This window comes from Sphingomonas sp. PP-CC-3A-396 (genome assembly GCF_004343105.1).
In the GTDB taxonomy this organism is placed as follows: Bacteria; Pseudomonadota; Alphaproteobacteria; order Sphingomonadales; family Sphingomonadaceae; genus Sphingomonas.
This window is the reverse complement of record NZ_SLYF01000002.1, coordinates 226007-454039: the sequence shown is the minus strand read 5'-3', so window position 1 is coordinate 454039 and position 228033 is coordinate 226007. Positions and strand designations below refer to the sequence as shown.

219 protein-coding genes, 1 tRNA gene and 1 pseudogene (2 of these 221 only partly in view) are annotated in these 228033 nt (G+C 65.6%); 113 read left to right on the top strand and 108 right to left on the bottom strand.

Annotation, left to right across the window (positions count from 1 at the left end):
• The 3 genes in view from glmS to glmU are tightly spaced (at most 19 nt apart) and all read right to left on the bottom strand, a layout consistent with a single transcriptional unit that may run on beyond the window.
• Positions 1–606, bottom strand: the beginning of a protein-coding gene (glmS, locus tag C8J40_RS05825; RefSeq protein WP_132896174.1) for a glutamine--fructose-6-phosphate transaminase (isomerizing). The gene continues 1218 nt to the left of window position 1, outside the view; only the first 606 of its 1824 coding nucleotides appear in the window; it begins with the start codon at positions 604–606; the stop codon falls past the left edge of the window.
• 19 nt (positions 607–625) lie between these two features.
• Complete coding sequence (locus C8J40_RS05820) at positions 626–1060, bottom strand: hypothetical protein (RefSeq protein ID WP_132896173.1); 435 nt, start codon at positions 1058–1060, stop codon at positions 626–628.
• On the bottom strand, positions 1057–2436 hold the full coding sequence (gene glmU / locus C8J40_RS05815; RefSeq protein ID WP_132896172.1) for a bifunctional UDP-N-acetylglucosamine diphosphorylase/glucosamine-1-phosphate N-acetyltransferase GlmU: 1380 nt from the start codon (positions 2434–2436) through the stop codon (positions 1057–1059). The genes C8J40_RS05820 and glmU overlap by 4 nt, the downstream gene beginning before the upstream one ends.
• Positions 2437–2498: 62 nt before the next feature.
• On the opposite strand from glmU, the gene C8J40_RS05810 reads away from it, so the two are divergent.
• A complete protein-coding gene (locus tag C8J40_RS05810) occupies positions 2499–3167 on the top strand; it encodes an HAD family hydrolase (RefSeq protein ID WP_132896171.1) in 669 nt (222 codons plus the stop codon).
• Positions 3164–3523: a hypothetical protein gene (locus C8J40_RS05805; RefSeq protein ID WP_132896170.1), complete on the top strand. Its 360-nt coding sequence runs from the start codon at positions 3164–3166 to the stop codon at positions 3521–3523. The genes C8J40_RS05810 and C8J40_RS05805 overlap by 4 nt, the downstream gene beginning before the upstream one ends.
• 198 nt (positions 3524–3721) lie before the next feature.
• On the opposite strand, the gene C8J40_RS05800 is transcribed toward C8J40_RS05805, so the two are convergent.
• Genes C8J40_RS05800 through C8J40_RS05785 form a run of 4 tightly spaced genes read right to left on the bottom strand, consistent with a single transcriptional unit; the run spans position 3722 to position 6261 of the window.
• The gene (locus C8J40_RS05800) at positions 3722–4711 is read right to left on the bottom strand and encodes a nucleotidyltransferase family protein (RefSeq protein WP_132896169.1); all 990 of its coding nucleotides are present in this window, start codon (positions 4709–4711) and stop codon (positions 3722–3724) included.
• Positions 4696–5556: an HprK-related kinase A gene (locus C8J40_RS05795; protein ID WP_132896168.1), complete on the bottom strand. Its 861-nt coding sequence runs from the start codon at positions 5554–5556 to the stop codon at positions 4696–4698. The genes C8J40_RS05800 and C8J40_RS05795 overlap by 16 nt, the downstream gene beginning before the upstream one ends.
• A complete protein-coding gene (locus C8J40_RS05790) occupies positions 5553–5828 on the bottom strand; it encodes an HPr-rel-A system PqqD family peptide chaperone (RefSeq protein WP_243693223.1) in 276 nt (91 codons plus the stop codon). The genes C8J40_RS05795 and C8J40_RS05790 overlap by 4 nt, the downstream gene beginning before the upstream one ends.
• A 4-nt stretch (positions 5829–5832) precedes the next feature.
• Positions 5833–6261 (bottom strand): hypothetical protein, encoded by a 429-nt coding sequence (locus tag C8J40_RS05785; RefSeq protein ID WP_132896166.1) that lies wholly within the window; start codon positions 6259–6261, stop codon positions 5833–5835.
• Positions 6262–6377: 116 nt separating this feature from the next.
• Here C8J40_RS05785 and C8J40_RS05780 point away from each other — a divergent pair, with 116 nt between their 5' ends.
• From C8J40_RS05780 to C8J40_RS05740, 9 genes are all read left to right on the top strand, one after another.
• Positions 6378–7604 carry an ATP-binding protein gene (locus C8J40_RS05780; RefSeq protein WP_132737769.1) on the top strand — a complete coding sequence of 409 codons (1227 nt, stop codon included), beginning with the start codon at positions 6378–6380 and terminating at the stop codon, positions 7602–7604.
• A gap of 46 nt (positions 7605–7650) precedes the next feature.
• Positions 7651–8721, top strand: a complete 1071-nt coding sequence (locus C8J40_RS05775; RefSeq protein ID WP_132896165.1) for a substrate-binding domain-containing protein — start codon at positions 7651–7653, stop codon at positions 8719–8721.
• Between the two features lie 295 nt (positions 8722–9016).
• Positions 9017–10393: a phosphate ABC transporter permease subunit PstC gene (gene pstC / locus C8J40_RS05770; RefSeq protein WP_132896164.1), complete on the top strand. Its 1377-nt coding sequence runs from the start codon at positions 9017–9019 to the stop codon at positions 10391–10393.
• Positions 10386–11684, top strand: coding sequence for a phosphate ABC transporter permease PstA (pstA, locus tag C8J40_RS05765; protein WP_132896163.1), 1299 nt, complete (start codon positions 10386–10388; stop codon positions 11682–11684). Before pstC ends, pstA begins: the two co-directional genes overlap by 8 nt.
• Positions 11684–12463, top strand: a complete 780-nt coding sequence (gene pstB, locus C8J40_RS05760; protein WP_056489020.1) for a phosphate ABC transporter ATP-binding protein PstB — start codon at positions 11684–11686, stop codon at positions 12461–12463. The genes pstA and pstB overlap by 1 nt, the downstream gene beginning before the upstream one ends.
• Positions 12464–12477: 14 nt before the next feature.
• Positions 12478–13167, top strand: a complete 690-nt coding sequence (phoU, locus tag C8J40_RS05755; protein ID WP_056057297.1) for a phosphate signaling complex protein PhoU — start codon at positions 12478–12480, stop codon at positions 13165–13167.
• Positions 13167–13859, top strand: a complete 693-nt coding sequence (gene phoB, locus C8J40_RS05750) for a phosphate regulon transcriptional regulator PhoB (protein ID WP_055873047.1) — start codon at positions 13167–13169, stop codon at positions 13857–13859. The genes phoU and phoB overlap by 1 nt, the downstream gene beginning before the upstream one ends.
• A gap of 128 nt (positions 13860–13987) precedes the next feature.
• Complete coding sequence (locus tag C8J40_RS05745) at positions 13988–14335, top strand: hypothetical protein (protein WP_132737757.1); 348 nt, start codon at positions 13988–13990, stop codon at positions 14333–14335.
• Between the two features lie 97 nt (positions 14336–14432).
• Entirely contained in the window at positions 14433–15332 is a 900-nt protein-coding gene (locus tag C8J40_RS05740; protein WP_132896162.1) for an SDR family NAD(P)-dependent oxidoreductase, read from the top strand.
• Between the two features lie 271 nt (positions 15333–15603).
• On the opposite strand, the gene C8J40_RS05735 is transcribed toward C8J40_RS05740, so the two are convergent.
• Together C8J40_RS05735 and C8J40_RS05730 are read right to left on the bottom strand one after the other, a co-directional pair.
• The gene (locus C8J40_RS05735) at positions 15604–15915 is read right to left on the bottom strand and encodes a PilZ domain-containing protein (RefSeq protein ID WP_165911371.1); all 312 of its coding nucleotides are present in this window, start codon (positions 15913–15915) and stop codon (positions 15604–15606) included.
• Positions 15916–16170: 255 nt separating this feature from the next.
• Positions 16171–16617 carry a phasin family protein gene (locus tag C8J40_RS05730; protein WP_243693222.1) on the bottom strand — a complete coding sequence of 149 codons (447 nt, stop codon included), beginning with the start codon at positions 16615–16617 and terminating at the stop codon, positions 16171–16173.
• A gap of 259 nt (positions 16618–16876) precedes the next feature.
• Between C8J40_RS05730 and C8J40_RS05725 the strand changes: the two genes are divergently transcribed.
• Positions 16877–18178 (top strand): UDP-glucose/GDP-mannose dehydrogenase family protein, encoded by a 1302-nt coding sequence (locus C8J40_RS05725; protein ID WP_132896160.1) that lies wholly within the window; start codon positions 16877–16879, stop codon positions 18176–18178.
• 75 nt (positions 18179–18253) lie between these two features.
• Here C8J40_RS05725 and C8J40_RS05720 read toward each other — a convergent pair whose 3' ends face one another.
• Entirely contained in the window at positions 18254–20161 is a 1908-nt protein-coding gene (locus C8J40_RS05720; RefSeq protein WP_132896159.1) for a gamma-glutamyltransferase family protein, read from the bottom strand.
• 144 nt (positions 20162–20305) lie between these two features.
• Here C8J40_RS05720 and C8J40_RS05715 point away from each other — a divergent pair, with 144 nt between their 5' ends.
• From C8J40_RS05715 to C8J40_RS05695, 5 genes are all read left to right on the top strand, one after another.
• Complete coding sequence (locus C8J40_RS05715; RefSeq protein ID WP_132737742.1) at positions 20306–20920, top strand: TetR/AcrR family transcriptional regulator; 615 nt, start codon at positions 20306–20308, stop codon at positions 20918–20920.
• Positions 20921–21231: 311 nt separating this feature from the next.
• Positions 21232–21630, top strand: coding sequence for a hypothetical protein (locus tag C8J40_RS05710; protein WP_132896158.1), 399 nt, complete (start codon positions 21232–21234; stop codon positions 21628–21630).
• Between the two features lie 95 nt (positions 21631–21725).
• Entirely contained in the window at positions 21726–22904 is a 1179-nt protein-coding gene (locus C8J40_RS05705) for an efflux RND transporter periplasmic adaptor subunit (RefSeq protein ID WP_243693233.1), read from the top strand.
• 137 nt (positions 22905–23041) lie between these two features.
• Complete coding sequence (locus C8J40_RS05700) at positions 23042–26218, top strand: multidrug efflux RND transporter permease subunit (protein WP_132896157.1); 3177 nt, start codon at positions 23042–23044, stop codon at positions 26216–26218.
• A gap of 10 nt (positions 26219–26228) precedes the next feature.
• Positions 26229–27629: a TolC family protein gene (locus C8J40_RS05695; RefSeq protein ID WP_207901149.1), complete on the top strand. Its 1401-nt coding sequence runs from the start codon at positions 26229–26231 to the stop codon at positions 27627–27629.
• Between the two features lie 111 nt (positions 27630–27740).
• On the opposite strand, the gene C8J40_RS05690 is transcribed toward C8J40_RS05695, so the two are convergent.
• On the bottom strand, positions 27741–30947 hold the full coding sequence (locus C8J40_RS05690) for an autotransporter outer membrane beta-barrel domain-containing protein (RefSeq protein WP_132896156.1): 3207 nt from the start codon (positions 30945–30947) through the stop codon (positions 27741–27743).
• Between the two features lie 136 nt (positions 30948–31083).
• Between C8J40_RS05690 and C8J40_RS05685 the strand changes: the two genes are divergently transcribed.
• Positions 31084–31575, top strand: coding sequence for a hypothetical protein (locus C8J40_RS05685; RefSeq protein WP_132896155.1), 492 nt, complete (start codon positions 31084–31086; stop codon positions 31573–31575).
• 140 nt (positions 31576–31715) lie between these two features.
• Here C8J40_RS05685 and C8J40_RS05680 read toward each other — a convergent pair whose 3' ends face one another.
• From C8J40_RS05680 to C8J40_RS05665, 4 genes are all read right to left on the bottom strand, one after another.
• Positions 31716–34145: a TonB-dependent receptor gene (locus C8J40_RS05680; protein ID WP_132896154.1), complete on the bottom strand. Its 2430-nt coding sequence runs from the start codon at positions 34143–34145 to the stop codon at positions 31716–31718.
• 2 nt (positions 34146–34147) lie between these two features.
• Positions 34148–35083, bottom strand: a complete 936-nt coding sequence (locus tag C8J40_RS05675; RefSeq protein WP_132896153.1) for a FecR domain-containing protein — start codon at positions 35081–35083, stop codon at positions 34148–34150.
• Positions 35084–35131: 48 nt separating this feature from the next.
• Positions 35132–35641 (bottom strand): RNA polymerase sigma factor, encoded by a 510-nt coding sequence (locus C8J40_RS05670; RefSeq protein WP_132896152.1) that lies wholly within the window; start codon positions 35639–35641, stop codon positions 35132–35134.
• Between the two features lie 150 nt (positions 35642–35791).
• On the bottom strand, positions 35792–36598 hold the full coding sequence (locus tag C8J40_RS05665) for a hypothetical protein (RefSeq protein ID WP_132896151.1): 807 nt from the start codon (positions 36596–36598) through the stop codon (positions 35792–35794).
• A gap of 180 nt (positions 36599–36778) precedes the next feature.
• On the opposite strand from C8J40_RS05665, the gene C8J40_RS05660 reads away from it, so the two are divergent.
• From C8J40_RS05660 to C8J40_RS05645, 4 genes are all read left to right on the top strand, one after another.
• Complete coding sequence (locus tag C8J40_RS05660) at positions 36779–38455, top strand: ATP-binding protein (protein WP_243693221.1); 1677 nt, start codon at positions 36779–36781, stop codon at positions 38453–38455.
• Complete coding sequence (locus C8J40_RS05655; protein ID WP_132737713.1) at positions 38452–39042, top strand: response regulator; 591 nt, start codon at positions 38452–38454, stop codon at positions 39040–39042. Before C8J40_RS05660 ends, C8J40_RS05655 begins: the two co-directional genes overlap by 4 nt.
• A 199-nt stretch (positions 39043–39241) precedes the next feature.
• The gene (locus C8J40_RS05650; RefSeq protein WP_165911370.1) at positions 39242–40102 is read left to right on the top strand and encodes a helix-turn-helix domain-containing protein; all 861 of its coding nucleotides are present in this window, start codon (positions 39242–39244) and stop codon (positions 40100–40102) included.
• Positions 40103–40156: 54 nt separating this feature from the next.
• A complete protein-coding gene (locus C8J40_RS05645) occupies positions 40157–40426 on the top strand; it encodes a hypothetical protein (protein WP_132896149.1) in 270 nt (89 codons plus the stop codon).
• Here C8J40_RS05645 and C8J40_RS05640 read toward each other — a convergent pair.
• Complete coding sequence (locus C8J40_RS05640) at positions 40423–40704, bottom strand: hypothetical protein (RefSeq protein ID WP_132737704.1); 282 nt, start codon at positions 40702–40704, stop codon at positions 40423–40425. The genes C8J40_RS05645 and C8J40_RS05640 overlap by 4 nt on opposite strands.
• A 162-nt stretch (positions 40705–40866) precedes the next feature.
• Between C8J40_RS05640 and trmB the strand changes: the two genes are divergently transcribed.
• The gene (trmB, locus tag C8J40_RS05635) at positions 40867–41547 is read left to right on the top strand and encodes a tRNA (guanosine(46)-N7)-methyltransferase TrmB (RefSeq protein ID WP_132896148.1); all 681 of its coding nucleotides are present in this window, start codon (positions 40867–40869) and stop codon (positions 41545–41547) included.
• Between the two features lie 134 nt (positions 41548–41681).
• The gene (locus tag C8J40_RS05630) at positions 41682–43466 is read left to right on the top strand and encodes an AMP-dependent synthetase/ligase (RefSeq protein ID WP_132896147.1); all 1785 of its coding nucleotides are present in this window, start codon (positions 41682–41684) and stop codon (positions 43464–43466) included.
• Between the two features lie 157 nt (positions 43467–43623).
• On the opposite strand, the gene C8J40_RS05625 is transcribed toward C8J40_RS05630, so the two are convergent.
• On the bottom strand, positions 43624–46530 hold the full coding sequence (locus tag C8J40_RS05625) for a M16 family metallopeptidase (protein WP_132896146.1): 2907 nt from the start codon (positions 46528–46530) through the stop codon (positions 43624–43626).
• A 148-nt stretch (positions 46531–46678) separates the two neighbouring features.
• Here C8J40_RS05625 and C8J40_RS05620 point away from each other — a divergent pair, with 148 nt between their 5' ends.
• From C8J40_RS05620 to C8J40_RS05550, 15 genes are all read left to right on the top strand, one after another.
• Positions 46679–47566, top strand: a complete 888-nt coding sequence (locus C8J40_RS05620; protein WP_243693220.1) for an aspartyl/asparaginyl beta-hydroxylase domain-containing protein — start codon at positions 46679–46681, stop codon at positions 47564–47566.
• 282 nt (positions 47567–47848) lie between these two features.
• Positions 47849–48421: a NifU family protein gene (locus C8J40_RS05615; RefSeq protein WP_056050182.1), complete on the top strand. Its 573-nt coding sequence runs from the start codon at positions 47849–47851 to the stop codon at positions 48419–48421.
• Entirely contained in the window at positions 48421–49014 is a 594-nt protein-coding gene (locus C8J40_RS05610; protein WP_132896145.1) for a malonic semialdehyde reductase, read from the top strand. The genes C8J40_RS05615 and C8J40_RS05610 overlap by 1 nt, the downstream gene beginning before the upstream one ends.
• A 149-nt stretch (positions 49015–49163) precedes the next feature.
• Positions 49164–49793, top strand: a complete 630-nt coding sequence (gene tsaB, locus C8J40_RS05605) for a tRNA (adenosine(37)-N6)-threonylcarbamoyltransferase complex dimerization subunit type 1 TsaB (RefSeq protein WP_132896144.1) — start codon at positions 49164–49166, stop codon at positions 49791–49793.
• Entirely contained in the window at positions 49793–50281 is a 489-nt protein-coding gene (locus tag C8J40_RS05600) for a GNAT family N-acetyltransferase (protein ID WP_132896143.1), read from the top strand. Before tsaB ends, C8J40_RS05600 begins: the two co-directional genes overlap by 1 nt.
• Positions 50282–50355: 74 nt before the next feature.
• Positions 50356–50778 (top strand): Fur family transcriptional regulator, encoded by a 423-nt coding sequence (locus C8J40_RS05595; RefSeq protein ID WP_055873135.1) that lies wholly within the window; start codon positions 50356–50358, stop codon positions 50776–50778.
• Between the two features lie 13 nt (positions 50779–50791).
• Positions 50792–51496 carry a lysophospholipid acyltransferase family protein gene (locus C8J40_RS05590; protein ID WP_243693219.1) on the top strand — a complete coding sequence of 235 codons (705 nt, stop codon included), beginning with the start codon at positions 50792–50794 and terminating at the stop codon, positions 51494–51496.
• A gap of 296 nt (positions 51497–51792) precedes the next feature.
• Complete coding sequence (gene miaB, locus C8J40_RS05585) at positions 51793–53109, top strand: tRNA (N6-isopentenyl adenosine(37)-C2)-methylthiotransferase MiaB (RefSeq protein WP_132896142.1); 1317 nt, start codon at positions 51793–51795, stop codon at positions 53107–53109.
• A gap of 380 nt (positions 53110–53489) precedes the next feature.
• Positions 53490–54494, top strand: coding sequence for a PhoH family protein (locus tag C8J40_RS05580; protein WP_132737677.1), 1005 nt, complete (start codon positions 53490–53492; stop codon positions 54492–54494).
• Between the two features lie 50 nt (positions 54495–54544).
• On the top strand, positions 54545–54799 hold the full coding sequence (locus tag C8J40_RS05575) for a type II toxin-antitoxin system VapB family antitoxin (protein WP_132896141.1): 255 nt from the start codon (positions 54545–54547) through the stop codon (positions 54797–54799).
• Positions 54796–55191 (top strand): type II toxin-antitoxin system VapC family toxin, encoded by a 396-nt coding sequence (locus tag C8J40_RS05570; protein ID WP_132896140.1) that lies wholly within the window; start codon positions 54796–54798, stop codon positions 55189–55191. The genes C8J40_RS05575 and C8J40_RS05570 overlap by 4 nt, the downstream gene beginning before the upstream one ends.
• 19 nt (positions 55192–55210) lie before the next feature.
• Complete coding sequence (gene ybeY / locus C8J40_RS05565) at positions 55211–55720, top strand: rRNA maturation RNase YbeY (protein ID WP_132896139.1); 510 nt, start codon at positions 55211–55213, stop codon at positions 55718–55720.
• 8 nt (positions 55721–55728) lie between these two features.
• On the top strand, positions 55729–56625 hold the full coding sequence (locus C8J40_RS05560; RefSeq protein WP_132896138.1) for a hemolysin family protein: 897 nt from the start codon (positions 55729–55731) through the stop codon (positions 56623–56625).
• A gap of 105 nt (positions 56626–56730) precedes the next feature.
• On the top strand, positions 56731–57294 hold the full coding sequence (locus tag C8J40_RS05555) for an outer membrane beta-barrel protein (RefSeq protein ID WP_165911369.1): 564 nt from the start codon (positions 56731–56733) through the stop codon (positions 57292–57294).
• A gap of 289 nt (positions 57295–57583) precedes the next feature.
• Entirely contained in the window at positions 57584–58912 is a 1329-nt protein-coding gene (locus C8J40_RS05550; protein ID WP_132896136.1) for a sorbosone dehydrogenase family protein, read from the top strand.
• Between the two features lie 207 nt (positions 58913–59119).
• On the opposite strand, the gene C8J40_RS05545 is transcribed toward C8J40_RS05550, so the two are convergent.
• Together C8J40_RS05545 and C8J40_RS05540 are read right to left on the bottom strand one after the other, a co-directional pair.
• Positions 59120–59317 carry a DUF2007 domain-containing protein gene (locus C8J40_RS05545; protein ID WP_132896135.1) on the bottom strand — a complete coding sequence of 66 codons (198 nt, stop codon included), beginning with the start codon at positions 59315–59317 and terminating at the stop codon, positions 59120–59122.
• Entirely contained in the window at positions 59314–59874 is a 561-nt protein-coding gene (locus C8J40_RS05540) for a pyridoxamine 5'-phosphate oxidase family protein (protein ID WP_132896134.1), read from the bottom strand. The genes C8J40_RS05545 and C8J40_RS05540 overlap by 4 nt, the downstream gene beginning before the upstream one ends.
• A 49-nt stretch (positions 59875–59923) precedes the next feature.
• Here C8J40_RS05540 and C8J40_RS05535 point away from each other — a divergent pair, with 49 nt between their 5' ends.
• Positions 59924–60169 (top strand): type II toxin-antitoxin system CcdA family antitoxin, encoded by a 246-nt coding sequence (locus C8J40_RS05535; RefSeq protein ID WP_132737655.1) that lies wholly within the window; start codon positions 59924–59926, stop codon positions 60167–60169.
• Positions 60170–60460 carry a CcdB family protein gene (locus C8J40_RS05530; protein ID WP_060523792.1) on the top strand — a complete coding sequence of 97 codons (291 nt, stop codon included), beginning with the start codon at positions 60170–60172 and terminating at the stop codon, positions 60458–60460.
• Here C8J40_RS05530 and tldD read toward each other — a convergent pair.
• Both tldD and C8J40_RS05520 read right to left on the bottom strand, forming a co-directional pair.
• Positions 60457–61884, bottom strand: a complete 1428-nt coding sequence (gene tldD, locus C8J40_RS05525; protein WP_132896133.1) for a metalloprotease TldD — start codon at positions 61882–61884, stop codon at positions 60457–60459. The two genes, C8J40_RS05530 and tldD, sit on opposite strands and share 4 nt — an antisense overlap.
• Positions 61885–61902: 18 nt before the next feature.
• Positions 61903–62136 carry a zinc-finger domain-containing protein gene (locus tag C8J40_RS05520; RefSeq protein ID WP_031393477.1) on the bottom strand — a complete coding sequence of 78 codons (234 nt, stop codon included), beginning with the start codon at positions 62134–62136 and terminating at the stop codon, positions 61903–61905.
• A 263-nt stretch (positions 62137–62399) separates the two neighbouring features.
• Here C8J40_RS05520 and C8J40_RS05515 point away from each other — a divergent pair, with 263 nt between their 5' ends.
• The 3 genes from C8J40_RS05515 (at position 62400) to C8J40_RS05505 (ending at position 66128) form a co-directional block, all read left to right on the top strand.
• On the top strand, positions 62400–63323 hold the full coding sequence (locus C8J40_RS05515) for an ABC transporter ATP-binding protein (protein WP_132896132.1): 924 nt from the start codon (positions 62400–62402) through the stop codon (positions 63321–63323).
• Positions 63320–64897, top strand: a complete 1578-nt coding sequence (gene nadB / locus C8J40_RS05510) for an L-aspartate oxidase (protein WP_132896131.1) — start codon at positions 63320–63322, stop codon at positions 64895–64897. The genes C8J40_RS05515 and nadB overlap by 4 nt, the downstream gene beginning before the upstream one ends.
• Before the next feature lie 118 nt (positions 64898–65015).
• Positions 65016–66128, top strand: coding sequence for a serine hydrolase (locus C8J40_RS05505; protein WP_243693217.1), 1113 nt, complete (start codon positions 65016–65018; stop codon positions 66126–66128).
• A 150-nt stretch (positions 66129–66278) separates the two neighbouring features.
• Here C8J40_RS05505 and C8J40_RS05500 read toward each other — a convergent pair whose 3' ends face one another.
• The 5 genes from C8J40_RS05500 to C8J40_RS05480 all read right to left on the bottom strand — a co-directional run bounded on the left by C8J40_RS05500 (position 66279) and on the right by C8J40_RS05480 (position 73107).
• A complete protein-coding gene (locus C8J40_RS05500; protein ID WP_132896130.1) occupies positions 66279–67523 on the bottom strand; it encodes a M20 family metallopeptidase in 1245 nt (414 codons plus the stop codon).
• Positions 67524–67693: 170 nt separating this feature from the next.
• Positions 67694–69337 (bottom strand): helicase HerA-like domain-containing protein, encoded by a 1644-nt coding sequence (locus C8J40_RS05495; protein WP_132896129.1) that lies wholly within the window; start codon positions 69335–69337, stop codon positions 67694–67696.
• Positions 69338–69448: 111 nt separating this feature from the next.
• Positions 69449–71005: a Do family serine endopeptidase gene (locus C8J40_RS05490; RefSeq protein WP_132896128.1), complete on the bottom strand. Its 1557-nt coding sequence runs from the start codon at positions 71003–71005 to the stop codon at positions 69449–69451.
• Positions 71006–71107: 102 nt separating this feature from the next.
• Positions 71108–71974, bottom strand: coding sequence for a protease modulator HflC (locus C8J40_RS05485; protein ID WP_243693216.1), 867 nt, complete (start codon positions 71972–71974; stop codon positions 71108–71110).
• Positions 71971–73107 (bottom strand): protease modulator HflK, encoded by a 1137-nt coding sequence (locus tag C8J40_RS05480; protein ID WP_132896127.1) that lies wholly within the window; start codon positions 73105–73107, stop codon positions 71971–71973. Before C8J40_RS05480 ends, C8J40_RS05485 begins: the two co-directional genes overlap by 4 nt.
• A 70-nt stretch (positions 73108–73177) precedes the next feature.
• Here C8J40_RS05480 and C8J40_RS05475 point away from each other — a divergent pair, with 70 nt between their 5' ends.
• From C8J40_RS05475 to C8J40_RS05455, 5 genes are all read left to right on the top strand, one after another.
• A complete protein-coding gene (locus C8J40_RS05475) occupies positions 73178–74128 on the top strand; it encodes an Mrp/NBP35 family ATP-binding protein (protein ID WP_132896126.1) in 951 nt (316 codons plus the stop codon).
• 98 nt (positions 74129–74226) lie between these two features.
• Positions 74227–74658 carry a CoA-binding protein gene (locus tag C8J40_RS05470; protein WP_132896125.1) on the top strand — a complete coding sequence of 144 codons (432 nt, stop codon included), beginning with the start codon at positions 74227–74229 and terminating at the stop codon, positions 74656–74658.
• Positions 74659–74713: 55 nt separating this feature from the next.
• On the top strand, positions 74714–75049 hold the full coding sequence (locus tag C8J40_RS05465; protein WP_132896124.1) for a hypothetical protein: 336 nt from the start codon (positions 74714–74716) through the stop codon (positions 75047–75049).
• A 28-nt stretch (positions 75050–75077) separates the two neighbouring features.
• Positions 75078–75497, top strand: coding sequence for a hypothetical protein (locus tag C8J40_RS05460; protein WP_132896123.1), 420 nt, complete (start codon positions 75078–75080; stop codon positions 75495–75497).
• A gap of 26 nt (positions 75498–75523) precedes the next feature.
• Positions 75524–75994 carry a hypothetical protein gene (locus C8J40_RS05455; RefSeq protein ID WP_132896122.1) on the top strand — a complete coding sequence of 157 codons (471 nt, stop codon included), beginning with the start codon at positions 75524–75526 and terminating at the stop codon, positions 75992–75994.
• 197 nt (positions 75995–76191) lie between these two features.
• Here the strand turns inward: C8J40_RS05455 and C8J40_RS05450 are convergent, their stop codons facing one another.
• Entirely contained in the window at positions 76192–77481 is a 1290-nt protein-coding gene (locus C8J40_RS05450) for a homoserine dehydrogenase (RefSeq protein ID WP_132896121.1), read from the bottom strand.
• Between the two features lie 91 nt (positions 77482–77572).
• Here C8J40_RS05450 and C8J40_RS05445 point away from each other — a divergent pair, with 91 nt between their 5' ends.
• Positions 77573–80320: a [protein-PII] uridylyltransferase gene (locus tag C8J40_RS05445; RefSeq protein ID WP_132896270.1), complete on the top strand. Its 2748-nt coding sequence runs from the start codon at positions 77573–77575 to the stop codon at positions 80318–80320.
• 185 nt (positions 80321–80505) lie between these two features.
• Here C8J40_RS05445 and C8J40_RS05440 read toward each other — a convergent pair whose 3' ends face one another.
• The 10 genes from C8J40_RS05440 to C8J40_RS05395 form a co-directional block, all read right to left on the bottom strand.
• Positions 80506–83322 carry a TonB-dependent receptor gene (locus tag C8J40_RS05440; protein ID WP_132737623.1) on the bottom strand — a complete coding sequence of 939 codons (2817 nt, stop codon included), beginning with the start codon at positions 83320–83322 and terminating at the stop codon, positions 80506–80508.
• A 441-nt stretch (positions 83323–83763) separates the two neighbouring features.
• Positions 83764–84084, bottom strand: a complete 321-nt coding sequence (locus C8J40_RS05435; RefSeq protein WP_093399741.1) for an SMR family transporter — start codon at positions 84082–84084, stop codon at positions 83764–83766.
• Positions 84085–84287: 203 nt separating this feature from the next.
• Positions 84288–84905, bottom strand: coding sequence for a hypothetical protein (locus tag C8J40_RS05430; RefSeq protein ID WP_132896120.1), 618 nt, complete (start codon positions 84903–84905; stop codon positions 84288–84290).
• Positions 84898–85392 carry an ATPase gene (locus C8J40_RS05425; protein WP_132896119.1) on the bottom strand — a complete coding sequence of 165 codons (495 nt, stop codon included), beginning with the start codon at positions 85390–85392 and terminating at the stop codon, positions 84898–84900. Before C8J40_RS05425 ends, C8J40_RS05430 begins: the two co-directional genes overlap by 8 nt.
• A 54-nt stretch (positions 85393–85446) precedes the next feature.
• Positions 85447–85674 (bottom strand): F0F1 ATP synthase subunit C, encoded by a 228-nt coding sequence (locus C8J40_RS05420; protein ID WP_055873230.1) that lies wholly within the window; start codon positions 85672–85674, stop codon positions 85447–85449.
• Between the two features lie 39 nt (positions 85675–85713).
• A complete protein-coding gene (locus C8J40_RS05415) occupies positions 85714–86472 on the bottom strand; it encodes a F0F1 ATP synthase subunit A (RefSeq protein ID WP_132896269.1) in 759 nt (252 codons plus the stop codon).
• 70 nt (positions 86473–86542) lie between these two features.
• The gene (locus C8J40_RS05410; protein ID WP_056488546.1) at positions 86543–86863 is read right to left on the bottom strand and encodes an AtpZ/AtpI family protein; all 321 of its coding nucleotides are present in this window, start codon (positions 86861–86863) and stop codon (positions 86543–86545) included.
• A 576-nt stretch (positions 86864–87439) separates the two neighbouring features.
• Positions 87440–87817 (bottom strand): YdbL family protein, encoded by a 378-nt coding sequence (locus C8J40_RS05405; protein ID WP_132896118.1) that lies wholly within the window; start codon positions 87815–87817, stop codon positions 87440–87442.
• 1 nt (position 87818) lies between these two features.
• On the bottom strand, positions 87819–87995 hold the full coding sequence (locus C8J40_RS05400; protein ID WP_132738250.1) for a YnbE family lipoprotein: 177 nt from the start codon (positions 87993–87995) through the stop codon (positions 87819–87821).
• 47 nt (positions 87996–88042) lie between these two features.
• Positions 88043–91222 (bottom strand): YdbH domain-containing protein, encoded by a 3180-nt coding sequence (locus C8J40_RS05395; RefSeq protein ID WP_243693215.1) that lies wholly within the window; start codon positions 91220–91222, stop codon positions 88043–88045.
• An 86-nt stretch (positions 91223–91308) separates the two neighbouring features.
• Between C8J40_RS05395 and radC the strand changes: the two genes are divergently transcribed.
• The 3 genes from radC to C8J40_RS20905 all read left to right on the top strand — a co-directional run bounded on the left by radC (position 91309) and on the right by C8J40_RS20905 (position 92561).
• Complete coding sequence (radC, locus tag C8J40_RS05390; RefSeq protein ID WP_132896117.1) at positions 91309–92001, top strand: DNA repair protein RadC; 693 nt, start codon at positions 91309–91311, stop codon at positions 91999–92001.
• A 72-nt stretch (positions 92002–92073) separates the two neighbouring features.
• Positions 92074–92286, top strand: a complete 213-nt coding sequence (locus C8J40_RS05385) for a hypothetical protein (RefSeq protein ID WP_132737606.1) — start codon at positions 92074–92076, stop codon at positions 92284–92286.
• 149 nt (positions 92287–92435) lie between these two features.
• A complete protein-coding gene (locus C8J40_RS20905) occupies positions 92436–92561 on the top strand; it encodes a hypothetical protein (RefSeq protein WP_279432582.1) in 126 nt (41 codons plus the stop codon).
• A gap of 70 nt (positions 92562–92631) precedes the next feature.
• Here the strand turns inward: C8J40_RS20905 and C8J40_RS05380 are convergent, their stop codons facing one another.
• Complete coding sequence (locus C8J40_RS05380; RefSeq protein WP_132896116.1) at positions 92632–93072, bottom strand: EF-hand domain-containing protein; 441 nt, start codon at positions 93070–93072, stop codon at positions 92632–92634.
• A gap of 219 nt (positions 93073–93291) precedes the next feature.
• On the opposite strand from C8J40_RS05380, the gene purB reads away from it, so the two are divergent.
• A complete protein-coding gene (gene purB / locus C8J40_RS05375; protein WP_132896115.1) occupies positions 93292–94590 on the top strand; it encodes an adenylosuccinate lyase in 1299 nt (432 codons plus the stop codon).
• 656 nt (positions 94591–95246) lie between these two features.
• Positions 95247–95456 (top strand): hypothetical protein, encoded by a 210-nt coding sequence (locus C8J40_RS05370; protein WP_132896114.1) that lies wholly within the window; start codon positions 95247–95249, stop codon positions 95454–95456.
• Between the two features lie 197 nt (positions 95457–95653).
• Here C8J40_RS05370 and C8J40_RS05365 read toward each other — a convergent pair whose 3' ends face one another.
• The 3 genes from C8J40_RS05365 to dnaK form a co-directional block, all read right to left on the bottom strand.
• The gene (locus C8J40_RS05365) at positions 95654–96109 is read right to left on the bottom strand and encodes a TM2 domain-containing protein (protein ID WP_132896113.1); all 456 of its coding nucleotides are present in this window, start codon (positions 96107–96109) and stop codon (positions 95654–95656) included.
• 333 nt (positions 96110–96442) lie between these two features.
• On the bottom strand, positions 96443–97576 hold the full coding sequence (gene dnaJ / locus C8J40_RS05360) for a molecular chaperone DnaJ (RefSeq protein WP_132896112.1): 1134 nt from the start codon (positions 97574–97576) through the stop codon (positions 96443–96445).
• Positions 97577–97692: 116 nt separating this feature from the next.
• Positions 97693–99600, bottom strand: a complete 1908-nt coding sequence (gene dnaK, locus C8J40_RS05355) for a molecular chaperone DnaK (protein ID WP_132896111.1) — start codon at positions 99598–99600, stop codon at positions 97693–97695.
• Between the two features lie 168 nt (positions 99601–99768).
• Between dnaK and C8J40_RS05350 the strand changes: the two genes are divergently transcribed.
• Together C8J40_RS05350 and C8J40_RS05345 are read left to right on the top strand one after the other, a co-directional pair.
• Positions 99769–100206, top strand: a complete 438-nt coding sequence (locus tag C8J40_RS05350) for a copper chaperone PCu(A)C (protein WP_207901147.1) — start codon at positions 99769–99771, stop codon at positions 100204–100206.
• Entirely contained in the window at positions 100203–100667 is a 465-nt protein-coding gene (locus tag C8J40_RS05345) for a vgr related protein (protein WP_132896110.1), read from the top strand. Before C8J40_RS05350 ends, C8J40_RS05345 begins: the two co-directional genes overlap by 4 nt.
• Positions 100668–100780: 113 nt before the next feature.
• On the opposite strand, the gene C8J40_RS05340 is transcribed toward C8J40_RS05345, so the two are convergent.
• From C8J40_RS05340 to hrcA, 4 genes are all read right to left on the bottom strand, one after another.
• Positions 100781–101020 (bottom strand): hypothetical protein, encoded by a 240-nt coding sequence (locus tag C8J40_RS05340; protein ID WP_132896109.1) that lies wholly within the window; start codon positions 101018–101020, stop codon positions 100781–100783.
• A gap of 107 nt (positions 101021–101127) precedes the next feature.
• The gene (locus tag C8J40_RS05335; RefSeq protein ID WP_132896108.1) at positions 101128–102351 is read right to left on the bottom strand and encodes a threonine synthase; all 1224 of its coding nucleotides are present in this window, start codon (positions 102349–102351) and stop codon (positions 101128–101130) included.
• Positions 102352–102531: 180 nt separating this feature from the next.
• On the bottom strand, positions 102532–103071 hold the full coding sequence (gene grpE / locus C8J40_RS05330) for a nucleotide exchange factor GrpE (protein ID WP_132896107.1): 540 nt from the start codon (positions 103069–103071) through the stop codon (positions 102532–102534).
• A gap of 31 nt (positions 103072–103102) precedes the next feature.
• Positions 103103–104146 (bottom strand): heat-inducible transcriptional repressor HrcA, encoded by a 1044-nt coding sequence (gene hrcA / locus C8J40_RS05325; RefSeq protein WP_132896106.1) that lies wholly within the window; start codon positions 104144–104146, stop codon positions 103103–103105.
• 214 nt (positions 104147–104360) lie between these two features.
• Here hrcA and rph point away from each other — a divergent pair, with 214 nt between their 5' ends.
• The gene (gene rph / locus C8J40_RS05320) at positions 104361–105077 is read left to right on the top strand and encodes a ribonuclease PH (RefSeq protein ID WP_056055360.1); all 717 of its coding nucleotides are present in this window, start codon (positions 104361–104363) and stop codon (positions 105075–105077) included.
• A complete protein-coding gene (gene rdgB / locus C8J40_RS05315; RefSeq protein WP_132896105.1) occupies positions 105074–105709 on the top strand; it encodes an RdgB/HAM1 family non-canonical purine NTP pyrophosphatase in 636 nt (211 codons plus the stop codon). Before rph ends, rdgB begins: the two co-directional genes overlap by 4 nt.
• Positions 105710–105835: 126 nt before the next feature.
• On the opposite strand, the gene C8J40_RS05310 is transcribed toward rdgB, so the two are convergent.
• Together C8J40_RS05310 and C8J40_RS05305 are read right to left on the bottom strand one after the other, a co-directional pair.
• On the bottom strand, positions 105836–106546 hold the full coding sequence (locus tag C8J40_RS05310; protein WP_132896104.1) for an EAL domain-containing protein: 711 nt from the start codon (positions 106544–106546) through the stop codon (positions 105836–105838).
• A 150-nt stretch (positions 106547–106696) separates the two neighbouring features.
• Complete coding sequence (locus tag C8J40_RS05305) at positions 106697–107254, bottom strand: CAP domain-containing protein (RefSeq protein WP_132737574.1); 558 nt, start codon at positions 107252–107254, stop codon at positions 106697–106699.
• Positions 107255–107297: 43 nt separating this feature from the next.
• On the opposite strand from C8J40_RS05305, the gene hemW reads away from it, so the two are divergent.
• The 8 genes from hemW to C8J40_RS05265 all read left to right on the top strand — a co-directional run bounded on the left by hemW (position 107298) and on the right by C8J40_RS05265 (position 116193).
• Complete coding sequence (hemW, locus tag C8J40_RS05300) at positions 107298–108470, top strand: radical SAM family heme chaperone HemW (protein WP_132896103.1); 1173 nt, start codon at positions 107298–107300, stop codon at positions 108468–108470.
• Between the two features lie 125 nt (positions 108471–108595).
• Positions 108596–109336 (top strand): peptidylprolyl isomerase, encoded by a 741-nt coding sequence (locus tag C8J40_RS05295; protein WP_132737569.1) that lies wholly within the window; start codon positions 108596–108598, stop codon positions 109334–109336.
• A 7-nt stretch (positions 109337–109343) separates the two neighbouring features.
• Positions 109344–110369 carry a tRNA preQ1(34) S-adenosylmethionine ribosyltransferase-isomerase QueA gene (gene queA / locus C8J40_RS05290; RefSeq protein ID WP_132896102.1) on the top strand — a complete coding sequence of 342 codons (1026 nt, stop codon included), beginning with the start codon at positions 109344–109346 and terminating at the stop codon, positions 110367–110369.
• Positions 110370–110377: 8 nt separating this feature from the next.
• Positions 110378–110833, top strand: coding sequence for an EF-hand domain-containing protein (locus C8J40_RS05285; protein ID WP_243693214.1), 456 nt, complete (start codon positions 110378–110380; stop codon positions 110831–110833).
• A 4-nt stretch (positions 110834–110837) separates the two neighbouring features.
• Positions 110838–111989: a tRNA guanosine(34) transglycosylase Tgt gene (gene tgt / locus C8J40_RS05280; RefSeq protein ID WP_132896100.1), complete on the top strand. Its 1152-nt coding sequence runs from the start codon at positions 110838–110840 to the stop codon at positions 111987–111989.
• On the top strand, positions 111986–112183 hold the full coding sequence (locus tag C8J40_RS05275; protein WP_197978314.1) for a hypothetical protein: 198 nt from the start codon (positions 111986–111988) through the stop codon (positions 112181–112183). The genes tgt and C8J40_RS05275 overlap by 4 nt, the downstream gene beginning before the upstream one ends.
• 8 nt (positions 112184–112191) lie before the next feature.
• Positions 112192–115017 (top strand): pitrilysin family protein, encoded by a 2826-nt coding sequence (locus C8J40_RS05270; RefSeq protein ID WP_132896099.1) that lies wholly within the window; start codon positions 112192–112194, stop codon positions 115015–115017.
• A 201-nt stretch (positions 115018–115218) separates the two neighbouring features.
• Positions 115219–116193, top strand: coding sequence for a cell wall hydrolase (locus C8J40_RS05265; protein ID WP_132896098.1), 975 nt, complete (start codon positions 115219–115221; stop codon positions 116191–116193).
• A 382-nt stretch (positions 116194–116575) separates the two neighbouring features.
• Here the strand turns inward: C8J40_RS05265 and C8J40_RS05260 are convergent, their stop codons facing one another.
• The 7 genes from C8J40_RS05260 to C8J40_RS05230 all read right to left on the bottom strand — a co-directional run bounded on the left by C8J40_RS05260 (position 116576) and on the right by C8J40_RS05230 (position 120898).
• Positions 116576–116806: a hypothetical protein gene (locus tag C8J40_RS05260; RefSeq protein ID WP_056060610.1), complete on the bottom strand. Its 231-nt coding sequence runs from the start codon at positions 116804–116806 to the stop codon at positions 116576–116578.
• 105 nt (positions 116807–116911) lie between these two features.
• Entirely contained in the window at positions 116912–117124 is a 213-nt protein-coding gene (locus tag C8J40_RS05255; protein ID WP_031394996.1) for a cold-shock protein, read from the bottom strand.
• Positions 117125–117402: 278 nt separating this feature from the next.
• Complete coding sequence (locus C8J40_RS05250) at positions 117403–117816, bottom strand: glycine zipper 2TM domain-containing protein (protein WP_156362209.1); 414 nt, start codon at positions 117814–117816, stop codon at positions 117403–117405.
• A 77-nt stretch (positions 117817–117893) separates the two neighbouring features.
• The gene (locus C8J40_RS05245; RefSeq protein ID WP_132896097.1) at positions 117894–118337 is read right to left on the bottom strand and encodes a DUF3597 domain-containing protein; all 444 of its coding nucleotides are present in this window, start codon (positions 118335–118337) and stop codon (positions 117894–117896) included.
• A complete protein-coding gene (locus C8J40_RS05240; protein ID WP_132896096.1) occupies positions 118297–119778 on the bottom strand; it encodes a hypothetical protein in 1482 nt (493 codons plus the stop codon). The genes C8J40_RS05245 and C8J40_RS05240 overlap by 41 nt, the downstream gene beginning before the upstream one ends.
• Positions 119775–120017 (bottom strand): hypothetical protein, encoded by a 243-nt coding sequence (locus tag C8J40_RS05235; RefSeq protein WP_132896095.1) that lies wholly within the window; start codon positions 120015–120017, stop codon positions 119775–119777. Before C8J40_RS05235 ends, C8J40_RS05240 begins: the two co-directional genes overlap by 4 nt.
• Positions 120018–120568: 551 nt before the next feature.
• Positions 120569–120898 (bottom strand): hypothetical protein, encoded by a 330-nt coding sequence (locus tag C8J40_RS05230; protein ID WP_132896094.1) that lies wholly within the window; start codon positions 120896–120898, stop codon positions 120569–120571.
• Between the two features lie 409 nt (positions 120899–121307).
• On the opposite strand from C8J40_RS05230, the gene C8J40_RS05225 reads away from it, so the two are divergent.
• The 3 genes from C8J40_RS05225 to C8J40_RS05215 all read left to right on the top strand — a co-directional run bounded on the left by C8J40_RS05225 (position 121308) and on the right by C8J40_RS05215 (position 124094).
• Positions 121308–121616 (top strand): hypothetical protein, encoded by a 309-nt coding sequence (locus tag C8J40_RS05225; RefSeq protein ID WP_132896093.1) that lies wholly within the window; start codon positions 121308–121310, stop codon positions 121614–121616.
• Positions 121617–121645: 29 nt separating this feature from the next.
• Positions 121646–122811, top strand: a protein-coding gene (locus tag C8J40_RS05220; protein ID WP_132896266.1) for an IS3 family transposase whose coding sequence is annotated in 2 segments (ribosomal slippage) — positions 121646–121898 and positions 121898–122811 — 1167 coding nt in all. Because the reading frame shifts where the segments join, the coding sequence is not laid out codon by codon here.
• A gap of 116 nt (positions 122812–122927) precedes the next feature.
• Positions 122928–124094, top strand: a complete 1167-nt coding sequence (locus tag C8J40_RS05215) for a deaminase (protein ID WP_165911368.1) — start codon at positions 122928–122930, stop codon at positions 124092–124094.
• Positions 124095–124106: 12 nt separating this feature from the next.
• Here C8J40_RS05215 and uvrA read toward each other — a convergent pair whose 3' ends face one another.
• Positions 124107–127004, bottom strand: a complete 2898-nt coding sequence (gene uvrA / locus C8J40_RS05210; protein WP_132896091.1) for an excinuclease ABC subunit UvrA — start codon at positions 127002–127004, stop codon at positions 124107–124109.
• A 276-nt stretch (positions 127005–127280) separates the two neighbouring features.
• Here uvrA and C8J40_RS05205 point away from each other — a divergent pair, with 276 nt between their 5' ends.
• From C8J40_RS05205 to C8J40_RS05195, 3 genes are all read left to right on the top strand, one after another.
• Positions 127281–127571 (top strand): hypothetical protein, encoded by a 291-nt coding sequence (locus C8J40_RS05205; protein ID WP_132896090.1) that lies wholly within the window; start codon positions 127281–127283, stop codon positions 127569–127571.
• A complete protein-coding gene (locus C8J40_RS05200) occupies positions 127568–129154 on the top strand; it encodes a hypothetical protein (protein WP_132896089.1) in 1587 nt (528 codons plus the stop codon). The genes C8J40_RS05205 and C8J40_RS05200 overlap by 4 nt, the downstream gene beginning before the upstream one ends.
• A gap of 145 nt (positions 129155–129299) precedes the next feature.
• On the top strand, positions 129300–129929 hold the full coding sequence (locus C8J40_RS05195; RefSeq protein WP_132896088.1) for a hypothetical protein: 630 nt from the start codon (positions 129300–129302) through the stop codon (positions 129927–129929).
• An 88-nt stretch (positions 129930–130017) separates the two neighbouring features.
• On the opposite strand, the gene C8J40_RS05190 is transcribed toward C8J40_RS05195, so the two are convergent.
• The 12 genes from C8J40_RS05190 to C8J40_RS05135 all read right to left on the bottom strand — a co-directional run bounded on the left by C8J40_RS05190 (position 130018) and on the right by C8J40_RS05135 (position 143978).
• Positions 130018–131163 (bottom strand): GGDEF domain-containing protein, encoded by a 1146-nt coding sequence (locus C8J40_RS05190; protein WP_132896087.1) that lies wholly within the window; start codon positions 131161–131163, stop codon positions 130018–130020.
• A gap of 782 nt (positions 131164–131945) precedes the next feature.
• Positions 131946–133340 carry a dihydrolipoyl dehydrogenase gene (lpdA, locus tag C8J40_RS05185; protein ID WP_132896086.1) on the bottom strand — a complete coding sequence of 465 codons (1395 nt, stop codon included), beginning with the start codon at positions 133338–133340 and terminating at the stop codon, positions 131946–131948.
• Positions 133333–133593 carry a DUF433 domain-containing protein gene (locus C8J40_RS05180; protein ID WP_056050234.1) on the bottom strand — a complete coding sequence of 87 codons (261 nt, stop codon included), beginning with the start codon at positions 133591–133593 and terminating at the stop codon, positions 133333–133335. Before C8J40_RS05180 ends, lpdA begins: the two co-directional genes overlap by 8 nt.
• 178 nt (positions 133594–133771) lie before the next feature.
• Complete coding sequence (gene odhB / locus C8J40_RS05175; RefSeq protein ID WP_132896085.1) at positions 133772–135034, bottom strand: 2-oxoglutarate dehydrogenase complex dihydrolipoyllysine-residue succinyltransferase; 1263 nt, start codon at positions 135032–135034, stop codon at positions 133772–133774.
• A gap of 101 nt (positions 135035–135135) precedes the next feature.
• On the bottom strand, positions 135136–138072 hold the full coding sequence (locus tag C8J40_RS05170) for a 2-oxoglutarate dehydrogenase E1 component (RefSeq protein ID WP_132896084.1): 2937 nt from the start codon (positions 138070–138072) through the stop codon (positions 135136–135138).
• A 159-nt stretch (positions 138073–138231) separates the two neighbouring features.
• Positions 138232–139116: a succinate--CoA ligase subunit alpha gene (sucD, locus tag C8J40_RS05165; protein WP_132896083.1), complete on the bottom strand. Its 885-nt coding sequence runs from the start codon at positions 139114–139116 to the stop codon at positions 138232–138234.
• A gap of 34 nt (positions 139117–139150) precedes the next feature.
• The gene (locus tag C8J40_RS05160; protein WP_132896082.1) at positions 139151–139441 is read right to left on the bottom strand and encodes a GIY-YIG nuclease family protein; all 291 of its coding nucleotides are present in this window, start codon (positions 139439–139441) and stop codon (positions 139151–139153) included.
• Between the two features lie 91 nt (positions 139442–139532).
• On the bottom strand, positions 139533–140495 hold the full coding sequence (mdh, locus tag C8J40_RS05155) for a malate dehydrogenase (protein ID WP_132896081.1): 963 nt from the start codon (positions 140493–140495) through the stop codon (positions 139533–139535).
• A 127-nt stretch (positions 140496–140622) separates the two neighbouring features.
• Positions 140623–141714 (bottom strand): cell division protein ZapE, encoded by a 1092-nt coding sequence (zapE, locus tag C8J40_RS05150; RefSeq protein ID WP_132896079.1) that lies wholly within the window; start codon positions 141712–141714, stop codon positions 140623–140625.
• Between the two features lie 135 nt (positions 141715–141849).
• Complete coding sequence (locus C8J40_RS05145; RefSeq protein WP_132896078.1) at positions 141850–142329, bottom strand: PaaI family thioesterase; 480 nt, start codon at positions 142327–142329, stop codon at positions 141850–141852.
• Positions 142330–142480: 151 nt separating this feature from the next.
• On the bottom strand, positions 142481–143263 hold the full coding sequence (locus C8J40_RS05140; RefSeq protein ID WP_132896076.1) for a succinate dehydrogenase iron-sulfur subunit: 783 nt from the start codon (positions 143261–143263) through the stop codon (positions 142481–142483).
• 133 nt (positions 143264–143396) lie between these two features.
• Positions 143397–143978, bottom strand: coding sequence for an ATP-dependent Clp protease proteolytic subunit (locus C8J40_RS05135; RefSeq protein ID WP_132896075.1), 582 nt, complete (start codon positions 143976–143978; stop codon positions 143397–143399).
• 99 nt (positions 143979–144077) lie between these two features.
• Here C8J40_RS05135 and C8J40_RS05130 point away from each other — a divergent pair, with 99 nt between their 5' ends.
• Positions 144078–144326: a type II toxin-antitoxin system prevent-host-death family antitoxin gene (locus C8J40_RS05130; protein WP_132896074.1), complete on the top strand. Its 249-nt coding sequence runs from the start codon at positions 144078–144080 to the stop codon at positions 144324–144326.
• Positions 144313–144603, top strand: coding sequence for a type II toxin-antitoxin system RelE/ParE family toxin (locus tag C8J40_RS05125; protein ID WP_132896073.1), 291 nt, complete (start codon positions 144313–144315; stop codon positions 144601–144603). Before C8J40_RS05130 ends, C8J40_RS05125 begins: the two co-directional genes overlap by 14 nt.
• Positions 144604–144690: 87 nt before the next feature.
• Here the strand turns inward: C8J40_RS05125 and C8J40_RS05120 are convergent, their stop codons facing one another.
• Genes C8J40_RS05120 through sdhC form a run of 4 tightly spaced genes read right to left on the bottom strand, consistent with a single transcriptional unit; the run spans position 144691 to position 147575 of the window.
• A complete protein-coding gene (locus C8J40_RS05120) occupies positions 144691–144963 on the bottom strand; it encodes a hypothetical protein (protein ID WP_132896072.1) in 273 nt (90 codons plus the stop codon).
• 16 nt (positions 144964–144979) lie between these two features.
• On the bottom strand, positions 144980–146782 hold the full coding sequence (gene sdhA, locus C8J40_RS05115; RefSeq protein ID WP_120299368.1) for a succinate dehydrogenase flavoprotein subunit: 1803 nt from the start codon (positions 146780–146782) through the stop codon (positions 144980–144982).
• A complete protein-coding gene (gene sdhD, locus C8J40_RS05110) occupies positions 146779–147165 on the bottom strand; it encodes a succinate dehydrogenase, hydrophobic membrane anchor protein (protein WP_060524023.1) in 387 nt (128 codons plus the stop codon). The genes sdhA and sdhD overlap by 4 nt, the downstream gene beginning before the upstream one ends.
• Positions 147165–147575: a succinate dehydrogenase, cytochrome b556 subunit gene (gene sdhC, locus C8J40_RS05105; protein ID WP_132737491.1), complete on the bottom strand. Its 411-nt coding sequence runs from the start codon at positions 147573–147575 to the stop codon at positions 147165–147167. Before sdhC ends, sdhD begins: the two co-directional genes overlap by 1 nt.
• A 298-nt stretch (positions 147576–147873) precedes the next feature.
• Between sdhC and C8J40_RS05100 the strand changes: the two genes are divergently transcribed.
• Complete coding sequence (locus tag C8J40_RS05100; protein WP_132738232.1) at positions 147874–149217, top strand: methyl-accepting chemotaxis protein; 1344 nt, start codon at positions 147874–147876, stop codon at positions 149215–149217.
• 20 nt (positions 149218–149237) lie between these two features.
• The gene (locus tag C8J40_RS05095; RefSeq protein ID WP_243693213.1) at positions 149238–150644 is read left to right on the top strand and encodes a methyl-accepting chemotaxis protein; all 1407 of its coding nucleotides are present in this window, start codon (positions 149238–149240) and stop codon (positions 150642–150644) included.
• A gap of 21 nt (positions 150645–150665) precedes the next feature.
• Here the strand turns inward: C8J40_RS05095 and C8J40_RS05090 are convergent, their stop codons facing one another.
• Complete coding sequence (locus C8J40_RS05090) at positions 150666–151760, bottom strand: GNAT family N-acetyltransferase (RefSeq protein WP_132896071.1); 1095 nt, start codon at positions 151758–151760, stop codon at positions 150666–150668.
• Between the two features lie 93 nt (positions 151761–151853).
• On the opposite strand from C8J40_RS05090, the gene C8J40_RS05085 reads away from it, so the two are divergent.
• Positions 151854–152312, top strand: coding sequence for a DUF2721 domain-containing protein (locus C8J40_RS05085; RefSeq protein WP_132737485.1), 459 nt, complete (start codon positions 151854–151856; stop codon positions 152310–152312).
• Positions 152309–152698, top strand: a complete 390-nt coding sequence (locus C8J40_RS05080) for a DUF4345 domain-containing protein (RefSeq protein WP_132896070.1) — start codon at positions 152309–152311, stop codon at positions 152696–152698. Before C8J40_RS05085 ends, C8J40_RS05080 begins: the two co-directional genes overlap by 4 nt.
• A 171-nt stretch (positions 152699–152869) precedes the next feature.
• Here the strand turns inward: C8J40_RS05080 and C8J40_RS05075 are convergent, their stop codons facing one another.
• On the bottom strand, positions 152870–154450 hold the full coding sequence (locus C8J40_RS05075) for an amidase (protein ID WP_132896069.1): 1581 nt from the start codon (positions 154448–154450) through the stop codon (positions 152870–152872).
• A gap of 119 nt (positions 154451–154569) precedes the next feature.
• Here C8J40_RS05075 and C8J40_RS05070 point away from each other — a divergent pair, with 119 nt between their 5' ends.
• Positions 154570–155733 (top strand): MBL fold metallo-hydrolase, encoded by a 1164-nt coding sequence (locus C8J40_RS05070; protein WP_132896264.1) that lies wholly within the window; start codon positions 154570–154572, stop codon positions 155731–155733.
• A gap of 173 nt (positions 155734–155906) precedes the next feature.
• On the opposite strand, the gene C8J40_RS05065 is transcribed toward C8J40_RS05070, so the two are convergent.
• Together C8J40_RS05065 and C8J40_RS05060 are read right to left on the bottom strand one after the other, a co-directional pair.
• Positions 155907–156293, bottom strand: a complete 387-nt coding sequence (locus C8J40_RS05065) for a VOC family protein (RefSeq protein WP_132896068.1) — start codon at positions 156291–156293, stop codon at positions 155907–155909.
• 165 nt (positions 156294–156458) lie between these two features.
• On the bottom strand, positions 156459–157289 hold the full coding sequence (locus C8J40_RS05060; protein ID WP_056065556.1) for a ferredoxin--NADP reductase: 831 nt from the start codon (positions 157287–157289) through the stop codon (positions 156459–156461).
• A gap of 279 nt (positions 157290–157568) precedes the next feature.
• Between C8J40_RS05060 and uvrB the strand changes: the two genes are divergently transcribed.
• The 3 genes from uvrB (at position 157569) to C8J40_RS05045 (ending at position 160410) form a co-directional block, all read left to right on the top strand.
• Positions 157569–159767: an excinuclease ABC subunit UvrB gene (uvrB, locus tag C8J40_RS05055; protein WP_056065553.1), complete on the top strand. Its 2199-nt coding sequence runs from the start codon at positions 157569–157571 to the stop codon at positions 159765–159767.
• A gap of 66 nt (positions 159768–159833) precedes the next feature.
• Positions 159834–160121, top strand: a complete 288-nt coding sequence (locus C8J40_RS05050; RefSeq protein WP_132896067.1) for a type II toxin-antitoxin system RelE/ParE family toxin — start codon at positions 159834–159836, stop codon at positions 160119–160121.
• Positions 160090–160410: a HigA family addiction module antitoxin gene (locus C8J40_RS05045; protein WP_132896066.1), complete on the top strand. Its 321-nt coding sequence runs from the start codon at positions 160090–160092 to the stop codon at positions 160408–160410. The genes C8J40_RS05050 and C8J40_RS05045 overlap by 32 nt, the downstream gene beginning before the upstream one ends.
• Here C8J40_RS05045 and C8J40_RS05040 read toward each other — a convergent pair.
• Positions 160407–160784, bottom strand: coding sequence for a PRC-barrel domain-containing protein (locus tag C8J40_RS05040; RefSeq protein ID WP_056065550.1), 378 nt, complete (start codon positions 160782–160784; stop codon positions 160407–160409). The two genes, C8J40_RS05045 and C8J40_RS05040, sit on opposite strands and share 4 nt — an antisense overlap.
• 112 nt (positions 160785–160896) lie before the next feature.
• On the opposite strand from C8J40_RS05040, the gene C8J40_RS05035 reads away from it, so the two are divergent.
• Positions 160897–161472, top strand: a complete 576-nt coding sequence (locus tag C8J40_RS05035; protein WP_243693212.1) for a hypothetical protein — start codon at positions 160897–160899, stop codon at positions 161470–161472.
• A gap of 681 nt (positions 161473–162153) precedes the next feature.
• Here the strand turns inward: C8J40_RS05035 and C8J40_RS05030 are convergent.
• The 4 genes from C8J40_RS05030 to C8J40_RS05015 all read right to left on the bottom strand — a co-directional run bounded on the left by C8J40_RS05030 (position 162154) and on the right by C8J40_RS05015 (position 165917).
• Positions 162154–162639, bottom strand: coding sequence for a DUF2501 domain-containing protein (locus C8J40_RS05030; protein WP_132896065.1), 486 nt, complete (start codon positions 162637–162639; stop codon positions 162154–162156).
• Between the two features lie 69 nt (positions 162640–162708).
• Entirely contained in the window at positions 162709–163335 is a 627-nt protein-coding gene (locus tag C8J40_RS05025; protein ID WP_243693211.1) for a hypothetical protein, read from the bottom strand.
• Positions 163336–163379: 44 nt separating this feature from the next.
• Positions 163380–164897, bottom strand: a complete 1518-nt coding sequence (locus C8J40_RS05020) for a fumarate hydratase (protein ID WP_132896063.1) — start codon at positions 164895–164897, stop codon at positions 163380–163382.
• Positions 164898–165122: 225 nt separating this feature from the next.
• Positions 165123–165917 (bottom strand): hypothetical protein, encoded by a 795-nt coding sequence (locus tag C8J40_RS05015; RefSeq protein ID WP_207901146.1) that lies wholly within the window; start codon positions 165915–165917, stop codon positions 165123–165125.
• A 217-nt stretch (positions 165918–166134) separates the two neighbouring features.
• On the opposite strand from C8J40_RS05015, the gene C8J40_RS05010 reads away from it, so the two are divergent.
• Positions 166135–166836, top strand: coding sequence for an NAD-dependent deacylase (locus C8J40_RS05010; protein WP_132896062.1), 702 nt, complete (start codon positions 166135–166137; stop codon positions 166834–166836).
• On the opposite strand, the gene lgt is transcribed toward C8J40_RS05010, so the two are convergent.
• The 4 genes from lgt to lepB all read right to left on the bottom strand — a co-directional run bounded on the left by lgt (position 166837) and on the right by lepB (position 170644).
• Positions 166837–167676 (bottom strand): prolipoprotein diacylglyceryl transferase, encoded by an 840-nt coding sequence (gene lgt / locus C8J40_RS05005; protein ID WP_132896061.1) that lies wholly within the window; start codon positions 167674–167676, stop codon positions 166837–166839.
• 329 nt (positions 167677–168005) lie between these two features.
• The gene (gene era / locus C8J40_RS05000; RefSeq protein WP_243693210.1) at positions 168006–168923 is read right to left on the bottom strand and encodes a GTPase Era; all 918 of its coding nucleotides are present in this window, start codon (positions 168921–168923) and stop codon (positions 168006–168008) included.
• 252 nt (positions 168924–169175) lie between these two features.
• Positions 169176–169838 carry a ribonuclease III gene (gene rnc, locus C8J40_RS04995; protein WP_243693209.1) on the bottom strand — a complete coding sequence of 221 codons (663 nt, stop codon included), beginning with the start codon at positions 169836–169838 and terminating at the stop codon, positions 169176–169178.
• Positions 169835–170644, bottom strand: coding sequence for a signal peptidase I (gene lepB / locus C8J40_RS04990; protein WP_132896261.1), 810 nt, complete (start codon positions 170642–170644; stop codon positions 169835–169837). The genes rnc and lepB overlap by 4 nt, the downstream gene beginning before the upstream one ends.
• 125 nt (positions 170645–170769) lie before the next feature.
• Between lepB and pgi the strand changes: the two genes are divergently transcribed.
• The 4 genes from pgi (at position 170770) to C8J40_RS04970 (ending at position 175515) form a co-directional block, all read left to right on the top strand.
• Entirely contained in the window at positions 170770–172260 is a 1491-nt protein-coding gene (gene pgi, locus C8J40_RS04985; RefSeq protein WP_132896058.1) for a glucose-6-phosphate isomerase, read from the top strand.
• A gap of 176 nt (positions 172261–172436) precedes the next feature.
• Positions 172437–172763: a DUF4174 domain-containing protein gene (locus C8J40_RS04980; protein WP_243693208.1), complete on the top strand. Its 327-nt coding sequence runs from the start codon at positions 172437–172439 to the stop codon at positions 172761–172763.
• A gap of 109 nt (positions 172764–172872) precedes the next feature.
• Positions 172873–174246 (top strand): glutathione-disulfide reductase, encoded by a 1374-nt coding sequence (gorA, locus tag C8J40_RS04975; RefSeq protein ID WP_243693207.1) that lies wholly within the window; start codon positions 172873–172875, stop codon positions 174244–174246.
• 72 nt (positions 174247–174318) lie between these two features.
• Positions 174319–175515 (top strand): thiolase family protein, encoded by a 1197-nt coding sequence (locus C8J40_RS04970; protein ID WP_132896055.1) that lies wholly within the window; start codon positions 174319–174321, stop codon positions 175513–175515.
• 264 nt (positions 175516–175779) lie between these two features.
• Here C8J40_RS04970 and C8J40_RS04965 read toward each other — a convergent pair whose 3' ends face one another.
• From C8J40_RS04965 to C8J40_RS04945, 5 genes are all read right to left on the bottom strand, one after another.
• Positions 175780–176001: a polymer-forming cytoskeletal protein gene (locus tag C8J40_RS04965; RefSeq protein WP_165911367.1), complete on the bottom strand. Its 222-nt coding sequence runs from the start codon at positions 175999–176001 to the stop codon at positions 175780–175782.
• A 6-nt stretch (positions 176002–176007) separates the two neighbouring features.
• Positions 176008–177402, bottom strand: a complete 1395-nt coding sequence (locus C8J40_RS04960; protein WP_132896054.1) for a dihydrolipoamide acetyltransferase family protein — start codon at positions 177400–177402, stop codon at positions 176008–176010.
• A complete protein-coding gene (locus C8J40_RS04955; RefSeq protein ID WP_056053047.1) occupies positions 177402–178409 on the bottom strand; it encodes an alpha-ketoacid dehydrogenase subunit beta in 1008 nt (335 codons plus the stop codon). The genes C8J40_RS04960 and C8J40_RS04955 overlap by 1 nt, the downstream gene beginning before the upstream one ends.
• A 223-nt stretch (positions 178410–178632) precedes the next feature.
• Positions 178633–179922, bottom strand: a complete 1290-nt coding sequence (locus C8J40_RS04950; protein WP_132896260.1) for a thiamine pyrophosphate-dependent enzyme — start codon at positions 179920–179922, stop codon at positions 178633–178635.
• Between the two features lie 138 nt (positions 179923–180060).
• Positions 180061–181080, bottom strand: coding sequence for a fumarylacetoacetate hydrolase family protein (locus tag C8J40_RS04945; RefSeq protein ID WP_132896053.1), 1020 nt, complete (start codon positions 181078–181080; stop codon positions 180061–180063).
• A gap of 151 nt (positions 181081–181231) precedes the next feature.
• Between C8J40_RS04945 and C8J40_RS04940 the strand changes: the two genes are divergently transcribed.
• The 4 genes from C8J40_RS04940 (at position 181232) to C8J40_RS04925 (ending at position 184386) form a co-directional block, all read left to right on the top strand.
• Complete coding sequence (locus C8J40_RS04940) at positions 181232–181498, top strand: hypothetical protein (protein ID WP_132896052.1); 267 nt, start codon at positions 181232–181234, stop codon at positions 181496–181498.
• Positions 181499–181679: 181 nt separating this feature from the next.
• Positions 181680–182408, top strand: a complete 729-nt coding sequence (locus C8J40_RS04935; protein ID WP_132738217.1) for a Crp/Fnr family transcriptional regulator — start codon at positions 181680–181682, stop codon at positions 182406–182408.
• 223 nt (positions 182409–182631) lie between these two features.
• Positions 182632–184062: a DEAD/DEAH box helicase gene (locus C8J40_RS04930; protein ID WP_132737417.1), complete on the top strand. Its 1431-nt coding sequence runs from the start codon at positions 182632–182634 to the stop codon at positions 184060–184062.
• Positions 184063–184119: 57 nt separating this feature from the next.
• Entirely contained in the window at positions 184120–184386 is a 267-nt protein-coding gene (locus tag C8J40_RS04925; RefSeq protein WP_132896051.1) for a hypothetical protein, read from the top strand.
• A gap of 224 nt (positions 184387–184610) precedes the next feature.
• On the opposite strand, the gene C8J40_RS04920 is transcribed toward C8J40_RS04925, so the two are convergent.
• The 5 genes and pseudogenes from C8J40_RS04920 to C8J40_RS04900 all read right to left on the bottom strand — a co-directional run bounded on the left by C8J40_RS04920 (position 184611) and on the right by C8J40_RS04900 (position 188395).
• The gene (locus tag C8J40_RS04920; RefSeq protein ID WP_132896050.1) at positions 184611–185276 is read right to left on the bottom strand and encodes a nitroreductase; all 666 of its coding nucleotides are present in this window, start codon (positions 185274–185276) and stop codon (positions 184611–184613) included.
• A 113-nt stretch (positions 185277–185389) separates the two neighbouring features.
• On the bottom strand, positions 185390–186685 hold the full coding sequence (hslU, locus tag C8J40_RS04915) for an ATP-dependent protease ATPase subunit HslU (RefSeq protein ID WP_132896049.1): 1296 nt from the start codon (positions 186683–186685) through the stop codon (positions 185390–185392).
• A gap of 117 nt (positions 186686–186802) precedes the next feature.
• On the bottom strand, positions 186803–187345 hold the full coding sequence (gene hslV, locus C8J40_RS04910; RefSeq protein ID WP_056053053.1) for an ATP-dependent protease subunit HslV: 543 nt from the start codon (positions 187343–187345) through the stop codon (positions 186803–186805).
• A 190-nt stretch (positions 187346–187535) separates the two neighbouring features.
• Positions 187536–187769 (bottom strand): annotated as a pseudogene (locus C8J40_RS04905) (3TM-type holin); the annotation flags it as partial.
• Positions 187770–187858: 89 nt separating this feature from the next.
• Positions 187859–188395, bottom strand: coding sequence for a glycosyl hydrolase 108 family protein (locus C8J40_RS04900; protein WP_132896047.1), 537 nt, complete (start codon positions 188393–188395; stop codon positions 187859–187861).
• 526 nt (positions 188396–188921) lie between these two features.
• Here C8J40_RS04900 and C8J40_RS04895 point away from each other — a divergent pair.
• Positions 188922–191204: an NADP-dependent malic enzyme gene (locus C8J40_RS04895; protein ID WP_132737399.1), complete on the top strand. Its 2283-nt coding sequence runs from the start codon at positions 188922–188924 to the stop codon at positions 191202–191204.
• A gap of 144 nt (positions 191205–191348) precedes the next feature.
• Here C8J40_RS04895 and C8J40_RS04890 read toward each other — a convergent pair.
• Positions 191349–191425, bottom strand: a tRNA-Pro gene (locus C8J40_RS04890).
• 279 nt (positions 191426–191704) lie between these two features.
• Between C8J40_RS04890 and yajC the strand changes: the two genes are divergently transcribed.
• The 4 genes from yajC to C8J40_RS04870 are packed head-to-tail and all read left to right on the top strand — an operon-like array spanning position 191705 to position 195012.
• A complete protein-coding gene (yajC, locus tag C8J40_RS04885) occupies positions 191705–192046 on the top strand; it encodes a preprotein translocase subunit YajC (RefSeq protein ID WP_132896046.1) in 342 nt (113 codons plus the stop codon).
• Positions 192046–193650 carry a protein translocase subunit SecD gene (gene secD, locus C8J40_RS04880; protein ID WP_132896045.1) on the top strand — a complete coding sequence of 535 codons (1605 nt, stop codon included), beginning with the start codon at positions 192046–192048 and terminating at the stop codon, positions 193648–193650. The genes yajC and secD overlap by 1 nt, the downstream gene beginning before the upstream one ends.
• Before the next feature lie 14 nt (positions 193651–193664).
• Complete coding sequence (gene secF / locus C8J40_RS04875) at positions 193665–194630, top strand: protein translocase subunit SecF (RefSeq protein WP_132896044.1); 966 nt, start codon at positions 193665–193667, stop codon at positions 194628–194630.
• Positions 194631–194637: 7 nt separating this feature from the next.
• Positions 194638–195012: an MTH938/NDUFAF3 family protein gene (locus C8J40_RS04870; RefSeq protein ID WP_132737390.1), complete on the top strand. Its 375-nt coding sequence runs from the start codon at positions 194638–194640 to the stop codon at positions 195010–195012.
• Between the two features lie 140 nt (positions 195013–195152).
• Here the strand turns inward: C8J40_RS04870 and C8J40_RS04865 are convergent, their stop codons facing one another.
• The gene (locus C8J40_RS04865) at positions 195153–196325 is read right to left on the bottom strand and encodes a glycosyltransferase (protein ID WP_132896043.1); all 1173 of its coding nucleotides are present in this window, start codon (positions 196323–196325) and stop codon (positions 195153–195155) included.
• A 302-nt stretch (positions 196326–196627) separates the two neighbouring features.
• Entirely contained in the window at positions 196628–197452 is an 825-nt protein-coding gene (locus tag C8J40_RS04860) for a class I mannose-6-phosphate isomerase (RefSeq protein ID WP_132896042.1), read from the bottom strand.
• A gap of 146 nt (positions 197453–197598) precedes the next feature.
• Here C8J40_RS04860 and C8J40_RS04855 point away from each other — a divergent pair, with 146 nt between their 5' ends.
• Positions 197599–198561, top strand: coding sequence for an outer membrane protein assembly factor BamD (locus C8J40_RS04855; protein WP_132896041.1), 963 nt, complete (start codon positions 197599–197601; stop codon positions 198559–198561).
• A gap of 79 nt (positions 198562–198640) precedes the next feature.
• Complete coding sequence (recN, locus tag C8J40_RS04850; protein WP_132896040.1) at positions 198641–200305, top strand: DNA repair protein RecN; 1665 nt, start codon at positions 198641–198643, stop codon at positions 200303–200305.
• A 75-nt stretch (positions 200306–200380) separates the two neighbouring features.
• On the opposite strand, the gene C8J40_RS04845 is transcribed toward recN, so the two are convergent.
• Together C8J40_RS04845 and C8J40_RS04840 are read right to left on the bottom strand one after the other, a co-directional pair.
• The gene (locus C8J40_RS04845) at positions 200381–200728 is read right to left on the bottom strand and encodes a hypothetical protein (RefSeq protein WP_132896039.1); all 348 of its coding nucleotides are present in this window, start codon (positions 200726–200728) and stop codon (positions 200381–200383) included.
• 149 nt (positions 200729–200877) lie between these two features.
• Complete coding sequence (locus C8J40_RS04840) at positions 200878–201657, bottom strand: class II aldolase/adducin family protein (protein WP_132896259.1); 780 nt, start codon at positions 201655–201657, stop codon at positions 200878–200880.
• A 97-nt stretch (positions 201658–201754) separates the two neighbouring features.
• Here C8J40_RS04840 and C8J40_RS04835 point away from each other — a divergent pair, with 97 nt between their 5' ends.
• Complete coding sequence (locus tag C8J40_RS04835) at positions 201755–202423, top strand: Crp/Fnr family transcriptional regulator (RefSeq protein WP_132896038.1); 669 nt, start codon at positions 201755–201757, stop codon at positions 202421–202423.
• Between the two features lie 281 nt (positions 202424–202704).
• On the opposite strand, the gene C8J40_RS04830 is transcribed toward C8J40_RS04835, so the two are convergent.
• Entirely contained in the window at positions 202705–203676 is a 972-nt protein-coding gene (locus tag C8J40_RS04830) for an SDR family oxidoreductase (protein WP_132896037.1), read from the bottom strand.
• Between the two features lie 115 nt (positions 203677–203791).
• On the opposite strand from C8J40_RS04830, the gene ligA reads away from it, so the two are divergent.
• The 6 genes from ligA to C8J40_RS04800 all read left to right on the top strand — a co-directional run bounded on the left by ligA (position 203792) and on the right by C8J40_RS04800 (position 215148).
• Complete coding sequence (ligA, locus tag C8J40_RS04825) at positions 203792–205915, top strand: NAD-dependent DNA ligase LigA (RefSeq protein ID WP_132896036.1); 2124 nt, start codon at positions 203792–203794, stop codon at positions 205913–205915.
• A gap of 209 nt (positions 205916–206124) precedes the next feature.
• The gene (locus tag C8J40_RS04820; protein ID WP_132896035.1) at positions 206125–209424 is read left to right on the top strand and encodes a carboxypeptidase regulatory-like domain-containing protein; all 3300 of its coding nucleotides are present in this window, start codon (positions 206125–206127) and stop codon (positions 209422–209424) included.
• Positions 209425–209562: 138 nt separating this feature from the next.
• Positions 209563–210693 carry a histidine kinase gene (locus tag C8J40_RS04815; protein WP_132896034.1) on the top strand — a complete coding sequence of 377 codons (1131 nt, stop codon included), beginning with the start codon at positions 209563–209565 and terminating at the stop codon, positions 210691–210693.
• Entirely contained in the window at positions 210690–211487 is a 798-nt protein-coding gene (locus tag C8J40_RS04810) for a LytTR family DNA-binding domain-containing protein (protein ID WP_031393111.1), read from the top strand. Before C8J40_RS04815 ends, C8J40_RS04810 begins: the two co-directional genes overlap by 4 nt.
• 296 nt (positions 211488–211783) lie before the next feature.
• Positions 211784–212800, top strand: a complete 1017-nt coding sequence (locus C8J40_RS04805; RefSeq protein WP_132896033.1) for a cell wall hydrolase — start codon at positions 211784–211786, stop codon at positions 212798–212800.
• Positions 212801–213279: 479 nt separating this feature from the next.
• Positions 213280–215148, top strand: coding sequence for an ABC-F family ATP-binding cassette domain-containing protein (locus tag C8J40_RS04800; protein WP_132896032.1), 1869 nt, complete (start codon positions 213280–213282; stop codon positions 215146–215148).
• A gap of 261 nt (positions 215149–215409) precedes the next feature.
• Here C8J40_RS04800 and C8J40_RS04795 read toward each other — a convergent pair whose 3' ends face one another.
• Together C8J40_RS04795 and C8J40_RS04790 are read right to left on the bottom strand one after the other, a co-directional pair.
• Complete coding sequence (locus C8J40_RS04795; protein ID WP_132896031.1) at positions 215410–215730, bottom strand: DUF3297 family protein; 321 nt, start codon at positions 215728–215730, stop codon at positions 215410–215412.
• 108 nt (positions 215731–215838) lie between these two features.
• On the bottom strand, positions 215839–216243 hold the full coding sequence (locus C8J40_RS04790) for a hypothetical protein (protein WP_132896030.1): 405 nt from the start codon (positions 216241–216243) through the stop codon (positions 215839–215841).
• Positions 216244–216465: 222 nt separating this feature from the next.
• Here C8J40_RS04790 and C8J40_RS04785 point away from each other — a divergent pair, with 222 nt between their 5' ends.
• Complete coding sequence (locus C8J40_RS04785) at positions 216466–217131, top strand: L,D-transpeptidase family protein (RefSeq protein WP_243693206.1); 666 nt, start codon at positions 216466–216468, stop codon at positions 217129–217131.
• Between the two features lie 422 nt (positions 217132–217553).
• On the opposite strand, the gene typA is transcribed toward C8J40_RS04785, so the two are convergent.
• The 3 genes from typA to C8J40_RS04770 form a co-directional block, all read right to left on the bottom strand.
• The gene (gene typA, locus C8J40_RS04780; RefSeq protein WP_056051990.1) at positions 217554–219398 is read right to left on the bottom strand and encodes a translational GTPase TypA; all 1845 of its coding nucleotides are present in this window, start codon (positions 219396–219398) and stop codon (positions 217554–217556) included.
• A 173-nt stretch (positions 219399–219571) separates the two neighbouring features.
• Positions 219572–220549, bottom strand: a complete 978-nt coding sequence (locus C8J40_RS04775; protein ID WP_132896029.1) for a hypothetical protein — start codon at positions 220547–220549, stop codon at positions 219572–219574.
• A gap of 360 nt (positions 220550–220909) precedes the next feature.
• Complete coding sequence (locus tag C8J40_RS04770; RefSeq protein WP_132896028.1) at positions 220910–221923, bottom strand: zinc-binding alcohol dehydrogenase family protein; 1014 nt, start codon at positions 221921–221923, stop codon at positions 220910–220912.
• Positions 221924–222075: 152 nt separating this feature from the next.
• On the opposite strand from C8J40_RS04770, the gene C8J40_RS04765 reads away from it, so the two are divergent.
• From C8J40_RS04765 to C8J40_RS04750, 5 genes are all read left to right on the top strand, one after another.
• The gene (locus tag C8J40_RS04765; protein WP_056066683.1) at positions 222076–223287 is read left to right on the top strand and encodes a toxic anion resistance protein; all 1212 of its coding nucleotides are present in this window, start codon (positions 222076–222078) and stop codon (positions 223285–223287) included.
• A gap of 5 nt (positions 223288–223292) precedes the next feature.
• The gene (locus tag C8J40_RS04760; protein ID WP_132896027.1) at positions 223293–224000 is read left to right on the top strand and encodes a hypothetical protein; all 708 of its coding nucleotides are present in this window, start codon (positions 223293–223295) and stop codon (positions 223998–224000) included.
• Positions 224001–224004: 4 nt separating this feature from the next.
• Positions 224005–224178 (top strand): hypothetical protein, encoded by a 174-nt coding sequence (locus C8J40_RS20185; RefSeq protein ID WP_165911366.1) that lies wholly within the window; start codon positions 224005–224007, stop codon positions 224176–224178.
• Positions 224179–224252: 74 nt separating this feature from the next.
• A complete protein-coding gene (locus tag C8J40_RS04755; RefSeq protein WP_132896026.1) occupies positions 224253–224774 on the top strand; it encodes a hypothetical protein in 522 nt (173 codons plus the stop codon).
• 43 nt (positions 224775–224817) lie between these two features.
• Positions 224818–225111, top strand: coding sequence for a hypothetical protein (locus C8J40_RS04750; protein WP_165911365.1), 294 nt, complete (start codon positions 224818–224820; stop codon positions 225109–225111).
• An 87-nt stretch (positions 225112–225198) separates the two neighbouring features.
• On the opposite strand, the gene C8J40_RS04745 is transcribed toward C8J40_RS04750, so the two are convergent.
• The 3 genes in view from C8J40_RS04745 to ubiA are tightly spaced (at most 46 nt apart) and all read right to left on the bottom strand, a layout consistent with a single transcriptional unit that may run on beyond the window.
• Positions 225199–225963 (bottom strand): 3'(2'),5'-bisphosphate nucleotidase CysQ, encoded by a 765-nt coding sequence (locus C8J40_RS04745; RefSeq protein WP_132896024.1) that lies wholly within the window; start codon positions 225961–225963, stop codon positions 225199–225201.
• A gap of 46 nt (positions 225964–226009) precedes the next feature.
• Positions 226010–227356 (bottom strand): TldD/PmbA family protein, encoded by a 1347-nt coding sequence (locus tag C8J40_RS04740; protein WP_132896023.1) that lies wholly within the window; start codon positions 227354–227356, stop codon positions 226010–226012.
• Between the two features lie 9 nt (positions 227357–227365).
• On the bottom strand, positions 227366–228033 hold the 3' portion of the coding sequence (gene ubiA / locus C8J40_RS04735; RefSeq protein ID WP_132896022.1) for a 4-hydroxybenzoate octaprenyltransferase. Its footprint extends 274 nt past the window's final position; the window shows 668 of its 942 coding nt (coding positions 275–942); its start codon lies off the right edge, out of view; the stop codon is at positions 227366–227368.

Below are 228033 nucleotides of genomic sequence, written 5' to 3'. Positions count from 1 at the left end.
CCGCTGCGTCAGCGGCGCGAGCGCGAGCGCGTCGGACCCGAGGTACATTTCGCCCTCGCCGTGCCCGACGACCAGCGGCGAACCGAGCCGCGCGCCGATCAGCAGATCCGGATGCTGGCGGAACAGGATCGCCAGCGCGAACGCACCGTGCAGCCGCGGCAGGATCTCTCGTACGGCGGACACCGGGTCCATCCCTGCCTCGATCCTCTCGCTGACCAGATGCGCGACGACTTCGGTGTCGGTCTCGCTGGTGAACGTGCGCCCGCGCGCGATCAACTCGTCGCGCAGGGGCTTGAAGTTCTCGATGATACCGTTGTGGACCACGGCGACCTCGCCTGTGGCGTGTGGGTGCGCGTTGTTGGTGGTCGGGCCGCCGTGCGTCGCCCAGCGGGTATGGGCGATCCCGGTCTTGCCCGGCAGCGGATGCGCGGCGAGTTCGTTCGCGAGGTTGACGAGCTTTCCCGACGCACGCCGCCGCTCGATCGCGCCGTCATGATCGGTGGCGATGCCAGCCGAGTCATACCCGCGATATTCGAGCCGCTTCAGGCCGTCGAGCAACCGGCCCGCGACGTCGTCGCCGCTCAGAATTCCAACGATACCACACATAACGCCTGTCCGTTCTCGTTCAGTCGACCGAGAGGAGCTGTTCGCCCCGCTCGATGACAACATGGGTCTGATAATAATATTTGCCGGTCGGGCGGCCGTCGTAGGTAAAGTTGATCCGTACCCGGCGGGCTTCGCCGTCGACATGGATCGTCCGCCCCTGCAACGCGGTGTCGACAGGGGTACCGAGCCGGCTTTCGAGCTGCGCCTGCGCGATCGGTCGAACCTCGAGCGAGAGGTTGCGCGGGTCGCGATAGTCGATTTCCGAATTGAGATAAAGGCTCGATCCCTGTCGTCCTGACGCACGCACCGTCATGACGAAGACGCCCGGATACGCACCGGGGGCCAGCGCCGCGGCCCGCTCGATCGCGACCATCGGCACTACCGCATCGCGCGAAATCTGAGGCGTGGCGCAACCAGCCAACGCTGCGAGTAGCGCCGGTGCGACGATCCTCATGCCCGCTTCCTGGCAAGCATTCTCTCACGGAAACGCGCCGCCCAGCCGGGTTTGGCGATCTGTTCGGGACGGACCAGCGCGAGCGCGTCGGCCTCGACATCGGCGGTCACCACCGAGCCGGCTGCGACGATCGCACCGGCGCCGATATTCACGGGCGCGACCAGTGCCGAGTTCGAGCCTATGAATGCGCCTTCGCCGATGACGGTGCGGTATTTAAAATAGCCGTCGTAATTGCAGGTGATCGTCCCCGCGCCGATGTTCGCGCCTGCACCGATGTCCGCGTCGCCGATATAGGTGAGGTGGCTGACCTTCGCGCCCTCGCCGATAACGGCTTTCTTGACCTCGACGAAATTGCCGACCTTGGCATCCGCGCGCAGTTCCGCGCCGGGGCGAAGGCGCGCGAACGGGCCGACATTGGCACCCTTGCCAACGGTGGCACCTTCGACGTGGCTGAATGCGTGGATCGTCGCGCCGTCCTCGATCCGCGCGCCGGGGCCGAACACGACGTTGGGCTCGATCACAACGTCACGACCAAGCTGCGTGTCGTGCGCGAACCAGACGGTGTCGGGCGCGATCAGCGTCACGCCATCCGCCATCGCCTGTGCGCGACGCATCGCCTGCCAGGCAGCCTCGACGCCGGCGAGTTCGCCACGGCTGTTGACGCCGGCCACCTCGTCCGCGCCGGTTTCGATGACGGCGGACGAACGGCCGGCGGCGGCGGCAAGCTCGACGATATCGGTAAGGTAATATTCGCCCGCCGCATTGTCGTTGCCGAGCCGGTCGAGCAACGCGAACAGGTCTGTCGAACGCACGGCCATCAGCCCGGAATTGCAGAGCGTCACCGCGCGTTCCGCCTCCGATGCGTCCTTATACTCGACGATCCGGTCCATCCGGCCCGCAGCGTTGGCGATGACGCGACCATAGGCGCCGGGATCGGCGGGGCGGAAGCCCAGCACGACCACCGCAGGCATATCGTCGCCGTGCAACCGGTCGATCATCCGCTGCATCGTCGCCGCGGTGACCAGCGGCACGTCGCCATAGAGGATCAGAACGTCGCCTTCGAACCCGGTAAGGGCCGCGCGGGCCTGCGCCACCGCATGGCCGGTGCCGAGCTGTTCGGCCTGGAGCGCGGTGGCGATGCCGTGTGGCGCGACCGCCGCCTCGACCTGCTCGCGCCCCGCCCCGGTGACGACGACCGTCTTCGCGGGGTGCAACGCCGCCGCGCTTGCGACCAGATGCAGCAGCATCGGCCGCCCGGCGATCGGGTGAAGCACCTTGTGCAGGTCCGATTTCATCCGCGTGCCCTTGCCGGCCGCGAGGATCACCACCGCGATCGGATGCGCCGGAAACGGTTGGTCGTTGGAATGCGTCGTCATGGAAGGATCGCTGCCACGAAAGCCTTGCCAATTCCATAGCGTCGCTGGCAGGCCCCTGTGCAATGACGCATTTTTTATTCGATATCGTCGGGTTCGACCTCGACGGCACGCTGCTCGACACCAGTGGAGACCTTGCCGCCGCGGTCAATCATGCGCTCGCCACGGTCGACCGCCCTGCTCTGACCGTCGAGCAGGTCAAGCCGATGATCGGCGGCGGCGCGCGGCATATGCTCAAGCAGGGCCTGACCGCGACCGGCGGCTATGACGAGGCGATGCTCGACACGCTGCATGCCAAGCTTCTCGCTTACTACGAGGCGAATATCTGCGTGCATACCAGACCGTATCCGGGCGTGATCGAGGCGCTCGACGCACTGGCGGCGAAGGGCGTGACGCTCGGCATCGTCACCAACAAGATCGAGCGGTTCGCACGGACCGTGCTCGCCGAACTCGGGCTGACCGAGCGATTCGCGTGTATCCTCGGCGGGGACACTCTGACCGAGTCGAAGCCCTCGCCGATGCCGATCCATGCGATGGTGAAGCTGTGTGGCGGCGGCCGCGCCGCGTTCGTCGGCGATTCGGTCTTCGACATCCAGGCCGGACAGGCGGCGGGGTTACCAACGATCGCATGCAGCTTCGGCTTCCTTATGCAGCCGGTCGCCGAGCTTGGCGCCGACGCGGTGATCGACGGCTACGACGAACTGATGCCGACGCTGGAAAGGCTCGGCGCATGAACCGGACGACGCTCACACGCGTCGCGCTGGTCCTGGCAGTGGTGTTCGCGGTGACGATGGCGCTGCTGCCGAAGCCGCCGCACATGCCGACCGACCAGTTCGGCGACAAGTTCGAGCATATGCTTGCGTTCGCCACGATGGCGTTGCTGGCGGCGCTCTCGTTTCCGACCGCGCGGCTGTTCCGGATCGGCGAGCGGCTGTCGTTCCTCGGCGCGCTGATCGAGGTGCTGCAGTCGATCCCGTCGCTCCACCGCGATTGCGACATCCACGACTGGATCGCCGATACGCTGGCGATCACGTTGGTATTGCTGATCGTCTGGGCGGCGCGGCGCGGGCGTGGCGCGCGGTTGCCTTAACGCCGGGCGAGCTGAAGCGCAGCGTCCTCCTCCCCGTCGCCGCCGCCTCCCCATTCCCGTCACCCCAGCGAACGCTGGGGTATCCCCCTTGGCGGGCGATGCGGCCTGCACGATGAGATCCCAGCTTTCGCTGGGATGACGGCGAGAGAGATAGGAAATGATGGGCGTAGAGCAGCGGCTCTGGAGACCGAGACAGGCTCACCCCTTCCTGAACTTGGTCCAGAGATGTCGCACCAGCATCGCCGGGGGCATGCGCAGCCAGTGCGAGCGGACATAGAAAGCGAACCGGGTCAGCGGGCGCGTTGGCCTGCCCCAGCCATCGAGCGCGGTCAGGCGGCGGATGTAGAGGCGATCGATACCGCCCGTGCGGCCCTCGCCGAACAGCGCATCGACCAGCCGCAGCGATCGCGCCACCTCCCGGTGCAAGCCATGGTGAAGCGCGTCCGCGCCGAGTCCTTCGGTCCCGAACTCGTCGACCAGACAGCGGATGTCCCACAGGTTGCGCACCCCCCCCGCCAGATCGCCGTCGCCAAACAGGTGCGCCGCGGCGTGGACGATCATACCGTTGGAGGAGAGCGTGCGCAGGCGGTTCTCCAGCGCCACGCTCCCCTCGATCAGCGCCCCCGCATCGGGCGTGATCCGCGCGGTCAGCGGCAGGATCGTATGGTGGACGTCGATCATCCGATCGCGCTCGCGGTGGATCAGGGGCGGGAGCTCGTGCATCCAGCGGCGGTAATAGACGTCGTCATACGGGTCGGGCTTCACCCATTCCCACCCCGCCGCGAGCAACGCCGCCTCGACCGCGTCGAGCGAGGTCCGTGGTACCAGGATGTCGAGATCGCCGATCGACCGCCCCTGCCCCGCCGACAACCCCGCCGCGACGAACGCGGTGCCCTTCAGCAGCACGACCGGGCAGTCGACCGCGGCGAGCGCGCGCCGTGCCATCTCCGCCTCCCACAATGCCGCGCGCCTGCCGTGCTCCGCGGCGGCCCGCGCGTCGGCGAGTATCGCCTTCACCGCGTTCGGCATCGCTAAGCCGTCGAGCCGCACCGCCAGCGTCCCGATCAACTGCTCCGCGCGTGCCATCGCCAGCAACGCGGTCCACCCTTCCGCATCGAGCCCGACAACGCTCGAGGGATTGGCCAGCGCGCGCGCGAGCATGCGGGCGTCGGTCACAGGTCCGCCCATAAGGCCTCGACCTGTTCGATCGCGCGCGGACCATCGGGATAATCAACCGCAATCGCGGGCACGTCGGCGATCAGCCCGGTCAATCCGCGAAACCCCGCCTCGCCGAGCGCGACATAGTTGGTCGAGGCCTGCGTCATCCGCACGAACGCCTCTCCGGGCTGGACCGACCGCGTCTCGGGATCGAACCCGTAGCGCGGGAACACCAGCAACGCCGGCCGCGCAGGCACGTCCATCGCTGCGATCGCCCGCGCATCGGGGACCATGTGGCGGATGTCGCCCTTCGGCGTCGCGCGCAGCAGCGGCCCCATTCGCGTATCCGGCCATGCCGCCTGGGCCGCGGCAATCCCCTCGTTCTTCAGGCTGATCAAGCGCGGGAACGCATGGACGAGCCCGGTCGCGGGATCGAGCAGCACGAACTCGTCGCCCATGAACCGCCAGCCCTTCGCCGCCAGCAAGGTCGCGAGCGTCGACTTCCCCGCCCCCGATACGCCGGTCATCAACAGCGCCCGCCCATCGCGCTCGACCGCCGACGCGTGGAGCAGCAGATACCGCCGCGCACCCAGCGCCATCTGCAGGTTCATCGCCATCTCGGCGGCGAGCAGCCCCTGCCGCAACGGCAGCGGGGCAGCCTCGGGCAGCATGTAATCGCCGCCGATCTCGACCGACGGGCGGAGAAAACGCCGCCAAGGCCGACGCGCGAACAGCCGGACAGTGAAGTCGGGAACGCCGTCGAGCGGCTTGGGATAATCGCGGTACAGCGTTTCGAGGTGCGCGATCGGCGCGCGCCAGTCCGAACCGATGCGGAAGCCGACCGGGCCGATCCGCACGGAGAAGGCGTGCCTCATGCGCGCTCGACCAGCCCGGCCTCCACCAGTTCCTCGAGCCGCGCCGCCAAAGCCTCGCGGGTGCCGTCAGTCAGATCATAGTCACGCCCGAGATGCACGAGCAGCGCATCGAGCGACCGAGCACCATCCTGCACAGCGACGAGTATCTGCGGCGCGGGGTCGGTCAGCAGATGCGTGATCCCCGACGCACGGTGATAGACCGCGGTAAACTCGTCGAGCGGTGCAATCAGCAGGCCATCGCTCGGCGGTGCGCGATAGACCGAAATATCCACGGCCTCAGCCGCGCGGCATCTGCAGCGATGCGAAACAGGTGAAGCCGCCCTGGCCACGCTGCAACCGGCGGATATATTTGACATAGGCGCGGCTGCGCTCCGAATCGGTCCCGGGCAGCGTGCTGCCATTGGCCATCGCCCGCTTGACCTCTTCGCCCTTGAACGGACGTGGCGACGACGGGAACGCCCCCTTGGTGCGTGCGGGAACGACCTTGCCATCGGCATCGATGTAGCTGCCTGCGCGGCTGGCATCGGGGACGGGTATTTCGCAGTTCAGTACCGACCCTGCGGTCTGCGCGAGCGCAGGCCGGATCGACATCACCGCACCGGCCGTCACCGCACCGAGCGCCAGCACGCGCCGCCGCGACGGCACGCCGGCGCTTGCGGCGGCATCCGGGTTAGGCGGGTCCTGAGTGAATCGCGTATCGTCCATGATGCCCCTGCTATAGTGCAGCCCTTTCACAATCCTGAAGCGCTGACAATATAGCCGCGCCGACCGTACCGAACTAGGACGGGCGAGCGCCCAGTCTGCGCGCCCTGGAGATTACAATGCTATCGGGATTTGGCCTGCGTACCTTCTGGGCGATCGTCGTCGTCGTCGTCGCATCGATCGGCGTGTTCGCGATTACGCGCGACGTGCAGGGTGCGATCGTCGCGGTGGTCGGCGGGATCGCCGCCGCGCTGGTCGCGGCAGGGACTGGCGACGAGGCGCCTGCCCCCGACGATGCGGCGCATACCGCGCCGTCGGTGCTCGACGACGTCCTCGATGCGATCGTCGCACCGGTGCTGCTGGTGCAGGACGGGCGCGTGACGCTCGCCAACCGGGCCGCTCGGACGTTGCTCGGCGCGCATATCCTCGGCGAGGATGCGCGCGTCGCGATCCGACATCCGGCGGCGGCCGAGCGACTGGGGACTCCGGGACCGATCGATGGCGAGCGGCCGATCGAACTGGTCGGGCTCGGCACGCGCGACCAACGCTGGGAGATGCGGCTGAGCGAGGCATCGGACGGACAGCGGATCGTCCACCTCGTCGACCAGACCGGCAACTATGCCGCCGAACGGATGCGGATCGATTTCGTCGCCAATGCGAGCCATGAGCTACGCACGCCACTCGCGTCGATCCTCGGCTTCATCGAGACGCTGCGCGACGAGGCGGGCGAGGATGCGGACGTTCGCGCGCGCTTCCTCAAGGTGATGGACGACGAGGCGCGGCGGATGCAACGGCTGGTCGAGGATCTGATCTCGTTGAGCCGAATCGAGGCGGAGAAGTTCCGCCTGCCCGACAGCGCGGTCGATCTCGCGCAGTTGGTGGAGGATACGCGCGAGGAACTGGCCGACGCAGCGGGTGATCGCGGGCAGGATCTGGTCGCGACGATCGCTTCGGACCTGCCGGCGGTATCAGGCGACCGCGTCCAGCTGTCGCAGATGCTCCACAATCTGATCGGCAATGCGATGAAATACGGTCGCGCGGGGACGCCGGTGACGATCGCGCTGAAACGCGACGATGCCGGCATGATCCGCCTGTCGATCCGCGACGAGGGCGACGGCATCGCGGCGGTCCATATCCCGCGGCTGACCGAGCGCTTCTATCGCGCCGATGCAGGCCGCAGCCGGTCGCTAGGCGGCACCGGGCTCGGCCTCGCGATCGTCAAGCACATCGTCGAGCGGCATCGCGGACGGCTCGATATCGCCAGCCAGGTCGGCGTCGGCACCACCGTGTCGGTCATTCTGCCGCCAAGCGGCGTGGTGGCAAAAGGCGGTGTCATAAAAGGGTAACGCAACTGTCACACAGGATCGCCTTAAGTACCGCTAAGGCCGGTGCATGACGGGAATTCTGGTGCAGCGGTTCGTTCTTCTAGGAGTGTTGGGGGCGGTGACGGGCGCTCTGACGGCGTGCGTCGATCAGGCGAACGGCGGCGGTGCAGGCTCGCGCGACCAGATCACCGCGGTCGGGTCCTCGACCGTCTATCCGTTCACGACGATGATCGCCGAGCAGCTGGTGGCGAACGATCCCGATGCGAAGGCACCGGTGATCGAATCGACCGGCACCGGGGCTGGCATGAAGCTGTTCTGCGCAGGAATCGGCGCAGCGCACCCCGATATCGAGGATGCCTCGCGCCGTATGAAGGCGAGCGAATATAAGAGCTGCGCCGAGAACGGCGTGCGCGACGTGATGGAGATCCAGGTCGGGATCGACGGGATCGCGTTTGCCGAGGCGAAGAACGGCCCGAAGATGCAGCTGACGCCGACCGATCTCTACAAGGCACTCGCCGCCAATCCGGGCGGCAAGGTGAACACGGCACGGGTGTGGCGTGACGTGAACCCGGCGCTGCCCGCGGTGCCGATCCAGGTTTACGGGCCGCCCGGAACGAGCGGCACGCGCGATGCACTCGCCGAGTTGATCCTTACCAAAGGGTGCGAGGCTAGCGATCCTTTGGCCAAGCCGCTCGCGAAGTCCGATCCCGATGCACACAAGGCGCTCTGTACGCGGGTGCGCGAGGACGGCGTGTACGTGGACGCGGGCGAGAACGACAATCTGATCGTCCAGAAGCTGCAGTCGAACCCGAATGCGATCGGCGTATTCGGGTACAGCTATCTCGAAGAGAATAAGGACGCGGTGAACGGGGTGTCGATCTCGGGCGTCGCGCCGACCTATGCGACGATCGCGGACAATGCGTATCCGGGGTCTCGGCCGCTGTATATCTATGTGAAGAAGGCGCATCTGACCGCCATTCCGGGATTGCGAAACTTGCTGAAGCTGTATGCGGCGAATTGGGGTGTGAGCGGGCCGCTGGTGAAGCGCGGGCTGATCGCGGCGCCCGCTGCGATCCAGGCGCGATCGGCGGCGATCATCGCGAACGAGACGGTGCTGGATCCGGCGGTGTTGTCGTGATCGGTTTCTCGCAGAGCCGCACCCCCTCCCTCGTTCCCCCGCGAACGCGGGGGCCCAGGAGCCAAGCTCGCGGTCCGAACTTAGCTGGGCCCCCGCGTCCGCGGGGGAACGAGAGTGCGGCGGTGACGGTGTCACGCCAAAACGCAACCACCCCGGCGCGCGCAACCACCCCGGCGAAGGCCGGGGCCCAATTGGGCAACGCCCCGTTGGCTGATGCTGCGCTCTCTTACCTCGACCTTTCCAATTGGGCCCCGGCCTCCGCCGGGGTGGTACTTATGGACGGGCAACCCGCATAATGTCCGCCATCGCTCTCCTCTTCCTCGTCGCAGGCCTCGGTCTCATCGGCTGGCTCACCGCGCGCGTCCGCGCCACCCGCTTCCGCGCCGGCAGCACCGCCAGGTTCAGCTCACTCCCCTCGCATCACGGCTGGTACGTCGCGTTGTGGACCGCGATCCCGCCGCTCGTATTCCTCGTGGTGTGGTCGGTAACGTCGCCCGCGCTAGTCACCGACGCGGTCCTCGCGACCCCGGCGGCCATCCAGCTCCCCCCACCCGGCTTCGACCGCGCCTCGATCCTGTCCGAAGCGCGCAGCCTCGCCGAGGGCCGCAGCTTCGGCGCCTTCCACGGACTCGCGCAGACGCTCGCCCCCTCCTACGCCGCCGCGCAATCGCGCTACGACTGGATCGCCACCGCCGCCGCGTTGCTGCTCGCCTTTGCCGGCGGCGCGTTCGCGTTCACTCGCGTCAGACCCGGGTTCGGCGCGCGGACTCAGATCGAGCGGGTCGTTATGCTCGCGCTGCTTGGCGCGTCGCTGATCGCGATCCTCACCACCGTCGGGATCGTCGCGTCGCTGCTGTACGAATCGGTGCGGTTCTTTTCGGTCGTGCCGATCACCGACTTCCTGTTCGGGACGCATTGGAGCCCGCAGGTGATCGACGCGCGCGATCCGGGCGCGTCGCTCGGCGCGGTGCCGTTGTTCTGGGGGACGTTCTTCATCGGCGCGGTGATCGCGATGATCGTCGCCATCCCATTCGGGCTGATGAGCGCGATCTACCTCACGCAATATGCCAAGCCTACCACGCGCAAATGGATGAAGCCGATCCTCGAGATGCTCGCGGGCGTGCCGACCGTCGTCTACGGTTATTTCGCCGCGCTGACCGTCGCGCCGGCGGTGCGCGATCTCGCGGTGTCGATCGGGATCAGCTGGGCGTCGTCCGAAAGCGCGCTCGCCGCGGGGCTCGTGATGGGCATCATGATCATCCCGTTCGTGTCGTCGATGGCGGATGACTCGATCGCCGCGGTGCCCTCGTCGATGCGCGACGGTAGTCTCGCGATGGGCGCGACCTCGTCCGAGACGATCCGCCGCGTGCTGCTCCCGGCAGCCCTCCCCGGTGTCGTCGGCGGCGTGCTGCTGGCCGTGTCGCGCGCAATTGGCGAAACCATGATCGTCGTCATGGCAGCGAGCGGCGTCGCGACGCTGACGCTCAACCCGTTCGCCAGCACCACCACCGTTACCAAGCAGATCGTCGACCTGCTGACCGGCGAGGCGGAGTTCGACAGCCCCAAGACGCTCGCCGCGTTCGCGCTGGGCCTGACGCTGTTCGTCGTCACCCTCCTTCTCAACATCGTCGCGCTCCGCGTCGTCAAACGGTACCGCGAAGCCTATGACTGACACGCTTGTCACCCCCCTGCCGACCAGCACGGCCGAGCCAGTGCGCCGCGTGCCGACCGACTGGACGACGCAGGCGATGCAGTCGCGGATCAAGCGTCGCTACGCGTCCGAGCGCCGCTTCCGTTTCGCCGGGCTCGCCGCGGTTTGGATGTCCGCGGCATTCCTCGCCTTCCTGCTGTTCTCGATGCTGAGCCAAGGCGCGAGCGGGTTCGTCGAGACGCGCGTCGCATTGCCGGTCGATCTCGCGGCGGCAAAACTCCCGATCGAGCCTTCGCGGCTGGTCGGACGCGGCGCCGATCTCGCGCTCGCCGGCGCCGGCCTCGAAGGCACAGTGCTGGCCGCCGCAAGCACCGCCTACGGCAAGGACGGCGCGAACCTGTTGTCCGACGGCGCGTGGGCCGTGGTCCGCGATGCGATCAAGGCCGACCCGTCGCTACTCCAGCGCAAGACGGTGTTCGAAGTCCCCGTCTCCAGCCCGATCGACGTTGCCGCCAAGGGTGTCGGCACGCCCGAAGCCGAGGCGACCTATGCACGCCTCAACGCCCGCGGCGCGGTGTCGCGCGGGTTCAATGCCGGGTTCCTGACCTCCGCCGACTCGACCGACGCCACCCGCGTCGGGATCTGGGGCGCGTTCAAGGGATCGCTGTTGACGATGGCGGTTACGCTGTTGCTCGCCTTCCCGATCGGCGTGCTGTCGGCGCTGTATCTCGAGGAATACGCGCCGAAGAACCGCTGGACCGACCTGATCGAGGTGTCGATCAACAACCTCGCGGCGGTCCCGTCGATCATCTTCGGGCTGCTCGGGCTGGCCGTGTTCCTCGGCACGTTCGGGATGCCACGCTCGGCGCCGATCGTCGGTGGCCTGACGCTCGCGCTAATGACGATGCCCGTCATCGTGATCGCCGGGCGCAACGCGATCAAGGCGGTCCCGCCGTCGATCCGCGATGCAGCACTCGGCGTCGGCGCATCCCCGGTCCAGGTCGTGTTCCACCACGTCCTGCCGCTAGCGCTGCCCGGTATCCTCACCGGCACGATCATCGGCATGGCGCGTGCGCTGGGCGAGACCGCGCCGCTGCTAATGATCGGCATGCGCGCGTTCATCGCCGCGCCGCCGTCGGGCCTGAACGACCCGGCGACCGTGCTGCCGGTGCAGATCTTCCTCTGGTCCGATCAGGTCAGCCGCGGCTTCGTCGAGAAGACATCGGCGGCGATCATCGTCCTGCTCGTCTTCCTGCTCGCGATGAACGGCGTCGCGATTTACCTCCGTTACCGATTCGAGACCCGCTGGTGATGCCAAAACATTCTAAGCCTCCCATCCTCAAGATGACGGCGCGCAACGTCTCTGTCGCCTATGGCAGCAAGATCGCGATCAACGACGTCTCGATCGACGTCGACCAGGACGAGGTCGTCGCGTTCATCGGCCCGTCCGGCTGCGGCAAGTCGACCTTCTTGCGCACGCTAAACCGCATGAACGACACCGTCGCCAGCGCCCGCGTCACCGGCGAGATCAAGCTCGACGGCCAGGACATCTATTCGCCCGACATGGACGTGGTGCAGCTCCGCGCCCGCGTCGGCATGGTGTTCCAGAAGCCCAACCCGTTCCCGAAGTCGATCTACGAGAACGTCGCCTATGGCCCCCGCATCCACGGTCTCGCGGGCGCAAAGGCGGATCTAGACCGGATCGTCGAGAAGTCGCTGCGGCGGGCCGGCCTGTGGGACGAGGTCAAGGATCGGCTGAGCGACAGCGGCACCGCCTTGTCGGGCGGCCAGCAGCAGCGGCTGTGCATCGCGCGCGCGATCGCGGTCGATCCCGAGGTCATCCTGATGGACGAACCGTGTTCGGCACTCGATCCGATCGCGACCGCCAAGATCGAGGAGCTGATCCACGAACTGCGCGGCCGCTATGCGATGGTGATCGTCACGCACAACATGCAGCAGGCGGCGCGCGTCAGCCAGAAGACCGCGTTCTTCCACCTCGGCACGCTGGTCGAATACGGCAACACCTCGGACATCTTCACCAATCCCCGCGAAGAGCGGACCAAGGATTACATCACCGGCCGCTACGGCTGAGTGGGGAAACGACCATGAACACGCATACGGTCAAGGCCTTCGACAACGACATCGGCGAGCTCCGCGGGTTGATCTCGCAGATGGGCGGGCTCGCCGAGGACGCGATCGACAAGGCGATGCAGGCGCTGCAACGCAACGACCTCGCGCTCGCGGAACAAGTGCGCGTCGCCGACAAGCAGATCGACGTCATCGAGGCGGAGGTCGAGCGACTCGCGGTGCGGATCATCGCACTGCGCGCGCCGATGGCGGTCGATCTCCGCGAGGTGGTCGCAGCGCTGAAGATCGCCGGCGTCGTCGAGCGGATCGGCGATTACGCCAAGAACATCGCCAAGCGCGTGCCGATGATCGAGAGCGAGCACCGGATCGAGCCGATCTCGATCCTGCCGGCGATGGGCCGAATGGCGAGCGAGATGGTCCACGACGTGCTCGACGCGTTTGCCGCGCGCGATCCCGAGGAAGCCGTCCGCGTCGTCGAATGCGACAATGCGCTCGACGATTTCTACGACAGCATATTCCGCACGCTCGTCACCTACATGGTCGAGAATCCCAGGACGATCGGCCAGGTTGCGCATCTGCTGTTCGTCGCCAAGAACCTGGAGCGGATCGGCGATCACGCCACCAACGTCGCCGAGATGGTCTATTTCGCCGCGACCGGCACGCAGATGGTCGATCGCGAACGCGGCATAAAGAAGGAGCAGGCATAATGGCACGCGCGAAGATGCTGCTGGTCGAGGACGACGCCGCCCTCGCCGAATTGCTGGTCTGGCATTTCAAGCGCGAGGATTTTGAGATCGCGCATACTCCGGATGGCGAGGAAGCGCTGCTGCTGGCCAAGGAGAAGGTGCCCGATATCGTCCTGCTCGACTGGATGGTCGAAGGGCTTTCGGGGATCGAGGTATGCCGTCGCCTTCGCCGCGCACCCGAGACGCAGAACGTGCCGATCATCATGCTCACCGCACGCGGTGAGGAAGAAGATCGTGTCCGTGGCCTCGAGACTGGTGCCGACGATTATGTGACCAAGCCGTTCTCGCCGCGCGAACTCGTCGCCCGCGTCGGGGCCGTGCTGCGCCGCGTCCGCCCTGCCCTCGCCGGTGAAGCGCTGAGCTATGCCGACATCGAGATGGATACGGTCGGCCACAAGGTCCGTCGCTCGGGCGAAGTCGTGTCGTTAGGGCCGACCGAGTTCCGGCTGCTCAAGCATTTCCTCGAGCATCCGGGCTGGGTGTTCTCGCGCGAACGGCTGCTCGATGCGGTGTGGGGGCATGACTCGGATATCGAGAGCCGGACGGTCGACGTGCACATCCGGCGGCTACGCAAGGCGATCAACGTAGGCGAGCGTCCGGACATCATCCGCACTGTTCGTTCGGCCGGCTATTCGCTCGATACGGGGGGATAAGGACTCTGTCCCGCTATGGGTCTAGCGGCGGGACGAATGGAATCGGATGCGAAACGAAGGACCCAAGCGCGACTTAGTGCGTTCAGACGTCGCGCTACCAAAATGGTGCACCCATTTAGGAGATTCATATGAAGTCCATCCTTCTCGCCGCCGCCGCTCTTCTCGCGTCGCCCGTGATTGCCCAGACGACGCCGCCGGCAGACCCCGCCGCGCAGACCGCACCGGCCGATCCCGCGATGCAGGCACCCCCGGCCGATCAGGCTGCACCCGCCGATCCTGCAGCGCCTGCTGACCCTGCAATGGCGGCCCCGGCCGATCAGGCTGCGGCACCGATGGCAGCCGCACCGATGGCACCGGGCGCAGGCCGCGTGACGTTCGGTCAGCCGACTGTGACGCCGCCGACGCCAGCACCCGCCGAGTATCCGGTGTGCTCGAAGACGGTGAAGGACGGCTGCCGCAACCGCGGCGGCAAGTAACCGGCCAGACGCTGGCGGCAGGTGATCCTGCCGCTTGCGTAGACAGCTTTACGTTCTAGGAAAGGCGCTCCAACTATAAGAGAGGAGCGCCTTTTCCATGTCTATAGGTTTTGAGGGCCGCGTCGCGATCGTCACCGGCGCTGGCGGCGGTCTGGGCCGCGAATACGCGCTCGAGCTCGCCCGCCGTGGCGCGAAGGTCGTCGTCAACGATCTCGGCGGCGCCCGCGACGGCACGGGCCATTCCGACGCTGCGCTGAAAGTCGTCGAGGAAATCGAAGCGGCTGGCGGCGAGGCGATGTCGAACGGCGGCAGCGTCACCGATTACGACCAGATGGTCGAGATGGTCGCGCGCGCCTCTGAAAAATGGGGCGGCGTCCACATCCTGATCAACAACGCCGGCGTGCTGCGCGACAAAAGCTTCGCCAAGATGGAACCCGCCGACTTCAAGTTCGTCGTCGACGTCCACCTCAACGGCTCGGCCAACGCCACCAAGGCGGTATGGGACACGATGCGCAGCCAGAATTACGGCCGCATCCTGATGACCGCGTCGTCGACCGGTCTCTACGGCAATTTCGGCCAGGCGAACTACGGCGCCGCCAAGCTCGGCCTCGCCGGCCTGACCAAAACGCTCGCGATCGAGGGTGCGAAGAACAACATCAAGGTCAACACGATCGCGCCGACCGCAGGCACGCGGATGACGCAGGACATCTTCCCCGAGGAAGCGTTCAAGGCCTTTTCCCCCGACAAGGTCGCGCCCGCCGCGGTATTCCTGGTGTCGGAGGATGCCCCCACCAACATGATCGTCGGTGCCGGCGCTGGCGTGTTCCAGGCGGCGTACGTGACGCTGACGCAGGGCAAGCTGCTCACCGGCGACGATCTGTCGGTCGAGGGCGTCGCGGCACACTGGGATGCGATCATCGACCGCGCGGGCGAGATCGTCCCGCAGTCGGGCTCGGAACAGTCGATGAGCATCCTGGGGAAGCTCCAGGGGCGGTAACGGCGCGGGGGCGGTAGGGCCGCACAGCCTGTCCGCTCCCGGGGCCTTCCAAATCGTCAATCGACCCAAAGCCCGTCAATCGACCCACAACCCGTCAATCAACCCTCAACTCGTCATCCCAGCGAAAGCTGGGATATTTGTGTGGCAGCACGCACCCGTAATCACGGGGATATCCCAGCTTTCGCTGGGATGACGGGTTGTGGGTGAGCTCGCACCGGCCCTGGGAACGCACGAGGTACTGACCCAAAAATCGACGAGGCGAACGCGTCGGCTACCGCTCGTAGGGATTGTTCAACTCCGCAAGCCAGCCCGCGGCGGGCGGCGTGACCTTTTCGTCAGCACCCCGCCGCGATCGCGCGCGCGCGACGTCGATCGGCGTATGGAACTTCAATCCCGCCAGTCCACCTCGCACCCAGACGACGTCCGCGGGGGCCGACTGGACCTGGCCGATCGCGACGACCACTACGCTACCCACCACGAGGCCATCCGGCTGTACGATGCAGATCCCGGTTTTCGAGATATTGGTCACGCGATGACTTTCAGCGGCGCTGTGATTGAGCCGAAACACATCGGCCTTGAGCATCACACTGGTTCGCGTAGCTCGCGATAAGGGAACGGCCCGATCCATCTTCCACTCGATAATTACGCACCGTCGCAATCGCGCGTTGCCGTGGCGGGTGCAACACCGGCGGAGAAAAACTTCAAGGCTGGCGGTCCACTACTCCGTCTTCTTATCGGAGCGGCGGCGTTCTTGCTCGTCCGTACGCCGCTCCACCCCCACAAGACGCTGGCCGCCGCCCGTCAGATCATCGGCGCCTAGTGCCAGATTCGCGAACCGTCACTTCGGGCCGTCGCCGCGCAAGGGTGCGACCGCGTCCTTGCCGAACTTCATGATCATCTCGCCGATCTCCCGCGCCTGGCTCATGCTGCGCTGGCTCTGCTCGCGGAGGTAATCGCCCTGGATCTTCATGACCTGCGTCAGATCCTTTGCACTGGCCGCCTCGCGCATCGCCGCGAACGCCTCGCGCGCATTCTGCTCGGCCTGATCGATCATCGCCTTGCCGATCGTCGCGCCGCCCTCGGCGATCTTCCCGCCCGATTCCTTCATCGCCTCACCGGCGCGCTTGGCTGGATCGAGGACCTTCTCGGAGAACGCGTTGCGAGCCTGCTCTGCGCCAGCCTGCATCGTGTCGGTTGCATCCTTGGCGGCGCGGGCCGCGCGGTCCGTCGCCGCCTTGTTCTGCGCAACGCCCTCGTCGATCGCGCTCTTGATGTCCTCGGCCATGCTATCGCTCCTTTTGCGGTGAAGGATAATGATGTGAGATCAACCGGCGCCGCGGCGTTTGGTTGCGCGATCACGGCTGGCCTCCGACGGCGCGTTTCATCCTCACGGCCTTTGCTCCCGGCCTTGGCATCGGCACCGATGTCACCACCGGCAAATCTGTCGCCGCCCTCCTGCCCCGGTCCTTACAAGTCACCCGCAGGTCGCTTGCATGCCCACTCGTTTATCCCAATAGGGAGGTCGGGTCTCGAGGAACGTGAATATGCGCATCACAATGATCGGTTCAGGGTATGTCGGTCTCGTTTCCGGCGCGTGCTTCTCGGATTTTGGGCATGACGTCTGCTGCGTCGACATGGATCAAGCCAAGATCGACGCGCTTCATGCCGGCCGCATGCCGATCTTCGAACCCGGGCTCGACCTGCTCGTCGCCTCCAACGTCGCCGCGGGCCGCCTCACCTTCACGACCGATCTGGCCAGTGCGGTAGCGGGCGCGGATGCGATCTTCATTGCCGTCGGCACGCCGTCGCGACGCGGCGACGGGCATGCCGATCTCCGCTATGTCTTTGCCGCGACCGAGGAAATCGCGGCGGCGATCACGGGTCCGACTGTGGTCGTGACCAAGTCCACCGTGCCCGTCGGCACCGGCGACCGGGTCGAGGCGATCCTGCGAGAGAAGCGCCCCGACATCGACGTCGCGGTCGTTTCGAACCCCGAATTCCTCCGCGAAGGCGCCGCGATCGGCGACTTCAAGCGCCCCGACCGGATCGTCATCGGCACCGAGGACGAGCGCGCCAAGCAGGTGATGCGCGACGTCTATCGCCCGCTATATCTCAACGAATCGCCGATCCTGTTCGTCGGTCGGCGGACGTCCGAGTTGATCAAATATGCGGCCAACGCGTTCCTGGCGACCAAGATCACCTTCATCAACGAGATCGCGGACCTTTGCGAAGCGGTCGGTGCCGACGTCCAGGACGTCTCGCGCGGGATCGGGCTCGACAACCGGATCGGCAAGAAATTCCTGCATGCAGGACCCGGCTATGGCGGTTCGTGCTTCCCCAAGGACACGCTGGCGCTGCTCAAGACCGCGGAGGATTACCAGACGCCGGTGCACATCGTCGAAGCGGTGGTGAAGGTGAACGACAGCCGCAAGCGCGCGATGGGACGCAAAGTGCTGGCGACGCTAGGCGACAGCCCGCGCGGCAAGACGGTCGCGCTGCTGGGTCTGACCTTCAAGCCGAACACGGACGACATGCGCGACGCCCCGAGCCTGGCGATCGCGACCGCACTGGCAGATGCGGGCGTGACGGTACGGGCGCATGACCCCGAAGGCATGGAGCAGGCCAAGGCGATGCTGCCTGATCTGGTATATTGCACCGACGCCTATGATGCGGCCGACGGCGCCGACGCCGTGGTGATCGTGACCGAGTGGGACGCGTATCGTGCGCTCGATCTCCCCCGGTTGAAGGGGCTGCTTGCGGCGCCGGTAATGGTCGATCTCCGCAACGTGTATCAGCGCGCCGACGTCGAACAGGCTGGCTTCACTTATACCGCCGTAGGGCGCTGAGCCCGACGAACCTTGTTCTCCCGCGAAGGCGGGAGCCCAGTCTGGGTCCCCGCCTTCGCGGGGACACAAGCTGCCTCAATATGCCAGCGCACACCCATCGGCACGCATCTCGCTCGCCGCCGCATAGACGCGCGTCGGCCCATCCATCCGGTGCTCGACGCATTCGTACCGCCCGAACCCGCCATCGGGATCGCCGATCGTCCAGCCGATCTCCGCCAGCCTCTGCCGCGTCGCCAGCGGCACGCCGCTTTCCAGCCTGAGCAACCCGGTCGGCCCTAGCCCCGCGGCATCCTCGCCCATCGACTGCGACGATCCCTCGTGATGCCAGCGCGGTGAATCCCCCGCCGACTGGATCTCCAGCCCGTAATCGACGCGGTTGACGATGATCTGCGTCTGCCCCTGCGGCTGCATGTCGCCGCCCATCACGCCGAAGCTCATCCACGGATCGCCCCCGCGCGTCGCGAACCCCGGGATGATCGTCTGGAACGGCCGCTTGCCCGGCGCATAGATGTTGGGATGGCCGTCCTTCAGGCTGAACAGCTGCCCGCGATCCTGGAACATGAAGCCCAATGTCCGTCCATCCGGCCCGTCCGCCACCAACCCCGATCCCATGCCCCGGAAATTGGACTGGATCATCGACACCATCAGCCCGTCCTTGTCGGCACAGCTGAAATAGGTGGTGTCGCCACGGCTCGGTGCCTGGCCCGGATAGACCGGCGTCAGGATCCGGTCGGGCCGGATCAGCTTCGCGCGCTCGGCCGCATATTCCTTCGAGATCAGCCATTCGACCGGCTGCTTCGAAAAATGCGGATCGGCATAATACCGCGCGCGGTCCTCGTACGCCAAACGCTTGGCCTCCGCCTGGAGGTGGATCGACAGCGCCGACTGGAACCCCGCCTTCTTCAGATCGAAGCGTTCGAGGATGTTGAGCATCTGCAACGTCGCCAGCCCCTGCGTGTTCGCGCCGAGCGCATGGACCGTCGTCCCGCGATAGTCGGTCTGGTTGGGCTCGATCCATTCGGAGCGATGCGCGGCAAGATCCTCGTACCGCAGCCACCCGCCGATCCGCTTGAAATACCGGTCGGCCGCCCGCGCCAGATCGCCCTGATAGAACGCATCGCGGCCACCCGCGGCGATCGCGCGATAGGTGCGCGCGAGATCGGGGTTGCGGAACACCTGCCCCAGCGCCGGTCCCTTGCCGTCCGCCAGGCCATAGGTACGCAACGCGTTGGCGACCTCCTCGAGCCCGTTGCCGGGCCGCTGGAACGCGACGAGGCTGCGGCGGATATAATAAGCGATGATGTCGGGAACCGGCGCGCCCGCCTCGGCATGCGCGATCGCCGGCTGGAACAGGTCGGCCCAGGGCAGCTTGCCGTAGCGCTGGTGCATCTGCCACCACGCATCGACCGCGCCCGGCACCGAGACGCTGAGCGCACCCAGCGCCGGCAGCGCACCGTTCTTCGCCCGCGCCCGCACCGTCTCCAGGCTCAGGCCACGCGGACTCTTGCCGGAGCCCGCCAGCCCGACGACCTTCTTCAGCTTCGGATCCCAGATCATCGCATAGGCATCGCCGCCGATCCCGCTCGACGTCGGCTCGAGAAACCCGAGGCACGCATTGATCGCGATCGCCGCATCGACCGCCGAGCCGCCGCGCTTGAGGATGTCGATCCCCGCCTGCGTCGCCAGCGGATGCGCGGTTCCCGCCGCACCGTTCAAGCCGTAAGCTGCGGTGCGCGACGCGAAGCTCGCGCCGACCGGGCGATCGCCGGCATGTACGTCCGGCCGGATAAAGCGGTCCTGCCCGGCGTTCCACACCGGCGGCAACGGGGCTTCAGCGGCAGTTGCGGGTTGCGGCGCACCACCCTGCCCCGGCCCTTGCGCGCCCTGACTACCCGGCGTGCCTCGCGTGCCGGTCTGCGCTCCCGACATCGCCGGCAACAGCGCGGCGGCGGGCAAAGCCGCGATGAAAGTCCGACGTTGCATGATCTACTCCCCTGACACGCGCGTATCCTCGCCTGCGATGATCGGAACGGCAACCCCGTGCCTGCTCCCCCCGCTGAGCAGAGCCGAGCCCAAAGCGCTCTACTCGCTGGACGTTTCGCCGTGCGTCCCTATATACCGACCGGTATGAATAGGCTTTGCACGCTCACCGCCCCCAAGGGCCGCCCCCGCGAGTTCGATCTCGACGAAGCGCTGGCGGGTGCGTTGCGCGTGTTCTGGCGCAATGGCTACGAAGGCGCGTCGATGGCCGAACTGACTGCAGAGATGGGGATTACCAAGCCCAGTCTCTATGCGGCGTTCGGCAATAAGGAAGCGCTGTTTCACAAGGCGCTCGACCTCTACGAGCGTGAGAAGCTCGCCTATATGACGTCTGCGCTGGCCGCACCGACCGCGCGTGCCGTAGCGGAAAACCTGCTTCGGGGCGCTCTCCAGATGCAGATGAGCACCTGCGATCCCAAGGGGTGTCTCAGCGTCATCAGCAGCGTTGCGTGCAGCGCCGAAGCCGAGCCGATCAAGGCCGAAGTCGCGAAGCGCCGCGCGTCGTCCGAGGCCGCGCTTATGAAGCGGTTCGACGAAGCCAAGGCGGCGGGCGAGTTCCCTGAAGGCCTCGAGTCGCACGCGCTGATGCGCTACCTCTTCGCGATCATGCAGGGGCTCTCGATCCAGGCTGGATCGGGCGCGACCTGCGTCGAGTTGAAACAGCTCGTCGAGACCAGCATGCTGATGTGGCCGACCAAATAGACACGGTTTCTACCGCGCTGCGGGAAAAAATACCGCCCGGTACAAAAGTCTGTTGACTAGATGAACCTCAGGTTTATATACCGACTGGTATCGAAGCTCTCTCCTACTTCGGATGGGGCAACCGGGGACACAAATCTATGACCACGGTTACAACCTAGGCTTCGGCCGACCTTTCAAAAATTCCAAGCGGGCAAGCGCGGCACGGGGATGTGCCGGCAACGACCGCGCACGCCTTGCGACCAGCTGACGTCGGTGGACCGTCCACCGACGAAGGTCAGCGCTTGCCCAAAAATAAAAAGGGGGACAATCCCATGGCTTATCTCGACCTCGACAACATGTTCGCCTCACCCGTCACCAGCCGTGCCCAGACGGTGGCGGCCCTTGCCCCGACCGGCTTTTCCGCGCTGGAATGGAGCGTCATCGCCCTCGCCAAGCGCGACACGTTGCGTAGCCTGTCCGGCCCCAGCCGCATGTCGCGGGCAATGGGCAGCCTGTTCGGCCTGAGCACCGCGTCGCGGCTCGCCGACCCCCGGCTCGAGGCGTTGCGGCGGATGGCCGTGTACGCCTGGCGCCGCGGCTTCGCGCTGCCGATGGCCGAAATCCAGGGCTTCCTCGCCGCCGGCTTTGCCGAGGCACAGATCGAAACGCTCGTCGAGAGCGTGACCGGCATGCGCGTCGGCATCCAGCAGAAGCGGAGCATCGCAGCGTGAACCAGATGACCACGATCACAGTGGCGAACGATGCAGACATCGCGTCGACGCCCCCCGCGGACCGTCACCGACGACCGGCATGGCAGCGCGGCGCGATGGTGCTCGTACCGATCGCGCTGCTCGGTGCGGTCGGCGTGAAGATGTTCGATCATCCCGACGCGGCGATGGCGGCACCCCCGCCCGCCTCCGTCACAGTCGCCTCGCCGCTGGTCCGGCAGGTCAGCGAGTGGGACGATTATGTCGGTCGATTCGCACCAAGCCGCACGGTCGAGATCCGCCCGCGCGTCGCCGGCGAGGTCACCGGTATCCATTTCCGCGACGGCGAGATCGTCAGCAAGGGGCAGTTGCTCTTCACGATCGATTCCCGGCCGTTCGCTGCTGCTTTGGCTGAAGCGCACGCCAACGTCGCCAGCGCCAAGAGTGCCTTGTCGCTAGCCCGCACCGATCTTGGTCGCGCGCAACGCCTCGTTGCCGACGAAGCGGTTTCTGCCGGTGAAGTAGACGCACTCCGTGGCAAACTCGAAGCAGCCCAGGCCGCGCTTGCCGCTGCTCAAGCTCGCGAACGCGCCCGCGCTTTGGACGTCGGCTTCACGCAGGTTCGCGCACCGATCGGCGGCCGGATCTCCGATCGCCGCGTCGATGCGGGCAACCAGGTCGCGGGCGGCGAAGGCACCGGCGGCACGGTGCTGACGACGATCAACGCGCTCGACCCGATCTACTTCACGTTCGACGGCTCCGAGGCGCTATACCTCAAGACGCAGCGTGCGCGTCAGCCGGGTGCGACGCCGGCGGCGGTCGAGATCCAGTTGCAGGACGAGAGCGAGCATCGCTGGAAGGGCAAACTCGATTTCACCGACAACGGGCTCGACCAGCGCTCGGGCACGATCCGCGGTCGTGCGGTGCTCGCCAACCCAGGGTATTTCCTGACGCCGGGGATGTTCGGCAACATGCGCCTCGCGAGTGCGGGGACGCGGCAGGCTCTGCTGGTGCCCGACGATGCGGTGCAGACCGATCAGGCGCGGAAGGTTCTGCTGACGATCGATGCGAAGAACGTCGTGAGCCAGAAGCCGGTCGAGCTTGGCCCGGTGGTCGATGGCCTCCGCATCGTGCGCTCGGGGATCGGGCCGAACGATCGGATCATCATCCAGGGTACGCAGATGGCGATGCCAGGTGCGACCGTCGCGCCGAAGGTCGGCCGGATCGTGGTTGCGTCGGGTACGACGGCGCCGTCGTCGGTCCAGCCGATTTCGGGCGAGGCCACGCTCGCCAAGTAACCACCACCCCGGCGAAGGCCGGGGCCCAGGTGGGATAGCGTTTCGATGTAATTATTGCGGTTCGCCCAACTGGGCCCCGGTCTCCGCCGGGGTGGTGTTGGGGCGTGTCCGTCGCTCTTCTTTCGAGGACACAAACCATGCGCTTCTCGCGCTTCTTCATCACCCGGCCGATCTTCGCGGGCGTGATCGCGGTGATCATCACGATCGTCGGTGCGATCGCCTACATGACGCTGCCGGTGTCGCAATATCCCGACATCGTCCCCCCCACCGTCACCGTCAGCGCGACCTATCCCGGCGCCTCGGCAGAGACGGTCGCCGAAACCGTCGCCGCGCCGATCGAGCAGGAGATCAACGGCGTCGACAACATGCTCTACCAGTCGTCGCAATCGACCGGCGACGGCAAGGTCACGATCACCGTCACCTTCAAGATCGGCACCAACCTCGACGCGGCGCAGGTGCTCGTCCAGAACCGCGTCGCGGTCGCCGTTCCGCGCCTGCCCGAAGACGTCCAGCGTCTCGGCGTGGTGACGCGGAAGACGTCGCCCGACTTCCTCATGGTCGTGAACCTCGTCTCGCCCGACAACTCGCTCGATCGCGGCTACATCTCGAACTACGCACTGACCCAGGTCCGCGATCGCCTCAGCCGCATCGACGGCGTCGGCGACGTGCAGCTGTTCGGCGCGCGCGATTATTCCATGCGCATCTGGATCGATCCCGGCCGCGCCGCCGCACTCGATCTCACCGCCGGTGAGATCGTCGCCGCGTTGCGTGCACAGAACGTCCAGGTCGCGGCGGGTACGCTCGGCCAGCCGCCCTATGACAAGGGCAACAGCGCGTTCCAGCTCAACGTCGAGACGCAGGGCCGCCTCACCGATCCCAAGCAGTTCGCCGACGTCGTCATCCGCACCGACGCGCAAGGCCGCCAGGTCCGCGTCTCGGACGTCGCCCGCGTCGAACTCGGCGCGCAGGATTACGGCGCCAACACCTATCTGAGCGGCAAGCCGACGGTCATCGCCGCGGTCTTCCAGCGTCCCGGCTCGAACGCGCTCGGCGCGGCACAAGCCGTTACCGCCGAGATGGAAAGCATGTCGAAGCGCTTCCCCAAGGGCCTCGAATACAAGGTCATCTACAACCCGACCGAATTCATCGCGCAGTCGATCGACGCGGTGAAGCACACGTTGTTCGAAGCCATGGTCCTCGTGGTCCTGGTGATTCTCGTCTTCCTGCAGAAGTGGCGTGCGGCGATCATCCCGATTGTGGCGATCCCGGTCTCGCTGATCGGTACCTTCGCGGTGCTCGCCGCCGCCGGGTACAGCCTCAACAACCTGTCGCTGTTCGGCCTCGTCCTCGCGATCGGCATCGTCGTCGATGATGCGATCGTTGTGGTCGAGAATGTCGAGCGCAACCTCGAACACGGGCTCTCCCCATTGGAGGCGGCGCGGACGTCGATGGACGAAGTGTCGGGCGCGCTTGTCGCGATCGTGCTCGTGCTGTGCGCGGTGTTCATCCCGACCGTGTTCCTCACCGGCCTCTCCGGCGCGTTCTACCGACAGTTCGCGGTGACGATCTCGACCGCGACGATCATCTCGCTGCTCATCTCGCTGACGCTGTCGCCGGCACTCGCCGCGATGCTGCTCAAGCCGACCGCCCCCGCCGATTCCGGCAACCGCCTGACCCGCACCGTTCGCCGCGCCGGCGATGCCTTCAACCGCGGGTTCGAGCGGATGAGCGAAAGCTATGCCCGCCTCACCGCGCGCCTAGTCACCGCACCGAAGCGCATGATGATCGCCTATGCCGCACTGATCGCGGTCACCGTAGGCGTGTTCACGATCACGCCGTCGGGCTTCGTTCCCGCACAGGATCAGGGCTACTTCCTGACCGTCATCCAGCTTCCGCCCGGCTCGTCCGTCGAGCGCACCGACGCAGTCATGCAGAAGGTCGCCAAGCGCATCCTGCCGCTCGCCGGCGTCAAGGGCGCGGTCATGCTCGCGGGCTTCGACGGCCCGTCGCAAACGCTCGCCCCCAACTCGGCCGCCGCCTACATCCCGCTCAAGAGCTTCGAGGAACGCAAGAAACTCGGCGTCACGCTCGCGAGCATCATGGCGGAATCGCAGAAGGCGACCGGCGACATCACCGAAGCGCGCCTGCTGATCGTCCCGCCGCCGCTCATCCAGGGCATCGGCTCCGCCGGCGGCTATCGCCTGATGGTGCAGGACCAGGGCGGCCACGGATACGCCGATCTCGGCAAGACGAGCTACGCGCTGATCGGCCAGGCGAACCAGACCAAGGGTCTCGCCCAGATCTACACGTTCTTCGACACCGCCACGCCGCGCATCTTCGCCGACGTCGATCGCGCCAAGGCCAACCTCCTCGGCGTCCCACCGGAGCGCGTGTTCGAGGCATTGCAGGTCTACCTCGGCTCGGCGTTCGTCAACGACTTCAACCTGTTGGGCCGTACCTACCGCGTTACCGCCCAGGCTGACGCACCGTTCCGCAACACCACCGCGGACATCGCCAACCTCAAGACACGCTCCAACTCGGGCCAGATGGTCCCGGTCGGTTCGGTCTCGACGTTCAAGGATAAGACCGGCCCGTACCGAGTGGTCCGCTACAACCTGTTCCCCGCGGTCGAGGTCGATGGCGACACCGCCAAGGGCTATTCGTCCGGCCAGTCGCTCGTCGCGATGGAGAAGCTCGCCGATGCGTCGCTCCCTGCCGGCTACGCGCACGAATGGACCGGCATCGCCTACCAGCAGAAGGCGGCAGGCAGCACCGCCGCGCTCGTCTTCGGTATGGCGGTGGTGTTCGTCTTCCTTGTGCTCGCCGCCCAGTACGAGAGCCTGACGTTGCCGCTCGCGATCATCCTGATCGTGCCGATGTGCCTGTTGGCTGCAATGACCGGCGTGAACCTGCGAGGTATGGACAACAACGTCCTCACGCAGATCGGCCTGGTCGTGCTGATTGCCTTGGCGGCGAAGAACGCGATCCTCGTGGTCGAGTTCGCCAAGCAGGCCGAGGAACAGGACGGGCTCACCCCGGTCGAGGCGGCGGTACGCGCAGCGAAGGACCGGTTGCGGCCGATCCTGATGACGAGCTTCGCGTTCATCCTCGGCGCGGTGCCGCTAGTGATTGCGACCGGTGCCGGTGCGGAACTCCGCCAAGCGCTCGGGACGGCGGTGTTCTTCGGGATGATCGGCGTGACCGGGTTCGGGCTGCTCTTCACCCCCACCTTCTATGTCGTCGCACGGGCGCTGGCGCTGCGGTTCGAACGCCGCCGTCCCGCCCCCGCCGCGACCCTTCAGCCAGCCGAATAGGACCAGCATCATGAAGTCCGTCCTCCTCGCGAGCCTCTCGGCGCTGACGCTCGCCGCCTGCGCCGCCGGCCCCGACTATGTCGCGCCGATCACCCCACCCAAGGCGGCGGCATCGTTCGTCACCGCGAATGCCGCCACCGTAACCACGGCGCCCGACAACGACTGGTGGCGGATGTACCGCGACCCGGTCCTCGACGGCCTCGTTGCGGATGCGCTCGCAGCGAACACCGACCTGCGTGTCGCCGTCGCCCGGCTCGACAGCGCCCGCGCATCCCTGCGCGGCGCGAAGACTGACCGCGAGCCACAGGTGAACGCGGGCGCGAGCGGCAATTACGCGCGCACCTCGCAACTCCAGAACCTGCCCGGTCTCGATCGTGAGCGCGCCACCTACGACGTAGGCCTGGACGTCAGCTACGAAGTCGATCTCGCCGGCCGAGTCCGCCGCAACGTCGAAGCAGCCCGCGGTGACGTCGGCGCCGCGCAGGCCGATGCGGACGCCGTGCGCGTCTCGATCGTCGCCGCCACCACCCGCGCCTATGTCGATGCAGCCTCGTCCGCCGAACGCCTGGCGGTCGCCCGGCGGATCGTCGACCTGCTCGACAAGTCGAATACGCTGACCGGCAAGCGCGTCGACGCCGGTCGCGCAGCTCGCCTGGACCAAGTCCGGATCGCAGCCTTGCGTGACCAGCGCGCCGCCAACATCCCGCAGATCGAGGCCGAGCGCCAGGCCGCTCTCTTCCGCCTCGCCACGCTCACCGGCCGCACCCCGCAGGACCTGCCCGCCACCGCCGGCGCCCGCACCACCACGCCGCGCCTCGACCAGCCGATCCCGATCGGCGACGGTGCCGCGTTGCTAGCCCGCCGCCCCGACGTCCACGCCGCCGAACGCCGTCTCGCGGCGGCGACCGCACGGATCGGCGTGCAGACCTCGCAGCTCTATCCGCAGATCTCGCTCGGCGGGTCGATCGGCTCGACCGCACTCAGTATCGGCGACATCTTCACCGGTGGCCCGATCCGCTGGCTGCTCGGCCCCCTGCTGAACTGGTCGCTCAACCAGTCCGCCGCCCGCGCGCGCATCGCCGGTGCCGAGGCGGACTCGCGCGGCGCGCTCGCCAATTTCGACGGCAGCGTGCTCACGGCACTCGAGGAAACCGAGACCGCGCTGTCGAACTACGCCCGCGAACTCGATCGCCGCACGCAGTTGCAATCCGCGCACGACAACGCCGCCACCGCCGCCCGCATCACCCGCGCCCGCCAGCGCGAAGGCCAGATCGACTTCCTCGACGTGCTCGATGCGGAACGGACGCTGGCGGATACCGATACGGACCTGGCTGCAGCGGATGCCCGGATCGCCGGCGCCCAAGTCGACCTGTTCCGTGCGCTAGGCGGTGGCTGGCAGACGCGCGCGTAAAACTCCCTCCCCTTCAGGGGAGGGTTGGGGTGGGGCGTCACCACGGGCGGCTCATGCGGGAAACTGCCCCACCCCCAACCCCTCCCCTGAAGGGGAGGGGAGCAGAAACCCCTACAACCCGATCTGCAAGCTCGCCCGCAACGACAGCGCCACACGGCCCTGTTGCTGCTCGGCGCCGAACTCGCCGCCCATCCGGAACGCCGAGCTGCCGCCGACCGCGCGCAGCTTGCCGACCCAGCCGCTGGTCCGCTCTTCCGGCGTCAGCGTGAACGACTGCCCGCCCTCGAACGACGCCGTCGTCGCCCCGAGCCCGCCACCTACCAGTTCGCGCCGACCGCCCTCGGCCTCGACGCGGAACCATCCCTGGTCCGGGCTCAATCCGCCGAAGTTCAGCCCCAGCGCCGTGCTCGCCGTCACCGCCAGTTCGTCGCTCGTACGCGAGCGCACCACGAGGTCGATCGCCTTGCCGCCACCGGTCTCGCTGTAACCGTCCTCCTTGAGCTTGTAATAGTCGATCGCGAGCACCGGGCGGAACACGAAGATACCCTTGCCGCCGTCCCACGACATGCCACCCGACGCGGAGTATAGCGTGCCGTTCCAGTCGCCCTTGGACGTCCGATCGACCGCCTCGCTGCCGATCGCGCCGCTGAACTGGCGGGTGCCGTCGAACGCTATCCGTGCCCCGGAAACGCGCGCATTGGTCTGAAGATCGCCGCAGTGGCCGCGCCAATATCCGGCCAGCTCATATTGGTTCGACCGCACTTCATTGTCGGTGCCGTCATCGGCATCCTGGCCGTTGAGATACGCGAGCGAAGTACCGAAATTGCCCACCCCGGTCTTGTACTCCGCGCCTGCCGAAACGCCCCAGCCGGTGATGTCATAGCCCGCGGTGTCGGCGATGCTCTTCGACGTGCCCCACGCGACCTGCGTCACCCAATAGCCCCATTTGCCTTCGTCCTTGAACGGGCCGTGCGGGTCGGCAAGCACGCGGGCGGTCGCGCGCGAGCCCATCGTGACCGCCTCGAACGTGCCGCCGGCATGCTCGGGCAGCATCTGGCGGACCGAGCCCCGGAATGCGTCGCCATCGGTGATGGTGAGTAACGCGCCGCCGACCTTCGCGTCGTTGCCGAGCGCCTTGTAGACCGCATCATAGGCCGACGCCTGCGAGCGATTGAAACCGAGTTCGGTCGACGATTTGCGCAGCACGTCTACGGTCAGGTCGTTGCCCGTATTGGTCGCGATGCTGCCCTTGTAGAGGAACGGCAAGGCGGTCGTCGTCGCGGTCAGATTGGCCGCCCCCGTCAGCGTGCCGGCGCGCAGCACGACGTAACGCCCCTCCGCATCGACAACGCTTGTGAGCTTCAGCGCGAGCTTCGAGTCCTTGTCGAACGACGCGGTGCCGGCGACCTGGATCATCGTGCCGGTGCCCCCGGTCTTGTCGAGCGTTACCGCCAGCACGCCGCCGCCGGTCACCGCCAGCGAGGCGATCGACGCAGCCTTGGTGATGTCCAGCGTGCCACCATTGACCGCAACCGCAAGCCCTTGCGCATTGGCGAGCGTGCCGGCGAAGCGCGCGGTGCCGCCGAGCGTCAGCGTATCGCTACCCCCGCCAAAGTCCGCCGCGCCGCTGAAGACCGACGTACCGGCGAGCGTCAGCGCGTCGTTGCCCGCGCCGAACACCGCGGCGCCGGTGAAGGTCGCGTCGCCCGACAACGCCAGTCGGTCGTTCCCGGTGCCGAACCGTGCGGTGCCAGCGACGGTGCCGTCCGCAACGTCGAACAGGTCGTTGCCGCTGCCGAAGCGCACGTCGCTGACGATCGCGGGGGCAGCGATGCCGGTCGCGACCGCCGTCTGGCGGACGATCGTGCCGGTGGTGTTCGCCGAGAGATCGATCGCGACGTTGCGCTCGGATGTGGCGAGCGCACCCGACGCGCCGATCCCGCCGCTATTCTCCACCAGCGTCACCGTTCCCGACCGGTCGAGGATGCCGATCGCGGTACCGTCGGCGGCTTGCGCGGTGGCCTTGATCGTGCCGCTGTTGCGGATCGTCGCGACCGAGGCGCCGGTATCGACGAGGACCGCGGTCGAGCGCGATGCCGCCGTGCCGCCCCCCGCTGCCGAGATCGTGCCAGCGTTGCGGATCTCAGCGGTCGACGCACCGCTGCCGAGCTTCAACGCGGTCGCGCTCGCGCCGTTCGCCGCCGCCGCCACGGTCCCGTTGATGCCGATCCCGCCCGCGATCGTCACCGTGCCGCCGAGCCCGCCGATCGCGAGACCGGTGCCTTCGATGCCGCCATAGACACCGCTCCCCACGATCCCGCCGTCGATGATCAGCCCGAAACCGGTGCCAGAGCCCGCCACCGCACCGATCGCGACCGCACGCGTGGCCGAGCCGATCTGCACCGCGGGCGCCGCGCCATAGGAGGTGATCGCCGCCGAACCTTCGGCGCTGTCGAGCAGCCCGTCCTTGTCCTCGTCGGTATCGGTGGTGCTCGCATCCTTTGGCGGGACCGCGAAGATGATCCCGCCCGAGACGTTGCCGGCGACGATCAGGGCCGAGCCGCCCTGCAACAGGTCGTCGGCATCGAGCTTGCTGGTATCGGCGGGCGCGGTGACCGACCGATAGCCGGTCGACCCCAATGCGCCCTGAACGACGAGCGCGCCTGCAATGTCGCCATCGATACGCGCGGCGACCGCGCCCTGCCCGATCGCCGCGATCGTGCCGGCGAGCCGGACGTTGCCGGTGACGTCGGCGATCCGCACGCCGGTCGATCCGTCGCCGGTGACCGAGGTCTGGCCATCGTGCGTGAACGCACCGGTCAGCGGTCCGCCGAGCCAGATGCCGGCGGAGTTGTTGCCCTCGATCGTGATCGCGCCGCTGTTGACGATCGCGCCAGCATACGCGCCCGCGGTGCGGATCCCGGTGCGCCCGGTGCCTGCTGCGAACGGGCCGTCGAGATCGCCGTCCTTGTCGGTGTCGGTGGCCGTATAGCTTTCGTCGATGATGATCTTGCCGGCGGTCGCGTTGGTGATGCCGCCGCCAGTGCCTGCGTTGGCGACGATGCCGGTCGAGCCATCGGCGTTGGTGACCTGGATCGTGCCTTCGTTCACGACCGAATTGACGCTGTCGACGGTCACCGCGGTGCCGCTGGTCGGCGTGACCGACCCGGCCGCGACGATCTTGAGGTTGTCGGCTGCGCCTGCCTTGATCGTCGAGGTCCGCACCGCATCGGTCCGCTTGGTGTCGATGACGGTCTGCGCATGGAGCGGCGACGTGACCGCGAACAGGCAGGTGGTGGTCAGCAGGAGACGACGCATACGGAACCCTTTTCGATGTGTTTTCGAAGAGAGGACGGAGGCGTGGTCCGCTAACCTTGAACTGCGGTGCATTATCGCGCGGCACCAGGATCGCGGCGGCGCGTTATCGGCTCGATGATTTCAGGGAATTGCCAGCATGATCACCACTATCGCCGAACTCGACCGCATCCGCGACGACAGCAAGCGTCTCGTCACGACGCGATCGGTGATGTCGGCGGGCGCGGCGGTCGTGCCGATCCCCGGCGCGGATATCGTCGCGGACATCGGTCTGCTTACCAAGCTGCTGCCCGAGATCAGCAAGCGCTTCGGCCTCGATCACGACCAGGTGAAGACGATGGAGCCGCAACTCGCGCAGCAGGCGCTGGTGATGGCATCGAGTCTCGGCAACACGATGATCGGCCGGATGGTGACCAAGCGCATCGTCGCCGCCCTGCTGCGTCGCGTCGGCGCCCGCGTGGCGGTCGGATCGATGGCGAAGTTCATCCCGTTTGCGGGCTCGGCGGTGGCTGCGACGATTAGCTTCGGCGCGATGAAGCTGGTTGGTAATTCGCACGTCGAGGATTGCTACAAGACCGCGCTAGCGCTCCTCCCCGCGGACCAGCGCGCGCTGGCGAACGCGAAGGGCTGAACCCCTGATCCTCCCCCGTCAGGGGGAGGTGGCTGGCCCTTGCCAGACGGAGGGGGAGATTGGCGATAACGCAAGTTGCGTGTCCTCCCCCTCCGTCTCGCTACGTGATCCACCTCCCCTGGCGGGGGAGGATTGCAGCGTCAGAAGGCCGCATCCAGCCCGATCCGCACCGTCCGCGGTCGCTGCGGCGTGATCTGCCCGCTGCCGACCTGGAACGGCGTTCCCAGCGCAAACCGGTTGCCGACGCTGTCCGTCAGGTTCGTTACGCCGAGCGTTACCCCCAACGACGCTCGTCCGACCCGCGCGGTCAGCGCGGTATCGAGATAATCCCCCTGCTCCTCGCCGAGCACCGGCCCCACACCCAGCCGCGACCGCCCGACATAGCGGGCCCAGCCATACACCCGCAGTTCCAGATCGCGGCCGACATCGCGTCGGTAATCCGCCCCCAGCCGCCCGGCGTAGCGCGCGATGTTCGGCACCTGGCTCATCCGCGCGAGCGCCACGAACAGATTGGAACTGGGTTCGGTCACGCGGCTGTCATTGTAGGTGAAGCCCGCGTCGAGCGTCAGCCCCGCGACCGGCTTCCACCCGCCGGTTGCGCTGAACGTCCAGATCCGCCCGTCACCGATATTGGCGGTACTCGGCAGGCCCGTCGCGTCGATGAAGTCCGCCTGGATATCCTGCCAGATCGTGTGCGACACGCTCGCCGACAGATACGCGCTGTCGACCCCCGCCAGTCCATAGCGCACGCCGCTTTCCAGCGTCCGCACGCGGTCATTCTCGAACCGCCGCACGAAATCGCTTTCGATCGCGAGGCCTCCCGGGCGGAATCCCTGCTGATATCGCCCATACAACGACAATTTGGGCAACACCGCGGCGATCAGCGAGGCGGACGGCAGCACGCTCGTCTCGATCCGGTCCGCGGTCACGCGTGCACGGGCCAGTGCAACCGTCTCCAGCCGCGCCGGCGCGATGTCCTCACCAGTCCCGGCCAGCGATGCCCGTGTGACGCGCGCGCCCGCCGTCGCGGTCAGCCCGCGGACCAGTTGCACGCTGCCCTCGCCGTACAGCGTCGCCTCGTCGATGCTGTTGGTCACGCCCGTCACCGGCGCAGGCGCATCGACCGGGCCGAGCGAGCGCGACAATCTCGTGCGATTATGCGTGAAGCTGCCGCCGACGACCCAGCCGAAGCCGTTCCGCATCGGCCGCCATACCCGCGTCTCGTTCGCGATCATGTCGGTCGCATTGCGCTGGGCGAACACACGCGGGCTGCCCGCTGCTGTCGTCAGGGGACTGCCGAATGCAGGCCCGTTGGTAACCGGTAGCGTCGGATCGACTGCTGGCAGGGTCGCATCGTACCGTTCGGTCAGCGTCTGGCGGACGATCCCGGTCGAGGATCTGACCTTCAGCCCGCCGATCGCACCCGACACGACCACCTGCCCCATCGCATAATCCGCGGAGAAGCCCTGCACGATCGCGCTGGACCGCGTGAGGGCAGGTGCATCGCGATCGGCATATTGGCTGTCGTCGCCCTTGGTCCATTGCCCGATCCCGCCGAGATCGACGGTCCAGCCATTCCCCGCATCGAGCCTCAGCATCGCGCGACCGCCACCGATCCGCGTCCGGTTCACGTCGCGCCGGTCGAGCACCGGATTATCGATATAGCCGCCCTCGCTCACGCCGTAGCCGACGACGCGCAGTGCGACGCGCTCGCCGAGCGGCACGTTCAGCGTCGCCCCCAGATCCGCGCCCGGATCGCCGTGCCATGTCGCCGAGAGACCGCCCGCGATCGACGCGGAGACCGCGCCCAGCTCCGGCGCGTTCGGCACGGTACGGATGATCCCACCGAGCGAGCCTGCGCCGTACAGCGTGCCCTGCGGCCCTTCGAGCACCTCGACCGAGGCGATGTCGTAGAGGCGCAGATCGGGATCGGGGGCGTTATAGCTCAACCGAAGGTCGCCGAAATATTGCCCCACCGTGGTCTGGGTCGGCCCCGTGAAGCTCGAATCGGCGATGCCGCGGATGAACAGCTTGTTGCGGCCGGCGCCGAGATGCGTCGACGACACGCTCGCGAGCCGCGCCAGGATCGCCTCGGTCCCGCCCGCGCCGCCAAGTGCGAGGTCGACGCCATCAAGCAACGCCACTTGCCCCGCGAAATCGCGCAACCGGACGTCGCGCTTGCTGCCGGTCACGACGACGTCCGCACCTTGTATGGACGCGGAGGCCACGGGAACGGGTTTAGCCTGCTTCACCCGAACGGAGACGCGTGGCGCACGGCCCACAAGGCGCCATCCGAGCGGTCCCGCTGCGACGACATCGGCGTTCGCTGCAGTCGCCAGACGGTCGAGCGCCTCTCGTGCGGTCATCCGCCCGCGCACCGCGGGTACGCGCCGCGCCCATAGCCCCGGATCGCCGACGACGATGCTCGTTCCCGACTGCCGCCCAAGCGCCAGCACCGCGTCGCCGAGCCGCCCCGCCGGCAAATCGACCGCCGGCACTCTAGTAGTTAGAGGGCCCGCCTGCGCAGGAGCGGCGACGGCGAGCGCCGCGACGACCAGACATCCGCGCATCCTCACGAGCGCGTGGACATCACCCAGTGACCGCCGGTCTTGCGGATCGCGACACCCAGCAGCGGCGCGGCGAGCCGGGGATCGCCCGCCAGCTTGGCGGTCGCGATGCTGCCGCTGAACGGCCGCTTCGCCACGGTCGGATCGGCGCGCAGGTCGACACCCAGCGCACGCGACAGATCGTCCGCCACCTCCGCCAGCGTCGCGCCTTCATAAGCTAGCACGCTGTCGCGCCACGATCCGACGCTGGCGACATCGACGGCCGTGACGGTCGCCGTGCCGTCGCGCACGAGCAGCCCCTGCCCCTTTACGAGCCGGATGCCTTCGCGCCCCGGATTGTAATCGACCGCACCCTCTGACACGGCGACGCGTGTTTCATCCCGCGCGAACTTCACGTCGAACACGGTGCCGACGTCGACCAGCCGCGCGCCGCCGACGCTCACCTCGAACGGATCGCTATCGTCGTGCCGGACCACGAACATCGCCTCGCCGCGTTCCAGTGTCGCGATCCGCGGGTCGTCGCGATCGAGCATCAGCCGCGTCGCACCGCCCATCGCGATGCTGCTGCCGTCGGCGAGCCGAACCGTCCGCATCGCCCCGGCCGCCGTCTCGACCGCATAGGGGTGCGCCCTCGTCTGGGTCGCTTCATAGCCGACGAAGAGCGCCAAAGACGCCGCGATCGCCCCGCCGGCCCAGACCGGCCAGCGGCGGCGCGCGGCCGTCACGACGACCGGTGCGGCCTGCACGGGCGGTACGGCGGCCGCCATATCCTCAAGATCCGCCGATATCGCATGATAGGCTGCCGCATGTCGCGGGTCCGCCTCCAGCCACGCCTGGAACGCCGGCCAGTCGTCGAACGCATCGCTGCCGGTCCGGACGACCCAGTCCAGCGCCGCCAAGTCCAGCGCGCGTGCGTCGATATCGTCATGCTCCGCCATCATGGCCTCCTATAGCCGAAGACGGAGGCGATCGCGTACGCCCTTGAAGATTCACGACTCATAGCGTCGCTTCGCATCGATCATCGCGCGGTAGGCTTTCCGCAGGTCGCCCTCGACGGTGCTGAGGCTTACCCCGAACTCCGCGGCGACCGCGCGTTGCTCGACCCCGTCGATGCGGTGGCGACGGAAGATCCGCGCAGCCCGGTCGCCGACCGACTGCAACGCCGCCTCCGCAAGCGCCGCCTCTTGGCGCGCGATCACGACGCGTTCGGCGGACGGCTCGTCGGACCGATCGAGCGAAGGCCCGCCCGTCGCCTCGGTCCACGCCCGATCACGCTTCTCCGCCTGCCGCGCCGCGCGGTGGCGATCGAGCATCAGGTTGTTCGCCATCCGGTACAGATACGATAGCGGCGATGCGATCGGCCCGGTCGGCGCCGACTGAATCCGCACCCACAGTTCGTGCAGCAAATCCTCCGCATCGGCCGCGCCGAGCGACCGGATGAACCGCAGCAGCGCATCGCGGTTTGCGAGAAAAACGGCCTCAAGGCCCGAGGAATCCATGTTTCGCCCGTGTCGTTAGGCCGCCGATCGGCACTCGACGGCACCGTGTTCCCGGCGGGACGTACCGCGCTTGCCCCGGACGTACAATGAGCACGACCTATCGCACCTGCGAGGCAAGGCACCGAGATCCGCCCAAATCCGGTTAGGCGGCTAGATCCTACGCGATCCGCGCGGCATCAACCGATATTCCGGATCATCGCTCTGCACCGCGGCCAGGTGCGCATCCATGACCTGTCGCATTGCCTCTGCGGTGTTGGCGATACCGGGGCCAGGCGCGCCGTCCTGATTGAGCGATCCACAATTGCAGGGTGGATCGAGCAACGCGACGATCCCTCGCTCCATCGCGCGGAGGTGCGGATCGAGCGTGGCCTTGTCCATCCCCGCCAGCCGACCGTGCAGCGATGGTCGCAAATACACGAAGGCGAACCGCGCCAGCATCGCTTCGTCGAGTAGCGCGAAGTCGTCCCAGTGCCGCGCCGCAAAGCGGAACTTTTCATAGTGCATTTGCAGTGCGCCGGCCGTCTTCGATAGGCGCCCGCGATCCGCCGCCAACAGCAGGTCGCCCAGGCGGGACGGCGCGTCGTCGCCAATCTGGTTGAGCGCCCGTTCGCCGATCGTGACGCCGTGACCGCGAAAGCTCATTCCCGCGATATGCTTGGTCCAGCGTTCACGGGCGACGTTGCCATTGGTCGGCCGGCCGATACCCGCAAACGTGCCGATATAGAAAAGCTCCCGGTCCCAGAAACAGGCATAGATCCCCGGCCCGCTATGCCCGTCGCGCGCGATCGCCCGCTGGCCGGCGTCGGTGGGCCGGTAGTCGACGCGCAGGTTTGCCAGCGCATGCGTGCCGGGCGCGTTCACGGTCCGCAGTCCAAGCAGGTCGTCGCCGCGGATCGAGATCGTCGGCAGGACCATCGGGCTGATCTGTTCACCCTCGATATTATGATAATAGTTCATCGTGCGTGGGCCGACATCGCATTTCCCGGACACTGGATGGGACCCCGTCGGTAAGCGCGGCGACCCAGCGGCGTCAGTCCGGGAAATACCCCCGGTACACAGCCTCCGGTCATGCTGGCGGCCTCCTGTCCGGGTATTTCCCTACTTCTGCCCGGCGTGGTTCGCGGTATCGAGGCGGGAATGGCTTCCGTTCCCCTTTCCGCCGCCGATCGTGCCGCCGAACGCGCCGCCGAACGCGCCAATGCTGCCGAGCTCGCAGCACTGGCGCCATCGCGCGACGGCCAGGCACGCTGGTTGCCGCGCGAGCGCGAATGGCTGGTGCTGGCAGGATACGGCGTCATCTTCGTCGCGCTGCACCGGCTGGCGGTCCTGTGGGGCGGGGTTGGCTATTATTCGCTCTGGTTTCCGGCTGCCGGGGTTCGCCTCGCCTTGTTCTGGCGGTTCGGCGCGCGTCTCGCACCGGCTGCGGCGATCACCGAGATCATCGTCCAGTGCCTGACCGGGGTCGTCGTGTTCACGCAACCCGAATGGCCACGCGGTATCATCGGTGTCGCCAGCCCCGTCCTCGCATACGGCATCGCGGTCGCGGCGGTGCGCCGGGTTGCCGATGGCGCTACCGGTAGCCTGGCGACCGCGCCGATGCCGCTCGGGCTCGCCTCCGTTCTGGCGCCGCTGGCCGCCGTCGCGTTCGCGTTGCCCTGGTCGATCATGCGGCCCGACATCACGAACGTCGCCAATGTCCGCGACGTGATCGCGTCGTTGACCGGATTTGCGGTCGGCGACATGCTCGGCGTCCTGCTGATCGCGCCGCCGCTGCTCTGGATCGCCGATCTGTCGAGCGGCAGGACCGCGATGCCCGCGATGTTTCCGTCGCACCGGCATATCGCGGAAGCCGTGCTGGTGCTCGGCCTGTCGCTCGGGCTGGTCGGAACGCTGGCGACGATCGGCCTCGGCATCCCGGCGACGCCGGTATTGCTGGCGATTGCCTGGATCGGGTTGCGGTTCGGCCGCGCCGCGGCGTGGGCCGCGATCGTCGTCACCGCGATTCTCGTCCTGCCCGAAACGACCGGCGCGATGGCCGTCGACCAACGACTCGCGCTCCATATGAGCCTCGCCGCGGTAGCCGTGGTCGGGTATCTCGCAGGCAGCTTCGCCGATGCCGAAGCGCGCGCGCTTGCTGCGGTGGCTCGGCGCGACCGGATGCTGTTCCAGGCCGAACGACTCAAGACGCTGCGGGCGATGTCGGTCGCGGTCATCCACGAGATCAGCCAACCGCTGTCCACGCTCGCGATCGAGGCGCGCCATCTGGTCGAGATTAGCGGCAACGCCGATCCCGATATCGTCGAGACGGCGCGGCTCATCGAACGCAAGACCGCGACGCTGTCAACGTTGGTCCGCCGACTGCGCCGGTTCGGCGGTCGCGCGGTCGACGAGCCGTCGCTGTTGCCGATCGGGACCCTGCTCGACACCGTCACGGCGTTGACCCGGCCTGAGGCGAGCGTCGCCGGTGTCGCGATCCGGGTCGCGCCCGTCGATCCCGAATGGACCGTGCTGGCGCAGGAGATCGAGATTGCGCAAGCGCTCGTCAATCTGGTTCGCAACGCCGTGCAGGCTACCGACGACGGCGTGGTCGAGATCGCCGTGACCCGCCGTGACGAACGGATCGCGATCGCCGTGGTCAATCATTGTGCCGATCACCCCCTCGTCCATGAGGGCATGGGAGTCGGCTCGCTCGTGGCGAAGGCGATCGTCGAGGCGCATGGCGGCACGCTGTCCCGCGCCGATCGTGGACTGGCGCGGATCGCGCATGTCGTCACGCTCCCGCTGGTCGGCACGCTCGTCGGAGACGCCGCATGACCTCGATCGCTTCCAGACCGACGGCGGTGTACGTGCTCGACGACGACGCCGATCTCGGCGCCAGCGTCGCGCGCCTGCTCGCCCGGCATGGCCACGCCGCCCGCGCGTTCGTCGAGCCGATCGCGTTGCTGCACGATTATCCGCGCGACCCTGCCGCCTGCATCATCTCCGACGTGATGATGGGCGACATGGATGGCTTCACCTTTGCCGATGCGGTCCGCGAGCTCGATCCGGATGTCGCACTGGTGTTCATGACGGCGTGGCCGACCACCGCCAACGCGGTCGACAGCGTCCGCCGCTATGGCGGGCTCGACTATCTCGAAAAGCCGATCGACGAGGATCGCCTGCTGACCGCGGTTGCCGAAGGCGTGGCATGGTCGAACAGCCGCCGCCTGCTGTCACGCCGTACCGCGTTGCTGACGACGCGCGAGCGCCAGGTGTTCGACATGCTCGTACGCGGCCATAGCAACAAGGCGATCGCGGGGGCGCTGGGGCTCAGCATCAAGACGATCGAGAACCACCGCGCCGCGATCGTCACCAAGACCGGCACCAACGGATTGGCGCAACTGATCGCGCTCGTTTCGTGAGCGCTGGGATGGCCCCGTTCGACAGCGGGTCGCCGCGCCAAACACCCGAAAACTCTGGATTTACGATGACCCGATCATGTCTCCCCGTCTCACATTTGAGACCTGTGGACATTTCGCCATTGTACAATCTCGATCAAGTGTTGGCCTTGGCAGGGAGTGGTCGACGCTGGTCGCGCACACCCGAGAATGGGATGTGACGATGCTGGTTTTTCCGATGCGCTCGACGACGGCCGTCGACGGGGTGATGGTGGCAACACGCTCGGTGGAGGGCGAATTGCGGTCGCGGATCGATGCGCTCGGCAACGTGGGGCACCGCCCGGCGGGCGCGTTCGATGTCTCGCGCCTGCCCGGAACCGCGCGGATCCTGGTGATCCCGGAAGGGACGCGGGTCTCGGCACGGATCCGCAACCGGTATTATGATCGGCTGCCCGATGTCGCCATCGTCGGTCCGTCGAGTCGTCCGGTCGCGTTGCAGATCGATGGCAAGGCGCCGGTCGAAATCCCGCTGAGCCCGCTCGACTGGTCGCGGCTGACGCCCGTTGTCGCCGCGACGGTGGCTGATCGGATCCTCGGCGCGGCCGATCTGGGAATCACGTGCCTCGACGACGTCGCCGATACGAACAAAGGCGATCTCGCTGGCAGGACGATTGCGCGGCTTGCCGATGCGGTGGTCGCACGCGGCATCGCGCCGCTCGATGGCACGACCGTCGCGCTGATCGCGCAGCTGACGGCGTTGATCGATGCAGGGGACATCGACGATGCCGCAACGGCCGCCGATCATCTGTCGACCTCGCCGCATAATCTTCGCCGGATTGCGCTGCGCTGGTTTGGCTTCCCCCCCAAGACGCTGTTGATGCGGCGTCGCTTCATCGCCGCGCTCGAGCGGTTTCAGGAGGCCGGAATGGACTTCGCGACGATCACGAATTTTGGGTATTTCGATGCATCGCACTTCCTCCGCGACGCCAACCGGTTTCTGGGGACCACGCCGCGGCGCTATCTTCGCCGCATCGATGCCTCGGCTCATGGCAAGTCGGCATCCGACCGCCCGGATTACCGGTAGCGCGAAGGCCGGGATCGATGATCCAGATCAACGTCCAACGACGAGGACACGAGCATGACCAGTGAACGGTCGGACCCTCCGACCACGACCGAAGCGTGGCAGGATCGGGTCGCCTACCACCGCGACCGCGCGGTTCAGGAGAAGCTGCTTGCGCAGCGCTCGAAGACCGAGGCGGCGCGCGCGGCACATCTCCTACTCGCCGATCAGCATCTCCAGATGATGGCGTCGGCAGAGTTCGTCGTGGCGATGACCGACCCGGAGATGCCCCAAAGCTCGTCGCTGCAGGTCACGGGGTGGCTCATGCGGCAAAGTTATAGCAATTAACTGGAAAGATGGTCCGACGTCGCGTCGGCATCGATCTTTCCGAGATTGATTCCGTCGTACAGCGCTAGCAACGCGGTCACTTCCTCGACCACGGTCTCCTGCTCGGCCCGCCATCGCGCCGTGGCATCGTGCTGCGGCATGCCGCCATGCCCATCGTGCAGAGTAAAACCCTGATCTATCAACCAGATCGCATCTGCCGCCCGCGCACGCTGGCGACGCAGATGATAGACCCATTGTTCGATGATTCCCGATGGAACCAGCCTATCCAGATCGCCCATCCGTCATCCGGTACGGCAAGCATCGCGGCAACGCCAGAGTCCGGTCGCGCAAATTCCGCCGCGTCGAAAACGCAACCTCGCGCAAGGCGGCAGGCTCGATCCGAGCGGAAACACGCGTACGGCGCTTTGCGCGCGGCACGCAGATCGCTAGAGCGCGCGGCGATGACCGATCCTTCCATTATCCGCCGCCTGTACGGGCGACGCCAAGGCCATAAGCTCCGGCTCGGCCAGGCCGCGCTCGTCGAGGAAACGCTCGCCGACCTGTCGGTGCCCGAGAAGGGCCCAATCACCGCTGAAATGCTGTTCGGCGAAGACCGTCCGCTGCATGTCGAAATCGGCTTCGGCGCAGGCGAGCATCTTGCCGGCCAGGCCGCGGCGAACCCTGGCGTTGGGTTCATCGGCTGCGAGCCGTTCCTCAACGGCGTGGTTGGTGCGCTCTCGCACATCCGCGATGGCGAATTGACCAATGTGCGGTTGTACATGGGCGATGCGCTCGAAGTGATCGAGCGCCTGCCCGATGCCAGCCTCGACCGGCTGTACCTGCTTCATCCCGATCCGTGGCGGAAGGCACGCCATGCCAAGCGCCGCATGGTCAATCACGGTCCGCTCGACACGATCGCCGCCAAGCTGAAGCCCGGTGCCGAATTCCGGCTCGGCACCGACGATCCGACCTATTGCCGCTGGTCGATGATGATCATGAATGCGCGGCGCGATTTCGTCTGGCAGGCCGAGACGCCGCAGGATTTCCTGACGCGTCCCGACGACTGGCCCGAGACGCGGTACGAGCGGAAGGCGCGACGCCAGGGCCACGAGGTCTGGTATTTCCGGTACGTCCGGGTCTGACCGCGCACGGGGCCTAGCGGGACTCTGAAGCGCCGGACGGGATCGACGGTGTCGGTGATTGTCCGGCGCGAAGCTTCTCGCCTACAAGGGGCGCAACGAGGCGCGTCGGCTCCCGCTGCGCCCAGGGAGAGATCATGGCCCGTCAGCTCGAACGATTCCCGAACCTCGTCGCGATGTTCTTCGCGCGCGCCGCGGAGAAGGGCGATGCGCCGTTCCTATGGACCAAGACGAGCGGCACCTGGGTCGCCACCAGTTGGGCCGACGCCGCGCGGCAGGTCGCTGCCCTCGCCACCGCGCTCACCGCAATCGGCCTGAAACGCGGCGACCGCGTCATGCTGGTCAGCGAGAACCGGCCGGAATGGTGCCTCAGCGACCTCGCGATCATGGCGGCGGGCTGCATTACCGTGCCGACCTACGTCACCAACACCGAGCGCGACCACCTCCACATCATCGAGAACGCCGGCGCCTGCGCGATCATCGTCTCGACCGCCAAGCTGGCCAAAACGCTCCTCCCCGCGGTCATCCGATCGAATCAGGCGCAGACCGTCATCGGCCTGGAGGACATGAAGGTCCCCGCCGGAATCGACTTCCATAACTGGCACGCTTTGATCGCCGCGCACCCGACCACCCCCAAGACCGCCGCCGCCCGCGCCGACTTCGAACGCGAAGACCTAGCGTGCATCATCTACACATCGGGCACCGGCGGCGCGCCACGTGGTGTGATGCAACATCACGGCGCGATCCTCCACAATTGCGCCGGCTGCGCGTCCGTCATCTCGGAGGATTTCGGCTGGGACGACGAGGTGTTCCTGTCGTTCCTTCCCTTAAGCCACGCCTATGAACATACCGGCGGCCAGCATTTCCCGATCTCGCTCGGCGGCCAGATCTATTACGCCGAGGGCCTGGAAAAGCTCGCCGCGAACATCGAGGAAACCCGCCCGACGATCATGTTCGTCGTCCCCCGCCTGTTCGAAGTCCTCCGCACGCGGATCTCGAAGACGATCGAGAAACAGGGCGGCGCGTCGGCCTACCTGCTGCGTCAGGCCCTCGACATCGGCGGCAAACGCTACGCCGGTCGCCTCCGCCTGATCGACCGCCCGATGCAGGCCGCCGTCGCCACGCTGTTCAAGCCGAAGATCTCGAAGAAGTTCGGTGGTCGACTGAAGGCGATGATCTCGGGCGGCGCACCGCTCAACCCCGAGGTCGGCCTGTTCTTCGAAGCGCTCGGCCTCACCTTCCTGCAAGGCTATGGCCAGACCGAAGCCGCCCCCGTCATCTCCTGCAACCGCCCGAAGGCCGGCGTGCGGATGGACTCGGTCGGGCCGCCGCTCAACGACACCGAGGTCCGGATCGCCGAGGACGGCGAGATTCTGGTGCGCGGCGAACTCGTTATGCACGGCTATTGGCGCAACGATGCCGAGACCGCCAAAGTGCTCAAAGACGGCTGGCTCCACACCGGCGACATCGGCGAGATCGACGACCGCGGCCGGATCCGCATCACCGACCGCAAGAAGGACCTGATCATCAACGACAAGGGCGAAAACGTCGCCCCGCAAAAGGTCGAGGGTATGCTGACGCTCCAGCCCGAAATCGCGCAGGCGATGATCGCCGGCGACAAGCGCCCGTACATGGTCGCACTGGTCGTGCCCGATCCGGAATGGACGCAGGAATGGTGCGCAGGGAACGGCGACGCGTGCAGCTTCGCACGTCTGGCGGAGAACAGCGAGTTCCGCACCGCGATCGGCCATGCGGTCGAGCGGGTGAACGCGGACCTGACCGTAACGGAGCGGGTGCGCAGGTTCGTACTGGCCGACGGCCCGTTCACGATCGAGAACGAGCAGCTCACGCCGAGTTTGAAGATCCGGCGGCATGTGTTGAAGCAGGCCTACGGCGAGAGGCTGGACGCGCTCTACAAATAACCCTCTCCCCCACGGGGAGAGGGAGGGGCCCGCGCGCCCTTGCGCGTGGGAGGGAGAGGGGCGTGAGGCTCGCAACGCCTCCGACCAAAGCCCCTCACACTTCCGTCGCCAAGTGGCTCCTCCCTCCCTCTCCCCGACGGGGAGAGGGATTAAGCGGTCACTTCTTCGCCGCAGCCGGCACTACCGCCATCGTCCAATCCTTCTCCGGCCGCAGATACTTTGCCGCGGTCGCCTGCAACTCCACCGGCGTCGTTGCCACCAAGTCCGAAGCGATCCGCTGCGTCGCCGCGATCCGCCGCGGGTCGAACGTCGCGCCGCCAAGCTGCTGCAACCAGAACTGGTTTCCGGTCGAGGCGCGCAGGATATACTGCCCCATCGGCTTCTTGATCCGATCCAGCTCGTCCGCCGCGATCGGCGTCGACACCAGTTCCGCCGCGATCTGCCGCGCGATCTGGAAGAAGAACGACACCTTGTCGGGCGCGACCTGCCCGATCGCGACCATCCGGCCACCAGTGTTCATCCCCACCGGCCACTGGCTCGACACGTTGGGGCTGTAGCTCGCGCCCGCCGCCTGCCGCAGCCGCTCGAACAGCCGATCGCTGAACACCTGCGCCAGCACATCGAGACGCCGCGCCTCGACGATATTGTCGATCCCGCCACCGGTCGGCCATGCGATCACCGCCGCCGCCTGGTTCTCAGGCCCGGTATGCGCGCGCATCACCGGCGTCGCGTTGTGCGCCGGGAAGCCGACCGGCGCACCGACCGTCGACACCGCCGTCCGCGGCTTCATCGCCCCGAACGACTTCGCCACCGCAGCGATCGCATCCTCGGTCTTCACATCGCCAAAGATCGAGACCTCGATCGGCCCGGTCTTCAGGATCGGCTCCCAGAACGCGCGGAAGTCCTTCGCATTCAGCGCCTCGACGGTCGGCTTCGACGGGGTGCCCCAGCGCGGATCGCCCGCGCGCAGCAGGCCTTCGAGGTCACGCGACAACACGCCATCAGGTGACGAATCATAGCCCGCGAACCCGGCCAGCGCCGCGACCCGCGCACGCGCTACAGGCGCCGGGTCCCACGCCGGGAATGCGAGTTTCGCCGCCATCAGCCGCAACTGATCGGCATAATCCGCCGGCGACGTGATCGCGCTCAGCGTGAACGCATCGTCGTCGATCCCGAAGTCGAGCCCGATCCGCCGCCCCGCCGTCAGCTGGTCGAGATCGCCCTGATCGAGCTTGCCAATCCCGCCTGCGACCAGCGCAAGATCGCCCGCCCATGCCGGCGTCGGCCGGTTCGACGGGATCGCGGTGTACCCGCCACCAAACCGCACACGGACATAGACACGCCCGGTCTCGCCCGCGTTCGGAAACAGCAGCACGCGCGTGCCGTTGGCGAAGTTCACCTGCTCCATGTCGAACGCGGTGATCTTCTCGCGGCTCGCGACCTTGCCCGGCGTACCGAGCGACGGCAGCTTCGAGAAATCGACCGCAGCCTGCGCACGACGCTTGCCCGCCAGCCCCGAAACGTCCGCCTTCAGCGCAGTCGCCAGCTTGTTCGCGGCCCCTGCATCAGGCGTCTGCGTATTCACGAGCGCCCGCGTCGCGGTCCCCTCGAAGATCGCCTTGCTCGACGCGAGCAGCGTGGCGGGCGTGAACATGCCCTTCGCCTTGGCGTCCTGCAAAATCTTGTACGACGTTTCCGGCCCCGCCACCGTCTCGCGGATGTCGAGCGCGCCGACCATGTCGTCGGCTTGCTTCGAGCCCGCCTCGACCTTCGCCGTCTCGACGCTCGTCCGCATGATCGTGTCGAAATCGGCATATTCGCGGTCGACTTCGGCCTGGCTCGGCGCGTTGGTCTGCGCGTCGGCGATCACCGCGCGCACGTCCTTCAATGCCGCTTCCCAGTCGGTCCCGATCGGCACGATGTTGACGCTGGTCAGGTTCGCCGAGCGCGATACGTCGTCGATCGACACGCCCGCCTGGAGGAAACTGCCGCCGGCACGCGCCCGCGTTTCCAGGCGCCGGCTGATCAGGCGGGTGGCGAGCACGTCGACCAGCCGCTTCTGGTTCATGATCGCGGTGTCGTCCTTATACTCCCACGGCCGCACCACGCCGAGCGTCACCACCGCCGGGATCGCCGGCTCCGCGATCGTCGCGGAGACCGGCGCCTTCGGATCGGGCTTGCCGAAATCAGGGGCTGGGGTGACCGGGTCGGTGCGCTTCCAGTCGGCGAAGTTCTTGACGATCAACCGCCCGAACAGCGCCGGATCCATGTCGCCCGAGATGATGACGACGGTGTTCTCCGGCCGATACCAGCGATCGTGAAACGCCTTCACCGTGGCACCAGTGGCGGCTTCCAGCGTCTTGATGTTGCCGATCGGCGAGCGATCCGCGAGCGGCTGCCCAGCAAAGAACGTCGCCCGGATCGCATCGCCGAACCGCACCTGCGGCCCCGGCTGCTCGCGCTGTTCGGCGAGCACGATCGGGCGCTCGGCAGCGACCGACGCGTCGGTGATCGTCGGCTTCTCCATCATGCCGGACATGATCTTCAGGCTCTCGTCGAGCCCCGCCTCGGTTGCCGAGGGCAGGTCGAGCTTGAACGTGGTCGAGGTCGGCGTCGTCTGCGCGTTGGTGTCCGACCCGAAGGTCGCGCCGAACCGCTGCCAGACGCGCTTCGCCTCACCGTCCGGCACGTACTCGGAGCCACGGAACGAGAGATGCTCGATGAAATGCGCGAAACCGCGTTCGCTGTCGGTCTCGTTCAGCGACCCGGCATCGATCCGCACGCGCACCGACACCTGGCCCGGTGGCACGCCGTTCTTGCGCACTGCAAACCGCATGCCGTTGGGGAGAGTCCCGAACTTCCACTCCGGGTCCCGCGTAAGGTCGCTGCCCTTGTAGAGCCACGCGGTCGTATCGATTCCCGGCAGTTCGGGAAGCGTCGGCGCTTCCTTGGCGGGAGTGGAAGCGGCCTGTTGCGTCGCCATCTGGCCGCTTGCCGGAATGGCCAGCCCGAGCACGAGGGGGAGCAGGACGGGAGCGCGATACAAGCGCGAGAAAGACACCATGGCGTATCTGTAGCGGTCGCAGGCGTCGCTCGCCAGTGCCCTGCCTCCACGCCCGGCGTGCGGATGCCATCATTTCGTCCAACACTGCCGGTATATCGTGTTCTGACAACGGGATCGGCCGCGCGACGCGCCGGGATACAGGGTAGAGATGACGGTCGAAGCCGAACTGAGCCACGAACTGGGCCATGAACTGAGACAGTCTTCATTGTGGCGGGAATCGGGCGGGCCGGCAGTACGCCGCGGCGCCCGAATGCCCGACCTGAACGTGATCTCCGGCGCACCCAAACCCGGCGCACCGATGGTCGCCGAAGCCAACCGCCCGCTGATCATCCGCGTCGGCAAGCATTTGCGCGGCGTATTCGACCGGATGATCGCCTCGTCATCGCTGGTCGCCAACGATCCGGTGCTCGACGTCCGCGACTTCGCCTGGACCGCGGGCCTGCGCGAGAATTGGGCCGCGATCCGCGACGAGGCAGTCCGTGTCGCGCTCCAGGGCGAGGCATCCCCCAGCCTCGCGACGATCTCGCCCGATCACCGCTCGATCGCGGAAGTCGACAAATGGCGCTCGTTCTTTCTCTACGGCTACGGCTATCCGATCGAGGAGAGCCTCGCGCGCTGCCCGCACACGGCGGCCGCCGTCGCGCGCATCCCCGGTCTCAACAGCGCGTTCTTCTCGATCCTCGCGCCGGGCACGCACATCCCCGAGCATCGCGGCGTGACCAAGGGCCTGATCACCTGCCACCTCGGCCTGATCGTGCCGCGCGACGGCGACGTCCGCATGCGCGTCCACGACCGCGTCGTGCGCTGGGCGGAAGGCGAGACGCTGGTGTTCGACGACACCTACCAGCACGAGGTCTGGAACGACACGTGCGGTACGCGGGTCGTCCTGTTGATCCAGTTCGAACGCCCCCTGCGCAACCCGGGCAAGTGGATCGCCGACCTGTTCCTGGGCGTAGTCCGCCGCTCCGCCTTCGTCCAGGACGCGGTCCGCAACATCGGCAGCTGGAACGCCGCGGTGAAGGCGATGGACGTCTGAGTTCACCCCACCTGCCAACCCGTCGCTAATACAAACTCTGTCGCCACTACAAACTCCGTCACCCCAGCGAAAGCTGGGGTATCTCGGTTCGAGCCACGCGCTTCCCAGTGGGGATACCCCAGCTTTCGCTGGGGTGACGGACTTGAGGGATTACGAATTTGGGGGAGGCCCGGTCCGTTCAAAGCATGTTCTCCCGCGCAACGTCCCCCTCCTCATCCCCCGAAAGAAACCGTTTCCCGTTCCGCGCTTGATCCACCGCCCCCGTCGGGCCACATGCGGTGCATGCTCATCGAAACGGAATCCACCCCGAACCCCTCGACGCTGAAGTTCCTGCCGGGACGCACCGTCATGGACGCTGGCACGCGCGACTTCGCCACGCCGGAGGAGGCCGAGACCAGTCCGCTGGCCGAGGCGATCTTCAATCTCGGCGATGTGACCGGCGTGTTCTTCGGCCGTGATTTCGTGTCGGTGACCGCCGGGCCGGGCGTCGCCTGGTCGGACCTCAAGCCCGACGTGCTGGCGATCCTGCTCGATCACTTCTCCGCCGCGATGCCGCTGTTCAAGCCCGCGCGCGCCGGCTTCTCGGTGCCATCGGACGAGCCCGCGCTGTCGGACGATCCCGCCGACGCCGACATCGTCGCGCAGATCCGCGAACTCATAGACACCCGCGTCCGGCCCGCAGTGGCGAACGACGGCGGCGACATCGTCTATCGCGGGTTCGACAAGGGCAAGGTGTTCCTCCAGCTCCAGGGCGCCTGCGCCGGCTGCCCGTCGTCGAGCGCCACGCTCAAGAACGGCATCGAGCAGCTGCTCAAATACTACGTCCCCGAAGTCACCGAAGTGCGAGCAGTCTGATGCGCGAGAAATTGGACGACGCCGTCCTCGATACGATCTTCCGCGAAGCGCGCAGCTACAACGGCTACACCGACCAGCCGGTCGCCGAGTCCGAACTGCACGCGATCTGGGACCTGATGAAGTGGGGCCCGACCTCCGCCAACCAGCTCCCCGCGCGGCTGATCTGGGTGGTCAGCGACGAGGCCAAGCAGAAGCTGGCCGACGCGTGCAGCGCGCAGAACCAGCCGAAGATCCTCAAGGCCCCCGTGTCGGTGATCATCGGCATGGACACCAATTTCCACGAACACCTGCCCGAACTGTTCCCGCACGCCGACGCGAAATCGTGGTTCGACGGCAACGCCGAACTGCGCGAGGCGTCCGCCTTCCGCAATTCGACGCTCCAGGGCGCCTATTTCATCATCGCCGCGCGGATGCTCGGGCTCGATACCGGGCCGATGTCGGGCTTCGACGCGGGCAAGGTCGATGCGGCGTTCTTCCACGATACGCCCGCGGTGCGGACGAACTTCATCTCGACGCTCGGCCACGGCGATCCCGCGACGATCTTCGGACGCTCGCCCCGCCCCGACTTCGCGAAGTTCAACAGCATCGCCTGACAGCGCTAGCCAAATGCCGTCACCCAGCAAAAGCTGGGGTCTTCCCGTTAATGGCCACGGCTTCGCCAACCGGGAGGCCCCAGCCTGCGCTGGGGTGACGGGCGTTGGGACGTTGGGACGTTGGGACGTTGGGATGTGACGGAATAGAAATGCGCACGCTAGTAATCGAAACATCCACCACCGCCTGCTCGGTCGCGCTCATCGAGGACGGCGCCGTCCTCGCCCGTGCGCACGAAGTCGTCGGCCGCGGCCATGCCGAACGGCTCATACCGATGACCGCCGAGCTCCCCAACGGCGGCCGCGCTGACCGCATCCTCGTCGATTGCGGCCCCGGCAGCTTTACCGGCGTCCGCGTCGGGATCGCCGCAGCCCGCGGCCTAGCGCTCGGCTGGGGCGCGGAAATCGCTGGCTTCTCCTCGCTCCCGCTCATCGCCGCCGCCGGTTTTGCCGACCGCTTAACCGACGATATTGCGGTGATCATGGAAGGCGGGCATGGCGAGGTCTTCATGCAGGCCTTTGCCGCCGATCTGTCGCCGCGATCCGACATGGTATCGCTGAAGCCCGCCGCCGCGCTCGCCGCGCTGGCGGGACGACGCGCAGTCGGCAACGGCGTCCGCTGGCTTGCTGCACTTGATGCCCAGTTCGAAGGGAGCTTCGACCTCACCGAAGCGCTACCCGACGCAGCCTCCGCGATCCTGCTCCCGGCATCGCTGACCGCGCTCGCACCAAGCCCGATCTACGGCCGTGCCCCCGACGCCAAGCCCTCGGTCCCGAAATAATGGCCACGCGCCAAGCCGTCACCCGCACCGTCACGCTCCGCGCTGGCGACGCGCGCGATCTCGCGATCGTCGACGCGCTGATGACCGACGCGTTCGACCCGCGCTACGGAGAGGCGTGGACGCGTAGCCAGTGCCTCGGCGTGCTAGCGCTCACCGGCGTCCACCTCACGCTCGCGTTCGTCGACGACTTCCCCGCGGGGTTCACGATGACCCGGTCGGTCGCCGACGAAGCCGAACTCCTGCTGATCGCAGTCGCCCCCGATTATCGTCGTCGCGGCGTCGGCACCGCCTTGATCCGCGCGGCCATCGCCGAATGCTCGGTCGGCAGCATCGCCAAACTCCATCTCGAAGTCCGCGCCGGTAACGACGCGGTCAAGATGTATGCTACACACGGCTTCGCGAAGGTCGGTGAGCGCCGCGCCTATTACCGCGGCAAGACCGGCGTCGCGTATGACGCACACACCTATTCGAAAGATATCAACAGCTAAGGCTTATTGCGAGTCACTATCCCTTTTCGCAACAGCGCGGACGTCCTACATGGGGTGCAACGAGGGAATGACACATGCCGCGCAAGATCGATCTGGAAGCACTCTGCAACGAGAAGGGCCTGCGCATCACCGAGCAGCGCCGCGTCATCGCACGCGTGCTGTCCGAGGCGGACGACCATCCCGACGTCGAGAAGGTCTATGAGCGCGCATCGCAGATCGACCCCGGCATCTCGATCGCGACGGTGTACCGCACCGTCCGCCTGTTCGAGGAAGCCGGCATCCTCGACCGCCACGATTTCGGCGACGGCCGCGCCCGCTACGAGCCTGCGCCCGAGGCGCATCACGATCACCTGATCGACGTCGAGAGCGGCAAGGTGATCGAATTCGTCGATCCCGAACTCGAGCAGTTGCAGAAGGCGATCGCCGAGAAGCTGGGCTTCCGGCTGGTCGATCACCGCATGGAACTCTACGGCGTCGCGCTCGCCCGCAAGGACTGAGCCGATCGGCCGGGTGCGATTTGGGGCGCGGCTGGCGGCGCTGTTGCTCGCGCTGATCCTGGCGCTGCCGTTGCACGGGATGTGGCGGTTGTTCGGGCGAAAATCGCCGTGGCCGCCTCGCTTTCTCGGGTTGGTCGCGCGGATCGTCGGCGCCAAGGCGCATGTCGCCGGTACCCCGCTTCGCCACGACGTGGTTTTCGTCTCGAACCATCTGAGCTGGATCGACATCCTCCTCTTGTCCGGCGCGACCGGCAGCGCGTTCGTGGCGAAATCTGAACTCCGCAGCGCCCCGCTGGTAGGCTGGCTCTGCACGCTCAACCACACCATCTTCGTCTCGCGCGCGGACCGCATGGCGGTAACCGCCCAGATTGCCCAGATCCGCGACGCGTTGGCGGAAGACTGGCCCGTCACCCTCTTCCCCGAGGGCACAACCGGAGATGGCACCACGCTTCTCCCATTTAAGGCCGCGTTGCTGGCAGCCCTCGACCCGCCCCCGCCCGGCGTCCGCGTGCAACCCGTCCGCATAGACTATGGCACGGCGACCGACGAACTCGCCTGGGTCGGCGACGAGCTCGGCCAACACCACGCCGCCCGCGTGCTCAAGCGTCGGGGCAATTTCGTCGCGACGCTGCACTTCGCCGCACCGTTCGACCCCGCAGAATATGGCGACCGAAAAGCCATAGCCGCCGAAGCCCGCCGCCGCATGGAAGCGTTGTAACCCACGATCAAAGAGTGTTCCCCCGCGAAGGCGGGGGCCCAGACTGGACTCCCGCCTTCGCGGGGGAACAAGAGAGGGAAGCTCCCACCTATCCCCAATCTCAGCCGCCACCCCGGCGAAGGCCGGGGCCCAGTTGGAAAGGTCGCAGTAACGAGGCGCAGAGCTCAATTAGCGAGGTCCCCCAACTGGACCCCGGCCTCCGCCGGGGAGGTGCAAATCGCCAAGCGCCCTTCCACGCTCTACCAACCTAGCAACGCCCCCTCCCCCCACGCCCACAAATTTGGTACGGCCCCCGCATGTCCCCTCCCAAAACCTTCCACGTGAAATCGTTCGGCTGCCAGATGAACGTCTACGACGGCGAGCGCATGGCCGAACTGATGGCCGCCCAGGGCCTCACCCAGGCAGACGCGGTCGACGCCGACGTCGTCGTCCTCAACACCTGCCACATCCGCGAACGCGCCACCGAAAAGGTCTATTCGGATATCGGCCGCCTCCGGAAGGACCAGCGCCGAAAGTCCGGCAAGACGCCGATGATCGCGGTCGCCGGCTGCGTCGCGCAAGCCGAGGGCGAGGAGATATTCACCCGCGCCAAGGTCGACATCGTCGTCGGCCCGCAAGCCTATCACAACCTCCCCGACCTCGTCGCCAAGGCCGCCGCCGGCACGCCCTCGCTCGACACCGACATGCCGCTGCTGTCGAAGTTCGGCGCGCTCCCCGCCCGCCGGAAGGTCGCCCCCTCGGCGTTCCTAACCGTGCAGGAAGGCTGTGATAAATTCTGCACCTACTGCGTTGTCCCCTACACGAGGGGTGCCGAAATCAGCCGCCCGTTCGCCGCGATCGTCGACGAGGCGAAGGCGCTGGTCGATGCCGGCGCGCGCGAGATCACGCTGCTCGGTCAGAACGTCAACGCGTGGTCGGAGAATGAGCGTGGGCTTCACGACCTGATCCGCGACCTCGACCGCATTCCCGGCCTCGCGCGGATCCGCTACACCACCAGCCACCCCAACGACATGACGCAAGGCCTGATCGACACGCACCGCGACATCGAAAGCCTGATGCCGTTCCTCCACCTCCCCGTGCAGGCCGGCAGCGACCGAGTCCTGAAGGCGATGAACCGCAGCCACACCCGCGACTCCTATCTCCGCCTGCTCGACCGCGTCCGCGCCGTCCGCCCCGACATCGCGCTGTCCGGCGACTTCATCGTCGGCTTCCCCGGCGAGACCGATGCCGAGTTCGAGGACACGCTCAGCCTTGTCGATGCAGTCGGCTACGCGCAGGCATACAGCTTCAAATACAGCCCCCGCCCCGGCACACCGGCCGCGTCGATCGTCGAGCAGGTCCCCGAAGCCGTCATGGACGAGCGCCTCCAACGCCTCCAGGCAGCCCTCAACCGCGACCAGCACGCCTTCAACGCCGCCACCGTCGGCCGCACCTGCTCGGTCCTGCTCGAACGTGCGGGGAAACTCCCCGGCCAGCTGATCGGCAAGTCCCCCTGGCTGCAATCGGTCCACCTGATCGGCAACCACGCGATCGGCGATCTCGTCGAGGTGACGCTCGCCGCTGCCGGCCCCAACTCGCTAACCGGCATCGAACGGATCGCCGAAGCCGCCTGAAAACTATCGTCCCCTGATAGGGGAGGTGGCAGCCCGAAGGGCTGACGGAGGGGTGACCGCGCTATCGAGAGGGCGAAACCCCTCCGTCTGGCAAGCGCCAGACACCTCCCCTTACAGGGGAGGATCAGTGAGGACCTCTCCCTGCCGAGGCGCCAAGGCACCGATTTCGAGCCTTCGCGCGGACCCGGACGATTCCCCTGTCCTCTACTCCAATCCCCTGTCACACTCCTCGGCGATGCAGTTGCGCCCACGCGATCCGATGCTCTTCCGACCCGCCGTCATGGCGCGGGTTGAAGGTCGGCGCCCCGCTCCTCATCTTCCTTCCAGAGGTTACGGTTCGACGCTTCCAAGCGTAGCCTTTGACATCTCGAAAGGACCGTATGAGCCGTAAACCCGTTCCCGCCCAGTCCGGTGACCGCGCCCGTGTCGAGCTGCTGTTCGACAAGCCCCAATTGCTCGTCCGGCTCTTCGGCCAGTACGACCAGAATCTGGTAGCGCTCGAGAATCGCCTCGGCGTCTACATCACCGCACGAGGGAACAAGATCGGCCTGGAGGGCACCGCCGAACAGGTCGCCAAGGCCCGTGACGTGCTCCACGATCTCTATGCCCGCATCCAGCGCGGCGAAGACGTCGATACCGGCCTCGTCGACGCATCGATCGCGATGGCCGACGAGCCCGTGCTCGAAGGCATCATCCGCGCCGATGCCGGCGGCGGCGGTGCCCCGCCGATCATGATCCGGACGCGGAAAAAGACGATCGTCCCGCGCACCCCCGCGCAGGCACATTACATGCGCGAGCTCGCCAACAACGACATGATCTTTGCACTCGGGCCGGCAGGTACGGGCAAGACCTATGTCGCCGTCGCGCAGGCGGTGCAGCAGCTCATCACCGGCAGCGTCCAGCGCCTGATCCTCTCGCGCCCCGCGGTCGAAGCCGGCGAACGCCTCGGCTTCCTCCCCGGCGACATGAAGGAGAAGGTCGATCCGTATCTTCGCCCGCTCTACGACGCGCTCTACGACTGTCTCCCCGCCGAGCAGGTCGAACGCCGGATCGCCAGCGGCGAGATCGAGGTCGCCCCGATCGCGTTCATGCGCGGCCGCACACTCGCCGACGCGTTCGTCATCCTCGACGAAGCGCAGAACACCACGCCTGCGCAGATGAAGATGTTCCTCACCCGCTTCGGCCAGAACAGCCGCATGGTGATCTGCGGCGATCCCAAGCAGGTCGACATCCCCGGCGGCGTGGCGGCCTCGGGTCTCGCGGACGCCGTCACGCGGCTGGAGGGCGTCGAGAGCATCTCCATGTGCCGCTTCACCGTCGGCGACGTCGTCCGCCATCCCATCGTCGGTCGCGTCGTCGCGGCCTATGAAGGCACCGATGCTTGATGAACGGGATATCCTGGAGTACATCTTCAGGATATCCCCGGAGTCGGACGATGGCATCGCTCTATATCAAGAACGCCGATACCGCCGATCTCGCGCGTGAGGTCGCTGGCCTGCTCGGCACCAGCAAGACGGCAGCGGTCCACGACGCTCTCCTGCACCGCAAGCGTATGCTCGAAACGGAGAAGCTTGCGAGTATCCATGACCGGTTCGCGGCTTGGCGAGCGGCTCACCCGCTAGGCGAACCGACGGGGTTGGAAGCGGACAAGGCCTTCTACGATTCGCTCAATGACGAAGATGACGATTGATCGCGTTCCTGGACGCATCCGCAATGGTCGCAATCATGACGGGCGAGCCCGAAGCCTTCTCCCTCGAGAAGCGATACGGTCAGGCTGACGCGGTGCTGTGCTCGGCGATGTCGCTATGGGAAACGGTCCGCGCCGTAGCACGCAAGCGCAAGGTTCCCGTCGCCGTCGCGCACGCCGAAGTCGAGACGTTCATGGCCGACTTTGCACTCCGCCTCGTACCGATCGGCGAGACCGAGACCCGGGAGGCCATCATGGCTCACGAACGCTACGGCAAAGGGAACCACCCCGCGAAGCTCAACATGGGCGATTGTTTCGCATATGCCTGCGCGAAAACCCATGGCGCGGAACTTCTCTACAAGGGTAATGATTTCGCCCAAACCGATCTCGCCTGATCTCGCCTGAAGGACCTGCATGCTCGAAATCGCGCTCTCCTCCGACGCCCCTTGGCCTGAGCAGGACTGGGAAGCGCTTGCCCTGCGCGCAGCGACGGCGGCGATCGAGCGAACTCCGCATGGCGAGTTGCTGACCAGCACCGCGACGGTCGAGATTTCGATCCGGCTCGCATCCGACGAAGAGGTCCACACGCTCAACAAGCAGTACCGCCAGAAGGACAAGCCGACCAACGTCCTGTCCTTTCCGATGGTGCAGCCCGACCTGCTGGAGACGATCGCCCAGAATTCCGACGACGGCGAGGTGCTGCTCGGCGATATCATCCTCGCGCACGGCGTCTGCGTCGCCGAAGCCGCCGAGCGCAATATCTCGGTCGAGGATCATGCTATGCATCTGATGGTGCACGGTACGCTGCATCTGCTAGGCTATGACCATATCGACGACGACGAGGCCGAGGGCATGGAGCAGATCGAGCGTGATACGCTCGCCGCGCTCGGCCTCCACGACCCCTATCTGATAACAGAGGACTGACGACCACGATGGCCGATGGCCCCAATGCCGGTAACGGCGATAGTAGCGACAGTATCTGGCGCGGGCTCAAGGGCCTGATCTTCGGTGCTCAAGACGAGTCTCTCCGCGACCAGCTCGAGGATGCGATCGACCGGCACGAGGGCGACCCCGCCCCCGATGCGAAAGGCGATCTCACCCCGCTCGAGCGCCAGATGGTCCGCAACCTGCTCCACTTCAGTGAGCGCGATGCAGGCGACGTCGGCGTGCCGCGCGCGGACATCATCGCGGTCGAGGAGGACACGCCGTTCGCGGATTTGGTGAAGCTGTTCGCCGAGGCGGGCCATAGCCGCCTGCCGGTCTACCGCGACAACCTCGATACGATCATCGGCATGGTCCACATCAAGGACGTCTTCAACATCCTCGCGACCGGTGCCGAGCATCCGACGTCGATCGCCGGACTGATCCGCGAGCCTCTCTACGCGCCAATGTCGCGCGGGGCGCTCGATCTGCTAGCGGACATGCGACAGAAGCACGTCCACCTGACGATAGTGCTCGACGAATATTCGGGCACCGAGGGTCTGGTGACATTCGAGGATCTGATCGAGGAGATCGTCGGCGAGGTCGAGGACGAGCATGACGAGGCGCCGCAGGTGCTAATGACGCCGATCGAGGGCGGTGCGTGGGATGCCGACGCACGCGCCGAGCTGGAGGACGCCGCCGAATTGATCGATCCGCGTCTGGCGGAAGTCGACGGCGACATTGACACGCTAGGCGGATTGGCGGCACTTCTGGCCGGACATGTCCCGCAGATCGGCGAGTGCGTCGATCATCCGAGCGGGTGGAAGCTGGAGATCACCGACGCGGACGAGCGCCGCATCAACCGGCTGCGCCTGCATCCACCGGTGATCGAATTGGTCGAAGACTGATCAATCTCGCTATCCTGTAAACGGCGGTTCATTGCGGCTGGCCAATTATCTCCTTCTCGAAAAAGGGGATCAGCGATGAAGTATGCAGGCGTTATGGCAGCGATAATGGTAGCAAGCCCAGTGTCGGCCCAGGAAGTGGAGCTTCCCTTCACCGGTCCGTCGGTGGGTGTCGAGGCCGGACTACTCGAACACCATTTCGTGCTTCAGTTCGAAAACTACGAGAACGACACGCTCGTCGCCAGCTATGATCGTTATTACAGGGCCAGCAGCTTTGGTGGCGGCGTGTTCGCTGGCTATGACATCGCCGCATCCCGCAACTGGCGGCTCGGCCTCGAGATTGCCGGTACCACAGGAGGCCGGGACAACAGGGCGACGTTCGAGACGCTGGTCTACGAACAACGGCCCCAGTTCGGTGTTCGGGGCACGGCGCGTGCCGGCTACGTCCTGACACCGCGCGTCATGGCGTACGGATCGGTCGGCTATGGCGGCAACAGATACCGTATTCGCGACGCGCTCGGTATCGGCGACACGAATAAGTGGGGCAGCAGCTTCGTCGTCGGCGGTGGTGCGGAATACCGTCTCGGTCGCCGTTACGGGGTCCGCTTCGACGTCAAGCACGTCGACAACCAGACGTGGCAAGCGTTCGTGGGCATGCCGATCCGGTTCTGATCTCCGTCCTGTTCGAGATGCCGGCGGCCTTTTACTCCTCCCCGGCACGGGGAGGGGGACCGCGACGCACAGCGGCGGGGTGGAGGGGGCTCACTGTGAGCGCATCGTCAGTGGAAGCCCCCCCTCACCCGTCATTCCAGCCAAAGCTGGGATCTCCCGGTTCAAGCCACCGTACCTCCCTCATGAATATCCCAGCTTTCGCCGGGATGACGGACGCGGCGAGCGTTGGGGCGACGGGGAGTTTGCCGTAACCATTGCCCCAATCCCCTCGCCCCCCTAATCTCCCCGTATGCGCAAACACATCCTCATCGTCCTTGGCCTGATCCTGCTCGTGATCGCCGCGGGCGTCACCTATGTCGCCTGGCCCGATACGGCGGAACTGTCGGTCGACCAGGTCGCGGGCAAGCTGCCCAAGATCACCGATCCGCGCATCCAGACGATCCCGACCGTGAAAGTCGCCAAGGTCGTCGGCTGGCAGAACGGCGCGATGCCGACGCCCGCCGCGGGCCTGAAGGTCCAGCCTTTCGCGACCGGGCTCGATCACCCGCGCTGGATGTACCGCCTGCCCAATGGCGATGTGCTGGTAGCGGAAACCAACTCGCCGCCGCGCGAGGGCGGCGGAATCACCGGCTGGGTGATGAAGGTCCTGATGGGCCGCGCTGGCGCCGGCGTGCCGTCCGCGAACCGCATCACCTTGCTCCGCGACGCGAATGGCGACGGCGTTGCGGAAACGAAGTCGGTGTTCATGACCGGGCTCAACTCGCCGTTCGGCATGACATTGCTCGACGGACAGCTCTACATCGGCAACACCGACGCACTGGTCCGCGTCCCCTACACCGACGGTGCGACCAAGATCACCGCCAAACCCGAGCTCGTCATCAAGCTCAACCCCGGCGGCAATCACTGGGCGCGCAACGTCATTACCGCCGCGGACGGCAAGACGCTGTACGTCGGCGTCGGCTCCTCCTCGAACATCGCCGAGAACGGCATGGACGCCGAGAAATACCGCGCCAACATCCTGCAGGTATGGCCCAAGGACAAGAACTGGCGAATCTACGCCGCGGGCCTGCGCAACCCCAACGGCATGGCGATCAATCCCAAGTCGGGCGGGCTGTGGACCGTCGTCAACGAGCGCGACATGCTCGGCTCCGATCTCGCCCCCGATTACCTGACGCAGGTCGAGTTCGGCGATCACTTCGGCTGGCCCTGGTATTATTGGGGCGGCTATCCCGATAGCCGCGTCGAGCCGAAGAACCCCGCGCTCCAGCAATATGCGAAGCGCCCCGATTATGCGCTCGGACCGCACGTCGCCGCGCTCGGCCTGACCTTCTCGGCGGATGCGAAGCTCGGCGATCGCTTCGCCAATGGCGCGTTCGTCGGCGAGCATGGCTCGTGGAACCGCAAGCCGGTGTCAGGCTATAAGGTCGTGTACGTGCCGTTCGGCGATACCGGCTTCCCGGCAGCGAATGCCAAGCCAACCGACGTGCTGAGCGGGTTCCTGAACAAGGACGGCGACGCACAGGGCCGCCCGGTCGGCGTCATCACCGACAAGACTGGTGGCCTGCTGGTGGCGGACGACGTCGGCAATGCGATCTGGCGGGTTAGCGCGGGGGGCTGATCTCTGCGGAAGGCGGGCAAAGGTCTTGCCCTTTTCCGTCACCCCGGACGTGTTCCGGGGTCCACCGTTCCGCAAACGCGAACCCACGTAGCTTGCTGAACCGTGGATGCCGGAACAAGCCCGGCATGACGGATACCGTCGGTTATTGGAGAGCGCAGAAGTGTTCGCTTAATCTGGCGCCAATTTACTGACGCCTAACGCACTCGCTCACCCCGCTAAAATCCCCCTAGCCTCGTCCAGATCGTCTTCGTCGACCATCACGCGAACCGGGATCAGCAACCAGCTACCCTCCATGATCGACATCCCACCATCGAACGCGATCGCCGGGATGCCTTCGCTCTCGAGCCGCCCGACGATGATATGCGGCTCGTTGCGGCCGTACCGCCCCAGTTCGACGAGGCTCATTCTCCGGCACAGTCCGGCAACACGGTCGCGACTCGCACCGGCAGCCCGTCGATGCTCGTGGTCCGCCCCGCCCATTTCGCCAGCCGCTCGGTCCCCGTCTGCGCTGCGTGATATTTCGACAGCGTCTGGCGCTCGCGGTCCAAAGTCATGAACGGCACGCCCCAACCGCAACTCGTCTGCACCTCGTCGACATCGATCACGAAGATCTGCCGCGTACCCGGCAATGGCGTGAACCGCGCGTAAAGCTCGGCCCAGCCGTCATCCTGCGGCAACACCGCACGCCCCTTGCCATAGATGCGGAAGATCAGCGCGGGCTGGTCGAACGCGCAGAACATGATCGTGATACGCCCGTCCGCACCCAGATGCGCGTTGGTCTCGTTTCCCGACCCGCCGACATCGAGATACGCGACCGTCTTCGGATCGAGTACGCGAAAACTTTCCATGCCCTTGGGACTGAGATTGATCCTCGCGCCTTCCGCGGCTGTCGCAACGAAAAATACCGGCTGCCGCGCAACGAACGCGCGATGATCGTCGGTGAGCGCGGGGAAGAAGTCCATCGTTTGGCTCCGAATTGACGCGCATCGTTGACGCGCATACTCTATGCTCATGAAACATGATCCCATCGCAACCGGCAAGCGCAAATCGGTCAATATGTCGCTCGATACCGGCATCGTAGCGGCGGCACGGGAGGCAGGGCTCAACCTGTCCCAGATCAGCGAACACGCTATCAGGCAGGCAACGAAAGTCGAACAGGAGCGGCGCTGGAAGGAAGAAAATCGCGAGGCGATCGAGGGCTGGAACCACTGGTACGAAAAGAACGGCGATCCGCTCGCGCATTTGCGGTCGCTCTGAATGGCACAGTTCGACGTCTACCGCGTCCGCGGCAACGTTCTGGTGATCGATTGCCAGTCTGATCTTCTGGCTGATTTGCCGACCCGCTTCGTGGTGCCGCTTCGCCCGACCGACACCGTCGCACTCAAGAGGCTTACGCCAACCTTCGTTATCGACGGCACGGCACTGACCATGATCACGCCGCTAGCGCGCGCGATCGATGTCCGCGATATCGAAGATACCGTCACTACACTCGACGCAGCACAGTTCGAGATCAAGGCTGCGCTCGATATGTTGATCTCTGGGTTTTAAGCAGCCGTCCCGCCGACCGTCAGTCCATCGACCAGCAACGTCGGCTGCCCGACGCCAGCCGGCACCGACTGTCCGCCCTTGCCGCAGATCCCGATACCCTCGTCGAGCGCGAAGTCGTTGCCGATCCCGCGCACCTTGGTCAGCGAACTCGGGCCATCACCGATCAGCGTCGCGCCCTTGATCGGTGCTCCCAGCTTGCCATCCTCGATCAGATACGCCTCGGTGCAGCTGAACACGAACTTGCCCGACACGATGTCGACCTGCCCGCCGCCGAACGCTTTGGCGAAGATGCCCTTCTTCACCCGGCTCAGTAGTTCGGCGGGATCGTCGTTGCCGGCCTTCATGAAGGTGTTGGTCATCCGCGGCATCGGTGCGTGCGCGTAGCTTTCGCGGCGGCCGTTACCGGTCGCTTCGACGCCCATCAGCCGCGCATTCAAGCGGTCCTGCATATAGCCCTTGAGGATGCCGTCCTCGATCAGCACGGTCTCGCGCGTCGGCGTGCCCTCGTCGTCGATCGTCAGCGAGCCGCGGCGATCCTGAAGCGAACCGTCGTCGACCACTGTCACGCCCTCGGCTGCTACGCGTTCCCCGATGCGACCCGAGAAGGCTGACGTGCCCTTGCGGTTAAAGTCGCCCTCGAGGCCGTGGCCGATGGCTTCGTGCAACAGGATGCCGGGCCAGCCATTGCCAAGCAACACGGTCATCTCGCCAGCGGGTGCCGCGATCGAGTCGAGGTTCACCAATGCCTGCGACAAGGCTTCGTCAATCGCGCGGTTGTAGGTCTCAGGCTCGAACAGGTCGGTGTAGAGATAGCGCCCGCCGATCCCGTAGCTCCCCGTCTCGCGGCGACCATTCTGCTCGGCAACGATCGAAACGTTCAGGCGCACCAAAGGCCGCACGTCGGTGGCGACGAAACCGTCGGCGCGGACGATCTCGACCACCGACCATGTTCCCGACAGGCTGACCGACACCTGCGCGACGCGCGGATCGCGGGCGCGCGCCGCAGCGTCGATTGTCTGGCACAGGTTCACCTTGTCCGCGAACGGCACGAGGTCGAGCGGATCGGCGGCAGTGTAGCGGCGCTGATTGGTGCCCTGCGGCGGACCAGCCTTCCCGGCGACGCCGGGTTCGATCAGCGCCATCGTCTCGGCCGCGCGACGGATCGCGGCGGGGGTCATCTCGTTTGAATGCGCGAACGCGGTCATTTCGCCCGATACCGCGCGCAGGCCGAACCCCGAACTCGTATCGTAGGAGGCGGTCTTCAGCCGGCCGTCGTCGAACCCGAACGCCTCGGCCTTGCGGTACTGGAGATACAGTTCGCCGTCATCGGCCTTGCCGAGCGCCTTGGCGGTCAGCGCCTGCGCCTGTTCGGGGTCCAGGGTATCGCGGTAGAGGAACGAACGGGGGTCTGCTGCTATCGTCATCCGATAGATATAAGAGGCTTAGCGCCCTGCGCCATCCCCGTGATCGCGCAAAGTCGACTGGTCCGCACCGTCCGCAGCGCCGCCGACGAGAATGAAGCGACGGTCGCAATAGCCGCAATCGACGTAGCCGGTCTCGTCGATCTGCAACCAGACGCGCGGGTGGCCGAGTGCCGCACCGCCGGGAATGTCGGTGGCGCCGTCGCAGGCGACGCGGGCGTGGGTGACGCGGGTGGTTTCGAGCGGCGGATGCATGAGGGGGCGATAGCAAGCGCGCGCGGGCCGGGCAATTGGTTCTTCCACCCGCGTCCGTTGCCCTGCGACAGAAGATGGTTCACGCGAAGATGTTGCGCTTGTCGCACGGCGACTTTTCAATCGCCTATGGCGGCGCAGTTCGTTTTGTCTGCCGACCGATCGTCTGCGCGCCGGATCCTTCGCGCCTTTGCGCCTTCGCGTGAACACATCTTCTTGCAGCATCAGGGGATGACCCGCCTTGCGGCCCCCGCTATGCCGCAGCCATGACCGAAGCTGCGATCGCAATCTCGAACCTTTGCAAAACCTACGCTGGTGGCAAGCGTGCCTTGGACGGCGTGACGTTCGACGTCCCGCGCGGCCAGATCTTCGGCCTGCTCGGCCCCAACGGCGCAGGCAAGTCCACGCTGATCAACATCCTCGCCGGCCTCGTCAACAAGACCGACGGCAGCGCGGCGATCTGGGGGTTCGACATCGACGAGCACCCGCGCAACGCCAAGGCGTCGATCGGCATCGTCAACCAGGAGATCCTGTTCGATCCGTTCTTCTCACCATTCGAGACGCTGGAAATCCAGGCCGGCCTCTACGGCGTCCCCAAGGCGAAACGCCGCACGATGGAACTGCTCCGCGCGGTGCATCTCGAGGACAAGGCGCACGCCTACGCCCGCACGCTGTCCGGCGGGATGAAGCGTCGCTTGATGGTGGCGAAAGCGATGGTCCACTCGCCGCCCGTCCTCGTCCTCGACGAGCCTACCGCGGGCGTCGACATCGAACTGCGCCAACAGCTCTGGACCTATGTCCGCAGCCTCAACCAGGCTGGCGTGACGGTGGTTCTCACCACGCATTATCTCGAGGAAGCCGAAGAACTCTGCGACCGGATCGCGATCATCAACAACGGTCGCCTGATCGCCAACGAACCGACCCGCGAACTGGTCGGCAAGGCGCAGGAGAAGATCGTTGCAGTCACCGTCGATCGCGACGTGACCGATATCCCCGCCAACGCCTGCTTCCAGAAGATCACTCTCAAGGGCACGCGCACCCTTGAAATCACCTACAAGAAGGACCGCGTTAACGCCGGCGAAGTCCTCGCCGCGATTCAAGGCAGCGGCTTCGGCATCGTCGACGTTTCGACCAAGGAACCCGATCTCGAGGACGTCTTCCTCAGCTTGACCCGCGCCGCCAACGCATGACGAGCGACATCCTGATCGTCGGCTCGGGCGCCGCAGGTCTCACCGCGGCGCTCAACCTGGCGGACCGGTTCAAGGTCACCGTGCTGGCGAAGGGCGCGCTCAACGAAGGCTCGACCGCCTGGGCGCAGGGCGGGATCGCCGCCGTGCTCGAACCCGGCGACACGTTCGAGAACCATGTCGAGGACACGATGGTCGCCGGCGCCGGGCTCAACGACCGCGCGATCGTCGAAATGGTCGTCGAGGGTGCCCCCGCCGCGATCGAGCGCCTGACACGTCTCGGCGTACCGTTCGAGACCGAAGGCAATGCGCTCCACCTGACCCGCGAAGGTGGCCACTCGCACCGCCGCATCGTCCACGTCGCCGACGCGACCGGATGGGCGGTGCAGGAGGCTTTGCAGAAGGCCGCCGAAGCACATCCGAACATCACCCTCGTCCCAGATCAGATCGCCATCGACCTCGCCACCGGCCGCCACGAGGAACGCTATTCAGGCGCGGGCAACGTCTGGGGCGTCTACGCGGTCGACCGCAAGACCGAGCGTGTCGCGCTCTACACCGCGCGCGCGACGATCCTCGCGACCGGCGGCGCGGGCCGCACCTATTTGTTCTCGACCGCCCCACGCGGTGCGACCGGCGACGGCATCGCAATGGCATGGCGTGCAGGCGCGCGCGTCTCCAACATGGAGATGATGCAGTTCCACCCGACCTGCCTCTACAATCTGGAGGTCAAGAATTTCCTGATCACCGAGGCGGTCCGCGGCGAAGGCGGGCGGTTGATCAACCCGTCGACCGGCAAGCGCTTCATGACCTATTACGACCCTACGCGGATGGAACTCGCCCCCCGCGATATCGTCGCGCGCGCGATCGATGCCGAGATCAAGCGCTATGGCCTCGACTACGTTCATCTCGACATCAGCCACATGCCGGCCGAATTCATCCGGCATCACTTCCCGAACATCCACGAGAAACTGCTCGGGCTCGGCATCGATATGACGACGCAGCCGATCCCGGTCGTCCCCGCGCAGCACTATACGTGCGGCGGCATCGTCATCGACGAACACGGCAAGACCGATCTTCCGGGCCTGTATGCGGCAGGCGAGTGCACCGAATCCGGCCTGCACGGCGCCAACCGGCTCGCCTCCAATTCGCTGCTCGAATGCTTCGTGTTCGGCGACGCGGCGGCGGACAGCATCGCAGCCGCGTGGGACTCGCTGCCCCCGCCCCCGCCGATCCGCCCGTGGGACGAAAGCCGCGTCACCGACTCCGATGAAGAGGTCGTGATCAAGCAGACTTGGACCGAAATCCGCCGCTTCATGTGGAATTACGTCGGCATCGTCCGCACGACGAAACGCCTCGAACGCGCGCAACACCGGATCAAGCTGCTCAACGAAGAGGTCGCCGAATATTACCAGCATTTCCGCGTCACGCCCGACCTGATCGAACTGCGCAACCTGCTCCAGACCGCCGAGTTGATCGTCCGGTCCGCGCTGCACCGGCACGAAAGCCGCGGGCTGCATTTCACGCTCGATTATCCCGAGACGCTGCCGGACGCGGTCGATACGGTTCTCGTTCCCTGATCGCCGCGCGATTGGGCGCACCGTCGGCGCGCTTCGTCGCAGCGCCGCTTGGCCGCTGTTTCGCGCGCCGGATCAACGGATAAGGGTCGGTGCTTCAGTGCAGGGCGTTCCATCGATCATGACATCCGCGAGTGCGTTCAAGCGTCTTTTGACCACGACCCTGTTCGGCATGGCGCTCGCCGGATGCGGATCGGCGTCGCGGCCAAGCCCGCCCGCAGTCGGGCCGGTGCATCAGGCCGAGGGGTTCGTGTCGATCCCGGTGCCACCACCGCTGCCACGCGCGCTGCGACCCGCGCCGGCGAGCCTGGTCAACGCGATCTCCGAATTGCAGAGCGGCTTCCAGGGCAAGGCTGGCATCGCGGTGCGTGCGGTCGACGATGGCTGGACGGTCGAGGCCGGCGGGCGTCAGTTACTGCCGCAGCAATCGGTCAGCAAGCTTTGGGTCGCGATGACCGTGATGGACCTGCGCGACCAGGGCAAGCTGCGTCTCGACGAACCGATCGTCGTGCGGCCGCAGGATCTGACGCTGTTCCACCAGCCGATCGCGATGCTGGTGAAAGGCGACGGGTATCACACCACGATCAACGACCTGCTGACGCGTGCGCTGACGCACAGCGACAATACCGCGAACGACCGGTTGCTGGCGCGGGTCGGCGGGCCGTCGGCGGTGCGGTCGATGATCGCGCGGAAGCAGCTCGGCGCAATCCGGTTCGGGCCAGGCGAGCGGCTGTTGCAGAGCGGCACCGCTGGGCTCGTCTGGCAGCCGTCCTATGCGGTCAACGGCGGCTTCATGACCGCGCGCAACCGATTGTCCCCGGCGGTGCGCGAGGCCGCGCTGAATGCGTATGTCCGCAATCCGCCTGACGGTGCGGCGCCGATCGCGATCGCCGATGCGATTGCGCGGCTGGCGAAGGGGGATATCTTGTCGGAGACCTCGACCAAGATCCTCCTCGACACGATGGGGCGTTCGGTCACCGGTCGCGCCCGGCTTCGTGCGGCGCTCCCCGGCGGCTGGGAGATCGCGCACAAGACCGGCACCGGGCAGGACCTGGGTCGCCGCAATGCCGGCTTCAACGACGTCGGGCTGCTCACTGCGCCAGATGGGCGACGGTATGCGATCGCGGTGATGATCGGGGATACGATCAGGCCAATGCCGGAGCGGCAGCGGCTGATCCAGGCGGCTGCGGCGGCGGTGGCGAAGTATGCGGGGACCACGCGGCCTTCGAACTGAGATCAGCGGTATCGGGGCGGATGAACTCCACCCTACCGTCATCCTGACGAAAGTCAGGACCCAGGATGACGGGCGATACCGTATCCAGCTCTGGGTCCTGACTGTCGTCAGGATGACGTAAGACGAGCAGTCGTCCCTACAGGATCGCCCTCAGTCGAACCCGTTCGCCAGAAACCGCTCCGCCACCGCGCAGTGCATCGCGATCCCATGCGCCATCACACGCTCGTCGATCGTCATCTTCGTGTTGTGAAGCGGCGGGTTGGTACGCGGATCGCTGCCCTCCGGCGCCGCGCCGATGAACGCCATCGCGCCGGGCAGCTTTTGGAGGACGTACGAAAAGTCCTCCGCGCCCATCATCGGCGGCATCACCTGATACGCGCCCTCGCCACCGATCGCAGTCGCGCACGCCTTCATCAGGTCGGTGGCGCGCTCGTCGTTGACGGTGACCGGATAGCCCTCCTCGATCGTCGGCGTGCCGACCGCGCCGTGCGCGGCGGCGATGCCCTCGACCATGCGGATGAACGCGGCGCGAACCTGTTCGCGCGTGCGCTCAGACAGCGTCCGCATCGTGCCGAGCATCTCGACCGTCGACGGGATGACGTTGTGCGCGCTGCCGGCGTTGAGCTTGGTGATCGACAGCACCGCCGGGTCGGTGACCGCCACTTGGCGCGCGACGTAGGTCTGCAAGGCGGTAACGATCTCACAGGCGATCGGCAGCGGATCGAGGCAGTCGTGCGGCATAGCCGCGTGACCACCACGCCCGGTGATCGTAGCGCGCAGCGTGTCGGTCGAGGCCATCAACGTGCCCGCGCGGCTGACGACATGGCCCATCGGCATGTTGGGCGAGATGTGCAGCGCGAAGCCCGCCTCGGGCAACGGCGAGTCGAGCAGGCCATCGGCGATCATATGGCGGGCGCCGTGATGGCCCTCCTCGCCGGGCTGGAACATGAAGACGACCGTACCGGGAAGCTCGTCGCGCCGAGCGCATAGCGCCTTGGCCGCGCCGACCAGCATCGCGGTGTGCGAGTCGTGCCCGCAGGCGTGCATCGCGCCATCGATTTTCGACGCGAACGGGAGACCGGTCTCCTCCTGCATCGGCAGCGCATCCATGTCGCCGCGTAGCAGGACGGTGCGGCCGTTGCCGCCGGCATTGCCCGCGCGGCCACCGCGCAGGATCGCGACGAAGCCGGTGGTGGAAGTGCCTTCGCGGATTTCGAGCGGGAGACCGGCAAGTGCGGCCTTCACCTTGTCTGAGGTACGGGGGCAGTGAAGGCCGACTTCAGGATCGGCGTGGATCGCGCGGCGGAGTCTGATCGCGTCGTCGAGGCTGTCCTCGCCGACGGCAGTCCAGTCGGTCGGGGCCCAGTCTGTGGCGGATTCGAAATCGAGGGACATCGGGAACTCCTGTCTAGCATTTGAGCCCACCCCGGCGGAGGCCGGGGCCCAGTTGGGGAACAGAGATAACGGCGGACTGCGCTCTGTTACATCGACCTTTCCAACTGGGCCCCGGCCTTCGCCGGGGTGGCGTTTGTGTGGGGCAGCCCGCCCCCGATCGTTGAGGTAGTCTACCCCCGGAAGAGGCCGCCTAACACCCCGCGCAACACGGTGCCGACCAAGCCACCGCTCGACGACGACCGGCGCGACTTGGTGCCGAAGACCTGCTTGCCGATCTCGTTCGCCACCTGCCGACCGATCGACGAGCTGGCGGCGCGTGTCGCCGACGATGCCATCTTGGTCCAGGGCGAATTGGCAGCCTCGCGGTCAGCCTCACGCTGCTGGCGATCCGCCTCGCGCTGGTCCGCGATGCGAGTGCGTTCCGCCTCTTTCGCTGCCTTCGCATCGAGCTTAGCCTGCGCGGCAGCAGCCTTCTCCGCCTCGGTCGTTGCCTTGGCCTCAGCGGCAGCAGCACTCGCCTCCTGCGTCTTCGCGGCCAGCAACTCCTCCGCCGACTCCCGATCGACCAGCGTATCGTATTTCGCGCTGATCGCATCGGTCTCGATCATCACTTTCCGCTCGGCCGGCGTGATCGGGCCAACGCGCGAGGCGGGCGGCTTGATCAGCGTACGCTCGACCGGGGTCGGCGCGCCATCCGCCTGGAGCAGCGACACCAGCGCCTCGCCCACCTTAAGCTCGGTAATGATCGTCGCGACATCGACGCCGGGATTGGCACGGAACGTCTCCGCCGCCGAGCGCACCGCCGCCTGATCGCGAGGCGTGAACGCGCGCAGCGCATGCTGGACGCGGTTGCCGAGCTGACCCGCCACCGTGTCGGGAATGTCGATCGGGTTCTGCGTGATGAAATACACGCCGACGCCCTTCGAGCGGATCAGGCGGACGACCTGTTCGATCTTCTCCAGCAGCGCCTTGGGGGCTTCGTCGAACAGCAGATGCGCCTCGTCGAAGAAGAAGCACAGCACCGGCTTGTCGGGATCGCCGACCTCGGGGAGATGCTCGAATAGCTCGCTCATCAGCCACAGCAGGAACGTCGCATACAGTTTCGGCGAGGCCATCAGCTTGTCCGCGGCGAGGATGTTGACGATCCCCCGCCCCTTGTCGTCGACGCCGATGAAATCGTTCATCTCGAGCGCAGGCTCGCCGAAGAAATTCTCCGCGCCCTGCGTGCGCAACTGGAGCAACGAGCGCTGGATCGCGCCGATCGATTGCTTCGAGACGTTGCCGTACGTCACCGTCAGCTCGTCGGCGCGGCCGGCGCATTCGGTCAGCATCGCCTGGAGATCGTCGAGGTCGATCAGCAGCAGCCCCTCCTTGTCGGCGACATGGAAGGCGATCGTCAGCACGCCTTCCTGTACTTCGTTCAGGTCCATCAGCCGCGACAGCAGCAGCGGCCCCATCTCGCTGATCGTGGTGCGGATCGGATGGCCCTGTTCGCCGAACAGGTCCCAGAACTGCACCGGGTTGTCGGCATAGGCCCAGCTATCGTCGCCAATCGCCTTGGCGCGTTCGGCAAAGGTCGCGTGCGTCTTCGCGGTCGGCGAGCCGGCCATCGCGAGCCCGGACAGGTCGCCCTTCACGTCGGCGACGAAGCACGGCACGCCGTTTGCGGAAAAGCCCTCGATGATGCCCTGCAAGGTCACCGTCTTGCCGGTACCGGTCGCGCCCGCGATCAGGCCGTGGCGGTTGGCGCGCTTCAATTCGAGCGTCTGCGGCTTGCCGTCCACGCTCGCGCCGATGAAGATGCCTTCGGTCATGGGTCTCGTCCTCTGTATCCGGCGCCGACCCTAACCCCGCGCGCCGCAAAGAAAAAGGACCGCCGCTCGAGGGAGCGACGGTCCTTTCACATCAGTCGTGTCGGTCGTGGATTACTTGATCTTGACCGGCAGGAACTGCGCCGGGCTGCGGCCACGCTTGACCTGCAACAGGACCTGCGGGCGACCGGCGGCCTTGGCGACGTTGACCGCGTTCTGGACGTCGACCGCGGTGCGGACGGGCGTGCCGTTGACCGAGATGATGACGTCGCCGCGCTTGAGCTTGCCGAACGCATCGCTGGTCGGTGCGACCACGGCGATCACGACGCCCTGCGTGTTCGTCTCGACACCGACCGCCTGCGCGATCGCCGGGGTCAGCGGCTGGACGCCGATCCCGAGCGCTGCACCTGCCGTCGGTGCGGCGGGGGTGGCGGAATCGTCGCCATCATCGCCGTCATCGGTGCCAAAGCCCTGCGCGTCGCCACCCAGCGTCGCGGCCAACTTGTCGGCGCTCGGACGTGGCACGACGACCACGTTGGCGACCACCGGCTTGCCGTTGCGCAGGATATCGAGACGCGCGGTCTGACCGGGCTTCACGTTCGAGACGAGGTAGGACAGCGACTGGTCGACGGTGACGACCTGGCCGTTGACCTTGGTCACGACGTCGCCTGCGCGCACGCCGGCCTTCGCCGCCGGGCCGCCTGCGGTGACGTCGTTGATCAGCTCGCCCTGGTTCTTGGCGATGCCGAGTGCGGCGGCGGTATCCTCGTTGATCGTGCCGCCCGGCTGCAGCTGGACGCCGATATAGCCGCGCTCGATCGTGCCGCCCTTCATGAAGGTGGCGATGATCGGCTTGGCGACCGCCGCGGGGATCGCGAAGCCGATGCCGATATTGCCGCCCGACTGGCTGAAGATCTGCGAGTTCACGCCGATCACGTTGCCGTTGAGGTCGAACATCGGGCCGCCGGAGTTGCCCTGGTTGATCGACGCATCGGTCTGGATGAAGCGGTCATACGCGCCGCCCTGACCGGTGACGCGGTTGATCGCCGAAACGATGCCCGCCGTGACGGTGCCACCGAGACCGAACGGCTCGCCGATCGCGACGACCCAGTCGCCGACGCGCGCGCCATTCGAATCGCCGAACTTCACGAACGGCAGGTTGGCCGCATCGATCTTCAGCAGCGCGAGATCGGATTCCTGATCCTTGCCGATGACCTTGGCGACATATTCCTTCTTGTCGCTCAGCGTCACCGTGATCGAGTCGACCGTCGCGCCCTGCGCGCCCGGCGAGATCACGTGGTTGTTGGTGACGACATAGCCGTCGGGCGAGATCAGGAAGCCCGAGCCGAGCGAGGCGCCTTCGCGCTTCACCGGCGCGCCACCCAGGCCGCCGCCGCCCATGCCGCCGAACAGGTCGCCGAACGGCGTGCCCGCGAACGGATTGGCCTGCTGCTTCTGGACGATCGTCTGCTTGGTCGAAATGTTGACGACCGCGGGCTGGAGCCGCGCGACCATGTCGGCGAAGCTCATCGGCGCGCCGGGTTTCGGCGAGACCGCCTGGATCGCACCGGGTTCGTTCTGCGCGACCTGCGCACCGCTCGGCTGGAGCGCGAGCGTCGCGGTCGCGCCGCCGAGGAGAAGAGCACTGGTAATGGCGTAGGCGTAACGCACTAGATGTTGTCCTCTCGTTTCATCAATCGAAACAGGTGGCGCTTAGCCACACCGTCCTGAATGATGCTTGAATATGAACAGGGGTTCAAAGGTTCCGCAGGCTCAACGCCCGCGGCCCTCGAATTCCCGTAGATAGCTATTGTTCGGCGAAAGAATGATCGACGTCGAACCGGTCGGTGCCGTACCGCCATCCGCACCGAACGTGTGCCGATACGACTGCATCGCGCGGTAGAAGTCGTAGAAGTCGGCGTCCTTGCCGAAGCTCTCGGCATAGATCTTCGCCGAATCCGCATCGGCCTGCGCGCGGACGATCTGCGCCTGCTTCTGACCTTCGGCACGGATCGTGATCGCCTCCTGCTGGCGTGCGCTCGACATGCGCTTGAGCGCGCTTTCGAGCGGCAGACCGACGGGCAGGTTCGCCTGCTTGATGCGAACGTCGACGATCTCGACGCCGTACTGGCTGGCGACGCGCTGGAGACCCTTCTGGATGTTGTCCATCAGCTCGGACCGCTCAGGGCTGAGCAGTTCGACAAAGCGCCGCTTGCCGAGTTCGTTGCGCAAGGCAGAGCCGAGGATCGGGCGCAGCTGATCGGGGATCCGGTCCTCGCTGCCGACCGCATTCCGCATCTTCCGCGGGTCGACGATCCGATAGCGCGCATACGCATCGACTTCGAGCCGGAGCTGATCGGTCGACAGCACCAGCGTGTTGTCGAGTTCGAGATCCTGCACGCGCTTGTCGATCCAGACGATCCGGTCGACGAACGGGATGCGCGCGATCAGGCCCGCGCCGGTCTGGCCGAACGCGGTGTTGGGCTGCCACGCGTTGACCGTGCGGATCGGCTGGCCGAAGCGCAGGATTACCGCCTGCTTGGTCTCGGGGACGATCGCGAAGGTCGATGCGGCGAGGATCACCAGCAGCAGCGCGACGATGCCGGCGACGATCGGATTGCGGAAACTCACGGCGTTCACTGATCGGCTCCAGACTGGGGGGCAGCCGCCGCCGCGGCAGGCGCTGGCGTAGACTGGACAGCCTCCGGGTTCGGCAAGCGCTTGGCGTTCGACAGCGGCAGATACGGCACCACCCCGCCCGGCGTCTCGACGATCGTCTTGTCGCTCTTGGCGAGCACCGCCTCCATCGTCTCGTAATACATGCGGCGACGCGTCACTTCGGGCGCGAGCTTGTACTGCTCATACACCTTGTCGAACGACGCGGCCTCGCCCTGCGCGCGTGCCACGACCTGTTGCGCATAGGAGCGCGACTGGTTGAGATTGGCGATCGCCTCCTGCTGCGCGGCGGTGACCGCGTTGAAGTCCTCGACGATCCGTGCGGGTGCTGCGGCCTGCTTGATCGCGACGCCCTGGATACGGACGCCGGACTTATAGTCGTTGAGGATCTGCTGAGTCAGTTCGGCGACGCGCTGTTCGATCGTGGTACGACCGGTACCGATCGCCTGATCGAGCGTCGTCGTAGCAACCACCGCGCGCATCGCGCTCTCGGCAGCGGCGCGGACGGTGTCATTCGGCTCGGCCAGCTGGAACACGTAATCGCGCGGGTCGGAAATATCCCAGCGGACCGAATACGCCAGATCGATGATGTTCTGGTCGCCGGTCAGCGTCAGGTTCTCGCCATCGCCGACGGGGAAGTTGTCGGTGCGGATCTTCTGCACGTCGACCACCGTCACGTCGGCGATCGGTGCGGGCATCGTCAGGCGAACGCCCGGATCGAGCGTACCCGCGTATTTACCGAAATAAGTGACGACGCCGCGCTGCTGCGGACCGATCTGGTGGACCGAAGTGAACAGAATCCAGACGACCGCGATGATCGCGACGCCGATCGCCCACAGCGCGCGGGCGTTGGCGCCCGACGGCAAGCCCCCGAAACCGCCATTGCCGCCGCCACCGCCGCCGCCCGATCCGCGTGCTTTGCGCAGAAACTCGTCGAGCGCGGTCGGTTTGGCAGCAGGCTTGCGGCCACCCGGAGGTTGCGCCCAGGGATTGCGAGGGCCGCTATTACCGTCGTCGCCCGAGCCGCCCCAAGGGCCTTTCGGTGTTTCGGTGGCGAGGATATCGGGGCGCCGGAACCAGCGCGAGAAGATCGTCATACCAACCTTTATAGGTGTGCGGCGGCGGAAAAACAGTGCCAAGCGGCCTTAGCGGCCCTATCTGGCCCGCATGATCGACATCGAAGGCGTAAAGGCGGCGGTTGCCGCAGTGGCAGGCAAGCGGGCGACCGTCCGGATGGAAGGCGCGCGAGCCGGCATTATCATCGATGCGACCGGGCTCGACCCGCAGGCGCGCGATGCGCTGGAGGCGACCGTGCGGATGGCGGCGACGCAACCCGGTGTGTCCGAAGTGCGGATCGCGGTGACGGCCGAACGCTCGACGCGCCGGCTGATCGCGGTCGCCAGCGGCAAGGGCGGCGTTGGCAAATCGACGCTCGCCGCCAACCTCGCGATCGCGATGTCACGCGCGGGTCGTCGCGTCGGGCTGGTCGATGCTGATATCTACGGGCCATCGCAGCCGCGGCTGATGAACGTCGAGGGCACGCGCCCGACCGCGAAGGACAAGGTGCTCGACCCGGTCCCGACCCCGTACGGCGTACCGTTGCTGTCGATGGGCCAGCTGGTCGAGCCGGGCAAGGCGATCGCGTGGCGCGGGCCGATGGCGGCGGGCGCGCTCGGCCAGCTGGTCGAGGCCGACTGGGGCGTGACCGATACGCTGGTGCTCGATCTGCCGCCCGGCACCGGCGACGTCCAGCTGACGATGGTCCAGAAATACCGGCCGGCGGGGGCAGTCATCGTCTCGACCCCGCAGGATCTCGCGCTGATCGACGCACGCCGCGCGATCGACCTGTTCGAGAAGGCTGGCATCCCGATCATCGGTCTGGTCGAGAACATGGCCGGCTATATCTGCCCGCATTGCGGCGAAGCGTCGGACCCGTTCGGCAATGGCGGCGCCGAGGCGGCGGCGCGCGAACTGGGCATCACGTTCCTCGGCCGCGTGCCGCTGACGATCTCGATCCGCACGGCGTCTGACGCGGGCACGCCGCCGGCTTCGAATCCCGACGATACGGTGTTCATGCCGATTGCGGCTCAGGTCGTCGCATGGCTCGGAAAACTGTGAAACTCGCGGGCCTGATCTACGTTGTCTTATTACCGGTCGTACCGAGTGGCCTTCTGCCACGGTACGAGCGGACCAGGTTTCCCTCATAGGAGGCATCGATGCCGTTGACCGCCGATGCCGATATCAAGGCCTTGCTCGAAGGTGCTAGGACGATCGCGATGATCGGCGCCTCCGACCGTCCCGATCGCCCGTCCTACGGCGTCATGGCCAAGCTTCAGGCGCATGGCTACCGCGTAATCCCGGTCAATCCGCAGATCACCGGCGAGCATGTCCACGGCGAATTCGTCTTCCGCGACCTGTCGCAGCTGGGCGACCCGATCGACATCGTCGACATCTTCCGTAACTCGGCAGCAGCCGGTGAAGCGGTCGACCAGGCGATTGCGGCGGGTGCAAAGGCCGTGTGGATGCAACTCGGCGTCATCAACGAAGAAGCGGCAGCACGCGCCGAAGCTGCAGGGCTGCAAGTTGTGATGGACCGCTGCCCGGCGATCGACATTCCCCGACTCGGAATCGCCAAGATCGAGCAATGACGCTTGCTCCTTCGGACGATCGCGGTCAGGTTGCGTGTCAGTCCGGGAGACGCCGATGCTGGTCATGCTGCTATCGATACTGATCGAAGACCCGCTGATGGCGACCGCGAAAGCGCGTATGGCCGCCGAGCGCCCCTGCCCGACCAGCGTCGATGCGACAGACATTACCGTCTGCGGCATGCGAACCGCCGATCGGTTTCGCGTGCCGTTCGTCGTCCATGACGCGGGTGATCCCAAGCATGAAAGTCTCAGGGACGAACGCACCCGTCTGCTCCACCGCACCTCGCCGCTCGCCGATCTTAGCCCCTTCCAGGTCGGCGGCGGGATGGCAGGCGTCACCATGACGGTCGGGGGCGAAGGCGGCACGTCGTTCCGCAAGCCCGCGCCGTAAGGCCCGCGCCGCGCGATAGGAATCCAGTATGATCGCCGTACTTCTATCTGCCCTGCTTCAGGTGGCCGCGGCCCCGGTTGCGCCGTCCGTGCCCGAGCGTTTCTCGATCCTCGTCGATCCGTGCGCCACGCAGACGCAAGACGGCAACGAGGTGGTCGTCTGCGGCAAGTCCGCGACGACGACCCCTCGCCTGCCGATGCGCGATGATCGCGGCCCGCCCGACCACGCGGTTGCCTCCAACCCCAACCTCACCGCCGTCCGCGCGCTGGAGTTGTCGGATACACCGTGCGCCGCCCGACAGGGAGGATGCCAGGTCGGCTTTGGTCCACCGATCGCCCCGATCGCGAAGGCTGCGGTAGGATTGATCAAGAGCGCGCTGGCGAAAAAGCCCGACAAGACCGGCCGCGTGCCGATCGATCTCGACGGCCCCGTCGGCACCGTGAACTAGGTGAAGCGACGTAACGGGGGCGCACGATGATCCTGCTGCTGGTACTGCTGCAAGCTGCCGCATCGGCACCCCCGGCAAGACCGATCGTCGCGCCGCCGCCGCAGAGCTGGTCGATCCTCAATCCGCCCGCCTGCCCCGGTTCGAGTCCGACCGAGGTGATCGTCTGCGGCGGCAAGGGCACATCCGAGCAGCGTCTGCCACTGCCCGGCGAACGCCCGCCGCAGGATCGCCCGCGCCAGCCGACCGGCGATCCGCGCGCGGCGCTCGACAATAGTGGGCCGGTGTGTCCGCCGGGCGGATGCACGGGCGTCGACCTGTTCACGGTCCCGGTCGTGCTGATCCGAGGCATCGGCGCGCTGATCGATCCGCATAGCTGTTGCGAGAATAACGAGGGCAAGGACGCCATGGCGCTGGTGCGCGACGTCGGGCGGAAGTTTCGAAAGAAGCCGGACAAGTCGAACCGCGTGCCGATCGTGCTCGATGACCCGGTAAAGTAAGGTAGCGCGGCGCATCACGTCAGCACGACCGCCTTCGCGGGAGAACAAGGAGAAGGTTGCTTGCTATCCACCACCCCGGCGAAGGCCGGGGCCCAATTGGAAAGGTTGCAGTGACGGCGCCCAGTCCGCCGTTACAACCGTCCCCCAATTGGGCCCGGCCTTCGCCGGGTGGTTGCGTCCCGTGGTAGCGAGCCCCCTCAATCCAGAATATGCATCCACATCGGCTGCCCCACCAGACTCTGCGACCCCCGCAGCTTCTCCAAAGCCTGCGCGATCGAGCGCTCCGGGCTCTCATGCGTAACGATCGCCACCAGCACGCTACCATCGGCAATCGCTCCCCGCTGGATCAGGCTCTCGATCGAGACCCCCGCATCGCGCATCGCCGCCGCGATTTCCGCCAGCACCCCGACCCGGTCCGCGACGGTGAACCGCAAATACGCACGCCCCCGCCGCTCGCCGCTGTCCGCCTTCGGCGCCGCCGTAAGCGACACCACCGGCATCGCGAACGGCGGCCCGAACTCGCCCCGCGCAATGTCGATCAGGTCGGCAACCACGGCGCTCGCGGTCGGACCGTCACCCGCACCAGCGCCCTGGAACAGCAACCGGCCAACGAAATTGCCCTCGGCCACGACCGCGTTGAGCGATCCGGTGACGTGCGCGAGCGGGTGATCGATCGGCACGAGATGCGGATGGACGCGCTGGAACAACCCGTCCGCGCCTGCCTCGGCCAGACCGAGCAGTCGCACGCGATAGCCCAAGGCCGCCGCCTCGGCGATATCCGCGCCTAACAAATGCCGGATGCCGCTGATCGCAACGTTGTCGAACGCCAGCTGCGTCCCGAACGCGACGGCCGCCAGGATCGACAATTTGTGCGCCGCATCGACACCGTCGATGTCGAAGCTCGGATCGGACTCTGCGAACCCCAGCGCCTGCGCCTCGGCGAGTACCTCGGCGAAATCGCGACCTTCCGATTCCATCTTCGACAGGATGAAATTGCACGTCCCATTGAGAATCCCGTAAACGCGCGCGATCTCGTTCGCCGCCGCGCCCTCCCGCAGCCCCTTGATGACCGGGATGCCCCCCGCAACCGCCGCCTCGAACTTCAGCGCGACCCCGGCCGACTCCGCCGCCTGCGCGAGTTCGAGCCCGTGATGCGCGATCATCGCCTTGTTCGCAGTGACGAAACTCCGCCCCGCGCCCAGCGTGCTCCGCGCGAGCGTAAGCGCCGGTCCGTCCGATCCCCCAATCAGCTCGACCACGACATCCGCCCCCGGCTGCTTCGCAAGCGCGGTAGTGTCGTCGACCCAGGCAAACCGGGACAGATCGACGCCGCGATCCTTGCCGCGATCGCGTGCGGAGACCGCGACGATCTCGATCTCGCGCCCGGCGCGCCGCGCAATCAACTCGCGGTTCGCATCGAGCAGCCGGATCACTCCGCCGCCTACCGTCCCCAGCCCAGCCAGGGCTACACGCAATGGTTCGCTCATTTTCGTCCTCCACTCGCGCGTCCGGTTACGTTTCACAGACGTTTTGCGCAATCCTGATGACGCATCGGCGTTGCGCCCCTATCTGGGCGTCATGTCCGGCCGCTTCGATCACCTCCCCAACCGTCGCACGATCATCGATCGCCGCGCCGTCGCCGAAACCATCGCTGCGCTGGAAGGCGTCGACGCAACTGCGCTCCGCCGCGACGCGACGACGCTGCTGAAGGCCGCACTCGAGAAAGGCCGGGTCGAGGTCGAACGCCGCCTCGTGGAACATCCGTCGCGCGGGTTGGAAGCGTCGAGCGCGCAGGCGTATCTGATCGACGCGCTGCTCCGCATCCTGTTCGATTTCACCACGCAGCGGCTCTACCCCCTGCCCAACCCGACGATCGGCGAGCGCCTGACGCTGATCGCGGTCGGCGGCTATGGCCGTGCGGAAATGGCGCCGCATTCGGACGTCGACATCGGCTTTCTCACCCCCGGCAAGCAGACGCCCTGGGCCGAGCGCGTGATCGAGTCGATGCTGTACGCGCTATGGGATCTTGGGCTGAAGCTTGGCCAGTCGAGCCGCTCGCTCGACGAGATGGTCCGCCAGGCGAAGGCCGACGTCACCGTCCGCACCGCGCTGCTCGAAGCGCGCTACGTCTGCGGCGACACCGAGCTGTACGAACAGGCGTCGCACCGGTTCAAGACCGAAGTCCAGGCCGACACCGCGCGCACCTTCATCGCCGACAAGCTCGCCGAACGCGACGCGCGCCACCGCAAGATGGGCGACACCCGCTATGTCGTTGAACCCAATGTCAAAGAGGGCAAAGGCGGCCTGCGCGATCTTCACGCTTTGTTTTGGATCGGCAAATACATCTACGACGTCCAACGCGCCGCCGAACTGGTCGAGGTCGGGCTGTTCACCAAGGCCGAATACCGCCTGTTCCACCGCGCCGACAATTTCTTCCAGGCGGTGCGCTGCCACCTGCACAGCATCACTGGCCGTGCCGAGGACCGCCTGACGTTCGACCTGCAACGCGAGATCGCCGATCGGATGCGGTTTTCCGATCGACCTGGGAAATCGAAGGTCGAGCGGTTCATGCAGTTCTACTTCCTGCAGGCAAAGACCGTCGGCACGCTCAGCGGCGTCTTCCTCGCGCATCTCGACGAGAAATTCGCTGCGCGGGGGCGGCGCTTCGGGTTGCCGACGATCCGCCGTTCACCGCGGAAGCTGAACGGGTTCGTGCTCGATCGCGGACGGTTGGCGCTACCGAGCGACGACTTCTTCCAGGCCGATCCCGAACGGCTGATCGAGATCTTCCAGCTCGCCGACAAGCACGGCGTCGAGATCCATCCGCTGGCGATGCGCGCCGCCGCGCGGGACGCGAAGCTGGTCGACGACGTGCGCACCAGCCCAACCGCGAACGCGCTGTTTCTCGACGTGCTGACCTCCCCCCGCGATCCCGAACTGGTGCTGCGGTGGATGAACGAGGCGGGCGTGTTCGGCCGGTTCGTGCCCGATTTCGCGCGCGTCGTCGCGCAGATGCAGTTCGACATGTACCACCACTACACCGTCGACGAGCACACCATCCGCGCGATCGGCCTGCTCGCGCGGATCGAGAGCGGTGCGCTGAAGGAGGAGCATCCGCTCGCCAGCGCGATCTTCGAACAGATCGTGTCGCGGCGCGCGCTGTATGTCGCGGTGCTGCTCCACGACATCGCCAAGGGGCGTGGCGGCGATCATTCGATTCTCGGCGCGGAGGTGGCGCAGCGTCTCTGTCCACGGTTCGGGCTCACGCCCGCCGAGACGGAGACCGTCGCCTGGCTGGTCCGTTGGCACCTGCTGATGTCGGCGACCGCGTTCAAGCGCGACCTCAGCGACTTCAAGACGATCCTCGATTTCTGCGACGTGGTGCAGAGCCCGGAGCGGCTGCGCCTGTTGCTGACGCTGACGATCGTCGACATCCGCGCGGTCGGGCCGGGCGTGTGGAACGGTTGGAAGCGCCAGTTGCTCGGCGATCTGTACGAAGCGGCGGAAGAGGTCCTTCGCCTCGGTCACAAGCAGAAGGGGCGTGCCGAGCGCATCGCGGCCAAGCAGGAGCATCTGCGCGATGCGCTCGGCTGGGACGAAGCGACGTTTGCAACGCTCGTCCACCGTCTCCCCGAAGCGTACTGGATCGCCGAACCCGAGGACGTGCTCGCGCACAATGCGCGTTTCCTCGCCAACACCGGCGAAGCGCAACTCGCGATCGACGCGCACGTCTATCCGGGGCGCGGCGCGACGCTGGTGACGATCTACGCGGCCGATCATCCGGGGCTGTTCTACCGCATCGCCGGCGCGATCCACGTCGCCGGCGGCAACATCATCGACGCACGAATCCATACCACGCGCGACGGGATGGCGGTCGATAACTTCCTCGTTCAGGATCCGTTCGGGCGGCCGTTCGACGAAACCGGCCAGTTGTCGCGCCTGAAGACCGCGATCGAGGATGCGCTCGCCAATCGCGGCAAGCTCGCCGACCGGCTGGTAGCAAAACCCCTACCCCGGACGCGCGCGGAGGCGTTCGACATCGTCCCCAACGCGCTGGTCGACAACAAGGCGTCGAACCGATTCACGGTGGTCGAGGTCAACGCGCGCGATCGGCCGGCGCTGCTCAACCAGCTCGCCAATGCGCTGTTCCAGTCGAAGGTGACGATCCACTCCGCGCATGTCGCGACCTATGGCGAGCGGGCTGTGGATACGTTTTATATCACCGACCTCACGGGAGACCGGATCACCCAGCCTGCTCGGTTGAGAACCTTGGAGCGCAGGTTGCTGGCAGCAGCGGCGGGGGAAGAGATAGATTTGGCGGCGTAGGGCGTTTCTCATCCTCCCCTGCAAGGGGAGGTGGCGCCAAGCGACGGAAGGGTATCGTGCTATCGAGCGCAGCGCCCCCTCCGTCAGCGCTACGCGCTGCCCCCCCCTTGAGGGGAGGAAACAGACATGAAAAAGCCGGCCCGCATCTATGTGCGGACCGGCTTTTTCCTACCCTAAACCTCCGATCAGAAGCGCGAGCGGAGCGTCAGGCCGTAGGTGCGGGGTTCGGCCAGATACGAGGTGAAGATCTGGTTTGCGGTGGTGCCGAACGCCTGGGTCTGCGCCTGGCTGCCCGCCCCCTGGAACGGTGCGTTGAACGCAACCTGCTGATAGTTGGTGTCGAGCAGGTTCTGCGCCCAGACCTCGAGCGCCCACTTCTGCTGCGGCCCACGGATGCCGACGCGGGCGTTCATCAGGAAGAAGCCGTCCTGTGCCTTTTCGGGGAACAGGTCGGAGCCCGTGTTGTAGTCGCTGGTCATGCGGCCATCGACGTAGAACAACGCGGTTAGCCCGGTGTGGCCGATATCCGGCGTCCACGCCGTCGACGCGGTCACGGTGTGCTTCGGGGCATTGGACAGGTTGCTGCCCGAGAGCAGGAACAGTGCGGCATCGAGCGGCTGGCCGCTTTCGGTACCAACCAGATTGTTGCGGAAGCGCGTGTTCGTGTAGGTGTAGCCGAGGTTCACCGAGTAGTTCGGCGCCGGGAACAGCCCGGCTTCAAGCTCGAAACCTTGCGAGATCACGCCGTAATTCGTCTTCCCCGTGCAAGCACCGGTCGTCGAGCTCGCATCCTGATCTGCACCGTTCAGGCTCGTATCGCAGGTGCTGATGTTCTGGACGATGAAGTTGGTGCCGTTGAAGGTGTTCAGCTGGAAGTTCTTGAACTCCTGACGGAAGCCCGCGACGTTGAAGGTGAAATCCTTCGACGTGAACTTCAGGCCGACCTCGTACGCGTTCACGGTCTCGGGATCGAAGCGCAGATTGGCGGCGCTAGCGTTGGTCGGCGACGAGAATACGTTGGCCGTCAGATCCGAACGATCGAGATTATAGCCGCCCGCCTTGTAGCCGCGCGAGTAGGACGCATACAGCAACGTGTCGGTCCGCGGCTTGTACGAGATCACGCCGGTGCCGGTGAACTCACCTTCCTTGAAGCCATTATTGAGATCGAGGCCATTGAGCGCAGTCGTCGAGTTGCCTGTGCAGGTAAGCGTGACGATGCCGCCGACGAGCGTCTTGACCGCCGCCGGGACCGCCGCACTGGCGAGCAGCGGGCTGAGATTGGCTTGCTGGACCGGGCAGACTGCATTGTTGTTGTTGAAGTCGCCGTGGAAATCCTTCGCCTCATGCGTGTAGCGCAGGCCACCGGTGATCGACAGCTTGTCGGTTAGCTTGAAGATATTGTGCGTGAAGAACGCGTAGTTCTCGCTGTCCTGATAATAGGTCGAACGGACGTCGCCGACATTGTTGACGGTACTGAGGCGATCGATGCCGGCGAGTACCGTGTTGGTCAGCGCACCGAAGGCTGGCGTCGTGCCGGGCACCTGGCCTGACAACACCGCGCGACCAGCTGCGCTGAGGCAACCCGGGTTGGCCGGGTTACGCAGTGCCGCAGCAGGATTGATCGTCGCGACGATGCGGCAAGCGGCGAACGCGCCATATTGCGTGCCGAACTTCAGATTGTCGGCAACGACAAGGTCTTCCTTCGAGTAATAGCCACCGACCAGCCAGTCGAGCTTGTCGTTGAACAGCGAGCCGTTCAGGCGGACTTCCTGGCTAAAGGTGTGGAACTGGCGGAAGCTGTTACCGTCATCGGGCCGATAGGCAATGTCGAGATTGCCGTAGTCGATATCCCCCGCGCCACCCGATTTGTATTCGCGGTATGCCGTGATCGAGGTGAGCGAGGCGCCGCCGAGGTTGATGTCGATCTGGCCCGAGCCGCCGTAGTCGGTCGTGACGTTCGAATAGGCGCGGCCGGGCGAGTTGGCGATGCGGCGGTTATACGGATCGCCCGCGCTCGGGAAAACCGCACCCATGCTCTGCATGACCTGGACGATGCGGTTGCCCGCGGGATTGATAGCGAAATCGCCGGGGACGCCCGGGGTCGGATCGATCTTTTCCTGCGTGTTAATGTAAACCGCGCCGCAGCACTTCTCGTCGCGGTGCGTGTAGTCGCCGATCAGGCGGACGGTGACGTCGGACGAGGGCTCGAACAGCAGCTGCCCGCGGACGAAATAGCGATTGCGATCGTTGTAATCGGTCTTGTTGACGACGTCGTAATAATAGCCGTCGCGCTTGCCGAATACGCCATCGAGGCGGAACGCGAGCTTGTCTGCGATGATCGGACCGGTCAGCCCGCCGGCGATGCGGACGTTGTTATAGTTGCCGTAGGTCGCCTCAGCGTAGCCACCGAATTTGTACGACGGTAGCTTCGTCAGGATGTTGATCGAACCTGCCGTGGCATTGCGGCCCGACAATGTACCCTGCGGACCGCGCAGAACCTCGATACGATCGACTTCGCCGAGGTCGTTGAGACCCGAGCCGGTGCGGCTGCGATAGACGCCGTCGATGAATACCGCGACCGAGCTCTCAAGGCCCGGGTTGTCGCCGACCGTGCCGATACCGCGAACGCGGGCGGACGCGTTGGCCTCGCTGCCAGTCGAGGAAATCAGCAGAGAGGGGACAAGCTGGGTGGCCTGACGGATGTCATTCGCGCCGGTATTCTCCAGCGCTGCCGAACCGACCGCGGAAACCGCGATCGGCACGTTCGACAGCCGCTCGGAACGACGGGTGGCGGTGATGACGATGTCGCTGGCGTTACCCGAATAGACTGGCGCCGCGGCGACCGGGGTTTGCCCCGCATCGACCGACCCAGCCGCCGTGCCCGACGTCGTCGTCGCGGTCGCCTGCGCTTCGGGCTGCGAGGTCGGGACGTCCTGCGCGAATGCCGGGGCGACGATCGCCGTGGTTGCTGCGGCGGACAACAGATATGCGATCATACGCATCGGCATTCTCTCCTGAGTGTTCGAATGTTTTCGAACTTATGGTTTGGACGTTAGGTAGAGGCCTTACGCTGTTCGCGTCTAGCAATTTCCGCATACGGAAACCGATTTTTGAACATTGTGTCTCCAAACCGCCACATAGTGGCAGACAGCAAACCCTAGTTTCAAATCGCAACTGTTCAGGTGGATGAGCCGGCATGCGCTGACGGGAAGACCAGGACGTTGATCGCTCTCGAACGGCCGCCCCCGACGAATCTTACGCAGGCCCAGCGCCGAGTCTTGCAGACAGCATCATCCGACCGCCGCCGCTTCGTTCGGTGGACGCACCTTGTCGAGTCGTGTGGGATAGCCGCAAGGCCGCCTTGCGTACTGCAGTGGCGGCCCCAGACAGATGGACAGGCAGAAGGCCTGTAGGAAGCCCTTCCTGGGCGCTCCCGCGGTGTGTCAGGCCTGCGCGAAAACCTTGGTGCCGACGATGCCGACCACGGTCAGGGCCATGAAGCAGGCTTGGATGCCGCTGACCTTGTCGCCGAACAGGATGACGCCGCCGATGATGACGCCGATCGCGCCCGCGCCGGTCCAGATCGCATAGGCGGTGCCGGCGGGGAGGCCGCGCATGGCAAGCGCGAGCAGGCCCATGTTGACGAAGCTCAGGACGATCGGGACGCTGGAGGCCTGCCACGTGGCGATCGTGGCCGCCCATTTGAGGCTGAGCGCCCAACAGATTTCGGTGACGACCGCGACCGCGAGGATGAGCCAGGACATGAATGGTCTCCAACGGGCTCAGATTGGAGACTCGGCCGCCGGAAACCCGGGAAGAGACGGCCGCCTGTGAGGAACGGAAAAAGCGCCAAGCGAACTACCGTTCCCCCGCGGAGGCGGGGGTCCAGGGATGCGGGCGCTGTCCTATGAGATCCTGGGCCCCCGCTTTCGCGGGGGAACGGCAGCGCGCAGAGCGCCGCCTCGGATTAGTTCAGGCGGCTGAGGCCCGAGATCGAGCGGTCGACCATCATGCGGTCGGCGGCGGCGTCGTGGTGCTCGGCAATAAGGATACCGGCAGCCTTCGCCGCAGCATCGGCAGCGCGGGCGCGGACTTCGGCGATCGCGGCGCGTTCGGCGGCGGCGATCTTATCCTCGGCCATCTTCGCGCGGCGCGTCATCAGGTCTTCTGCGCCGGCCTTCGCCTTGGCGATGATCGCCGCCGCTTCGTGGTGCGCGTGGGCCTTCATGGCTTCGGCTTCGACGTGCGCGGTCTTGGCCTTCGCCTCGTACTCGGTGCGGATCGCTTCGGCTTCGGCACGGAGCGCCTTGGCTTCGTCAAGCTGCGTACGGATGCCGGCGATGCGCGTGTCGAGCATCTTGCCGATCATCCCTGGAACCTTCTTCCAGATCATCAGCAGGATGACGACGATCATCGCCACCGCGACCCAGCCGGTCGAGGTCAGGCCGAGCGCGGTCGGGTCGGGCACATGCTCGACGCCGCCGGGTGCGGTCGTGTGACCCTGAAGGCCCTGGTTGTCGATCGCACCTTCGGGCGCCATGCCCTCTTCGTGGATGACCTTTGCGGCCGAATCTGGATTAGCCATGCGCCGTCGTCCTGCGTACCGCGTCGGTCGCCGCGTCCAGGCTGACCTGGAGGCCGGCGACCTTGGCGGCCAATTGCTGTGCTGCTTCGGCGGCGACACCCTGCAGGTTCGAGAGTGCCTCGGCCTTGGCGTTCGCTACCGCCAGATCGTGATGACCCAGACGCTCGGCGAGTTCGGCGTCGGCCGCGTGGACCTGCTGCTCGAATGCGGTCGCCGCACGCTTGGCCGCTGCCGCGGTCTCGGCCTGCGCCGCGACGCGCGCCGCATCCATTTCGGCCTGCCAGTCCGCCTGGACCGTATCGGCCTGCGTACGGGCAGCGACAGCTGCCGCCAGATCGCCCGCGATTCGGCCTTCGCGCGAGTCCACGTTGGACACGATCTTTGGCACCATTCCCTTGCCGATCCCGAAATACAGGATGCCGAAGGTGAGGAGCAGCCAGAAGATCTGCGAGGCGTAGGTAGCGGCTATCTGGGAAATCTGGGGCATGTCGGTCCTTCGTGAAACGGCCGGGCGCGGTCGCCCGGCCAATTCAGCGAGTTGTTAGGCGACGAACACGAGGATGATCATCGTGACGAAGGCGAGCAGACCGAGAAGCTCGGCGGCTGCGAAACCGATGAACAGACGGCCCTGCTGGCTGTCGGCTGCGCCCGGGTTGCGCAGAGCGCCGGCGAGGAACTGTGCGAACACGTTGCCCACGCCGAGTGCTGCGAGGCCCATGCCGATCGCTGCGAGGCCGGCACCGATCATCTTTGCTGCTTGTGCGTCCATGGTAAATTCCCTTTGAAAATTAGTTGGTAATGGAAAAACTTAGTGAAGGTTTACGGCGTCGTTCAGATAGACCGACGTCAGCAACGCGAACACGTATGCCTGGATCGCGGCGACCAGCAACTCGAGCAGCGTGATGCCGATCATCAGCAGCATGCTCGGCGCGCTCACCAGACCGATATACATCCCGCCGAGGTTCAGACCGTTGATCACGAACGCGGCCAGCACCTTGAGCAGGATATGCCCTGCGGTCATCGCCACGAACAGTCGCAGACCGAGCGAGAACGGACGTACCAGGAACGACATCAGCTCGACCACGAAGATCAGCGGAATCATCAGTGCGGGCGTACCGCTCGGCACGAACAGCGAGAAGAAGTGGAAGCCGTGCTTACCGAAACCGACGAGCAGCACGATCGCGAAGCTGATCAGCGCCAGCACGCCGGTGACGGTCATGTGGCTGGTCACGGTGAACGGATGCACGCCGGGGACGATGCCGAACGGCAGGAGCCCGATGATGTTCGCGAACAGGATGAACATGAACAGCGAGAAGACATAGGGCACGAAGCGCTTGCCGCCCGGGCCGACATTCTGCTCGAGCATCCCCGAGATGAAGCCGGTGAAGCCCTCGACCGCCATCTGCCAGCGACCGGGGATGAGCTCGCGCTTCATACCACCGATCATGAACGCCCAAAGCGCGACCAGCGTCACCACCATCCACAATGCGGAATTGGTGAACGACAGGTCATAGCCACCAACGATCCAGTGCGAGCCGAACGCCGGCTCGATCAGGAACTGGTGCATCGGATCGATCTTGCCGCCCTGTTCTGCCGCCACGTGGAATCCCTGCCGTCTTGATACGACAAACGCCCGGTTACTCCGGGCGTTCGCCTGAAATTCGAATGATCTGCCTGAACGCGACCGCTATCCCGAGGAACAGCAACACGATCAGTCCCCAAGGGCCAGTGCCGAACCAATGGTCTATCAACCACCCGATCAGCGCACTGCCGACGAGACTCCCGATCAGGGCGGAAATAACGCGATTGCCTTGCGAGTAGCCCCGCTCGGCATCCGCCCCCTTCTGCCCCTTTGCGAGCGTTTCCCGATGCTGCGCCTCTCGCAATCGCTCATCGAGCGCGGAAAGTCGCGGATCTTCAACACCCTGGGGGTCCTGTCCGGGTTCGATCTCCGCCACGCACGTTCCTCCACCTGATTTCGCATCGGGGAGGAAGCAAGCAGCGACGAGCGATCCCGCCAAGGCGCGGTCCGTTTAGAAAAGGGGGGGGTGCAAGTCAACCGGTGTGACAGGGGTGTCATTAATCGAGGCGTTTGAATCCTTCCCCGTCAGGGGGAGGTGGCACCGCAGGTGACGGAGGGGGAGGACACGGAACGGAGGTTCTCCTTACCTCCCCCTCCGTCCGGCAAGCGCCAGACACCTCCCGCTGGCAGGGGAGGATTTTAGAGCTGAACCTCGATACGGCCACGCTCTTCGTCATCCCGGCGAAAGCCGGGACCCCGCACCGCGAGGGGACACCTGCTATTCGTATTTCCACCCAATCCCGTCACCCCAGCGAAAGCTGGGGTATCCCCGTAATGGAGCACCCCCTTGCCGCACGAGACTCCAGCTTTCGCTGGGGTAACGGTGAAGGGCGGAGGACGCTCCCGTCTTCGTCACCCCGGGCTTGTTCCGGGGTTCACGGTTCCGCGCTCTCACGACTATCGAACCCGCGGAACGGTGGATGCCGGAACGAGCCCGGCATGACGGACTATCTCAAACGCAGCGCGAATCGCGTTCCGGGGCGCCGGCGGTGCGCGTCTTCCATACGCCGTTGGGCGTCTTGTACTTCTCGCCAGGGTTCGTCGCGGCGATCAGGTTGCACCCGCTGGTAAACGCGAGCTGCTCGACCGTCGCACCACTTGCCTGCGCCTTCTGCGTATACGCCGACTTGCGCTGGATATTGATGTTGTTGACCAGCGCGCGCAGATCGCCGCTCGCCGCACCGACGAGGCCGAGATACCCGTCGGGCTGCTCGCCGACTTCGCCACCGGCACGCGCCGCGGCATAGGCCGGATCGCGCTGCGCCGACGCCGCCACCGAAAGGCCGCCGAGAGCCGCGGCTGCGGCAATCATGGCAATGACCTTCTTCATATCAAAATATCCCCGGATTCTGCTGGATCAACGATTTCGCCTCGCCATCGAGACGATAGACCACTTCCTGCGTGACGTTGATGTTGAGGTTGATCTCGATAGGCTTGTCGGGCGCCGACACGTTGATGCAGCCCGGCAGGGCGGCCAACAGCCCGATAATCGCGATCGTCCTCGTCATCCTACGCAAGATCGGCCTTTGCTCCAGCTTCTTCAATCCTGTTTCGGTCATGGCACGATCCTGCTTTCCGGGGCCTGAATGGTGGGGAGTTTGGGCGTTGGGTTGGGAGGAGGCGGCGCGGCCTGCTGTTGCAGCAAAGCCGGCAGGTTGCGCTGGATCAGCCGCTTCGGATCATAGAAGCTCTGGGCCGAATCGAGCAGCCCGCGGAACGGTGCCTTGATCCGGATATTGAACACAAACGGCAGCTTTTGCAGGCGACGGACGATGAAGTTCGACTTCGCCCCCTCGCCCTGGCTGATCCCGGCAAAGCGCACATCGGTGACCATCTCGCCCGCGAGCGGCCCATTCATGCCGACCCGCAACGACTGATACCGCAACGATTTCAGCGCCTGGAACGCAATGTTCGCCCACATGCCGAGATCCTTCTGGCTGAGATCGCCGACATAGGCGAGCGTGCCGCCGCCCGGCCGGACGCGCAGGTCGCCGCCCTCGATCCGCCCGCCGGTCTCGTCGAAGATCATCGGCAGCACGCCGTCGAAGATCCCGGTCGCGTCGAGATTCTTGAAATCGAACTGTTGCAGGAACTGGTCGGCCGCCATGTTGGCGATGTGGAACGTCATCCGCCGCTCGGACTGCGCGGAGAAATCAAGCAGGGTCGGATCGAGCGTGAGCGATCCGCCAGCGAACGGCCATGAGCCGCCCTCGACCTGCACGCGCGCACCGGGCAGCGTCTGGTAGCGGATCGTGCCGTCGGTGACCGGGATGCCGGGGTTGAGCGTACGGATCGTCGCCACCTGCCCCGGGGCGCTCTGGAGGTTGAGCAGGTCGGTGAAGCGGATCTCAGTGGCGATGCCGGTGACGGGGCCGAATGCGGCAGCAAGATCGGTGCCGGCGGTGCGGAACACGCCGGTGCTGGTCACGCCGTCGGGGTTCCAGGCGATATGTCCCTCGCCGCTGACCGATCCGTTGACGTCGGCGATCACGCCGAACGTAAGCGGGGTGAGTGCGTCGGGTTGCAGCTTGTCCTTGGCGAACGCGATCGCAGGGACATTCAAGTCGGCCTTCCCTGCACCCGCGCCGAGAGCGTGGGTCAGCGTGACGTCGGCGACCTTGGTGTTGGTGGTCGGCTCGAACAGCGTGCCCGCCGCGGTGATCGTGCCGTTGACCAGTTGAAGCGTCACGGTGCGCGCGGCGAGCGGCTTGAACCGCGGAGTCGGCGCGGCATCGGTTACCCCCATCGCGCCGGTGAGGTTGAGCGCGCCGCCAGCCAGCGTCCAATCGCCCGCCGCATCGCCGAGCAGCAGCGGGACATTGGCGATCTGCCCCGAGCCGTCGGCGAAGGCGCCAGCCAAGCCCTGCCCCGTCATGCGACCGGTAACGGTGCCGAAATCGAGTCGCGTGACACGTTCGGGCACGCCGATGCTGGTCTGCACGCCCTCGATCCGAAAGCCGCGATCGGCCAGCCGCACGGTCGCCCCGGCGGTCGCCAGCGCGATCGGCGTGGTGCCGAGTCGTCCACCCAGCTTCGCCGCCGCGATCTTTGCGCCACCGCCGATCCGCGCGCCGTTGACCTGCACTAGCGCCCCATCGACCGGACACAGGGTGAGTCTGGACGGGTCGAGCACCAGCCCGGATATCGCGAGGCGCTGCACCGCCAGCGGTGCGCAACCGGTGTTGACGATCAGCCGCCCGCGACCGTTCCACAACGCAGACACCGGCATCGACAGGCCGTCGACTCGGTTGCCAGGTCCTCCTGCACCGATCGGTCCCCCGAGCGTGACTCGCGTCGCGATCGAGGTCGCCCCGCCCGGCGTCGCGCTGAACGTGACGGGGGTGAGCGCCAGACTTGCGCCACCCGCCGCATAAGGCGCGATGGTGGCGACGCCACGGATCGCCGAGCCGGGTTTCGCCTGCGCGAGCGAGATACGCGCCTCGGGCAGGCCGCCGCCGCGCATCCCGAGAACTGTGTCGAGCCGTACGCCGTCATTCGGCCAGCCGAACGCGACCCCGCTCCCGCCGCTGAGCGCCACGCGCGCACCGCTGGCAGACGCAAGCGCGAGACGGGACAGCACCGCCTTGCCGCGTCCGCCGTCGATCTGCACGTGCAGGTCGGTGTCCGCAGCAAATCCGCGGCCGGCCTTCTGGGCCGCCTGCGTGATCGCCGTTGCCAACGGTGCTACGGGGGTCCCAGCGGCCGCACCGCCGATCCCAGCCAGTCCCGCGAGTCGCTTCTGCGCCACCGTGGCGCCGCTCGCCTGAACACGTCCGTCGAACGCGATCTTCTTGCCGATCCGGTAGGTGCCGGCGAACGCAATTCGGCGCGCGCCGCCTTCGGTGGTGCGAACCGTATCGGCGGCGATGTTCGCCTTGCCGCCGGTCGCCGCCGCGGTTCCGGCGAAGTCGATCGTGCCTCCGGCACCGGCTAAAGTCGCACCCGGCGTCCGTGCCGCGCCCGTCTTGAGTGTCGACTTGCCCTGCCAGCGATCGAGCGCGGCGGAGAGTCCGACGTCAAGATCGGCCACGATCCGGTCCGCCTGCGTCGTCCCGCACGCAAGCCGCGACACGCGCACCGGCCCCGTGATCGTCGGCTTTGCCGCGTCGATCCGCAGCTTCACCGTCGCCGCCAGCCGATCGATCGCGCACCCGCCGACATCGAGCCGCTCGCTGATCGCCGCCAGCGTGCCGCGGAACCCGTCGTCAAGTTTGCCAGAGCCTGCCAGCTTCAAGCCGACGACACCTTGCGGAGTCTCCAGCCGCAGCCGCCCGTCGGCCACCGACACGTCGAGCGCGGGCAGCGAAAACGGCTTCCCCGACGAGGCCGGCAGCAACTTGTCGATCGCACCGAGCGAGACCTTCCCATCGACCAGCCGCCCACGTAGCCGCACTTTCCCCGCGCGAACGCCCTCCAGATACGGTCCAGACAACCCAACGCCGGTCCGCGTCTCGACCCAGTCGGCGACAAGATCGGGATGTGCCGGATCGCCGATCACGACATTGGTCAATCGCTGGCCACCCAGCGCGAGGTCGGCGATGTCATAGCGCGCGGGCACGCCGGCCTTGGCGAGTTCACGGTCGATGAACCCTTCGGCGATCGGTTTCCGCACCAGCCAGAGCACCACCAGCCCAGCGAGCACAATCAGCGCGATCACCAGCGCAACGCGGCGGGCCGTCGCGGGACGGCGAGGGTCGGCCCCGGGGTCGGGCCCCGTCTCGCTCGTCTCGCTCACTTACTCACTCCGCCACGCTCAGGCCCCCTGCATAGGCGGGTGCGGGGGCGTCATGCAATTGCGCGCGGATGTGCTAGCGTCACGATATGGCCGAACCGGACGACGAGATCGACGATCTGAAGGGCCATCGGGGCCGCCTCCGCAAACGCCTGTTCGAAGGCGGTAGCGACGCATTGCTCGACCACGAACTCATCGAATATCTGCTCGCGATCGCGATTCCGCGCGGCGACACCAAGGCGCTCGCCAAGGCCTTGATGCGCGAGTTTGGCGGGATCGGCGGAGTCCTCACCGCGGATGCCGAGGCGCTCGGCCGGGTAGAGGGCATGGGCGACATCTCGACCGCAGCGATCAAGGTCGCACACGCCGCCGCGATCCGCCTGCTGCAATCGCACGTCAGCGACCGCCCGGTGCTCGCCAACTGGCAGGCGCTGCTCGACTATCTACGCGCCGACATGGCGCACCACGCGATCGAGCGCTTCCGCGTGCTGCATCTGAACACGAAGAACATGCTGATCCGCGACGAGGTGATGAGCAAGGGCTCGATCGACCAGGCCGCGGTCTATGTCCGCGAGGTGATCCGCCGCGCGATCGATCTGGGCTCGGCGTCGATCATCCTCGTCCACAACCATCCGAGCGGAGACCCCTCCCCCAGCCGCGCCGACATCGAGATCACGCGCACCATCGCCGAGGCGGGCAAGCGGCTCGGCATCACCGTGCACGATCATATCGTGATGGGCACCGGCGGCCATGTCAGCCTGCGCGCCCAAGGATTAATCTGACGCAACTAGATAGTTTCGGGAAAGGCGGGACGTTTCCCCCGCGCCTTCGTTGTCCACCCAAAGGAATTTCATGTGGACAACAAGTTACACGACGAACCCTCGACCGTGACCGCGGAACACGGGCAGGTCCTGGTCGATGGGCCGGACGGCGTTGCGGTATCGCTGACACCCGATGCTGCAGTCGAGACATCCGACCGGCTTCTCGAAGCGGCGGTCGAAGCGCAGGGCCAGATTTTGACGATGACCCTGGCTGACAAGGAACATGCAGCGCGCAAGGCTGGCTGACCGTCGCGTTATCTTCGGGCCAGCGGTCCTATGTCGTACTGAATTACGACATCCAATCCGCTCTGCCATCCTCGTCCAAGGCCAAACAAGGGCCATATCAGTCGGCGTGCGTGGGGATTTTTGTCCAATCAGCCCATTCCCACTGTTCGATGGCGCATCGGCGCACGATCGATGCCGTCGATGTCTACGATATCCGGATGCAGCGCCCGATGTCGCGCGCCTCGGATCAGGTCCGCGTGCGGTTCCTGTCGATCATGCGGACCGGCGCGATCTGAGCCCGATAAGCGAAAGGCCGCCGGGCGAACCAGACGGCCTTTTCTATGGCGTAGATCCGGAAGCGGACGATCAGCCCTGCGACAGGAAGCTGGTCAGTTCCGGCTTCGACAGCGACTTGTTCTTGTCGGTATCGGCCTGTGCGAATGCGGCAGCGACCCATTTCTTGGTTTCGGGCGCGGTCGCTTTGGTGGTCGGATCGGTCTTGGTTTTCAGCGCGACCATCCATGCGGCGAACTCAACCGTGCTGAGCTTGCCGTCTTTGTTCGTGTCGTAGGTCGGGAATTCGCTGTCGACGACCTGCGCGACCTGAGTGCCGTTCGCGGGCTGCGTCGCCTCAGCGGTTTGCGCGGGTGCGGAAGTTTGGCTCGGCGCGGTCTGGGCCGGCGACATGGAAGGATCGGCCGAGCCTGGCATGGCGGTGGGCGCAGTCTGCGTCGATGTCGCGGCGGTTTGCGCGAGCGCCGGTGCAGCAATCGTCATCGTTGCTGCGAGCAGAGCATATTTAAGCATTGCCATTCTCCATCGATACTTCGAAATCTTTACTCGATCATCACCGCCACATCCTCATTGATACTGATCGGATGCTGCAAAACGATGATCGCTGGCGACGGATATAGGCCGAACGCATTGCAGTTTGTACCCCCGTCGATGGCCTGCTAGGCGCTCCGAAGGCGTCTCCCGAGGGGAGCACGCGACGAACCGTGCCATTCACCAGCCCCGAGGAAACCCATGGTCCCCCGCTATTCCCGCCCCGACATGGTTGCGATCTGGACGCCCGAAGCGCGCTTCAAGATCTGGTTCGAGATCGAGGCGCACGCCACCGACGCGCTCGCCGAACTGGGCGTCGTGCCCAAGGAAGCCGCCGCCGCGATCTGGGAAAAGGGCGCGTTCGAGGTCGGCCGGATCGACGAGATCGAGCGCGAAACCAAGCACGACGTCATCGCCTTCCTGACTAACGTCGCCGAGCATGTCGGGCCGGAAGCGCGCTTCATGCACCAGGGCATGACCTCGTCGGACGTGCTCGACACGTGCCTGGCCGTGCAGCTGGCCAAGGCGAGCGACATCCTGATCGCCGATCTCGACGCTTTGCTGGTGGTGCTCGAACGCCGCGCGCGCGAGCACAAGATGACGCCGACGATCGGTCGCAGCCACGGCATCCACGCCGAGCCGGTGACGTTCGGGCTGAAGCTCGCCCAGGCGCATGCCGAGTTCGCCCGCAACCGAGCGCGGCTGGTGGCGGCGCGCGAGGACGTCGCGACCTGCGCGATCTCGGGCGCGGTGGGGACGTTCGCGAACATCGATCCGTTCGTCGAGGAATATGTCGCGGGCAAGCTCGGGCTATCGGTCGAACCCGTCTCGACGCAGGTGATTCCGCGCGATCGTCACGCGATGTTCTTTGCGACCTTGGGCGTGATCGCCAGCTCGATCGAGCGGCTCGCGACCGAAGTGCGCCATCTTCAGCGCACCGAAGTGCTCGAGGCGGAGGAGTTCTTCTCGCCCGGCCAGAAGGGCTCGTCGGCAATGCCGCACAAACGCAACCCTGTACTGACCGAGAACCTGACCGGTCTCGCGCGGATGGTCCGCGGGTATGTGACGCCTGCACTGGAGAACGTCGCCCTGTGGCATGAGCGCGACATCTCGCATTCGTCGGTCGAGCGGTACATCGGACCCGATGCGACGATCACGCTCGACTTCGCGCTCGCACGGCTGACCGGGGTGATGGACAAACTGGTCGTCTATCCCGAGCGGATGTTGAAGAATCTCAACAAGATGGGCGGCCTCGTCCATTCGCAGCGCGTGCTGCTGGCACTGACGCAGGCGGGGGTGAGCCGCGAGGACGCGTATCGCCTCGTCCAGCGCAACGCGATGAAGGTGTGGGACTCGGATGGCGCGCTGTCGCTGCTCGAACTGCTGAAGGAGGATCCCGAAGTGACGCTGTCGGACGCCGAACTCGAGGACAAGTTCGACCTCGGCTATCATCTGAAGCACGTCGACACGATCTTCGCGCGGGTCTTCGGCGCAGCCTGAGACCGGCCGCGGTCAGACCCATCCCCTCCGTCACCCCGGACGTGTTCCGGGGTCACCCCGGACGTGTTCCGGGGTCCACCGTTCCGCGCACTCCAGGCCATCGAGTTTGCGGGACCGTGGATGCCGGAACAAGCCCGGCATGACGGCGCACCCGATCGCTGAGTCCACCAAAATTCACGCCAAGATGCACGCAACGCAATTGCGATTACGTGTTACAAAATTGCGACAACGCGCAACTATAGCCATATCGCCCTTGCCGGATATGTTTCCGGCATCGGAGACCTACCCATGCGCATGTTCGAAACCGTGACCAGCACCATGCTGGCGATCGCGGCTCAAGCGCTGGTGGTCGGGGTGGTCATCACCGCCCTCTGATCCATCGGCCCGCCCGCCCCCTTCCGAGGGGGCGCGGCTAGGCCGGAGGAGCAGCGCGAGATCCGCCAATATCTGGTGGCCTACCCTGCATTTTGGCTCGCTAGCCTTGTCAGAAATCTGACTATCCCAATTAAATAAGGCGATCCCAAACGCTTAGGTGTTTGGCATTATTAATGCTGTAACACAGACATGGCGCAGTTCGGCGTCATTCTCTGTGAAAGGCATTCCATGTTCAGTCCCTCTCGTTCCGCCCTGCCGCTCTTCTGGTAGCGAGCATCGTCGTGCTCGGTGGCGCCTCCGTTCCCGCATTCGCAGCCGGCGACAAGCCGATTTCCGTCACCATGCCCGCGAGCGTCTTCAAGGACGATACCAGCCGCGTCTGCATGCCGCGCACCATTCTGGGTCGCAAGGCGGACAAGACGCTGCCCGAGACGATCTGCGAAACCCGGTCCGAATGGAGCGCACGCGGCGTCGTCATTCGTACGAAGTGAAGGCGGCGGCCCAGTCCGACAAGCAAACGGCGGCTCGACCGATCCTCCCCCGCAAGGGGGAGGTGTCACCGAAGGTGACGGAGGGGGAGGACACGGAGCCGAGGTTATCGCTTACCTCCCCCTCCGTCTGGCAAGAGCTAGCCACCTCCCCCTGGCGGGAGGATTAGACGACGTTCAATTCATCAGATCGACGGCGGTTACCGCGTGCGCGGATAGCGTGCCGCGAATTCCTCGTCCGACATCATCAGATAGCGGATCATGTCGATCAACGCCCAGGGTGCGCTGATGACCAGTCCTACCACGGTGATGGTCAGCACCAGCATGATGATCCCCGAGCCCGTCCTGCCGAGATAGAAGCGATGGATGCCGAGCGTGCCGATCACGAACGCCATGACGGCGGCCACATATTTGTTGCGGTCGTTGGCCGGGACGACAGCGGCTGGCGGCACCGCGCGACGCGGGCCAGGCGCGGTCGGCATCGGGAAGACGCTGAGCGCACGATCGTTGGCGGCTTCGAAATCGACTTCGATGCCGATCGCCGGTTCGCCGCGATGCGCCCAATCCTCCGGCGCGAACCGATAGCGTTGTCCGTCCTGCCCCGCGACGATGCCTTCGCCCGTGCGGGGATCGACGCCTAAAACCTGTCCGCGCATATCATTCCTCGATGTTCGCTTTTCATTCTGGCGGATGCCAAGGATCAGGCAAGCTCGAACTTACGCGTGTCATCCGACATGACCCGCAAGGACTATCGTCAGCCGGAGATCTGTGCCCTCATGCTGGTGACAGTCGGCCATCATATTACTCGACGCGGGACAACTCCCAACGCCCGTCACCCCAGCGAAAACTGGGGTATTCCTGTTGGTACGCGGTACAACACAAACAGTGAGATCCCAGCTTTCGCTGGGATGACGAGTGGGGCGGGATAACTGCGGTAGGCATGCGGTTCGGTAACGTACGGGCCGGTATAACACCGGCCCGTTGTCGTATCATTCGCCCGCGAACACGCCCTTCAGCTTGGCGAAGAAGCCCTGGCTCGCCGGGCACTCATCACCCGTCTCCGTCTCGCGGAACATCTCGAGCAGTTCCTTTTGGCGGTTGCTGAGACGCGTGGGGGTTTCGACGTCGATCTGGACGACGAGGTCGCCGAAGCCGCGGCCTTGCAGGACGGGCATGCCGGCGCCGCGCTGACGGAGCTGCTTGCCCGACTGGATGCCGGCGGGGATCTTCACCTCGTGCGTGCGACCATCGAGGCCGGGGATCGACAGCGCCCCGCCGAGCGACGCGACCGTGAAGCTGATCGGTGCGCGCGCGAACAATGTCGTGCCTTCGCGTTCGAACAGATTGTGCTTGGTGACGTGGAGGAAGATGTAGAGGTCGCCGGACGGCGCGCCGCGAGCGCCCGCCTCGCCTTCGCCCGACATGCGGATGCGCGTGCCTTCGTCGACGCCGGGGGGGACGTTGATCGACAGCGTCTTGGTCTTCTCGACGCGACCTTCGCCGCGGCAATCGGGGCACGGGTCGGCGATGACTTCGCCCGCGCCATTGCAGACCGGGCAAGCGCGCTCGACCACGAAGAAGCCTTGCTGCGCACGGACCTTCCCATGGCCGCCGCAATGCTGACAGGTCTTCGCGCGTGTGCCGGCCTTGGCGCCCGAGCCATCGCAGGTGTCGCACAGCGCGGAGACGTCGATCGTGATCTCGGTCGTCTTGCCGTGGAACGCTTCCTCGAGGCTCACTTCCATGTCGTAGCGCAGGTCCGCGCCGCGCCGCGCCGCAGACCGGCCGCCGCCACGCTGCGCGCCGCCCATGAATTCGCCGAAGACGCTTTCGAAGATGTCGCTGAAGCCGCCGAAGTCCTGCGCACCGCCACCGTGACCACCACCGCCGCCGTTCTGGAACGCGGCGTGGCCAAACCGATCATAGGCCGCGCGCTTCTGCGGATCCTTGAGGCACTCGTACGCCTCGCTGACCGCCTTGAACTGCGCTTCGGAATCCTTGCAGCCGGCGTTCTTGTCCGGGTGATATTTCATCGCGAGCTTGCGGTAGGACGACTTGATCGTCCCCGCATCCGCGGTCCGCTCGCATTCGAGCAGTTCGTAATAATCTGTCTGGGTACTCATGATCTCAAGCCCTCTCCCCTCCGGGGAGAGGGTTGGGAGAGGGGCGCCACACGCGGCCCCTCTCGGTACTGCCCCTCACCCCGACCCTCTCCCCGACGGGGAGAGGGGGACGTCGGTTACGCCTTCGGGTTGTCGTCGACTTCCGAGAACTCGGCGTCGACGACGTCGTCGTCCTTCTTCGCGCCGTCACCGTCAGCCGACGGCGATGCGTCCGCCTGGGCCTGCTTCTCGTAGATCGCCTGGCCGAGCTTCATCGCGACCTGGGCGAGCGCAGTGCTCTTCTCGGTCATCGCATCCGCATCGCCGCTCTCGACCGCAGCCTTGGTCGCGTCGATCGCGGCCTGGATCTCGGTCTTCAGCGACTCGTCGACCTTGTCGCCATTGTCGGCAAGCTGACGCTCGGTGGTGTGGACCAGCGACTCGGCGTTGTTCTTCGCCTCGGCGCCCGCACGACGCTTCTTGTCTTCCTCGGCGAAGGTCTCGGCGTCGCGAACCATCTGGTCGATGTCGTTGTCCGAGAGGCCACCCGATGCCTGGATGCGGATCTGCTGCTCCTTGCCGGTGCCCTTGTCCTTGGCCGAAACGCTGACCAGACCGTTGGCATCGATGTCGAACGTGACTTCGATCTGCGGCACGCCGCGGGGTGCGGGCGGGATGCCGACGAGATCGAAATTGCCGAGCATCTTGTTGTCGGCCGCCATCTCGCGCTCGCCCTGGAACACGCGGATCGTCACCGCGCCCTGGTTGTCGTCGGCGGTCGAATAGGTCTGCGACTTCTTTGTCGGGATCGTCGTGTTGCGATCGATCATCCGGGTGAACACGCCACCCAGCGTCTCGATGCCGAGCGACAGCGGCGTCACGTCGAGCAGCAGCACGTCCTTGACGTCGCCCTGCAGCACGCCGGCCTGGATCGCGGCGCCCATCGCGACGACCTCGTCCGGGTTGACGCCGGTGTGCGGCTCCTTGCCAAAGAACTGCTTCACGACTTCACGCACGCGCGGCATGCGCGTCATGCCGCCGACCAGCACGACTTCCGAGATGTCCTCGGGCTTCAGGCCGCCGTCTGCGAGCGCCTTGCGGCAAGGTTCGAGCGTACGCTTGACCAAATCCTCGACCATCCGCTCCAGATCGGCGCGGGTGATCGACTTGACCAGATGCTTCGGGCCGTTCTGGTCCGCGGTGATGAAGGGCAGGTTGACCTCGGTCGACTGCGCCGAGCTGAGCTCGATCTTCGCCTTCTCGGCCGCTTCCTTCAGACGCTGCAGCGCCAGCTTGTCCTTGGCAAGGTCGATGCCTTCCGCCTTCTTGAACTCGTCGGCGAGATACTGGACGATCTTGTTGTCGAAATCCTCACCGCCGAGGAAGGTATCGCCGTTCGTGGCCTTCACCTCGAACACGCCGTCGCCGATTTCCAGCACCGAAATGTCGAACGTGCCGCCGCCGAGATCGTAGACCGCGATCGTCTTGCCGTCCTGCTTGTCGAGGCCATAGGCCAGCGCCGCCGCGGTCGGCTCGTTGATGATGCGCAGCACTTCAAGGCCGGCGATCTGGCCAGCATCCTTGGTCGCCTGGCGCTGTGCGTCGTTGAAGTACGCGGGAACGGTGATGACCGCCTGCGTGACCGTCTCGCCAAGGTACGACTCAGCGGTCTCCTTCATCTTCTGCAGCGTGAACGCCGAGATCTGCGACGGCGAGTAATCCTTGCCGCCGGCCGAGACCCATGCGTCGCCGTTCGGCCCACGCGAAATCTTGTACGGGACCAGCTCGGTGTCCTTCTTGGTGATCGGGTCGTCGAAACGACGGCCGATCAGGCGCTTCACCGCGAAGATGGTGTTGTCGCCGTTCGTCACTGCCTGGCGCTTGGCCGGCTGGCCGACCAGTCGCTCGCCATCCTTGGCGAACGCGACGATCGACGGCGTGGTGCGCGCGCCCTCGGAATTCTCGATGACCTTGGGCTTGCCGCCTTCCATCACGGAAACGCAGCTGTTGGTCGTGCCGAGATCGATACCGATTACTTTAGCCATGAGTTCTGATTAGCCCCTCACTTGAAACGAAAATACGAAACCGGTTCCACCCCGTTACGGCAGTGGAACCTTTCTGATGATGGGCGCGATATAGGTGGCCTCGCGCTTGCCGCAAGATTGTACCCGTCATAGGATGCGCAAGAGGCAGGGCCCGGGGAAAAGTAACCTATGCGTATCGTTTTCGGACTGGGTGTTGCCGCGATGGCACTGGCGTCGTGCTCGAAGCCGAAGGAGCTGTCGGTAGACGGCGCCTGGGTGCGGCTTGGTGCGGTGACGGGGCGACCGGCGGCGGCGTACTTCACGGTACATGGCGGGCCGACGCCGACGACGCTGATTTCGGTTACAACCGACGTCGCGATCAAGTCGGAAATGCACGAGACGATGGCGAAGAACGGCGTGACCTCGATGACGCCGCTCGCGCGCGTGGACATTCCAGCGAACACCGATGTGGCGTTCGCGCCGGGTGGGCGGCATGTGATGCTGTTCGACATGAATTCGGGGATCAAGCCTGCGGATCGCGTGATGCTGACGTTCGCGTTTGCGGACGGGACGCGAATCTTGAACAATGCGACCGTGGTCGCGGCGGGGACTCCTGCGGGCAAGTGAAGCGCGGGCTGACCGAGGGGGAGACCGCGCTGGCGGCGTCGGTGTTCGGCGGCGCGATCGATTATTCTCAGGTCAGCCTGTCGCGGAGCAAATGGGCGTTCTTCCAGCCGCGCGACACGGTGATGGCACCGCGCGGGTGCATCCACTTCCACCCCAAGGGCGACCTGTGGTGCGACGACTTCGCGCATGCGCACCTGACGTTGCAGGGGCTGTTCATTCACGAGATGACGCACATCTGGCAACACCAGCGCGGCGTGTTCCTGCCGTTGGCGCGACATCCCTGGTGCCGGTACGACTATGCGTTCCGGCCGGGGGTGGCGCTACATCGTTACGGCATCGAGCAACAGGGTGAGATCGTGCGCCACGCCTTCCTGCTGCGTGCGGGCGCGAAGGTCGCGGGGGCACCGCCGCTCGCGCAGTACGAGACGGTCCTGCCGTTTACACCGTTAGTGTCGGCCTGACATCAGCCACCCCGTCCCCCCACCGTCATCCCAGCGAAAGCTGGGATCTCAAGCGGCAAGAGCGCGCGCTATGACGGGGTCATCCCAGCTTTCGCTGGGATGACGGACGCTTGTTACAGCCAGTTACGACCATCCGGCCCGGCACACCCGTAAGGTGGCAACTGGCCCGGGAACCGCGCCTGCATCTTGTGACAGCCCCAAGCCCGCATGGGCCCCGGTGCATAGCCGTTCAGCGCGATGCCGACCTCGTCATACGGGCTAGAGCCCTGCGCGACGTACATGTACCAACGCCCGCCGAACATCACCGCCGCCGCGATGAGCACGACGCAAACGACCTGGACGATTTTCTGCATTGAAGACCCCTTTTGTAAATAAGGGCGCCCCGTTGCAGCCAACATGGATCAATTTCAACCACCGATCTGGTAGATCGCGATCCACCCTATCGGCGGAAACCCGCCGTTTACAACGCGTCGAAATCGATAGGCCGTGTTCTATCAAGCGCTTGCGGTGCTTCGGGCATCGGATACTTCAACCCGGTCGCGCAGTTGAAAAGTACGACCTTGTCGTCCTCGTCGACCAGCCCGGTGTTCAGCGCCTGATGGTAGGCGGCCAGCGTCGCGCCGCCCTCGGGGCATAGCAGCAACCCGTCCTGCTTCGCCGCAGCGTCGACCGCCTTCAGGATCGCCGGATCGCCAACCGCGAGCGCCTGCCCACCCGACTCCCGCACCGCGCGAAGGATCAGGAAGTCACCGACCGCCTTCGGCACGCGAATGCCCGCTGCGACGGTGCTCGCATCTTCCCAACGCTCGGCATGTTCCTCGCCAGCCTCGAACGCGCGGACGATCGGCGCGCAGCCGCTCGCCTGCACCGCGAACATCTTCGGCCGCTCCGAGCCGATCCAGCCGAGCTTCTCGAGTTCGTCGAACGCCTTCCACATCCCGATCAAGCCGGTGCCGCCACCGGTCGGGTAGAAGATCGCGTCGGGCAGTTTCCAGCCGAACTGCGCGGCGAGTTCGAGCCCCATCGTCTTCTTGCCCTCGATCCGATAGGGCTCCTTCAACGTCGAGAAATCGAACCAGCGGCCCTCTGCCGCCCCCTTGCCGACGATCGCGCCGCAATCGTCGATCAGGCCGTTCACCCGCCAGACCCGCGCGCCCTGCATCGCGATCTCGCGGACGTTGATCTCGGGGGTGTCGTCCGGGCAGAACACGATCGTCTCGATCCCGCACCGCGTCGCATACGCCGCCAGCGCCGCGCCCGCATTGCCGTTGGTCGGCATCGCGATTTTCTTAACGCCGAGCTCCTTGGCCATCGCGACGGCCATGACGAGGCCGCGCGCCTTGAACGATCCGGTCGGGAGGCGTCCTTCGTCCTTCACGAGCACGTTGGGGCCACCCGACTTCGTCAGGGGCACCAGCGGCGTCTCGATTTCGCCAAGGCTGACGATGTTGGACGTGTGGCGGACGGGAAGCAGCTCGCGCCAGCGCCACAAATCGGTCGGCCGCGCTTCGATCGTGTCGCGCGAAGCCGACGACCGCACCGCGTCGAGGTCGTAGCGCACTAACAACGGCCGCCCTGCCCGTGACAGCCCATGAAGCTGGTCCGCCTCATACCGCTCGCCGGTAATTGAGCATTCAAGATGCGTGACGAAGGTCTGACGATCGGTGGTGAGGTTCTGGTTCATGAACTGACTTTCAAATCCTCCCCTGCAAGGGGAGGGGGACCAGCGCAGCTAGTGGAGGGCGCGTGTCGCGTTCGTCACGCTCGACGTAACAGCGCCCCGGCCGCAGATGGTACGCGGGAGGTGAGCCCCCTCCACCACCACGCAAGCGCGTGGCGGTCCCCCTCCCCGTTCCGGGGAGGATTACCCAGCCTTGGCGACCCCGACCATGGCAGGACGCAGCAGGCGGTCCTTGATCATGTAGCCCGCCTGCATTTCCTGGACGATCGTCCCGGCAGGCTGGTCGCTCGGGACCTCAAGCATCGCCTGGTGCTTGTTGGGATCGAGCATCTGGCCCTCCGCGGCGATCTTGGTGATGCCGTGGCGCTGGAACACGCTCTCCAGCTCGCGACCGGTCGCCTCCAGCCCGGTGACAAGGCCTTTCATCTTGTCATCAGCGCGGAGGTCGGCCGGGATTGCCGACAGCCCGCGCGAGAGATTGTCCGCAACCGACAGCACGTCGCGCGCGAACGCCGTCGCGGCATAGGCACGCGCGTCCTGGGCTTCCTTTTCGGCGCGGCGGCGGACGTTCTGGATCTCGGCCTGCGCGTAGAGGACGTTCTGCCTGGCTTCGGCGAGCTGGTTCTCGAGCTCGGCGACGCGGTCGTTCGAGGCCACTTCGGGGGCGGCTTCAGCGGTCTCTTCGCGCAGGTCTGCAGGCGTGTTCTGATCGATGTCGGACATGGTTTTCCCTATAAATTTAAATTGGGCCGGCTCAACCCATCAACCGGGCGAGCGTTGCAGCCGTGAAATCCACCATGGGCACGACGCGCGCATAGTTCAACCGCGTCGGGCCTATGACACCGACCACGCCGACCACCCGCCCGTCCAATCCGCGGAACGGGCGGGCGATGACCGAAGACCCTGACAACGCGAACAATTTGGTCTCCGCGCCAATGAAAATCCGCGTCGAATCACCGGCGCGCGCGCTGTCCAGGAGCGATGCGACTTCCTGCTTTCCCTCGAGATCGTCGAGCAGGTCGCGGACCCGGTCGAGATCGGCGGCGGCGGCGGCATCGATCAACCGCCCCTGCCCGCGCACGATCAGTACCGGGCGACGATCCGCATCCTCGCTCCACACCGCGATGCCGCGCTCGACCAGCGTCCGCGCCGCGCCATCAAGCGCCGCCTGCCCGTCCGCCAGTTCACGCTCGATCCGGCCGCGCGCTTCGGCAAGCGTCAGGCCGCCGAGCGTCGCCGACATGTAGTTGCCCGCCTCGATCAGCGCAGACGGCGACATGCCCTTGGGCAGTGCGATCACGCGATTCTCGACCGAGCCGTCCTCGCTGACCAGCACCGCCAGCGCCTGTTCGGGCGACAGCGCGACGAACGCGATCTGGCGGAGTTTCAGCTCGCGCTTCGGCACCATCACCAGGCCCGCGCACGCCGACAGCCCCGACAGCGCGAGCGTGGTCGCAGCGAGCGCCTCCTCGACCGGACCACCGACACCGGCACGTGCCTCGATCGTCTGGCGCTCCTCGAACGACGGCTCCATCGCCTGCATCATGCCGTCGACGAACAGCCGCAAGCCCCGGTCGGTCGGCATGCGGCCGGCGCTGGTATGCGGGCTGGCGAGCAAGCCGAGGCCTTCCAACTCGCCCATCACGCCGCGAATCGAGGCGGGGGAGAGGCTGAGGCCGGTGAGTTGCGCGATCGTCTTCGACCCGACCGGCGTGCCGCTGGCGAGATAGCTGTCGACGACGGCACGAAAAATGTCGCGCGCGCGATCGGTCAGTTCGGTGACGGGGGGCGTGGCCATCGCTTTGATCTAGGGCGGATCCGGCGTCGTACAAAGGGGGAATGCGCACCCCGACCACTCCGTCATCCTGACGAAAGTCAGGATCCAGAGCCACGGAGGACGGAACTCGGTTACTCTGGATCCTGACTTTCGTCAGGATGACGGGGAAGGCTGGCGAGCACGGAAACGAAAGGCTAGGCAGCGGGCAACCACTCACTTCCGTTAGGATAAGACTATGCGCCCATCCGGCCGCGCCCCAGACCAGATGCGTGCGATCACGATCGAGCCGCGCTTCACCAAGCATGCCGAAGGCTCCGTCCTGATCGGCTTCGGCGACACGAAAGTCCTCGTCACCGCCAGCGTCGAGGAGAAGGTGCCGCCGTTCATGCGCGGCAAGGGCGAAGGCTGGGTGACCGCCGAATACGGCATGCTCCCGCGCGCCACCAACACGCGCAACAACCGCGAGGCCGCCAAGGGCAAGCAGTCGGGCCGCACGCAGGAAATCCAGCGGCTGATCGGTCGTTCGCTCCGCGCAGTCGTCGACCTGAAGCTGCTCGGCGAGCGCCAGATCGTGATCGACTGCGACGTGATCCAGGCGGATGGCGGCACGCGCACCGCGTCGATCTCGGGCGGCTGGGTCGCACTCCGGCTCGCGATCGACGGTCTGCTCGCGAGCGGCAAGCTGACCGCCGACCCGCTGACGCAGAAGGTCGCGGCGATCAGCTGCGGCATCTACCAGGGCAATCCGGTGCTCGACCTCGACTATATCGAGGATTCGGGTGCGGATGCGGATGCGAACTTCGTGCTGCTCGAAAACGGCAACATCGCCGAGGCGCAGGCGACCGCCGAGGGCGCAACGTACGACGAGGAGGCGCTGCTTCGCCTGCTGCGTCTCGCACGGATCGGTTGCACGGACATCTTCGCGGCGCAGGCGAAAGCGGTCGCCAAGTGAGCGGCGAAGGCGAGGTGCCGCAGGCGATCCGCAAGCTCGCCCCCGGCAAGCTGGTCATCGCCAGCCACAACAAGGGGAAGGTTCGCGAGATTGCGGCGTTGCTAGAAGGGCGTGGGTTGGAAGTCGTCTCGGCCGCCGAGCTCGACCTGCCCGAGCCGATCGAGACGGGTACGACCTTCTTCGCGAACGCCGAATTGAAGGCGCGCTCGGCCGCTGATCTGTCGGGCTATCCCGCGCTCGCGGACGATAGCGGGCTATGCGTCGATGCGCTCGGCGGCGATCCGGGCGTCTACACGGCGGATTGGGCGGAAACCCCGAACGGTCGCGACTGGAACATGGCGATGCAGAAGGTCGAGGACGCGGTCGTCGCCAAGGGCCCGGACGCAACGCGCGGCGCGCACTTCGTCAGCGTGCTGGCGTTGGCATGGCCCGATGGTCACGTGGAATGGTTCGAAGGCCGTGCCGAGGGCACGCTGACCTGGCCGCCGCGCGGCAATGTCGGGTTCGGCTACGACCCGGTGTTCGTGCCGCTCGGCTACGACCAGACCTACGCCGAACTCCCGCACGAAACGAAGAACGCGATCAGCCACCGCACCGAGGCGTTCAAGCTGCTGGAAGCCGCGGTGTTCTGAGCGGCCCGGCGGGGGAAGCCCCTCGCCGTCCCGTCATCCTGACGAAAGTCAGGATCCAGAGCCATCAAGGGCACCGCCCGTTACTCTTGATCCTGACTTTCGTCAGGATGACGGTGGAGATGTGGTTCAGACTGCTAACGCCTGCTTCACCGGCCACGTCACCGCGGGCAGCGCCTCGAACGCCGGTTTTGCCAGCAGGTATCCCTGTATGTACCGCACGCCGAGACCCCGCAGCGCCTCGAACTCGCCGAGCGTCTCGACCCCCTCGGCGATCACCGTGATTCCCAGCGCCGTGCACATCCGCAGCATCCCCTCGACGATCATCCGCCGTGGCAAGCTCGTGTCGATGTCGCGGATCAGTTCCATGTCGAGCTTGATGATGTCCGGCTGGAACCGCGCGAGCAGGTTCAGCCCCGCATGCCCCGCACCGAAATCGTCGAGCGCCGTCCCGAAGCCCATCTTCTGATAGGTCGCGATGATGTTCGCGACATGCGCGGGATCGAGCATCTCTTCGTTCTCGGTAAACTCGAAGATGAGGCGATCCGTCGGCATGCCGACTGCCGCGGCGGTCTTCAGCGTCAACTGGATGCACGCCGCCGGCGAATACACCGCGTTCGGCAGGAAGTTGATCGAAAGCCGTGCGGGCGTATCGAGCAGCCCCGCCTTTACCGACGCTTCGATCGCCCGCACCCGGCATTGCTGATCGAACGCGTAGAGGTTGTCGCCGTCGACCCGGCCGAGCACGCTGGCGGCCGACTGGCCTTCGGGGCCCCGCACCAGCGCCTCGTAGGCGAAGACCGTCTCCGTCTCGACATCGACGATCGGTTGGAACGCCATCGAGAAGGCGAACGACAGGCCAGCGCCATCACGACATCCGACGCAACCGATACGGGGAACATCGGGTTGGGGTGGTGGTTTCATTAAAGCAGGTTAGCCGAAACCACTTAATAAAATACCACCGCTCCAGAACTACCAGCTTGCTTAAGATCAATAAGCGCGCTCGCCGAACACGTTGCCGGGCGGGGAGTAACGGCACACCAGATAATCGTCGGTCTTGTTGCTCGCCATCGCGCAGCCGACCTGGGTCGAGCCACGCCAGACGATCTGCGTATAGTGCGCGACGTCCTCGAATTTGCCGGTGCGGCTGAATCCGGGCGTAGGCATGTTGATGAAATCACGCTTCTCAGCGACCCAGTGGCCCATCATTTCGGTGTACGCATAGGCGTAGCGCGTGCCGGTCCACAAATTCTCGCCCTCGCGCGTCATCCCCTGCGGTTGCGGCGCGTGCGCGAATTTCCGCGTGCGCGCCATCTCCTCGGCATAGGCGCGCGCGGTGGTCGCCAGCGTGTCGCTCCAGGTCAGCGGCGCCACGCCGACGGCGGCGCGCGCAGCGTTGTGGCCGTCCATCATCGCGGTCTTGAGGAGGCTCGCCCCGCGCGATGCCGGCGCCATCGATTCGCGCGGCTCGACGACTCGCTCGGGCCCCTGCGCACAGCCTGCCAGTAACAACGCCCCGACGATCGCCAAACCCATCCGTGCCGTCATTGCGCTTCCTTCGACCGCTCCGTGCGACCATATGCGCGAGATAATGCCCGTCTTCGAAACACCAAGCCCCCGCTCTGATTCCCCGGGCGACCTCGCGCTCTACGTCCATTGGCCGTTCTGCGTGTCGAAATGCCCGTATTGCGACTTCAACAGCCATGTCCGCGAAGAGGTCGACCAGGCAGCCTGGCGCGCCGCGTTGCTGACCGACCTCGCACACGAGGCGCGGGTACTGCCGGGGCGGAAGTTGCAGTCGATCTTCTTCGGCGGTGGCACGCCCTCGCTGATGCCGCCCTCGACCGTGGCTGCCGTGCTGAATGCAGCGGAGAAGGCTTGGGGATTCGCCGACGGGATCGAGATCACCCTGGAGGCGAATCCGTCCTCGGTCGAGGCAGCACGATTTGCGGACCTGGCGCACGCTGGCGTGAACCGAGTGTCGCTCGGGCTACAATCACTTGATGACCAGGCGTTGAAATTCCTCGGCCGCGCGCATGACGTGAACGAGGGACAGGCCGCGCTCGCCACCGCGCAGAGCGTCTTTCCCCGCGTGAGTTTCGACCTGATCTATGCGCTCCCCGGCCAGCGGCTCGACGATTGGCGCGCGGAACTCGCGCACGCGCTTAGTCTGGGGACGGAGCATCTCTCGCTGTACCAGTTGACGATCGAAGCCGGCACGCGGTTCGCCACCGAGGCTTTGGCGGGGCGGATCGTGATCCCGGACGGCGACTCGGCGGCGGATCTGTTTGAGGCAACGCGTGCCGATACCGCAGCGGCAGGCTTGCCCGCGTACGAGACGTCGAACCATGCGCGACCGGGAGCGGAGAGCCGTCACAATCTCGCATACTGGCGTTACCAGGATTATGCCGGGATCGGGCCGGGGGCGCATGGCCGGCGCGGCGGGCTGGCGACGGTGCGGCGCAAGAAGCCGGAGAACTGGCTGGCCGCGATCGAGCGCAATGGTCACGGCATGGAAGTCGAGGATCCGCTGACTCCATCGACGCGCGCTACCGAGGCTTTGCTGATGGGATTGCGGCTCGCGGAAGGTGTCGATCTCGACCGCATCACCGCACTCAACGACGGCATCGTGCCAGTGGATATTGCAGCGGTGGCACGGCTCGAGGCTCTTGGCTTGATCGTGCACACCCCCGGTCGACTGCGCGTCACCGACGCGGGCGCGTTGCTGCTCGACGCGATCCTGCCCGAGATCGTCACCGCCTGACCCGTCACCTTCGAACCTGACTCCTCGGCGTCCGAGACGCGGTCACGTTCAGATTGGCGCGAGCGGGGATTTGCTCTAAGTGGCGGCAGCCCGGTTGCGCCGGGCCTCTTGCGAGTGGGAATTTGATGCGCTTTTTCGTCGGAATGTTCGCGTTGCTCGGGTGCCTAGTCACGGTGCCGGTCGCGGCGCAGAAGAAGGAAGTCGTGGCGCCTGCCGTTCGCGCGACCCCGCCGCTGACCACGGATACGCAGAATCTGCTGCTGCTCGATCTGTCGACCGGTGGCCGCGTGACGATCTGGCTGCGGCCCGACGTCGCGCCGCTGATGGTCGAGCGGATCAAGACGCTCACCCGCCAGCATTTCTATGACGGCCTCGCGTTTCACCGCGTGATCGACGGCTTCATGGCGCAGGGCGGCGATCCCAAGGGCGACGGCACCGGTGGCTCGACGCTCCCCGATCTCAAGGCCGAGTTCAACTACCTGCCGCATGTCCGCGGCGCAGTGTCGGCGGCACGGTCGGACAAGGAGGACAGTGCGAACAGCCAGTTCTTCATCGTCTTCCAGCCGCGCCTCAGCCTCGACAAGAAGTACACCGTGTTCGGTCGCGTGATCGACGGGATGCAGTATGTCGACGCTATCCAGCGCGGCGAGCCGCCGGCGAACCCGTCGCGGATCGTCCATGCGTATATCGCGGCGGACAATCCTCCGGCGTATGTCGCCGGCCCACCTGCCCCTGCGCTGGGTGCGCCGGTGACGTTGCCGGGAACGGCGTCTGGTCCGAACGCGGCAGCGCCCAAGCTCGCGCCAGCTGCTCGCAAGGCGCCCACTGCCAAGCCTGCGGCCAAGAAGGCCCCCGCCAAGAAGTGAGACTCCGTTGAACGTCGACCTTTTCGACTTCGACCTGCCGACCGACAACATCGCGCTACGCCCCGCGGCGCCGCGCGATGCTGCGCGGATGCTGGTGCTCGAAGGTGATCGCACGCTGGATGCGGGCGTGTCCGACCTGCCGTCGCTGTTGCGGCGCGGCGACATGCTCGTGTTCAACGATACGCGCGTGATCCCGGCGCAGTTGGACGGGCGGCGCGGCGACGCGAAGATCGGCGCGACCTTGCACAAGCGCGAGGGGCCGCGGCGATGGCGCGCGTTCATCCGCAACGCGCGGCGACTGCGTGACGGCGATGTGATCGACTTTGGCAACGACGTCAGCGCGGCGGCGGTCGATCGCGAGGACGATGGCAGCTACGCGCTGGTGTTCGCGGGCGACGAGCCGGTCGAGCTGTTGCTGGAACGCGCGGGCCATATGCCCCTGCCCCCGTATATCGCCGGCAAACGCCCGACCGACGAACGCGATGCGGACGATTACCAGACGATGTTCGCGTCCGAGCCGGGGGCGGTCGCCGCGCCCACGGCGGCGCTGCATTTCACACCGAAACTGATGGCGGCGCTTGAGGCGGCGGGAATCGAGCATGCGACGCTGACGCTGCATGTCGGTGCGGGGACGTTCCTGCCGGTCAAGGCGACCAACACGACCGAGCACAAGATGCACGCGGAATGGGGTCGGATCGATGCCGCGACCGCCGACCGGCTGAACGCGGTGCGCGCAAACGGTGGTCGTGTGATCGCGGTCGGGACGACGTCGCTGCGGCTGATCGAGAGCGCGACCGGCGAGGACGACGTCATTCGCCCGTTCGATGGCGACACCGCGATCTTCATCACGCCCGGATACCGGTTTCGTGGCATCGATGGCTTGATGACCAATTTCCACCTGCCGCGCTCGACGCTGTTCATGCTGGTGTCGGCACTGATGGGTCGCGAGCGGATGCAGGCGGCGTATGCGCATGCGATCGCAGCGAAGTATCGCTTCTACAGCTATGGCGACGCCTCGCTTCTGCTGCCATGACGGGCGGCATGCTGCTCGCTCTCGCTCTGCTCCAGGCCATTACCGCCGCACCGCCGCCCGCCGGCACGCCGCAGCCGCCCGCGACGATCTTCGCCGAGCCCGCCGCGCTGTTCATCGCCGCATGTGATGCGAATGGCGATGGCCGCGTGACGCAGGCCGAGCTGACTGCGTGCGTTGCCCGGAGCTACGCCACTGCCGAGGGCGCTTCGACCGGCTCTATTGGGTACATCGCCTACGCGGATTGGGCACAAGCCTGGCTAGGCGATCGCAACGCGTTGCCGAGCCCGTTCGAAGTCGATCGCGACGGCGATAACCGAATCACGCTCGCCGAACTCCAGGCGCGGTTCGCGCAGTTCTTCACGCGGTTCGACCGCGACAAGGACGGCGTGCTGACCCGCGCCGAACTCATCACAATCCGCGGCGCGCCGGTCGGCGATCGCTACGGCATCCGCAAGAAAAACTGAGTCCATGACCACCCGCCCCCGCTTCGACTTCACCATCTCCGCCACCGACGGCAAAGCACGCACCGGCGTCATCGCGATGCAGCGCGGCGACATCCGCACGCCCGCCTTCATGCCCGTCGGGACCGCCGCCACCGTCAAGGGCATGAAGCCTGCCGACGTCGTCGGTGCGGGCGCGGACATCATCCTGGGCAACACCTATCATCTGATGCTGCGCCCGGGCGCAGAGCGGGTCGCACGGCTCGGCGGGCTGCACGCGTTCTCGGGGTGGTCGAAGCCGATCCTGACCGATTCCGGTGGCTATCAGGTGATGAGTCTCGCCGACCTGACCAAGCGCTCCGAGGAGGGCGTGTCGTTCAAGTCGCATCTCGACGGCACGCGGCATTTGCTCAGCCCCGAGCGGTCGATCGAGATCCAGCGGCTGCTCGGTTCGAACATCGTCATGGCGTTCGACGAACTTGTGCCGACGACCTCGACGCGCGAGGTGCAGGCCGCGGCGATGGAGCGATCGATGCGCTGGGCCAAGCGGTCGCGCGCGGCGTTCGACAGCGGCGAAGAGCATGCCCAGAACAACGCGATCTTCGGGATTCAGCAGGGTGCGCTGAACGAGGGCTTCCGCAAGTCGTCGGCGGATGCGCTGATCGATATCGGCTTCGACGGCTATGCGGTCGGGGGGCTCGCGGTCGGGGAAGGCCAGGAGGCGATGTTCGGGTGTCTCGATTTCGCGCCGGACCAGTTGCCGGTCGAGAAGCCGCGCTACCTGATGGGCGTTGGCAAGCCCGACGACATAGTCGGCGCGGTCGAACGCGGGATCGACATGTTCGATTGCGTGATGCCCACCAGGTCGGGGCGCACCGGCCAGGCCTTCACGCGCACCGGCCCGATTAACATCCGCAATGCGAAGTTCGCCGAGGACATGGGGCCGCTCGACCCCGCCTGCCCCTGCCCGGTCTGCGCGACCTGGGGTCGGGCGTATCTGCATCACCTCGTCCGGTCGGGCGAAATGCTTGGCGCAATGCTCATGACGGAGCATAACATCTGGTTCTACGAAACGCTGATGGCGGATCTGCGGGCGGCGATCGCCTCGGGCACGCTGACGCAGTTCGCGAATGATTTCCGTGGCGTGTATGCCCGGAAGAGTGAAGGAGAGCCCAAGTGACCATCAAGATCGACAGCGACACCCCGAACGAAATCCTCGCCGCCGCGAAGGAGGCGAAGCTGCAGGCCGAAGCCGCCGCGCACAACGCCGCCGAGAAGGCGAAGAGCTGGCCGCTCGCGAAGATCGGTCTGGGCGTCGGCATCGGCTCGGCGGCGATCGCGGGCGCGGTGCTGTTCGCGAACCGCAACAAGTAAGGATCCCGATGCGCCTCCTCCGCTCCGCGTTGCTGCTGTCCGCAGCATGTTTCCCCGTAGCGGCGGTGGCGCAGGCCGCGCCTTCGCAGGTCTCCGTAAAGCCGATCGCCTATACCGAGCGCACCTTGCCGAATGGCCTGCGCGTCTATGCGATCCGTGACACGGGCACACCGAACGTGTCGGTGCAGGTCTGGTACGATGTCGGCTCGAAGGACGACCCCAAGGGCAAATCCGGCTTTGCGCACATGTTCGAACACCTGATGTTCAAGTCGACGCGCAACCTCGTGTCGGAACAGATGGACCGGCTGACCGAGGATGTCGGCGGCTACAACAACGCGTCGACCAACGACGACTATACCAATTATTACGAGGTGATCCCGGCCAACCACCTCCAACGGCTGCTGTTCGCGGAAGCCGACCGGATGGCGAGCCTCGTCGTCGAGCCCAAAAGCTTCGCCTCGGAGCGTGACGTGGTGAAGGAGGAACTGCGCCAGCGGACGCTCGCGCAGCCCTACGGCAAGCTGTTCTCGATCTATTATCCCGAGCTCGCCTATCAGGTTCATCCCTATGCGCGACCGGGGATCGGAAGCCTCGAGAATTTGGAAGCGGCCGGGATCGACGACGTCCGCGCGTTTCATGCGACCTATTATCGACCCGACAACGCTATCCTCGTCGTGTCCGGCAATTTCGATCGGGCGCAGCTTAACGGCTGGGTCGACCAGTATTTCGCGGGCATCAAGAAGCCGACCGCGGCGATCCCGCGCGTAACGGTGGCGGAGCCCGCGCGGACCAAGGCCGTCACGCGGACCGTGTACGAGCCGAACACGCCGTTGCCCGCGGTGCTGGTCAGCTATCACCTGCCGCCGGATCGCGACGCCGACATTCCCGCGCTGATGGTCCTGAAGGCGGTGCTGGCAACGGGCGAAAGTTCGCGGCTGTACGAGAGCGTCGTGTACCGCGACCAGCTCGCGCAGTCGGCCGAGGCGTTCCTCGATACCAAGCAGGCGACCGGCAACATGGTCGTCTACGCCATCCTTGCGGGCGGCAAGACGGTCGAGGCGGGCGAAACCGCGTTGAAGCGCGAGATCGCGCGGTTCCGCGATACCCCGGTGACTGCCGCCGAACTGGCCGAGGCGAAGAACGAGATCCTGACCCAGTCGATCCAGTCGCGCGAGACCGCCGAGGGCAAGGCGAGCACGCTGGCGTCCGCGGTGCTGGTCGACGGTGATCCGCAAGCAGCGGACAAGCAACTTGCAGCGATTGCGCGGGTAACGGCGGCGGATATCCAGCGCGTGGCGCGGAAGTACCTGGGCGACACCCAGTCGGCGACGATCCGCTACATGCCGCTTGCCGCCAAGCCCGCGGCCGGCGTTACCGATACGATCGCGGTAGCGCCGACCGTGCAGGTTGCCGACCTGAAGGCGCCTGCGAATATCGAGATCGTGACGCCTGCGTCCGAAGGCCAGCGCGTCCGGCCGCCAGCACCTAGCGCACCAATATCGCCGACGATCCCGCAGCCGGTGGAGACGCGGCTTAGGAACGGCATGCGGCTGGTGACGGTCGAGCGGCACGACCTGCCGATCGTCACCGCCTATCTGGTGACCGCGGGCGGCGCGGCGACCGATCCGGCGAACCGCGCAGGGGTCAGCAGTCTGTCGGCGGAGTTGCTCACCAAGGGCACGAAGACGCGCTCGGCAACGCAGATCGCGCGGGCGGTCGAGGGGCTTGGCGGCTCGATCGGCAGTTCGGCTGGCAGCGATGGCGCGGCGGTCGACGTGACGGTGAAGTCGGACCAGCTCGCACCGGCGATGGCGATCCTCGCGGATGTCGCGATCAACCCGGCGTTTGCGTCCGAGGAGATCGAGCGTGCGCGGACGCAACAGATCGACGCGGTAACGCTGGCGTTGAAGGATCCGGCGCAGGTTGCCGGGCTCGTTGCGGATCGCGCGGTCCTCGGCGCGTCGCCTTATGGCGCACCGAACGGAGGCACGCCATTGTCGCTCAAGGCGATTACGCGAGACGACATTACCGCGGCGTATGCGCGGAGTTTCCAGCCGGGTCAGGCGACGCTGATCATGGTCGGCGACGTCACCGCGGCGCAGGCGAAGACGCTTGCCGAGGCACAGTTCGGCGGGTGGACGTCGGGCAGCGTCGTGGCGGCCGCGGCGCCCCAGGTCACCTACCCGAAGCCTCGCGTGATCGTCGTCGACATGCCCGAAGCGGGTCAGGCGGGCGTCGTGGTGGCGCGGCCGGCAATCGCGCGGAACGATCCGCGCTATTATCCTCTGGCGGTCGGCAACACGGTGCTCGGCGGGGGCTTCTCGTCGCGGTTGAATCAGGAGATCCGGATCAAGCGCGGGCTGGCCTATGGCGCAGGCAGCGGGCTCGATGCGGGCAAGACGCAGGGCACGGTCGCGGCGCGGACGCAGACCAAGAACCCGACCGCCGCCGAAGTGGTGACGCTGATCGCCGCGGAGATGACGCGGATGGGGTCTGCGCCCGTCCCTGCCGCTGAACTCGACACGCGCAAGGCGGTGCTGAACGGCAATTTCGGGCGCGGAATCGAGACGACGTCGGGGGTTGCCGGGATCCTCGGGGCGTATGTCCAGAACGGCGTGCCGCTGGGCGAACTGCAACGCTACACCGGCGCGGTCGGTGCGGTCGATCCGGCGGCGGTGCAGGCCGCTGCGGTCGCGTTGCTCGACCCGAAGGCGGCCAGCATCGTCGTGGTCGGCGACGCCAAGCAGTTCATCGAACCCTTGCGCAAGGCCTATCCGAACGTTGAGGTGATCCCCGAGGCGGCCTTGAAACTCGATACCGCAACCTTGCGCTGACGATCTCGGCCTGAACGCACCGCCTCGTGTAGCATCCCGCCACCGATTGGGGCGATCGTCCCGCGGTGGGACGGACTGAATCGATGCGCGATCCTGCGCGCGATATCGGTTACACGGAATCTTCATGCTCGTCGGGGCATTTCCCCCGTGAACAGATTTCGAGGTGGCACGGTGCGCGTTCGGGTGCAGACGGTTCGGGCGATGCATCGCATCTGGTTGGCGATGGTCGCCACGGTGCTGGTGATCGGCGCCGGCATGTCTGCGCACGCCGCGCTGCGCGGGATCTCTGCCCGGAATGCCGCGCGGGACCGGGCGATGGTCGCCACGGCGACGCCCGCATCGGTCTCGGCCCCCTCCCCCGATCAGGAAATCGCGGCACCTGCGAGCGGTGTCACCGGCACGATCGACCTGCCCGCCTTGCCGATTCCAGCCGGGGCAGCGCTCGATGCCGGCGTGGTCCCGGCGCGGCCCTTCTCGATGGCGGGCGCGTCGGCGATCGACCGCGACCGCGCGATCCAGTGCCTGACCGCCGCAATCTACTACGAAGCCGCCTCCGAACCCGATTCAGGGCAGCAGGCGGTGGCGCAGGTCATCCTCAACCGCGCGCGCCATCCTGCCTTTCCAGGGACGGTATGCGGCGTGGTGTACCAAGGCTCCGAGCATGCCGGCTGCCAGTTCAGCTTCGCCTGCGACGGGGCGATGGCGCGTATCCCGGCGCGGGCGGCGTGGCTACGCGCGGCGCGCGCGGCGGGCATGGCGCTCGCGGGCTATGTCTACGCGCCGGTCGGGCTCGCAACGCATTACCATACCTATGCGGTGACGCCGGCATGGAACCGCAGCATGGTGATGACCGACGTGGTCGGCGCGCATTTCTTCCATCGCTGGAAGGGGTATTGGGGCACTTCGGCGGCGTTCACCCAGCGCTATGCCGGTGGCGAACCGCTCCCGGGACCGCACATGATGGTGCAGCCGGTTTCCCCCTTGACGCCGACGCCGCAAATGATCGCCGCGGCAACGGCGGCGGCAGTTGCGGTCTCGGCATCGTCTGCACCGGTGGTGATTGCGGACGCCAAGCCCGCCTACACCAAGACGACTGCCGCCGTTGCCGCTGACATGCTGCCACCTGAATCGCAAATCCTCGACCGGTGGAAAGACTCCGGTAAGCCGCTAAAATAGCGGCGGCGTCGATCTTCACCTGACTAGGACGTTCTGAACGGCCCTCAACCTTGCTGCCGAGCTTCGCTGCGGGCGCTCCTCCCCCTGTTGAGATAGGGAGAATGCTCGTTCAGCTTCCGGTGGTCACCGCAGTGCCGCTCAGTCTGACAGAAGATTGGTTCGCGCGGAGGCACGAAGGACGCTGAGGTGGTTCGCTCGGGGCGATGGAGCTGGTTTTACCAGAGTTTTGAGAACCTCCGGTTCGGCTGGGAACATCCGCGCTCTCTGCGCCTCTGCGCGAACCCATTCTGCCTTCAGCTCTTTACTTCTGGGCCACCAAAGTAAAACCCGAGCGCATCGCTGCACCCGGGTTCTATCTAGCCCAACCGAGATCCGTACGCGCTTACTCAGCGGGGACCATCGATGGCGTACCGATCATCATGCGTTCCCCACCGGGAGGGGCAGCTTCGCGCGCAGCGCGGAGGATTTGGGTACGCTCGGCGCGCGACGCCATGTCGTCCCAAGCCTTTTCGGCGCGGCGGCAGCGATCGCGGACGTTGTCGAGGAGGGCGGCATCGCCGTTGCGACGCTCTTCATCAGCGCGGGCCCGGTAAAATTCTGGATTATCGGCCATGCTGGTGCGCTCCTGCGGGAAATTTCAAAGGGGTGATGCGGCGACCGTTATGGCCGCCGCATCGCAACCGAGATCAGGTTGGCGGACCGTAACCCGCCAGCGAGATCAATCGGCTGGCTGGAGGTTCACGGCCGACTGCTTGCCACGCTTGTCGGGCTCGAGCTCGTAGGTGACGCGCTGGTTCTGGTTCAGCGTCGGCATGCCGGCGCGCTCAACCGCGGTGATGTGCACGAATGCATCGTTGCCGCCGCCATCCGGCGCGATGAAGCCATAGCCCTTGTCGGCGTTGAAAAACTTGACGGTTCCGGTGATAGCCATGAAGTGGCTCCTTCTTAGTAGAGAGTAACCCGACGTTCGGGCGACCCGTGCCGCGGAGCAGGGAAAGAAGGAGAAAGGTGCCGCAAAGCGCCAAGAACCGTCGATATGCGACTGTAGCTGAGCGCTATATGGGCCAAGACCGCCCGAATTGCAAATCTTGCCGGTAAAATGGGTCAAGAACTGCGTCGATTACCGCACATAATATTTTTGCACGCACCGCCATCAACGGCGAGAATTTAGAACGACCGGCGCCGATATTTCGGCGCCGGTCGAGGGATTTAACGGCAGCGGGTGTCGTTGCTGGAGCGATCCACCGCACGTCCGGCGAGCGCACCGCCGGCAGCACCGAGAACGGTGCCGAGCAGGCCCGAGCCACCGGGAGCGATGACGTTGCCGAGCACGCCGCCCGCGACTCCGCCGACGATCAGGCCGGTGGTGCCGTCGTTGCGGCGGCAATAATAGCGGCCGTCATTGCCGCGATAGACGCGGTCGTTGCGCGACAGGCGGCGCTCGCGATAGCGTGCATCGTCGCGGTAATAGCGACCAGCATCGTAGCCGCCGTAGGCGGGATCGACCCGGTTATAGTCGTAGGAACGATAGCGCGGGTCGACGCCGTAGCGGCTGCCTCCGTCGCCGACGCAGCCGGCAACCATGGTAGAGGCGGCCAACAGGCCCAGCATCGCAACGCGCATTTCGTGTCCTTTCAGTGGGTTGATACTGAAGGCGTAATGATCGGCGCCGGGGTTTGGTTGCCGGCGCCGAAACACCGTCAATCCTTGAGATTGGCGGGCACGGTGCCGCCGTTCTTTTCCAGCTCGCGCATCACGGCCTTGATCAGCCACATGTTCATTTCGGCGCTGCCGTCCTTCGCACCGGTATAGCCGAGCTCGGTGGCGAGCTCCTTGCGGTTGTCGAGGCTCGAATCGAGATCGAGCAGCTTCATCAGGTCGACGATCGAGGTGCGCCAGTTGAGGTCCGAACCCTTCTTCGAGGCGATGCCCGAGAGGACGGCCTCGACGTCGACAGCCTGTGCGGGCGCGGCGGGAGCAGCCTGCGGAGTCGGCGCGGCGGGCGTTGGCGTCGGTGCGGGCTGGGCTGCGGTGGTCTGCGGCGCGGGCGCTGGTGCGTCGGCCTTGGGCGTGCCGAAATGGCCGCTGCCGAGCGGGCCGTGCTCACCGAAGATGGCGGACTTGATCTTGCTGAAGATGCTCATGGGGATCCCTGTCGTATAAGAGTCTGACGGCGGGAGAACGCCCGGTGGAGGATTTGGGTGCAGGCGCCGCGACCGGGGGCGACGGAACGTCCGGGCGCTGCGGCTGGCCGGGATCGAGACCCTCGCGCGCGCCGGGCCTCGGTGCGACCGGTTCGTCGCAGCCGAGAGGATCGAAACTCGCCGCCAACGCGGCGATGCGATCCGCATAGGTGGCGCCGGCCGCCTCGGCGCCCGCTTCGTCGACGAGGCCGCCGTCGATCGCATAGGCGACGAACCATGTATCGCGGTCGACGCCCTCGGTGATCGTCCGCTCGGCGATCTCGCGGTCGCGTGGCGCGTCGAGAATGATCGCCTCTTCGTCCGAACACTCGCGGCTGTACGTGTCTTCGCCGAACAGGCCGTCTTCGGTGTTGAAATACGGATCCGGCGGCGGAAAACAGGTCCGCCAGCCCTGCGAAATGGAGTCGAACCAGACCGGATGATCACCGTCGCGACCATCCTGGTCAAAGTGAAGTACAGGAAGTGCAGACGCTGGCGCGCTTTCGACAGCGGGCTTCAGGTCCGGATCGAGCACCGGATCGGGTGCCGGTTCGGGCGCGGGGTCCGGCGCCAGTTGCAGCAGCCCGGCGGCTTCGGCGCGCGACCATTGCGCGGCGGTCCAGTCGCCACGCGCGGCGGGATCGAGATCGGTGACGTCGATCCCGGAGGCCACGCCGGCGGCGCTGCGCAGCCAGCGGTCGGCGCGGGCGAGTGCGAGGATCGGCGCCATCGCCGCTTCGGCTGCGCTCGGCGCTGCTCCCGTTGCTGGGCCCGCTCCCGCCCCCGCCTGTATGGCGTCGGCATCGAGACGTTCGCCGAGGAACAGGCCGGCGCGGGCGGGGCCGGCGTCGCGCGCGATGATGTCGAGAAAGGCGTCGAATTCGGCGGCGATCATCCGGGTGGCGGCGTTGGCGGTCTCGGTGGCGTCGGCGTGGCGATCGAGCCGGTTGAGCAAGGACATGGCGAGGCGGTTGTCGTAGCGGTGGCGCTCGATCACTTCGCCGTCGGGCCTGGTGACGCGCTCGGTCTGGCCGGCGATAGCGCGGAGGAACAGCGTCTCGGCGACGATCGGCCGCGCGACCAGCTTGGCGGCGTCCCAGCCGAGCGCGAACGCTGCGCCTGCCGCGCGGCGACGCAGCGTGTAGGCGGCACCGGGCGAGAGGCCGACGCTGGCGCTGGCTTCGTCGACGGTGGCGCCCTCGGCGATGCGTTCGAGGAAGCCGCGCTGGCGATCCGGGGTCCAGCCGTCGCTGCGCTGGGTGTAGCGGGTCGGGGTGGCTGGGATGTAGGCGCGCGGGGCGTGATCGGTTTGCGCGGCGGGGGCGGTTTGCGAGGGGGCTTCGGGGTCGGCGGGTTGCTCGGTGGCTTGATCGATGCCGGGCTCCTGGAGAGCGGCGGTCACTTGCGCATGGTCCGGGCGAGCGCGGTCCAGCGGTCGCGGTTGGCGGCGATCTCGGGCGATACGGGGATGCGGGTGCCGATGCGGCCGGCGTCGACATGCGCTTGCCAGGCCATGACGTGGCGGACCGCGTCTGGGAGGTGGTCGGGGATTGGGGGTTCGTAGCGTGGTCGGGGGGCGGGCGTGGCGCGCGTTGCGATGTAGCATGGGGGCGGGTCGGCCGGGGTGGGTGCGTTTGCCATGGTCGATCCTCGTTGCGAGAGGACCGATCAGGTATGCCGGATCGGGGTGTGTAGGACAGCGGTTTCGGGGCGTGGGTGCTCGTCCTAATGCCCCCCATCGTCATCCTGACGAAAGTCAGGACCCAGGGTTACGGGGCGCGGCGCTTTTGGCTCTGGGTCCTGACTTTCGTCAGGATGACGGAGGGGGGACGGCTGGGGTCGGCAACGCGGACTTGGCGTGCCACGGCGCGTGGCGAAGCCCCCTCCCCCGTCATACCGGACCCTTCGGCTTTCCTCAGGAGAGCCTTGTTCCAGTATCCACCGTCCCGCACACAGCCGCTATCGCGTTCGGGGGACCGTGGACCCCGGAACCAGTCCGGGGTGACGGAGCGGGGGTGGTGGCGTCGGGATCAGCTTCGACCGTTGGGCCGTTCTTATCCTCCCCGCAGGGGGGAGGTGGCACCGGAGGTGACGGAGGGGGAGGAACACGAAACCTACGTGGTCGCCCCCTCCCCCTCCGTCTGGCAAGCGCCAGCCACCTCCCCCTTGCGGGGGAGGATCAGGAAGGCGCCTTAGCCGAGCGTCGAACCGCGATCCGCAGCGAACGACGGGGCCGGGCCGGTGGCGGGGCGGAGCGACTCGCGCTCGGCCTTGGTGGGGACCGCGGTGGGATCGGGGCGGAAGGCGTCCGGCGCGCGATCGGTCGCACCCGGGCGGGGCTTGTCGAGCGCGAGATCGGGCGCGGCATGCTCGGCGGGGCTGGCCTTCGACCGCAGGAACACCGCCAGCAACGCACCCCCGAGACCGATCGCCGCGGCCCCGATCGACAGCGCGTTGATGCCGAACATCTTGGCGTTTGGCTTGGACCTGGGGGCGGGCTTGTGCGGGTGAGGCTTGGTCATGGGAATGTCCTTTGATGCAGCCTCGGAAACGGACGGTCGGTGGCAGGGGTTCCGCTTTGCGGTGGCGACCGAGATGCGTCCGTTACCGATGCGATCGGCATGCTGTCCCTTAGCCTCCTACTTGCCCTGGAAACCGCAGGAGATGCATCAAACTTAACTTCGATCGGTCCCAACGGACTGAACCCTAGTCTTTGGGTTTGACGCTGAAAGCGATCTCGACCGAATCGATACCGGGAGGCTTTGATGCCGGTTCTCCGCGTGGCTCAGCGAGGCGACCAACCATGAGCTATTGTCCTTTTTATCGGTCATCGAGTCTATCCTGATCATTACCCTTCTAACCTGCCACACCTTGACTCCTTCCCCTAGCTCTGTTGCGTTCGGACGAAAGAAATATCAGGGCGAGTTTCAGATGGCGGATGAACGAAGAGAAGTTTTCTTTGGGTTAATAGCGCCTATCGGTATCAACCTTGATGCCGTGGAATTGACACTGTCTAGAGCGCTCGAAAGAGTTGACTACAAAGCAAATAATATACGGCTTACTTCAATATTTTCTCAACTTGGTGCAAAGTACGAAGTAAAATATGAAGATGAATACGACAGATACGACAAGCTTATCAAAGCCGGCGATAGTTTATGCAAAGATGCAGGCCGCAATGACATATTGGCCTTGTATGGAATAGATGACGTGACCCCCGTTTTTTCCTCCAGTTGGAGCTAGAGTCCGACCCCGGAAGAAGGGACGGACAGATGAAGCGGAAGCAGTTTTCGGAAGAGCAGATCATCGGCATCCTGAAAGAGGCCGAGGCTGGCGCGGTGGTGACGGATCTGTGCCGACGGCACGGGATGTCGAGCGCGACCTACTACGCCTGGAAGGCTAAGTTTGGCGGCCTGGAGGTGTCCGATGCGAAGCGGCTCCGGGCGCTTGAGGAGGAGAACGGCCGGCTCAAGCGGCTGTTGGCGGACACGATGCTCGACAACGCAGGTCTGAAGGACCTGCTGTCAAAAAAATGGTGACGCCCGCCGCGAAGCGGGAAGCGGTCGCGCATCTCCAGGCGGCGCTGGGGATGAGCGAGCGGCGGGCGTGTGCTGTCGTCGGGGCGGATCGCAAAAGCATGCGGTATCGCTCGTGCCGATCAGATGATGGCGACCTGCGGTCGCGATTGCGCGAGCTGGCGCAGCAGCGCCGGCGGTTCGGCTATCGGCGGTTACACATCCTGCTGCGCCGGGACGGCATCACGATCAACCGCAAGAAGACCCAGCGGCTCTACCGCGAGGAAGGGCTGACGGTGCGTCGCCGGAAGGGACGAAAGCGCGCCGTCGGCGCGCGGGCACCCGCACCGGTGCTGGCGCTGCCCAACCAGCGCTGGAGCCTGGACTTCGTGCACGATCAGATGGCAACCGGTCGGCGGTTTCGCATCCTCAATATCGTCGACGACGTGACGCGCGAGTGTTTGCGAGCGGTGCTCGACACGTCGATCTCGGGCAAGCGGGTGGTGCGCGAACTCGCCGATCTGATCGCCGAGCGCGGCGCGCCCAAAATGATCGTCAGCGACAACGGGACAGAGCTCACCTCGAACGCGGTGCTCGCGTGGTCTGGAGATGTCGGCGTCGAGTGGCACTATATCGCGCCGGGCAAGCCGACGCAGAACGGGTTCGTCGAAAGCTTCAACGGTCGCATGCGCGACGAACTGCTCAACGAGACGCTGTTCTTCACGGTCCGCCAGGCGCGGGCGATTCTCGCGCGCTGGGTAGACGACTACAACACCCAGCGGCCGCACTCCTCGCTCGGCTACGCCACACCGACGGCCTTTGCCGCCGAACTCGAAAAGCAACGGGCGGGTTTAAACCCGCCCGTTGCTTCGTCCGCGCTCCTGCGCGATAATAATGGCCGGTCTCTGGTTGCCGCTGGATGAAAGACGGGGGTCACGTCATAGAACATCTAAAGCTCCACCAAAGCCGAGAAGCCGATGATGAGATACCAGAACAAGTAGCTCATATATTTCGTCAAATAGAACGACCCGAAGAAATAATGACCTTCAAGGAGGTATTTGGCAGAAATGCAATGTTCATTTCATGCTATTCCTCCAAAGATAATCGAAAAGACTATCTTGTTAAAAGGCTTTTAAAGACTAATCGGGGAACAAACAAAACAGAGCTTGAGTCTATGGCGCTCAAGATCATGTCAATCGACGAAAACGAAAAAGATATGCCAAGCGGCCAGCGAGTGATGGAATGCTACCAGCACGCTGATTTTGTTCTAGACTGTACGGACCTATCAACATTAACCAGATCTGCAGAACGGCTGATAGATATCTACTTCGGGCATCCTTTTATATCCCCGTCGAAAGATGAATATTGCAGTTATTTTGCAAATGCCGCGTCCTACAGATCTCTGGACCTATCACGGCAGGTTGGCGCGGCCATTTTTACAGATGAGTGCGAGGTAGTAGCCCTTGGATGCAACGAAGTTCCAAAAGCCGGTGGAGGAACATACTGGCATGACTCGGAATGTGACCATCGTGACTATGCCATCGGACAGGATTCAAATCAGCAGGTTAAGCAAGACATGGCGCGAGATGCTCTTGTGCGCCTGCAAAAAACATGGCTGATCGACAAATATCAAAAGCTTTCGCCGGAAAGACTTTCCTTCCAAGCCCTTGAGGCGAAAGGTGCGCCACTTCGCGGTTCGATGATAAGCGACGTTATTGAGTACGGCCGAATGGTACATGCAGAAATGAACGCGATCACCGATGCAGCAAGAACTCGCAAAATTACCCAAGACACAACGCTTTACTGCACAACGATGCCGTGCCACCTATGCACAAAACTCGTAATTGCATCAGGAATTAAGCGTGTTGTTTATGTTCAACCATATGCTAAAAGTTTAGTTGATGAGTTATTTTCTGACTCCGTTGCAATCGATCAAGGTCTACAACCGAACAAAGTAACGTTTGAAACTTTAAAAGGTGTAACGCCAAACGGATTTAGAATTGCCTTTCGCAAGACATCCAAAAGAAAAAATGACGACGGCACGGCTATATCATGGAACCCACTGCAAGCCGTACCAACTTTTCTGAGCTTTTTTCCATATTATCGGCCACTAGAGATCACTGCATCAGCCGAATTTAAAAAGGCTTTCAACAAAGTCATGTCCGGAACACAACAGAGCCTCCTTCCCAATGAAGACCAGGATTAGTTACCGAATTATTTAACTAACATTAACTATTCGCTTCTCCAGCAACGGCGCAAGATACTTCCCAGTAAAGCTACCCTTGGCTTTCGCCACCTTCTCCGGCGTGCCTTCGGCGACGATCTCGCCGCCCTTGACGCCGCCTTCCGGGCCCAGGTCGAGCACCCAGTCGGCGGTCTTGATGACGTCGAGATTGTGTTCGATCACGACGACCGTGTTGCCTTGCTCGACCAGCGCGTGGAGGACTTCCAACAATTTCCGCACGTCCTCGAAATGGAGCCCGGTGGTGGGTTCGTCGAGGATATACAGCGTGTTGCCGGTGGCGCGGCGCGAGAGTTCCTTGGCGAGCTTGACGCGTTGCGCTTCGCCGCCCGAGAGCGTCGTCGCCTGCTGGCCGACCTTGACGTAGCCGAGGCCGACCTCGACCAGCATCGCCATCTTGTCGCGGATCGGGGGGACCGCCTTGAAGAACTCGGCGGCGTCCTCGACCGTCATGTCGAGCACGTCGGCGATCGAGTGGCCCTTGAACTTCACCTCGAGCGTCTCGCGATTGTAGCGCGCGCCGTGGCAGACGTCGCAGGTGACGTAGACGTCGGGTAGGAAGTGCATCTCGATCTTGAGCACGCCGTCGCCCTGGCACGCCTCGCAGCGGCCGCCCTTGACGTTGAAGCTGAAGCGGCCGGGCTTGTAGCCGCGCGCCTGCGATTCCGGCAGGCCGGCGAACCAGTCGCGGATCTGCGTGAAGCTGCCGGTGTAGGTGGCGGGGTTGCTGCGCGGGGTGCGGCCGATCGGCGACTGGTCGATGTCGATGACCTTGTCGAGATACTGGAGGCCGGTGATCTTGTCGTGCTTGCCCTGGACGATGCGCGCGCCGTTCAGCTCGCGGGCGGCGGCGGCGTAGAGCGTGTCGATCGTGAAGCTCGACTTGCCCGAGCCGGAGACGCCGGTGATGCAGGTGAAGGTGCCGAGCGGCAGGCTGGCGGTGACGCCGCGCAGGTTGTTGGCGACCGCGTTGTGGACGGTGAGCTTCTTGCCGTTGCCCTTCCGCCGCGTCGCGGGCACGGGGACTTCGCGCGTGCCGTTGAGATAGTCGGCGGTGATGCTGCCCTTCGACTTGAGGATCTGCTTCAGCGTGCCCTGCGCGACGACCTGGCCGCCGCGGACGCCGGCGCCGGGGCCCATGTCGATGATGTAGTCGGCGGTGCGGATCGCGTCCTCGTCATGCTCGACGACGAGCACGGTGTTGCCGAGATCGCGCAGACGGCGGAGCGTCTTGAGGAGCATGTCGTTGTCGCGCTGGTGCAGGCCGATCGAGGGCTCGTCGAGGACGTAGAGCACGCCCGACAAGCCGCTGCCGATCTGCGACGCTAGGCGGATGCGCTGGCTTTCGCCGCCGCTTAGGGTCCCAGAGGTGCGGTCGAGGTTGAGGTAGTCGAGGCCGACATTGTTGAGGAAGCCGAGGCGCTCGACGATCTCTTTCAGGATGCGTTCGGCGATCGCATTCTGCTGGTCGCCGAGGTGCTGCGGCATGTCGGTGAAGAACTGGAGCGCGTCGACCACCGAGAGATGCGTGGCGTAGGAGATGTCCTTCATCGCGATCTTGACCGCGAGCGCTTCGGGTTTCAGGCGCGCGCCGCCGCAGACTTCGCAGGGGGCGGCGGACTGGTACTTGCTCAGCTCCTCGCGCATCCAGGCGGAGTCGGTCTGGAGCATGCGGCGGTTGAGGTTGCCGATGACGCCCTCGAACGGCTTGCTGACGTCGTATTTCTTCTTGCCGTCGATGAAGGTGAGCGTGACGGGCTTGCCCTTCGAGCCGTGCAGGATGGTGCTCTGGACCTCCGGCGGGAGGTCGGACCAGGGCGTCTCGATGTCGAACTTGAACTCGCGCGCGAGGCTGCCGAGGACCTGCATGTAATACGGGCTCGGCGGGTTGGATTTCGCCCAGGGAACGACCGCGCCCTTCTTGATGCTGAGCATGTGGTTGGGGACGACGAGGTCTTCGTCGAACAGCAGCTTCTCGCCGAGGCCGTCGCAGGCCGGGCACGCGCCCTGCGGGGCGTTGAACGAGAACAGGCGCGGCTCGATCTCGGAGATGGTGAAGCCGCTGACCGGGCAGGCGAACTTTTCGCTGAACACGATGCGGCCGTCGGGGGCGTTGTTGCCGAGGATCTCGGACTTGGGGGTGTGCGGCTCGACCGGGTCGGCGGGGTCGACATAGGCGAGGCCGTCGGCGAGTTTCAGCGCGGTTTCGAAACTCTCGGCGAGGCGCGTGGCGATCTCGCCGCCGACTACCAAGCGGTCGACGACGACTTCGATGTCGTGCTTGTACTTCTTGTCGAGCGCGGGGGCTTCGTCGATGTCGTGGATCGTGCCATCGATGCGGACGCGCGCGAAGCCGGCCTTCTGCCACTCGGCGAGTTCCTTGCGGTACTCACCCTTGCGACCGCGCACGACGGGGGCGAGCAGGTACAGGCGGGTGCCCTCGGGGAGCGCCATGACTCGGTCGACCATCTGGCTGACGGTCTGCGCCGCAATGGGCTCGCCGGTGGCGGGGGAATACGGGATGCCGACGCGCGCCCAGAGCAGGCGCATGTAATCGTAGATCTCGGTGACGGTGGCGACCGTCGAGCGCGGGTTGCGCGACGTGGTCTTCTGCTCGATCGAGATTGCGGGCGAGAGGCCCTCGATGTGGTCGACGTCGGGCTTCTGCATCAGTTCGAGGAACTGGCGGGCATAGGCGGACAGGCTCTCGACGTAGCGGCGCTGGCCCTCGGCGTAGATCGTGTCGAACGCGAGGCTCGACTTGCCCGAGCCCGAGAGGCCGGTGATCACCGTGAGCGTGTCGCGGGGGATGTCGATGTCGACGTCCTTGAGGTTGTGCTCGCGCGCGCCGCGTACGGAAATCTTGGTCAGCATAAGGTGAGTTCTACTTCTGTTCTTGGCCGGATGCCAGTGCGGGAGATAGGAACGGCAACGGGATTCCGCCAGCGCACCACGTCGGTTCGCGTTCGATGCCAAATCCCCGAAACGGACCTATCTCGCCGCTGTGATTGGCGGTGGATAGGGTATTCACAGGTCAACGCTCCACAGGGCGTCCAGTTCGTAGCGTGCCGCGTGTATTTTACCGGCCGACCCTCGACCCACCGCACATTCGGCGCGGTCCTCGCCCGTTCGGCCCTACAGGGGAACGTCATGGAAGACCTGCGCATAATCCTGGAAGTCGCCGTGTCGGATCGTCACGACATCGCCGCCTATGGCTTCGCCTTCGATGGCAAGCCGGTCGCAATGAGCGGCGGCAAAGGCGTGTTCAAAGCGTTTCCAGACCGGAAGAAGCTGCTTGAATGGGTGATGCTCGGCGAGGCCGGTGGCACGATGAAGGTCGAGGTGCTGCGCGACGGGGTAGCGATCTACATCCGGGACGCATCGACGATTCCGCCCCCGCTGGCCAAGGGGTATGACGCCTTCCTGGTTGAGGTCAGTTGACCCCGCCTGCCGCGACGCACGTGCTCCGTGCGTTCGCGCTGGCGATCGGCGTGATCGGGACCGTGGATCCCGCTGCGGGCCAGTCCTCCCCAGCGCCAGTCAGTCCGGCGCCTGCCACCTCATCTGCTGCGTCGACGCTACCCGGCCAGACTGTGCCCCCGTTGGCGAACGCCCATACCATTATGACCAAGGTCGCCTATCAGCGCGTGATTGCGGCCGCGGAGCAGACAGCGCGGGCGGCCAATCGTGCCGCGCGGGCCGCAGAGGCTGCGTTGGCCTATCTGCAGACGCTCGCCAGCTATCGTATCGCGATACCGGCCGGTTCGACGGCTGGCGCGGTCGTCAAGACGCTAGCAGTTGGCGCAATGCCGGCGGCGGAGGCGCCCGCCGATACAGTGGCCGATCAAGCGGCGGACGATCATGATAGCCCGAAAAACGGGCAAACAGGACTTTCACCAACCGAAAACATGCCGGTTGAGCACCGCGTTGATAATACCCGCTTGGCCGTCGACGCGATCGCCGCAGGACCCGCGAACGGTCCCAACGACCGTTTTCTCAAATCCAGTCGAGCGCCCGACCTGCAATTCATCGCATCCGGCGACGACAAGGTCGCGAGCCTCGCCTGGACTTTTGATGTCAGTAGCCAACCGACTGACGATCACCTGTCCGTCGATCACTTGACGATGACGGTATCGAGCGATCTCGATTCATCGCATGAAGCCAAGATCCTGGGTCTAGACGGGTTCTCCGGCGGCACCGAGATTGGCCTATCCTACATCCATTATTCTACCAAAGCCGTACTGAACGGCGTAGGTAAGCCCGAAGTTCTAGCGGCACAGTCGAACTGCCTCGATGCGAATTCAGGTGACTTACCGGCGGACGCGCTTTGCAATCCCTATGCTTTCCCGACCGGCGTATCGATGTTCGTGTCCCGCTATAATCCGGCCGGCCTGCGTTCGCTGATCCGGACGGTCCTGCCGCGCGAAGTCTATTTTTACGGCCTGCAAGCAGCAGCGAGCCAGACCGATTATACCTATCTCGACCGTACGAGCTTCGGCGTTCGCAACCAGTCCAAACTGGGATTCAAGACGACGATATTCGGCGGCGTCATCTTCGGTCCGGGGCCTCAGACGGAACCACGAGATCCGAACGACACGGCACCGGAAAAGATGGGCCAATCGGCGCTGACCGGGTCCTTCACCTATGGCCGCCGCTATGCCGAAAACGATCCGGTGACGCTCTGCCAGCCGATCACGACACCACAAACGCAATGCCTGACGAACGCGGACGGCGCCCCGGTGCGGAAGGACAAGGCGATCGTCGCAGTCGAAGCGCGGCATGGCTTTGGCGCAGCGGTCGGACAGTTTGCGACGCTGGCGATCGCGCCGCAGGTCAGCGTCGATCTGAAGTCCAAGGCCTTTTCGCTGGACGTGCCCGTGTATTTCGTCGGCGACGGCACCGGCAAGCTGCGCGGCGGCGTACGCGGTGTATATCTGAACCGTCGCGACGGCACCGGTGGCCGCGATGACGATTTCACGCTTGGCCTGTTCGTCGGCGTCCCGTTCAGCGTGTTCGGATCGTAACGCTCAATCGGATCTGCGAATCAACGCGCTGCGACTGCAATTACGGAAGCATCGACGGAGCCGATCCGCTGGGCGTATGTGTGTGTGTGTGTTGCACTATAGGTCCGGTGTCTTATCTATATCAGACACAGCGCGAGAGACTGATATGGCAAAGACGAAGACAGCCAGGATTCCCAAGCGGATCGGCGGCGTGAAGATCCCGAAGGACCTTCGAAAGACGGGAAATACGCTGATCGAAAGCATGGCTAGCCCGGTAGGACGTGATATCGTGATGGGCGTGCTGGCAAAGGGCGCCGGGCGTCAGGTCCTCGCCGCTGGGCTCATGGCGGCGGCCGCGGCGATCGCCAGCAAGGGTACGCGATCGACGGGAGAGCGGCCTGCTTCGCCAGAGTCGGACCAGGCATGTGGAGGCGGATCGCCGTCCCGGGCTGAATCCTCGCCCCCCGCCCCCGCTTCCGCCGCACACGCAACTGGGGCGACCGACGACGTCGCTGCATCTCATGCTGACAAGTCTTCTCCCGGGCAGGGATCGGGCCATGCTGATACCGTCAAGCAAGGTTCGCCGGACCCGGAGCCTGCAGTAGCCGAATTAAATGCAGGATCCGGCCCGTTCGCAGGCGACACCCCCGAACCGCCCCGCAGCGATGCCCCTGCTATGTCGCCTGAGATGGCAAAGGTCCTCGACAGCGTGGCCGGTGGACTCGAACGGCTATTTGCCGGGTTCGCAAGCCGAGCAGGCACCAAGCCGGACAAGGAACCGCCCTATTCCGGCTGACCGGAGCCCATCCGGCGGCCGAATATTGCGGCCCATTATTGCCGGCGTCGTCACAATCAGACTGCGGCTTAGTCAGGCCGCAGTATCCTCAGGCGGCCTTCTCATACCTGATCGATGTGCGAGGATGCGCGCGTTTGGCACGATACATTGCGGCGTCGGCGCGTGAGATCAGGTCGGCAATCTGGCCAGCCCAGACGCCGTCGACGGTGCCGATACTGACACCTATCAAACCCGCCGCCGGTGCATCACGTTGCATAGCCAAGGCAAACTCCGCGGCGATGGCATCGCCCAGCGTGATGGCCTGATCGACAGCGGTATCGGGCAGCAGGCAGACGAACTCGTCGCCACCCCATCGAACCAGATGACCGTTCCGACCGAGCGCCGCCCTCGCAATGTCTGCCAACGTGCACAACGCCGCGTCGCCTGCGGCATGGCCCAGCGTATCGTTCAATGCTTTAAACCGATCGATATCCAACATCATGACTGCGAGCGGTGTCTGCGGGTCAAATGTCCGGCTAACGCGGTCGAGGCCTGCGCGATTGAGTGCACCGGTAAGCTGATCGCGCTCCATCTGGTCGCGCAGGGCGGTCTGGCCGCGCTCTGCTTGCAGGATCAGCAGCGAGAAGGTGCGGAAGATGATGAAGGCGATTTGGCCTGCGGCGAGCCAAGCAGCGAGACCGTCGTGCATGCCGGTCAGTTGCGTGCCGATCCGATCGTGATAGGCGAGCCAGGCGCGACCGAGAAAGAGCGGCACGGTGATCGCGAACAGAGCCGCCACGATCCAGCCGGTCTGGAGTGATTCACGCCGCGCCAGGTGGAATGCAGCAATGACGACGACCACGTCGAAGCTCGCGCGAACGACGCTGAGATAGGCGACGCGGAGGTGAAAATGTGCGGGATCGTCACTGAACACCAATGGTACGGCCAAAATGGCGGCAATTCCCAAAAGCGGCGTCAGGCGAGCCTCGGGCCGAGCGAACCGGAGCACGGCGCCGGCGATCAGCGCATACCCGATCACCGCGGCGGGATTACCGGTATTCGGCGCCCAGGCGATGCCGATACTGTCGTTCAGCACCGCCATCATCGTGCCGAACCCGACGACGAGATGGCCTGCGCCCCATAGCAGCGCCCATGTGCCGAACCGCCCCGTCACCACCGGCACGAGGTGGACGAACCCCGCCACCAGCATGCCAAGCGCGGCAACCACGTAAAGGGTAGTGAGATCGAGCGCCACGGACACCTGCTTGTTCGTTCGTTAGGCGGCTAATAGGCTGGCTTTGCTAAGGATTCGTTTGAGTTGGGTGGAGCGGCGGACGTTTAGAGATTGGGGGTTGGAGTGTCCGGGGGGTGCGCGGGGTGCGCGCGCGGTATGGCTTGGGCGAGAGGTCGTTAGCGCGACGCGCCTCGTCAGGCATACGCCCTCCGCTTTCGCCGCGCTTTCCTCCCCCGTCATCCCGGCGAACGCCGGGACCCATGGTCGCGGACCAGGTCATGGCAGCACGGTATCGCCGGGTCCGCCGCAACCGTGGGTCCCGGCGTTCGCCGGGATGACGGATGGGGGCGCGCAACGGGGGACACTGGGCGTCGTGATAGGCCAGGCCCGTCATTATTCACCGGAGTTCGCGTCCCTTTAATGGGGCTTCACCATTCATCAGTCTCCCCCGTCATCCCGGCGGACGCCGGGACCCATGGTCGCGAACAGGGTCATGGCAGCACGTATCGCCGGGTCCGCCGTAACCGTGGGTCCCGGCGTTCGCCGGAATGACGGATTGGGGGGTGCGTGTCGGATGGGTTTTGAGGAACGTACGGGGCTTCGGGCAAACTGCGGTTCAATCCGGTGCCGACCTTTTCCCCTTGCTCTGTAGACGCAGAAAGGGCGTCGGTGGATTACCACCGACGCCCTTTCTAAATTCAGCTTAGGCTTGGCTTGGCCGGACAGGGGCAAAGCCCCTGTCGCCGGACGGCGCTGGAGCGCCGCCGGCTGGGCACGCCCTTTGGATCCATATCTAGCTATTGCTAGATATGGATCGGCTTGCCCTGTACCGCCATGGCGGCTTCCTTGATCGCCTCGGCATGCGTCGGATGCGCATGGCAGGTGTAGGCGATGTCTTCGCTGGTAGCGCCGAATTCCATCGCGATGGCGGCTTCGGCGATCAGCGTGCCCGCGAGGCTCGAGACGATCCAGACGCCGAGGACACGGTCGGTCTTGGCGTCGGCGATGATCTTCACGAAGCCGTCGGTGTCGCGGTTGGTCTTGGCGCGGCTGTTCGCAGCGAACGGGAACTTGCCGACCTTGATCTCGGTCTTATCGCGCGCGGCCTCTTCGGTGAGGCCGACGCCGGCGATCTCGGGCATCGTGTAGACGACGCTCGGGATGACGTCCTCGTTGACGATGCCGGTCTGGCCGGCGATGTTTTCCGCGACCGCGACGCCCTCGTCCTCGGCCTTGTGCGCGAGCATCAGGCCCGGGATGCAGTCACCGATCGCCCAGACGCCGTCGACCTTGGTGCGGAACGAGTGATCGGTCTCGATCTGGCCGCGCTTGTTGAGTTCGAGGCCGATGGCTTCGAGGTTGAGGCCGTCGACGTTCGCTTTCCGCCCGATCGAGACGAGCACCGCGTCGGCGGTCAGCGTCTCGGATGCGCCACCCGCGGCGGGCTCGACGGTGACGGTCGCGACGCCGTCAGCGACGGTGACGCCGGTGACCTTGGTCGAGAGCTTCAGCTCCATGCCCTGCTTCTTGAAGAGCTTGGCGGTCTCGCGGCGGACTTCACCGTCGAAGCCGGGAAGGATCTGGTCGACGAACTCGACGACCGTGACCTTCGCGCCGAGACGACGCCAGACGCTGCCCAGTTCGAGGCCGATCACGCCACCGCCGATGACGACCATGTGCTCGGGGACCTTCGGCAGTGCCAATGCGCCGGTGCTGTCGACGACGGTCTTCTGATCGACCTCGACGCCGGGGAGCGGCATGACGCTGGAGCCGGTGGCGATGACGATGTTCTTCGCGGTGACCTTCTGGCCGTTCACGTCGACGGTGTGCGCGTCCTGGAACGCGGCCTTGCCCTTGAGCCACGTCACCTTGTTCTTCTTGAACAGGAATTCGACGCCGCCGGTGAGTTCCTTGACGGCCTTGGCCTTCTCGGCGTGCATCTGGTCGAGGTTCAGCGTGACGCCCTGGAAGTCGATGCCGAACTTCGTCATGTGGCCGCCCTTGGCCTCCTCGTAGATCTCGGAGGCGTGGAGCAGCGCCTTGGACGGGATGCAGCCGACGTTGAGGCAGGTGCCGCCGAGCGTCTCGCGCGATTCAGCACAAGCGGTGCGCAGGCCGAGCTGCGCTGCACGGATCGCCGCGACGTAACCGCCGGGGCCCGCACCGATCACGAGGACGTCATAGTCGTAGTCAGCCATGCCTCAACTCACCTTTTAACTTATTGCGCTTCGCCGCAACGAGATCGCGCGTGAACCCGAGTGCAGCTTGCAACTGTGCCCGAGTGATATGGGAATAATCCGCGAGATAGCTATCGATCGAACCACCATACTCGATGAACTCAAGGAGGTGATCGACGTACATTCGGGTGCCGGCGATGCGAACCTTGCCGAAGCAAACATCTGGGTCGGTCACGATGATACCGTCCCATGGCGTTCGATCTGGTGCCGTCATCTCGACCTCCGTTTGCCCACGGTACTTTCCGTCATCCTGGGCTCGACCCAGGATCCAGAGCAACGAGCGGTTCCGTCCGTTACTCTGGATCCTGACTTTCGTCAGGATGACGGTTTAAGTCATGCGATACCTTTGGTGTACCTTCTTTTCGTTCAGAACGTACCGTCGTTCATCGACCTCAGAGGTCGATCAGGATGCGGGTCGGGTCTTCGATCGCGTTCTTGAGCGCCACCAGGAACGTCACGGCTTCGCGGCCGTCGATCAGGCGGTGGTCGTAGCTGAGTGCCAAGTACATCATCGGGCGGATGACGATCTGGCCGTTGACGACGACCGGGCGCTCCTCGATGCGGTGGAGGCCCAGCACGGCCGACTGCGGCGGGTTGATGATCGGGGTCGACATCAGCGAGCCGAACACACCGCCGTTTGAGATCGTGAAGGTACCGCCCTTCATCTCGTCCATCTTGAGCGCGCCTTCCTTGGCGCGCTTGCCGAAGTCGCCGATCGTCTTCTCGATCGTCGCGACCGACATCTGGTCGGCATCGCGGATCACGGGGACGACGAGGCCGCCCGGCGACGAGACCGCGACCGAGATGTCGGCATAGTCGTGATAGACGATGTCGTCGCCGTCGATCGACGCGTTGACCGACGGGATGTCGCGCAACGCCATCGTCGCGGCCTTCACGAAGAAGCCCATGAAGCCGAGGCGAACGCCGTGCTTCTTCTCGAACAGATCCTTGTACTTGGCGCGCGCCTCGATCACCGCGGTCATGTCGACGTCGTTGAACGTCGTCAGCATCGCGGCGGTGTTCTGCGCTTCCTTGAGGCGCTTGGCGATCGTCTGGCGGAGGCGCGTCATGCGGACGCGCTCCTCGCCGCGACCCGATGCGGCGGCGGGGGCTGCGGCCGGTGCGGGTGCCGCGGCGGGAGCAGGCGTGGGCTTGCTCGACGCGGCGGCGGTTACGTCTTCCTTGGTGATGCGACCGTCGCGGCCGGTACCCTTGACGGTGCCGGGGTCGACGCCGTGCTCGAGCACCGCGCGGCGGACCGACGGGGAGAGCGCGGCGGGAGAGTCACTGGTGCCTGCGCCGGGCTGGTCGCCGTAGCCTGCGCCGGACTCGTCCTTCGCGGGAGCGGCGGGCGTTGCGGTCGCGGCGGGCTCTGGCGCCTTTGCGGTAGCGGGGGCGGGCGCAGCGGCGGCGCCGTCACCGGAGTCGATCGTGGCGAGCATCGCGCCGACCTGCACGGTGTCGCCAACGGCGACCGCGTGCTGGCCCATGACGCCGGCGACCGGCGACGGGACCTCGACCGAGACCTTGTCGGTCTCGAGGCTGGCGATCGGCTCGTCGACCGCGACGGGGTCGCCGGGCTGCTTCAGCCACTCGCCGAGGGTGGCTTCGGTGATCGATTCACCCAGGACGGGGACGGTGACTTCGGTTGCCATGTTTGCTTCTACCTTTTGTGCTCCTGCGGACGCAGGGGCCTAGGGTTACTCTGCCGCCCCCTGGGTTCCTGCTTTCGCAGGAAAACTGGGAGCGGGTTCAATCAATTTGCGCGGGTGCGGCGGATTTCGTCGCGGACGGAGTGGCCGAGCGCGTCGGCGACGAGCGCGCCTTGTTCGGCCTGGTGACGCTTCATCAGCCCGGTCGCGGGCGAGGCCGAGGCGTTGCGCCCGGCGTAGCGCGCGCGCTTCACGCGAGAGTCGACCGTTGCCAGCGCCTCCTCGATCAGCGGCTCGACGAAGAACCAATAGCCGTTGTTCTTCGGCTCTTCCTGCGCCCAGACGATCTCTTCCAGGTTCGGCATCCGCGCGACGCGCTCGGCGATCGGGTTGCCGGGGAAGGGATAGAGCTGTTCGACGCGGACGATTTGCGTGTCGGTGTCGCCCGCGGCGTCGCGTGCCTCGATCAGGTCGTACGCGACCTTGCCGGTGCACAGGACCAGACGCTTCGTATCGACGTCGGCGGCCGGATTGGTATCCGACAACAGACGGCGGAAGTGGCTGTCGCCCTGGAAATCCTCCGAGTTCGAGACGGCCAGCTTGTGCCGCAGCAACGACTTCGGCGTCATCACGATCAGCGGCTTGCGGAAGTTGCGGTGCATCTGGCGGCGAAGCAGGTGGAAATAGTTCGCCGGGCTGGTGCAGTTCGCGACCTGGATGTTGTCGTCCGCGCAACTCTGGAGGAAGCGCTCGGGACGCGCCGAGCTATGCTCAGGCCCCTGCCCTTCATAGCCGTGCGGGAGCAGCATCACGAGGCCGTTGGCGCGGAGCCACTTCGACTCGCCGGACGTGATGAACTGATCGATCATGATCTGCGCGCCGTTGACGAAATCGCCGAACTGCGCCTCCCAGAGGACCAAGGTCTTCGGGTCGGCGAGCGCGTAGCCGTACTCGAAGCCGAGCACGCCGTATTCGCTGAGCGGGCTGTCGAGTACCTCGAAGCGGCCGTGTTCGATTTCCTGCAACGGCACGTACTTATGCTCGTCGGTCTGGTCGACCCACACCGCGTGACGCTGCGAAAAGGTGCCGCGGCCCGAATCCTGGCCGGACAGGCGGACGCCGTAGCCTTCCGACAGCAGCCCGCCGAATGCCAGCGCCTCGCCGGTCGCCCAGTCGAAGCCCTTGCCCGACTTGAACATCTCGCGCTTGGCATCGATCACGCGGTTGAGCGTCTTGTGGATCTTCACGCTGTCCGGGATCGTCGTCAGCGTACGACCGAGCGAGTCGAACAGCTTCGTGCTGAGGCCGGTCTCGACGTTGCGGCGTGCCGACGCGCCATCGGTGGGCGCGCTGAGGCCGGTCCAGCGACCGCCGAACCAGTCGGCCTTGTTCGGCTTGTACGACGAGCCGGCTTCGAACTCGCCCTCGAGACGGAGCGTGAACTGCTTCACGTTCTCGTCGATCCAGGGCTGGTCGATCACGCCTTCCTTGATCAGGCGATCGCCGTACACCGACGAAACGCCGGGGTGCTTGCGGATGATGTCGTACATCAGCGGCTGCGTGAAGGACGGCTCGTCGCCCTCGTTGTGGCCGAAGCGGCGATAGCACCACATGTCGATCACGATGTCGCGGTGGAACTTCTGGCGGAATTCCATCGCCATCTTGGTCGCGAAGGTGACCGCCTCGGGATCGTCGCCGTTGACGTGGAAGACCGGCGCCTGGACGCCCTTTGCGACGTCCGACGGGTAAGGCGACGAGCGCGCGAACTGTGGCGAAGTCGTGAAGCCGACCTGGTTGTTGATGATGAAGTGGACGCAGCCGCCGGTGTTGTAGCCGCGGATACCGGAGAAGCCGAGGCACTCCCAGACGATGCCCTGCCCCGCGAACGCCGCGTCGCCGTGGATCAGCACGGGCAAGCTCGCCACGTGGTCCTTGAGGTCGTTGTTGAGCGTCTGGATCGCGCGCGTCTTGCCGAGCACGACCGGGTCGGCGGCTTCGAGATGCGACGGGTTGGCGACCAGGCTCATGTGAACCTTGTGGCCGTCGAACTCGCGATCGGTGCTGGTGCCGAGGTGATATTTCACGTCGCCCGAACCACCGATGTCATCGGGGTTGGCCGAACCGCCGGCGAATTCGTGGAAGATCACGCGCAACGGCTTGGCCATCACGTTGGCGAGCACGTTGAGACGACCGCGATGCGCCATGCCGATGACGAGCTCGCGCACGCCCATCTGGCCGCCATACTTGATCACGCTCTCAAGCGCGGGGATCATCGATTCGCCGCCGTCGAGGCCGAAGCGCTTCGTGCCGACATACTTCTTGCCGAGGAATTTCTCCCACTGCTCGGCTTCGATCACCTTGGTGAGGATCGCCTTCTTGCCGTCGATGGAGAATTCGATCGCCTTGTCCTGCCCCTCCATGCGCTCCTGGAGGAAGCGGCGCTCCTCGACGTCGGAGATGTGCATGTATTCGAGGCCGACATTGCCGCAGTAATTCTTGCGCAACGTGTCGACGAGCTCGCGGATCGAGACCCATTCGAAACCCATCGTGCCGCCGAGATAAACCTTCCGGTCGATGTCGGCGTCGGAGAAGCCGTGATATTCGGTCTTCAAATCCTCGGGCATCTCGCGCTTGGACAGACCGAGCGGATCGAGGTTCGCGGCGAGGTGACCGCGGACGCGGTAGGTGCGGACGAGCAGCTGCGCGCGGATCGCGTCGGCGGCGGCCTTGGCGATCTCTTCCTTCGAGACGGGCGCGGGTGCCGCGGCGGCGGGGGCCGGCTTGCCACCCTTGGCGGGCTTGGGCGCGGGCTCCATCTGGGTCGGATCGAGCGCTGCGGTAAGGTCGTCCGTGGTGGTGAGCGGCCAGCGGGCGCTCTCCCAGCTCGGGCCCTGCGCGGAGCCTTCGAGACCCTCGAAGAACGCGCGCCAACCGGATTCGACCGAGGCCGGGTCCGCGTTGAACTTGGCGTAGAGCGTCTCCACGAACGCCGGGCTGACGCCGGCTGCGATATCGCTGAAATCCTGGCCTTCGTAGCCCATCGTTCTCGTCCTCAGTGTCCTTCTCCCCGCGGGGGAGAAGGAGGGGCCCACTCGCACTTGCGGGTGGGAGGGTGAGGGCACGGGCGGTCACGTGCCCTCACCCTTCCGCTGCCAAGAGGCAGCTCCTTCCCTCTCCCCGGGGGGAGAGGGGTAGTTCGTTCAACCCTTCAGCACGCTCAGCAGCGTCTCGCCGAGCAGGCTGGGGCTTTCCGAAACGCGGATCCCGGCAGCTTCCATCGCCGCGATCTTGCTCTCTGCGTCGCCCTTGCCGCCCGACACGATCGCGCCGGCATGGCCCATGCGGCGGCCCGGAGGCGCCGTACGGCCGGCGATGAAGCCTGCCATCGGCTTCGACCGACCGCGCTTGGCTTCGTCGCGGAGGAACTGTGCCGCCTGCTCCTCGGCGTCGCCGCCGATTTCGCCGATCATGATGATCGACTGGGTCTCGTCGTCGGCGAGGAACAGTTCGAGCACGTCGATGAAGTTCGTGCCGTTGACCGGATCGCCACCGATGCCAACCGCGGTCGTCTGACCAAGGCCTGCGTTCGACGTCTGGAACACGGCCTCATAGGTGAGCGTGCCTGAACGGCTGACAACGCCGACCGAACCCTTCTTGAAGATCGAGCCGGGCATGATGCCGATCTTGCACTCGCCGGGGGTCAGCACGCCGGGGCAGTTCGGGCCGATGAGCCGCGACTTGGAGCCCGACAGCGCGCGCTTGACCTTGACCATGTCGAGCACGGGAATGCCCTCGGTGATCGCGACGATCAGCTCGATCTCGGCGTCGATTGCCTCGAGAATCGAATCGGCGGCGAAGGGAGGCGGCACGTAGATGACCGACGCGGTCGCGCCGGTCATCGCCTTGGCTTCGGCGACGGTGTTGTAGACGGGGAGGTCGAGGTGGGTCGTGCCGCCCTTGCCGGGCGTGACGCCGCCAACCATTTGCGTGCCGTATTCCAGCGCCATCTTGGTGTGGAAGCTGCCGGTTTCGCCGGTCATGCCTTGCGTGATGACCTTGGTGTTCTTGTCGACGAGGATGCTCATCTAGTGCTCCTTGTGTCCCCGTTGGGGAACAGGATTAAAACAGTGACTCGAACAGGTCGTTCCAGTCGGGGTTCATTCGTTCGATCTCGGACAGTTTCCACTGCCGGTTCCACTTCTTCATCTGAAGTTCGCGCAGGCGCGCGTTGTCCAGATCGTCATGCACTTCATACCAAACTAGAAGTTTGCAGTGGTGCGTTTTCGTGAAACCGATGATCAGGCCGTTACGATGCTGGTAGGATCGTGCGGCGAGATCGCTGGTGACACCGAGATAAATCGTTCCGTTGCGCCGGCTCGCCATCATGTAGACGTAGCCGGCTGTGTTCACCGCCCGGCCTCCTTGTTTCCCCGCGAAGGCGGGGACCCAGTCTGGGCACCCGCCTTCGCGGGTGAACAAGGAGGCCGGGCGGGAGGTCACCTTAGTTCAGCGAACCATCGATACCCTTGCAGGCGACGATCAGCTCCTTCACCGCATCGACCGACACGGTGAGGTTCTGCTTGGCTTCGTCGTCCAACTTGATTTCGACGATCTTCTCGACGCCGCCCGCACCGATCACCACCGGCACGCCGACGTACAGATCGGTAAGCCCGTATTCGCCCGAAACATACGCCGCCGCCGGCAGCACGCGCTTCTGGTCGTACAGATACGCCTCGGCCATCGCGATGCCGCTGGTCGCCGGTGCGTAGTACGCCGAGCCCGTCTTCAGCAGTGCGACGATCTCGCCGCCGCCGCCGCGCGTGCGCTTGACGATCGCGTCGATCTTTTCCTGGCTCGACATGCCCATCGCGATGAGATCGGGGACCGGGATGCCCGACACCGTCGAGTAGCTGATGACCGGGACCATCGTGTCGCCGTGGCCGCCGAGCACGAAGCTGGTGACGTCCTTGACCGAGACCTTGAACTCGTCGGCGAGGAAGTGGCTGAAGCGTGCCGAGTCGAGGACGCCGGCCATGCCGGCGACCATGTGGTGCGGCAGACCCGAGAATTCGCGGAGCGCCCACACCATCGCGTCGAGCGGGTTGGTGATGCAGATCACGAATGCGTCGGGGGCGTTGGCCTTGATGCCTTCGCCGACGGCCTTCATGACCTTCAGGTTGATGCCGAGCAGATCGTCGCGGCTCATGCCGGGCTTGCGCGCGACACCGGCGGTGACGATGATGACGTCCGCGCCGGCGATGTCGGCATAGTCGTTCGAGCCGGTGATCTGCGAGTCGAAGCCTTCGACCGGGCCGCACTGCGACAAGTCGAGCGCCTTGCCCTGGGGGATGCCCTCGGCGACGTCGAACAGGACGATATCGCCAAGGCCCTTGAGTGCTGCGAGGTGCGCGAGCGTACCGCCGATGTTACCGGCGCCGATCAGCGCGATCTTCTTGCGAGCCATTCCAATCCGTCTCCGTCTGATGTGCGGGGTGATTGGTGACGCCGGTTACGCGCATTATCCCGCTACGGCAACCGCTAAAAGGACAAAAGCGGCTTGTTATTGCGAGTAGTTCGCATGTGCAATAAGCTTAGAGGTGCCCCTCGGCGAGATAGTCTTCAGACCGCATCTCTTCGAGGCGGCTGATTGTGCGGTCGAACTCGAAGCGCCCGTCACCGCTTTCGTAGAGGTCGCCGGGTTGCGCATCGGCGGCGGCGAGGAGCTTGACCTTGTGCTCGTACAGCGCGTCGATCAGCGCGACGAACCGCGCCGCCTCGTTGCGGTTTTCGGGGCCGAGCTTGGGGATGCCGACGAGGATCACGGTGTGGAACTTCCGCGCGATGGCGAGGTAATCGGCCACGCCCCTCGCCTCGCCGCACAGCTTCTTGAAGCTGAACACCGCGACACCCTTGAGCGATTTCGGCACCCGCAGCGTACGGCCCTGAACGATCAGGTCTTCGGCCGGGACGTGCTCGCTGTCGTCGGTCGAGAAGTCGGTGAGGCGGAAGAATGCGGCGGACAGCTGCGCGGTGGCCTCGGGGCCGTTGGGGACGAGCCACGTGTCCTGGCTGCCGAGCCGGTCGCGGCGATAGTCGACCGGGCCGTTGAGCGGGAGCACGTCGAGGCGCTGTTCGATCGTCGCGATGAAGGGCAGGAAATGCTCGCGGTTGAGGCCGTTCTTGTAGAGATCGGCGGGCGGGCGGTTGGAGGTAGTGACGATCGTCACGCCGGAATCGAGCAGCGACGTCACCAGCCGCGACAGGATCATCGCGTCGGGGCTGTTGGTGACCATCATCTCGTCGAATGCGAGCAGCCGCGTCTCGTCGGCGATCGCGGTGGCGACGGGGACGATCGGGTCGCCGACTTCCTTGCGGCGCTCGGCGGCGATGCGCGCGTGGACCTCGAGCATGAACTCGCCGAAATGCACGCGGCGCTTCTTGTCGACGGGGGCGTTGGCGAAGAACAGGTCCATGAGCATCGACTTGCCGCGGCCGACACCGCCCCAAAGGTAGACGCCGCGCGGGTCGGCTTTTTTGGAGAAGCGGGCGAAGAAGCCGGTGGATTTGGGGGCGGCGAGTTCGGTGGCGAGGGTGTTGAGGCGCGCGGCGGCGGCGGCTTGTTCCGGGTCGGGGCGGAGTTCGCCCGAGGCTACGAGCGCCTCATAGGCCTTTAGGACGGTCACGCCGCCGCCCCTTCACCACCCCGGCGGAGGCCGGGGCCCAGTTGGGAAGGTCGCGGTAACGGAGCGCTGCGCTTGATCAATGATCGTGTCCCAACTGGGCCCCGGCCTCCGCCGGGGTGGTGATAGCGGCCGGGGTCAGCCCTTTGGCGGCTTAGGCGACGGCTTGCGGATCGTGGCCGAGAAGGCGGCGATCCTCGTGTCGTCGTCCCCTTGCACCACGAGGCCCCGGAGGAACAAGAGGCGGCCGGTTTCCTTGAGCACCTCGACCTGCGCCTCGATCGGTTCGCCGACGCGGCCGCCGCCGATGAATTGCGTGTTGAGATCGAGCGTGACCGCGGTACCGGCGGTGATCAGGCCGAAGCCTCTGGCGGCGGCGAACAGCGCGACGTCGATGAACGCGAGGAGCGCGCCGCCGTGGACGTTGTTCTGGAGGTTGGAGTGGCGATGCTCGGGGGTGATGCGGACGCGGACGGTGTGGCCGTCGACGCGGTAGAGCATGGGGCCGAGCAGCGTGTTGAAGCGGGTGGGGTCGGAGAGCGACCAACTGCGCCAGCCTGGGTTGGCGGGGTCTTCGGCTTCAACGAAATGGGGTTGGGGAGCAGGCTTATCCGTCATAATTTCCGTTCGTGCCGAGTAGAGACCGAGCGAAGTCGAGGGCTCGTATCGAGGTACATGTCCTTCGATACGCCATCTCGACAAGCTCGATGACTACTCGGGACGAACGGGGTTGGGGGGAGGACTGACGCCCCCTCCCCTCCCCACGGGATCAGACGATCCGTTCGGCTTCCATCTTCTTGATCTCGGCGATCGCCTTGGCGGGGTTGAGGCCCTTGGGGCACGCGTTCGCGCAGTTCATGATGGTGTGGCAGCGATACAGGCGGAACGGATCCTCGAGCTCGTCGAGGCGCTCGCCGGTCATCTCGTCGCGACTGTCGGCGAGCCAGCGATAGGCCTGCAACAGGATCGCGGGGCCCAAGAACTTGTCGGCGTTCCACCAGTAGCTTGGGCACGAGGTCGAGCAGCAGGCGCACAGGATGCACTCGTAGAGGCCGTCGAGCTTCGAGCGGTCTTCCGGCGACTGGAGGCGCTCCTTGCCCGAGGGCGGCGGGGTGACGGTCTGCAGCCACGGCTTTATCGACGAATATTGCGCGTAGAAATGCGTGAAATCGGGGACCAGGTCCTTGATCACGTCCATGTGCGGCAGCGGCGTGATCTGGACCTCGCCCTTGCAATCCTCGATCGCAGTCGTGCAGGCGAGGCCGTTCTTGCCATTGATGTTCATCGAGCACGAGCCGCAAATGCCCTCGCGGCACGACCGGCGGAAGGTGAGCGAGGAATCCTGCTCGCTCTTCATCTTGATCAGCGCATCGAGCACCATCGGGCCGGTGTCGTCGAGATCGAGCGCGAACGTGTCGTAACGCGGGTTCTCGCCGCTGTCGGGATCGTAACGATACACCTTGAACGATTTCAGACGCTTGCCCCCGTTTGCGGGCGCGTGCTTGACGCCCTTCTTGACGACGCTGTTTTTCGGGAGCGAGAATTCGGCCATTGCGAGCGGTCCGTCCGTGGTGTGATTATAGGTTATCAGAGCCGATACATGACAGGGGCCCTCCCCGCAAATCCTTAGCTTCGCGGGTGCAACATGCGTCACACCCGCTGTCGCGTTACCTGCGCGTGCCTGCTCAGATGATGTCGAGGACAAGCCCGAGGTCGCGGGCTTCCTCTGCCTCAATGTACCAGTTGGAGGGGGCCTTCTTCTTCAATTCCTCGAGTGACACGTTCGAGCCCTCGACGATCGCGCGGAAGCCTTCTTCCTGGATGTTGATCGAGTCCTCGATCTCGTGAAGCTTGGCCTTGAGCGTGTAGGAGAGCGTGTTGAGCGGGCCGTTGAGTTCGATCGTGCTCTGCATCTGGCGCTCGTGGATCATGATGCGGCTGTTGCGGGTGAGGAAACGGCTGTCGACCGGGAACGCGGACATGAACGTCGCGCCGGCGGAATAGACCGCGACCTTGCCGAGGAAGAGCGTCTCGCGGCCAGTGTATTCGCGGAGCAGGCGGATGTTGTCGCCCATCGCGCGCGCGACTTCAGGGTCGCCGCCGAGCGTGGTGATCGAGACGACCAGCGGGCCTTCGGTGGGGGCGGCGACGAGTTGCGACTTGAAATTGTCGTACATCGCGTCGTCGACGGGGCCGTGGAGGTGGATGTGGGGGGCGGCCAGCAGCGGGTAGTTGCGGGCGTTCGAAGCGGGGGATGTGTCGGTCATGCCGCGGCAAACTTTTGCGGGGGCGGTGGGTTCCGGATCAGTTGCCGCATATCAGCACGGTGATTTGGTAAGACCTGTTCGACGTGCTATGAAACGGTCATGATCGAGACCATCCATGCCGGCGCGACCGTGAGTATTAGCGACCTGAAGAAGAACCCTTCCGGGGTCATTGAGGCTGCTGGCGGGTTTCCAGTGGCGGTGCTCAATCGCAATACGCCCGCCGCGTATCTCGTGCCGGCTGCGGCTTGGGAAGAGTTGATGGACCGTTTGGAGGACGTCGAACTGGCAGACGTGGTGCGGGCGCGTGCCGACGAGGTGCCGGTCGCAGTGTCGCTTGGCGACCTATAGTCTCGCTTTCCTGCCGAGCGCGCTGCGGGAGTGGGAGAAGCTTGGCGCCAATGTTCGCGAGCAGTTCAAGGCGAAGCTGACCGAGCGGTTGGGCGAGCCGCATATTGCGAGTGCGCGGCTGAGCGGGATGGCCGCGTGCTACAAGATCAAGCTGCGGGCCGCGGGGTATCGGTTGGTGTACCGGGTCGACGATGGCTTGGTGACGGTGATCGTCGTGGCGGTCGGACGTCGGGATCGGAATCTGGTGTACAAGATTGCGGCTGGGCGGATCGATTAGTCGTCGGCGTTGCCCCTGAAGCTTGTTTCCCCGCGAAGGCGGGGATCCAGACTGGGCTCCCGCCTTCGCGGGAGAACAAGGAAGAGGTCAGGCCTTTCCGGCCGTGCGCTTGTACTGGAGGATCCAGCCTACGAGGCCGCCTGGGACGCCGCCTACCAGCGAGAAGAGCGCGTAGAAGGTGATCGCTATCTTCTGGGGTTCTTCGCCGACACCGCGGGGTTCGATGCCGAAGACGTAGATCGCGGTCAGTAGCGCGACGACCACCGGCCACAGGAAGCCGGCGATCATCGGTTGGAAGCGCGTCAGGAGCCCCACCGCGACGGGCACGAGGAACCCGATCGCGATGATGGCCCACGTCATCGAAACATCCCGCTCATCAGTATACCCGCTTCTTGGGCTTGATGTAGTCGATGTCGTCGGTGAGCGTGTAGTCGTGGACCGGACGGAAATCGATCTTGGTCTCGCCGCCCTTGCCGCCCCAGCCGTTGAAGGTGGTGATGGTGTGCTTCATCCAGTTCGCGTCGTCGCGCTCGGGGAAATCCTCGTGCATGTGGGCGCCGCGCGACTCGGTGCGGTTGGCGGCCGAGTTCATCGTCACGACCGCCTGGCCGATCAGATTGTCGAGCTCCATCGTCTCGACCAGATCGGTGTTCCAGATCATGCTGCGATCCTTCACGGCGACGTCGGTCATCCGGCTGTAGATCCCGGCCATCTTCTCGACGCCCTGGTTCAGCAGCTCGGTGTCGCGGAACACCGCGCAATGCTTCTGCATGGTCTGCTGCATGTCGAGGCGGATCTGCGCGGTCGGCGAACCGCCGCTCGCGTTGCGGAAATGGTCGAGACGCGTGAGCGCGAGATCTTCCGACCCCTTGGGCAGCGGCGCGTGTGCCGTACCGGGCTTCAGCGTGTCCTTGATCCGCAGGCCGGTCGCGCGGCCGAACACCACGAGATCGATCAGGCTGTTCGAGCCGAGACGGTTGGCACCGTGGACCGAAACGCACGCTGCCTCGCCGACCGCGAACAGGCCGGGTACTACCGCGTCGGGGTTGCCGTCGACGAGGTTGACGACTTCGCCGTGGAAGTTGGTCGGGATGCCGCCCATGTTGTAATGCACGGTCGGCGTGACGGGCAGCGGCTGGCGCGTGAGATCGACGCCGGCGAAGACCTTGCCGGTCTCGGTGATGCCCGGCAGGCGCTCGGCGAGCACCTTGGGATCGATGTGATCGAGATGCAGGAAGATGTGGTCGCCGTTCTTGCCGACGCCACGACCTTCGCGCATTTCGAGCGCCATCGAGCGGCTGACGACGTCGCGCGAGGCGAGGTCCTTCGCCGACGGGGCATAGCGCTCCATGAAGCGCTCGCCCTCGGAGTTGGTCAGGTAACCGCCCTCACCGCGTGCGCCCTCGGTGATGAGCACGCCCGCGCCGTAGATGCCGGTCGGGTGGAACTGGACGAACTCCATATCCTGGAGCGGCAGGCCGGCACGGAGCACCATCGCGTTGCCGTCGCCGGTGCAGGTGTGCGCCGAGGTCGCCGAGAAATAGACGCGGCCGTAGCCACCGGTCGCGAGCACGGTCTGATGGCTGCGGAAGCGGTGGATCGAGCCGTCTTCCATGCACAGCGCGATGACGCCGCGGCAGACGCCGTTCTCCATGATCAGGTCGAGCGCGAAATACTCGACGAAAAAGTCCGTGTTGTACTTCAGGCTCTGCTGATACAGCGCGTGGAGCATGGCGTGGCCGGTGCGATCGGCGGCGGCGGCGGTGCGCTGGACCGGCGGCCCCTCACCCATGTTCTGCATATGGCCGCCGAACGGACGCTGATAGATCGTGCCGTTCTCGTTACGGCTGAACGGCATGCCGGCGTGTTCGAGTTCGTAGACCGCCTGCGGAGCCTCGCGGCAGAGATACTCGATCGCGTCCTGGTCGCCGAGCCAGTCGGAACCCTTGACGGTGTCGAACATGTGCCAGGTCCAGTGATCCGGCGAGTTGTTGCCAAGGCTGGCGGCGATGCCGCCTTGGGCTGCAACGGTATGCGAACGGGTCGGGAAGACCTTGGTGATGCACGCGGTCTTCAGGCCGCTCTCGGCGATGCCCATCGTCGCGCGCAGGCCGGACCCGCCGGCACCGACGACGACCGCATCATAGGTATGATCGATGATCTTGTAGGCAGACATCAGGCGGGGGCTCCGGAGAAGGCGACCTTCAGGATCGCGAACAGGGCGATGCCGCCCAGCGTGAAGGTGAACAGGTTGAGGAGGATCATCGTCACGACACGGCTTTCGTCGTGCATGTAATCCTCGATCACGACCTGAAGACCGAGACGGAAGTGATAGAAGACCGACAGGATCAGCAGCGCCATCGGCACCGCGACCCAAGCCGATTGCAGCCACAGATGGACCGCGGCGTAATCATAGCCGGGCATCCGCGCGACCGAGATCATCAGCCACAGCATGAGGAACAGGTTCGCGCCCGCCGTCAGGCGTTGCTGCCACCAGTGATGCGCGCCGTGTTTCGCGCTGCCGAGGCCGCGGACGCGACCGATTGCCGTACCCGAACCCATTACTTGATCCCCATGTAGAGCCAGAACACGATCGTCAGCGCGACCGAGGCGACCATCGTCGCGAGCGCACCCATCTTGTTCCGCTTCAATTCGTAGCCAGCACCAGTGTCGAGCACGAAGTGGCGGATGCCGGTCATCATGTGCTGGAACAGCGACAGCGTCAGCCCGACCGCGACGATGTAGCCGAGGATGTTGAGACGGCCGGTATCGGTCGTGAACACGTCGACGAAGGTCGCATAGGCCTGATCGCCCGATGCGATCGCGGCGAGCCACCAGACGAGCAGCAGGCTGCCGACGGTCGCCATCCCGCTGCCGGTCGCGCGGTGCAGGATCGAGACCAGCATGTGCGGGCCCCATTTATAGACCTGCAAATGGGGAGAAAGCGGGCGTGCCGGGTTGCGCGATGCCAAGGGCGGAGTCCTCGAACCAGAAGATGACGAACCAAAAATATCTTGGTCCACAATATATAGATCGGGCGACCTATTAGCCACCACGTGCTGCGATGCAACCCATTGGGGGCGGTCCGATAACCCATGACACCGCTGGCCCTCCACGCGACATCGGAGCGCCGATCCACTTCATTGCGGTTTCGAAATAATCCGCAACACGGTCGACGCGGCCCCCATCCCTAACCCGCTCTTAAGATATGCCGTGTAGCGCTGGACCGGTATTCCCGATCCGGAGCCCAGCATCTTGACCACCACCGACCTGCCGGTACCCGGCGCGATTGCCGCTTCCGTCGACCTGGCAGCCCGGCTGCGGGCGTTCGACTTCGACGGATCGCTGGCTGGCGCGAGTCGGGAAGTCTGGGCCGCGCTCGCTCCCGAAATCACGCACGTCTCGAAGGCGTATTGGGAGCAATGGCTGCGCTGTTTCTCCGACGAGCGGATCTGGGCGGCGCACGAAACCGAGCGGATGATCGAGGTCGGCTGCACCTTCCTGCGCAATCGCTTCCTCGAGACGAGCGGTCGCGCCTGGGTCGAGTCGGTCGAACGCTCGGTCGCCGCCGCCTATGTCGCAGACGTCTCGCCGATGGCGCTGCTGTCGATGATCAGCGCGAGCGACCGTGCCGCGCTCGAAGTCTTGATGCGCCGGGTCGACCGGTCGGATGCCAAGCTGCCGGTCTATATCGACACGCTGATGCGGCTGTCGGCGCTCGAAGGCGAGATCACCGTCGCGATCTACAACGCGTACCGGACGCATTCCGCGCAGAACGCACGCGATACGCTGGCGGCCGAGTTCCGCGACGGCATCGCGGCAATGGTCGAGACCGCGACCGACGAAGGGCATATGCTCCGCGAACAGGCGATGCGCAGCTCGGCGTCGACCCGCGCGGTGCTGGGCAAGGCGAGCGAAGTCGCCGCCGCCGCCGAGCAATCCGCAGTCGCCATGCGCGAAGCCGCACAGACCGCCGCCGGGCTGATCCGCGCGATCGAGGATGCGCGGACCGAGGTCGAGGCTGCGGCCGAGATCGCCAACCGGGCGTCGGTGCAGGCTGGCCAGGCGGTCGGCATGTCCGAGACGCTCAGCGATCATGCGAAGTCGATCGAGTCGATCCTCGGGCTGATCCGCGACATCGCCGGGCAGACCAACCTGCTCGCACTGAACGCGACGATCGAGGCGGCGCGCGCCGGTGATGCCGGGCGTGGCTTCGCGGTCGTGGCGCAGGAAGTGAAATCGCTCGCCAACCAGACCGCACGCGCAACCGACGACATCGCCGCGAAGATCGCCGCGATCCAGTCGGCGACGCGTTCGACGGTCGAGACCAACGCGTCGATCAAGTCGACCGTCGCCGAGGTGCAGGAGAGCGCCGACCGGATTCGCTATGCGATGGAGGCACAGGCGCAGACCGTGACCGCGATCACCGCCGCGGTCGACGAGACCGCGCTGGCAGCGGACTCGATGTCGACCACGATCGCCGCGATACGCGAGGATACCGAAACGGTCGCGACCGAGATCGACGGCGTCGGCCGCGGCTTCGACGTGCTCGACTCGCGGCTTGGCAATCTCAAGAACAGCGCCGGGGATTTCGTCGCGAAGGTCGCTGCATAAAGGACCCTCAGGAGGGGGCGATGATCGAACACCAGGAGAGGATGGCCTTTGCGGCCGGCGAGACCAAGACCCGGAACCCGGTGCGCAACTGGGGCGGCGATCAACGGCCGCTACGCAAGCGCGTGCATGATTACGACTGGGACGGGCTGATCGAACCCGCCTGCGCGACGCTCAGCGCGTTGCTAGAACCGGCCGATCGTCGCCGGATCGCCGAGACGTTCTGGCGGCACTATCTCTCGCTCGAGTCGGCACGGCACCTTCAGCGGCATTTCACCCCCGAACTGCTCGATCAGCGGATCGCCCTGAGCACCGAATATGTCGGCCTGAAATACGGTGCCCCCAACGACGATGCGTGGAAGGCGATGGCGATCAGTCATGCAGAGAATTCTCATCGCTCGGGCGTCCCCCTGCCCGCGCTGCTGTCATCGCTGGCATTTGCGCACAGCGTGACGCTCAACCTGCTCGCGGATCGGCTCGGCGGGGACCTGTCGGCGATGCGGACGCTGAGCGACGTGGTCCAGCGGCTCGCGCTGATCGAGGCGGATATCATGGCGTCGCATCTCGGCGCGAGCGATGCGGAGGCGGCACGGGTCGAACGCCAGACGCGCGCGACCGATTTTCGCAGCAGCATTGCCGCATCGATCGAGGATACCGCGGCGCTGGGCGCGCGGATTCGCGTGCAGGCGGCGGGGGCGTCGGCCTCGACCCGCGGCATGCTCGGTCGGGCAAGCGAGGTCGCGGCGGCGGCGGAACAGTCCGCGGTGGCAATGCGCGAGGCGGCATACACCACCGCCGGGCTGATCCGCGCGATCGAGGATGCGCGCGGTGAAGTTGAGGCCGCAGGCAAGATCGCCGACCGCGCCTCCGCCCAGACCGGCGAGGCCGTCGGCGTATCGGAGGCGCTGAGCGAACATGCCAAGTCGATCGAATCGATCCTCGGGCTGATCCGCACCATCGCCGGGCAGACCAATCTGCTGGCGCTGAACGCGACGATCGAGGCGGCGCGCGCGGGCGACGCCGGGCGCGGCTTCGCGGTGGTGGCGCAGGAGGTGAAATCGCTCGCCAACCAGACCGCGCGGGCGACCGACGACATCGCCGCGAAGATCGCCGCAATCCAGTCAGCGACCGCGGCGACGGTCGCGACCAACGCCGAGATCAAGTCGACCGTCGCCGAGGTCCAGCGTAGCGCCGCACGGATCCGTCACGCGATGGAGTCTCAGGCGCAGACCGTCAGCGCGATCACCGCCGCGGTCGACGAAACCGCGCTGGCGGCGGATTCGATGTCGCACACCATCGCCACGATCCGCGAGGACACCGAGGCGGTGGCCTCCGAGATCGACCAGCTCGGCCACGCGTTCGGCGAGGTCGACGATCAGCTGGGGGTGCTGCGGGGTGCGGCGGACGGGTTCTCGGCGAGCGTGGCGTGAGCGGCTCGGAGACACTGTTCGTCACCCGCGGCTCTGGCCGCTCCTGCGCCATAACCAGCCGAGCAGGCGTCCCGCCAGCGCCGGCAGTCCAGGGCGGAACAGCAGCCAGTCGCGGATCGGTGCGTCGACCGTCGCGCCGATGACCTGCTTGTAGCCACTATCGCCTGCGCCCCAATCGACCCGGCGGATCCCTCGCGCCTGGGCCGCGACCAGGTTGCGCCAGTAGAGCAGTTTGCCCGGCGAGTGCTTGGCGAAACGCGGGTCGTAGCTGTTGGCGACTGCGTACAGGAGTTCGCCGGTATCGATATCGAACGAGAAGGCGGCAGACGCACCGTCGACCGTCAGCAGCGCGGCGCGGAACATGCCCGCAAGCACCGGGTCGGCGACCGCAGCCTGCCAGAAGGCGAGATGACCGTCGGCGGTGAACTTCATGCCGGTGCGATCGGTAGCGTGCGCGATCCAGCTCGTCTGTTCGACCGCGCCGAGATCGGCGAATGCGGCGGGCCAGTCCGCGCCCGAGAGGAAGCGCCAGTCGGGCGTGCCATGCTCGGCGAGGTGCTTTTCGTGAAAGCGGTTCTTGCGCAGCGTCGAGGTGCGTGGCCAGGGCTCGCCTTCGCGCGCACGTGGCAGGTCGAGCGACCAGCTATCGCCGATCGCGCGATCGACCGTCGTCCAGCCTTGCGCGCGGGCCGTGGCGATCAACGCGGCGGCGGCGGGGTCGGTGTCGTAGACCGGGCCGATCCTGATGCCGTTGACGTGGCACGCCAGGGTCGACAGCGCGGCCTTTAGCGCAGGTTCACCGGCTTCGAGCGCGAGGCCGAAGCTGCGGAACGGCCAGTAGCAGCCGGGGATCGCCGCGATCCGGAGCAGGCGTGGCCCCAACGGCACGAACGGCAGCGTCAGCACCGCCGCGTCGTCCTGCTCGACCACCAGGGTCTTGGCTTGGCCACCATAGGCGGCGAGCGCGGCGGCGTACCAGCCGAAGCGCAGAAAGCGGTGGCTCTGCGCGCCTCGCTCCGCGACGCTGTCGATCGCCGCGGCAAGCCCCTCGACCACGTCGGCGCGGATCGTGGGGGGCAGCCGGACGAAGTCGGCCAGGAGCATCGGCTTGGACATTGCCCGCTAGATACCGCGCAGAAGGTTACGATTGCATGCTCTTTTGCAATCGCCCCCTTTTGCATTCGGCCATTCCCCATCATGGTGACGGTCATGCCGACGATCCCCGCCATTTCGACGATCGCTCAGACGATCCAGCTCTCGCTCGCGCCGGTGTTCATGCTCGCCGGCATCGGTCAGTTGCTCAATGTGCTGGCCGGACGCCTGTCGCGGGTGATCGACCGCGCGCGGAAGCTGGAACTGCTGCACGGCAGCATCGCCGGACCCGACCATCATCGCTATGTCTGGGAACTGCGCCTGCTCGACCGCCGGATGACGATCATCAACGCCGCGCTGTTCCTGGCGGTGTCGAGCGCGATCATGACCTGCGTGCTGATCGCACTGCTGTTCATCGCCGAGCTCGCCAAGCTGCATTTCGGCACGGCGGTGGCCTTGTGCTTCATCCTGGCGATGATCCTGCTGATCGCAGCACTCGTCTCGTTCATCGTCGAGGTGCGGATTTCGCTGCGCGCGTTCCGGATCCGGCCCGAACTGCTGAAAGACCTGTCGTGAACGAGAAGCGCGTGTTGCAGGCGGTGATCGCGGTCGCGTGCCTGTTGCCACTGATCGTCGGCGGCCAGGGCGTGCTGCACGGCCCCGCGCCGTTCGGCCATCTCGCCGAGGTACCGCGCGATCTGGACAGCCATTTCCGGTATATCTCCGGCATCTTCTTCGCGACCGGATTGGGGTTTCTGAGCTGCATCCCCGATATCGAGCGCAAGGGGCCGCGCTTCCGGCTGCTCGGCGGGTTGATCTTCGTCGGCGGCGTATCGCGCGGGATCTCGCTGCTAGCGGTAGGGGTGCCGTCGCAAGGACATGTGCTCGGGCTGGGTATGGAGACGGTGGTCGTGCCGTTGCTGATGCTCTGGCAGTGGAATTTCGCGAAGCGAGTGGGCTGACCCCTTTTCCCCCGGCCCCTCGACACCCACAGTCCCCCCACCCGTCATCCTGACGAAAGTCAGGATCCAGAGCCATTGGCGCCACGCTCTTTGCTCTGGGTCCTGACTTTCGTCAGGATGACGGCAGGTGTGGGAGGTCGTCCTGTTTTACCCAGCACGCCAATCACCCGGTCAGCGAGCAGCGTCCAAACCGGGGCCTATGTCGGCAGTCGGCAGATACCGTGGTGCCACGCGAGCCTTCGCTCTTTGCTCATACGCATAACCCGCGCCCAGCACCGCAGCGTCGCCGTACTTCGTCGCGATGAACGACAAGCCGACCGGCAGACCACGGACCAACCCCATCGGCACCGTCAGGTTCGGATACCCCGCGATCGCCGGCAAACCGCTCGAACTCGGCCCGCCATATTGATCGCCGTACACCGGTTCGCTGAGCCAAGCCGGGCCGTAAGTCGGCTCGACCAGGACGCTCGCGCCCGCCGTCTTGAGCATCGCATCGATCCCCTCCGCACCCGCCAGCCGAAGCGATTTCGCGCGCGCCGCCTTGTATGCAGGATCGCCCAACCCCTTGGTCTTCGCCGCAGCCTCGAACGTCTCCTGCGCGAAGAACGGCATTTCCGCGCCTGCGTTGGCGGTGTTGAACGCGATGACCTGATCGAGCGTCCGCGTGCGGACCGCGCCCGGCGTGGTCGCGAGATACGTGTCGAGGTCGGCTTTCAGCTCGGTCTGGAGCACCAGCAGTTCCGCCTCGCCAAGACCATCCAATTTAGGCTGCTTCACCTCGACCAGCACCGCCCCCGCAGCCTTCAGCACGTCGAGCGCCGCCTCATATCGCGCCGCGACGTCGTCGGTCATCTCCGGCCGGATCACGCCGACGCGCAGGCCCGACAGCGCGCTAGTCGACAGTGCCGCTGCGTAATCGCGCTTGTACGCCCCTGCCCCGGCGGTCGCCGCATCCGCTGCGTCGGCCGCAACCATCGCCGAAAACATCGTCGCCACGTCGCGCACGCTCCGCGCCATCGGCCCCGGCGTATCCTGGCTGTGGCTGATCGGCACGACATGCGTGCGGCTGACGAGGCCCAGCGTCGGCTTCAACCCGACCAGCCCGTTGATCGACGACGGACACACCACCGAGCCATCGGTCTCCGTCCCGATCGCCGCCGCCGCAAAGCTCGCCGCGATCGCCGCGCCCGACCCGCTCGACGATCCGCACGCGGTCCGGTCGAGCGCATAGGGGTTCTTGACCAGGCCACCGACCGCGCTCCAGCCGCTCATCGACCGGGTCGACCGGATGTTCGCCCATTCGCTGAGGTTGGTCTTCCCCAGGATCACCGCCCCCGCGGCGCGGAGTTGCGCCACAACGGGTGCGTCGCGACGCGTGAGATTGTCCTTCAGCGCGAGGCTGCCGGCCGTCGTCGGCATCGCATCCGCGGTCTCGACATTGTCCTTGATGAGCACCGGCACGCCGTGGAGCGGACCACGGATGCGCCCGGCCTGGCGTTCGGCGTCGAGTGCCTTGGCCTGCGCCAGCGCGTCGGGGTTCAGCGCGATGACGGCGCGGAGAGTGGGGCCCTTGCGGTCCATCGCCGCGATCCGCGCGAGATAGGTGCGGACGAGGTCGACGCTGCTCGCCTTGCCGGACGTCATAGCCGCCTGGAGCTGATCGATCGACTGTTCTTCGACCGCGACCGTCTTGGCGCTCGCCACGGCTGGAACGGCGGTTGCGAGCAATAGCCCGATGATAACCTTACGCATTTTGCGAATCCCCTTTGGCGCGAGGCTATCGGGGTTGCGCATCCACGCCAAGCGGTCTGAACGATGCTCGACACGAAGCGTTACGGACCAGCAACGGATAGGGGAATGGCGTGCGTCTCGTGTTGAAGATCGTCGGGGCCGTCGTGCTGCTGGCGATCGTGGTCGTCGCGCTGGCGGTGACGATCGTCCCACGCTTCCTCGACCGCCTCTACTATCGCGGACCGGCGAGCGGCCATTTCGACGGCGCGCACTTCGCCAATCCCGACAACGACGCCGACACGCAGCAGATCCAGCCCACCGGCGGTGGTCGCGCGAGCTTCTTCTGGCACTATTTTACGGGCAGCGATGGGCGGCCTGCGTGGCCCAAGTCGGTCGCGGTGAATCGCATCGCGCCGCCCGCCCGCGTCGAGGGCGAGCAGATGGTCGTGACGTGGATCGGCCATGCCAGCGTGCTGATCCAGACGCAGGGGCTCAACATCCTCACCGATCCGGTCTGGGCGGAGAAGGCCGGACCGCTTGGCACCGGGCCGCGTCGTGTCGCCGAGCCGGGGATCGCGTTCGACGCACTGCCGAAGATCGACGTCGTGCTGGTCAGCCACAATCACTACGATCATCTCGACAAAGCGACGCTGCAACGGCTGTGGCAGCGCGACCGGCCGCGGATCGTCACGAGTTTGGGCAACGACAGCGTGATCGGCCAGACCGGGGCGGAAGCGACCGCGCTCGACTGGGGACAGCGGGTGGCGATCAAGCCGGGCGTCGCGGTCGCCGTAACGCGCAACCATCATTGGGGCAGCCGCTGGTTCACCGATCGCAATCGCGCGCTGTGGTCGAGCTTCGTCGTGACGCTGCCGGGCGGGAACGTGTTCTTTGCGGGCGATACCGGGATGGGCGACGGGAAGTGGCCGGTCGAAGCGGCGGCACTCGGCCCGATCCGGCTGGCGCTGATCCCGATCGGCGCGTTCCGGTTCGTCGATGGGCAGATGGAATCAGGCAGCCATATCGGCCCGGTCGATGCGGTCGAGGTCTATCGCCGACTGGGCGCGGCGCACGCGATCCCGATCCACTGGGGGACCTTCCGGCTGTCGTTCGAAGGGTATGATACGCCGCCGAAACTGCTGGCGGCGGCGATGCGGTGTACGGGGCAGACCGGGTTCGCGCCGGTGGCGATCGGGCGGCCGGTGGCGGTTGCGGGGTATGCGAAGCCGGCGGCGGTCGCACCTATGCCGAGGAAGGCGTTGCTGCGGTGCCTTGATACACCAGACGTTCGCGCTTTGCGGTAGTCGGGATCGCTCCCCCATTACCTCCCCGGCGGAGGCCGGGGTCCAGTTGGAGGACGTTGCTAACGGGGCACGGCCCGCTGTTACTGCCACCTTTCCAACTGGGCCCCGGCCTCCGCCGGGGAGGTGTTAATAGGCAAGGGATTAGGACAAGACCGGGACATCGTGCCTGTCCCTCACCCCATCTTGAAAACGCAGAGCTTGTTGCCGTCCGGATCACGGAAATAGGCGCCATAGAAGCCCATCTGCTCGGGCCCCCGAGACCCAGGACCACCCTCGTCCGCGCCGCCCAGTTCGATCGCCTTGGCGTAAACCTGATCGACCTGCTCGCGCGAATCCGCCGCCAGCGCGACCATCGTGCCGTTGCCCGCGGTCGCGGCCGCGCCGTCATAGGGCTTGCCGATCACCAGCATCGGCTTGTCCGCACCCGCGCCGTAGAAGGTCAGCTTGCGCTCGTCGGGCATCTGCATGAGCCGCTTGCCGCCGACCGTCGCGAACAGCGCGTCGTAGAAGGTCAGCGCTGAGTCGATGTCGTTGGTGCCGAGCGTCGCATAACCGATCATGGGTCTCTCCTCTTATGATTGAGGCGAGTATCCGCGGGTTGAGCGAGGGACACAACTAGCCGTTCCCCCGCGTAGGCGGGGGTCCAGGCCCGAACCCTCCCGGCATTCGACGGTAATTTATCCCTAGGCCCCCGCGTTCGCGGGGGAGCCCAAAGCTTAAGGCCCTCAGCCGACGAAAGCGCGCTCGATCACGAACGTACCTGGCTTCGAATTCGCACCCTCCTCGAAACCCTGCGCCTCGAGCATCACCGCGAATTCCTTGATCATCTCGGTCGAGCCGCACAGCATCGCCCGGTCGGTCTCCGGGTTAAGCTTCTGCTCGCCGCGGACCGGGTGGCCGAACAGCGACGCGTCCTCGATCAGCGCACCGATCCGCCGCGTGGTGCGGAACGGCTCGCGCGTCACGGTCGGGATGTAGTGGAACTGCGTCTGCGCCTCGTCGGCGATCAGCGGATCCTCCGCCAGCAGCCCGACCATCTCGTCGTGATAGGCGAGATCGCTCACGCGGCGCACGCTGTGCACGACGATCACCTGCTCATACGCCGCATACACGTCGGGATCCCGCATCAGGCTAAGGAACGGCGCGAGGCCGGTGCCGGTCGAGAACATGAACAACCGCTTCCCCGGCAGCAGCGCGTCGAGCACCAGCGTGCCCGTCGGCTTCTTGCCGAGATATACTTCGTCGCCCGGCTGGATCAGCTGGAGCTTCGAAGTCAGCGGGCCGTCCTCGACCTTGATCGACAGGAACTCGAGCTCCTCCGAATAATGCGGGGACGCGATCGAATAGGCGCGCATGATCGGCTTGCCGCCTTCCTGCGGAAGACCGATCATCACGAACTCGCCCGAGCGGAAGCGGAACGTCGAGGGCCGCTCGATCGCGAAGCTGAACAGATGTTCGTTCCAGTGACGCACCCACAGCACCTTGGCGTTGAGGAACGCGGGGGTCTCGGGGATCAGCGCGGGCGCGCGGGTTGCTTCGACGGTCGGGGCGGTCATGCGTCTATTCCTTGGCCTACGCGCGGGCGCTGGCGGATCGATGGCTTGCGAAACGGTCGCATTATGGGCGTGAGCCGGACGGGTCAACAACAGCTAAACTTGGGCTGCCACAAACGGCCGCCTCGTATCTCCGCGTTCTCCTGCGAACGCAGGAGCCCAGGATCACGAACGGCGTCCCCCGTAACCCTGGACTCCTGCGTTCGCAGGAGAACGTAGATGGCTATCACGGTGATCACTGGCCGTTGCCGACTCAGGCCATGTTCCCCATATTCCCCCTCGATGGCCATTCAGATCCGCACCAGCCTCGCCGAGCCCGAAACCGGCGAAAGCTTCGTCCCGCACCGCCCGACCGCGCGCCCCGACAAGGTCGAGGGCGGCAAGCGGTTCAACCTCGTCAGCGAGTACGAACCCGCGGGCGACCAGCCCACTGCGATCGCCGAACTCGTCTCCGCGATCGGCGACGGCGAGAAGGACCAGGTGCTGCTCGGCGTCACCGGCTCGGGCAAGACCTTCACGATGGCCAGCGTCATCAACCGCGTCCAGCGGCCCGCGCTGATCCTTGCGCCGAACAAGATCCTGGCGGCGCAGCTCTACGGCGAGATGAAGTCGTTCTTCCCTGACAACGCGGTCGAATATTTCGTCAGCTATTACGATTATTACCAGCCCGAAGCGTATGTCGCGCGCTCCGACACGTACATCGAGAAGGAATCGTCGACCAACGAGTCGATCGACCGGATGCGGCATTCCGCCACCCGCGCGCTGCTCGAACGCGACGACGTGATCATCGTCGCATCGGTGTCGTGCCTGTACGGCATCGGCTCGGTCGAGACCTATTCGGCGATGATCTTCGACCTCAAGAAGGGCACGACGGTCGACCAGCGCGAGATCGTGCGAAAGCTCGTCGCGCTCCAGTACAAGCGCAACGACGCGGCGTTCCAGCGCGGCAATTTCCGCGTGAAGGGCGACACGCTGGAGATCTTCCCGTCGCATTACGAGGACAGCGCGTGGCGCATCTCGTTCTTCGGCGACGATATCGAGGAGATCATCGAGTTCGATCCGCTGACCGGCAAGAAGGTCGCGTCGCTGAACTCGGTGCGCGTCTATGCTAACTCGCATTACGTGACGCCCGGCCCGACGCTCAAGCAGGCGGGCGAGGCGATCAAGCACGAGCTGGCCGAGCGCCTGAAGGAGCTGGTGCTGGAGGGCAAGCTGTTGGAGGCGCAGCGGCTCGAGCAGCGCACCAACTTCGACCTGGAGATGATCGCCGCGACCGGCTCCTGCGCAGGGATCGAGAATTACTCGCGCTTCCTCACCGGGCGCATGCCGGGCGAGCCGCCACCCACGTTGTTCGAATATCTCCCCGACAACGCTCTGCTGTTCGTCGACGAGAGCCACGTCACGATCGGCCAGATCAACGGCATGTCGCGCGGCGATCACCGTCGCAAACTGACGCTTGCCGAATATGGCTTCCGCCTGCCGAGTGCGATCGACAACCGGCCGCTGCGCTTCAACGAATGGGACGCGATGCGGCCGCCGACGACCTATGTCTCGGCGACTCCCGGCAGCTGGGAGATGGAGCAGACCGGCGGCGTGTTCGCCGAACAGGTCATCCGCCCGACCGGGCTGATCGATCCGCCCGTCGAGATCAAGCCGGTCGAGGAACAGGTCCAGGACCTGATCGTCGAGGTCGGGAAGACGACGGCGCTCGGCTACCGCACGCTCGTCACCACGCTGACCAAGCGGATGGCGGAGGATCTGACCGAATATATGCACGAGGCGGGGATCAAGGTCCGCTACATGCACAGCGACGTCGAGACGTTGGAACGCATCGAACTGATCCGTGACCTCCGGCTCGGCGTGTACGACGTGCTGATCGGCATCAACCTGTTGCGCGAGGGGCTCGATATTCCCGAATGCGGACTGGTCGCGATCCTCGATGCGGACAAGGAGGGCTTCCTGCGCTCCGAGACCTCACTGATCCAGACGATTGGCCGCGCGGCGCGCAACGTCGACGGCCGCGTGATCCTGTACGCCGATCGCGTCACCGGATCGATGGAGCGCGCGATGAACGAGACGTCGCGCCGTCGCGAGAAACAGGTCGCGTATAACACCGAACACGGCATCACCCCGACGACGATCCGCCGCAACATCGGCGACATCATCGCGCATGTGGCGAGCCAGGATCAGGTGACGATCCCGATCGACGAGGACCGCCCGCACATGGTCGGCCACAACCTGCGTGCATATATCGAGGACCTCGAAAAGCAGATGCGCAAGGCTGCGTCCGATCTCGAGTTCGAGACCGCTGGGCGTCTACGCGACGAGATCCGCCAGCTGGAGAACGAGGAACTGGGCCTGCCAGTCGACCAGCAGAAAGCGCCGGTCATGGGACGATCGAACGAGGGCAAGCCGGGAACCCGAAAGACGCGCTACGGCAAAAGCCAGAAGATGCGGATGGGTGGCTCCCGGTCACGGTGAACGCTTGCATGCTTTACGCTGCCGCTGGACACTAAGGGATCGCCTATGCCTGTTTGATGGTGGCTTATGATCCGCAGTTTTTTAGATGATGAGACTGAAAGCGTTTCCGTCGGACGGCAAAGTCGCAGACTGCCACCTGATATTCAGCAGACTGCCCGGCGCAAACTTCGTCAGCTAGAAAATGCCGGTCGCTTGGACGACCTGCGCACCCCGCTGGGCAACCGCTTGGAGCAGTTGAAAGGGTTAACGCCTTTGCGATATAGCATCCGGATCAACGACCAGTGGCGGATTACGTTTGGTTGGTCGAACGGAGGCGCGGACGATGTCCGGATCGAGGATTACCATCGCGGATGACGACCGGTTGGACAACGTCCATCCGGGCGACATTCTGCGCGAAGATTTCCTAATAGGTGGCGACATCCCGCTTGAGGAAGTCGCAAACGGCACCGGGATCGAACTTGCCACTCTACGCGAAATAGTTGCCAGCAGGCGTGATATAGATCCGTCGGTGGACGCACGGTTGACCCGGTATCTACGGGTATCCGAAGGATTCTTCCTCCGGCTTCAGGTCAGTTACGATGTCGAGGAAATTCAGCGGAACGAAGCGGACGCACTGGCCCGCATCGTTCCGCGCGCGGCTTAGCCGACTACGAGGTCTTCGCTGCTCGACCCATAATAGCTTGCCACACGGTCGGCATACGCCTGGTCGAAGACCGGCGCGTTGTTCGCCCAGCTTGGTCCGCCTTCGAGGACGCGCTTGTCGATCGTGACGACGTACAGGTCGCGGACCGCGTCGAACTGGAGCAGCGCAAACGGCAGCGGGTAGAAGCTCTTGCCCATGCCAAGGAAGCCGCCGAGGCTGAGCACGGCGTGGGTGACACGGCCAGTGCCCTTGTGGACCATGAATGCGTGGACCGAGCCGACATTGTCGCCGTCGCGGCTCTCGACCTTCATCGTGCCGGAGATGTTCGACTGGACGAGCAGCTGGGTCGGCGTCTGGGCGGCGGTATCGGACATGGACGTTCTCCTGATTTCTTCCGTCGTTGAACCGGTATCACCGTGCGGCGGTTCCCGGCTAGCGAGCTTCGTCGTACTTGAGCGACCGCCGGGCGTGCCGCATAGCAATGCGATGCGCATTCCGTCCCCTTACCTCGTCGGCTTGCGATCGCTTGCCAGCCCCATCGCTCTGGCACGGCTTGCTGGTCTAGCGACGCTCGCCTCGATCGCCGGCTGCGTTGCGCCGCCGCGTGTTGAAGCGCCGCCGCCCCCGCGTGAGGTCCCCCCCGCTCCGGCGCCACGTCCGGTGCCGATCGCTGCGGACTGGCGCGACTGGCCGTATTCGCCAGGGACGTGGGTGTATCGCCGGGATGCGCGCGGTTCGATCGCGTTGTTCGGGCCAGCCAATGCCGACGCGTCGCTGACGGTGCGGTGCGACACTACGGCGCGCCAAGTCTATCTGTCGCGCGCGGGGAGCACGGCGACGCCGCTGACGATCCGCACATCAAGCGTTACGCGCGCCGTGTCCGTACAGCCGACCGGAGGCACGCCGCCCTATGTCGCGGCTGCGCTGATGCCGAACGATTCGTTGCTGGAGGCGATGGGGTTCAGTCGCGGGCGGTTCGTCGTCCAGCAGGCCGGACTGGCGCCGCTCGTCGTGCCCGCCTGGGCCGAGATCGAGCGCGTCACCGAGGATTGCCGCGGCTGACTTCGTTGAACCGACAGTCGCACAGGATTGACCGAAAACTTCCGTAAAACAAGGCTTGTATCGCAGGCGCGGTCGGCACACATTGGCGTTGCGGTCAGGCTTGGCCGCGTTGTTTCAACAAGCGAAAGGAGGTGATCCGATGTCTCATGGTTCAGCAGTGAGTTCGGTTCGGTTCGTTCGGGGGACGCACCGCTAACGCCGCCGACATGCGTGGGGAGTATCCTCTCCCAGTCAACACGTGGTCCATAGGATAGGCGGTACGCATGGTCCTCCGGGCTGGAGCTCTCCGGCCGCTGACCATGTCAGGGGGCTGTCGGTTCGTCGTAAGACGATCCGGCAGCCTCTTTTCGTTTCTGGGAACTACGAGCCGTGTTGGCATGCTGTGCGCGGGGTAAAACCATTGCCCGGCCCGCGCCGCCTAATGTGAGGCCAATTCCAGACTCCACCGCGCTACGTACTTGATCGGTTAAGGTTTGTGGCATCGTGGCCGAAACTATCCAGAGATTCTGGACGTATGGCACGCCGCCGTCCGTGACAGATCGAAGGGGCAGCGCACATCCTTGTTCTCCCGCAAAGGCGGGAGTCCAGTCTGGATCCCCGCCTTCGCGGGGAAGCATGCTGGTTCAGGTACATACGCTGTGCTTTGCCCCGTAGAGGCGCCGGCTGCCCAAGACCGCCGCCCTACAGGAACGACTTCGCCCGGTTGAGGACGATGCTGCACATCCGCGTCTTCACCTGCCCGCCGAGATCGTCCAGCGAATACGCCTGGCCGTTCGGCGCCTGCACTTCGCCTTCCTGTCCCGCGGCATAGCCTGGCGAAGTCTGCACACCCTGTCGCCCGGTCAGACGCTGAAGGATCGACTGCGCGCCGGTGGCCGGGGCCTTCGCGCTGCCCGCTCGTGACGCTGCATTCCGCCCGCCAGTTAAGGCGCCAAGTGCACCGCCTTGCCCGAGCAGATTGTTCTTCAGGCAATAACCGAGCAGGCCGGCAGCATTGCCCGCGCCGATCGACCCGACGTTCGGCAACGCGCCACCTAGTAGACCGCCGAGTCCCCCGAGGCTGCCCAGCCCACCCTGAGTCGACGCCGATTGTGGCGCGGTGGTCTGGGCCGAGGCCGTAGTCGCGAGGGCGAAGGCTGCAACGAGGGCGATTGCGGTCTTGGGCATGATACGGAGCTCCGGTAAGGTCGTATTACCAACAGGACTGGCCGGGGTGCGTTCCGAACTCGGCTTCGTTCAACCGCCCGCAAAGAACGCGTCGACCGATCCGCGCTTGGCGCTCAACGCCGTCGCGACCCGTTGTCGGGCATCATAATATACCAGTGCCGGCGCGGCCGGATCGGTCTTGCGGAGACGTGCGGCCTCCGCGTCCGTCAGGCTGCTCTCGCGCGCGATATGATCCGCATACCCCTCCTGCTGCCAGGTCGGGAGCATCTCGCTGCGCAGTTCGCCGAGACGTTTGGCGATCATGATGTGTGTCGTCTCGTGCGCGATCACGCCGGACAGCGTGCGGGTGCCGCCGATCGCGCGACCGTTCGTGATGCGGTCTTCGCCGACGTCGCTGCGATTGAACACGATCGCCGAACTGAACGGCCGGCGAAAGGCGAAAGCGCCCGGCGACTGGATCGCCAGGAACCGCCAGCGCCAGCCACCGTTCGTGAGGAACAGCGACCGATCGAGCGGACCGGTGTAGATCGGACTGGCGCGCAGCAACCCTTCCGCGCGCGCCAGTTCGCTGCCGATCCGCGGATCGATCGGACACTCGGCATAGACGGTGACGGCACCGATCCGCTGTTGGTACGGGAATGCGAGCAGTTGTGGCGCGTAGATAATAGTGACGGCAAGCAGAAGGAGGACGAACACGATCCATCGGACCGGCCCCTGCTCCCTTCTGCGAGCGCGCGTCGTCATGCGGGCGTCAGCAAACCCTCACGAGCGATCTTCTCGCGCCACACCAAAGGCGCGAGTTGGTGGACGTTCTCGCCCGCTGAATCGACGGCGACGGTGACTGGGAAGTCGCTGACCTCGAACTCGTAGATCGCTTCCATGCCGAGATCGGCGAAACCAACGACCTTCGATCCCTTGATCGCCCGCGCAACCAGATAGGCAGCACCACCGACCGCCATCAGGTACGCCGACTTGGCCTCGGCGATCGCCTTGGTCGCGTCCGCGCCGCGCTCCGCCTTGCCGACCATCGCCAGCAGGCCCTGGTCGAGCATCATCCGCGTGAACTTGTCCATCCGCGTCGCCGTGGTGGGGCCCGCAGGCCCGACGACTTCCTCTCCGACCGGATCAACCGGGCCGACATAATAGATCACGCGACCCTTGAAATCGACCGGTAGCGGCTCGCCCGCATCGAGCATGTCCTTGATCCGCTTGTGCGCCGCATCGCGCCCGGTCAGCATCTTGCCGTTGAGCAGCAGGCGGTCGCCGTGCTTCCAGGTCTGCACCACTTCCGGCGTCAGCGTGTCGAGATCGACGCGGATCGCGGCCTTGTCCGGCGTCCAGTTTACATCCGGCCATTCCTCGAGCTTCGGCGCCTCCAGATACACCGGGCCCGAGCCGTCGAGCACGAAATGCGCGTGGCGGGTGGCGGCGCAGTTCGGGATCATAGCGACCGGCTTCGACGCGGCGTGCGTCGGCCAGTCGAAGATCTTCACGTCGAGAATAGTCGAAAGTCCGCCCAGCCCCTGCGCACCGATGCCGAGCGCGTTGACCTTGTCGTAGATCTCGATCCGCAGCGCCTCGATGTCGTTCTTCGGGCCCCGCGCCTTCAGCTGCGCCATGTCGATCGACCCCATTAGCGACTGCTTGGCGAGGATCATCGACTTCTCGGCGGTGCCACCGATGCCGATCCCGAGCATGCCGGGCGGGCACCAGCCTGCGCCCATCTGCGGGATCATCTCGAGCACCCAGTCGACGATCGAGTCGCTCGGGTTCATCATCTTGAACTTGGACTTGTTCTCGCTGCCGCCGCCCTTCGCCGCGACGTCGATCGAGACGGTGTTGCCGGGCACCATCTCGACATGCATCACGCTCGGCGTGTTGTCCTTGGTATTGCGGCGGGTGAAGGCGGGGTCGGCGAGGATCGACGCACGCAGCTTGTTCTCCGGGTTGAGATACGCCTTCCGAACACCCTCATCGATCACTTCCTGCAGCGAGCGGGTCGACTCAAGACGGCAATCCTGGCCCCATTTGACGAAGATCGTGACGATCCCGGTGTCCTGGCAGATCGGGCGGTGGCCCTCCGCGCACATCCGGCTGTTGGTCAGGATCTGCGCGATCGCATCCTTGGCGGCGGGGCTCTGCTCGGCCTCGTACGCGACGCCCAGCGCGCGAATGTAATCCATCGGGTGGTAGTAGCTGATGAACTGGAGTGCGTCGGCGACGCTTTCGATCAGGTCGGCTTCGGTGATGACGGTCATGCAGCGCCTTTACGGATACAGGTTTGCAGACGTCTTAGCGGCGATCGTGCAATTTTTGAAGACGGGGTCACGTCACAGACCATGGCGAGCGCGATCACGCAGATCCAAGCGGTGAAGGTCGGCGTGTCGCGTCGATGCCAAACGAAAGGGGCTGGAACGACGATCCCGCCACTCCAGCCCCCTTGCTTTGATCACCGAGGTACCGGCCCGATGGCCGCGCGGTGATTACATCGGTGGCGTCAGGCCGTCCTTGCCCACTGCGACCGACCTGGCGCCCTTGGAGTCCGCCGAGATGATCGCGAACAGCTTCTGGCCCTTGGCGAGGACCGTGCGCTCGGCCGGCTCGAACCGGACGATCGGCGTGCCGACGGGGACGACGACCTGGGCCTTGCCGCCCTTGTACGAGATGCTCAGCTTGGTCTCGCCGGGCTTGCCTGCGCCACCTGTGACCGTGCCATTCGTCATGCCGCTCTGCTGCGCGACCGTGCCGTTCGTCATCGCGCTCTGGCCATCGACGGTGCCGTTGGTCATCGCGCTCTGCCCGTCGACGGTGCCGTTGGTCATTGCGCTGGACCCGTTCGAGCCGCCGCCAGCAGCCGCGACCGCGCCGGGGACGTCCCAGGGATAATGCCCCTCGCCGGTGCCGCGCATCGCCTCGGGGAAGATCACCAGTTCGACCGCGCGCAGCGCGTCGTCGGGACCGGTCGTCGCGGTGCCGATGAAGTCGCCGTCCTTGAGCGTCGACAGGTCGGACTTCACCACCCAGGCGAACTTTGTGTTGGCGTCGAGCGGTACGGTGGCCGACTTGCCGTCATAGGTCTGGACGGTCAGCGCATCGGTGCCGATCGCGGTGATGACGCCGCGGACACGGTTGACCGCCGGAGTCGCGCTCGCCGCGGCGCTGGTGTTGCCCATGGCGATGTTTGCTGTCGAGGTGTTCGAGTCGGTCGAAGTCGTCTGACCACAGCCGCCGAGGACCGCGACCACACCGCTCAGCAGCATCAGCTTTTTCGTCAACATCGCAGTAAATCCTTCACAATATCAAAGCGTAGCACCGAGACGGCACCGGCGATCGGTTCGCAGACGGCCATGATGATATGGTCGATGTACCTCAACGCCGGAAGGGACAATCGGTCGCATCGGATGGACAGGGCGGGCGGGCGACCGGAAGGTCATTTCGGCGGCGGCAGGGCGACTTCGGCTTTCCGCGCGGCCCTGCTCCGCCTAGAATGTGCCGATGCAGGATATCAGAAACATCGTCGTCCTGACGGGCGCGGGCATCTCGGCGGAGAGCGGGATCGCGACGTTCCGCGGGCCGGGCGGCTTGTGGGAGGGGCACCGGGTCGAAGACGTCTGCACGCCCGAGGCGCTCGCGGCGGATCCGGAACTGGTGCACCGATTCTACGATCTGCGGCGCGCAGCTCTATCGACGGTCCAGCCCAACGCGGCACACCATGCGCTGGCGCGGCTGGATGCGGCTTGGCAGGGGGAGCTGCTGATCGTCACACAGAATGTCGACGATTTGCACGAGCGGGCGGGGGCGACGCGGATGCTGCATATGCACGGGGAGTTGTTGTCGGCCTTGTGTGCCGTCTGCGGCGCGCGTGAGCCTTGGGCGGGGGCGTTACCGGAGGGGGCGGTGTGCGGCGCGTGCGGGGCGGCGGCGTTGCGGCCGGACATCGTGTTCTTTGGGGAGATGCCGTACCAGATGGAGCGGATCGAGGCGGCGCTGGCGAAGGCCGATCTATTTGTGTCTATCGGGACGTCGGGCGCGGTGTATCCGGCGGCGGGGTTCGTGCAGACCGCGGCGTATCATGGGGCGCGGACGCTGGAACTGAACCTCGATCCGTCGATGGGGAGCGTGTTCTTCGAGCAGACGCGGATCGGTGCGGCGGGCGTGCTGGTGCCGTCGTGGGTTGACGAAGTGCTGGGCCGATAGTCAGGCAGGCACGGGCGTGACGGACGATCGCGTACAGGACCGCGTCCAGAACCAGATACCCGCCACGATCATCGGTACGCTCAGCGTTTGCCCCATCGTCAGTCCCCACCACAGGTGATCGAGTCCGGCGTCGGGCTGGCGGACGAATTCGAGCAGGAAGCGCGCAGTGCCGTAGAGGATCAGTCCGGTGCCGAGCAGCCGTCCCGGGCGAAGCCGCGCGTCGGTGCGCCAGAACAGATATGCGAGCACGATCATGGTCACGCCCCCCTCGAGCGCGGCTTCGTATAGCTGGCTGGGGTGGCGGGGGATGCCGTCCTGCGTGCCGGGGAAGATCACCGCCCAGGGCAGCGAACTGGGCCGGCCCCACAACTCACCGTTCACGAAATTGGCGATCCGTACCAGCACGAGCCCAAACGGCGTCGCGCACGCAACATAGTCGCAGACGCGGAGCAGCGAGAGGCGATGGCGGCGGGTGAACACAACGAGGCTGACGATCACCCCGAGGAACCCGCCGTGTAGCGACATCCCGCCCTGCCAGAGTTTCAGCACGTCCAGCGGATCGCGCCAGATTTCGGGCCGATAGAACAGGCAATAGCCGAGGCGGCCGCCAAGTATGATGCCGAGCGTGAGGTAGAAGACGAGGTCGTCGACGTGGCGTTCCGCCATCGGCGCACCGGATCGCCGGAGCATCCTACGCAAATACCACCAGCCCAGAGCGATCATCGCGATGTAGCTGAGCGCGTACCATCTGAGCTGGAACAGGCCGAAATCCCAGGCGACCGGGGAAAGAGGAAGCTGGTCGTAGCGGATCGCGGACGTCGCATCGATCATCGTCGGCATCGTGTGGTCCTCGTCCGGCTGAGCGGGCGTGCGGACGATAGCATGCGCGGGCGAGAGGACGGCGCGGTTTCGACCGGGCGGTCAAGTAACGGTTTTACTATTGCGGGATCGGATCGCGAAATACTGACCCGAGATTGTTCCCCCGCGGAGGCGGGGGCCCAGACTGGACCCCCGCCTCCGCGGGGGAACATCCTTTGTTCGAACTCTACACCACCCCGGCGAAGGCCGGGGCCCAATTGGCAAGGTCGAAGTGACGGAACGCTGTCCGCGTTTACGAACGTCCCCCGATTGGGCCCCGGCCTTCACCGGGGGGGAATATTTTCGCGGGTTCAGTCGACCCAGTCTAGGCCCATGTCGCGGTAGACTTCGCGGTCTTCGTCCCAGCCTGGCTTTACCTTTACGTGCAAATACAAGTGGACGGGCTTGCCGGTGATCGAGGCGAGTTCGATGCGCGAGCGCGCGCCGATTTCCTTGATGCGGACGCCGCCCTTGCCAAGCACGATCGCGCGCTGCGTCGGGCGTTCGACGAGAATCTGCTGGTGGATCTCCAACGAGCCATCCTGGCGTTCGATATACTGCTCGGTCTCGATCGTGCTCGCATAGGGCAGTTCGGCGTGGAGCTGCAGGTACAGCTGCTCGCGCGTGACTTCGGACGCGAGCGCTCGCTCGGTCGAGTCGGAGACCTGGTCCTCGGGGTAGTGCCACGGACCTTCTGGCATCGCCTTGGCGAGCTGCGTCTTGAAGTGCGCGAGGCCGTCGCCGGTGCCGGCGCTGATGAAGAACGTCTCGGCGAACGGGAGCAGCGCGTTGAGTTTCTCGGCGTGGATCAGCAGCTTGGTCTTGTCGGCGAGATCGACCTTGTTGAGGATCAGCCAGATCGGCTCGGTGCGGCCGACCAGCGACTCGACGATCGTCGTGACCTTGCCGCCGATACCGCCCTTCGCATCGACCACAAGCGCGATGATGTCGGAGCCCTCCGCGCCACCCCAGGCGGCGGCGACCATCGCGCGGTCGAAGCGGCGCTTGGGCTCGAAGATGCCGGGGGTGTCGACGAGCAGGATCTGCGTGTCGCCCTCGATCGCGACGCCCATCAGCTTGGCGCGCGTCGTCTGCGCCTTGGGGCTGACGATCGCGACCTTCTGGCCGACGAGCGCGTTGACGAGCGTCGACTTGCCCGCGTTCGGCGCGCCGACGATGGCGACTAGGCCGCAATGCTTGGTATCGGGCTTGGTATTCGTTTCAGTCACATATGCTCTTTTCGAACTGGTGTTGCGTTCGGCTGTACAGGGAAAATGGCCGTCCGTCATCGCGTCGCGAGAAGGTCGAAGAAGGCAGTTTTGTTCGCGCAAAGGCGCAAAGGCGCGGAGGGGTTGCGAGCGGTAATCAGGTATCGCCCCAAACGGCTCCAAGATACTCGGCGGCGCATGATTGCGGCGCGCGCGAGCCCCATCCACACCACCTCCGCGCCTTTGCGCCTTTGCGCGAACAAAACTGCCTTCTCAGCCCAGCTTCTCCAGGAGCGCCTTGGCTGCCGCGGTTTCGGCTTCCTGTTTGCTGGAGCCGGTGGCGGTGGCTTCGGCGAGTTTGCCGACCGAGACGAGCATCGTGAACTTGGGTGCGTGGCCGGGGCCGGTGCGTTCGACGATGGTGTATTCGGGGGGCTTGCGGTTGTGCGCGGCGGCCCATTCCTGGAGGGCGGACTTGGGGTGCTGCGGGGCCTTGGCGCCAGCTTGCACCCTGTCGCCCCAGGCGCTGCGGACGAACTTGCGGGCGGCGTCCAGGCCGGCTTCCTGGTACCAGGCGCCGATCAGCGCCTCCATTACGTCGCCGAGTACGTTGTCGCTGTCGCTCGCGCCGTCGTCGCGGGCCTGCTTGCCGAGTTTGAGGTGCGCGCGGACGCCCAATTCGCGGGCGACGTCGGCACAGACGGGGCCGGTGACGAGCGCGTTGAGGCGTTTCGACAGCGAGCCTTCGGGGTCGGTCGCGAACAGTTCGTACAACCATTCGGCGATGATCAGGCCTAGGACGCGGTCGCCGAGGAACTCGAGTCGCTCGTAGTTCGCCGCGGCCTGACTGCCGTGCGTTAGCGCGCGCTCATAGGGGGCGAGGTTGGTCGGTGCGCGGCCGAAGAGCGTCTTCAGCCAGCCGGCTAGATCGCTCAAAAGCCTTCCCCGATACGGCTCCAGCGCGCGGCACTGACCCAGGTCCACGGCTTCAGCCATTCGGCATCGCCGTCGGTCGAGAAGAAATTGACGACCGCCTTGCCCTCGACGTTCTCGAGCGGGACGTAGCCCATGCCCTGCGGCGCGGGAAAACGGCTGTCGCCGCTGTCGTCGCGGTTGTCGCCCATCACGAAGATGTGGCCGGCGGGGATCGTGTAGAGCCCGGTGTCGTCGCGATCGGGGAGTTCGGCCTGGTCGAGCACTTCGTAGCTGCGGCCGTTCGGCAGCGTTTCGCGGAAGCGCGGGTAGCGGCAGATTTGGACGTTCGCGACGACGTCGACGTACGGCGCGCCGCATTTCTCGGCGTTGAAGTTCTCGGTGAGCGGGATCGTGAAGTCGGCGATGCGGAGCTTCGGGATCGCCTTGCCGTTGAGGTAGACGGTGCCCTGGCGCATCTGGACGGTCTCGCCGGGGAGGCCGATGACGCGCTTGATGACGTCGTGATCGAGCACTTCGGGTGCGCGGAAGACGACGACGTCGCCGCGGGTCGGGGTGCTGCCGAAGATACGGCCGGGGATCAGCGGGATACCGGCGGGGAGCGACCAGCGCGAATAGCCGTAGTTCCACTTCGAGACGAAGAGATAGTCGCCGATCAGCAGCCGGGGCAGCATCGATTCGGACGGGATGCTGAACGGCGCGAAGATGAAGCTGCGCAGGATCAGCACGACCAGAGCGAGCTTCAGCAGGAAGCGGAAGGTCTCGCTCGTTTCGGAGCGCTGGGGTTTGGTCTTCACGTCATTTGCCATGTGCGCGGGTTTGCGCAGACCGCGCCTATCGTCAAGCGTGTGCGGGATACGTGTCACCGAAAGAGCGTTGTCGCGGTCTCGCGCTTGCAGCATGACCGGCGCGCACGTCTATCCGGAGAAGTAGCATGACCGCCGACTGGTCCAAGATCGAAGCCCTGCCCGCCACCAAACTGACCGACCTGTTCACGGCAGACTCGGAGCGCCTCTCGAAGCTGAGCCTCGACGTCGCGGGCATCCATTTCGACTGGTCGAAGACGCACCTGACGACGGACATGGTCACCGCGTTCGAAGAGATGGCGAAGGCGCAGAACCTGTCGGGCAAGCGGCAGGCACTGTTTTCGGGCGAGATCGTCAACGTCACCGAGGGTCGCGCGGTCGAGCACACCGCCGAACGCGGCGAGGGCAAGCCCGAGAGCGTCGCGATCGCGCAGGCGAGCCACGCGCGGATGCGGACTCTGATCGACGCGATCGAGGCCGAGGCGCTCGGGCCGGTGCGGCATATCCTGCATGTCGGGATCGGTGGGTCGGCGCTGGGGCCGCAGTTGCTGGTCGATGCGCTGGGGCGTGACGACAAGCGATACGACGTGGCGATCGTCGCCAATGTCGACGGCGTGGCGCTGGAGGACGTGTTCGCGAAGTTCGATCCGGCGGCAACGTTGCTGGTGGTCGCGTCGAAGACGTTCACCACGACCGAAACGCTGATGAACGCAGAAAGCGTGCTGCAGTGGATGACCGAGCACAATGTCGAGGATCCGTATGGCCGCGTGATCGCGCTGACCGCGTCGCCCGAGAAGGCGATGGAATGGGGTGTCGACGAGACGCGTATCCTGCCGTTTTCGGAAAGCGTCGGCGGGAGGTATTCGCTGTGGTCGACGATCGGGTTTCCCGCGGCGATCGGGCTTGGCTGGGACCGGTTCGAGGAACTGCTGGAGGGTGCAGCCGAGATGGATCGCCACTTCCGGCTCGCCGCGCTGCACGAGAATGCGCCGGCGCTCGCGGCGTTCGCCGACCTGTATTACACGCAGATCCGCCATGCCGAGACGCGCGCGCCGTTCGCGTATGACGAGCGGCTGCGGTTGCTGCCGAGCTATCTCCAGCAGCTCGAGATGGAATCGAACGGCAAGTCGGTGACGGTCGACGGCCAGCCGCTCGGGCGTCCGTCGGCAGCGATCACCTGGGGTGGCGTCGGCACCGAGGCGCAGCATGCGGTGTTCCAGCTGCTCCACCAGGGCACGCATCTCGTGCCGGTCGAGTTCATCGCGGTGATCGAGCCGGGCGACACCTTGCCCGAGGAGCATCACCGCGCGCTGTTGCTGAATGCGTTTGCGCAGGGTGCGGCGCTGATGGCGGGCAAGCAGGTCGAGGATCCGGCACGGAGCTATTCGGGCGACCGGCCTTCGTCGACGCTGCTGCTGGACGATCTCGACGCGCACACGCTGGGCGCGCTGATCGCGTTTTACGAGCACCGGGTGTTCGTGAATGGGGTCCTGCTCGGAATCAATTCGTTCGATCAGTTCGGGGTGGAGCTGGGGAAGGAAATGGCGAAGGCTGCGGAGAAGGGCGGGCAGACGTTCGATCCTTCGACCGATGACCTGATCAAGCGCGCGTTCGGGTAAAGCCCCGTCGTCATCCCGGACTTGATCCGGGATCCAGAGCCAAGAGCGACAACGTCCGCGGCTCTGGATCCTGGGTCGAGCCCAGGATGACGGGAGCTTTGGTGAAGCGGGAGCGTTCCCGTTTCATGCCCATCATCCTCGCCGTAGCGCTCGCCGCTTCCCCGACTATCGCTCAGATGAGGTGGGAGCGGCGCGTGTTGATCGTTGCGGCGCCCTCCGCCGAAGACCCGGCACTTGCCGAGCAACGCCGCATCCTCGCCAACTGGAAGAACAACGCCGACGCGCGCGACCTCACCATCGTCGAAGTCGTCGGCGACACGGTCCGCGGCGCCACCAACACTGCCGCCGGCCTCCGCCGCAAATACCACCTCCCCGCCGCCTTCACCGCGCTCCTGATCGGCAAGGACGGCGGCGAAAAACTCCGCAGTGCGAAGCCCTTTCCTGCCGCCGCGCTGGAGGCGACGATCGATGCGATGCCGATGCGCAAAGCTGGCCAGCGATAGAGTCCGGCGATCAGCGTGATCGCCGCAGCGGGGTTGTGGCGTCGCGCGCCCTGCCCCAGATGACATGCAAAGCCGCTCGAAAGCGGTACGCGACGTACAAGGACTGCCCGTGACCGACACCAAATCCGCGACCGATACCCAATTCGACTATGACCTGTTCGTCATCGGCGCAGGCTCGGGCGGGACGCGTGCGTCGCGTGTCGCCGCCGCGCATGGCGCGCGCGTCGCAGTCGCCGAGGAATACCGGGTCGGCGGGACCTGCGTCATTCGTGGCTGCGTGCCGAAGAAGCTGCTGATCTACGGCGCGCATTTCGCCGAGGATCTGAAGGACGCCAAGCGGTTCGGCTGGCAGGTACCCGACGACTGTGCGTTCAGCTGGCCGACATTGCGTGACAACGTGATGGAGGAGGTCGACCGGATTAACGGCGCCTACACGACCACGCTCCAGAACAATCACGTCGACATCATCCACCAACGCGCGGTCGTCTCCGGCCCCAACGAAGTCACGCTCGCCGACGGCACCGTAAAAACGGCAGCCAAGATCCTGATCGCGGTCGGCGCGCATCCCTTGGTGCCTGAGTTTCCCGGTTCCGAGCACGGCATCACCTCGAACGAAGTGTTCCATCTCGACGACGTACCGAAGCGCGTGCTGATCGCCGGCGCAGGCTATATTGCCAACGAATTCGCCGGGATCTTCCACCAGTTCGGATCGCACGTCACGCTGGTCAACCGCACCGACGTGATCCTGCGCGGCTATGACGAATCGATCCGCGACCGCCTGCTCCAGATCTCGATGGGCAAGGGCATAGATTTCCGCTTCAACGCCGCGTTCGAGAGCATCGAGAAGGACGAGAACGGGTGTCTCACGGTCAGGATGAGCGGACACGAGCCGATCACCGTCGACCTCGTGATGTTCGCGACTGGCCGCCTGCCTAACACCAAGGGCCTCGGGCTCGAAAGCGCGGGCGTCGAGATGGACGCGGCGGGCGCGGTGATCGTCGACGAGGACAACCGGTCGAGCTGCGACTCGATCTTCGCGGTCGGCGACGTCACCAACCGGATCCAGCTGACCCCGGTCGCGATCCGCGAGGGGCAGGCGTTCGCGGACACCTTCTTCGGCAACAAGCCGACGCGGGTCGATTATGCCAACGTCCCAGCCGCGGTATTCAGCCACCCGCCGATGGCCGGCGTCGGCATGACCGAGTCGCAGGCGAAGGAGGCGCTCGGTTCGGTCAAGGTCTACACCTCCGACTTCCGGCCGATGAAGAACGTGCTGGCAGGCCGCAACGAGCGCTCGCTGTACAAGATGATCTGCGACGGCGAGACCGACCGGGTGGTCGGCATCCACATGATCGGCCCCGACTGCCCCGAAATTCTGCAATCCGCCGCGGTCGCGGTGAAGGCCGGGCTGACCAAGGCCGATTTCGATGCGACCGTCGCGTTGCATCCGACGATGGCCGAAGAGCTTGTCTTGATGAAGTGAGACCTTCGGGCTTTGCGTTGCGGGAACGACGCGGTAGATCGGGCGCATACCCGATCCTCGAAAGGTTCCAGCATGCGTGAAGCCGCCATCGTCTCGACCGCCCGTACCGCTATCGGCAAGGCGTATCGCGGCGCGTTCAATGCGACCGAGGCGCCGGTGCTGGCGGGGCATGTGATGAACGCGGTGGTCGAGCGCGCAGGGATCGATCCGGCGCGGATCGACGAGGTGTTCTGGGGCGTCGGCAACCAATGGGGGACGCAGGGCGGTAACGCCGGACGGATGGCGCTTTTTGCCGGCGGGCTGCCGGAGTCGGTCCCCGCCTTCACGCTCGACCGGAAATGCGGGTCGGGCCTGACCGCGGTGGCGCTCGCGGCGCGGACTATCATCTGCGACGAGGCGGATGTGGCACTGGCCGGCGGGATGGAGTCGATCAGCTACACCGTCACGAAGGATGCGCCGCGCTACGTCAATGCGAGCGTCGTGGCGAAGGAGCCGGCGGCGTATATCCCGATGATCGAGACCGCGGAGATCGTCGCGGAGAAATACGGCATCAGCCGCGAGGCGCAGGACGCCTATGCGGCGATGAGCCAGCAGCGTGCCGCCGCCGGGTTGGCGAACGGGGCGTTTGCCGAGGAGATCGTGCCGATCACGGTCGAGAAAGTGCTGTACGACAAGCAGGGCGCGCATGCCGGAATCGAGAGCGTCACGCTGTCGCAGGACGAGGGCATCCGCGCCGGCACGACGCTGGAGGGTCTGCGTGGACTGAAGACGGTGTGGCCGGGCGGCGAGTTTTCCGGGCCGGGGTCGAGTGTCACCGCGGGCAATGCGAGCCAGTTGTCGGACGGCGCGTCGGCGCAACTGCTGATGGATCGCAGGACTGCGGAGGCCGAGGGCAAGGACATCCTGGGGATCTATCGCGGCTTCCAGGCGGCGGGGTGCAGCCCGGCGGAGATGGGGATCGGACCGGTGTTCGCAATCCCGAAGCTGCTGGAGCGCGCTGGGTTGTCGGTGGGCGACATCGGGCTGTGGGAGCTTAACGAGGCGTTCGCATCGCAGTGCCTGTATTGTCGCGATTTCCTCGGGATCGATCCGGAGAAGTACAACGTCAACGGCGGGGCGATCGCGGTCGGGCATCCGTTCGGGATGACGGGGTCGCGGCTGGTGGGCCATGCGCTGATCGAGGGGCGCAAGCGCGGCGTGCGGTATGTGGTGGTGTCGATGTGCACCGCAGGCGGAATGGGCGCCGCGGGGTTGTTCGAGATCGTTTGATTTCTCCAATCGCCACCACCTCGATGTGCGGCCCCGTCATCCCAGCGAAAGCTGGGATCTCCCGGTTCGAGCCGACGCACTTACCAACCGGGATACCCCAGCCTTCGCTGGGGTGACGGCATTTGGTTAGGGCACAGGGGCCCTGACCTCCGCCGGGGTGGCAGTACACGAAATTTAGGGTGTTCGTCGTCGAGTCCTCACCCTTCCCACCCGGCTTTGCCGGGCGGGCCGCTTCCCCCTCCCCTGGGGGAGAGGGATACAAGATCAGTCGACCATCCCGGTTACGGTGATTTTGCCGCCGCGGTCGATAATCTCGCCGTCGACCATGCCGCTGATCAGCACCGTCGCGCCGGGTTCGACGATCAGCGTGCCATCGATCATCCCGGCGATCTCGGCGGTGGCGCCGGCCGGGACGATCGCGGTGCCGTCGAGCATCCCCTCGAATTTACCCTCGATCGTCAGGTCTCCGCGGTGCATGCCGTTCACGTGCGTTCAGTCGGCGAAGAGGAGAACGGGGGTTTCGAGGTATTTCTTGAGGCCCTGGACGAAGCTTGCCGCGTCCCAGCCGTCGACGACGCGGTGGTCGCAGCTGATCGACAGGTTCATCAGTTTCGCACGGACGACTTCGTCGCCCCCTCTTCCATCAGACCGGAAGACCGGGCGTTCGACGATCTTGTTGGGGCCGATGATCGCGACTTCGGGGCGGTTGATGACCGGCGTGGTCGCGATACCGCCGAGCGGGCCGAGCGACGTCACGGTGATCGTGCCGCCGCCCATTTCGTTGGGTGCGAGTTTTCCGGCGCGTGCGGCTTCGGCGAGGCGCGTGATCTCGGTGGCGAGCTGCCAGACGTTGCGGTCCTGTGCGTCGCGGATCACGGGGACGGTGAGCCCCGCGTCGGTCTGCGCGGCCATGCCGAGGTGGATGGCGCCGTGACGCGTAACCACGCCCGCCTCGTCATCGTAACGCGCGTTGAGCATCGGGAAGTCGGGGATCGTCTTGCAGATCGCGACGATCATCAGCGGCAGCATGGTGAGCTTCGGGCGGCCGCCGCGGTTGGCGTTGAGGTCGGCGCGCATCGCTTCCAAGGCGGTGACGTCGATCTCGTCGACATAGGTGAAGTGCGGGATCGCGCGCTTCGAGGCGGCCATGTTCTCGGCGATGCGGCGACGCATGCCGATGACCTTGATGGGCTGGTCCTTGCGGGCGCGCGACGCATGCGGGGGGTGGTAGCCTTCGCCCGAGCCGTAGCGGAGGTAGGCGTCGAGGTCGGCGTGGCGGACGCGGTCGGAGTCGGATTTGACCGAGGCGAGGTCGATGCCGAGATCTCGCGCGCGAGCGCGTACCGCTGGAGATGCGAGCGCGTGCGCCTTATCCTCCCCGGCACGGGGAGGGGGACCATCCGCAGGATGGTGGAGGGGGGCTTCCACGGGCGGAGCGGTCTGCGGGAACATGCCCACCGATGCAGTATCCGCCACCGGCGGGGTCGTTTGCGGCACGCCCCCTCCACCCCCGGCTTCGCCGGCGGTCCCCCTCCCCGTTTCGGGGAGGAGTTCGACGCCGGGGTTCTCGGCTTCGTATTGCTCCGCGGTCTCGGCCTGGGCCGACGTCAGCGGCGCGGCGACGACTTCGTCCGCGGCGTCCACCGCGTCCGTCTCGATCACGACCAGCGCGGCGCCGATCGACACCTGGTCGCCGACTTCGCCCGCCAGTTCGACGACGACGCCGGTCACCGGCGACTCCATTTCGACGGTGGCCTTGTCGGTCATCATGTCGGCGATCGGCGAATCCTCCTCGACGCGGTCGCCGATGGCGACGTGCCACGCGACGATCTCGGCCTCGGAGATGCCTTCGCCGATGTCCGGCAGCTTGAAGGTGAAGCGGGCCATTATGCGTCCTTCATGATCTTTTTCAGGGCTTCGCCGATGCGGACCGGCCCCGGGAAATACGCCCATTCGAGGCTGTGCGGGTACGGCGTGTCGAACCCGGTCACGCGCTCGATCGGCGCCTCGAGATGGTAGAAACAGCGTTCCTGCACGATCGCCGACAGCTCCGCGCCGAAGCCGCTCGTGCGGGTCGCCTCGTGGACGATCATGCAGCGTCCGGTCTTCTTCACCGACGCCTCGATCGTCTCGATGTCGAGCGGCACGAGCGTACGCAGGTCGACGATCTCGGCGTCGATCCCGGCTTCGGCAACAACGGCCGCGCAGACGTGGACCATCGTGCCGTAGGCGAGGATGGTGAGCGCCTCGCCTGCGCGGACGATCTTCGCCTTGCCGAGCTCGATCTTGTAATAGCCGGTCGGGACTTCGCCGGCCGGGTGCTTCGACCAGTTCTGCGACGGGCGATCCCAATAGCCGTCGAACGGGCCGTTATAGATGCGCTTGGGTTCGAAGAAGAGCGTCGGATCATTGTCCTCGATCGCGGCGATCAGCAGGCCCTTGGCGTCGTAGGGGGTCGACGGGATCACCGTCTTGATCCCCGACATGTGGGTGAAGAGCCCCTCCGGCGACTGGCTGTGCGTCTGGCCGCCGAAGATGCCGCCGCCGAACGGCGAGCGGACCGTGATCGGCGAAGTGAACTCGCCGGCGGAACGATAGCGCAGGCGTGCAGCTTCGGACACGAGCTGGTCGAGCGCGGGGTAGATGTAGTCCGCGAACTGGATCTCGGGGACGGGGCGCAGGCCGTAGGCGCCCATGCCGACCGCGACGCCGATGATGCCGCATTCGGTGATCGGGGTGTCGAACACGCGCGTCTTGCCGTGCTTGGCTTGCAGCCCTGCGGTCGCGCGAAAAACGCCGCCGAAATAGCCGACGTCCTCGCCCATGACGATCACGTCGGGGTCGCGCTCCATCATGATGTCCATGGCGGAGTTGATCGCCTGGATCATGTTCATGCGGGTGGTGGGTTCGGTACCTGCGTGGCTCGACGAGGCCGCAGCCGCTTCCGCTGCTTCGGTTGCGCCCGACCCACGTGCTTCAGTCACGTCGCTCATACAAACACCTTCGTCACCCCAGCGAAAGCTGGGGTCTCATGCCGCGAGGGCACGCTCGATAACCGGGATATCCCAGCTTTCGCTGGGATGACGGAGTTTGGTGGGGCCTGGTTGGGCTGGGCGCTCATGCCTTGATATCCCAAGGGCGGCCGCTCGCGGATTCCTCGTCGAGCATTTGCTGGCGCTGCTCCTTCAGATGCCACGGCATCTCCTCGAACACGCCGTCGAACAGCGACTCGAGCGGCTGGTGGAGGCCGTGGCCGAGGATGCCGTTCTTCTCGGCTTCCTTCTGCGCGGCCTTGACCTGCTCGGCGAGTTCCTTGTCCTGTGCCGCGTGGCGCTCCTCGTCCCATTCGCCGATCGCGATCAGGTGATCCTTGAGGCGCTTGATCGGGTCGCCGAGCGGCCAGGCATTGGGTTCGCCTTCGCTGCGATACTGGCCGGGGTCGTCGGAGGTCGAATGGCCTTCTGCGCGATAGGTGAAGTGCTCGATCAGCGTCGGGCCCTGGTTGGTGCGCGCGCGCTCGGCGGCCCATTCGGTCGCTGCGTAGACCGCGAGCGCGTCGTTGCCGTCGACGCGGAGTCCGGCAATCCCATAGCCGACCGCGCGCGCCGCGAACGTCGTCGCCTCGGCACCGGCGAACCCGGAGAAGCTGGAGATCGCCCACTGGTTGTTGACGACGTTGAAGATCACCGGTGCGCGGTAGACCGCGGCGAACGTGCAGGCCGAGTGGAAGTCGCCCTCCGCGGTCGAGCCTTCGCCGCACCAGGTGGCGGCGATCCGCGTGTCGCCCTTGGCGGCGGACGCCATCGCCCAGCCGACAGCCTGCGGATACTGCGTCGTGAGGTTGCCCGAGATCGAGAAGAAGCCGGCTTCCTTGACCGAATACATGATCGGCAGCTGCTTGCCGCCGAGCCGGTCCGCCGTGTTCGAATAAATCTGGTTCATCATGTCGACGAGGCTCCAGCCCCGCGCGATCAACAGGCCTTGTTGACGGTACGAGGGGAAGCACATGTCCTCGTAATCGAGCGCGTAGGCTGCCGCGACCGCGACCGCCTCCTCGCCAAGCGCCTTCATGTAGAAGCTGGTCTTGCCCTGACGCTGCGCACGGAACATGCGCTCGTCGAACGCGCGGAGCAAAGCCATGCTGCGCAACATGCGGCGCATCACGTCGGGCGAAAGCTTGGGGTCCCAGGGGCCGACCGCGTTGCCGTCGTCGTCGAGCACGCGGACCAGCGTATAGGCGAGATCGATGAAGTCGGACGCCTCGTCCGCGGTGTCGGGGCGGCGCGCTTCGCCGGCGGGCGGCACGTCGACTTCGGCGAAGTCCACCGCGTCGCCGGGGCGAAACTTCGGCTCGGGTATATGCAGCGTGAGCGGCTGCAAATTGGCGCGCGGATGCTCGCTTGCCATCGTCATTCCATCTCCATGAGGCCGCTGTGACCGCGGAACACTCTTACCGAGGCTTGTTATTAAATTTCAACGCAGATTGCGAGGGGGAGTTGCGCATTCACGATGTGCCGCGCGGATTTTTCTCCCCCTCCGCAGAATTCAGCCGCCGACAGTCTGTTCGATCACGCCGAAGATCGGATGGCGCTTGTCGTCCTCCGCCCAAATGCGGACGACGTCACCCTGCTTGAGGAACGGCGTGACGGGCTTGCCGCCCTGTATGGTTTCGATAGTCCGGACTTCGGCGAGGCAGGAATAGCCGACGCCACCCTCGGCAACCGACTTGCCGGGACCACCATCGGGGCCGCGGTTCGAGACGGTGCCCGAGCCGACGATCGTCCCCGCGCCGAGCTTGCGGGTCTTGGCGGCGTGCGCGACCAGCGTACCGAAATCGAACGTCATGTCCTCGCCGGCCTCGGCGCGACCGAGCGGCTGGCCGTTAAGGTCAACCATCAGTTTGCGGTGCAGCTTGCCGTCCCTCCACCAGTCGCCGAGCGAATCGGGCGTGACGAAAACGGGCGAAAACGCGCTGGCCGGCTTCGACTGGAAGAATCCGAAGCCCTTGCCGAGTTCGCCGGGGATCAGATTGCGCAGGCTTACGTCGTTGGTCAGCCCGACCAGCAGGATCGCCGCCAGCGCCTCGTCGCGACTCGCACCCATCGGCACGTCGCCGGTGACGACGACGACCTCGCCCTCTATGTCGCAGCCCCAGGATTCGTCGGCGAGCGGTATCGGATCGCGCGGCCCCAGGAACCCGTCCGAGCCGCCCTGGTACATCAGCGGATCGTGCCAGAAGCTGTCGGGCATCTCCGCCGCACGCGCCTGTCGCACGAGCGCAACATGATTCACGTAGGCCGAGCCATCCGCCCATTGATACGCACGCGGCAACGGCGACTCGGCGTCATGCTCGTGGAAGCGGCGCATCGGGATCATCTCGTGCTCGAGATCGGTCGACAGGTTCTTGAGGTCGATCGAAAGCCGGTCCCAGTCGTCGAGCGCGGCCTGCAGCGTCGGCGCGATATGGCTCGCATCAGCGTACCAGGCGAGGTCGTTGGAGACGACCACAAGCTTGCCGTCTCGTCCCCGAGTAGCGTCGGGATGCTTCAGGCTGGCCAGTTTCATGGGGCGGATCCTCTATTGTTTGCACGCATCCTACGCCCGCGACGCTGGTCAAGTCGAGCTTGCTGCGCGCATCGAAACTGATTTTGGTAAGAGCGCAGGGAGCGCCGGCCTGCTAGGAATTGGGCTTGCGTAACGGTTGAGGAAGTCGAGCATGCCCAGATACTTCTTCGACATCGACAACCATAAACACGTCAATGACGACGACGGCACCGATTTGGCCGACGACGAGGTGGCGCGTGTCCAGGCGGTCATTTTCGCGGGCGATTATCTTAGCGATCATCCCGCGATCGCGCGCCACGGCGCACATTTTCGTGTCGCGGTCCGCAACGACCAGGGGCATGTGCTGCTCGCCGTCGCGGTCACGATAGACGAACCGGGAAGCCCTCATGCGGGCGCCTCCGGTTCAATACATGCCTGACGCGGGAGTCGACCGGGCGCCGTGCCCTAAGGACATCGGAACACCCCGCAATAATATAACATGGGTTTTGTCAGTCCGCTCAATCCTGGGATAAGGTGCGACATCCGCCAACGCGCTATCCCAGTGAGGGTGACAGCGAGAAACGAGTGCTCCTGCCCTGATGCGGAGAGTGCACGTGGATATGTCCACCGTGACTGAACAGGTTACACGGAAGTTCGAGTCGCGGATGGCGCTGCGTGCGGATGACCGTGCTCAGATCGCTGCGCTGCCGTTCAAGGTGCGGACGATCGATGCGTCGACCTACATGCTGCGCGAAGGCCAACGTCCGACCCGGTGCGCCTTCATCCTTGCTGGTCTCGCTTATCGTCAAAAGCTGACGCCTAATGGCGAGCGCGAGATCGTGTCGATCCTGATGCCCGGCGAGTTCGTCGACCTGCAGAACCTGTTCCTCGATGAATCCGATCACGACATCCAGGCGTTGACCAGACTGACGTTGGCGGAGGTGCCGATCGTGGCGCTGCGTCAATTTATCGAGGCGTGCCCGACCGCGGGTCAGGCCTTGTGGATCGATGCGCTGGTCGAGGCCTCGATCCACCGCGAGTGGCTGCTCAACGTCGGTCGGCGCAACGCGCGCAGCCGGTTGGCGCATCTCCTCTGTGAATTTTCCGTGCGGTTCAAGAAATCGACGCTCGGGGATGCCATGGCCTACGAGTTGCCGATGACTCAGGAACAGCTTGGCGACGCGCTTGGTCTGACCCCCGTGCACGTAAACCGTGTCCTGAAATCGCTCGAGAACGACGGGCTGATCGCGCGCAAGAAGCGGCAGGTAAGCGTGACCGACTGGCCGCGACTGCGCGACGCCGCGGAGTTCAACGAGCGCTATCTGCATCTGGGCCAGATCCGGACCTGACGTCGCCAGGGGTGCAAAAAGGGGCCGAAGGTTGACTTTTCGGCTGTGGTTCGCCAAATGGTGGCCATCGAGGCGTAATGCAGCGTGATTGGACCTTAGGGTCTTAGCTCCGCCTCGGTCGTTTCCAACGGGCTTCCCTTTTCACGCGGGGTGTCAAAACACCACCGCCCCTCGCGCGTCCTTGTGTGGATTCGCGAGCCCGGCATCTATTGAGAGACTCTACATGTCATTTGCAAACCTCGGCCTTGCCGAGCCGCTCGTCCGTGCGCTCGAAGCCAAGGGCTATACCGAGCCGACGCCGATCCAGGCACAGTCGATCCCGATCCTGCTCGAAGGCGGCGATCTGCTCGGCATCGCGCAGACCGGCACCGGCAAGACCGCGGCGTTCGTGCTGCCGTCGATCCAGCGCCTGACCGAAAACCAGAAGCGCGTCCTGCCGACGCATTGCCGCATGCTGGTGCTCGCACCGACGCGCGAACTCGCCAGCCAGATCGCCGACAGCGCGCGCGCTTACGGCCAGTTCAGCAAGATGTCGGTGACGACCGTGTTCGGCGGCACCAGCATCAACAAGAACCGCCAGGACATGAGCCGCGGCGTCGACATCCTCGTCGCCACGCCGGGCCGTCTGATCGATCTGATCGAGCAGGGCTTCGTCAACCTCTCGATGATCGAGATCCTCGTGCTCGACGAAGCCGACCAGATGATGGACCTCGGCTTCATCCACGCGCTGAAGAAGATCGTCCGCATGCTGCCGAAGAAGCGCCAGACGCTGTTCTTCTCGGCAACGATGCCGGTCGCGATCCGCGAGCTCGCGTCGCAGTTCCTGCTCGACCCGAAGACGGTGTCGGTAAAGCCGGCTGCGACGACCGCCGAGCGCGTCGACCAGTATGTCACCTTCTGCAACCAGTCGGAAAAGCAGGCGCTGCTGACGATCACGCTGGCCGATCCTGCCATCGACCGCGCGCTCGTGTTCACGCGTACCAAGCATGGCGCCGACCGCGTCGTGAAGCTGCTCGCCGGCAACGGCATCGCGTCGAACGCGATCCACGGCAACAAGAGCCAGGGCCAGCGCGAGCGCGCACTCGGCGAGTTCAAGCAGGGCAAGGTCAAGGTCCTGATCGCGACCGACATCGCCGCGCGCGGCATCGACGTCTCGGGCGTTTCGCACGTCATCAACTTCGAGCTGCCGAACGTCGCCGAGCAGTATGTCCACCGCATCGGCCGTACCGCGCGTGCGGGCGCCAGCGGCATCGCCGTCGCGTTCTGCGCGGATGACGAGAAGGCCTACCTGCGCGACATCGAGCGGATCACCCGCCAGAAGGTCCAGGTCCGGTCGCTGCCGGACGATTTCGTCAACCTGTCGAACCAGATCAAGCAGACGCGCGTGAAGACGATGGGCGCCGATCCAGAAGTCCGGATTGATCGTCCGCGCGATCCGGCACGGCCGCGGGCGACGCATTCGCCGAGGGCGACCGGTACGACCGGCCGTAACTATGCGGGTGCGAGCCGTGGCGGCCAGGGTGGCGGCGGCGGCCAAGGTGGCGGCGGTCGTCCCCAGGGCGGTGGTCGTCCCGGCGGTCAGGGCGGCGGTCGTCCAGCCGGCGGCGGTGGCCGTGGTCCGAGCCGTGGCGCGGGTTCAGGCCCGGCACGCTAAGGAGCATTCGTTCGCCTCGCGGGTTTGGTGTAGACCGGTCCCGCGAGGAGAATGCTCATGGACGTTTCCACTACACCTGTTGCCGAACGCGTCGCACGCGTGCTGGCGGGACAGCGGATCAGCGCGAATGCCGGCGGCGATGCCGAGTCGGCGTCGCGGTTGATCGACGCGGCGTGGGCGGATTATCTGCCCGATGCGCTGGCGGTGCTGAAGACTCTGCGCGAGCCGGACAAGGCGATGGCTGCGGCGGGCGATCCGGCGGTGTGGGAGGCCATGATCCTTGCGGGGATCAAGGGCGCCAAGCCGGTGACGGTGGTTCTCTAAAAGTTTGTTTCCCCGCGAAGGCGGGGACCCAGTCTGGGCACCCGCCTTCGCGGGTGAACACGCTTGGCGTACGCACACTCAGCACAAGCACTCCACCCCGGCGGAGGCCGGGGCCCAGTTGGCAGGACCAGCGTAACGAAGCGCGTACATCCGTTACAATCGTTTCCCACCTGGGCCCCGGCCTTCGCCGGGGTGGGGTTTGGTTTGCAATAGCTGGAGGGCTGTCAGCGGATCGTCGTCAGCCATTCCGCTTCGTCCGCGCGCTCCGTGCGCAACGCGTTTACCCGAGCGCTCTTGTCCTCATAACCGATCGCCATGCCGCAGAAGAGCATGCGGTCTTCCCGTATCTCGAGAAACGTCCCGACCGTTTCCGGATACATCGCCCAACATTCCTGCGGACAGGTGGCGAGTCCAGCCTCGACCGCGAGCAGCATCAGGTTCTGCAGGTACATGCCGAGATCCGACCATTGCGGCGGCCCCATGCGGCGATCGACCGTGCAGAAATAGGCGGCGGGGGCGCCGAAGAATTCGAAATTGCGGGCGAACCAGTCCCGGCGGGCGGTCTTGTCGTCGCGGGGGATGGCGAGGTGGGCGTACATCGCTTCGCCGACCGCGTAGCGGCGGTCTCGGTAGGGGGCGGTCAGGTCTTTTGGGTAGATGTCGTAGGCTGGGGTTTCGGTGGCGCCGGCAGCGATCTTTTCGGCCATCGTCGCCTTGAGGCGGGCGAGGGGTTCGCCTTGGACGATGGCGATGTGCCAGGGTTGGAGGTTTCCGCCGGTTGCTGCTCGAGACGCTTTTATCGCGAGGTTGCGGAGGAGTGCGGAATCGACCGGGGTGCCTAGGAACCCGCGGACGGAGCGGCGAGCGTCTATCGCTTCGGTCACGTCCATGGTTTCTCCTCTCCAATTCTGTTCTCCTGCGAACGCAGGAGTCCAGGGTCACGAGCGTTTCGCCATGTTACCCTGGATTCCTGCGTTCGCAGGAAAACGGTTGGGCTTGGGCCTTACAGCACGAACCGGCTCAGGTCGGTGTTGCGGGCGATTTCCTTCAGCTGGCTGTCGACGTACGCGCCGTCGATGACGAGGTTCGAGCCGCCGCGGTCCTCGGCGTTGTAGCTTACCTCCTCGAGCAGCTTTTCCATCACCGTCTGCAAACGCCGCGCGCCGATGTTCTCGATCTCGGAGTTCACTTCGGCGGCGATGCGCGCGATTGCGGCAATGCCGTCTTCGGTGAACTCGATGCCGACGCCTTCGGTGGCGATCAGCGCCTTGTATTGCAGCGGCAGCGACGCCTTGGTGTCCGACAGGATCGCGACGAAATCGGCTTCGGTGAGGCCTTTCAGTTCGACGCGGATCGGCAGGCGGCCCTGTAATTCGGGGAGCAAGTCGCTCGGCTTGGCGACGTGGAACGCGCCCGAGGCGATGAAGAGGATGTGGTCGGTCTTCATCGGGCCGTATTTGGTGGCGACGGTGGTGCCTTCGATCAACGGCAGCAGGTCGCGCTGGACGCCCTCGCGGCTGATCGAACCACCGCGGCCGTCGGAGACGGCGATCTTGTCGATCTCGTCGAGGAAGACAATGCCGTTGGCTTCCGCGTCGGCGAGCGCCGCGCGGCTGACCTCGTCCTGGTCGAGGCGCTTGTCGGCCTCTTCCTCGACGAGTTTGTCCCAGGCCGCGTGGACGGTGAGCTTGCGACGCTTGAGTTGCTGGCCGCCGCCGAATGACTTCATCATCTCGCCGAGATTGATCATCTGCGGCGCACCACCGGGGATGTCGAACGGCATCGCCGGGGCCTGCTCGATCTCGATCTCGACTTCGGCATTGTTGAGGTGGCCGTCGAGGAAGCGCTGCTTGAAGCTCTCGCGCGTCGCCTCGCTGGCGTTCTTGCCGGTCAGCGCGTCGAGCAGGCGCGACATCGCCGCCTCTTCCGCCTTGTCCTTGACGGCAACGCGGCGGCGTTCCTTTTCGAGGCGGATGGCTTCCTCGACGAGGTCACGGGCGATCTGTTCGACGTCGCGGCCGACATAGCCGACCTCGGTGAACTTGGTCGCCTCGACCTTCACGAACGGCGCGTCGGCGAGTTTCGCCAGACGGCGGCTGATCTCGGTCTTGCCGCAGCCGGTCGGCCCGATCATCAGGATGTTCTTGGGCGTGACCTCGTCGCGGAGGTCCTCGCTGAGCTGCTGGCGGCGCCAACGATTGCGCATCGCGACGGCGACCGCGCGTTTCGCGGCGGCCTGGCCGATGATATGGGCGTCGAGCGCGGCGACGATGGCCTTGGGGGTGAGCTGGTCGTTCATGGCTTCCAATTCGTCATCCAAGCGAAAGCTGGGATCTCGTGCCGCGAGGGCACGCTCTGAAACGGGGAGACCCCAGCGTGCGCTGGGGTGACGGGATTTAGGCGGCGCGTTTTCGCATCAGGTCGTGCTGTCCATCGTTTCGACCGTGAGGCGGTCGTTGGTGTAGACACAGAGCTCGGACGCGATGTGCATCGCCTTGCGGCACAACACCTCGGCGTCGGTCTCGTATTCGACCAGCGCGCGGGCGGCGGCCAAGGCGTAGTTGCCGCCGGAGCCGATCGCCGCGACGCCGTTCTCGGGCTCGAGCACGTCGCCGTTGCCGGTGAGGATCAGCGTCACGTCCTTGTCGGCGACGATCATCATTGCCTCGAGGTTGCGGAGGAACTTGTCGGTGCGCCAGTCCTTGGCGAGTTCGACCGCGGCACGGAGCAGCTGGCCCTGATGCGCTTCGAGTTTCCGCTCGAGGCGTTCGAACAAGGTGAACGCATCGGCGGTCGCGCCGGCGAACCCACCGATGACGCTGCCGTCACCGAGCCGGCGGACTTTGCGCGCGTTGGGTTTCATGACGGTCTGGCCCATCGAGACCTGGCCGTCGCCGATGACGACGACCTTGCCGCCGCGGCGGACCGAGAGGATGGTGGTGCCGTGCCAGGTCGGCATGGCGTGGGGGTCGTTGCTCATAGCCGCGATGTAGGGTTTGGTTTTGGGGGTGCAACGGTCGGGAAGCGTCCGCCCTCTTCCTTCGTCCTGACTAATTTTCCGTCATCCTGACGAAAGTCAGGACCCAGGGTTTCAAACGGCTCGCCCATGGCTCTGGGTCCTGACTTTCGTCAGGATGACGTATCGGGGACTACCGCCCTTTCCCCCATTCCCGCGCCACCGTGTAGCCGAGATAGCCCGTGCCGAAGAGCGCGTAGAGCGGTTCGGGGATGGCGTTCAGATACGCCGCCATGCCGGCCGCGATCGCCTGCGCCGTTTGCGGGCGGACGGCGGCGAGCAGGCCTGCCGGGATCGCGCCGAGCAGCAATGTGTACATCACGTAGAGGAAGCTCGGGCGGGCACGGGTAATCCAGGGATCCGGCGCCGGATCAGGCGGTTGCGGGGCCATTGGCTGCCTCCAAAAAAAGTGAAGTATAGAAAGTGCAGACGCTGGGAGCGTTTCGCCGACGCGTCTCAGGTGCGGTTCGCGAGCCAGCCGTAGAGGAAGGCTTCGTTGGCCGGCCGGGTCTCGGCGAGCGCGACGTAGCGTTCGCCCTGGAGCGCCTCGATCGCTTTCAGGAGCACGGTTTCGCCGCCAGGTTTGCGGCGGGCGAGGAAGGCTTCGAGCGCGGTCAGCGTCGCGGGGCCGATGCGGCCGTCCAGGATCATGTCGGGGTATTCGGTGGCGCCTCGGTTGAGCGCGTTGAGCGCGCGTTGTAGGAAGGTGGCGGCGACTGCGGGGCCCATGTTGACGCCTGTGTCGAAGAGTTCTTCGGCGATTTTGGGGGCTCGGGGGGCGACCTGGTCGAAGGCTGGGCGGGTCCAGTAGAGGCGGCGGTAGATGTCTTCGGCCTGTGCGCGGGGGAAATTGCGCATGTCTCCGGGGTAGCCGTTGGTGCGGGCTACTTGTTGCGTGATGCCGTATCTGGTGGGGCCGCCTCGATCTGCAGGGTGGTTGGAGTAGCCGCCTTCGCGGTCGATGACGGCGTCGATTAGGTGGTCGATGATCATGAAGTGGGTCCCGCCCTGTTTGGGGGTAGAGCGAACCATATTGGTTCGCTGTAGGACAGGGGATTCTGTGGAGGTCAGGATCTTCGATCCTTCCCCGCCAGGGGGGGGGGGTGGCCGGCACTTGCCGGTCGGAGGGGGAGGACACCCAACGGACGTGATCGCTTGCCTCCCCCTCCGTCACCTTCGGCGCCACCTCCCCCTTGCGGGGAAGGATTACTAGGGCGCGCACCGCCCCGGCGGAGGCCGGGGTCCAATTGGGGGACGGTGCTGACTGAGGGCGGCGCTTCGTTATGTCCGACGTTCCAATTGGGCCCCGGCCTTCGCCGGGGTGGTGCTATGCCGGGGTGGTGCTGTGCTGTGGGGTACCGGGTGTGGTCGCCACCCACCCTCCCCATCCAAACCGACGCTACGTCCGTGCGGGGTTGGCGGATTGGTGCCCCTAAGGCTATGCGCTCCCTTGAACATTCGCCGCGGGCCTTGCCCGCGCCCACCCGGTCGCCGCCGCGGCCGACAGGTTAGGAAGACCATGGAAGACGATTTCCGCAAAGCCGCGCTCGATTATCACCGCTATCCCAAGCCCGGTAAGCTCTCGGTCGAGGCGACCAAGCGGATGGCGACGCAGCGCGATCTGGCGCTAGCTTATTCGCCGGGCGTTGCGGCCGCGTGCGAGGAAATCGCCGCCGATCCCGACAAGGCCCGCGATTACACCGCGCGGGGCAACCTGGTTGCGGTAATCACCAACGGGACCGCGGTGCTCGGGCTCGGCGCGATCGGTGCGCTCGCGTCGAAGCCGGTGATGGAGGGCAAGGCGGTGCTCTTCAAGAAATTCGCCGGGATCGACTGTTTCGACATCGAGATCGACCAGCTCGATCCACAGGCGTTCATCGAAGCGGTCCGCGTGCTCGAGCCGACGTTCGGCGGGATCAATCTCGAGGACATCAAGGCGCCGGAATGCTTCGAGATCGAGACGAAGCTGCGCGAGGTCATGAACATCCCAGTGTTCCACGACGACCAGCACGGCACCGCGATCGTGTGTGCCGCCGCGGTCCGCAACGTGCTCGAACTGCGCGGCAAGCGGCTCGACCAGATGAAGCTGGTGACGTCGGGCGCAGGTGCGGCGGCGCTCGCGACGGTCGACCTGCTGGTGTCGATGGGGCTTAACCCCGAGAACGTGACGCTGACCGATATCGCCGGCGTGGTGCATGCCGATCGCGGCGACGTGATGCCGCCGAACATGGCGCGGTATGCACGCAAGACGAACGCGCGGACCCTGCCGGACGTGCTGGAGGGGGCGGATATCTTCCTCGGGCTGTCGGCGCCGCGCGTGCTGAAGCAGGAATGGCTGCATCTGCTGGCGCCCGATCCGCTGATCCTGGCGCTGGCGAACCCGGAGCCCGAGATCCAGCCGGCGCTGGTGCATGCGACCCGCCCCGATGCGATCATCGCGACCGGGCGTTCGGATTTCCCTAACCAGGTCAACAACGTACTGTGCTTCCCGTTCATCTTCCGTGGCGCACTCGATGTCGGCGCGACCGAGATCAACGAGGCGATGAAGGTGGCGGCGGTCGACGCGATCGCGGCCCTCGCACGCGCGACCGCTTCGGATGTGGTGGTCACAGCATACGGCGGCGCGACGCCGGTGTTCGGGCCGACCTACATCATCCCGAAGCCGTTCGATCCGCGACTGATCCTGCATGTTGCGCCGGCGGTGGCGAAGGCGGCGATGGATTCCGGCGTGGCGACGCGGCCGATCGAGGATTTCGACGCGTATCTGCGCGACCTCGAAGTGTTCGTGTACCGCTCGGGCCAGCTGATGCGGCCGATCTTCGCGCGCGCCAAGCAGGCGGGGCGCTCGATCGCGTATGGCGAGGGCGAGGACCCGCGGACGTTGCGCGCGGTACAGACGGTGATCGACGAGGGCATCGGGCGGCCGGTGCTGATCGGGCGGCGCGAGGTGATCGCCGAGAAGATCGAATCGAGCGGTCTGCGCATGACGATCGGCACGGACGTCGAGGTGCTCGATCCGGCTACCGATCGCGAAGTCTTCGAGCCGCTGCTGGCGGGCTATAGCGCGCTGGTCGGCCGCCGCGGCACGCCGCCGGACAGTGCCGAGCGCGCGCTGCGGACGCGACCCAGCGTCGCCGCGGCGATGCTGCTGCGCGAGGGCCGCGTCGATGCGGCGCTGTGTGGCGGTATCGGCGATTGGTGGACGCAGATGACGTATGTCATGCCGCTGATCCCGCGGATGCCGGGCGTGTCGCGGCTGTATGCGATGTCGGCGGTGATCCTGCGCACCGGCAGCCTGTTCTTCTGCGATACGCACGTGACGGTCGATCCGACCGCCGAGCAGATCGCGGAGATGACGATGCTCGCGGCCGAAGCGGTACGCGCGTTCGCGATCGAGCCGAAGGCGGCGTTGCTGTCGCATTCGAGCTTCGGTGCGTCGCGGTCGCCGTCCGCGCAGAAGATGCGTGCAGGGCATGCGTTGCTGAAGGAGATGGCGCCGGAGTTCGAGTTCGACGGCGAGATGCACGGCGATGCCGCGCTGTCGGAGGCACTTCGGCGGCGGCTGGTCGACGATAGCCCGTTGACCGGCTCGGCGAACCTGCTGGTGATGCCGAACATCGATGCGGCGAACATCGCGGTGTCGTTGTTGTCGGCATCGACCGAATCGGCGCCGCTGGGGCCGATGCTGCTGGGGCTGGCGAAGCCGTTGCAGATGATGGTGCCGAGCGTGACCGCGCGCGGGATCGTGAATTTGAGCGCGATCGCGGTGGGTCATGCGGCAACGGTGAGCGAGACGGCGTAAGGGCGAACGCCATACCAAAGCTGTTCCCCCCGCGAAGGCGGGGGTCCAGGGTAACGGGCGGCAGCGTTCGTTATCCTGGGCTCCCGCGTTCGCGGGAGAACAAGATCCAGCAGATGGTCACCGTATCTCGTCGATGTAAGAAAATGGTCGGAGCGACAGGATTCGAACCTGCGACCCCCACACCCCCAGTGTGGTGCGCTACCAGGCTGCGCTACGCTCCGACCGAACGGGCCGCAAAACGACCCGAGGGGGGCGCACTACGCGGGGTCCGCGCCTGATGCAAGCCCGAACACCGCAGCGATTTCTGCGACGATGTCGGCAGCGGGGTCGGCCGCCATGTCGGATGCGCCCGGTCGCACGGTGCCCACGTCTCATCCTGTGGCGATCTGTTGCGCGCGGTTCCAAGCGATGATAGCGGGCGGACCAATGCGGGCGCGACGCGCGACGTCCGGCCCGACCCATCCTTGCGCCTTCCACGGCCCAGCCAGATACGGACCTTCATGTTCATCTCACCAGCTTTTGCCCAGGCCGCAGACGGCGCCACGACGGCGGGGGGCGGGATCGCCTCGTTCCTGAGCCTCGCGCCGCTCTTCCTCGTGTTCGTCGTGTTCTACTTCCTGATGATCCGCCCGCAGCAAAAGCGCATGAAGGCGCTGCAGGCGTCGGTCGCGGCGGTGAAGAAGAACGACAGCGTCGTCACCTCGGGCGGGATCCTGGGCAAGGTGACCAAGGTCGAGGATAACGTCGTCGAGGTCGAGATCGCGCCGAATGTCCGCGTCCGTGTCGTCAAGGCGACGCTGACCGACATCACCAGCCCGAACACGAAGCCGGCGAACGACTGATGCTCGACTTCCCGCGCTGGAAAATCGGGTCGATCATCGGATTGCTGGCGGCATTGTGCCTGCTGGCGATCCCGAGCTTCCTCCCCGAGAGCACCACGAGCACTTGGGGGCGGATTCCGCATTCCCGGGTGAACCTCGGCCTCGATCTCGCCGGCGGCAGTTATCTGCTGCTCGAGGCGGACACCGCCGACCTCGCCGCGACGCGGATCGAGGCGATGCGCGACAGCGTCGCGGGGACGATGCGCAACGGGACGCCGCGGATCGAGATCGGCGACATTTCGACGCGGGGCGGTCAGCTGAGCTTCCTGCTGCGCGATCCTTCGCAGGTCGATGCGGCCCGCGAGCGCCTGCTGGCGATCACCGGCGGTGGCGCCGGGATGAGCGGCCAGCGCGAATGGGACATCAACGTCGTCGACACGAGCCGGTTCGTGCTCAAGCCGACCGAGGCGGGCCTGACCCAGGCGGTCGACACGGCGATGAACGATGCGACCGAAGTCGTCCGCCGTCGTATCGACGAACTCGGCACCAGGGAGCCGACGATCGTCCGTCAGGGCGCGACCCGGATCGTCGTCCAGGTGCCGGGGCTGAAGAACCCGCAGGCGCTGAAGGACCTGCTCGGCAAGACTGCCAAGCTCGAATTCAAGCTGGTCGACGAGACCGCGAACCCCGCCGATCTGGTCAAGGGTATCGCGCCGATCGGCAGCCAGGTTCTCCCCTATCCCGGCAATCCGCGCGGCGTGCCGTTCATCGCGGTGAAGCGCTCGGTGATCATCTCGGGCGACCAGCTCGCGGATGCGCGCCAGGAGTTCGAGCCGCAGACCAACGCGCCGCAGGTGGCGATCACGTTCAATGCGGTCGGCGGCCGTCGCTTCGCCAAGGTCACGACGGACAATACGGGCAAGCCGTTCGCAATCATCCTCGACAACCAGGTAATCTCCGCACCGAACATCAACGAGCCGATCCTGGGTGGTCGCGCGTCGATCTCGGGCAACTTCACGGTCGAGTCGGCGAACGCGCTGGCGATCACGCTGCGGTCGGGCAAGCTGCCGGTCGCGCTGAAGACGATCGCCGAGAGCACCGTCAGCCCCGATCTCGGCAAGGATTCGATCCGCGCCGGCGTGCTGGCATCGATCGTCGCCGCATTGCTCGTGATCGTGTTCATGTTCGTGACCTATGGTCGGTTCGGCCTGTATGCGAACCTCGCAGTGGTCATCAACATCCTGGTCATCGTCGCGGTCATGGCGATGCTCAAGGCAACGCTGACGCTGCCCGGTATCGCCGGGTTCGTGCTGACGATCGGCACCGCGGTGGATGCCAACGTGCTGATCAACGAGCGTATTCGCGAGGAGCGGCGACGCGGGCGTAGCGTCGTCCAGTCGGTCGAACTCGGCTACAAGGAAGCTAGCCGAACGATCTTCGAGGCCAACGTGACCCACGCCATCACCGGCGTGATCATGCTGTTGCTCGGCTCGGGTCCGGTGAAGGGCTTCGCGGTCGTGCTGCTGATCGGGATCTGCACGTCGGTGTTCACCGCCGTCACGTTCACGCGGATGATGGTCGCGCTGTGGCTGCGGAAGAACCGCCCCACCACGATCAATATTTGAGGCGGGAGATAACCATGCGCCTGCTGAAACTCGTTCCCGACAATACGAACCTGAAGTTCGTCTCGCTCCGTAAATGGGCGTTCGGGCTGACCTTGCTGCTGTCGTTGCTGGCGATCGGACTCGTCGTCACGAAGGGCCTCAACATGGGAGTCGACTTCGTCGGCGGCGTCCTGATCGAGGAGAAGTTCGCGACCGCGCCGTCGATCGACGAAGTTCGGACCGAAGTCGACCGACTCGGCGTCGGCGAGGCCTCGATCCAGTCGTTCAGCGATCCGAAGACGCTGTCGATCCGCCTGCCCGTGCCCGCCGGCGACGAAGGTGCGACCAACCGCCTCGTCAAGAAGGTGTCGGACGACCTCGCGGTGAAGTTTCCCGGCGCGACCTTCTCTAAGTACGACACGATTTCGGGCAAGGTGTCGGACGAGCTGATCAACAAGGGCCTGCTCGCGGTCGGCCTCGCGATCCTCGGCATCGCGCTGTTCGCGGTGGTGCGGTTCGAGTGGCAGTTCGGCGTGTCGACCGTCGTCGCGATCGTCCACGATCTGTTGATGACGCTCGGCTTCTTCGCACTCACGCAGTTCGAGTTCGACCTCAACATCGTCGCGGCGGTGCTGACGATCATCTCGTACTCGATCAACGACAAGATCGTGATCGACGACCGTATCCGCGAGAACATGCGCCGCTACCGGAAGATGGACATGCGCGAGATCATCGACCTGTCGGTGAACGAGACGCTGCCGCGTACCGTGATGACCTCGGTGACGATCCTGCTCGCGCTGGTCGCCATGCTGGTGCTCGGCGGCCACGTGCTGCGCGGGTTCACCGCCGCGATGATCCTGGGTATCGTGGTGGGGACGTATTCGTCGATCTACGTGTCGTCGTCGCTGCTGATCACGCTGGGTCTGCGGGCCGATCCTGCGCCGCGCAAGGGCGGCGTGCAGGACGGTGCCGAGCGGGTTGGTCCCAAGGTCGAGCGTTGATCGCGTCATGAGGATGGACCGCGAGAAGACCGATGGGCCGATGATCTCGGCGATCGGTCGGGCCGGGTTCAAGGTCGACGACGGCTATTATACCGCGTTGTCGATCAGTCCCGAGCGCGCGGATGGCTGGGAGCCGCCGACGTTCGAGGCGCTTGCAGAGTCGGACGTCGCGGCGCTTCTCGCACTCGATCCGCCGCCTGAGTTCCTGTTGCTCGGCACCGGCTCCGCGCTGCGTCAGCCGCCGCTTGCGTTCAAGCGCGCGGTCGAGGCGCGGGGGTTCGGGATCGAGGCTATGGATAGCCGTGCTGCTGCTCGGGCTTGGGCGGTGTTGCGCGGTGAGGGTCGCTGGATCGTCGCGGCGCTGTACCCGCTCGAGGGGTAATCCAGAATTACAATCCTCCCCCACCAGGGGGAGGTGTCGCCGTAGGTGACGGAGGGGGTGGACACGGAACGGCCGTTTCCCCTTTCCTCCCCTCCGTCTGGCGAGGGCCAGCCACCTCTCCCTTTGCGGGAGAAGATCGTTTAGCGGCGTTCTGCGGCTAGCGTCGCAAGGTGATCGTAGAGCGCGGCGGTATTGGCCTCCCAGGTGAACGGCGCCGCGGCCTTGCGCGTTGCTTCGGGCGCCGGCGGGTCTGCGAGCAGCGTGTCGATCGCGGCGGCAAACGCCAGCCCGTCGCGGATCGTGACCCGACCGGCATCGGCGGATTTTACCACCTCATGCGCGCCGCCGGCATCGGTGATGACGATCGGGGTGCCGCAGGCGAGCGACTCGACCCAGGCGTTGGCGAGTCCTTCCGAACTGGAGGCAAGCGCGCTGACGTCGGCGGCGGCAATCAGCTTGGGCAATTCGGCGTGCGGAACGGCGCCGAGCAGTCGAACGCGGTCGGCGATGCCGTAGCGCGCGATCCGGGCATCGAGTGCGGCGCGTTCTGGCCCCTCCCCCGCGATCAGCAACGTGACTCCGGGGAGCGCCGACACCGCATCGATGACGATGTCGTGCCCCTTGCGCGGGATCAACGCGCCGACCGACACGACGAGCGGCCCCGCGATGCCGAGCGCGGTCTTGCCGGCGGTCCGGTCGAGGGGACGGAATCGGTCCTGATCGACACCGGTGTGGTGGACACGGATACGCTCGGCGGGGAGGCCCATCGCGACCATGTCGGCCTTCATCGCCGCGCTGACCGCGAGCATCCCGGCGGCGTCCCGCCCGGCGCTGCGAACGCGCGATGCAGTGGCGGGCGCGGTGCCCCAATGGTGGATATCGGCACCGCGCGCTTTGATCGAAACGGGAACGCCGTAGCGTTTGCCGAGCGCCACCGCAGCGGGTCCGTCCGGGAAGAAGAACGACGCATCGATCACGTCGAACGCAAAATCCTCGCGGATCGCGTCGAGCACCGGAGCAAGCGCGCGGACGAGTTCGGCGGGGTGGCGGCGCCCCTTGAGCAGCGGGCGCACCGCAAAGCGCGGACGATGGACGTCGATGCCTTTCCATCGTTCGCGCGCCGGCAGCGTTGCCAGCCTGGCATAATGACCGATGCGTTTCAGTATGCCGGGGGGGAGGCCGATCGGTGCGACCGCTTTCAGGCTGACGTCGGGATGCGCGGCGAGCCCTAACGTCTGACGCTCAACGAACACGCCGAAATTCGGGCGCGTGGCGTCGGGAAACAGCGTCGAGAGGGTAAGGATGCGGAGCATGTCGCCGCGAGTTTAGGTCCACGGGGGTTAACGGGGGGTGAGGCGATATGCCAACCTTCTCCGGTAACACGCTCCACCCCGGCGGAGGCCGGGGCCCAATTGGGAGGACGGGACTGACTGACCGCTGCCCATCTTTATTTCCACCTATCCAATCGGGCCCCGGCCTTCGCCGGGGTGGTCGCAGTCTGGGATGTGGTGCGCTTCATCGCCTTGTTTCCCCGCGAAGGCGGGGACCCAGACTGGGCTCCCGCCTTCGCGGGAGAACAAGGCAGCAAAGGATACCGCAAACCAAGAGGCGGCGATTAAATCCGCTTCGCCAAAGGATACGCGAACAACACGTCGGCATCCGCGCTCGTCGAGACCGTCTCGCTCCCCGTCATCGTCGCGCACTCGCCGGCCTTGAATGCCACACCCGCGACATCGCCCGAGCCGGTGATCGGGATCACCCAGCCGGTCGTACCCTCGGGCAGATTGACGACATGGTCGCCGCCCTTCCAGCGCTCGAGCACGAACTTCGGCCCCTCGACCATGATCGTCCGGCCGGTTTCGACCTCGATCGGCGGCGCGACGGGGACGTACGGGGTCGGATCGGCAACATCGATGCCGTCCTTCAGGTGCAGTTCGCGATCGCTGCCATAATCATAAAGGCGATATGTGGTCTCGGAATTCTGCTGGACCTCGATCACGGTCAGCCCGCCGCCGATCGCGTGGATCGTGTCCGACGCGCAATACATGAAGTCGCCCGGCTTGACCGGCTTCCAGTCGAGCTTCTCCTCGATCGTGCCGTCGATCGCCGACTGGCGCAGGTCGTCCTTCGAGATCGGCTGCTTCGTACCGACCGCGATGGTCGAGGTCGGCTCGGCGGCGAGAATCGTCCAGCACTCGTCCTTGCCCCGCGGCAGCCCGCGATCATGCGCCTGCTCGTCGTTGGGATGGACCTGCACGGACAGCTTTTCGCTGGTAAACAGATACTTGATCAGCAGATCGGGCGTGGTGTTGCCAGGCTCCTGGAACCAGACTTCGCCGATCGGCGGCGAACCTGGGGCCGGATCCTCGAAACCGGGCCAGAGCGTGTCGCGACCCCAGGGCTTCTCGACGCGGTGGGTGTGCAACAATGTGGCCGGCATGACATGATCCTCGACGTGAATGGCGCTTCGAATGGCGAGCACCAACGCACGACTATTGCCGTGCGATCCGGCTTCAGGAAAGGGGCAAGACCCGCCCGGCGAAAAGGATTGTTCGTGGCTATCCGCTTACGCTAAGGATCACGCCAATGCGTATCACCCAGTCTCGTGCCCTCGCGGTCACGCTCCTCGCCGCGCTTGCGCTCCCCATGGCCGGTTGTGCGGGTGGCCGCGCCGCCAAGGGCGATCTGCCCTATGTCGCGCGCGACGTCGGCACGCTGTATTCGACCGCCAAGGCACGGCTCGATCAGGGGCGTTACAAGGAAGCGGCGCAGCTGTTCGACGAGGTCGAGCGCCAGCATCCCTATTCGATCTGGGCGCGCCGTGCGCAGATCATGTCGGCATTCAGCTATTACCTCGCCAAGGACTATACCGCCTCGATCAGCTCGGCGCAGCGCTTCCTCGCTGTCCATCCCGGCAACCGCGACGCGCCTTACGCCTATTATCTGATCGCGCTCGGCTATTACGAGCAGATCACCGACGTCACGCGCGATCAGAAGATCACGCGCCAGGCGCTCGATTCGCTGGGCGAACTGATGCGCCGCTATCCGAACACGCGCTATGCGTCGGATGCCCGCCTCAAGATCGATTTGGTCAACGACCATCTCGCCGGCAAGGAGATGGAGATCGGGCGGTTCTACGAGACGCGCGGCCAGTGGCTCGCGGCGAACGGCCGGTTCCGCACGGTGGTCGACAAGTTCCAGCAGACCACGCACACGCCCGAGGCGCTGATGCGGCTGACCGAGACGTATCTGCAGCTCGGCGTGCCGATCGAGGCCGAGAAGGCTGCCGCGGTGCTTGGCCGCAACTATCCCGGCACCGACTGGTACGATCACGCCTACAAGCTGATGCAGGAGCATCCGGTCAAGCCGATCGCACCGCTGGCACCGGGCGAGGCAATCATTCCGACCGGGACCGCGGGGACGCCCGGTACCGGCGTGCTGGAGCTTCCCAAGGCGAACGGCAACACCGGTGGTACCGGTGCAGGCAGCGTTTCGAGCCCAGCACCGGTCGGTCCGGGCAGCGCGACGCGGACCGGCCCCGGCAACTGATCGCCGGACCGCCATGAGAACACGGACGTGAGAACAATAGGGGATCATTTTCGCGCGCTGATCGTCTAAGACGCGCACGATGCTGACCGACCTTTCCATTCGCGACGTGGTGCTGATCGAGGCGCTGGATCTAGGATTCGGCGAAGGACTCGGCGTGCTGACCGGCGAGACCGGCGCAGGCAAGTCGATACTGCTCGACGCACTGGGGCTTGCGCTCGGTGGACGCGGCGATAGCGGGCTCGTGCGGCACGGCGCGACGCAGGCCGTCGTCACCGCGACGTTCGACGCCCCTGCCCCCGAATCGCCGCTCGCATTGCTGTTCGACGAGAACGGTCTGGAGATCGAACGCGGCGAGCCGTTGATCGTGAAGCGGATCGTCAAGGCGGATGGCGGCAGTCGCGGGTTCGTCAACGACCAGCCGGCGTCGGCGGGTCTGCTGCGCGAGATGGCGCCACATCTGGTCGAGATTCACGGTCAGCATGACGAGCGTGGGCTGTTGAATGCCCGCGGACATCGCGCGCTTCTCGACATCTTCGGGCGGACCGAGCCAGGCGCTACGGGCAAGGCCTATGCCGGGTTCCGTGCCGCGGAGGCCGAACTGGCGGCGGCGCGCGCGGATATCGAGACCGCGGCGCGCGATCGCGAATGGCTCGAGCATACCGTCGCCGAACTGGATGCGCTGGCGCCGGTCGCTGGCGAGGAAGAGACGTTGGCGGATACCCGGCGGTCGATGCAACGCGCGGAAAAGATCGCCGACGATCTGGCGGCGATCGACGATTTTCTCGAGGGCAAGGACGGCGGGCTGGCGAAGCTGCGCCAGGCGGCGCGCGTGCTGGAGCGGATCGCGGAGGATCATGTCGCGCTGGGCGAGGCACTGGCAGCGGTCGACCGCGCGGTGATCGAAGCGTCGGTCGCCGAAGAACAGTTGCGCGATGCGCGCGCCGAACTCGCCTATGATCCGCGCGCGCTGGAGGATGACGAGGCGCGCCTGTTCGAGTTGCGGGCAATGGCGCGCAAACACCGTGTGCAGCCGGATGATCTTGCGGCGCTGGCGGACGAGATGCGCGCGCGGCTGGAGCGCCTCGATGCGGGCGAAGGCGGCATTGCCGTGCTGGAGGCTCGCGTTGCGTCCGCGCGCAAGGCGTATGACACGGCCTCGGACGCGCTGACAAAGCGGCGGCTGGCGGCGGCCAAGCGGCTCGACGTTGCGGTTGCGGGCGAACTGGCACCGTTGAAGCTCGACGCGGCGCGGTTCCAGACCGTGGTCGCGCCGCTTGGCGAAGAGGGCTGGTCGGCGGCGGGCAAGGACCGCGTCGAGTTCGAGATCTCGACCAATCCGGGTGCACCGTTCGCGGCGCTGACCAAGATCGCATCGGGCGGCGAATTGTCGCGCTTCATCCTCGCGCTGAAAGTGGCGCTGGCGGAAGAGGGCGGCGCGTCGACGATGGTGTTCGACGAGATTGACCGTGGCGTCGGTGGTGCGGTGGCCAGCGCGATCGGCGAACGCTTGGCGCGGCTCGCGCAGAGCACGCAGCTGCTGGTGGTGACGCACAGCCCGCAGGTCGCGGCACGCGGCGCCAAGCACCTGCTGATCGCGAAAAGCAGCGACGGCACGGTCACGCGAACGGGTGTACGCGCCTTGTCCGAAGACGAACGGCGCGAGGAAATCGCCCGGATGCTGTCCGGCGCGCAGATCACCGACGAGGCGCGGGCGCAGGCGGAGCGGTTGCTCGAGCGGGCCTGAGGTCTCGGGCCCTGGCCTGCCGGCTGCGTATCCACTTCGCGCGCCCCACTTGAACACCTCGACCAACGTTTGGAATTAGGGCGTGGCTTGCCGCGGATGCCCCAGATGAATCTTCAACACCGGCACGACGATGTAGTCACCACCCACCTTGCGGATGCCGTGCAGCGCGCGGCTGCCGAAGCCGCCGTCTTCGCGGATCGCGGCGCGGATGGGCGTCTGCTCGGTGTGGATCATGTCGTCGAGCCCCGCCGCGCTGGCGTCCGAGCGCGGCCACAGCGTCTGCTGGACGCGGTCGTCGGCCGACGAATCATCGTTCCAATCATAGCCGATCGCCGGGGCAGGCTTTGGCGAGACATGGGTTTGCTGCGCCATGGCGGGCGTGGCGAGACACAGCGCCGACAAAACAACGGACGCCGTTTTCACCACACGTATCTCTCCTTCCACCCCGGCGGAGGCCGGGGCCCAGCTGGGAAACAGTATTTGGCGAATGCTACGAACCGTTACAACGACCTTGCCTACTGGGCCCCGGGCCTCCGCCGGGGTGGCAGCCCCCAAGCAGCCCGCCCCTTACCTCAATCGCGATAGCTCGGGTCGATCCGGTCGAGTTTCCGCAACAGCGCCGGCCACGCCAGCCCGTCCGCCAGCATCCGCATCCCCGGACCGCTCGACTGGCCCTCGACCTTCTCCGCCACGCCCTGGTTCGGGGTGTTGAGATTCTCACGGCCCGCACTCAGCATCAGCACCTGCGCCTCGCACGCGCGCTCGAGGAAATACATCCGCAGGAACGCCTGCGGGATCGACTCGCCGACGGTCAGCGTGCCGTGGTTGCGCAGGATCATGCTGTGCTTGGTGCCGAGATCCTCGACCAGCCGCTCGCGCTCCTCGAGCTCGGTCGCGATCCCTTCGAAGTCGTGATACGCGACGTCGTGCCCGGCGATCATCGCGGTCTGCGTGTGCGGGAGCAGCCCCTCCGCCATCGCCGACACCGCCTGGCCGTGCGGCGTATGCAGATGCAGCACCGCGACCGCATCCTCGCGCGCGGCATGGACCGCCGAGTGTATCACGAACCCTGCACGGTTCACCGGCGCGGGCGTATCCATGACCTTGTCGCCGTTCACGTCGATCTTGACGAGCGACGACGCGGTGATCTCCTCGAACATGTGCGTATAGGGGTTGATCAGGAAATGATGCTCGGGCCCCGGCACGCGCGCGGACAGATGCGTGAAGATCAGATCGTCCCAGCCATAATGCGCCACCAGACGGTATGCGGCGGCAAGATCAACGCGCAGCGCCCATTCCTCGGGCGAAACGAGGTCGCGTACGGTCGGTTCGGTCCTGAGTGCGGTCGCCATCATCCATCTCCTGTTTTTATGGGCTTAGCATAGCATGGCGCAGGCCCCTGAAATGTCACCAGATTGACAATCCCGGCGATCGGCCGACACTTCTGCGATGTCGTCGATCGATCACGCGCAGCTCGAATCGGACTCCTGGTTCGGTGCGGTGCCGGCCGAGCGGCGCGCGCTGTTGCTGGCGCAGGCGAGCGTGCGTTCTGTCGCGGCGGGGACGCGGTTGTACGGCGTCGGCGACCCGCCCGATGGGCTGTGGGCGGTGCTCGACGGGCAGGTCCGGCTGATCGGCTATCCCGCGGTCGGTGCCGAACTGGTGGTGTTGATGATGGGGCCGGGCACGTGGTTCGGCGAGCTGTCGACGCTCGACGCGGGGCCGAGGCCGCATGATGCGGTCGCATTCGGGCCGGCGCGCGTGCTGCATATCGGGATCGACGCGTTCCGGCGGCTGGCGGGCGCCACGCCCGAACTGTGGTGGGACATCGCGCTGCTGGCGTGTGCGCACCAGCGTGCGTCGCTGGCGTTCATGATGAATACGCTGGCGCAGCCGATTCCGGTGCGATTGGCAAGGACGCTGGGGGGCCTCGCGCGCGCCGCGGGCGGGAGCAGCATCGAACTTCGCCAGGAGGATATCGCCACGATGATCGGCGTGTCGCGGCAGACGCTCAACAAAGCGCTGAAGGCGATGGAACGCGAAGAGGTGATTGCTGTCGAATATGCGCGGATCAGGGTCGTGGATGCGGAAGGGTTGCGTCGGTTGGGTGCGGGGTGAGTCGTCGCGCCTCATGAATAGCACCACCCCGGCGGAGGCCGGGGCCCAATTGGGGGACGGTGATAACGATGCGCATCGCTCCGTTACTGCGGCCTTTCCACTTGGGCCCCGGCCTTCGCCGGGGTGGAGTGAGGCTCTGCGGTCTCCGATCCTCCCCCGCCAGGGGGAGGTGGCTGGCCCTTGCCAGACGGAAGGGGGAGGCACGAGCAACCAGCGTTTTCGGTCCTCCCCCTCCGGCACCTTCGGTGCCCCCCCTTGCGGGGGAGGATCGTTGGCTCCCGTTACAGAACCCCGCTGCCACCCGTGGCCGCAAACGCGCTACCACTCGTAAAGCTGGTCCCCGTCTCCGCCAACGTTACGAACAGTGACGCTAGTTCCGCCGGCTGACCCGCGCGACCCAGCGGCGTGTCTTGCCCGAACTCGCCCATCTTGCCCGGCAGCTGTCCACCCGCGACCTGCAGCGGCGTCCACACCGGGCCCGGCGCGATCATGTTGACACGAATGCCCTTCTTGCCGAGCTGCTTCGCCAGTCCCTTGGTGAAGATCAAGATCGCACCCTTGGTGGTCGCATAGTCGAGCAGTTCTTCGCCCGGATCGACCGAGTTGACCGACCCCGTGTTGATGATCGACGCACCCGGCTTCATCAGCGGGATCGCCGCCTTGCAGAGGTGGAACATCGCATAGACGTTGGTCTTCATCGTGCGATCGAACTGTTCGAAGCTGATCTCTGCGATCGAGGCCTTCGACTGCTGGTACGCGGCGTTGTTGACGAGGATGTCGAGCCCGCCGAGTTCACGCGCGGCGCGTGCGATCAGGTCGTTGCAGAATTTCGCATCGGTCAGGTCGCCGGGGATCAGGACGACCTTCCGCCCCTCGGCACGGAGCAGCTTGGCGACATCCTGCGCATCGGGCTCCTCGGTGGGATAATAGTTGATCGCGACATCGGCACCTTCGCGCGAGAACGCGATGACCGCCGCGCGGCCGATCCCGGAATCGCCGCCGGTGACCAGCGCTTTCCGCCCGGCAAGACGCCCCGAACCGCGATAGCTCGCCTCGCCGCAATCGGGGACGGGGCGCATGTCGCGCTGAAGCGCGGGCCATTTCTGGCGCTGTTCGGGGAAGGGCGTGGAAACGAAGCGCGTCTGCGGATCGGCGAGTGGCGCCTGCCCTTGCGCAAAGGCCGGCGCGGCGGCGGCGGCGAGGCCGGTGACGGCGGCGCCCTTGAACAGGTCTCGGCGGCTGGTGTCTGTCATGATTGCGCTTCCCGGAAAAATTACCTTGCGATGTCAGCGTTTAAGTCACGCGAATGTTCACGCCATGTTGATCCAGGTCTTGTCGAAAGACGCCCCCCTCCCCTAACCCGTCGCAATGACCGACCTTCCCGCGACCGAGACCGAAGCCGCCGCCGAGCTGGAGACGCTCGCCGCGCAGATCGCGTATCATAACGCCCGCTATCATACCGACGACGCGCCCGAGATCAGCGACGCCGACTATGACGCGCTGGTACGGCGCAATTCGGCGATCGAGGCTGCGTTTCCGGGCGCCGTGCGGAGCGATTCCCCGAGCCGGACGGTGGGGGCGGCGCCGGCGGGGCATCTGGCGAAGGTCGCGCATGCCAAGGCGATGATGAGCCTCGACAACGCGTTCGCCGACGAGGAGGTCGAGGAGTTCGTCGCGCGCGTGCGCCGGTTCCTGAAGCTCGCGGACGACGCGACGGTCGCGCTGACCGCAGAGCCGAAGATCGACGGGCTGTCGTGTTCCCTGCGGTATGAAGAGGGGCGCCTCGTGCAGGCGTTGACGCGGGGCGACGGGCAGGTCGGCGAGGACGTGACGGCGAACGTCCGTACGATCGGCGACATCCCCCAACAGTTGAAAGGTGAAGCGCCCGCAATCTTCGAGGTTCGCGGCGAGGTGTATATGGCGAAGGACGATTTCGCTGCGCTCAACGCGCGCCTGCTCGCCGAGGCGGAGGAGACCGGCAAGGACGCGAGGCAGTTCGCCAATCCGCGCAATGCCGCCGCCGGATCGCTGCGCCAGAAGGACGCGAGCGTCACCGCGAGCCGGACGCTCCGGTTCCTCGCGCACGGCTGGGGCGAAGCCAGCGTTGTGCCGGGTGATACCCAGGCCGAGGTGGTCGACACCTTGCGCAACTGGGGCTTTCCGATCGCCGACGGGTTCGCACGGGTCGAAGGAGTGGCAGCGGCGCTCGACGTCTACCGGAAAATCGAAGCCGAGCGCGCCGACCTGCCGTTCGATATCGACGGCGTGGTCTACAAGGTCGACCGGCTCGACTGGCAGGCGCGGCTGGGTCAGGTCGCCAAAGCCCCACGCTGGGCGATCGCGCACAAATTCCCCGCCGAGCGTGCGCAGACCTTGCTCGAGCGGATCGACATCCAGGTCGGCCGCACCGGCGCGATGACCCCCGTTGCGCGCCTCTCTCCCGTGACGGTCGGCGGCGTCGTCGTAACTAACGCGACCCTCCACAATGCCGACGAGATCGAGCGACTCGGCGTTCGGCCTGGCGACCGCGTGCTCGTCCAGCGCGCCGGCGACGTCATCCCACAGATCGTCGAAAATTTGACGCCCGACGCCGAGCGCGAGGCGTATGTCTTCCCGCATGTCTGCCCAGAATGCGGGTCTGCCGCCGAGCGCGAGGAGGGCGAGGTCGTCTATCGCTGCACCGGCGGGCTGATCTGCCCGGCGCAGCGGGTCGAACGGCTTATCCACTTCGCCTCGCGCCATGCGTTCGACATCGGCGGGCTCGGCCAGACGCTGATCGAAGCGTTCTTCCGCGACGGCCTGATCGAATCGCCCGCCGACATCTTCCGCCTGACCGAGGAACAGCTAGCGGCGAGGAAGAAAGACGGGCGCGTGTGGGCGGCGAAGGTCATCGCGGCGATCGAGACCAAGCGGACGATCCCGCTCGACCGCTTCCTGTTCTCGCTCGGCATCCGCCATGTCGGCGAGATTACCGCGCGTGACCTCGCACGACGCTATGTGTCGGCGAAAGCACTCGGCGCGGTGCTGCGGCACGCGGTATTCCTGCGCAGCCAAATCGAGCCGGTGATCGGCGAACCCGAGCGGAAGTTCGTGCTCCGCCGCGATAAGCTGCTGGTCGGCGCGATCGAAACCGCCGGCATCGGCCCCGAGGTCGCGAGCGCGTTGGTCGGCTTCTGCGCCGAGCCGCATAATCGCCACGTGGTGTTCGACCTGTTGCGCGAAGTGAAGCCCGCAGACGTCGTCCACGAGACGCGCGAATCGCCGGTCACCGGCCAGATCCTGGTCTTCACCGGCAGCCTCGAGACGCTCAGTCGCGACGAGGCGAAGGCGCAGGCGGAAGCGCTCGGCGCGCGAGTCGCGGCGTCGGTGTCGAGCAAGACCGGCCTCGTGATCGCGGGTCCGGGGGCGGGCTCCAAGCTGAAGAAAGCCACAGACCTAGGCATCCGCGTCATCACAGAAGCCGAATGGGCGGAGATCGTCGCCGCCAGCTGAGGCGCGCGACACTGCTGGTCGGCGGTTCCATCCTGGCCGAAACGGTTCCACTGCGTGGCTTTTTTGCAACGCGGTATGACCGAGTGTGTCCATGACACTTCCCGACTCGCCAATGTCACATATCCGAAATATTCGAAGTGCAGGGCCGGATTAACACGACATGAAGTCGCGAAATTCGGAGCCGCGGGCTCTCAAAGGGGTAATTACTGATGCGGAACAACCTTTTCCTGGGTGTGGCAGTCGTTGCGCTCGTCGCACCTGCCGCCGCCATGGCGCAGGACACGACGGCGACGATCCGCGGTTCGGTCCAGTCTGCCGGCGTACCCGTCAACGGCGCCACGGTGGTCATCACCAACGTCCCGTCAGGCACGCGCTCGACCGCGACGACCGATGCGAGCGGGACGTTCATCGTCACCGGCCTGCGCGCCGGCGGCCCGTTCACCGTCGACATCGCGTCGGCGCAGGGCAGCACCAGCGTCACCGACATCTTCACCGTCATCGGCCAGCCGTTCGATTTGCCGATCGAACTGGCCGCAGGGGGCACCGCATCCAGTGACGAGATCGTCGTCACCGCATCGTCGATCCGTGGCGCCGGGACGTCGTCGGATGGCCCGCAGACCGTGCTGAGTGCACGCGACATCAGCAAGGTCGCCTCGGTCAACCGCGACATTCGCGACATCCAGCGCCGCGATCCGTTCGCCACGCTCGATCTGTCGAACAACCGCGCCGTGTCGTTCGCCGGCAGCAACCCGCGCTTCAACCGCTTCTCGATCAACGGCGTGTCGGTCAGCGACAATTTTGGCCTGAACCCCGATGCCAGCCCTACCGCGCGCGGTCCGATCCCCTTCGACGCCATCGCGCAGGTGTCGGTCTCGATCGCACCGTATGATTTCCGCCAGGGCAATTTCCAGGGCGGCGCGATCGACGCGACGCTTGCGTCGGGCACCAACGATTTCCACGGCACCGGCTTCTACTCGCAGAACACCGACGGCCTGTACGGCAAAAAGATCGGCTCGTTCACGCGCCCCGACACGAACTTCAAGTCGGAAACCTATGGCGCGACGTTGTCGGGCCCGATCATCAAGGACAAGCTGTTCTTCATGGTCTCGGCCGAGCGCAACACCGAAGCCCGCCCGCTGACGATCGCATCGCCGTCGCAGGTGCCGTTCGGCACGGGTAACTTCCTGACGACCGCCCAGGTCGACAACGTCGCCGCCATCGCTCAGTCGGTCTATGGCTATGACGCGGGCGAGATCCTCTCGATCGCGCAGCAGAAGGACGAGAAGATCGTCGGCAAGCTCGACTGGAACATCACCGATGGCCAGAAGCTCGCATTGTCCTACGTCAACGCGTTCGACTCGTTCGTCGTCAGCGGCAGCAACTCGCAGTCGGCCGCGTCGCCGGGCTTCTCGCTCGACTCCAACGGCTACAAGCTGGGTGAACTGCTCCGCGCCGGCATCGCACAGCTGAACTCGGATTGGTCCGACACGTTCTCGACCGAAGTCCGCGGCACGTACAAGAAGTACACCCGCACCCGCGATCCGCTGCGCGGCAACGATTTCGCCCAGTTCCGCGTCTGCCTCGATCCGACCTCGGTCGGCACCGGCGGCCAGGCTCAGTCGTGCAGCACCGGCACCCCGGTCATCGCATTCGGGCCGGACGCTTCCAGCCAGTCGAACACCTTCGCCACGGAAACGTTCGGCGGATCGGCGTTGGCCAACGTCACGGTCGGCGACCACAGCATTCGCCTGCTCGGCGAATTCTCGCGCGTGACGATCAAGAACCTGTTCCTTCAGAATTCCGCCGGCTCGTATTATTTCGACTCGCTTGCCGATTTCCAGGCGCGGCGCGCTAACCAGGTGACCTACCAGGACGCCGTCTCGCTCAACACGGACGATGCAGCGGCAGACTTTGGGTATCAGCAATATACCTTCGGCGCACAGGACAGCTGGCGCGTCAGCGATACGCTGAACCTGACCTACGGCGCACGCTACGACCTGTACGACATGCAGAGCCGCATCCCGTACAACGCCAACTTCCAGAACCGCGTCGGTTTTGCGAACACCAAGAACTTCAAGGGTCTGGGCGCGTTCCAGCCGCGCATCAGCTTCGACTTCAAGCCGCCGGTCGCGCGCCTGAAGCTGCGCGGCGGTGCCGGCATCTTCGCTGGCGGCGCACCCGACGTGTACCTGTCGAACAGCTTCTCGAACACCGGCGTGGTCACCAACTCGGTGACCGTCAACCGGATCACCAGCGGCGCGTCGGCCTATAACCAGCCGGTCGCCGTCGGCGATGCCGCGCTCAACAACGTCAATGGTGCCGCCATTCCGGCGGCACTCGCAAACTATCTGTCGACCAACACGGGCTCGCTCAGCACCGCGCCGGTCAATGCGATCGATCCGAGCTTCGACATCCCGTCGACGTTGAAGGCGACCTTCTCCGCCGATTATGACCTGTTCGGCATCGAGTTCGGCGCCGACTATATCTATTCCAAGGTCATCCAGCAGGTTCAGTTCAGCGACGCCCGCTCGGTGGTGATCGGACGCCTGCCCGATGGCCGCCCACGCTATGCCGCACGGACCAACGCCGGCGGCATCAGTGTTACCGATCCGAACACGGATATCGTGCTGGGGAATACCAACCGCGGCCGCGGTCATGTGTGGGATGTCCGTGCCTCCAAGACGTTCGACTGGGGTCTGTCGCTCGGCGGCAGCTACACGTGGCAGGACGTGAAGGATGCAACGCCGGCCACGTCGTCGACCGCACTGTCCAACTATGGCAACGCGGCGATGGTCGATCCGAACTTCGCGGCGTATGGCCGGTCGAACGACGAAACACGGTGGGCATTCAAGTACAACATCGGCTTCGATCATGCGTTCTTCGGCGACTATCGTACCGCGATCCAGCTGTTCGGCGAGACGCGCGCAGGCCGTAACTACAGCTTCACGATGATCGACCAGAGTGGCGGTACCAGCAACCGCAGCCCGGTGTTCGGCACGCTGTCGAACAACGGTCGCTACCTGCTGTACGTGCCGACCGGCGCAAACGATCCGCTCGTCAGCTACGACACGCCGGGAACGCAGACTGCGCTCGATAACCTGATCAACAAAACCGAGCTGAAGGACTATCGCGGCAAGATCGCAGGCCGCAACATCGCCCGCAGCCGTGCCTTCACGCGTATCGATCTCCATCTCGAACAGCAGGTTCCGACCTTCATCGGCGGATCGCGCGTGACGATCTTCGGCGATATCGAGAACCTTCCGAACCTGCTCAACAGCAAGTGGGGCGGTCTGCGTCAGCTCGCCTTCCCGTCGACCGCGTCGGTCGTTCAGGTTCAGTGCCTTGCTGTCGCAACCGCGACCGGCGCTCCGGGCGTCGTCAACACTGCCGCAAACCAGACGTGCACGCAGTATCGCTACTCGTCGTTCATTGAGCCGGCGACGGCTCGCGCGCCGGTATTCAACGGTTCGCTGTACCTGATCCGTATCGGCGCACGCTTTACCTTCTAAGCTACGCTTGACGTAATCGGTCGAACCGGGCCGCCGTTCCTCTAGGGGAGCGGCGGCCCTTTTCGTTACAGCATCACTAAAGATACGCGGCTCACGGGTTTTGCGTGTCCGTTGCGCCGCGTGTAAGACCGCGGGCCAATGGCTATTTCCTCCGCCCCGTCCCCCGGCCAAACCCGGCGGCTGCCCTTCACCGCGCGACCGTTCTTCGAGAACAAGGCGCGCGCGTTCTGGATCCTCCAGGCGGTTGGCTGGAGCGGGTATCTGTTGCTGCGCGGGGTGGTGTCGATCTCGAACGGGCTGTCGCTCGACGGGGTGATCCCGGTGATCGTCGAGGCGATCGTAGGCTACTGCATCACGCTGCTGCTCTCGACGATGTACGGCCAGTATCGGCAGATGAACCGGCTGGTCGGAATCTTCCTGACGATTGCGACGCTGGCCGCGGCGACGTTCCTGTATGCGGTGCTCGACGCGTTCACCTTCTCGTTCATCGCGACCGCGACGCCAGGCGTTACGCTGACGCGGCTGCTGGGCTCGGTGTACGTTACCTTCACGGTGTTGTTCGGCTGGTCGGCGCTGTATTTCGGGATCAATTTCTACCTGATCGTCGAGCAGCAAATCGACCAGATGGAGCATCTCGAGAACCAGGCATCGTCGGCGCAACTGGCGATGCTGCGGTATCAGCTCAACCCGCATTTCCTGTTCAACACGCTAAACTCGATCTCGACGCTGGTGCTGCTCAAGCAGACCGAGCGGGCGAACGCGATGCTCAGCCGGTTGTCGTCGTTCCTGCGCTATACGCTGGCGAACGAGCCGACCGCGCACGTCACCGTCGCGCAGGAGGTGGATCAGCTGAAGCTGTATCTGGAGATCGAGAAGATGCGCTTCGAGGATCGGATGCGGCCGAAATTCGACATCGATCCGCGCGCCGAACGGGCCCGTTTGCCGTCGCTGCTGCTGCAACCGCTGGTCGAAAACGCGATCAAATATGCCGTCACCCCGCAGGAGGAAGGCGCCGAAATCTGCGTCGAAGTGCGGCTCGCCGGGGAACGCGTGCAGATCGCCGTATCCGATACCGGTCCGGGCTTGATCGAGGGCCGGATCGGTTCAAGCCATTCGACAGGCGTGGGGCTCGCTAATATTAGAGACAGGTTGGCTCAGGCATATGGGCCCGACCACCGTTTCGAAACCCGCTCCACGCCCGCTGGCGGCTTCTCGGTCGAGATCGAGATTCCGTATCAGCTTGAAGACGTGAACAGAGAGGCCGCATGACCATCCGTACCATTCTCGTCGACGACGAGCCGCTGGCGATCCAGGGGCTGGAACTCCGACTCCAGGCCCATGAAGACGTCGAGATCATCGAAAAATGCTCGAACGGCCGCGAGGCGATTCGCGCGATCAAGACGCACAAGCCCGATCTGGTCTTCCTCGACATCCAGATGCCGGGGTTCGACGGGTTCTCCGTCGTGCAGGGGCTGATGGAGGTCGAGCCACCGCTGTTCGTGTTCGTCACTGCCTATTCCGATCACGCCTTGCGCGCGTTCGAGGCTCAAGCGGTCGATTACCTGATGAAGCCGGTCGAGGAATCGCGGCTGGCGGATACGATCGAGCGGGTTCGGCAGCGTCTGTCGGAGAAGCGCGGCGTCGAGGAGGTCGATCGGTTGCGCGAAGTGCTTGCCGATGTCGCGCCGGATGCGGCGGCGGACATGCCGGATGGGGACGCCGTGTCGGCGAACCGGTTCGAGAAGCTCATCAACATCAAGGATCGCGGGCAGATCTTCCGCGTCGATGTCGATACGATCGAGCGGATCGATGCGGCCGGCGATTACATGTGCATATATACCGGCGATAATACGCTGATTTTGCGCGAGACTATGAAGGATCTGGAGAAGCGGCTTGATCCGCGGCGATTCCAGCGGGTGCACCGGTCGACGATCGTGAATTTGGATCTGGTGAAGCAGGTCAAGCCGCATACCAATGGCGAGTGTTTCCTGGTGCTGAATTCAGGTGCGAGCGTGAAGGTTTCGCGGTCGTATCGTGATGTTGTGGCGCGGTTCGTCCACTGAGGTAGGGGACCCTTCCCCTTATTCTCGCGCCCTCCCCGTCATCCTGACGAAAGTCAGGATCCAGAGTCATTGAGGGCAACGCTTGTTACCCTGGATCCTGACTTTCGTCAGGATGACGGACGCGGGGGGGGGTGTGGTTGGGGCGAGCTTTCGGGGGCGTGCTCTTCCACATCCGTCCTTGCCGATCGAGGTCCCGACTTTCGTCAGGATGACGGGGTGCGCTCCGTTAGCGAGCGCTTCCCTCGTTCCCGCACCCCATTAACCAGTCCCTAAACCCCGCGGCCTAGAGCGGGGGGATGAAGACGTCGGGTTACGGCCTTTATCCGCATGCGCTGATCAGCCTGCCCGCGTTGGTGATGGCGACGTCGTGCGTGCCGGCGGATCGGCCGGCGGCGATCGCCCGGGTCCAGCCGGAGCGGAACTCGCGCGCCTTGCTGAGCCGGATGGCGTTGCATGTGCCCGACGACATTTCGGCGAAGATCGCGATGGCCGCACCAGATGCGCCGTTTGCGGCTGCGGCGCCGTTCGTTGCTCCGCCGTTTCTGACTTCGAACTCCGTTGATGATGCTAGCCGAGCCGCCGACTGCCTAACGGCGGCAGTGTATTACGAAGCACGGTCGCAGTCGGAGGATGGGCAGCGGGCCGTGGCGCAGGTGGTGTTGAACCGTGTGCGCGATCGGGCCTTTCCGAACAGTGTTTGCGGGGTCGTGTACCAGGGGGCCGAGCGGCGGACCGGGTGCCAGTTCAGCTTTACCTGCGACGGCTCGATGAACCGGGCGCGCGAGCCGGGGGCTTGGGATCGCGCGCGGGAGGTTGCGACGGCGGCGCTTGGGGGGAGCGTATATGCGCCGGTCGGGGCGGCTACATCGTTTCATACGACGAGCATTTTGCCGTGGTGGGCGTCGAGCCTTGCCCGGATCACGACGGTTGGGGCGCATGTGTTCTATCGTTGGCAGGGGGCGTTGGAACGGGCGCTGACGTTTCGGCAGACTTATGCTGGGGTGGAGCCTGGAGTTCGGGGTGTTGGTTTGGCGAGCGGTGGTGGCGTGGCGGCGGTGGCGGCGCAGGTTGCTGGCGTTTCGGTGCATTATGGCAATCGGGACGACGTTGCGGACTCGGGTGCGGAGCCGGCCGATGCGCCGCATGGGGTGACGGTGCACCGGGGGGTGTTGCGTTCTAGTTCGACGATTGCGGGTGCGGCGATTGTGCAGACGCGGTTGGTTTCTGGGGTGCGGGTTCACGTTGGTGGGCGGGCGGCTGCGATGATCGGCAGCGGCAACGCGGCCGACGCGGTAGTGTCGGACGAAACCTGATAGCTCCCTCCCCTTCAGGGGAGAATTGGGGTGGGGCACTGCCCCAAGCGACACGTTCGCGGACGAGCCCCACCCCAGCCCTCCCCTGAAGGGGAGGGAGTTTTAGAGACTCCCTGTTCCAATACCTGCACCACCCCGGCGAAGGCCGGGGCCCAGTTGGGGGACGATATTGACTGCGAACCGCGCTTCGTTACGACCACCTTTCCAACTGGGCCCCGGCCTTCGCCGGGGTGGTGGCCTATATCGAGGACGGATCGGCAATCTGATCCTCCCCCGCAAGGGGGAGGTGGCTGGCGCTTGCCAGACGGAGGGGGAGGCATGCGAAACGTCTGTTGCGTGGTCCTCCCCCTCCGTCGCCTTCGGCGCCACCTGCCCCTGGCGGAGGAGGATCGAGAGCGCATCGACTAGGGACCGGGCGGCAAACTCCCCCCTTCCCCCTCCCCTCGCAAAACCATGCTGCATCTGCTAACGGCACGCGCATGCTGAACCTGAACAATATCACGGTGCGCCTGGGCGGACGCGTTATCCTCGATGGCGCCACCGCCGCGTTGCCGCCGGGCTCGCGCGTCGGGCTGATCGGGCGCAACGGCGCGGGCAAGTCGACGATGGTGCGCGTGATCGCAGGACAGCTCGAGCCGGACGACGGTTCGGCCGACATGCCGAAGGGCGCCCGCATCGGCTACCTCGCGCAGGAAGCGCCGCACGGCGTGAAGACCCCGTTCGAGACCGTGCTCGAAGCCGATCTGGAGCGCGCCGCGCTGATGATCGAGAGCGAGACGAGTGAGGATCCCGACCGGCTCGGGGACGTGTACGAGCGGCTGATCGCGATCGACGCCTATACCGCGCCCGCCCGCGCCGCGCAGATCCTGCTCGGGCTCGGGTTCGACGAGGACATGCAGGCGCGCACGCTCGACAGCTTTTCGGGTGGCTGGAAGATGCGCGTGGCACTCGCCGCTCTGCTGTTCTCGCAGCCGGACCTGCTGCTGCTCGACGAGCCTTCGAACCATCTCGATCTGGAAGCGGTGATGTGGCTGGAGGACTTCCTCAAGGGCTACAAGGCGACGATCGTGGTGGTCAGCCACGAGCGCGATTTCCTCAACAACGTGGTCGATCACATCCTGCATCTGCAGGGCGGCAAGATCACGCTGTATCCGGGCGGCTACGACGCGTTCGAGCGCCAGCGTGCGGAGCGGCTCGCGCAGATCGAGGCGGCGCGCGCCAACCAGGCGGTGCAGCGCGAGAAGCTGCAGGAATATATCGCGAAGAACTCCGCGCGCGCCTCGACCGCGAAGCAGGCGCAGTCGCGACAGAAGATGCTGTCGAAGATGCAGCCGATCGCCGAGAGCTACAACGATCCGACGCTGTCGTTCGGCTTTCCCAGCCCGACCGAGCTGCGCCCGCCTTTGATCACGCTCGACATGGCTACCGTGGGCTATGCCGACGTGCCGATCCTGAAGCGGCTCAACATGCGGCTCGATCCCGACGACCGGGTCGCGCTGCTCGGGCGCAACGGCAACGGCAAGACCACGCTCGCGCGGCTGCTGGCGGCGCAGCTGACGCCGATGGACGGCGAGATGTCGTCGTCGGGCAAGATGAAGGTGGGATACTTCACCCAGTATCAGGTCGAGGAACTCGATCCGACCGATTCGCCGATCGAGCATATGTCGCATCTGATGAAGGGCGCAACGCCGGCGGCCGTGCGGGCTCAGTTGGGGCGGTTCGGCTTCTCGGGCGACAAGGCGACGACCCGCGTCGGCAAGCTGTCGGGTGGCGAGCGGGCGCGTCTGGCGCTGGCGCTGATCACGCGCGATGCGCCGCATCTGCTGATCCTCGATGAGCCTACCAACCATCTGGACGTCGATGCGCGTGAGGCGCTGGTGCAGGCACTCAACGCGTATACCGGCGCCGTGGTGCTGGTCAGCCATGATCGGCACATGCTCGAGCTGACCGCGGATCGCCTGGTGCTGGTCGACGACGGGACCGCGAAGGAGTTCGACGGCAGCCTCGACGACTATATCGCGTTCGTCCTGAAGGGCGATGGCGGCAAGGGCGATGCCGCGTCGAAGGCCGACAAGAAGGCGGGCAAGAAGGCTGCGGCCGAGGCGAAGAGCAACGACGCGGCTCTGCGGAAGGCCTTGCGCGAGATCGAGGAGCAGACCGCGAAGTTCACCAAGGAGCGGAATGCTCTGGATCGCGCGATGGTGGATCCGGCGAACGCGGAGCCGCGGTTCTCGCGGATGTCGATGGGGGATCTAAGCAAGCGTCGCGCCGAGGTGCATGCGAAGCTTGAGGCTAGCGAGGCGAAGTGGCTGGAGGCTAGTGAGGCGCTGGAGGGCGTGGAGGCTTAAGGCCCCCCGCCCCGCGTAACGTCCCTCGCCCCTCGCGGTCTTCCCAGCGAAAGCCGGGATCTCCCGGTTCGGGTTACAGCATCCGCCAAGCGGGATACCCCAGCTTTCGCTGGGGTGACGGACTTTGGGTTGCGGCTGTCTTGCAGCAATGGTCCGCGCTTCCATGTTCTCCCGCGAAGGCGGGAGCCCAGTCTGGGTCCCCGCCTTCGCGGGGAAACATTCTTCTTTCCGCTCAGAGAATAGGCTCCGAGCTCTTCAGGCTTAGCCCTCGTCGGTGTCCGCGCCCGCCGCTGGACGTTCAAACCAGGCCTCGACCGGGCCGACCAGCTTCAGCGTCAGCGCGTTGCCGTTGCGGTCGACCTTCTTGCCGAGCGCGACTCGGATCCAGCCTTCCGAGATGCAATATTCCTCGACGTCGTGGCGCACCTTGTCCTTGAAGCGGATGCCGATGCCGCGTTCGAGCAGGTCCTGCTGGAAGAACGGGCTGCGCTGGTTGATCGACAGGCGATCGGGGGGCGTGTCGCCGGTTGCGGCCGGGGTGGCGGCGGCTTCGGTCTCGGGGGTGTGGGGCGTATCGGTCATGGTCGCGCGTCTAGCGGCAAGCACCGGGCGCGCGCCAGAAAAAAGGCACCGGACGCAAAAGAGGCGCCGGGATTGCTCCCGACGCCTCCATGCAATCATTCGATCAAGTCAGCTGCAGACCTGCACCGAGACCCGGTCGCCGTAATAGGGGTCGACGCGCCACTCGTTCCAGCACCGCGGGCGGTAATCCTCGCGGTAGTAGGTACGGACCGGCGGGCTGTAATAGGCCACCGGTGGCTGTGCGTAATAGCCGCCGTTGTAGTAGCCGCGGTCATAGTACCGATTGCGGTTGTTGCTGCTGGCGATCGCTGCGCCGACGCCGAGGCCGAGGATGCCGCCAAGCACCGCTGCGCCGGCCGCATTGCCGCCGCCACGATGACCGTGCCAGCCGCCGCCGTAGCCGCGCCCATAGCCGCCGCGTCCCCAACGCTGCGCGTCGGCTGGTGCTGCTGCCGTCAGAGCCGTTGCGGCGAGTGTTACGCCGAGGCCTGCTTTCTTGAAAAATCCGTTCATCTCTTCCGAACTCCGTTACTAGTTACGCCCGGTCCGCTTGGGACAAACGCATAAGTGTCCGACCGTGTTTCAGGATTTAGGCGATTCGGCCTGAACTGGTTCGGAACGGCTTGTTAACCCACGGTATAGCTGCCCGCTTCTGCTGCAGTCGGTCCCGCGAGGGGACTCGGCGTTGTGCCGCGACGCTGGGCTTCGTTTACGAATATGCGATAGGGTGGCGGAATGCGTACGATCATGCCGATGCAAGCGATAGCCTTTGCCGTTTTGGGTGGCAGTGCCGTGCTGATCGGCGGGCTAGCGTTATCCGGATCGCCCGTTCGCGTGCGCGCAACAGAACCGACGCCGGTCGCCAAACCCGTGGCCGTAGCGTCGAAGCCCGTACCAGCGCCGCCGCTGGCGAGCGCAGCGCCGGACTCTGCCGAGGGGTATGTCGTCAAGCGCGTACTGGACGTGCCTGAGCCGCTCCGTCACGGCGCCTATTACTGGGATACTGAGGGCGTGCCCGAGGGACCTATCGTGATTACCGTCGACCTCGTCGCGCAAACCTTGTCGATTTTTCGCGCGGGATACGAGATCGGGACGGCTGCGGTGATTTATGGTGCTGACGAGAAACCGACACCGCTAGGCGTGTTCAAGATCACGCAGAAGGACGCGCATCATGTGTCGAACCTTTACGGGGCGCCGATGCCGTACATGCTGCGGCTGACCAACGACGGCGTCTCGATCCACGGCAGTAAGCTGATGGATGGGAAATATGCCACGCACGGGTGCGTGGGGGTGCCGACTGCGTTTGCGAAGCTGATCTTCGAGCAGGTTAAGCTTGGCGATCGGGTGATCGTTACGAGTGGCGAGATGTTGGCGCGGGGCGGGCGGATTACTGCTGCCTGAGGGTGGGCGGTTTCGGACGGTAGCGCACCGTGCCCTCACCTTCGCCGCCTTCGTCTCTTCCTCTCCCTTTGGGAGGGGATTTGGGAACAGCCTAAAGTCCTAGCAGCAGGAACCTCCCCGGCGGAGGCCGGGGTCCAGTTGGGGGACCTCGCTGAAGAAGGGCAGCGCCGAGTTACTGTGACCTTTCCACCTGGGCCCCGGCCTTCGCCGGGGAGGTGCGTCGGTTTGGTCCTGCCCGCTCGCGTTGCCGCCAGCGTGAATGCTGCCTTTCGGCTTTCTCGCACAAACAAAAAGGGCCGGAGGTTTCCCCCCGACCCTTCTGCATTTCTGGTCCAGCGCGACACGGCAAAGCCGCGTCGTCGGACCTCGCCTGAGCGAGGCCGGCCGAGCTTGTAAGCTTGGCCGGCTTCGCCGTGCCAGGCTTACGCGCTCTGCTTAGCCCGGCTAGCCCGCTTGCGCTCGTTGGCGTCCAGGAAGCGCTTGCGCAGGCGGATCGACTTCGGTGTGACTTCGACCATCTCGTCGTCGTCGATGTACGCGATCGCCTGCTCCAGCGTCGCGCGCTTCGGCGGGGACAGGCGGACCTGGTCGTCCTTGCCACCCGAGGCGCGGAAGTTGGTCAGCGCCTTGGTCTTCATCGGGTTGACCTCGAGGTCGTCCGGCTTGGCGTTCTCGCCGACGATCATGCCCTCATAGAGCGCCTCGCCGTGGCCCACGAACAGGATGCCGCGCTCTTCGAGCGGGCCCAGTGCGTAGTTGTTCGCCTCGCCCGAACCGTTCGAGATCAGCACGCCGTTCTTGCGGCCCTCGATCGCGCCCTTGTGCGGCCCGTACTTCTCGAACAGCCGGTTCATGATCCCCGTGCCGCGCGTGTCGGACAGGAATTCGCCATGATAGCCGATCATCCCACGGCTCGGTGCCGAGAAGGTGATGCGGGTCTTGCCGCCGGTCGACGGACGCATGTCGGTCAGCTCGGCCTTACGCGTGTTCATCTTCTCGACGACGGTGCCCGAATGCTCCTCGTCGACGTCGATGATGACGGTCTCGTACGGCTCGGTCTTCTTGCCGTTCTCGTCCTCGCCGAACAGCACGCGCGGACGCGAAATGCCCAGCTCGAAGCCTTCGCGGCGCATCGTCTCGATCAGCACGCCCAGCTGAAGCTCGCCGCGGCCGGCGACTTCGAAGCTGTCCTTGTCAGCCGCCTCGGTCACCTTCACGGCGACGTTCGACTCGGCTTCGCGGAACAGGCGCTCGCGGATCATGCGGCTCGTCACCTTGCTGCCCTCGCGGCCCGCCATCGGCGAATCGTTGACGGCAAAACGCATCGACAGCGTGGGGGGATCGATCGGCTGCGCGTGCAGCGGCTCGGTCACCGTGATGTCGGCGATCGTGTCGGCAACCGTGGCGACCGAGAGACCTGCCAGCGAGATGATGTCGCCAGCCTTGGCTTCGTCAACGGGAACGCGCTCGAGACCACGGAACGACATGATCTTGGACGCACGACCGGTCTCGATGATCTTGCCGTCGTTATCGAGCGCGTGGATCGCCTGGTTGGTCTTCACGGTACCCGAATTGACGCGACCGGTGAGGACGCGGCCGAGGAACGGATCGCGGTCGAGCAGCGTGACGAGGAAGGTGAACGGCACGCCGGCGACTTCCACGGCGGGCGGGGGCACATGCTTCACGATCGTCTCGAACATCGGAATCAGCGTGCCTTCGCGCGCGTCCATGTCGGTCGAGGCATAGCCGTTGCGACCCGATGCGTAGAGCACGGGGAAGTCGAGCTGGTCGTCGTTCGCGTCGAGCGACACGAACAGGTCGAACACTTCGTCGAGCACTTCCTGGATGCGCGCGTCGTTGCGATCGACCTTGTTGACGACGACGATCGGCTTCAGGCCGAGCGCCAGCGCCTTGCCGGTGACGAACTTGGTCTGCGGCATCGCGCCTTCCGACGAATCGACCAGCAGGACGACGCCGTCGACCATCGACAGGATGCGCTCGACTTCGCCGCCGAAATCGGCGTGGCCGGGCGTGTCGACGATGTTGATGCGGATGCTCTCGGACTCGCCGGGAGGGGTCCAGTCGACCGAGGTCGGCTTGGCGAGAATGGTGATGCCACGCTCTTTTTCGAGGTCGTTCGAATCCATTGCGCGCTCTTCGACGCGCTGGTTGTCGCGGAAGGTGCCGGACTGGCGGAAGAGCTGGTCGACCAGCGTCGTCTTGCCGTGATCGACGTGCGCAATGATCGCCACGTTGCGGAGGCTCATGAATGTATTCTCTTGATCGAGGAACGGGGTTGGCGCGCGCCATAGCGTAATTGTTGCGCCGCGGGAAGACCGGGCGGTATTTGGGGACTCACGAGCGTTGCCGTCATCCTGACGAAAGTCAGGATCCAGAGCCATGAAGGACAGCATCTTGTTACTCTGGATCCTGACTTTCGTCAGGATGACGGAGCACGGCGCTTGTATGTTCCGGCGGCGAGAATAGCACGGGGATCGCGGACCGCCAGCATTGCCCTCAGCGCGGCGTGCTTGTCAGGCGCGGCCGCGTAGTAACGCTGCCAGATCCGCAGCCCCATCCAATAGCCGAGTTCGGGCGGCCAGCCGGCGGGCGGCGTGGAGTAGTTGCCGATCCAGCGCGCGTACGCCTTGGCCTCGGGCGAGCCCTCCTCGGGATCGTCCTTGTCGGTGAGCTTGTGGGTGAGCGCGACGTCGGCCTGCATCTGGCGCCAGAGTTCGGCCTCGCGCGGCGTGGCCCAGGCGGCGCGGGCGGCGTCGGGCTCCTCGCCGGTGACGAGCCCAGCGATGAAGTCGGCGGCGCCCTCGACCAGGATCGCGGTGAGCAGCGGGTCGCGGGCGAGCGTCATGCCGGCGTCCTGCTGGAAGGAATGCACCGTCTCGTGTGCGAAGAAATGGCGGAGCGTCTGGCGCAGTTTCTCGGGCGTCGGCGACATGCGGCACAGTACTTCGAGCCCGAGTACCTGCGCGCCGGGCTTGGCGGTGCCGCCGGACGTGTTCGCGCCGAAGACTATATAGACCTGCGGGAGCTTCACGTCGGGGAGTGCGCCGTGAAGGCCGAGATAGATCGCGCGGAGATCGGCGGTCGCGGCCTTGGCGGCGGGGAGGCAGGTCTTGATCGCCTGCGCGTAGCGGGTGGGGTTGGCGGCGATGGCGTGCGCTAGCGTGTCCGCGTCGACAATCCGGCCGGGGGTGAAGACGCCGATCCCGAAACTGCCCTTGTCGAGATACTCGCGCTTGAGTTGCGCGGCGGTGGGCTTACCTTTGGTCTTGGCGAAGAGCGCGGCGAAGCGGTCGGCGTCTTCGGTGTGGATGGTCGCGGTGAGTGGATCGGCTGGTGGGGGGCGGTTCGTGGCTGTCGCTGGGAGGAGGGCGAGCGCGAGGATCAGCGGGCGGAGCATGGTGCGCAGCGTATCGTGTGTTTGCCGGGGCGCCAGAGCGGATATTGCAATCCTCCCCCGCCAGGGGGAGGTGTCGCCGAAGGGGACGGAGGGGGAGGACACGAATCCGGCGTGGTCGCCTACCTCCCCCTCCGTCAGGCTGACGCCTGCCACCTCCCCCTTGCGGGGGAGGATCGTGAGGTGGCGGCGACCTGAAGCGTCCCATCCTCCACTATCCACCCCGGCGAAGGCCGGGGCCCAGTTGGAAAGGTGGCAATAACGACGTGCCGCGATCCGTTAGCAACGTCCCCCAACTGGGCCCCGGCCTTCGCCGGGGTGGGGGCTTGAACGTAGGTGGCGATCATCGCCGAGTGGAATGGTTCAGAACCCTTCCAGCACGATCTTCCCCTTCGCCGTATGGCTCTCGATCCGCTCGTGCGCCCGCCGCAAATTCGCCGCGTCGATCGTCCCGAAATTCTCCGCCAGCGTCGTCCGGATCGTCCCCGCATCGACCAGCCGCGCGACCTCGTCGAGCAACTTGCCCTGCTCGCCCATGTCCGCCGTCTGGAACAGCGAGCGCGTGTACATCAGCTCCCAGTGCACCGAGATCGACTTCTGCTTGAGCGGCACGATGTCGAGCGTCTTCGGATCGTCGATCAGCGCCAGCCGGCCCTGCGGCGCCAGCAGTTCGCCGATCTCGGCGATATGCTCGTCGGTATGCGTCGTCGAGAACACGAACCCCGGCGCGCCGAGCCCGAGCGCCTCGACCTGCGCGGCGAGCGGCTTGCGGTGGTCGATCACGTGATGCGCGCCGAGCTCCTCGACCCAGCCGCGCGTCTCGTCGCGCGACGCGGTGGCGATCACGGTCAGGTCGGTGAGCTGCCGCGCGAGCTGGATCGTGATCGAGCCGACCCCGCCTGCCCCGCCGATGATCAGGATCGCGTTCGCCGCGCCGGGGACGGGCTTGCGCACGTCGAGCCGGTCGAACAGCGTCTCCCACGCGGTGACCGAGGTCAGCGGCAGCGCCGCCGCCTGCGCCCAGTCGAGCGATGTCGGCTTGTGCCCAACGATGCGCTCGTCGACGATGTGATACTCCGAATTGGTACCCGGTCGGTCGATCGCGCCTGCGTAGAAAACCTCGTCGCCGATCTTGAACCCGGTCACGTCCGGGCCGACCGCGACGACGACGCCCGATGCGTCCCAACCCAGCACCTGCGGCTTGCCGTCCGGATCTTCACGACGCTGGCGGATCTTGGTGTCGACCGGATTGACCGACACCGCCTTCACCTCGACCAGCAGGTCGCGCCCCGCCGCTTCGGGCTTGGGGAGGTCGAATTCGACGAGCGACTGCGGATCGTCGATCGGGAGCGACTTGGTATAGCCGATGGCGCGCATGCTGGAACTCCTGTGATGTCGCGACCAAGCTGTCCACGCGGCCGCCCGGTTTCAAGGAGAGCGGTTGGCAAGCCTGAGTGTATTATCTATATACGCCACTTGAACGCGGGGCGGGTTGCAGCCACGATGCCCCACCGAACGGAGAGACAAGCATGGCGACGACCCCGAACACGCTGACGGAAGAGCCGGGCCTGGTGCTGACCCCGCCCGATCCGGTGCCCACGGTCGCGGCTGCGAAGGCGTCCGGCCTCGTGCCCGTCGATGCCGGCGTGAAGTCGCAGCTGGAGGAGCGCGTGTCGGGCTTCGTGACCGATCTCGTCGCGCAGGACGTCAACTCGCCCGAGTTCGGCAAGCGGGTCGATGCGATCACCGCGATGGGCGCGAAGGAAATTCGCGACGCCGCCGGCCAGTCGAACCGCTTCCTCGATCGCCCGGTCAAGGCGATGGATCAGGAGACCGGCGTCGGCAAGGACCTCGCCGAGCTGCGCCGCGTCGTCGAGGATCTCGATCCCGGCAAGAAGGGTAATCTCACCGCGCCGCAGAAGCTGTTCGGGATCATCCCGTTCGGTGGCAAGATGCGCAATTATTTCGACGGCTATAAGTCCTCGCAGACGCACATCGCGCAGATCCTGAAGAGCCTCGGCTCGGGCAAGGACGAGCTGCTGATGGACAATGCCGCGATCGATACCGAGCGTGCCAATTTGTGGGCGGCGATGGGCCGGCTCGAGCAGATGATCCATCTGTCGAAGACGATGGACGCCAAGCTGGAGGACGTCGCCAACGACCTCGACCACAGCGATCCCGCCAAGGCGAAGGCGATCCGCGAGACGGCGTTGTTCTACACGCGCCAGCGGACGCAGGACCTGCTGACTCAGATGGCGGTGACCGTGCAGGGCTATCTCGCGCTCGATCTGGTCAAGAAGAACAACGTCGAGCTGGTGAAGGGCGTCGATCGCGCGTCGACCACGACCGTCTCCGCACTGCGGACCGCGGTGACGGTGGCGCAGGCGCTGACCAACCAGAAGCTCGTGCTGGAGCAGATCACCGCGCTCAACACCACGACCGCGAACATCATCGATTCGACCGGCAAGCTGCTGAAATCGCAGACCGCGCAGATCCATGAACAGGCCGCGTCGGCGACGATCCCGCTGGAGACGCTGCAACGCGCGTTCCAGAATATCTACGACACGATGGATGCGATCGACGTGTTCAAGCTGAAGGCGCTCGATTCGATGAAGGTCACCGTCGGCGCGCTGTCGAACGAAGTCGACAAGTCGCGCGGCTATATCGCGCGCGCTGAAGGCGCGACGCAGGGGCAGTTGGGCGGACCTTCCGCCAGCCCGTTCAAGCTGGAGGCGATGTAACCCTCGTGAGCGAAGTCGACGACGCCATCGCCAGCGCCCGCGCCTCCTGGTCGCGCATTTCCGACGACCGCACCGGCACGGTGATCGGGCGCGTGCCGACGCGGGGGCGGGCGAGGCAGACGCAGGCGATCGGCAAGCGGCTGACCCGGATCGCGGTCGCCGACGTCGCGATCCTGATCGCCGCGATGGTGAGCGGCTGGATCGTGCCGCTCGGGATCGGCGGCGCGATGCTGGTGATGGCGCTGCTGGTCGCCGCGACGGTGCTGTTCGCGGTCTGGCCGGCGGAACGCGCGCCGACGCCCGAGCGGCTCGCGGCGGTCGATATCCGCGCGCTGCCGGCCCAGACCGAACGCTGGCTGGAGGCGCAGCGCCCCGCCCTCCCCGCACCCGCGATGACGCTGGTCGACCGGATCGGCCTGCGTCTCGAAACGCTGACCCCGCAGCTCGCCACGCTCGACGCGAACACGCAGGAAGCGGTCGACGTGCGCAAGCTGATCGGCGAACAACTCCCCGCCTTCGTCAAGGATTACGAGAAGGTGCCAACGTCGTTGCGCACCACCCCGCGCAACGGTCGCTCGCCCGACGCCGAACTGGTCGACGGGCTGAAGCTGATCGAACAGGAAATCGGCGAGATGACCGCGCGCCTGGCACAGAGCGACCTCGACAACCTCTCCACCCGCGGCCGCTTCCTGGAGATGAAGTACAAGGACTGAGAGAGTGAAGCGCACCCGCCTCAGCGTCTGCCGCCGCAAGGCGCGCTTCGTGTCGGAGGTCGACGCGCTGGTGGTGGCGCAGACCGGCCGCGTGCCGCTCAGGGCCTATCGCTGCAACCGGTGCCTGCAGTTTCACCTAACCAGTCGAACAAAGGGCAAGCAGGTGGTTCGAGGTTGAAAAATCCTGAAACAAAGCGTCATCATTGGTGGCCGGAATGACTGTCTCGCTATTGGGCAGGCGCTGACGGAGGTGTGACTAGACTACGCCCATCTGGCGATACTTTTCGCGGAAAACCGGAAGGGTTTGGTCTCATCGGTCACGGCCATTCAATAAAGCTCGGGGCTTCCGGCGAAACCACTCCTTGGGACCACAACTTTGAAGGCGAATTTCAACTAGCTGACGATAGTTTCCCAAGTCTGATCCAGTGGCTCGACAGCCTTGAGCGACCAGGACCACCGTTCGAGGTCGAGCGCAAAACCAAAATTCAAGCAGAGACGGTCGATAATGCCCGCTTAAAAATGCTAATTGACTGCATAGTGTCCCTGGCTGTGCGTAGCCCCATGCACCGTGAACGTGTTGTTGCGCTTGCAGAGAGTCTGCGCGGTCCGCTCCCCGAGCGAGAACGCAATGTTCTAATTGGTGCAAATATGCAACGTATGCAGCGCAGCGTAGTCCGATCAATTAGCGGCCGAGGCAAAGTACTGGTGCTTTTTTCACCCGAACATGAGTTCGTGTTTGGCAACGGGTTTTCACAATATTTACCCGCCGGGTGAGCATCTGACGTCTCCCAAAATTCTGGTACCTATCACGCCTTGGATGAGCGTATTATTTTGTCGCCCAACTAGCTATCGGTCCGATCCCGCACTCGTCACGACCAGTGTCACAATCGGGGAAGCAGATGCGCTCAATGAGGTCATACAAATTTACGCCAAGGATGAGATATTTTATCGCAATGAAAAACCTCGAATCGTCGAGGCTTACAAGCAGAACGCTCATTTAGTATTTAAAAATGATCGCAATTCAGTTGAGGACTGGATTCATTCTACTCCAGGTATTTCACCTCGCGATACCTCGCTCGATTTTTTACAGGAAATGATCGAGCGTCAGTAGATATCGGCACATTAATCGATATTGGAATCATTCAGCTCCTATTGCCTCGTCCAGGGAGGGAAGAATGTTTGATATCCAGATCGAACCTCAAGCAAGTATAGCACGTGCTCGCTCGGCCAGTCGCTCAACCGCTGAAGCGTGTATACCCGGCACCGACGTCAACACACCAAACGCCTGCGGCCGTGGCTTGTTGAACACCAACGGCGCGCCGAGCGCGTCGCTCACCACTGCCCCCGCTTCGCTTGCAACCAGCACTGCGGCGGCGATGTCCCACTCGTTGCCCCAGCGCAGCGTCGCGACGAGGTCGGCTTCGTCGGCGGCGACCATCGCGATGCGGAGCGCGATCGAGTTGGGTTTGTGGACCATGACGAGGTCTCGGTCGGCTTTGGGGAGGGCGTCCACCGGGGTTCGGCTACCGGGGAAGTCGGTTCGGTCGCCAGCCTTCAGCGGGATGCCGTTGCGGGTGGCGCCCTGCCCTGTGACCGCATGCCAGCGTTCGTCGCGGGACGGCGCTTCGAGGATGCCGATCACCGGCTTGCCACGGTCGACCAGCGCGACCGAGACGCACCAGCCGGGTCTGGCGCGGATATAATCGCGCGTACCGTCGATCGGGTCGACCACCCAGAGCAGGTCGTGCGCGAGGCGGTCGGCGTTGTCGGCGGTTTCCTCGGACAGCCAGCCGGCCTCGGGGAGCAGGGTCGACAACCGCGCCTTGAGCATCCGGTCGATCGCGATGTCGAGCTCGCAGACCGGGCTGCCGGGGGTCTTTTCCCAGCGCTGGAAATCGGTGTCGAAGCGGTCGTGCGCCATCGCGCCGGCCTCCATGGCAATCTTCGCGACGGCGTCGGCCATCGCGCGCAGCCATTCCGGCGACCGTTCCGGCCCGCGGCGGTGCGGATCAGCCACTCGCCACCGTCATGCCCTCCACGCGCAACGTCGGCACGTTGACGCCGTAGCGGAATTCGAGGTCGTTGGCGGGCGTCATCGCGAGGAACATATCCTTGACGTTGCCCGCGATCGTGAACTCGGCGACCGGCGTGGTGATCTGGCCGTTCTCGATCCGGAAACCCGCCGCGCCACGGCTGTAATCGCCGGTCACGCCGTTCGCGCCGCCGCCCATCAGTTCGGTGATGTAGACGCCCGACTCGATGTCGGCGATCAGCGTTTCGAGGGGGATGTGGCCCGGCTCCATGAAGACGTTGCTCGTCGATACGCCGGGCCCGCCGCCGACACCGCGCGCGGCATGGCCGGTCGGCTCGAGGCCGAGCTGGCGTGCCGAGGCGGAGTCGAGCAGCCAACGTTCGAGCATGCCGTCCTCGATGATGTCGCTCGGCGAGACGGGAAGTCCCTCGCCGTCGAACGGTCGCGATCGCAGGCCGTGCGGGCGGTGCGGATCGTCGCGGATGGTGATGCCGTGCGCGAACACCTGGCTGCCGAGCGAATCGAGCAGGAAGCTGGTCTTCCGGGTGATCGCCTGACCGGAGATCGCGCCGAGCATGTGGCCGACCAGCGATCCGCCGACGCGACGGTCGTAGACGATCGTGGTGGGCCCGCTGACGAGGCGACCGGGGTTGAGGCGTGCGACCGCCTGTTCGCCGGCGCGGCGGCCGATCGCTTCGGGCGATTCGAGATGTGCGCGGAGACGGGCGCTGCTGTGCGCGTAATCGCGTTGCATGCCGCCGCCCTCGCCTGCCAAGACGCTGGCCGATACCCCGTAGCCGGTCGCGGCATAGGCGCCAGCGAAGCCGTGGCTGGTGGCGAGCGCCCAGACGCTGCGCGAAGCGCTAGCGCCGCCGCCTTCGCTGTTCGAGACGCCGGGGACGGCGCGGGCGGCGTCTTCGGCTTCGAGTGCGGCGTCGCGGAGTTGCTCGGGGCTGGCTTCGCCGCCGTCGTCGAGGCCGAGCATCGGGATGATGCCGTGGAGCAGGCGATTGGCAGGGGCGAGACCGGCCCAGGGATCCTCGGGCGCCTCGCGCGCCATCGCGACCGCGCGTTCGACGAGCGCATCCATCGCGGCGGTCGACAGGTCGGAGGTGGAAACGCTGGCGGAACGCTGACCGACGAACACGCGCAGGCCGAGGTCCTCGCTTTCGGAGCGGCCGATATCCTCCAGCTTGCCGAGGCGGATCGACACGTCGAGCGCGGCGTCGGCGGCGAAGACCGCGTCGGCGGCGTCGGCGCCTGCCGCCCTCGCGCGCTGGACGATGTCGTGGGCGCGGTCGCGGGCTTGGTCTGGGGTCAGCATATCAGCGACTTAAGGATGCAGGCTCGTGCCGACAACCACGCAGGCGAGGAACATCAGCAGTCCGGCGAACCGGTTCGCGCGAAAGCGGGCGAGTGCTGCGGTGCCGGCGCCCTCGTGCGTGTCGGGTTTGAGCGTGACGACCTGCCACGCGAGGTGGAGCGCGACGGGGACGAGCGCGACGATCGCGAGCGGGTCGGGGCGGACTTGCCAGAAGGCTGCGGCCCATAGAGCGACGGCGGCGATGTAGAAGACGCCGACGCCCGCCTTTACGTGGCTGCCCATGCGAAGCGCGGACGAGCGGATGCCGATCATCGCGTCGTCCTCGCGGTCCTGCAGCGCGTAGATCGTGTCGTAGCCGATCACCCAAGCGATCGAGCCGGCGTAGAGCAGCCACATCGGCGTATCGAGTGCGCCGGCGATGTCACTCCAGCCGACCAGCAAAGCCCAGGAGAATACGATGCCGAGCCACGCCTGCGGCCACCAGGTGATGCGCTTCATGAAGGGGTAGGCGGCGACCGGCGCGAGGCTGGCGAGCGCGACGATCGCGGCGAAGAAGGTGAGTTGCAGGAGGACCGCAAAGCCGATCAGGCACAGCGCGACGAGCCAGACCCAGGCGAGCTTGATCGAAACGAGCCCGCTGGGGATCGGGCGGGCGCGGGTACGCGCGACCTGCGCGT

Coding starts and splice junctions, on each gene's coding strand:
- C8J40_RS05030 (WP_132896065.1), bottom strand. CDS start 162,639: ATGCCCAAGACCGCAATCGCCCTCGTTGCAGCCTTCGCCCTCGCGACT.
- ybeY (WP_132896139.1), top strand. CDS start 55,211: ATGCTCGAAATCGCGCTCTCCTCCGACGCCCCTTGGCCTGAGCAGGAC.
- C8J40_RS04945 (WP_132896053.1), bottom strand. CDS start 181,080: ATGAAACTGGCCAGCCTGAAGCATCCCGACGCTACTCGGGGACGAGAC.
- C8J40_RS04805 (WP_132896033.1), top strand. CDS start 211,784: ATGAAGACGTCGGGTTACGGCCTTTATCCGCATGCGCTGATCAGCCTG.
- C8J40_RS05400 (WP_132738250.1), bottom strand. CDS start 87,995: ATGACGAGGACGATCGCGATTATCGGGCTGTTGGCCGCCCTGCCGGGC.
- C8J40_RS04935 (WP_132738217.1), top strand. CDS start 181,680: ATGTCCACCGTGACTGAACAGGTTACACGGAAGTTCGAGTCGCGGATG.
- C8J40_RS05670 (WP_132896152.1), bottom strand. CDS start 35,641: ATGGATTCCTCGGGCCTTGAGGCCGTTTTTCTCGCAAACCGCGATGCG.
- C8J40_RS04750 (WP_165911365.1), top strand. CDS start 224,818: ATGAGCGTATTATTTTGTCGCCCAACTAGCTATCGGTCCGATCCCGCA.
- pstA (WP_132896163.1), top strand. CDS start 10,386: ATGACTGACACGCTTGTCACCCCCCTGCCGACCAGCACGGCCGAGCCA.
- C8J40_RS05800 (WP_132896169.1), bottom strand. CDS start 4,711: ATGGGCGGACCTGTGACCGACGCCCGCATGCTCGCGCGCGCGCTGGCC.
- C8J40_RS05085 (WP_132737485.1), top strand. CDS start 151,854: ATGCCGACGATCCCCGCCATTTCGACGATCGCTCAGACGATCCAGCTC.
- C8J40_RS04740 (WP_132896023.1), bottom strand. CDS start 227,356: ATGCTGACCCCAGACCAAGCCCGCGACCGCGCCCACGACATCGTCCAG.
- hrcA (WP_132896106.1), bottom strand. CDS start 104,146: ATGGCCACGCCCCCCGTCACCGAACTGACCGATCGCGCGCGCGACATT.
- C8J40_RS04940 (WP_132896052.1), top strand. CDS start 181,232: ATGCCCAGATACTTCTTCGACATCGACAACCATAAACACGTCAATGAC.
- rph (WP_056055360.1), top strand. CDS start 104,361: ATGCGCCCATCCGGCCGCGCCCCAGACCAGATGCGTGCGATCACGATC.
- C8J40_RS05195 (WP_132896088.1), top strand. CDS start 129,300: ATGGCAAAGACGAAGACAGCCAGGATTCCCAAGCGGATCGGCGGCGTG.
- uvrB (WP_056065553.1), top strand. CDS start 157,569: ATGGCCATTCAGATCCGCACCAGCCTCGCCGAGCCCGAAACCGGCGAA.
- C8J40_RS05480 (WP_132896127.1), bottom strand. CDS start 73,107: ATGACGATCTTCTCGCGCTGGTTCCGGCGCCCCGATATCCTCGCCACC.
- C8J40_RS05310 (WP_132896104.1), bottom strand. CDS start 106,546: ATGGCGTTCCAACCGATCGTCGATGTCGAGACGGAGACGGTCTTCGCC.
- C8J40_RS05660 (WP_243693221.1), top strand. CDS start 36,779: ATGGCTTCCGTTCCCCTTTCCGCCGCCGATCGTGCCGCCGAACGCGCC.
- C8J40_RS05425 (WP_132896119.1), bottom strand. CDS start 85,392: ATGCCCCAGATTTCCCAGATAGCCGCTACCTACGCCTCGCAGATCTTC.
- C8J40_RS05420 (WP_055873230.1), bottom strand. CDS start 85,674: ATGGACGCACAAGCAGCAAAGATGATCGGTGCCGGCCTCGCAGCGATC.
- dnaK (WP_132896111.1), bottom strand. CDS start 99,600: ATGGCTAAAGTAATCGGTATCGATCTCGGCACGACCAACAGCTGCGTT.
- C8J40_RS05305 (WP_132737574.1), bottom strand. CDS start 107,254: ATGACGGCACGGATGGGTTTGGCGATCGTCGGGGCGTTGTTACTGGCA.
- C8J40_RS05135 (WP_132896075.1), bottom strand. CDS start 143,978: ATGACCGACACATCCCCCGCTTCGAACGCCCGCAACTACCCGCTGCTG.
- C8J40_RS05040 (WP_056065550.1), bottom strand. CDS start 160,784: ATGTCCGATACCGCCGCCCAGACGCCGACCCAGCTGCTCGTCCAGTCG.
- lpdA (WP_132896086.1), bottom strand. CDS start 133,340: ATGGCTGACTACGACTATGACGTCCTCGTGATCGGTGCGGGCCCCGGC.
- C8J40_RS05065 (WP_132896068.1), bottom strand. CDS start 156,293: ATGATCGGTTATGCGACGCTCGGCACCAACGACATCGACTCAGCGCTG.
- pgi (WP_132896058.1), top strand. CDS start 170,770: ATGACCGCCGACTGGTCCAAGATCGAAGCCCTGCCCGCCACCAAACTG.
- C8J40_RS05225 (WP_132896093.1), top strand. CDS start 121,308: ATGGCGGATGAACGAAGAGAAGTTTTCTTTGGGTTAATAGCGCCTATC.
- C8J40_RS04870 (WP_132737390.1), top strand. CDS start 194,638: ATGAGGATGGACCGCGAGAAGACCGATGGGCCGATGATCTCGGCGATC.
- C8J40_RS05120 (WP_132896072.1), bottom strand. CDS start 144,963: ATGACGTGGGCCATCATCGCGATCGGGTTCCTCGTGCCCGTCGCGGTG.
- C8J40_RS05735 (WP_165911371.1), bottom strand. CDS start 15,915: ATGCTCAAGGCCGATGTGTTTCGGCTCAATCACAGCGCCGCTGAAAGT.
- C8J40_RS04855 (WP_132896041.1), top strand. CDS start 197,599: ATGCGTATCACCCAGTCTCGTGCCCTCGCGGTCACGCTCCTCGCCGCG.
- C8J40_RS04795 (WP_132896031.1), bottom strand. CDS start 215,730: ATGACCGATACGCCCCACACCCCCGAGACCGAAGCCGCCGCCACCCCG.
- C8J40_RS05640 (WP_132737704.1), bottom strand. CDS start 40,704: ATGGGCGATCTGGATAGGCTGGTTCCATCGGGAATCATCGAACAATGG.
- C8J40_RS05440 (WP_132737623.1), bottom strand. CDS start 83,322: ATGCGTATGATCGCATATCTGTTGTCCGCCGCAGCAACCACGGCGATC.
- C8J40_RS04840 (WP_132896259.1), bottom strand. CDS start 201,657: ATGGCGACCGCACTCAGGACCGAACCGACCGTACGCGACCTCGTTTCG.
- C8J40_RS05015 (WP_207901146.1), bottom strand. CDS start 165,917: ATGTTGACGAAAAAGCTGATGCTGCTGAGCGGTGTGGTCGCGGTCCTC.
- radC (WP_132896117.1), top strand. CDS start 91,309: ATGGCCGAACCGGACGACGAGATCGACGATCTGAAGGGCCATCGGGGC.
- C8J40_RS04950 (WP_132896260.1), bottom strand. CDS start 179,922: ATGGCAAGCGAGCATCCGCGCGCCAATTTGCAGCCGCTCACGCTGCAT.
- secF (WP_132896044.1), top strand. CDS start 193,665: ATGCGCCTGCTGAAACTCGTTCCCGACAATACGAACCTGAAGTTCGTC.
- C8J40_RS05285 (WP_243693214.1), top strand. CDS start 110,378: ATGCTGCTCGCTCTCGCTCTGCTCCAGGCCATTACCGCCGCACCGCCG.
- C8J40_RS04770 (WP_132896028.1), bottom strand. CDS start 221,923: ATGCGCGCCATCGGCTATACCAAGTCGCTCCCGATCGACGATCCGCAG.
- hslU (WP_132896049.1), bottom strand. CDS start 186,685: ATGAACGACCAGCTCACCCCCAAGGCCATCGTCGCCGCGCTCGACGCC.
- purB (WP_132896115.1), top strand. CDS start 93,292: ATGGTCCCCCGCTATTCCCGCCCCGACATGGTTGCGATCTGGACGCCC.
- C8J40_RS04930 (WP_132737417.1), top strand. CDS start 182,632: ATGTCATTTGCAAACCTCGGCCTTGCCGAGCCGCTCGTCCGTGCGCTC.
- C8J40_RS05495 (WP_132896129.1), bottom strand. CDS start 69,337: ATGACCGAAGGCATCTTCATCGGCGCGAGCGTGGACGGCAAGCCGCAG.
- C8J40_RS05630 (WP_132896147.1), top strand. CDS start 41,682: ATGGCCCGTCAGCTCGAACGATTCCCGAACCTCGTCGCGATGTTCTTC.
- C8J40_RS04830 (WP_132896037.1), bottom strand. CDS start 203,676: ATGACAGACACCAGCCGCCGAGACCTGTTCAAGGGCGCCGCCGTCACC.
- C8J40_RS04920 (WP_132896050.1), bottom strand. CDS start 185,276: ATGGACGTGACCGAAGCGATAGACGCTCGCCGCTCCGTCCGCGGGTTC.
- C8J40_RS05685 (WP_132896155.1), top strand. CDS start 31,084: ATGATCACCACTATCGCCGAACTCGACCGCATCCGCGACGACAGCAAG.
- C8J40_RS05725 (WP_132896160.1), top strand. CDS start 16,877: ATGCGCATCACAATGATCGGTTCAGGGTATGTCGGTCTCGTTTCCGGC.
- C8J40_RS05505 (WP_243693217.1), top strand. CDS start 65,016: ATGACATCCGCGAGTGCGTTCAAGCGTCTTTTGACCACGACCCTGTTC.
- C8J40_RS05595 (WP_055873135.1), top strand. CDS start 50,356: ATGCCGCGCAAGATCGATCTGGAAGCACTCTGCAACGAGAAGGGCCTG.
- C8J40_RS05540 (WP_132896134.1), bottom strand. CDS start 59,874: ATGGACTTCTTCCCCGCGCTCACCGACGATCATCGCGCGTTCGTTGCG.
- C8J40_RS05450 (WP_132896121.1), bottom strand. CDS start 77,481: ATGAGCGAACCATTGCGTGTAGCCCTGGCTGGGCTGGGGACGGTAGGC.
- C8J40_RS05475 (WP_132896126.1), top strand. CDS start 73,178: ATGATCGACATCGAAGGCGTAAAGGCGGCGGTTGCCGCAGTGGCAGGC.
- C8J40_RS05060 (WP_056065556.1), bottom strand. CDS start 157,289: ATGACCGCCCCGACCGTCGAAGCAACCCGCGCGCCCGCGCTGATCCCC.
- C8J40_RS05405 (WP_132896118.1), bottom strand. CDS start 87,817: ATGAAGAAGGTCATTGCCATGATTGCCGCAGCCGCGGCTCTCGGCGGC.
- sdhD (WP_060524023.1), bottom strand. CDS start 147,165: ATGGGTTCGGGTACGGCAATCGGTCGCGTCCGCGGCCTCGGCAGCGCG.
- C8J40_RS05535 (WP_132737655.1), top strand. CDS start 59,924: ATGAAACATGATCCCATCGCAACCGGCAAGCGCAAATCGGTCAATATG.
- C8J40_RS05675 (WP_132896153.1), bottom strand. CDS start 35,083: ATGATGGCGGAGCATGACGATATCGACGCACGCGCGCTGGACTTGGCG.
- C8J40_RS05575 (WP_132896141.1), top strand. CDS start 54,545: ATGGCATCGCTCTATATCAAGAACGCCGATACCGCCGATCTCGCGCGT.
- C8J40_RS05625 (WP_132896146.1), bottom strand. CDS start 46,530: ATGGTGTCTTTCTCGCGCTTGTATCGCGCTCCCGTCCTGCTCCCCCTC.
- C8J40_RS05600 (WP_132896143.1), top strand. CDS start 49,793: ATGGCCACGCGCCAAGCCGTCACCCGCACCGTCACGCTCCGCGCTGGC.
- C8J40_RS04970 (WP_132896055.1), top strand. CDS start 174,319: ATGCGTGAAGCCGCCATCGTCTCGACCGCCCGTACCGCTATCGGCAAG.
- hslV (WP_056053053.1), bottom strand. CDS start 187,345: ATGCCGACCTGGCACGGCACCACCATCCTCTCGGTCCGCCGCGGCGGC.
- C8J40_RS05560 (WP_132896138.1), top strand. CDS start 55,729: ATGGCCGATGGCCCCAATGCCGGTAACGGCGATAGTAGCGACAGTATC.
- C8J40_RS05255 (WP_031394996.1), bottom strand. CDS start 117,124: ATGGCTATCACCGGAACCGTCAAGTTTTTCAACGCCGACAAGGGCTAT.
- C8J40_RS05665 (WP_132896151.1), bottom strand. CDS start 36,598: ATGAACTATTATCATAATATCGAGGGTGAACAGATCAGCCCGATGGTC.
- C8J40_RS04860 (WP_132896042.1), bottom strand. CDS start 197,452: ATGCCGGCCACATTGTTGCACACCCACCGCGTCGAGAAGCCCTGGGGT.
- nadB (WP_132896131.1), top strand. CDS start 63,320: ATGACGAGCGACATCCTGATCGTCGGCTCGGGCGCCGCAGGTCTCACC.
- C8J40_RS05805 (WP_132896170.1), top strand. CDS start 3,164: ATGAACCGGACGACGCTCACACGCGTCGCGCTGGTCCTGGCAGTGGTG.
- hemW (WP_132896103.1), top strand. CDS start 107,298: ATGCCCGTCTTCGAAACACCAAGCCCCCGCTCTGATTCCCCGGGCGAC.
- C8J40_RS05050 (WP_132896067.1), top strand. CDS start 159,834: ATGATCCGCAGTTTTTTAGATGATGAGACTGAAAGCGTTTCCGTCGGA.
- mdh (WP_132896081.1), bottom strand. CDS start 140,495: ATGGCTCGCAAGAAGATCGCGCTGATCGGCGCCGGTAACATCGGCGGT.
- C8J40_RS05295 (WP_132737569.1), top strand. CDS start 108,596: ATGCGCTTTTTCGTCGGAATGTTCGCGTTGCTCGGGTGCCTAGTCACG.
- C8J40_RS05230 (WP_132896094.1), bottom strand. CDS start 120,898: ATGACCAAGCCTCACCCGCACAAGCCCGCCCCCAGGTCCAAGCCAAAC.
- C8J40_RS05145 (WP_132896078.1), bottom strand. CDS start 142,329: ATGACGGATAAGCCTGCTCCCCAACCCCATTTCGTTGAAGCCGAAGAC.
- C8J40_RS05470 (WP_132896125.1), top strand. CDS start 74,227: ATGCCGTTGACCGCCGATGCCGATATCAAGGCCTTGCTCGAAGGTGCT.
- C8J40_RS05810 (WP_132896171.1), top strand. CDS start 2,499: ATGACGCATTTTTTATTCGATATCGTCGGGTTCGACCTCGACGGCACG.
- C8J40_RS04925 (WP_132896051.1), top strand. CDS start 184,120: ATGGACGTTTCCACTACACCTGTTGCCGAACGCGTCGCACGCGTGCTG.
- miaB (WP_132896142.1), top strand. CDS start 51,793: ATGTCCCCTCCCAAAACCTTCCACGTGAAATCGTTCGGCTGCCAGATG.
- C8J40_RS05785 (WP_132896166.1), bottom strand. CDS start 6,261: ATGGACGATACGCGATTCACTCAGGACCCGCCTAACCCGGATGCCGCC.
- C8J40_RS05215 (WP_165911368.1), top strand. CDS start 122,928: ATGACCTTCAAGGAGGTATTTGGCAGAAATGCAATGTTCATTTCATGC.
- C8J40_RS05710 (WP_132896158.1), top strand. CDS start 21,232: ATGGCTTATCTCGACCTCGACAACATGTTCGCCTCACCCGTCACCAGC.
- C8J40_RS05465 (WP_132896124.1), top strand. CDS start 74,714: ATGCTGGTCATGCTGCTATCGATACTGATCGAAGACCCGCTGATGGCG.
- C8J40_RS04810 (WP_031393111.1), top strand. CDS start 210,690: ATGACCATCCGTACCATTCTCGTCGACGACGAGCCGCTGGCGATCCAG.
- C8J40_RS05610 (WP_132896145.1), top strand. CDS start 48,421: ATGCGCGAGAAATTGGACGACGCCGTCCTCGATACGATCTTCCGCGAA.
- C8J40_RS05265 (WP_132896098.1), top strand. CDS start 115,219: ATGCATCGCATCTGGTTGGCGATGGTCGCCACGGTGCTGGTGATCGGC.
- yajC (WP_132896046.1), top strand. CDS start 191,705: ATGTTCATCTCACCAGCTTTTGCCCAGGCCGCAGACGGCGCCACGACG.
- lgt (WP_132896061.1), bottom strand. CDS start 167,676: ATGCCGACGATGATCGATGCGACGTCCGCGATCCGCTACGACCAGCTT.
- C8J40_RS05365 (WP_132896113.1), bottom strand. CDS start 96,109: ATGCGCGGACAGGTTTTAGGCGTCGATCCCCGCACGGGCGAAGGCATC.
- C8J40_RS04955 (WP_056053047.1), bottom strand. CDS start 178,409: ATGAACATGATCCAGGCGATCAACTCCGCCATGGACATCATGATGGAG.
- phoB (WP_055873047.1), top strand. CDS start 13,167: ATGGCACGCGCGAAGATGCTGCTGGTCGAGGACGACGCCGCCCTCGCC.
- C8J40_RS05095 (WP_243693213.1), top strand. CDS start 149,238: ATGATCGAACACCAGGAGAGGATGGCCTTTGCGGCCGGCGAGACCAAG.
- C8J40_RS04900 (WP_132896047.1), bottom strand. CDS start 188,395: ATGATCATCGACCACCTAATCGACGCCGTCATCGACCGCGAAGGCGGC.
- C8J40_RS05350 (WP_207901147.1), top strand. CDS start 99,769: ATGCGTATCGTTTTCGGACTGGGTGTTGCCGCGATGGCACTGGCGTCG.
- C8J40_RS05705 (WP_243693233.1), top strand. CDS start 21,726: ATGGTGCTCGTACCGATCGCGCTGCTCGGTGCGGTCGGCGTGAAGATG.
- ligA (WP_132896036.1), top strand. CDS start 203,792: ATGACCGACCTTCCCGCGACCGAGACCGAAGCCGCCGCCGAGCTGGAG.
- C8J40_RS05690 (WP_132896156.1), bottom strand. CDS start 30,947: ATGCGTCGTCTCCTGCTGACCACCACCTGCCTGTTCGCGGTCACGTCG.
- C8J40_RS05460 (WP_132896123.1), top strand. CDS start 75,078: ATGATCGCCGTACTTCTATCTGCCCTGCTTCAGGTGGCCGCGGCCCCG.
- C8J40_RS04765 (WP_056066683.1), top strand. CDS start 222,076: ATGGCGACGACCCCGAACACGCTGACGGAAGAGCCGGGCCTGGTGCTG.
- C8J40_RS05580 (WP_132737677.1), top strand. CDS start 53,490: ATGAGCCGTAAACCCGTTCCCGCCCAGTCCGGTGACCGCGCCCGTGTC.
- C8J40_RS05010 (WP_132896062.1), top strand. CDS start 166,135: ATGCAGGATATCAGAAACATCGTCGTCCTGACGGGCGCGGGCATCTCG.
- C8J40_RS05170 (WP_132896084.1), bottom strand. CDS start 138,072: ATGGGCTACGAAGGCCAGGATTTCAGCGATATCGCAGCCGGCGTCAGC.
- C8J40_RS05090 (WP_132896071.1), bottom strand. CDS start 151,760: ATGTCCAAGCCGATGCTCCTGGCCGACTTCGTCCGGCTGCCCCCCACG.
- C8J40_RS04815 (WP_132896034.1), top strand. CDS start 209,563: ATGGCTATTTCCTCCGCCCCGTCCCCCGGCCAAACCCGGCGGCTGCCC.
- C8J40_RS05520 (WP_031393477.1), bottom strand. CDS start 62,136: ATGCATCCGCCGCTCGAAACCACCCGCGTCACCCACGCCCGCGTCGCC.
- C8J40_RS05130 (WP_132896074.1), top strand. CDS start 144,078: ATGATCGAGACCATCCATGCCGGCGCGACCGTGAGTATTAGCGACCTG.
- C8J40_RS05530 (WP_060523792.1), top strand. CDS start 60,170: ATGGCACAGTTCGACGTCTACCGCGTCCGCGGCAACGTTCTGGTGATC.
- pstB (WP_056489020.1), top strand. CDS start 11,684: ATGCCAAAACATTCTAAGCCTCCCATCCTCAAGATGACGGCGCGCAAC.
- C8J40_RS05820 (WP_132896173.1), bottom strand. CDS start 1,060: ATGAGGATCGTCGCACCGGCGCTACTCGCAGCGTTGGCTGGTTGCGCC.
- C8J40_RS05795 (WP_132896168.1), bottom strand. CDS start 5,556: ATGAGGCACGCCTTCTCCGTGCGGATCGGCCCGGTCGGCTTCCGCATC.
- C8J40_RS05245 (WP_132896097.1), bottom strand. CDS start 118,337: ATGAGCATCTTCAGCAAGATCAAGTCCGCCATCTTCGGTGAGCACGGC.
- C8J40_RS04835 (WP_132896038.1), top strand. CDS start 201,755: ATGTCGTCGATCGATCACGCGCAGCTCGAATCGGACTCCTGGTTCGGT.
- sucD (WP_132896083.1), bottom strand. CDS start 139,116: ATGAGCATCCTCGTCGACAAGAACACCAAGGTCATCACGCAAGGCATG.
- C8J40_RS04865 (WP_132896043.1), bottom strand. CDS start 196,325: ATGCTCCGCATCCTTACCCTCTCGACGCTGTTTCCCGACGCCACGCGC.
- C8J40_RS05775 (WP_132896165.1), top strand. CDS start 7,651: ATGACGGGAATTCTGGTGCAGCGGTTCGTTCTTCTAGGAGTGTTGGGG.
- typA (WP_056051990.1), bottom strand. CDS start 219,398: ATGAGCCTCCGCAACGTGGCGATCATTGCGCACGTCGATCACGGCAAG.
- tldD (WP_132896133.1), bottom strand. CDS start 61,884: ATGACGATAGCAGCAGACCCCCGTTCGTTCCTCTACCGCGATACCCTG.
- lepB (WP_132896261.1), bottom strand. CDS start 170,644: ATGGCAAATGACGTGAAGACCAAACCCCAGCGCTCCGAAACGAGCGAG.
- dnaJ (WP_132896112.1), bottom strand. CDS start 97,576: ATGAGTACCCAGACAGATTATTACGAACTGCTCGAATGCGAGCGGACC.
- C8J40_RS05730 (WP_243693222.1), bottom strand. CDS start 16,617: ATGGCCGAGGACATCAAGAGCGCGATCGACGAGGGCGTTGCGCAGAAC.
- C8J40_RS05140 (WP_132896076.1), bottom strand. CDS start 143,263: ATGGCCGAATTCTCGCTCCCGAAAAACAGCGTCGTCAAGAAGGGCGTC.
- C8J40_RS05235 (WP_132896095.1), bottom strand. CDS start 120,017: ATGGCAAACGCACCCACCCCGGCCGACCCGCCCCCATGCTACATCGCA.
- glmU (WP_132896172.1), bottom strand. CDS start 2,436: ATGACGACGCATTCCAACGACCAACCGTTTCCGGCGCATCCGATCGCG.
- C8J40_RS05020 (WP_132896063.1), bottom strand. CDS start 164,897: ATGACCGTCATCACCGAAGCCGACCTGATCGAAAGCGTCGCCGACGCA.
- C8J40_RS05205 (WP_132896090.1), top strand. CDS start 127,281: ATGGAAGACCTGCGCATAATCCTGGAAGTCGCCGTGTCGGATCGTCAC.
- tsaB (WP_132896144.1), top strand. CDS start 49,164: ATGCGCACGCTAGTAATCGAAACATCCACCACCGCCTGCTCGGTCGCG.
- C8J40_RS05700 (WP_132896157.1), top strand. CDS start 23,042: ATGCGCTTCTCGCGCTTCTTCATCACCCGGCCGATCTTCGCGGGCGTG.
- C8J40_RS04745 (WP_132896024.1), bottom strand. CDS start 225,963: ATGGCCGACGCCGTCGCGAAGATTGCCATGGAGGCCGGCGCGATGGCG.
- secD (WP_132896045.1), top strand. CDS start 192,046: ATGCTCGACTTCCCGCGCTGGAAAATCGGGTCGATCATCGGATTGCTG.
- C8J40_RS05715 (WP_132737742.1), top strand. CDS start 20,306: ATGAATAGGCTTTGCACGCTCACCGCCCCCAAGGGCCGCCCCCGCGAG.
- pstC (WP_132896164.1), top strand. CDS start 9,017: ATGTCCGCCATCGCTCTCCTCTTCCTCGTCGCAGGCCTCGGTCTCATC.
- trmB (WP_132896148.1), top strand. CDS start 40,867: ATGACCGATCCTTCCATTATCCGCCGCCTGTACGGGCGACGCCAAGGC.
- C8J40_RS05415 (WP_132896269.1), bottom strand. CDS start 86,472: ATGCACCAGTTCCTGATCGAGCCGGCGTTCGGCTCGCACTGGATCGTT.
- C8J40_RS05445 (WP_132896270.1), top strand. CDS start 77,573: ATGTCCGGCCGCTTCGATCACCTCCCCAACCGTCGCACGATCATCGAT.
- C8J40_RS04785 (WP_243693206.1), top strand. CDS start 216,466: ATGCGTACGATCATGCCGATGCAAGCGATAGCCTTTGCCGTTTTGGGT.
- C8J40_RS05780 (WP_132737769.1), top strand. CDS start 6,378: ATGCTATCGGGATTTGGCCTGCGTACCTTCTGGGCGATCGTCGTCGTC.
- C8J40_RS05555 (WP_165911369.1), top strand. CDS start 56,731: ATGGTAGCAAGCCCAGTGTCGGCCCAGGAAGTGGAGCTTCCCTTCACC.
- recN (WP_132896040.1), top strand. CDS start 198,641: ATGCTGACCGACCTTTCCATTCGCGACGTGGTGCTGATCGAGGCGCTG.
- C8J40_RS05435 (WP_093399741.1), bottom strand. CDS start 84,084: ATGTCCTGGCTCATCCTCGCGGTCGCGGTCGTCACCGAAATCTGTTGG.
- C8J40_RS05075 (WP_132896069.1), bottom strand. CDS start 154,450: ATGCGTAAGGTTATCATCGGGCTATTGCTCGCAACCGCCGTTCCAGCC.
- C8J40_RS05545 (WP_132896135.1), bottom strand. CDS start 59,317: ATGAGCCTCGTCGAACTGGGGCGGTACGGCCGCAACGAGCCGCATATC.
- C8J40_RS05180 (WP_056050234.1), bottom strand. CDS start 133,593: ATGACGGCACCAGATCGAACGCCATGGGACGGTATCATCGTGACCGAC.
- C8J40_RS05650 (WP_165911370.1), top strand. CDS start 39,242: ATGCTGGTTTTTCCGATGCGCTCGACGACGGCCGTCGACGGGGTGATG.
- C8J40_RS04800 (WP_132896032.1), top strand. CDS start 213,280: ATGCTGAACCTGAACAATATCACGGTGCGCCTGGGCGGACGCGTTATC.
- C8J40_RS04775 (WP_132896029.1), bottom strand. CDS start 220,549: ATGCTCCGCCCGCTGATCCTCGCGCTCGCCCTCCTCCCAGCGACAGCC.
- C8J40_RS05260 (WP_056060610.1), bottom strand. CDS start 116,806: ATGGCCGATAATCCAGAATTTTACCGGGCCCGCGCTGATGAAGAGCGT.
- phoU (WP_056057297.1), top strand. CDS start 12,478: ATGAACACGCATACGGTCAAGGCCTTCGACAACGACATCGGCGAGCTC.
- C8J40_RS05340 (WP_132896109.1), bottom strand. CDS start 101,020: ATGCAGAAAATCGTCCAGGTCGTTTGCGTCGTGCTCATCGCGGCGGCG.
- C8J40_RS05430 (WP_132896120.1), bottom strand. CDS start 84,905: ATGGCTAATCCAGATTCGGCCGCAAAGGTCATCCACGAAGAGGGCATG.
- C8J40_RS05645 (WP_132896149.1), top strand. CDS start 40,157: ATGACCAGTGAACGGTCGGACCCTCCGACCACGACCGAAGCGTGGCAG.
- C8J40_RS04895 (WP_132737399.1), top strand. CDS start 188,922: ATGGAAGACGATTTCCGCAAAGCCGCGCTCGATTATCACCGCTATCCC.
- odhB (WP_132896085.1), bottom strand. CDS start 135,034: ATGGCAACCGAAGTCACCGTCCCCGTCCTGGGTGAATCGATCACCGAA.
- uvrA (WP_132896091.1), bottom strand. CDS start 127,004: ATGCTGACCAAGATTTCCGTACGCGGCGCGCGCGAGCACAACCTCAAG.
- C8J40_RS05500 (WP_132896130.1), bottom strand. CDS start 67,523: ATGTCCCTCGATTTCGAATCCGCCACAGACTGGGCCCCGACCGACTGG.
- C8J40_RS05620 (WP_243693220.1), top strand. CDS start 46,679: ATGACGGTCGAAGCCGAACTGAGCCACGAACTGGGCCATGAACTGAGA.
- C8J40_RS05250 (WP_156362209.1), bottom strand. CDS start 117,816: ATGCGCGTTGCGATGCTGGGCCTGTTGGCCGCCTCTACCATGGTTGCC.
- C8J40_RS20905 (WP_279432582.1), top strand. CDS start 92,436: ATGGCGCATCGGCGCACGATCGATGCCGTCGATGTCTACGATATCCGG.
- C8J40_RS05695 (WP_207901149.1), top strand. CDS start 26,229: ATGAAGTCCGTCCTCCTCGCGAGCCTCTCGGCGCTGACGCTCGCCGCC.
- C8J40_RS04960 (WP_132896054.1), bottom strand. CDS start 177,402: ATGGCCCGCTTCACCTTCAAGCTGCCGGACATCGGCGAAGGCATCTCC.
- C8J40_RS05615 (WP_056050182.1), top strand. CDS start 47,849: ATGCTCATCGAAACGGAATCCACCCCGAACCCCTCGACGCTGAAGTTC.
- C8J40_RS05335 (WP_132896108.1), bottom strand. CDS start 102,351: ATGAACCAGAACCTCACCACCGATCGTCAGACCTTCGTCACGCATCTT.
- C8J40_RS05720 (WP_132896159.1), bottom strand. CDS start 20,161: ATGCAACGTCGGACTTTCATCGCGGCTTTGCCCGCCGCCGCGCTGTTG.
- C8J40_RS04820 (WP_132896035.1), top strand. CDS start 206,125: ATGCGGAACAACCTTTTCCTGGGTGTGGCAGTCGTTGCGCTCGTCGCA.
- C8J40_RS05680 (WP_132896154.1), bottom strand. CDS start 34,145: ATGCGCGGATGTCTGGTCGTCGCGGCGCTCGCCGTCGCCGCTCCTGCG.
- C8J40_RS05515 (WP_132896132.1), top strand. CDS start 62,400: ATGACCGAAGCTGCGATCGCAATCTCGAACCTTTGCAAAACCTACGCT.
- C8J40_RS05045 (WP_132896066.1), top strand. CDS start 160,090: ATGTCCGGATCGAGGATTACCATCGCGGATGACGACCGGTTGGACAAC.
- grpE (WP_132896107.1), bottom strand. CDS start 103,071: ATGTCCGACATCGATCAGAACACGCCTGCAGACCTGCGCGAAGAGACC.
- C8J40_RS05270 (WP_132896099.1), top strand. CDS start 112,192: ATGCGCCTCCTCCGCTCCGCGTTGCTGCTGTCCGCAGCATGTTTCCCC.
- C8J40_RS05745 (WP_132737757.1), top strand. CDS start 13,988: ATGAAGTCCATCCTTCTCGCCGCCGCCGCTCTTCTCGCGTCGCCCGTG.
- C8J40_RS05380 (WP_132896116.1), bottom strand. CDS start 93,072: ATGCTTAAATATGCTCTGCTCGCAGCAACGATGACGATTGCTGCACCG.
- C8J40_RS05655 (WP_132737713.1), top strand. CDS start 38,452: ATGACCTCGATCGCTTCCAGACCGACGGCGGTGTACGTGCTCGACGAC.
- C8J40_RS04980 (WP_243693208.1), top strand. CDS start 172,437: ATGAGGTGGGAGCGGCGCGTGTTGATCGTTGCGGCGCCCTCCGCCGAA.
- C8J40_RS04790 (WP_132896030.1), bottom strand. CDS start 216,243: ATGAACGGATTTTTCAAGAAAGCAGGCCTCGGCGTAACACTCGCCGCA.
- C8J40_RS05455 (WP_132896122.1), top strand. CDS start 75,524: ATGATCCTGCTGCTGGTACTGCTGCAAGCTGCCGCATCGGCACCCCCG.
- C8J40_RS05740 (WP_132896162.1), top strand. CDS start 14,433: ATGTCTATAGGTTTTGAGGGCCGCGTCGCGATCGTCACCGGCGCTGGC.
- C8J40_RS05550 (WP_132896136.1), top strand. CDS start 57,584: ATGCGCAAACACATCCTCATCGTCCTTGGCCTGATCCTGCTCGTGATC.
- tgt (WP_132896100.1), top strand. CDS start 110,838: ATGACCACCCGCCCCCGCTTCGACTTCACCATCTCCGCCACCGACGGC.
- C8J40_RS05035 (WP_243693212.1), top strand. CDS start 160,897: ATGCGCATTCCGTCCCCTTACCTCGTCGGCTTGCGATCGCTTGCCAGC.